Raw genomic sequence first — 216067 nt, forward strand, 5'->3', positions numbered from 1 at the left:
TAGGTGTGGTGCATACCCAGCCCAGGCAGCAGGGTCTGCCCCATCAAGCGGGCAAATGGCTGCTGCAGGCTGCTCGCCGCCAGATAGCCGAACAGACCGATGCTGGGGTTGGAGTACTCCCGTTTGGTACCGGCGGCAAAGAGCGGCGTCCACTGGCGGTAGTAGGCTTGCATCTTCTCTGCCGAGTCGACCTCATCGGGGAACTGCAGGGGCAAGCCGCCTGCGCTGTAGGTGGCGAGCTCGGCCATGGTGATGCCATCAAAGGCGGAGCCCTTGAGCCAGGGCGCGTACCGGCTCACCTTGTCATCGAGCTTGAAGCCCCCCTTGACCACGGCGTAGGCGCCGAGGGTGGAGGTATAGGTCTTGCTGACCGAGCCAATCTCGAACAGGGTCTGCTCGCTGACGCGCTGACCGCTCTCCCGGTTGGCAACGCCATAGTTGAAGTAGTGGGCCTTGCCATCTTTCAGTACGGCAACCGCCATTCCCGGGATCCGGTACTCCTTGAGCACGGGTTGAATGGTGCCGTCCACGATGGTAGCGAGCGGAACATCCTGCGCGGCAGAAGCGAATGAAGAGATCAGCAGGGAACCCAGCGTCAGCAGTGAGAGAGTTGTTGGTTGTTTCATGACATCTGTCTTGTGGTGAGTTGAGAAGTGCATCATAAGGACGCTTGGTGAGCTGAGAGTGAACAACTGTGAAGTCGGTGTGAAGTCATTGAAAAAATGGCAATTTCAATGGTTTTACGGCGTACTGAGCCCCCCCCTGAGCGACTGGCGTATAAGCTGTAGGTGCCAAAAGAGAGAAGCAAGATACGGACAAGGCGAAAGCGGGAGGAATAGTGGAATCACAGGAACAGATCACGGCGGTGCTGAGAGCGCTGGAACAGGTGATTCTGGGTAAACCGCTGCAGCTCAAGGTTGCACTGGTCACCCTGCTGGCCCGTGGCCACCTGCTGATCGAGGATCTGCCCGGCATGGGCAAGACCACTCTGGCTCAGGCGCTGGCGCAGGTATTGGGATTGAGCTGCCGCCGGATGCAGTTTACCGCCGATCTGCTACCTGCCGATTTGCTGGGCCTGCAGATCTTTGATCCCCTCCAGCAGCACTTCACCTTTCACCCCGGCCCCATCTTCACCCAGGTGCTGCTGGCCGACGAGATCAACCGCGCCAGCCCCAAGGTGCAGAGCGCGCTGCTGGAGGCGATGGCCGAGCAGAAGGTAAGCATCGAGGGGCATACCCATCCCCTCCCCACTCCATTTTTCGTCATCGCCACCCAGAACCCGGCCGATCAGGCGGGCACATATCCCCTGCCCGAATCCCAGCTCGACCGGTTTGCCGTGCGGCTTTCACTCGGTTTCCCTCCTCGCGAGGCGGAGCGCAGACTGCTGCGCGGCCAGCAGCTGAGCCAGCCTCTCCCCTGCCTGCTGGACGCCGATGCCCTGGCCCTGTTGCAAGCCGAAGCCGAGGCCATTCACCTATCGGATGCCACCCTCGACTACCTGCTGGCACTGGTACAGCAGAGCCGGTTTGATGGCGAGCTGCCACAGCCCCTCTCCCCCCGAGCGGCCCAGATCCTGCTGGCGGTGAGCCGGGCTTGGGCGCTGGCAGCGGGGCGACGTTTCGTCACGCTGGAGGATGTGCAGGCGGTCTTTCCCTATGTGGCGGAGCATCGGTTGCGGGGCAGTTTTGGCGTGCAGCACGGCGAAGCCTGCCCCCTGAGCCAGCGGCTGCTGGCCAGCGTCGATCCGGATCGGCCATGACTGACTGGCGCCAGCTAAAGGATCGCTGGCAGCTGCGCTGGCTTGATCGCCGCATCCCTCCGTCACGCCAGATCACGCTGGGGCCGCGCAGCCTCTTCATCCTGCCCACCCGCATGGGGTTGCTCTATCTGCTGGTACTGCTCGCCATCTACCTGCTCGGCACCAACTACCAGAACAATCTGGTACTGCTGGTTGCCTACTGCCTCGGCAGCCTGTTTATGACGGCCATGTGGCTCACCCATCGCAACTTGCTGGGTCTGGCCTTGATGGGCGGGCCCACAGCTACCGGCGAGGCGGGCAGCCAGCTCCCCATCAGAATACGGGTACAGAGCCCGCGCCCGATCTACGGCGTTCAGTTCACCTTGGGTGATGGCGTGCTCTGGCAGGCCGAGATAGGCTCCACGCCCCTAGACCTGCTGTTGCCGGTCACGGGTCGGCGCCGCGGTCGCCTCCCCCTTGGCCGGCTTAAAGTCGAGAGCCGCTATCCCCTCGGCCTCTTTCGCTGCTGGTCGCTGCCAGATCTGCAACTGGAAGGGTGGGTCTACCCCAAGTCTGTCCATGGCCCGCTGCGGGAGGGTGAGAGCACCACAGCCGACGAACAGCAGGGGGATATGTTGCCAGCCGCCATTGGCGACTTTGATACCTTGCGGGCCCACCAGCAGGGCGAAGCCATGAGCCGGATCGCCTGGAAGCAACTGGCACAGGGGCGAGGCCTGCTCAGCAAGCAGTTCTGTGAGCCGCATCGGTCTGGCCGCCATCTCACTCTGTCGCGGGTAGCAGGTGGCAATCTGGAGCAGCGGCTGGCGGTGCTCGCTTGGTGGTGCTGCGACTATGGCAAACAGGGGCTTCCCTTCTCCCTGACGCTGGCCCGGGAGACGTTGGGGCCTGATAGCGGCCCCGCATTTGTACAGCGCTGCCTGCTGGCACTGGCGCAACTGGATAACCCGGCAGACGAGGGCAGAACAGATGCTGCTCGATAACCGGCGCCTGCTGCCCCTCATCGCCCTGCAACAGCTGCTGCTCATTGCCGCACTCTGGCCCCAGCTACAGCTATGGGTCATGGCGGTGGGCGCCATCACCCTGTTTACCCGCGCCATGATGCTGTGGCGCGGATGGCGGCCTCCACCGGCACGAGTGCTGGCGATACTGGCCATCGGCAGTTTGTTGATGCTCCTGCTGCAGTGGCGGGGATTGGGCACCCTGCCCGCGCTGGTCAACCTGCTCTGGCTCGGCTATAGCCTCAAGCTCATCGAGGTTAGGCGCGATCGGGATGTCGAACAGGTGCTGCTGCTCGCCTTCTTTCTGATTGCGCTGGCACTGGTGCAGCGCCAAAGCATCGGCTGGGCGCTGTTGATGGCGCTCTCGCTCTGGCTGGCGGTCACTGCACTGGTCAATGCCGCAGCCCCGCAGCAGAAGCGCCCATGGCGCAGCGCGGGCGGCGCACTGCTGCTCGCCCTTCCCCTGCTGCTGACTCTCTTTATCGTGCTGCCAAGGTTGCCACCGCTTTGGCAGATGCCGACCGCAAGCCATGCCCTGACGGGCCTCTCGGAAGAGGTGGCGCCCGGCGACATCAACGAGCTGGTCAGCTCCTCCGAGCTGGTGTTTCGCGTCACCTTTGCCGATGGCCCGCCGCCGGCTCCCGAGCGCTACTTTCCGGTCATGCGGCAGGAGTATTTTGACGGACGGCGCTGGCAACTGAGCGCAGAGGTGAAAAGATGGCAGCAAACAGTCCCCTTGCTGAACGTGACATCCACACTATCAGATAGCCCGCTGCCCGCGGGGAGCTATGAAGTGCTCGCCGAGCCGCAGCGCCATCGCTGGGCCTTCGCCATGACGGCGCCCCGCGTGATGGAGGGGCCGGTACAAACCACTCCCATCGCGACCCTCTATCGACAGGGAAGCAACGAGCTGGCCATCCGCTATCGGGCAAGCACAGCGACGCTCCCCGATGCTACAGAGCGTGAACGGCAGCGCAACCTCCAGCTACCTGCCGAGGGCAATCCGCAGGCGCGGGCCTATGCCCGGGAGCTTGCCACCCGTTATCCCGAACCGAGCTCGCTGGTCGGGGCCCTGATGACCCGATTTCGCAGCCAGCCTTACACCTATACTCTGACACCGCCGCGGCTTGGCCCGGATGGGGTGGACGATTTTCTGTTCGATACTAGGCGGGGATTTTGTGGCCACTACGCCATGGCAACTGCCTTTGTGCTGCGGGCAGCCGGTATTCCGGCACGACTGGTGACCGGCTACCTCGGTGGCGAGTGGAATCCGCAGGGCAGCTATCTGGCAGTCCGCCAGTTCGATGCCCACGCTTGGGTGGAGTATCTCGACCGGCAGCAGCATTGGCAGCGCATCGACCCGACCGCAGCCGTCGCACCGGAGCGGATCGAGGGCAATATGGCGCAGGCGCTTGGCGAGCAGTTTGCCGCCGCCGATCCCCTCTCTTTGCAGCGCTATCGCAGCTGGGCCCTGCTCAACCAGTTGCGTTGGTGGGGCAACAATCTCGACTACCAGTGGAGCCGCTGGGTGTTGGGGCACGATGCCAGCCAGCTCTGGCAACAGGTTGCGCAGCGCTGGCCATCGCTGGCTGGGCAAACCCCCTGGCTTATCCTGCTCAGTTTGCTACTGGTCGCTCTGATGGTGAGCCTGCCGCTCCTCTGGCCTGCCCGCGCCCCCGCAACCCTGCGGATCTGGCAGCCACTGCTGCGCCGGGGAAAAGCGGCCGGCTGCACAGTGCAAGCGGGCGAGACGCTGGGCCAGTGGTGTGAACGACTGGCAACGCTGCGCCCCGCTCTATCCCGCCCCTTGCTGCAGGCGGCCTGGCTCTACCGGCGCTGGCGTTACGGGCCGCTCACCGCCCATCAGCAGAAACGCTGCCTTCGACAGCTGAAACGGCGAGTGCGCCAGATTTGCCAGAGCTGGGATCGCCAGACATAAGCGCATCACACAAGGCATAAAAGCAGAGAGGGGAGCCACCGGCTCCCCTCTCTTGCACATCATGCAACACGGATTACTTTTTGACGGGATTATCCCAGATACCCTCTTCCAGCTGGGAGCGGATCTCGGGGTACTTGTTGGCATCAAAGGTGGGCACCTTGCCCAGCCTGAGCTGGTCGTTGTAATCCTTCGCCAGCTTGATGGCGACGCCGGAGAGCAGCAGGATGGCCACCAGGTTGACGATGGCCATCAGCCCCATGGAGACATCCGCCATCGCCCAGACGGTCGGCAACTCTCCTACCGAGCCGAACATCACCATCCCCAGCACAAACATCCGGAACAGCATCAGGCCGCCCTTGTGGTTGTGCTCGAGGAACACCAGGTTGGTCTCGGCATAGGAGTAGTTCGCCACGATGGAGGTAAAGGCGAAGAAGAAGATGGCCGCCGCGATAAAGATATTGCCGCCATGACCAATCTGGGAGGAGAGCGCCCGCTGGGTCAGCTCCACCCCGGTCACACCGGAGCCCGGCTCAAACTGGCCGGACATCAGGATGATGGCCGCGGTACAGGTGCAGATGATGATGGTGTCCATAAAGACCCCCAGCATCTGCACATAGCCCTGGGAGGCCGGGTGCGGCGGATAGGGCGTGGCAGTAGCCGCTGCGTTGGGGGCCGAGCCCATCCCCGCTTCGTTGGAGAAGAGACCGCGCTTGATACCGTTGATCATCGCCTGGGAGATGGCATAGCCCAGCGCCCCCGAACCTGCCTGCTCAATGCCGAAGGCAGATTTGAAGATCAGCATCATCACGTGGGGCAGCTCGCTGATATTCATGGCTACGATGACCAGCGCCAGCAGGATGTAGGCCAGCGCCATAAAAGGTACCACCAGCTCGGCAAAACGGGCGATGCCACGAATACCGCCGAAGATGATGAGACCGGAAAGCGCCACCAGTGCCAGACCGCTGACCCAGTCAGGAATGCCGAAGGCCACCTTCATCGCCAGACTGATGGAGTTGGCCTGCACCGCATTGAACACCAGACCAAACGCCAGAATGAGGCAGAGCGAAAAGAGCACCCCCATCCAGCGCATGCCAAGCCCCTTCTCCATGTAGTAGGCTGGGCCGCCACGGTAGTTGCCATCCTCATCCTTGACCTTGTAGAGCTGGGCCAGAGTGCTTTCGACGAAGGCGGTCGACATGCCGATAAAGGCGATCAGCCACATCCAGAAGATGGCGCCGGGGCCACCCAGATAGATGGCAACGGCCACACCGGCCAGATTGCCGGTACCGACCCGGGCGGCAAGGCTGGTGCAGAGTGCCTGAAAGGAGGAGATGCCGGCGTTGTCCGATTTGCGGCTGTTTTTCAGCACGGAGAACATGTGGCCGAAGTGGCGGATCTGGATAAAACCCAGGCGGAAGGTGAAGAAGATACCGACCCCGATGAGCAGGTAGATGAGCACAGCTCCCCACATCAGGTCGTTTAGCATCGCAATCAAGGTGTCCATAATTCTCTCGTTGTTATTCACATCCATGGCCAGTGCAAATCTGCGTACACAGGCCGCTTTCTGTCTGTTGTTTAATTATCGTGTCGCTAAAGGGGCGGAATCTAGCACAGCGGAAGAACCCGGAATAGTGATCCCGATCACCCTGGACACAAAAAACGAACGGAAAACGCCACTAAAGCTCCATTTAAATCGCAAACTTTCAACAAATCCAATAATTTAATCAGACAAACGCGAATATAGCTCCATAGGAGTATTTTTCTGCCGGCCTATTTCTCTCCGTCAGAAACAGGCAAACGCTTGCATGAAACGGCTTTCAAGAGGGGATATTTCGCAAAACGTTTTCGCTGTAAGAAAATTTCAAGTATGCAACTCAACAATTTATGTGATCGGCCACGCAAATATGAATATTGGCTAAAAAAAATGGCTTGGTGGCAAACCGGAAACAGTCTGCCAAAAAATATAAAAAACCTTATTAATCAGTATGTTTTGCGCATTAAAACGGAACTTCTCAACAGCCTGAATATTTAACAGCCAAGTGCCCCTATTGCAGGAAGCACCACATAAGTATTAATTAGGCAGGCAATGATGATGGGTCATACCCATCGCGCTTTTCTGAGCCTGAGGCATCAAGATCCTGTAATTTTATTTCAGAACCACCGTCTCAAGCCCGCAACCCAGGGATTACTCCCTCATTAAGAGATGACATTCGCTATGGCCGATAAATTAACCCAGCTGAAAGCCCTGACCACTGTTGTTGCCGACACCGGCGATATCGAAGCGATCAAACGCTATCAGCCCATCGATGCCACCACCAACCCCTCTCTGGTTCTGAAAGCCTCCGAGATCCCCGAGTACGCACCGCTGATCGAAGACGCCATCAAGTGGGCCAAATCCCAGAGCCAGGACAAGGCACAGCAAATCATCGACGCGGGCGACAAGCTGGCAGTCAACATCGGTCTGGAAGTGCTGAAGATCGTTCCGGGCCGCATCTCCACCGAAGTGGATGCCCGTCTCTCCTTCGATACCGGCGCCAGCATCGCCAAGGCCCGCAAACTGATCCGTCTCTACAACGAAGCCGGCATCAGCAACGACCGCATCCTGATCAAACTGGCTTCCACCTGGGAAGGGATCCGTGCCGCCGAGGTGCTGGAGAAAGAGGGTATCCAGTGCAACCTGACCCTGCTGTTCTCCTTCGCCCAGGCTCGCGCCTGTGCCGAAGCCGGCGCCTTCCTGATCTCCCCGTTCGTGGGCCGCATCCTCGACTGGTACAAGGCCAAAAATGGCCGTGATTACACTGCCAGCGAAGATCCGGGCGTAGTCTCCGTTACCTCCATCTACAACTACTACAAGCAGCACGACTACCCGACCGTGGTCATGGGCGCCAGCTTCCGCAACACCGGCGAGATCCTGGAGCTGGCAGGCTGCGACCGTCTGACCATTGGCCCGGCCCTGCTGGAAGAGTTGAGCAAGACTGAAGGCGCCGTGGTACGCAAGCTGGACTACACCGGTGAGCACAAAGCCAAGCCGACCCCGATGACCGAGGCCGAATTCCGCTGGGAACTGAACCAGGACGCCATGGCTCACGAGAAGCTGGGCGAAGGTATCCGCATGTTTGCCATCGACCAGGGCAAGCTGGAAACCATGCTGGCTGGCCGCCTGTAATCGGTTAATTTTTCTACGAAAAACCGGGCTCCCTCAGGGGGGCCCGGTTTTTTTGTACCCGACTTTTAGCACGGTCATAGAGCTGTAACGAAAACGTTTTATTTTCAACCTCGTTATGTTATACGGATGGTGAAAACGATAAAAACCAAGGAGGGAGCCATGGAAATGTTCAACTTCGATTATGACGAGGTAGTTGAGCTCGGTTCACGTAGCCGCGGGACAACGGGAAAAAAACGCAAATGGCGCGAGATTGAGGCGTTGAAAGACAAGCACCGCCTGCAGAAGGAGCTGCAATCAATCGATATCGCCTATGAAGGTCTGACCGACGAGATTGAGCTGTAATCGAGTCAATCTTGGTAAAAGCGCCCCGCTCACCTGGGGCGCTTTTTTTGCCTCCAACCGGCGCTCAGAAGCACACCTGACAGCTTGTTACAGGGCTATAAAACAAAAGCCCCCGTATCGACGGGGGCTTGGTGCAGAGCGAGTGGACTTAGCAGTAACCGTAGCCCAGCAGACGCTGGTAACGCTGCTCCAGCAGTTGCTCGCTATCAAGCGGACGCAGGGCATCCAGATCCTGCTTGATGCGCGCCTTGAGGTTTTTGGCCATCTTGGCGACATCGCGGTGAGCGCCGCCAAGCGGCTCCTCGACGATGGAGTCGATGAGCTTGAGCTCTTTCAGACGCTGGGCAGTAATGCCCATCGCATCGGCCGCCACGGAGGCCTTGTCGGCACTCTTCCACAGGATGGAAGCACACCCTTCCGGCGAGATGACGGAGTAGGTGGAGTACTGCAGCATGTTGACGCGGTCGCCCACGCCGATAGCCAGTGCGCCGCCGGAGCCGCCTTCACCGATCACGGTGCAGACTACCGGCACGGTCAGACCGGCCATCACCTTCAGGTTGCGGGCAATCGCTTCGGACTGGCCACGCTCCTCGGCACCCACGCCCGGGTAGGCGCCCGGAGTGTCGATAAAGGTGATGATCGGCATCTTGAAGCGCTCGGCCATCTCCATCAGGCGCAGGGCCTTGCGGTACCCTTCCGGGCGCGGCATGCCGAAGTTGCGCTTGATCTTCTCCTTGGTCTCGCGACCCTTCTGGTGACCAATCACCATCACCGGCTCGCCGTCGAGACGGGCGATACCGCCCACGATGGCCTTGTCGTCGGCATAGGCGCGATCGCCAGCCAGCTCGTCAAAATCGGTGAAGATATGCTCGAGGTAGTCGAGGGTGTAAGGGCGCTGGGGATGACGCGCCATCTGGGATACCTGCCAGGCACCCAGATCACCGAAGATCTTCTTGGTCAGCTCTTCGTTTTTCTTCTCCAGCCGATGGATCTCGTCTTTAAGATCCACGGCACGATTGCCTTCACTCACATGTTTGAGTTCATCAATCTGCGCCTGCAACTCGGCAATCGGCTGTTCAAAATCCAGAAAAAGACTCATAGGGCCTTAGAACCTCTAATCAAAAACCAACTCGACCCGCTCTCGCCCAAGCAGGACGCGCAAGTCATCTAACAGTTGATCGGTGGGCGTCACCCGCCACTCGGTACCGAGCGTCAATCGCACCCGGGAACCGGGGCGACGATAGTTTACCTGAACCGGACAGACTCCGGCACGGGCGGGCTCCAAAATCTCGCACAAACGCGGAAAAAAGCGATCATCGATACGCTGTTCATCAAGGGAGATGCGAATTGCTCTGGCAAAACGCTCCCTCGCATCGTTGATATCCAGTAATTCACGGGCCGACATTTTAAGGCCACCGGAGAAGTCATCAAAGCTGACCTGTCCAGAAACCACCAAAATACGGTCTTTTTGCATCAACTCTTCGTACTTTTCCAGCGCTTCGCTGAAAAGTGTCACATCGAGACGGCCGGAGCGGTCGTCCAGAGTGAAGATCCCCATCTTGTTGCCGCGCTTGGTCACCATGCTGCGGGCGGCAATCACCAGCCCCGCCGCCGTGGTCACCGTATCGCGGGAAGTAGGATGCAGATCGCACAACCGGCCCGACGTATAACGACGCAGCTCGCCGCTGTACTGGTTGATGGGGTGGCCGGTGAGATAGAGGCCGAGGGTCTCGCGCTCCCCTTCCAGCCACACCTTGTCAGGCCAGTGCGGCACATTGGCGAACGCCTTCTTGACGTCGTCAATCTCCTCGGTAAGCACGCCGAACATGTCGACCTGCCCCACCGCCTGCGCCTTGGCATGCTGCTCGGCGGCGCGCATCGCCTCCTCCAGGGTCGCCATCAGGGCGGCGCGGTGAGGGCCCAGCCGATCCATGGCGCCGGAGAGAATAAGCTTCTCCATCACCCGCTTGTTGAGCTTCTTGATGTCGACCCGGTTGCAGAAGTCGAACAGGTCGCGGAACGGGCCGTCCCGATCCCGCGCGTCCAGAATCGCGTCGATAGGGCCTTCACCCACCCCCTTCACCGCGCCGATACCGTAGACGATATGACCATCTTCATTGACGCTGAAGCGGTAGCGGCCGGTATTGACGTCCGGCGGGATCACGGTGAGCCCCATCCGCTGGCACTCGTCCACCAGGGTCACGATCTTGTCGGTGTTGTCCATATCGGCGGTCATGACCGCCGCCATGAACTCGGCCGGGAAGTGGGTCTTGAGCCAGAGGGTCTGGTAGGAGACCAGCGCATAGGCGGCGGAGTGCGACTTGTTGAAGCCGTAGCCCGCAAACTTCTCCACCAGATCGAAGATCTTCATCGCCAGTTCGCCGTCGACGCCATTCTTGATGGCGCCCTCTTCGAAACCGGCCCGCTGCTTGGCCATCTCCTCGGGCTTTTTCTTACCCATCGCCCGGCGCAGCATGTCCGCGCCACCGAGCGTGTAGCCCGCCAGCGTCTGGGCAATCTGCATCACCTGCTCCTGATAGAGGATGATGCCGTAGGTGGGTTCGAGGATGGGCTTGAGGCTCTCGTGCTGCCACTTTTCGTCCGGATAGGAGATGGCTTCATTACCGTGTTTACGGTCGATGAAGTTATCCACCATGCCTGACTGGAGCGGGCCCGGTCGGAACAGGGCCACCAGTGCGATCATGTCTTCGAAACAGTCGGGCTGCAGCCGCTTGATGAGGTCCTTCATACCGCGGGATTCAAGCTGGAATACCGCTGTGGTCTCGTAGCGCTGCAGCAGGTCGAACGAGCGCTTGTCATCGATGGGAATGGCGGCGATGTCGACCGGCGGCTTGCCCTCTTTGGCAAGGCGCGGGTTAATCATGCCGAGCGCCCAGTCGATGATGGTGAGCGTTCGCAGACCGAGGAAGTCGAACTTCACCAGACCGGCGTATTCCACGTCGTTCTTGTCGAACTGGGTGACCGGGTGATGACCCTCGTCATCGCAGTAGAGCGGCGCAAAGTCGGTGATCTTGGTGGGCGCGATCACCACGCCACCGGCGTGTTTACCGGCGTTGCGCACCACCCCTTCCAAGCGGCGGGCCATGTCGATGAGGTCTTTGACCTCCTCGTCCTGCTCGTAGAGCTCGGGCAGCTTGGGCTCGGCCTCGAACGCCTTGGCCAGCGTCATGCCCGGATCCGGCGGGATCAGCTTGGAGATACGATCGACAAAACCGTAGGCGTGGCCCAGTACCCGACCCACGTCCCGCACCACCGCCTTGGCCGCCATGCTGCCGAAGGTGATGATCTGCGACACAGCCTCCCGCCCATACATGTCGGAAACGTGCTCGATCACCTCGTCGCGCCGATCCATGCAGAAGTCGACGTCGAAGTCAGGCATGGATACCCGCTCGGGGTTGAGGAAACGTTCGAACAGCAGGTCAAATTCCAGCGGGTCGAGGTCAGTGATCTTGAGGGCGTAGGCCACCAGAGAGCCTGCACCCGAACCACGGCCCGGGCCAACGGGGATGCCGTTGTCCTTGGACCACTGGATAAACTCCATCACGATGAGGAAGTAACCCGGGAAGCCCATCTGGTTGATTACTTTCAGCTCGATATCGAGGCGCTCGTCATACTCGGGACGGCGCTCGGCCCGCACCGCCGGATCCGGGAACAGGAACTCGAGACGCTCCTCCAGACCCTCTTTCGATTTGGCCACCAGAAAATCTTCGGTAGTCATGTCGCCAGTCGGGAAGTTAGGCAGGAAATATTCGCCGAGGCGCACCGTCACGTTGCAGCGCTTGGCGATCTCCACCGTGTTCTCCAGCGCCTCGGGGATGTCGGCAAAGAGCTCGCACATCTCCTCCTGACTGCGCAGGTACTGCTGCGGGCTGTAGCGACGGGGACGGCGCTTGTCCATCAGGGTATAGCCATCGTGGATGGCGACCCGGATCTCGTGGGCGTCGAAATCATCGGCGTTGAGGAACACCACCTCGTTGGTGGCCACTACCGGCAGCTCGAACTCGGTGGCAATGGCCACCGCCATGTGCAGGTAGACCTCCTCGTCAGAGCGGCCGGTGCGCAGCAGCTCGAGGTAATAGGCATCCGGGAAGTGGGTCTGATAGAAGGCGACGCACTGCTCGGTCATCTGGCGGTTGCCCTTGAGCAGGAACTTGCCCACATCCCCCTCGCGCCCGCCGGAAAGGACAATCACCCCCTTGGCGTGTTCGGCAAGCCAGGCCTTGTCGATGACCGGACGCCCCTGCACATGGCCGCGCTGGTAACCGCGGGAGATGAGCAGGGTGATGTTCTGGTAGCCCTCGTTGTCCATGGCAAGCAGGGTGAGGCGGAACTGCTCGTCACCGAGCTCGTCACTCTGCACCCAGAAGTCGGCACCGACGATGGGTTTGATCCCCTTGCCGTGGGCTGCGCCATAGAAGCGCACCAGACCGCACATATTCATCTGGTCGGTCAGGGCAATCGCCGGCATGTTGTCGGCCGCGGCAGCCCCGACGATGGGATTGATCTTCTGCAGTCCATCCACCATGGAGAAGTCGGTGTGGACTCGCAAATGGATAAAACGGGGGTCAGCCATCGTCATGCCCTCTCATTACGCAAGCAGAACCAGCCAAGGCAGAAATCGTTCCGACAGATCAGCATGGATTATTCGAGCCCCAGTGCGCGGCGCACCGGCTTGAAGCTTTTGCGATACTCCGGCAGCGGGCCGCGCTCGGCCAGAATGGCGAGGTGCTCCGCAGTCGGATAACCCTTGTGGCGGGCAAAACCGTACTCGGGATGACGGCTGTCCAGCTCGGTCATCTCCGCATCACGGGTCACCTTGGCGAGGATCGAGGCGGCGCTGATGGCGGCCACCAGACTATCGCCCTTGACCACGGCACGCGCCTCCATCGGCAGAGCAGGACAGCGGTTGCCATCGATAAAGACCAGCTCGGGCGTCACCTTCAGCCCCGCTACGGCGCGCTGCATCGCCAGCATGGTGGCATGCAGGATGTTGAGATCGTCGATCTCCTCCGGGGTGGCTCGGCCGATGGCGAAGGCCAGCGCCTTCTCCTTGATCTCGTCAAACAGAGCGAGGCGCTTCTTCTCGGAGAGCTTCTTGGAGTCCGCCAGCCCGGCAATCGGATTGGCCGGGTCGAGAATGACCGCGGCGGTGACCACGTCACCCACCAGCGGGCCGCGGCCCACTTCGTCCACACCGGCAACCAGCTTGTCGTCAGGAATATCGATCATCATCTTGTAGCCTTGAATCAAAACAAGGAAGGTAGGTTCGAATAGCGAAGCGTATTCGAACGTTCCCTGGGCATCTATTAGTTAGGTGAGCGTTCGGTGACACAGTGACGCGATCGTCCGATTACGCCGCAGCGCGGCTAATCGAACCTACCGCTGCTACCTGCCGAGCAGCTCGGCTACCGCCTCGGCAGCCTGCAGATCGGCGTTGCAGCGAATGAGTTGATGGAGCTCGGTGAAGGTGTTGACCAGCGCACTGTTGTCGTGCTCGAAATATTTGCTTACCTCTTCCACCAGATTCTCCGGGGTGCACTCGTGCTGGATGAGTTCCGGCACCAGCATGCGCCCGGCCAGCAGGTTGGGCAGGGAGACAAATTCGGTCTTCACCAGCCGCTGGGCCAGCCAGTAGCTGAAGGGCTTGAGCTTGTAACCCACCACCATCGGCTTTTTCACCAGCATGGCTTCGAGCGCCGCGGTGCCGGAGGCGAGCATCACCACGTCGGCGGCGATCATCGCCTCGCGCCCCTGCCCTTCCAGCAGCACCATCTCGAGATCCGGTGCCACTTCGGCTTTGATAGCCATGAATTGCTCACGCCGTTTCTGGTTGACCAGCGGCACGATAAAGCCGAGATCCGGATAGCGCACCGTCAGGTGTTTGCACGCTTCGAGAAACAGAGGGGACATAAAGCCCACTTCCGCCGTGCGGCTGCCCGGCAGTACAGCCAACCAGCGGCGGTTGGCATCGATGCCCAGCTTGCGGCGCACGGCAGCCTGATCCGGCACCAGCGGAATGTCATCCGCCATGGTGTGGCCGACAAAACGGCAAGGGGCCTCGAAACGGTCGTAGAAAGCTTTCTCGAACGGCAGGAAGGCAAGCACCATGTCGGTGGCGGCCTTGATCTTGTGAATGCGGTTCTGACGCCATGCCCACACCGAGGGGCTGACATAGTGAACCGTCTTGATACCGGCGCGGCGCAGTTTCAGCTCCACCCCGATATTGAAATCCGGTGCATCCACCCCGATGAAGATGTCGGGCGGATTGGCGATGAAGTGACGCAGTAGTTCGCGACGGACCTTGAGGATACGCGGCAGACGCCCCAGCACCTCGGTGATCCCCATGACGGAGAGCTCTTCCATCTCGAACAGGGCCTTGACGCCCAGAGCCTGCATGCGCGGCCCGGCGATCCCTTCAAACTGCGCATCCGGGTAGCGGACTTGCAGCTCGCGCACCAGACCGGCAGCCAGAATGTCGCCGGAGACCTCTCCGGCGACGATACCGATACGAACCGGATCAGGCACGGATGATCCCGCGCTCGTTGTCTTTGAGGAAGTCAACATAGAGCTGGACGGCCGGTTCGGCTTGCGCCATCTCGATCAGCACAGGCAGCACCTCTTCGATGGTCTTGCCAGAGCGGAAGATCTCTTTGTAGGCACGCTTGACGGCAGAGATGGCCTCAGCGCTGAAACCGCGACGACGCAGACCTTCGGAGTTGACCCCGAACGGCTTGGCGTAGTTGCCGGCGGCCATCACGTAGGGCGGCACGTCCTTGTTCAGGGCGGCGCAGCCACCAACAAAGGCGTGAGAGCCAACGCGGCCGAACTGGTGAATGGCAGAGAGACCACCGAAGATCACGAAATCGCCGATCACCACGTGGCCCGCCAGGGTCGCGTTGTTGGCGAAAATGCAGTTGTCACCGATGATGCAATCGTGGGCAACGTGAACGTTGACCATGAACAGGTTGCCGCTACCGACCTTGGTCAGGCTCTGATCCTGGATGGTGCCGCGGTGCACGGTGCAGTTCTCGCGAAAGACGTTGTTGTCGCCAATCTCGAGGAAAGTGCGCTCGCCGGCGTACTTCTTGTCCTGGCAATCCTCACCGATGGAGGTGTGCTGGAAGATCTTGTTGCCGCGACCAATCTTGGTCGGGCCCTTGATCACCACGTGGGAGCCCACCCAGGTGTTGTCGCCGATTTCTACCTCGGCGCCGATGACAGAAAAGGGGCCGATTTCAACCCCTTTACCGATCACGGCAGACTCATGGACGATAGCAGTATCGTGAATGGTGGCAGTCTGGTCGATCACGTGTGTTAAACCTCGCGTTTGGCGCACATCAGCTCGGCGGTACAGACCACTTCACCGTCGACGGTGGCGACACCGGTGAACTTGGCAATACCGCGACGCTCTTTCAGGAACTCCACGTCGAGCACCAGCTGGTCACCGGGGCCGACCGGACGCTTGAAGCGAGCGTTGTCGATTGAGGCAAAGTAATAGAGTTCATTGGGGGACGGCTTGCCCACCATGGTAAAGGCCAGGATACCGGTGGCCTGCGCCATCGCTTCGAGGATCAGTACGCCCGGGAACACCGGCTTGGCCGGGAAGTGCCCCTGGAAGATCGGCTCGTTGAAGGAGACGTTCTTGATGGCGCGCAGGGTTTTGCGCTCATCGCTGATCTCGTAGTCGTCTACACGATCCACCATCAGGAACGGATAACGGTGGGGCAGCAGATCCATAATTTCCTGGATGCCCAGGCTCTTCTTTTCAGTAGTCAAAACAGTACCCTATACCAATCGTGATTATTCTTGATCCAGCTTCTTCTCAAGCTTGCTTAACCGCTTGTGCATCTCTTCGATACGCATCACCCGGGCGGCGGTCTTGCGCCACTCTTTATTGGTTTGCAGAGGGATGCCGGAAGAGTAGACACCGGGCTCGGTAATGGGTCGCATCACCATGGCCATACCGGTAACGGTGGCCTGGTCACAGATCTCCATATGCCCGTTAAAGACGGAAGCGCCGCCAATGATACAGTATTTGCCGACCTTGAGACTACCAGCCATCACGGTGGAGCCCGCCACGGCGGTGCCGTAGCCGATCTCGACGTTGTGGGCGATCTGGCACTGGTTGTCGATGATGACGTTGTCAGCGATGCGGGTATCTTCCAGCGCACCGCGGTCGATGGTGGTGCAGGCACCGATCTCGACCCGGTTGCCAATGGTCACGCCGCCGAGCTGGGGGATCTTGATCCACTCGCCACGTTCGTTGGCGTAACCGAAACCATCGGCACCGATCACTGTACCGGATTGAACCAGACAGTCGGTACCCATGGTCACATTGTGATAAAGGGTGACGTTGGCCCACAGCCGGGAGCGAGCTCCCAGCCGGGTATTCTTGCCAACGAAACAACCCGGGCCAATGCGGACATCGTCACCCAGCACGACGCCGGATTCGATCACTGCATTGGCACCGATGGCCACTCTCTCGCCCAGCTGGACGTCGGCCGCGATGACGGCACTCGGATGGATATCCATGGCCGGCTGCGGGGTGGTGTCCAGCAGTTGGGCTACCCGGGCAAAACCCACGTAGGGATCCTTGAGCACCAGCGCATTGGTGGGACAGAAAGGGAGATCCGCCTCTGTGATAAGCACGGCAGTCGCCTTGCTCTGCTCCAGATAAGAGCGGTACTTCTTGTTGGACAGGAAGGTAATCTCACCCTCCCCGGCCTTTTCCAGTGTCGCTACCTTGCGGATTTCCAGGGTTCCGTCGCCATGGACCTGGGCCCCCAGTTGCTGGGCCAGCTGTGCGAGAGTAAATGCCATCAATTAGTTGCTCTTGCTTACCTGAGAAATAACCTGGCCGGAGATGTCCAGCTTGCTGGCGGCATACGGGGCGGCATTGCGCTCCAGCACCAGATCGTAACCATTGCTCTTGGCGATGGAGTCGATGGCAGCTTGCACCTTGGTCAGGATCTTGTTGCGCTCTTCAGACTGACGACGGCCATTGTCCTGCTCGAATGCCTGGCGCTTCTGGTTGAACTCCATCTGCAGCTTGGCCAGCTTCTCCTGGCTCTGCTTCTTCTGCTCGGCGCTCATGAAGGCTTCATCCTTGCGGAACTTCTCGACCAGCTTCTGGCCTTCCTGTTCCAGCTTCTGCAGCTCGCGCATGCGCGGCTCGAATTCGCCTTTCAGCTTGGCGGCAACGGCTTCACGCTGGGGCAGCTTTTGGAAAACTTCGCCCATGTCGACCACGGCAATCTTGGTCTCAGCGAAGGCAGAACCCATGCCGGCAGCCATCAGTGCAAAGCTCAAACCAGCTACTTTCAACGCTTTATTCACACTTACTCCTTGTTCCCTCATGGCGAGGGCTACCTGATTTACCCGATTATGCAAGCGGCATTGACACCGTCTTGTTACCTGGTGAGGCACGCAAGCTGCGCGTCCCATCATTGAATACCCCCACCGTATGGGTGGGGGTGAAACACTCATCAGAAGGTACGGCCGATGTTGAACGAGAAGAACTCGGTACGGTCACCCTCATATTTCTTGATCGGCTTGGCCAGTGCGAATACCAGCGGGCCCATGGGAGAGAGCCACTGCAGGGAGACACCGGCAGAGACCCGGATGTTACCCGGGCTGGAGTAGTCCTGGCTCAAGTAGTTGCAATCTGCCCCGGCGGCGCAGGGGTAGGCACCATTGGCAAAATCGGTGCTCCAGACAGTACCGGCATCAATAAAGGCGGTAGAGCGGATCTGCGGACGGTAGGTCTCGGAGACGAACGGAGTCGGGAAGACCAGTTCGAACGAGGCCACTGCCAGAGCGTTGCCACCGACCGAGGTGTCGGAACCTTCGTAGTTACCTGTTTCACATGGCTGATTGCCGGTACAGCCACCGGTACCAGGCTTGGTATAGGTCTTGTAGATCGCCTTGGGACCAATGGTATTGCTCTTGAAGCCGCGCACCGTATCGAAACCACCGGCGTAGTAGTTTTCGAAGAAGGGGAGCATGGAGTCATTGCCATAGCCATTGCCGTAGGAGACGCGCCCCTTGCCGATCATTACCCAGCTGTGATCCGCATCGAGCGGGAAGTAGTGGGCATCTTCGGCGGAGAGCTTGTAGTACTGCAGCTCCATGCCCGGTACGGTCACCTTGGCGTTGACCCGCTGGCGATCACCGGCGGTCGGGAACATCCCCTTGTTCAGGGTGGAGCGGGTCCAGCCTGCGGTCAGGTCGACAGTCACGAAGTCGAGGTTGGAGCCATCCTGCGAATAGAGGTTCCAGAACTGATCCATCTGCACCGACTGGCGGTTGTCGTTCCACTGATCCCAGCAGTAGGTGTTGCCATTGGTATCCGGGTTGTCTTTCAGACACTCCTGATAGTTCTGGGCATTGAACGAAGGACGGCTCAGCTTGGTGCTCTCGACACCGGTACTGAAGTCGAGACGGTTGAACTCGTTGACCGGGAAACCGCTGGAGAGACGGAAACCGATGGTTTCGTTTTCATAATCAACGATATCCGCATCATCGGCACGGAACTGGTTGTAGTAGACCCGGCCACCCAGGCTGACGCCATCGACGGTGAAGTAGGGGTCGTTGTAACTCAGATCGACGTTCTTGGAGTAGTCGTTGGTGCTGGCGTTGATGGCAACCCGCTTGCCGGTACCCATGAAGTTGTCCTGGGAGATCCCCGCCTGCAGGCTCAGGCCCGATTCGGTACCGTAACCCACACCCGCGTTGATGGAGCCGGCCGGCTGCTCCTTGACCTTGAAGTCGAGATCGACCAGGTCCTCGTTGCCCGGCACCCGCTTGGTGTCCACTTCCACGCTCTCGAAGTAGCCGAGGCGGTTGAGGCGGCTCTTGGACTGCTCGATATTGTCCGAGGAGAGCCAGGTGCCCTCCATCTGGCGCATCTCGCGGCGCAGCACCTGATCTTCGGTGGTGGCGTTGCCGGTGAAGTTGATGTTGCGCACATAGACACGCGGACCCGGCTCAACGTTGACGATGAGCTCGACTTCCTTGGTCTTGTCGTTGATCTGCGGGAACGTGACCACTTTCGGATAAGCATAACCATAACGACCGAGGAACTTGGAGAGTACCTCTTCGGTGTGGGTGACCTGGCTTGCAGAGTAGGTGCTGCCCGCTTCGATGGGGATCAGCCCCTTCATCTCGCCGCCGCGGTCGATCAGATCGCCCTTCAGCTGGACGCCGGAGACCTTGTACTGCTCCCCTTCCTTGATATTGAGGGTGACGTAAACGCCCTTCTTGTCCGGGGTCATGGAGACCTGGGTGGACTCCTGCTGGAAGCGGATATAACCGCGGTCCATGTAGTAGGAGCGCAGGGTTTCGATATCACCGGCCAGCTTCTGCTTCTGATAACGCTGATCCGCGGTGAAGTTCCACCAGGGCACTTCGTCACGCAGGGAGAGCTGGGCAATCAGCTTCTCTTCCGGGAAGACGCTGTTGCCGACGATGTTGATCTGCTGGATCTTGGCAGCCTGACCTTCGACGAAGGTGAACTTCAGGTCTACCCGGTTGCGCGGCAGCGGGGTGACGATAGCCTTGACCTTGGCGGAGTACTTGCCCACGCCATAGTAGAAATCTTCCAACCCTTTTTCGAGGGAGGTAAGCACGGTGCGATCCAGCGGGTCGCCGACACGGATGCCGGAGGACTCCAGACTCTGGGTCAGCTGCTCCTCTTTGATATCCTTGTTGCCGGAGAACTCGATGCTGGAGATGGTCGGACGCTCCTTGACCATCACCTGCAGCACCTGGCCATCGCGGTAGACCTTCACATCCTCGAAGTTGCCCGAGGAGTAGAGCTTCTTGATGGCATTCGCCAATGCGACGGAGTCGACAGAGTCGCCAACCCGGATCGGCAGGTTCAACAGTGCCGCACCCAGGGTCACCCGTTGCAAACCTTCGACCTGGATATCTTGCACCACAAAAGAGGCAGGGGCCGCCTGGGCCAGGAAACTGGCGCCCAGCAGGCAACTCAACACCAATGCTTTTTTAACAGCCATTTTGTTCTTATGTGTCCTTGTTGATGCTCTGGCCTCAGAGGCGAGCGAAATCGTTAAACAGCGCAATGCCCATCAATAACATCAGAATGGCGGCACCGATCCTGAAACCCACTTCCTGAATTCTCTCCGACACCGGTTTGCCAGTGACCGCTTCGATAAGGAAATAGACCAGATGGCCACCATCGAGCACCGGCAGGGGGAACAGGTTGATTATCCCCAGGTTGACGCTGATCAGCGCCAGAAAACTCAAGAAATAGACCAGACCATAGTCGGCACTGCTGCCCGCCCCCTTGGCAATGGAGATGGGGCCGCTCAGGTTATCCAGCGACACTATGCCAGCAACCAGCTTGCCGATCATGTCAAAGGTGAGCGTGATCAGGCTCCAGGTCTTCTGGGCTCCCTGCCACAGGGCCTGCAAAGGGCCATACTGTAACAGAATTCGGTATTCATCCGGTAATGGAACCAGTTGCGGCGAGAGCCCGACAAAACCAACCAGTTTGCCCTGCACCTTTCTGGTATCCGGGGTCAGGGTCACATCAAGGTCGCGGTTGTTGCGCTCGACCACTACCTGCAACGGTGCGCCCGGTGCGTGCTGCACCAGCTCGACGAACTGGGCCCACTCGGTGATCTCCTGCTCGCCGACCCGCTTGATGCGATCGCCAACCTGCAAACCCGCCTTTTCACTGGCACTCTTGGCTACCACGGCCGACACCACAGGCAATACCTTGCCACCAAGGGGCACGATCCCCAAGCTGCCGATCGGGGATTCCCGGTCCGGATCAAACTTCCAGCTCTCCAGCGACAGATTCTTGTCGGTGGCATAGCTGGTCTGGGGGGCTTTCACCTTGAGGGTGACCGACTGATCGCCCAGATGGCTCAGCAGGGCATAAGTGACGCTCTCCCAGTCGCCGGTCTGCTCATCACCGACCCCGACAATCTCCATGCCCGGCAGGATGCCCGCCTCGGCCACGATGGACGCAGGGCGTACCTCGCCAATCACCGGTTTTACCGCCGGCACGCCAATCATGAACATCAGCCAGAGGGCAAACAGGGCAAAGACGAAGTTGGCCATGGGGCCAGCCGCAACGATGGCCATCCGGGCCCATACCGACTTGTGGTTAAAGGCGTACTGCTCGTCGCCGGGTTTGAGCTCATCCACCCGGCCATCCAGCATCTTGACGTAGCCACCCAGCGGGATCAGGGCCAGCACGTATTCGGTGCCGTCCTTGCCAAGGCGACGCCAGATCGCCTTGCCAAAACCGATGGAGAAACGCTCAACCTTTACCCCGCAACGGCGGGCAACCCAGAAGTGGCCAAACTCGTGTACCGCGACCAGCAGGCCAAGGGCAACGACAAAGGCCCCGATATTCCACAACACACCGCCCATCAGCCAAGCTCCTCAATCAGGTGGCGGGCACGGGCACGCGCGACGCCATCCAGGGCAAACAGATCGTCGAGGGAGCTCACGGCACTGCTCTCCAGCGCCAGCATCACCGCCTCGTTGATCCGGGCAATATCCATAAAGCCAATCCGCTCGGCCAGGAAGGCGGCAACCGCCTCTTCATTGGCCGCATTGAGCGCAGTGGTTGCTGCTTGCCCCTTGTGGCAGGCATTGATGGCCAGCGCCAAGCAGGGATAGCGATCGTAATCAGGCCGGATAAAGCTGAACTCTCCGACACTGAAGAAATCCAAAGGTTCCACGCTGGAAGGGATGCGATTGGGATAGGCCAGCGCGTGGGCGATAGGAGTGCACATATCGGGGTTGCCGAGCTGGGCCAGCACGGAGCCATCCTTGTACTGCACCATGGAGTGGATCACCGACTGCGGGTGGATCACCACCTGGATCTGCTCGGGCGCCGCATTGAACAACCAGCGCGCCTCGATATACTCCAGCCCCTTGTTCATCATGGTGGCGGAGTCGACTGAAATCTTGGCCCCCATCGACCAGTTGGGGTGAGCGATGGCTTGTGCCGGCGTGACATGAGCCAGCTCGCCAACCTCGGTATAACGGAACGGGCCACCGGAACCGGTCAGCAGGATTTTGCTGATCCCCGCCGCCGCCAGATCGCAGAAACCGGGTTGGCGCTGCACCTCGGTCGGCAGGCACTGGAAGATGGCGTTATGTTCGCTGTCGATGGGCAGAAGCTCGGCACCATGCTCACGCACGGCCTCCATGAAGAAGGCACCGGACATCACCAGCGCCTCCTTGTTGGCCAGCAGAATGCGCTTGCCGGCACGTACCGCAGCCATGGTGGGGGCGAGTCCGGCCGCACCGACAATGGCCGCCATCACGCTGTGAGCATCGGGGTGAGCGGCTACGTCGCACAGGGCGGCGGCACCAGACATGACCCTAGTCGCACTGCCGTGCGCTTGCAGACGAGCAGCCAGCTCACGGGCGGCCTCCTCATCGACCATCACGGCAAAACGGGGGGAGAATTCGAGACAATCCCGCAACATGGCATCCACGTTGCGGGCGGCGGTCAACGCCAATACTTGCCAACTGCCCGGGTTGTGGCGCAGCACCTTCAGGGTACTCTGACCAATGGAGCCGGACGCCCCCAGAATAACCAGAGACTTGTGCATCAGAACTCCTGGCTGAGTAGCAGATAGCTGAGCAGGAACACCGGCAGGGCGGCCGTCAGGCTGTCGATCCGGTCGAGGATGCCACCATGGCCCGGCAGCAGGGAGCCGGAATCCTTGATACCGGCCTCACGTTTGAACATGCTCTCGGTCAGATCGCCGAGTACAGAGGCGAGCACCGCCAGCAGCGAGCAGAACAGCACGATCCCCATCTTGGCGGGCACAAAGCCCATGAACCAGGTCACCCCCACCGCCAGCAGGCTGGCAGTAAAGAGGCCGCCACACATCCCTTCGATGGTTTTACCCGGGCTCACGGCCGGTGCCAGCTTGTGTTTGCCGAACGCCTTGCCGAAAAAATACGCGCCAGAATCTGCCGCCCAAACCAGACCCATGACGAACAGCAGGATCCAGGCCCCCATCATGGGGTCGTGATAGAAGTTGTAACCACGGATGGCCACCAGTGACCAGAAGAAGGGAACCAGAGTCACCAGACCAAACAGGGACTTGAGCCAGACCGACTCTTTCCACAGCTTGGCGCTTTGGGGATAGCGCAGCACCAGCAGCAAGCCGAGCAGCCACCAGCTGACGGCGGTCCAGAGCACGCCCATCACCAGCGGGTGCAGATGGGGAGTCCAGAGCTGCTCCACCGGCAACCAGAACAGGCTGGCCCCGAGCAACAGGCAGAATACGATGGGTAACCATTGTTGCGGGGCGGCAGAGACAAAGCCGCTCCATTCACGGCTGGCCAGCAAAAAGACCAGCGCAGCCAACAGGGCAAAAAACTTCAATGGCAGAAAGAAAAGCGCCCCCAATACCAGGGGGATCAACATCAAAGCAGTAATAATTCGTTGTTTTAGCAAAAGAAACCTCTCTCTTGGGAGCGGGGTTTAGCCGGTCTGCTGCTCGGCGATCAATTCCCGGATCTGTTCACCCGTACAACCGAAGCGGCGTTCGCGGGCAACAAAGGAGGCAACGGCCTCACTGAACTCGGCCTCGTTGAAATCGGGCCACAACACCGGGGTAAAGTAGAGCTCGGCATAGGCGAGCTGCCATAAAACAAAATTGCTGATGCGATGGTCACCACCAGTACGGATCAGAAGATCCACCGGGGGCAGATCGGCCATGCATACCTCGCGGCCAAGCATGGACTCATCAATCTGGTCGGCCGACAATTCACCGGCCGCCACGGCAGTGGCCAGCTTGCGGGCCGCTTGGGCGATATCCCACTGGCCGCCATAGTTGGCCGCAATGTTCAGGGTCAACCCCTTGTTGTTGGCGGTCAGCGCTTCCGCCTTGGCGATCTTGGCCTGCAGCCGCTCGCTGAAGCGGGCGGTATCACCGATCACCTTGAGCCGGATGCCGTTGCTGTGAAGCTTGCTCACCTCACGGCCCAGCACGGTAATGAAGAGCTCCATCAAGGCACTGACCTCCCCTTCCGGGCGACGCCAGTTCTCGCTGGAGAAGGCGAACAGGGTCAATGCTTCGATCTTGGCCCGGGCGGCAAAGGTCACCGCCTCACGCACCGACTTGACGCCAGCCTTGTGCCCATAGACCCGCATCTTGCCACGGTTCTGGGCCCAGCGGCCGTTGCCATCCATGATGATGGCGACGTGACGGGGCAAAGAGGTGTTGGCGCAATCACCCAACGCAGCCAAAAGCGACATGGTTTTCTCCCACAAAGACAAAAGCGCCGTGCAGGGGCACTACACGGCGCTCGTAATATACCTTTCAGGCGCTTAGATTTCCATTAGCTCCTTCTCCTTTGCAGCAAGGGCCTCATCGACCAGCTTGATGTAGGAGTCGGTCAGTTTCTGGATCTCTTCCTGGGCGCGACGGTCGTCGTCTTCGGAGATCTCTTTGTCCTTCAGCAGCGCTTTCAGATCGGCGTTGGCATCGCGACGGATGTTGCGCACGGCAACACGGGCGTTTTCCGCTTCACCACGAACAACCTTGGTCAGGTCGCGGCGACGCTCTTCGGTCAGCGGCGGCAGCGGCACACGCAGGCTCTGGCCGTTGCTGGAGGGGTTCAGGCCCAGATCGGAAGTCAGGATCGCTTTCTCTACCGCCTGGATCATGGAGCGGTCAAATACGGAGATGGAGAGGGTGCGAGAGTCTTCGGCTACCACGTTGGCCAGCTGCTTCAGCGGAGTGGCCGCACCGTAGTACTCAACCTGGATACCGTCGAGCAGGCTCGGGTGAGCACGGCCGGTACGGATCTTGGACATCTGGGTCTTGAGTGACTCGACACTCTTGCCCATGCGCTCCTTGGCGTCGTTTTTAATCTCGTTGATCACAGCGGTTTTCCTTTTGGCGAACGAGCCGCCACGCGGCTCGCATCTATCTTATTTGCTGACGTGATGGATCAGGGTACCTTCCGGCTCACCCATGATAACCCGGCGCAGGGCACCCGGTTTGTTCATGTTGAACACGCGGATCGGCAGATCATGGTCACGTGCCAGAGTAAAGGCAGCAAGATCCATCACCTTGAGCTCTTTTTCAAGAACTTCATCATAACTCAATTCATGGTACAGCACGGCATCCGGATTCTTGACCGGATCCTCGTTGTATACACCATCGACCTTGGTGGCTTTCAGCACCACGTCGGCTTCGATTTCGATCCCGCGCAGACAGGCCGCAGAATCGGTAGTAAAGAAGGGGTTGCCAGTACCGGCAGAGAAGATCACCACTTTGCCTGCACGCAGCTGGCTGATGGCTTCGGCCCAGACGTAGGAGTCACAGATCCCCTGCAGGGAGATGGCAGACATCAGACGGGCATTCACATAAGCACGATGCAGGGCATCACGCATGGCCAGACCGTTCATCACGGTTGCCAGCATACCCATGTGGTCGCCCACCACGCGGTTCATGCCCGCTTTGGCAAGACCGGCACCACGGAACAGGTTGCCGCCACCGATGACCAGACCGACCTGAACACCCAACTCAACCAGCTCCTTGATCTCTTGGGCCATCCGATCCAGCACCGCCGGATCAATGCCGAAACCCTCGGCGCCTTGCAGGGCTTCACCACTCAACTTCAGAAGAACACGTCTGTATGCAGGTTTGGGATTGGTACTCATGTCACTGATTCCTGGTCATATAAAGACCGCGACATAAGTCGCGGTCTGGGGAAACGGAAAAACCGGTTCGATTAAGCCTTCTGAGCGGCCGCGATTTGAGCTGCAACTTCAGCAGCGAAATCGGTCTCTTGCTTCTCGATGCCTTCGCCCACTTCGAAACGGGTGAAGGAGACAACGTCAGCGCCTTCTTTCTTCAGCAGCTCGGCAACGGTCATGGAAGGATCTTTCACGAACGGCTGACCAGTCAGGGAAACCTCACCGGTGAACTTCTTCATGCGGCCTTCAACCATCTTCTCGGCGATCTCTTTCGGCTTGCCGGAGTTGATGGCGATGTCGATCTGGATTTCGCGCTCTTTGGCAACGACGTCAGCGGAAACATCTTCCGGCTTGACGAACTGCGGGCTGTTGGCAGCTACGTGCATGGCCAGATCTTTGGCCAGCTCGTCGGTACCGCCAGTCAGCTTGGTGATAACACCAATGCGGGAACCGTGAACGTAGGTACCCAGGTTGTCACCTTCAACCAGCATCACGCGACGCAGGTTCATGTTCTCACCGATCTTGGCGATCAGGTTGGTGATGGTCAGCTCTACGGACTCACCGTTGCCGAAGTCAGCGGCTTTCAGCGCGTCAACGTCAGCAATCTTCTGGGTAGCAGCGATCTCGACGATCTTCTGACCCATGGCCAGGAAGCCGGCATCCTTGGAAACGAAGTCAGTCTCGCAGTTCAGCTCGATCATGACGGCAACGTTGCCTTCGGTACGGGCGAAGATCACACCTTCAGCGGCGATACGGCCAGCTTTCTTGGCGGCTTTGGCCTGACCGGATTTGCGCATGTTCTCAATTGCCAGCTCGATATCACCAGCAGCTTCTTCCAGTGCTTTTTTGCAATCCATCATGCCAGCGGCGGTGCGCTCGCGCAGTTCTTTTACCAGGGCGGCAGAAATGTTTGCCATGTCCAGTATCCTCGGTCTTGAATTGACAAGAAACAGGGGCCACAAGGGCCCCTGCTAACCAATTACATCAGCTTGGTTAATAAGGGCTTTGCAGTCCTTATCAATTACTCAGCTTCAACGAAGCCATCTTGTTCAGCTTGAACAACGATGTCCTGAGCGCGAGCTTCCAGTACGGTGTCAGCAGCAGCATTCAGGTACAGCTGAACAGCACGGATAGCGTCGTCGTTACCCGGGATGACGTAATCAACGCCGTCCGGGTTGGAGTTGGTATCAACGATGGAAACTACCGGGATACCCAGGTTGTTGGCTTCTTTGATAGCGATGTGCTCGTGGTCGGCATCGACAACGAACAGAACGTCAGGCAGGCCGCCCATGTTCTTGATACCACCCAGGCTCTTCTCCAGCTTTTCCATTTCGCGAGTACGCATCAGCGCCTCTTTCTTGGTCAGCTTGTCGAAGGTACCGTCCTGGCTCTGGGTTTCCAGATCTTTCAGGCGCTTGATGGACTGACGAACGGTTTTCCAGTTGGTCAGCATGCCGCCCAGCCAGCGGTGGTTAACATAGAACTGGTCGCAACGCTCAGCGGCTTCTTTTACGGCTTCAGACGCGGCACGCTTGGTACCTACGAACAGTACCTTGCCTTTCTTGGCAGCTACGGAGCTGATGAAGTTCATGGCATCGTCAAACATCGGAACGGTTTTTTCCAGGTTGATGATGTGAACTTTGCTGCGAGCGCCGAAGATGTAGGATTTCATTTTCGGGTTCCAGTAACGAGTCTGGTGACCGAAGTGAACGCCGGCTTGCAGCATGTCGCGCATAGAAACTTTAGCCATTTTATACCTCTGTATTGGGGTTAGGCCTCCACACATCCCATATAACCGACCCGTTAAGGCACCCCGGCATATGTGTCGATGTGTGTGTGTTGTTTAAGTAAGGGTGATGAAATCGGGACGCAAGTTCCCCATTCCGGCGCGCTTTATATCATAACTTTGGCCACGACACCACCGGAGCGAGGCTAAACGAGCGCTAAATATGGATCCCGTCAACGGAGGTTGCGACTGCCATTTGACGTTGTGATGACAATCACACTGGAAGTACGAAGGGGTTGCGGATAAAATTTTGGCCTGATTGCAAACGCATCTATTTTTCATTACCTGTCCAGCCTGCCCTCGCAGGCCCGGTGGCAGGCCGCAAGAGAGATCCCATGTCCATTAAAATCAAGACACCGGAAGAGATTGAAAAGATGCGCGTTGCCGGCCAATTGGCCGCCGATGTGCTGGTCATGATTGCGCCCCATGTCAAAGCAGGCGTCACCACTGACGAACTGAACACCCTTTGCCACAACTACATCGTTGACGTGCAGCAGGCTATCCCGGCTCCGCTCAACTACCACGGCTTCCCCAAATCCATCTGCACCTCGGTGAACGATGTGATCTGCCACGGCATCCCGAACCACAAGAAGCTGCGTGATGGCGACATCATCAACCTCGACATCACCGTCATCAAGGATGGCTACCACGGCGACACCTCTGCCATGTTCATCGTGGGCGAGACCACTCCGCTGCGTCGTCAGCTCTGCAAGATTGCGCAAGAGAGCCTCTACGCCGCCATCAAGAAGGTACGACCGGGTGCCTGCATCACCGAGATCGGCGCAGTGATCCAGCCCATCGTAGAGAAGGCCGGCTTCTCCGTGGTGCGTGACTACTGTGGCCACGGCATCGGTGCCGAATTCCACGAAGAGCCGCAGATCCTCCACTACCGCAACGGCGGCAAGCTGGAGCTGAAGGCGGGCATGTGCTTCACCATCGAGCCGATGGTCAACAGCAAGAAGTACCACTGCAAGGTCAATCCGAAGGATGGCTGGACCGTCACCACCAAGGATGGCGGCGACTCCGCCCAGTGGGAACACACCCTGCTGGTGACCGAAGATGGCTGCGAAGTGCTGACCCTGCGCCCCGACGACACTATCGACCGCTTCATCAAACACAGCTAACATCGAACCCCGGCCCTTAGCGAAAAGCGCCGGGGTTTTTACTGCCCGTTTCAGCCATATGCCTGCCACTTGTGTGTGAGATGCCATGGACGCCAGCCTGCTTTCCCCCCACCTGTTACCCGACGACCAGCTCACCCGCGACAACTGCAAAGAGTACCTGAGCCGCTTTCTCGGCTGGCTGCACGCCCGCTTCGATGCCGGTGACAATATCATCGAGCTGGTCGCCACCCGCTCCGAATATATGGATCAACTGCTCTGCCGCCTCTGGCAGAAGTTTGGCTTCGACAAGAGCGACCTCACCCTCATCGCGGTAGGCGGTTATGGCCGAGGCGAGCTGCACCCCCACTCCGACATCGACCTGCTGATCCTCTATGACGGCGACGAGCTGGACGAAGTGCTGGGGCTGCGCATCGGCGAGTTCATCACCCTGCTATGGGATCTCAAGCTGGAGGTGGGTCAGGCGGTACGCAACGTGGCGGAGTGCATCGAGCAGGGCAAGGCCGACATCACAGTCGCCACCAACCTCATTGAGGCGCGCTACATCACCGGCCGCAAGGAGGGTTTCCGGCAACTCAAAGAGGCAACCGGCCCCCAGCACTTCTGGCCGAGCGAAGCCTTCTTTCGCGCCAAGCGCCAAGAGCAGGCGGAGCGGCACCAGCAGTTTCTCGGTACCGCCTACAAGCTGGAGCCGGACCTCAAGTGCAATCCGGGCGGTCTGCGCGACATCCAGACCCTCGCCTGGGTCGCCCGTCGCCACTTCGGTGCCACCACCCTGTTCGAGATGACCAGTCACGGCTTCCTCAACCGCGCCGAGTACCGCGAGCTGCTCGACTGCCAGAATTTCCTCTGGAAGGTACGCTTTGCCCTGCACATGGCCATCAACAAGGGCGACAACCGCCTGCTGTTCGACCGCCAGCGCACCGTGGCCCAGATGCTGGGCTTCGAGGGGGAAGGCAACGCGCCGATCGAGCAGATGATGAAGCGCTTCTACCAGACGGTACGGCGGGTTGCCGAGCTCAACGAGATGCTGCTGCAACTGTTTGACGAGGCGATTCTTGGCAACAGCGCCATGGATGTGCGCCGCCTCTCCGACGAGTTCCAGCTCCGTGGCCGCCTCATCGATGCAGTAGATGCCGAGCTGTTCGCCCGCGAGCCTGCCGCTATCCTGCGCCTCTTCTACCAGATGGCCCAGCATCCCGAGATTGCCGGTATCCACTCCGCCACCCTGCGCCAGCTGCGCGAAGCGCGGCGCAAGCTCAACTGCTGGCTGCAGGATCTGCCGGAGTGCCGTCGCCTGTTCATGGCGCTGCTGCGCCACCCCAACGGTATCGGCCTGCCGATGAGCCTGATGCACAAGTACGGCATTCTGGCGGCTTACCTGCCGCAGTGGAACCTCATCGTCGGCCAGATGCAGTTCGACATGTTCCACGCCTACACGGTGGATGAGCACACCCATCGGCTGCTCAAGAACATTCACGGCTTTCCCAACCCGGCCAACCGCCAGAGTCACCCGCTCTGCCACGAGGTGTTCACCCGGTTGCGCAAACCGGAGCTGCTCAGCATCGCCGCCCTGTTCCACGATATCGCCAAGGGGCGGCGCGGCGATCACTCGGAACTTGGCGCCGTCGATGCGCTGGAGTTCTGCCAGCTGCACGGCCTCGATCGCTACGAGAGCCGGCTGGTCGCCTGGCTGGTGCGCCACCATCTGCTGATGTCGGTCACCGCCCAGCGCCGCGATATCTATGACCCTGACGTGGTCACCGACTTTGCCCAGAAGGTGCGCGACGAGCAGCATCTCGACCTGCTCTACTGCCTCACCGTGGCCGATATCTGCGCCACCAACGACACCCTGTGGAACGACTGGAAGGGCACTCTGCTGCGCGAGCTCTACTTCGCGACCCAGAAGGCGCTGCGCCAGGGGCTGGAGAACCCGCCCGACATGCGACTGCGCATTCGCGAGAACCAGCGCCAAGCCAAGCAGCTGCTGGCGCAGCGTGACGTGCCGGAGGAGGCGATCAATCAGCTCTGGGGCGACTTCAAGGCCGATTACTTCCTGCGTCACAGCCCGGAACAGATCGCCTGGCACTGCCGCCACATCATCGAGCATGGCGACAACCCGGCGCCGCTGGTGCTGATCGGCAAACACCCGACCCGCGGTGGCAGCGAGGTGTTCATCTACTGCCGCGACACGCCGAACCTGTTTGCCACCGTCGCCTCGGCGCTGGATCAGAAGAACCTCAACATTCACGACGCCCAGATCATGAACTCGCGCAGCAACTTCGTGCTCGATACCTTTGTGGTGCTGGAACCCAACGGCGAACCCATTAGTCCCAACCGCACCGCCACCATCAAGAAAGCGCTGGAGAAGGCGCTGCAGGAGCCGGGCAAACTGGTGCTGCGCAACAAACCGCTGTCACGGCGCCACCGCCAGTTCAGCGTGCCGACCCGGGTCGTTTTTCTACCGCACAAGGGGGAGAGCCGCCACACCCTGATGGAGCTGACCGCCCTCGATACTCCCGGCCTGCTGGCGCGGATCGGCGCGGTATTCCAGCAGTGCGGCCTGTCGCTGCACGCCGCCAAGATCGCCACCTTTGGCGAACGGGTCGAGGACTTTTTCAGTCTGACCAGCCTCGATGGCGAGCCATTGACGGCAGAGCAGCAACTGCAACTGGAAGAGCGGCTGGTGCATCAGCTCAATCCGCAGCAATTTGTCATGGAGTGAGTGCAATCTGATTCGAAAGAGGCTGTTTTTACCTCCGTTTTCCCATACCAAACAAATGGTTGGCTGGGAAATATGAAAGAAATGGTCGCTGGCCGGAAGAATTCCGGTCAGCCACTTAAAAACAGTCGGAAAAGTGTGATACAACAAACAGAATTTTTTAAAGGAAACCTGTCATGACCGAGTTGCAACAGATCATTGAAGCGGCCTTCGAGCGCCGCGACACCATTACCCCGAGCACTGTGGACAGCGCTACCAAATCCGCCATCCTGCAAGTCATCGAACTGCTGGACTCCGGCAAGGCCCGGGTTGCCGAGAAGATCGCCGGTGAGTGGGTTGTTCATCAGTGGCTGAAGAAGGCGGTACTGCTCTCGTTCCGTATCAACGACAACGGCATCATCAAGGGCGACGACGCCCAGTACTACGACAAGGTTCCCCTCAAGTTCTCCAACTACACCGAAGAGCAGTTCAAGGCTGCCGGTGTACGTGTGGTGCCGCCGGCGACCGCCCGCAAAGGCTCCTTTATCGCCCCCAACACTGTGCTGATGCCCTCTTACGTCAACATCGGCGCCTACGTTGACGAAGGCACCATGGTCGATACCTGGGCCACCGTCGGCTCCTGCGCCCAGATCGGCAAGAACGTACACCTCTCCGGCGGCGTCGGCATCGGCGGCGTACTGGAGCCACTGCAGGCCAACCCGACCATCATCGAAGACAACTGCTTTATCGGTGCCCGCTCCGAAGTGGTTGAAGGGGTGATCGTCGAGGAAGGTTCCGTTATCTCAATGGGCGTCTTCATCGGCCAATCCACCCGCATCTATGACCGCGAAACCGGCGAAATCCACTACGGCCGCGTACCGGCTGGCTCCGTAGTCGTCTCCGGCTCCCTGCCCTCCAAGTGCGGCAAGTACAGCCTCTACGCTGCCGTGATCGTCAAGAAGGTGGATGCCAAGACCCGCGCCAAAGTCGGCATCAACGCCCTGCTGCGCTCCATCGACGAGTAAGCCGTTCACCGTGCTTTAAAGGGCGCCTGATGGCGCCCTTTTGATTTTGGCGCCGCTGTCACAGGCAAGCAGCACAAGCTCGGTTAAGATAGATGGGACAGGATCGTTTCAAACCGAGGAAGCCTGATGTACGAGAATCTCAAGAGTCTGGGGATCCAGGATCCCGCCTCCGTCGACAGCTACACCCTGCGCCAGGAGGCCAACCACGACATCCTCAAGATCTACTTCAAGAAGCAGAAGGGCGAGTTCTTCGCCAAGAGTGTCAAATTCAAATACCCGCGCCAGCGCAAAACCATGCTGGTTGACTCGGGCACCCATGAGTACAAGGATGTCACCGAGATCAACGCCAACCTCAAATACGTGGTCGATGAGCTCGACAGCCTTACCCAGGGCGTGCATGTTCATGCCGACCCGGACATCAAGCAGAAGATCCTGCGCGACTTGCGCCATCTGGAGAAGGTAGTGCAGAACAAGATCAGCGAGATTGAGCGGGATCTGGAGAAACTCTAACCCTTCCCCCTCTTGCTTAAAGAGCGCCCGCTGTGGCGCTCTTTTTATTGCCGCGTACCAACAATACCGGTCAAGTGCTTCATGACAGACTCAGCTCCCAGTCACCAAACGGCACAAAAAGAAGAGGGAGGCTTGCGCCTCCCTCTTCCGGAACCTGATGTCAGGCAACTGAATTAGTTGCTCTTCATCCAGATATCCATGTCGGTTTTCAGGTTGTCGGACTTGGTACCGAAGATGGCTTGTACGCCGGAACCAGCCACTACCACACCGGCAGCACCCAGTTTCTTCAGACCAGCTTGGTCAACCTTGGCTACATCTTTCACGCCAACACGCAGACGGGTGATGCAGGCATCCAGAGAAGCGATGTTCTCTTTACCACCGAAGGCAGCAACCAGAGCGGCGGACATTTCGTCTTTACCTTGGCCAACAGTGGACTCGGTGCTCTCGTCTTCACGACCCGGAGTTTTCAGGTTCATGGCACGGATAACGAAGCTGAATACCACGTAGTAGATGGCAGCGTATACCAGACCCAGACCAACCAGCAGCATCATGTGGCTGGCACGCGGGGACTGAACAACGAAGTCGATGAAACCGTTGGAGAAGGTGTGACCGTGTACGATACCCAGGGTGTTGGTCAGCACGTAAGCCAGACCAGCCAGTACAGCGTGGATGGCGTACAGTACCGGAGCAACGAACAGGAAGGAGAACTCGATCGGCTCGGTAATACCGGTCAGGAAAGAGGTCAGGGCTGCAGAGGCCATGATACCTACTACCTTGGCACGGTTCTCCGGCTTGGCGGCGTGAGCGATGGCAAACGCAGCGGCAGGCAGACCGAACATTTTGAACAGGTAGCCACCAGCCAGCTGACCGAAGCCGTTACCGGCAGCGCGGGACGCGTCATCAGCGGTCAGGAAGCAGGTCATGATACCGTGAACAGTTTCACCGGCACCGTTGACGCAGGTACCAGCCTGATAGAAGAACGGTACGTTCCAGATGTGGTGCAGACCGAACGGGATCAGAGAACGCTCAACCACACCGTAGATACCGAAGGCCAGTACCGGGTTCTGGTTGGCAGCCCAGTCAGAGAAGGCACCGATAGCGCCACCTACTGGCGGCCAAATGACGGAGAGGATGACACCCAGACCGATAGAGAGGAAACCGGTGATGATGGGTACGGCACGTTTGCCGGCGAAGAAACCCAGATACTCGGGCAGCTGGATTTTGTAGAAGCGGTTGAAGGCCCAGGCAGCGATACCACCGGCCAGGATACCACCCAGCACACCGGTCTCGATGCTTTCAACACCCATGACAGGTGCCATTACCTTCAGAGTGGCGACCATGATGCCGTAGCCAACGATGGCAGACAGGCCGGATACACCGTCGTTATTGGTAAAGCCAAGGGCGACACCCACTGCGAACAGCAGGGCCATCTGGCCAAATACGGAACCACCGGCCTGTTCCATCAACTGGGAAACAATTTCCGGCAGCCAGCTGAAGTGGGCAGCACCCACCCCCAACAGAATACCTGCGACTGGCAGGACTGATACTGGCAGCATCAGCGCCTTACCAACCTTTTGCAGATTAGCGAAAGCATTTTTCAACATTGTGTGCGCTCCTGAATGGATTGTCGTCCCTGAACGATTTATTAGGATGAACCAACGACTCTTCATCGAAATATTATCGAATGGGGTTTGCTTATTTTGACCATCAGAATATAACCCAGCGGGTCGTAAATTTCTGCTTTCGATGGAAGTGGAATATTGATTTTGGAGGGAAGATCACAACTTGTTCTGGAGGGAAAATTGCACATATTTTTTGAATGCAATTCTGCACAATCACTCTATTACACCTAAATATAAATTACAGTTTCGCATTGTATTTTTATTATTCCAAACAATGCAAACAGAAACGGCGCGTAACTCAATGTAACAAGCTTGTTCTCTATTATTTCAGTCTACCGATTAAAAAGGCCTCCAACAAGGGAGGCCTTAATAAATATAGTGATCACTCAAATTTGCTTGAGCTTATTTTTGCGAGCGCTTCACCGCATCGACAAATACCTGTTTCGCTTTGGTCGAACCGGCACGTTCGGCTTCATTGACCAGCTGCATCGCCTTGTCGATATCGCCCACTTTCACCGCCTTCTCGATCTGGGATTGATAGAAGGCTTCGGTTTCACTCAGCATGGCAGGAGCAGGTTTGGCAGGGACAGCTGCACTCGTTGCAACAGCAGCTGCTGTTGCTGCAGGAACAACCAGCTTGTTCGGGGTAGGGTCGACGATCGGTGTGTTGGCATTGATCGCTTCCTGGTAAACCGGTTTGTAGAAGTTATCACCCAGCTTGGTGGAGCTCATGTCTTCCACATCAACGCTAACCACACCCCAGGCAGAGTGAGGGATCAGCGGATCCTTGGCGCCATAATCCTGAACACTCAATGACTTGGCCATCATCTTGGAGGGGCTCATCGCTTGGGTGGTTTGGCTCAAAGTAGCCTGAGTGGTGTAAATCACCATGTAGGTTTCGTTGTTCGGGTTGCCAACATAGGAACGGTCAATGGTAAAGACGCCCTCTACCCGATCACCATCCAGCAGCCTGGCCGGCTTATAGGTAATGATGTCGGAACCGATAGTACGAGTCGGTTTGAACTGGGAGTCCAGCATCAATACGGTGGGGTTGAACAGGGTCTTGTCGATCAGACCTGCAACGGTAATTTTGAGATCGCCGGAATTGGTCGGCAACTTGAACGCTGCGTAATAGCTCTTGCCTTCCGGGAAGTTGAACGCTGGAGAGCTGCCATCAATGGCAATCAATTTTTTCTGCTCAGCGGCCAACGGCTGATACCGCAACTCACTGATACTAGAGCAACATACTGTGGCTGTGCCGAGTTGCTGCAGTGCGCTGGCACGGCTATCGAGGATACTCTTGTACTCCTGGGTGGGAGCCACTGTAGCCTCAAGAGACGCACACGCCGTCATCAGAGTGGAACACAAAATCGTCAACGCTACCTTGCTATATTTCATCTGCATACCCTACACGCCATCTTGAAAAAAAGAGCCCCCGACAAGCGGGGGCGACTTGATATCAGGTGATGGAGAGATTACCACCAAGCTTCGGCTTGTACACCGAAGTTCCAAGCATTGTCTTGTGCCTTGCCGTTGCTGTCAGCACGGAAAGCACCGTCCTGATCCACGTAAGAGGCGAATACACGGATTTCCGGACGAGCCCAGAAGCTGGAACCAGCAGACCAAGCCTGTGCGATGGTGTACTTGCTACCTTCAGTGGACTTGTCTGCAGTGTTTTTAGCCTTCTCGTTATCCTTGAAGTAACCCACTTCGACGATGGTCTTCATGACGTCGTTCCACTTGTACATCGGACGAGCGACGATGGAGAAGGTATCCAGATCTTTATCCTTGCTACCTTCCAGACCGTTGGCTTGTGCGTAGATGATCTGGTGGCCAAACTCGACCTTGTCACCTACCGGCAGTACACCCCAGTTGATCAGACGGAAACCATCGCCGCTTTCACCGTTGGCTTGCAGACCACTGCCTGAACCACCTTGGTAGTTAACACCTTGAGCAGCCAGACCATCCTTGAAGTACTGAGCAACAGTCTTGTTAAAACCACCCAGCATGGATTGGGTCAGCTCAGCAGTCACCATGTGGCCATCTTTCAGGTCCGGATACTTTTTCTTCTGCTGGTCGGTCGGGTTGCTCTTGGCAAAGTCATAACCCAGTTCCAGAGAGGCATCAGTCCAGAGCGGGATACCGGCATAACGGATATCAAAAGTATTGGTATCCAGAGTGTTAGTGTTGTCGCCCGCATCATACTTGTCCCACGGATCGTTACGAACAACAGCAACAGAGAGCTTGCCCGGACCAGCTTCGATATTTTCTACACCAGCACCGGCACCGGATACATCCCAGTAGTAGGTATCGGAGATATGGATGTCATGACGTTGATAGTAACGCTTACCAGCCCACAGGGTTTCGTTGCCACCAAACAGGTTTTTGGCTTGCACGTTGAACTGACGCAGAGCGAAGGTAGCATCACCATCTTTGCCGTCGCCTTCCCAGTCACGCTTCTGACCAGAGGTCATGGCAAACATGGAGTCAACATAGAAAGTCTGGTTGTTCTTGTTGTAAACCTCTTGGCCCAACTGAACTTCACCATAAGTTTCGTTCTCGTTACCAAGACGACCCACTTTCTGTTTAGTGATGGTCTGCATGTCGCCGTTATCGGAAACACCGACACCGGAACGCATATAACCGTGGAAATCTACGGCAAAGGCGGCTTGGGAAGCCAGGGCGGCAGTAACAGCTGCAGCAATCGGGAGCCACTTCATTTTCATTGTCATATTCCTTATTTCCCGCTGTGAGGAGTGTGATCCTGAATATTTATCACCGGGCAATCCTGCTGGTGATAACCGAGGTCGATTATAGGGAGCGCATATCGCGACAAATATGAACCGACTCACAAAATGGCGACAAATCGCTCGGCAAACGATCGCCTCACACCAATGACGCAAAAAATCCAAATAAAAAGCAATAACTAACCAACTATGTCAAAAATGAAGCGATCAAGATCAACCTGAAACCGCTCTCATTGATTAATTCGCGACGAGATGAAAGTGAATATTTGATCACTCATTGGCAAAAACATGACTGAAATCGCTTTCATGATTGAACTTTTATTTGCCTGATATGTCTTGCTGCCTTTTGGAACAGCACAAACAAGAAAACGGTGTCAGTGAGAAATATGTCGTTATTGTCAGTGCGGATATTTGATGGGCATGGGAAGAATGGCGTACAAATAATAATCCCCTGCCGAACCGGACAGGGGACTTATATGAGGCAAATTACCGCGTCATTTTGCGGCTATATATGCCAGCTTTTTAGCCAGGCCAGAGCGACCCGCTCCGGCTCATCGTGCAGGGTCGCATCCAGTTCAAGGCGCGGGACAACCGCTGTTGCCCCCAGCTCCTGCAACTGACTATCCAGCCGACGGCCAGCGCCGCAAAAATGGTCGTAGCTGCTGTCCCCCATGGCGACCAGAGCGTACCGCAACCCCTTGAGCCAGGGTGCGCGCTCAGCCAGATCGGTGGCAAAGGGTTGCAGATTGGGAGGGATATCCCCCTGCCCCGTGGTGGCACTGACCAGCAATAAAAAACGGCCGGGGTCGATATCCTCCAGCCGTGCCTCTTCATAAAGCGCTGTCTTGTGCCCTTGCCGTGCCAGCTCATCTGCCAGCGTCTCGGCCACCAGCATGGCCGCACCATAGACGCTCCCCACCACGATATCGATCTCTGCCATCACCTGCTCCCTGCCATTTCAGTCGGATGATGAGTCACTTTATCGACAAGCTGGCGCCAGATGCAACCTGATGCGGATCAGTAGTCGCTCTCGCTGGCAGGCCAGCCCAACTCGGCAAACAGACGCAGCACATCCTGACCAAGCGGCGCCTGGATCCGCATCGGAACCTTGAGGATCGGGTGGGTAAAGCTCAGGGTGCGGGCCACCAGCAGCAGGCGCTCGCAGCCGTAGTGCTCGCGGAAGAAGCGGTTATGGCGGCCATCGCCGTGGGTGGTATCGCCCACAATCGGGTGGAACAGATGATCCATATGGCGGCGCAGCTGATGCTTGCGGCCGGTTTTCGGGAACAATCTGACCAGACTGTAGCGACTGGTGGGGTGTTTCTTGGAGACCGCGTGGGGCAGCTCGACCCGATGCAGCCGGCGGAAGGTGGTGACTGCCTCCTGCGCCGGCCGATCCGGGTCGCTCATGGCATCGGCGATCTTGTCCAGCTGCTCCTTGAGGGGGTAGTCGATCACCCCCTGCTCGGGCGCCCAGCCGCGTACCAGCGCCAGATACTCCTTGTGCACCTGACGGTTGGCAAACGCCTCGGTCAGGGTACGAGCCACCGCCGGATCGAGGGCAAACAGCAGCACCCCTGAGGTAGGCCGGTCTAGGCGATGAACCGGATAGACATGGCGACCGCCGATCAGATCCCGGGTCATCTGCATGGCAAAGCGGGTCTCGGCCTTGTCGAGCCAGCTGCGATGCACCAGCAGGCCGGAGGGCTTGTTGACCGCCACCAGCCACTCATCCTGATAGAGCAAGGTGAGCAGCAGCGCTTTCTCTTCTTTACTCTGCTCGTCCATCATTGCTCGACCACTTTGCCGGAGAGCAGCAGGTCGAAGCGGGCGATCAGCCGCAGCAGAGCCTCCACCTCGGCCAGCTCCTCTTTATAGACTTCGCTGGCCATGGGGTAGAGGGAGACGCTGCTCGGCAACGGCGCCTGCATCACCACCAGCTGCTCCATGCGCGGGATCAGCACGAACTGCAACCACTGGTCAAAGCTCAGGGTATCGACACAAAAAGGCAGGGTGCTGGCCAGTGCCTCCTCGCCCGGATGCTCCGCCTGCCAGCGCTCGAGACGCTGCAGCTCGGCCGTGAGTTCCCCCAGCAAGCCGGCGACCAGCAAATATTGATTCATATCGTGCACTTCCTCATCACCACAGGTTGATCCGGGATGGCCGCGCGCTTGCCGAGCAAGGCAACAACAAGACGCCAGCCAGAGCGGCAGCCTTCGCAGCCAACCGCCCGTAAAAAAGGGCGATACTATACACCTCCTCCCGAGCGGCTGCCATGCAGAGATCCCGCCGCAGACTCGCCATCAGGGCCGGAGCCAACGCTGGCTATCCGTGGCCATGGCCTTATAATCGGCCCGCATCATATTCAAGCCGGAGCTCTCCATGTCTGCGACGCCGACCGCCATCAATACTCTGACCGACTTTCTGACCCAGGCTGGCACCCAGTTCCAGCTGTTTGACATGGGCCGCCAGGTGCGGCCGCTGGCCAGCGACACCTTTGTGCGCATCGAACAGCAGCAGGAGCCCTACCCCTGGCCGCTGCAGCAGCACGCCTGGCTCAGCGTTCACTTTTTCCAACCGAGCGAGTCGCGCCACTACCTCTGGTTCCTCAAGTTTGCCCTCGACGAGCGCGGCCTGCTCATCTCGAGCGGCCCCAAGCACTTCATGGATCAGGTGGTGGAGACGCTGGGCTACAAGCTGACCGGCGAGCTCGACGAGGAGAAAGCCAAGCGACTGGCTGACAACCCCTACACCTTCCGCCCGGCCGAGGCCAAGATGGCGAGCCTGCACGCCAAGCTGGCGCGCCAGCTGGAGCAGGCCCCGTCTGCCTATTACGAAGCGCTCTGCCACTATCTGGCAGCCCCCAACGACACCGGCTGGCAGACGCTGGGGCTGCAGGGTTTTGCCGATCTGGCGGAGCGGCTGCATGATGAGCGCAATCTGGCGCTGGTCTGCAAGGCGCTGCCCAAGTTGCCACAAGAGCCGCTCTACGCCCTCTGCCAGAGTCTGGAGAGCGCCCCCTTGCCACCGGCCGTGCAAGGCGCCCTGCTCGAGCGGATCGGCAAGGAGCAGGAGTGTGCCGCCCCCAACCCGGAGACCCTGGCATACCTCTGCCGCGCCATGGCCTCCTGCCCCGGCAGCGCACTGCGCACCAACAAGCTGCTGACCCTACTGCAAACCCAGCCAAGCCCGGCGCTGCTGCTCGCCATCGCAGGCCGGCTCTGGCCCGATCTGCAGGATGCCAGACTGCTCGGCGACTATCTGGAACAGCTCGCCCTGCAACCGACCCAGTTCTTCAATCAGGTTTTTGCCGAGCTCGTCACTTTACCGGCCCTGCGCAATGATATGCTGGCCAGACTGCGTGACCCGGAGCGCAGCGAGGAGCTGGGCAAGGCGATTGGCCGCCTGTTTGCCTCTGCCTGATCTGCGGCACCGCCGGGCCCATTGGCCACGGCCCGGACAACAAGGGAGTCTGACCACAGGCTCCCGCTATCTGGCTGACAGCCGACTCTGACAATGATCCGACAACAAGGAAGCTGCCTATGGGAGAGATGCTCGGAATTCTGGCGCTGATGGCGATAGCCGGTGCGTTCTGGCTGCAACGCCGTCAGGCCGAACTGGCGTGGCAATATATGCGTCGCTACTGCCAGCACCACGACCTGCAACTGCTGTCGCTGGCCCGCAGCCGCCGTGAAGTGGCCGGCAAGCCGCTCAGGCTGCTCACCCACTACCAGTTCGAGTTCTCCAGCGATGGCGAGAGCCACTATCAGGGCACCCTCAAGATGCAGGGCCTGCACGTTATCGGCGTCGAGCTGCCGCCCCATCGCATTCCCACGGTTTGACATCCCCTTGCTTCATTACCCGGCCTGCTTATCCCCCTCCCAACCCGGGTCGGGGCCGGCAAGCCATATGACACAGATCGGACGAATGCCTTTGATGAGCACAAACGGCATGCTGGATGCCGCCAGCTGTGCGCCCTCCTCGGCATAAGCTAAAACTGGGTCATTTTCCTAAAACCCATAAATTTTGTTTATAGCGGTCAAGCCGGGCCATCTCCCGCCTCTCCAACCCTCGTCATCAGCGGCGCAATGCCTCCTCCGCCATCAGGATGAAACCCCAGCCCGCCGCGGGGGGAAAAAATCCGCCTGTCTATAATCTCAGGGATTAGCCAAGGGAGAGACGAGATGGACCCCCTGCACCACGATTTGCCCGCCCTGTTCGCCCAGCTGGGCATGGCCAACGACGAGCTGAGCCTCTATCGCTTCGTCCATGAGCATCATCTCGACAACGAGACCCTGCTGCCGGAAGCGCAGTTCTGGAGCGCCGCTCAGGCCAGCTTTCTGCGCGATGCCCTGTGGCACGACTCCGACTGGTGCGAGGCGATCGACCAGCTCGACCTGATGCTGCGCCAGCCCCGCTGAGCCCTCCCCTTTTATCCCCTGCGGGCTTTGGTTAAGATCCCGCCCCGACCAGCCACTTCGGCCCCCCATCCATCCATTCAGCAGAGCACGCTTATGTCCGCCCACGAGATCATCCGTATCGCCAACGAACTGGCCGCCAAGGGGATCATCCCGACCACCGCCATGATCAAGGCTCGCCTGAGCCAGCCGGTTGCCATGGCCGAGCTGCTGAAAGTGCTGAGCCAGTGGAAACAGCAGCCCGCCGGCGCTCCGGAGGCTGCCAGCCAGGAGCAGGCAGCCCCCGCCCCCGTTGCCGAGCCCACCCTGCTGCAACTTGCCGAACAGCTCAATCGTCTCGAGCGCAAAGTGGATCGGCTGACCGACCTGCTCATCCAGCAGGGGAAAAACTGAGCCATGTATATCGTCGAACTCTGCTTTGAGTGCTATCGCGACACCTCCCTCGGTGAAGCCGAGCGGGCCATCGTCAACTATCTGGACATGCTGCGCTATCAGGGCCAGATCCTCGGCCGCGAGTTTCCCACCAGCATGCACGAGGGCTATTTCGTCAGCCGGGTAGTCTGCCCGGAGCAGGACAGCCTGCACCCGGACAACCAGAGCGAGCAGGTAAAACTGGCCGAGCAGCAGCTCAATCAGGCGGGGCTGCTGGCGCCGAAACTCCATCTGCAGGGGGCGGATCTGCTCTCCGACAGCACAGATCCTTGCGGCCAGCAGGGCGAGCGCCCAAGCTGGATGATGCTCTATACCAGCTTCCTGCATACCTGCTCGCCACTGCGCTGCGGCGACCACTTCGCCCCCATCCCGCTCTATCAGGTACCGGGCATCGCCAACGGCGATCACAAACAGATCATCAAGTGGCAGGAGGATTGGGAGGCGTGCGACCAGCTGCAGATGAACGGCTCCATCGCCGAACATGCGGCGCTGCACGAGATTGGGGAAGTGGGCAGTCGTCTCTATCGGCGTGGCAGCGATCTCGCCAAACGGCTTGAGGTGCTGACCGGCATCCCCACCTACTACTATCTCTACCGGGTGGGCGGCGTGAGCGCGGCCGAGGAGAAGGCGCGCCCCTGCCCAAGCTGTGGCAGCGAGTGGGCGCTGGCAGCGCCGCTGCACGAGATCTTCGACTTCAAGTGCGACAGCTGCCGGCTGGTCTCCAACCTCTCCTGGGATTTCAAGGATTAAGCGCGCCCTGCCCGTGACCCAATAAAAAAGAGCCTTGCCGCGTGGCAAGGCTCTTTTTGTTGCGATATTCGTTTCGACATTTCGTTTCGAAATCTGTTCTGCCAAGCGACTGTGGCGCGAACAGGCGCTATTGCGGCAGGGTCTCCAGCCGCTCCAGAAACGCCGGCAACGAGGGGGCCAGCGGCAGCCGGCGGCCGGAGTCGAGCCACTCCAGCCACACCTGACCGCTCTCGTTATCCAGCGAGATGAGGGTCATCTCGTTGCGGGTGGTGGCAAGGAAGATGGAGGGAGTACGCTTGAGCTTGCGCAGCATCAGCAGGTGGCCGATGAGGTTCTCCTTGAGCAGGTCGAGATCCGCCTCGTTCCACGGCAGGATCAACTCAAGGCGCAGCCCCTTGAAGAGGCAGGGGACAGGTCGGCTGAACCAGTGGCCAAACAGGGTGGTCGCAGCAGGATGAAGCTGCAACTCCAGCGCCTCGTTCATGGCGGTGAAATCGCCGGGTTCGCTGCGTAGATAGGGGCGCCAGCTGATCTGGCCGTCGACCGGCTCGCCAAGCTGACAGGGGGAGCGCCAATCCGATTCCCACTGGCACAGGGGCAAGCCTCGTCTGGCCTCGCCGTCACGCTGCCAGCGGGTAAAAAAGTGCTTCAGGGCAGACAAAACTTGATCCGACATCGAAAATCCCCACAATTGCTGGCAAAGTCCGCTATTGCACCATCAAACCGGGTGACAGACAAGGTTGCCAGCGCCCCGTTGCAGCTCGGGGTTATCCCCGCTGGCAAGGCTGCGAGCACGCTCTGGCCATGCAATGGCCCGCTTCCTCCCAATCATGATGAACACATTAGGTGAGCAAACCTGTGAGCAAACAAGATAGATACGCCGGCGCCAGCGCCCTCAAGGGCTTGAGTCTGGGCCAGCAATCCGACTACATCAGCCAGTACACCCCCTCCCTGTTGCAACCGGTTCCCCGCAGCCTGAACCGGGATGATCTGAAACTCGGTGACGACCTCCCCTTTACCGGTTGCGATGTCTGGACGCTCTATGAGCTCTCCTGGCTCAACAGCAAGGGCAAGCCGATGGTAGCCGTGGGCGAAGTGACCATTCCGGCCACCAGCCCGAATCTTATCGAGTCCAAATCGTTCAAGCTCTACCTCAACTCCTTCAACCAGACCCGTTGCGACTCCATTGAGGCGGTGGCGGCCTTGCTGGAGCAAGATCTCGGCGCCTGCGCCGGCGAGCCGGTCAAGGTGACCCTGTTCCCGCTCGCTAGCGCCCCGCACCAGATCGCTACCCTGCCCGGCGAGTGCATCGACGAGCTGGATATCGAGGTCGACCACTACGAGTTTGATGCCGAGCTGCTGCAGGGCGCCGCCAGCAGCGAGCTGGTCGAGGAGACCCTGCACAGCCACCTGCTCAAGTCCAACTGTCTGGTCACCAGCCAGCCGGACTGGGGCTCTGTGGTGATCCGCTACAAGGGGCCGAAACTCGATCGGGAGAAGCTGCTGCGCTACCTCATCTCGTTCCGCCAGCACAACGAGTTCCACGAGCAGTGCATCGAGCGCATCTTCATCGACCTCAAGCACTACTGCCAGCCGGAGCAGCTCACCGTCTATGCCCGCTATACCCGTCGCGGCGGCCTCGACATCAACCCGTTCCGCTCCGATTTCGAGGCGGTACCCGCCAATCTGCGGCTGATCCGTCAGTAAAACGGGCTGACAATAGAAATGAGAGGGCGTCGGTTGGACGCCCTCTTCTTATCTGCAGGGGAAGCATGAGTAAACTCTGGACGCACAGGGGGGCGTTGGATAACATGCCCTCACCCCTGTGCCGTCCTTAATCCAATGAATCAACTGTTTTTTCTGGCCATGATGATGTCCTCCCTGTCCGCTCCGAATCTGGATCTGGACAAGGAGCAGCTCTCTGTCGACCTCCAGCAGGCTCAGTCGCTGGTTCAGACCGATCCCGCCAGATGCGTCCAGATCACCTCCGCCTTCCTGACGCGCGCAGCCAACAATCCCCAGCAGATCATCAGCAACCGGCAGGAGTTCGGCTATCGCGAGCCGATCCTGAACTACAGCACTATCGCCCAGTCCGTCGGCGCCTATCTGCTCAAGGGGGAGTGCCTGTTGCAGCTGGGCCAGTATCAGGCTACCCAGCAGGCGCTCGACAAGGCGATGGTTCTGGCGGACAAGGAGAATCTGCCAGAGCTCAAGGCGCACGGCCTCTATCTCAAGATCCGCAGCCAGTTGCTCAAGCCTGACCACCAGAGCAGCAGTCGCCCCTTGCTGAGCGAGCTTGAGGAGCAGCTGACTGCCCCCAACCTCAAGCAGAGCCAGCTGCAGATCTACAGCCGGTTGCTACGCACCAGCTATGACATTGACAATCAGCAGCTCGAGGATGCCAAGGTGCATCTGGCCGAAGCGCGCAACTGGGCAGCGAAAGCCGGTTATCCGCTGGCCAGCGCCTGGGTCAGCGCCATCAGTGGCGACCTCTACCGCGCCCTGCAGCAACCCCAGCTGGCCCTTGGTGAATATATCGATGCCCAGCAGCAGGCGAGAAATCTCAACGATCCGCTGTTCCTCGGCCTGCTCTCCAACCAGATCGTCAAGCTCTACCAGCAAGAGCAGGAGCCCCAAAAAGCGCTCCAGTATGCCAATGAAGCGGCCAACTACTTCCACTCCATCGGCAATCCCTCCCTGCTGTGCGACTCGCTCATCGTGCTGGCGCGCCTCAACCGGGATCAGGGAGACCTCAATCTGGCGCTGGTCTACTTCTTCAATGCCCTCGACCTCATCGATGAAGGGAGCAACCGGCCACAGTCCTCCCTGCTCAAGTACGAGATTGGCAAGACCTACCTGCAAAGCGGCAACCTCTCGCTGGCCAGCAACTACCTCAATGCGGCACGCCAGTCCCATGAGCTGAATGATGCCAAAGAGCCGCTGATCGATACCCTGCTGCTGCTCGGCGAGCTCTATCTGAAAAAGCAGGAAGCCGCCATCGCCATCCTGCAACTGGAGAATGCCCGGGCACTGGCCGACCAGATCGGCGATACCCGCCGCCAGTACGAAGTGTTCCGCCTGCTCTCGCTGGCCTACGAACAGAAAGGATTCCTGCGCCAGGCTCTCGACAGCTACAAGCGCTTCCACCGACTGGGTGAGGAGGTGCGCCAGCAGGAGATCGCCCAGGAGCAGGCTGCAATCCGTGACAACTATGTCCACGTCGAACGGGTGCAGCACATCAAGGAGCTGGAGCAGCAGCTAAGCCAGAGTCAGCACCAGCAGGAGCGCTATCTCTGGTCGAGCATCACCACCAGCCTGCTGCTCGCCCTTTTTATCTATCTCTTCTTTACCCTCTGGCTCAAGCTGCGCACCGCCCGTCTGCAGGCCAAGCGCACCGGTGAAGCCCTGCTGATAGAGCCCCGCTCGGGACTGGCCAACTGGCAGCGTCTGATGAACCGCTGGCCGCGGGAGATGGCAAAACGCCAGCTCAAATCGGAGCGCTGGTATCTGAGCGAAGAGCCCACCAGCGAATTTGACGACAAGCTGCACTATTTGCTGTTCCGGGTTCCCTTCCTGCTCAATGTGCGGGAGCAGCACGGCTATCAGGCCAGCAGCGAGATTGAACAGGCCTTTGGCGCCTATATCGAGACCCTGACTCCTCAGGATGGCCGCATCTACGATTTGCGCGAAGGGCACCTGCTCTATGTGGTGCCGCAGCGGCATGTGGCCAATCTGCACCAGCTGGCCGGCGATCTGCTGATCGCCATCGCCGCCTTCCCTTGCGACTACCCCATCGATCGCCGGGTCAGCCTTGGCATCGTCAGCCACCCCTTCCTGCCGAAGGCGGCGACCGCACTTGATCACCATGGCCTGTTTGACCTCTGTTATCTCGCCCTGTCGGGAGCCATTCAGCTCAGTGAAAAACACCAGCAAAACGTCTGGCTGGAGCTCGCCGCCATCGATTGCCAACAGGCAGCATTTTTTAATGGGGATGTGTGGCAATGCGCCCTGATGGCAATTGACAAGGGACTGGTAAAAGTCAATTCTTCTCATGAAAAGCAATGGGTTAATTGGCACCAGCTTGCAAGGAAGCAAGACACCGGCCCACAACCGTAAAATAGATAACAGACGAGGCTCGATAACGGGTTCGGTCACTGTTGCTATCTGACACGAAAAACAATAATGACAACAGGGCGACCTGATAATGAATGATATCGCTGCCGTAGCAGGACAATTGGCAAGGCTAAGGGAATCCCTTCAGCAGAAACAGCTGGAACTCGACGGAGTACTCTCATTCTCCGATGCCGAGCGTGCCCGCGGCATTCAGTTTATCAACAAGCTGATGCTCTCCTGCCGTGGCTTCGACCGTGAGCTGGACAACCGCTTCGCCAAACTCAAGCAGAAACTGGATAATAATCCCGCTTTCACCGCCCTTGACGCCGATCTGCTGGCGATCGAAAAACTGCTGCAGCAGCACAGCAATGCCATCGAAGAGTCGATGACCCTGACCCAGGCTGCTATCGATCTGGGCTCCAGGCAGCTCAAGACCATCAAAGGCTTTCCGGAAGAGACCCGCAAATCCCTCAAGGAGTTTTTGGCCAGTCCCGCCGGTTACGGCATTGCCGACCATCAGAAGAAGGTGATCCGGCTGCTGGAGTTCTACCAGCAAGCCATCAAGATCCAGCTGCTGCCAAGCCAACCCCTGCAGGTCAATCCGGAGCAACCCGCAGCCGAGAGTGAAGCGAACCCCGGCGAGCCCCAAACAGAAAACGATGCCTTCGATCTCAAGGAGCATGTCCGTCTGGCCGACGAGTTGCAGCGTCTCATCACCGAGCTCGATTTTGCCGGTTCCATCGGCGAGAGCCTGAGTGACATTCGCCGCCAGCTGCTGATCGGGATCAACCCCGCTCTGCTGGCTGAAACCAGCCTGCAGGTGATCGAACTCATCATCGAGGGCACTCGTGAGGAGCGCAAAGCTTCCCGCGCCTTCCTGAGCACCCTCAACGAAAGCCTTTCCGCCGTTCACGTCGGTTTTACCGAGTCGCTGGATGAAGGGCGCGCCCTGCACAACGAGACCAAAGAGACCCGCGAGGCGCTGGTTAACGAGTTGCAGGCCATCGATCAGACGCTGGCCAGCCACAACACTCTCGATGCGCTTAAAGAGGCGATTTCCGGCCATATGGGCGCCATCAACCAGCTGTTGCAGGAGCGCGAAAACACGGCGGCAAGGGAGCGCCATCTGCTCACCCGCCTCTCCACCATGGAGTCCAAGCTCAGGTTGATGAAGGAGGAGACTGCCGAGTACAAGAAGCGGCTCACCATCCAGAAGCACAAGCTGTTCCTCGACAGCCTGACCCAGGTGCACAACCGGGCCGCCCTCGACGAACGGCTGGAGCAGGAGTACAAACGTTGGCTGCGCTACCGCACGCCGCTCTGCATGGCCATTATCGACATCGACCACTTCAAGAACATCAATGACAACTACGGTCATATGGCGGGCGACAAGGCGCTGAAAGTGGTTGCCAAGGCGCTGCAAAGTGCACTGCGTGACACCGACTTCATCGCCCGTTTCGGCGGCGAGGAGTTTGTGGTGCTGCTGCCCAACATCAATCCGGACAAGTTCCAGAAGCCCCTTGAAACATTGCGCCAGACCATCAAGAGCATTCCGTTCCGCTTTCGGGATGCCAAGGTGGAGATCACCATCTCCATCGGTGCCACCCTGTTCAAGGAGGGGGATAACCCGTCCGATGTGTTCGAGCGGGCGGACAAGGCGCTATACCACTCCAAGCATACCGGTCGGGATCAAGTGACTCTGGCCTGACTGGCGGTCAAAAAAACAGCGAACAGTCGTCCCCCTATTTCCCTCCCCCCTCAGTTACCACTACTATCGAAGTCAGGGGATGCAAGAAGGCATCCCCTTTTCTCCCCAGGGAAAAGCACAACGATAACAAGATGAGTAAAGGGGAACCCTATGATTACGCATATAAATCCGGTCGGCAGCATGGATTTGCTGTCACAGCTCGAGGTCGATCGCCTCAAGCAGACAGCCTCCAGCGATATCTATCAGCTGTTTCGCAACTGTTCGCTGGCGGTGCTCAACTCTGGCAGCCACACCGATAGCTCCAAAGAGATACTTGAGCGTTTCAAATCGTTTGATATTCACGTGATCCGGCGCGAGCGCGGGGTCAAACTCGAGCTGTTCAACGCGCCGGAGCACGCCTTCGTCGATGGCGAGATCATTCGCGGCATTCAGGAGCACCTCTTCTCGGTGCTGCGCGATATCCTTTATGTCTCCAACCAGCTCGAATCGAACCGTCAGGTCAATCTGACCAATTCGACCCACATCTCCAACGTGGTCTTTGCCATCCTGCGCAATGCCAAGGTGATCCAGCCAGGCGCCGATCCCAACCTGATCGTCTGCTGGGGCGGCCACTCCATCAACGAGATCGAATACCAGTACACCCGGGCAGTCGGCAACGAGCTGGGTCTGCGCGAGCTCAACATCTGTACCGGCTGTGGCCCGGGCGCCATGGAAGGCCCGATGAAGGGTGCTGCTGTTGGCCACGCCAAGCAGCGGGTACGCAACGGCCGTTACATCGGCCTGACCGAACCCTCCATTATCGCGGCCGAGCCGCCCAACCCCATCGTCAACGAGCTGGTGATCCTGCCGGATATCGAGAAGCGACTGGAAGCCTTCGTACGCCTCGGCCACGGCATCATCATCTTCCCGGGCGGAGTAGGTACGGCAGAAGAGCTGCTCTATCTGCTCGGCATCATGATGAACCCGGCCAACGAACGCCAGCCGATGCCCATCATCCTGACCGGCCCGAAAGAGAGTTCGGACTACTTCCGTGCCATCGACGACTTCGTCAAGGCGACCCTGGGTGAACCGGCTACCCGCCTCTACCGGATCATCGTCGGCGATGCGCCGGAAGTGGCGCGGGTGATGAAAGAAGCGATGCCGAAAATTCGCGAATATCGCAAATCGGTCGGCGATGCTTACTCCTTCAACTGGTCGCTCAAGATTGAGCCGGAGTTCCAGCTCCCCTTCGAGCCGGATCACGCCAACATGGCCAGTCTGGATCTGCACCGCAACCAGCCCCCCCAGCTGCTGGCGGCCAACCTGCGTCGCGCCTTCTCCGGCATCGTCGCGGGCAACGTGAAAGAGGGCGGCATTCGCGCCATCGAGAAGAAGGGCCCCTTCAAGCTGCACGGCGACAAGGAGCTGATGCACCTGATGGACAAGCTGCTGGAGAGCTTCGTCAAGCAGCAGCGGATGAAGCTGCCCGGCAGTCAGTATGTGCCTTGCTACGAAATCGTACGCTGACGGGTACAGCAGTTAAATCGAGGGGCGCAATGCGCCCCTCTCTTTTGCCACTAGCTGCCAACGGCCATCAATCCCCCATCAGGCTCGCGGGTTTGTTACAATGGGGCGTTCCGACTGCCAAGAGTGCCCCATGTCAAACCCAAGGCCACACCTGCTTATCATCGATGCCCTCAACCTCATCCGCCGTCTGCATGCGGTGCAATCACAGCAGGCGCTGACTCCTGCCCAAGCGCTGGTCGCCACCCGCGCCAACCTCGTCAATACCTGCCGCAAGTTGCTGGCCAATAGCGAACCGACCCATGTCATTGCCGTGTTTGATGGCGAGGTGCATAGCTGGCGCAAGGAGATCTATCCATCCTACAAGGAGGGACGCACACCCATGCCACCGGAGCTGCGCGAAGGGCTGGGTACACTGCAGGATGCCTTCTGGGAGTGCGGCATCGACGCCCTGCTTTCAGAAACCGATGAAGCCGACGATCTCATCGCCACCCTGGCCTGTGGCATTGCCCAACACGGGGCAAGGGCTACCATCATCTCCACTGACAAGGGGTTCTGCCAACTTATCTGCCCGCAGATCCAGATCCGCGACTACTTCAACAAGCGCTGGCTGGATGCCGCCTTTGTCGAGCAGCAATACGGGGTTTCGCCGACACAACTGGTCGATTTCTGGGCGCTGACCGGTATCGGGGGCTCCAACATCAAGGGTGTTCCGGGAATCGGCCCCAAGACCGCAACCCAACTTCTGCTGCAGTATGGTGATCTGGCCACCATGCTAGCTGCCAGCGAGCAGGAAGAGGCAGCGAAAGCGCTGCTCAAGCTGCGTCAGCACAGGGAAGAGGCGCTGCTGGCCCAGCGATTGGTGCGGTTGCAACAGGATATTCCGCTGGGATTCAACCTGCGGGATATCCGTTACCCACCCCAGCCAGAATAACGCCCGAACAAAAATGCAGGCAAGGGCGCGAACCATGACGAGACTCACCCTCGTCGTTGATGAAAATGAGTAGAATGTAAAGGAATGTGGTTGGATTGCTAAGTAAATGATATAAAGCAGCCCCATCCTCCCCTATACCCTGGAAGTGGAACCCTCTCATGTCCAAAAGAACAATTACCGTTATCCCGGGCGACGGCATTGGCCCCAGCATCATCGAATCAGCCATCCAGATCCTGACCCACGCAGGCTGTGATTTCGAATATGAGTATGCAGATGCGGGTCTGGTTGCCCTTGAAAAGCATGGCGAACTGCTGCCACAGGCAACGCTGGATCTAATCGAGAAGAACAAGGTCACCCTGAAAGGGCCGCTTACCACTCCGGTTGGCGGCGGTTTTACCTCCATCAACGTCTCCCTGCGCAAGAAATTCAACCTCTACGCCAACGTGCGTCCGGTCATCTCCTTCAAAGGCACCAAGAGCCGTTACGAAAACATCGACATCATCACGGTGCGCGAAAATACCGAAGGGATGTATTCGGGCGCTGGCCAGAAGCGCAGCGATGACAACAAGAGCGCCGAGGCGATGAGCATCATCACCCGCGAGGGGGCCGAGCGCATCGTCAAGTTTGCCTTCGAGCTGGCCCGTCAGGAAGGGCGCAAGAAGGTCACCATCATCCACAAGGCCAACATCCTCAAGTCAACCTCCGGCCTGTTCCTCGAAGTGGCTCGTGAAATCGCCAGCCACTACCCGGATATCCAGAGCGAAGAGATGATCGTCGATGCCGCCTGCATGAATCTGGTGATGTATCCGGAGCGCTTCGATGTGATGGTCACCACCAACCTGTTTGGCGACATTCTCTCGGACCTGTGCGCCGGTCTGGTTGGCGGTCTCGGCATGGCGCCGGGTGCCAACATCGGCGATGGTGCAGCTATCTTCGAAGCGGTGCACGGCTCGGCGCCGGATATCGCAGGCAAGAATATCGCTAACCCGACCTCGGTGATCCTCGCCTCCATCCAGATGCTGGAGTACCTCGGCATGCAGGATAAAGCAGAGCGGATCCGTGAGGCGGTACGCGCCACTATCGAATCCGGTGATCGGGTTACCCGGGATCTGGGTGGTAGCGCCTCCACCAGCGAATTTACTCAGGCCATCATCGATCGGTTATGAGTTAATCCATTGATATTGAAAGGGAGCTTCGGCTCCCTTTTTTATCTTCACAATAACCTCACCCAGCCGTCTGTTGCCGTCTATTTTCATAGGAGAAGTGACAGGGAGGGTCTCCGATGCGTACTACCGGAATGGTATTTTTGACAGGGCTGTTACTCTTGACTGACCGGGCTGTCGCATTGGAAAACAGCACCAATCCGGGGGCCATGCTCCCGCGTCAGCAGGCGCTGACCAGCCGTGAAGTGTGGCGCTCTACGCTGGATACCAACGATCTGCTCAAAGCTCCCAAACCGCTCTCATTCGGTATTGAAGTCACCACCGATAACTACGGCAACCAGCAGATAACCTCCTACCCGCAGCTCAATCTCACCCCGGAAAAGAGTGTCAGCCTCTCTTTCGAGCGCTACAAACCCAAGGTCAAATTCAGAACCGGCACCATGAATACGGCGATAAAACTGAGGGGCAACGGAGTAAAACTGCAGCTCAATCCGGTCGACAAGAGCATTCCCCTCGAGATCGAGCTGAAGGTCACCAATGACGAATCCTCCCTGCGCGTCGATTATCGCTTCTAGCCAGAACCAGATAGCAAAAGACCGGTGAGTTTCCTCGCCGGTCTTTTTACTATCTCGGATGTGCATCCTGTCTATCAGGCCTTGGGTTGCAGCTTGGAAACCCAGTACTTGTTGTAGACATGCACGGTGATCTCTTCACGATCGTGGTAGAGCTGCTTGGCCTGGATCACGAACGCGTTGTCGATCTCCTTGAGCATCTCACGCAATACCTCGATATTGTGCACCGATTCGGCATAACGCTTCTTCATCGGCAGCTTGAGGTTGAACATCGCCTCCTGGCAATCATTCTCCCGGAACCAGTCCGCAATCATGTGAACGACCCGCGCCGGTTTATCGACCATGTCACACACCAGCCAGTAGGTGTTCTTCTTGCTCGGACGCCAGACAAAGCCGTCATCGCGCACATGTTTGACCTGACCGGTATCCATCAGAGATTGCGCCATCATGCCGTTGTCGACCGCCGTCACCATCATGCCACGACGCACCAGCTGATAGGTCCAACCACCCGGGCAGGCCCCCAGATCCACCGCCTTCAGGCCGGAGCAGAGACGCGTATCCCACTCTTCTCGCGGCACGAACACGTAAAACGCCTCTTCCAGCTTGAGGCTGGAGCGGCTCGGCGCATCGGCCGGGAAGCGCAGACGCGGGATCCCCATATGGAATCCGGAGTTGTTGAAGGAGTAGGAGTAACCCAGCAGCACGTGATCATTGGCCATGAAGAAGGCGTGGAACACCGGGCGGTTCGGCGTCTCCTTCTTGGTCAGGATCTCGTTGTTGCGCAGCGCCTGACGCAGCGGAACGGTGAACTTGCGGCAGAAGGCCGACAGCTCTTTCGCTTCGTTGGTGTCAGCAGTTTCGACCCGCAAATCGCCACAAATGGTGTATTCGCGAACTGCGTCGATGATGGGGGTGATCCGATCCGCAACATCCAGATCCTTCAGATCGTGGGTGACCACCAGCATCTGACGGATAAAGATAAGCTCGCGGAATGGCAGCTTGCGAGCCAGCAGGTCTGCCTGCTCCTCGTCATACAGTTCGAATATCACATAACCACTGTCGTCCTTGACCCGGGCGAAACCGTAGCACTGCATGTTACCGGCACGCTCGGTGATCTCTGCAGCCGCCTCTTTCTCAAAACCGGGGCGGCAATAAAGCAGCAGATTATTCATTTTTTCCTCCAAGACGACAGCCAGCCCATATCAGAGCCGCCCATCCCAACATAAAACAGAGGCCACCGGCCGGGGTAATGAGCCCCAGCCCCTTGCTGCCAAGCAGCACCATGGCGTAAATACTGCCGGAGAATCCCAGGATCCCCAGCACAAATGCGGTGCCGGCAACGGTAATCACCTTGCTGCGCACCCCGCACCAACCCAGTACCAACAGGGCCAGTGCGTGAAAAAACTGATACTGCACGGCGGTATTAAAGGCCGCCAGACGCTCGGGAGCAATGCCGGTGGCGGCCAGTCCGTGGGCGCCGTAAGCCCCCAGCATGGTTGCCGTCAGCCCGAAAAAACCAGCCAGCACCAGCCAGTGTCGATGGATACTCATCCTGACTCTCCTTCTGTAATTCCCCGACGCGTCAACCCGGCGCCGGCACAACACCAACGAATTGCCGTATCCGGCTGGCGGACTGTTGCAGATTATCCTGCTCGCAAAGACCACTGCTCTTTCTCGGCTTGAAACCATGATCACCATCGGTCAGCCAGTGGACCGATACGGCGGATGAGAAAGGAAAATCGGCCAGTTCGACGCGAGAACCGAAAGTATCGCGCTCCCCTTGCAGCAGCAGGGTCGGCGTCTTGATCTGCTTGAGAACCTCGCCCCGCCAGCGGTCGGGCCGAGCCGGGGGGTGGAAAGGATACCCGAGAATGAGCAAACCTGCAGCATTCATCTCGCAATAGATCTCGTCACTGATCTCGGCCGCCATCCGCCCTCCCATCGACTTGCCAGCCAGAAACAGCCGGGGATGGGCAAATTCCCGCACCATCTCGCGCCAGTGGGCAAGCAAGACGGGTTGCCGGTCTGGCGGGCGACACTTGCCATCCTGAGCCCGCTTGCTCATATAGGGAAAGTTGAAGCGCACCACCTCGATATCCGGCCCGGCCAGCAGACGCGACAGCTCGGCGAGAAAGGCGTGTTCCATTCCGGCGCCGGCACCATGTGCCAATAAAATGCGAACGGGGGCATCAACTGCCCCCTCACGGATCACCTCATGCATCGGCGAGTCGCGCTCTGCGGCGGGCCTCTTCCTGCTCCACCAGCTCCAGCATCCAGTCGCGGAAGGCTACGATCTTGCCCTGATCGGACTGCTGCTCCTGACAAACCAGATAGAAGGCATTTTTGCTCACCAGCACCTGCTCGAACGGACAGATGAGGCGGCCAGCCTCAATCTCGGGCTGAGCCAGCACGCTGTGGCCAAGCGCCACCCCCTGACCGTGGATCGCCGCCTGGATCACCATGGTGGAGTGGCTGAAGATGGGGCCCTGATTGACGTTGGGCGCATCGATATCGAGCTGGCGGAACCACGCCTTCCAGTCGCGGCGGGAAGTGTCGTGCAACAAGGTGTGCAAGGTCAGATCCTGCGGAGTGCGCAGTGGCTTCGGGCCAGTCAGCAGCAAGGGGGAGCAGACGGGGATCAGGTATTCGGTGTGAAGCTTGTCCGAGCGCAGACCCGGCCAGTTGCCACGGCCGTAGTAGATAGCCACATCAACATCATCGGTCAGTGAGCCTTCATCCAGATCGACCGCCTTGATCCGCACATCGATGTCGGGATGGCGCTCGCTGAACTTCACCAGCCGCGGCACCAGCCACTGGATGGCAAAACTCGGCTGCAGGCTCACCGTCAGCGCCCCTTTGGCGCTGCGTGCCAGCAGCTTGTCGGTCGCTTCCGAGATGGAGGCAAAGATATCCTTGATATCGAGGAAGTAGCCCTGCCCCTCTTCCGTCAACAGCAGGGAGCGGTTCTTGCGGCGGAACAGCTTGATGCCAAGATACTCCTCCAGCGCCTTGATCTGATGACTGATGGCAGCCTGGGTAACGAACAGCTCTTCCGCAGCCCGGGTAAAGCTTAAGTGACGAGCCGCAGCTTCGAACGCCTTGAGGGCATTGAGCGGGGGTAAACGACGAGACATGACACCAGCCGACGATGAGTTTTTCTAATGGGGCGCATTATAATTTGTCGGTTGCGGGTCGACCAGTGAATAAACATAATTCGCCCAGCAATCAGTCGCCATATGGCTCACATTTTCTACTACATGTTGGTTTGCATGGGTTTTTCGTGAGTCGTTCGACTGTGATTGTGGTGTTGTGTTTCTTCCTCTGCGGGAAGAGGGGTTTAAATCTTATCGATTTGACCCAGTCTGTCATCTGAATGTGTTTGGCGCCTCCTGTCGGATGGCGCCTTTTTTCATTCCCCTACACCTTGAACTGACCCACCAGTTGCTGCTGCTTGTCGGCCAGCGCCGACAATTCGCGACCATTTTCGGCGGAAGTCGCAGCCTCGGCGCGGATGGTGTGGCTCACATCGCGAATGTTGCTGACGTTGCGGTTGATCTCGTCTGCTACCCTGCTCTGCTCCTGCGCCGCCCGTGCTATCTGCTCGTTCATCTGGTGGATGGTGGAGACCGATTGGATGATCTGCTCCAGTACCCGCACCGAGAGATCGACCTTGCCCAGCGTCTGGTCAGCCTGACCATGACCATCGTGGATTGCCTTGACCACGGCCCCGGTGCCGGACTGCAACTCGCTGATCAATTTCTGGATCTCGACAATCGCATTCTGGGTTCGTCCCGCCAGATTGCGCACCTCGTCAGCCACCACGGCAAAACCACGACCCTGTTCACCAGCTCGCGCAGCCTCGATGGCCGCATTGAGCGCCAGCAGGTTGGTCTGCTCCGCAATCCCCTGGATCACGGTGAGAATATCATTGATGTTGTCACTGTTGGCGGAGAGCCGTTCAACCACCGGCAGGGCATTGTTGATGATGGCCATCAGCTTGCGCATTGCCTCCTGGGTATCGGCCACCACATATTTGCCCTCTTGGGCAGCCGCGTCGGTTTCATTGGCCGCAGCCACCGCCGAGGAAGCGTTGCCGGAAACCTGCAGAGCCGTTGCGCTGAGCTCTTCAAAGGCAGTAGCGACCAGATCGACCTCCTGATACTGGGTCTGCATGCCGCTGCTGGTGCGCTCGGCAACGTGAGCCGCCTGCTCAGCACTGGTACGCGTTCCTTCTACCGTGGCGATGACCTGACTGATGGTCGATTGCAGCTTGTTGAGGAAGCTGTTGAACCACTTGGCCAGCTCGCCAATCTCGTCCTGACGATGGATTTCGATGCGCTGGGTCAAGTCCCCTTCACCAGTGGCAATATCCTTGAGTCGGGCAACCACGGCACGGATGGGGGCAACGATTTGACGGGCCATCAGCCAGATAAAGCTCAAGGCCAGCAAGGAGATAAGCGCGCCAATCCCGAGCTGGGTGGCGACGCTGCGGCTCGATTCACTGGCGAGATCCTCTTGCAGCTGCTGGGCCGATGCGAGCACCACGGCTCGGGGCAATTCGATATAGATGCCCCACTTGCGATCGGTACCACGCATGGTCACGGGGACAAAGGTTTGCAGTATGGAGCCGTCGCTACTCCAGCGGCTCAGCTCCTGCCCTTGATTGAGCCACCCTTTCAGGTCAGCAGCCAGCCCCTGATACTTCTGATCCAGCGCTCGCCCCAGCGTGACATCGAATTGATCAGCACCTGCCACGCGCCCTTCATGACTGACCAGCAAGATCCTGCCTTTACCGTCATAGAGCTCCTTGTCCATGGTGGAAACCAGATTCTGCAATGCAGTCAAAGAGATATCGACGCCAACCATCCCCAGCAAGTTGCCGTTATCCAGCAAAGGGGTGGTCACCGACGTGATCAGAACCTTTTTATCGCCGACGTCATCCAGATATGGTTCAAGCAGGCAGAGCGCCTTGGTGCGAATGCTGCAACGATACCACTCGTTTTCAACGCCGCCAGATGCGGTCGGTGTTTCGTCAGCCAGCACATCCTCGTTTTGCACTTCAGGCACCAGCTTGCCGTTGTCATAGGCCCAATAGGTTGAGAAACGCCCTTTGTCATTGGAGCCAATCTCGCTGGAGCCCTGATAGTTGCTGTCCTCTCCGTCCAGCTGATCGGGTTCAAACACAGCGTAAACGCCGAGCAGATTGGTGGAAGAGGCTGCGGCATCGTGCAGCTGCTGGTTGATAGCGCCACGTAGCGCCTCGGAGTGAACAAAGTTGTCGGCCGCATTCTTGCGCTGGAACAGCACATTTTCAGCAAGCAGAGTAGCCCGGAAATAGGCCTCGTCCAGATAACTGGTCACCTTGGCAGCCTGCTCCGCTCCCATCGCTTTCATCCAGTTTTCTGCCGATTGCTGCGCCTCGTGCATTGTTGCTTGTCGCACTTGCGCCTGCATCTTGTTGGCATTGTAAAGAGATGAAGCAACCAGAGCGGCTGCGGTAACCAACAAACAACAACCGGCAATCAGGGTGATCCGACCCTGGACAGAAAGAGCACTCATGCCAATATTCCTAACGTCATAGCGATATGGATAGTTTATCGACTTTATAAACAAAAACTTAACTATCTCAGAGCAAATCCAGCGATAGTTGGTTAACTTCTCCCTCTTTCGGCAAACCCACCACCAACCCCAGTAGACGTACCGGACGCCCTTGCGCCCGCAGCAACCCCTCTTTCAATAAGGGTATGAACAACTCGGCCTGATATCCTCCCTGGCTGCGATAAACTGTTGTCTGGTGAAAATCGGCAAATTTGAGCTTGATCCCCTGCCCCATAAGCTGTTCTGCCGGGCAGACCTGCTGAAAGCGGCGCTCCAGCTCGGGTAACAGTCGATTTAGCACCTCCGTGCAGGCCAATTCATCACAGAGATCGCTTGCCAATGTGGTTTCCACGCCCACCGTCTTGCGAACCCGCAGTGCCTGTACCGGCTCTTCATCCAGACCCCAGATGCGGCTCGTCAACATCTCTCCCAGCTTGCCAAACCGGCTTTGCAACTCTTCAGGCGCCAGAGCGCGGGCATCTTCACAAGTGAACAGACCTTGCGCCTCCAGCCTTTCTGCCGTCTTGCGCCCGACGCCGGGCAACTTGCCAAGAGGAAGCAGGCAGGTAAACGCCTCCACCTCGTCAGGGCGGATAATGAACAGACCATCCGGTTTGCGCTGCTCCGAGGCGAGCTTGGCCAGAAACTTGTTTGGCGCGACCCCAGCCGACGCGGTCAGCCCCAGTTCGGTGACGATGGCATGCCGGATCTCCCTGGCCATCAGGGTGGCACTACCGCAGCAGCAACGACTGTGAGTGACATCGAGATAAGCCTCATCCAGCGACAAGGGCTCCACCTGATCGGTATAGCGATGAAAAATGGCTCTTAACTGACGGGAAATATCCTTGTAGAGCGCCATCCTTCCCGGCAACAGCACCAGCGGCGGACAGAGCTTTTTCGCCAGCGCGGTGGGCATGGCCGAGCGCACACCAAAGCGACGGGCAACATAATTGCAGGTCGAAATGACGCCACGCCGCTCGGACGCCCCCCCTATCGCCAGCGGTACTTCCCGCAATGCGGGGTTATCCCGCATCTCCACCGCAGCAAAAAAGCAGTCCATGTCGATATGGATGATTTTGCGCATACCACTGTATAAATAAACAGACATCACATCATATTACTGCAAGCCCGGGAGGAGCTCTATCTCAATCAATGGCTGCGTTCCTGTTAGACTCCAAAGAGACCTCATCAATCACTGCAACAAGGAGTGTTGGCAATGAAATACCTCTGGTTGGGACTCTGTCTGCTGCCACTCGCCGGGATCGGCAAAAACAATCCGACCGCCGAGTGCCGTTGGCTCTACGATCGCATCGCGGCACTGGAACAAGCCATCAAGAAGGGGGACAAGCTGGGCACGCAGGAAGAGCTCTCCCGCTGGCGCACCGAGTTCAAAGAGAAACAGTGCAAAGAGTACGACTACTGACCCGGGGTATCGTTCGTGCATAGAAGAACGGGCCCCTGCCGATATGGCAGGGGCCCGTTGTCAGACAAGATGAGAGCGCAGCTAAAGGCTCATGAAGCAGATAACCCTTGGCTAAGGCAACACCATGGGCGCTGCAACCGCCGCAGCCAGCTCATCACTACGCAGCACCCGCACCAGTTCGAGGGCAAACTCGATGGCGCTTCCCGGCCCCTGACTGGTGATCAGGCGATGCACCTCATCCCTCACGACCCAGGCAGTAGAGAGCTGCGTTGCCGGTAACCGAGCCTGAAAAGCGGGGTGACAGGTCACGCAAGCCTCATCCAGCAAGCCATGGTGGTGCAGCACGACGGCAGGAGCCGCGCAGATGGCAGCTCGCCAGCGACCCGCGCTTGCCTGCGCTCTGAGCAGCTCGATAGCAAGCGGGGTATCGCGGATCACTTCGCTGCCAGGCAGGCCACCCGGCACCACGATAGCCTCGAAATCACGATGAGCCAGCTCATCGATATGGCAGTCGGCCACCAGCTGGACCCCGCGCGATGCCTTGATCTGGCGCTCGCCAAGCGGGCAACAGGAGGCCAACACCACCTCAATCTGAGCACGCACCAGGGTATCGACAATCGCCACCGTCTCGATCTCTTCCGACCCGGGCGCCACCAGAACCAGTACGCTCATCTTTGCCTCCTTGCTGTTGACCTCGTCAGAGTCAGGCTGTCTGACTCTTCTCTTTGACCGCCTGATAGAGTCCCTGATTGACTGGGACCGCGATGCCATGCTCGGCCGCTTTGGCCAGGAGGAATCCGGTGATCGCTTCAATCTCGGTCTCTCGACCCAGCTCCATATCCTGACACATGGAGGAGTAGTTGTCGGCTGTCAGCTCGACCACTGTCATCACCCGGCGCAGCAACTCTTCAGCGGTCGTCGCAATGCCTTGTGCGCTCATCACATCGGCCACCTCGACGCAAACCTGCTGCAGTGCATCGGCAAAACGGGGGCCTGCCAGCTCGCCATTTTTCAGCTTGTGCAACGCAGTCAGCGGGTTGATGGCGCAGTTGATGGCCAGCTTTTGCCACTGACGCTGCAAAATCTGCTCATCCCAACCGGCCTGACCGAGCGCCAGTGCCAGTTCGTCAGCCAGAGCGGCATGTGCCCTGGCGGCCTCATTGACCGGCCCGAGCCAGGTTTCGCCCTTGCCGGTGTGGCGAAACACGAAATGGCCCAGCTGCATGGCACCATGGCTGGTCACACCGGCAATAACCGGATTGTGGGGGAACATGGCAACAACCTGCTCGGCAATCCCCATGCCGTTGTGCAGCAATATGATGGGCACTCCGGCATCCAGCTTGCCAACCAGCGGCGCCAGGGCGGCCACCACCTGACTGGCTTTGGTCATCACCAGCAGACGCTTGATCTTGCCCGGTTTGCTGGCGAAACCACGCTCGATATTGAGCAGCTGAACGTGCCCTTCCAGCGAGGTGAAATCAAACCCCGGATGCAGGGTGGATTGATGATGCTCGCGCAACAACACTCGGGTTGACTGACCGCTTTGGGTCAACAGGGAGGCAAAAACGCCGCCGAGAGCACCGCAACCCAATATGGACCATTGAGTGGTGGCAGGCTGTCGGGAATTCTTTAATCCGCTTGGCATGGTGTGACTCTGTCAGGGTAAGGGTTGCAATCCTCTCAACCTGTTACCGGGGATAAGTGAAGCTGTCGCTGGCGGACACTATCGGGTCCACCCATCCTGTGCGCACAGGATTCTAGCAGAGCAGCCCCATCAAAATCAGCAAATTTGCCTTATTTCTGGTAGATTTGGCCCCCGATAACGCAACATGAGGAGCCCGGCTATGCCGTCATTCGATATTGTCTCTGAAGTCAAAATGAACGAGGTGTTGAACGCCGTCGACAACGCCAATCGTGAACTGGCCACCCGTTTCGATTTTCGTGGGGTAGAAGCCAGCTTCGAGTTGAACAAGGAAGAGGTCAAGCTGGAGGCAGATGCCGATTTCCAGCTCAAGCAGATGGTTGAAATCCTGCGTGGCGCCCTGCTCAAGCGCAATATCGAAAACAGCTCGATGGACGTGGGCGATTCCGTTCACTCCGGCAAGCGTTTCCACCTGACCGTCAAGTTCAAGCAGGGGATCGACAAGGAAGTGGCCAAGAAGCTGGTCAAACTGATCAAAGATTCCAAGATCAAGGTGCAGGCTGCCATCCAGGGTGATGAAGTGCGCGTCACCGGCAAGAAGCGTGACGACCTGCAAGAGGTGATGGCGATGGTGCGTGGCGCCGAGCTGGGCCAGCCGATGCAGTTCCAGAATTTCCGCGACTAAATAATGCTGTTGCGTGGCGCCGCTACCGAGCATGTCACGCAATAAGCGCGAAAATAAAAAACCGGAGCCAAGGCTCCGGTTTTTTTGTTCCTCAAGTTTGATTAGAACTTGTAGGTAACGTCGAAGTAGTGGCTGAAGCCAGAGCTCTTCCACGGAGTACCGTCGAATGCAGTGGAGCCATCTTTGTTGCCATAGGCATCCATGAAGTACTTCAGGCCGTAACCGACAGCGAAGCGGTCAGAGTGCCAGTAGATACCGTGGAAGGTAGCCAGGTTGTCAGTGGTACGATCGGCACGGTTATAGGTATCCAGATCGAACTGATAGTCCAGGTAACCTTGGTAGGATACGAAGCTGCCGTTACCGAAGGTGTAGAAAGGTTTGAACCAGTTCATGGAGAACTGATAACCGTTCCAGGAGTTCTCTTCTTGTCTGAAGAACTGGTTCTCGTTGGAGTAACGAGCGTACAGGTTCATGCCAACCTTGCCGAACCAAGGAACCATGACATCAGCGCCCAGACCGATCTGGTTTTCCATCTGACCGTCAGCGATGTTGTTCAGGTTGGCAATGTAGAGCTCTTGCACAGGACCAAAGGAGAGGTCTTTGCCAGTCAGGGCATCCAGAGACAGACGCGGAGCAAACTTCATGAACAGGTTCTGGCCGCCATGCTTGTCGCTATGCTTGTTGTCGAGGATGTCGAAAATATCGACATAACCATACAGATCAAACATGCCGGAACGACCACCGAACTCCATTTCCAGATAGGTGTCGTTGTAATCTTTCTGGCCAGCAGTGAACGGACGCTGGTCGATGGTGTGCATTACGTTGAACTGCATCCACTTGAAGTCGTTCTTGTGGATGTCACCGCTGTAGTCAGCAGCGAAGGCCGGAGTGGCAGCAGCAGCCATCAGGCCGGCAGCGATCAGAGTCTTGGTAAATTTGGCCATTTTATTGGTCTCTTGTGCGTTAGTTGAGGTTTTCCGTAGCCTGCCCACAAGGAGCGAAAGGAATTCTAATCAAATAAAATAGGGGGAGAAACAACTTCTCGGGAACTTTATCCGGAAGTGTGAATCTAATCACCCCCGATTCTACGCAAACGCTTGCTATTTGTCAGCCGCTGAGAGCAACGCACTCCCCTTTCTGGCTACCAGCACAATCAACAACAACACAGGCAAGCCCAATAAACTGGTTCCGACAAAGAAGGCACTGTAGCCAATCTGCTCCACAATTTGTCCGGAAAAACCGGCCAGCAGTTTGGGCAACAACAACATTACGGAGCTGAACAGGGCGTACTGGGTCGCCGAAAAGGCGACATTGGTAAGGCTCGAGAGATAGGTGACAAAGGCAGCGGTCGCGATACCGGCGCTGAGGTTGTCGAGGGAAATTATCAGCGTCAGCAGCTCCAGATTGTGGCCCACCTGATGGAGCAGCGCGAACAGCAGGTTGGTACTGGCAGTGAGCAGCGCGCCAAGAAACAAAATGCGCAAGGTGCCAAACCGCATCACCAGCACGCCACCCACGGCTGCCCCCACCAGCGTCATGATCACCCCGAACACCTTGGTTATGGTGGCCACTTCTGTCTTGCTGAACTGCATGTCCACATAGAAGCTGTTGGACATCACCCCCATCACCACATCGGCAACCCGATAACAGGCGATAAGCGCCAGGATCAGCATTGCCGAGTGACCATAGCGACGGAAGAAGTCGGCAAAGGGGCTCCAGACCGCCTCATAACCCCAGGCACCGGCACTGGCCAGCGGTGCAGGCCAGCCACGGGCCAGTAACAGCGCCTTGCGCTCCCTCTGCTGCTGGCTCTGTCCCGCCAGATCGATCTCCGGTTCGTGACACAAGAGGGTGGTAATCACCCCAAGGGACATCAGCGCAGCCATCAGCAGATAGGTCACCTGCCAGCCGTGATAGTCATACCCGCTGTTGCTGCCAAACCAGGCCGCCAGAGCCAGTGCGCCGGCACCGGCGATGATCATAGCCAACCGGTAACCGGTCATGTAGGAGGCCGCCATCGCCGCCTGCAGCCGCTCCGGTGCCGACTCGATGCGATAGGCGTCGATCACGATATCCTGCGTCGCTGAAGCAAACGCCACCAGCAGGGCGAACAACGCCAGCTGGGTCAAACCACTCTTGGGATCACAAAACGCCATACCGACCAGCGCCCCGGCGATCAGCAGCTGGGAGAAGAGCATCCAGCTGCGGCGACGCCCCAGCAGGGTAGAGAGCAGTGGCAGCGGCATGCGATCCACCAGTGGCGACCACAGCCACTTGAAGCCATAGGCCAGTGCCACCCAGCTCATGTAACCGATATCGGTCAGGCTGACATCCGCTTCCCGCAGCCAGTAAGAGAGGGTGCCAAAGACCAGCAACAGGGGCAGACCCGATGAGAAGCCCATGGCAAAAAGGATCAGCACTCTGGGTTCGAGATAAACGGCGAGGGACTCTCGCCAGCTCGGTTTGCGGATCATGTTGAACTACCTGACGAATCTGGGAAAAGTGCGCCATTTTGGCAGGTTGGAGCGCGATAGCCAAGGCAGGGGGATAGATGAACAAAAGGCTCACCCTGAACGGGATGAGCCTTTAAAACAGTTACCAAACCAGCCAAAGAGAGCACGGCAGGGAAAACTGGCACCTACTTCTTGGCTTTCTTCTCTACCGGGGGTTCAGCCAGCAACACCACCTTCTTCAGGATGATGGGACTGGTCGGCACATCGTTGGCACGCAGAATGGGGCTGTAGCCAGTTTGTACCTGCGCCAGCTTGTCGAGCACTTCCATCCCCTGCACCACCTGACCAAATACCGTGTAACCGGCACCGCCATCGGCGTTGAGGTTGTTGTTGTCGACCAGATTGAAATAGAACTGACGCGTGGCGCTATCGACCGCCTGGGTACGGGCCATGGCGATGGTGCCGCGCTTGTTGGGCAGGCCGCCACGGGATTCGTTGACTACCGGTTCATAGGTCGGCAGCTGCTGGAACTGCTGGTTGTACCCGCCGCCCTGCACCACGAAATCCTGGATCACCCGGTGGAAGATGCTGCTATCGTAGCTGCCATCAGCCACATAGCGCAGGAAGTTCTTCACCGTCTGCGGTGCCTGCTTGGACGCCAGCTCCACCACGATATTGCCGTGGTTGGTCTCCATTCTGACTTTCGGGCCTGCGAACGCCAGCGGGGCGATCAGCATGGCCAGCAACCAGAGTTTTTTCATCATCAGACCCCTGCACCGTTCGGTTGACCTTTCAGGTAACCACGCAGCGCATCATCCGCCATGATCTGCTGCAGCACGCTACCCAGTTGCAGGTTCAGTGTAGACTCCAGGTCGGCCATGCTTGGCTCGCTCGGGCTCTCCTTGCTGGAGGACATGTTGAACTGCTTGGTCAGACGGTTGCCCTGAAAATCGGCGATCACCTGCAGGCTGACGCGGGACTTGGTGACATAGGTAAAGGTCTTCTCTTCCACATTGACTGCGGCGTTGGAGATCACCAGCGTCAGGTTGGTGGTGCCACTGTTGCCCACTTCCAGACCCTGGCTGCGCAGACCTTCGGCCAGCCGCTCGGCCATCAGCAGGTTGAGCGGACGCTCGCTGTTGACCAGCACGGGCGCTTTCTCTTTATGTTTGATGGAGAAGACGTAGGCAGCCTCACGCTTGTCTACCCCTTCCATGGTGATGCGATTGCCAGAGTAGTATTGCTGGTTGGCGGGGATCACCTGCGGATTGAGCAGCGCCGTCTCCGGCCAATGAGTGGCACACCCGCCCAGCATCAGGGCGGCCAGCAGCAAGAGTGACTTTTTCATCATGGTTTCCTTTGGCTTTAGCGTTTGATGGCTTTCAAAATAACGAATTTGCTGTTCGACGCAACGACTTGTGCGTTGGCAAACAAGCGCTTGAGTTTGTTGTGATAGTCCAGATGACGGTTGCCTACTATCCAGAGTTCACCCCCTTGAGGCAACACCCGGTGCGCATCGCTGAACATCTGCCAGGCGATATGATCGGTGATTGCCTGCAACTGATGGAAGGGAGGATTGCAGAGGATCCGATCCGCCGAACCAGCCGCGACACCGTCGAGACAGTTGTTGACCATAAAGCGGGCGCGCGGCAGCGCATCGGCCAGATTCTGTTCCACATTGAGCCGAGCCGAGGCAACCGCCATGTAGGACTCATCGATAAAGGTCACCTCCACCTCGGGATCCCGCGCCAGCAGCGAGAGTCCCAGCACGCCGTTGCCGCAACCGAGATCGATCACCTGACGAGCGCTGTGGATGGGCAAATTGTCCAGCATAAAGCGGGCACCGATATCGAGACTGGTGCGCGAGAAGACGTTGGCATGGTTGTGGATGAGCATGTCGGTGCCCTCCAGCGGCCAAACGGTCGGAAAGGGGTTGGCCAGCGCCGGCAGGTCAGCCTGCGGCTCGCAGTGGATAAGACGCGCTTTTTTCCAGGCCAGCGAGGTACGAGTCGGCCCCAGATACTTTTCGAACAGCTTGAGGGTCGAGGTATGAATATCCTTCGCCTTGCCGGCTGCGATGACACGGGTCGCCGGTGTCACCACCTCCCGCAGCGCCAGCAGTTGCTGCTCCAGCAGCGCCTGATATTTGGAGACCTTGATTACCACCAGCGAGGGGGCAACCGGCAGCGGCGCCAGCGCATCCTGCATGGTGATCCCGCCAGCATCCAGTCCGTTCTCGGCCAGATTGGCCAGGATCCCGCGCTCGCTGATGTAGGAGTCGGTCACGCAGCAGGGAGCATGGCCATACAGAAAAGCAGTCAGCGCTCCGAAGCTGTCATTCATGATGATAACGGGGCCAGCCTGCTCGAGCGGCGCCTCCGCCAGCGTGTTGATCAGATACTCGTCTGCCGCATCCCATGCTTGCAGGGTCTCCTGGCTCAAGCGCGGATAACGGTAGAGCGTGAGCTGGCAATGGGGCGTCTCGAGAAGGGTTTGCATAGGATGGGTCCAACCTCGGCTTGATTCGGATAACAGGCGCCTGGGACGACGCAAAGTGGCGCTATTCTAGCGAGGAGCAGGAATTTCACCAGTTGCATGCGCGTCAGAGCGCTCTGCTGATGGATGATTTCCTTCGCAAGGGGGGTTATTCAGCCCCGCAACTGCCGATAGAATGGCCCGACATTCACGTTTCGGAAACAACACAGATGACCATGCAACAACTGCTCGAAGCCAAGCTGACCGCAGCTCTCTCCCCCAGCCTGCTGGAAGTGATCAACGAAAGCCACATGCATCGGGTTGAACCTGGCTCGGAGAGCCACTTCAAGGTCATCATCGTCAGTGAGCAGTTTGCCGGACAGCGCCTGCTTGCCCGCCATCGCCAGGTCAACGCCATTCTGGCCGACGAGCTGGCAGGGCCCGTTCATGCGCTGGCGCTGCACACCTACACCGGTAGCGAGTGGCAAGAGAAAGGCAATGCCCCGCGCACCCCGAGCTGTGTGGGCAAACCGTCGATCTCCTGACGGAATTGACCTCCCGATAACCTGAACATCGGCAAATAGCCATAAATTAAACAAATCCTGTGCATTCCCAGCCTTTTTGACGGGTTGGAAATGCAATTTTCCCGGACGATGTTCAAGGCTGATCCATCCAGGTCTCCCCCTCCGGTTTCCTCGACAAAGCGTAAATAAAAAACCTTTAAAACCACGAGTTACAAGGGGTTTGGCGATTATTCATTGCAGGTTAATTTTGTGATGCCACGGGGATTTTGCCCATTTGGCATGGAAAAAAATGCACCTTGAGTGGTAAACTCAGGCGCTTTTGAATGACCTCGCATGTTTAATAATCGTTGTGTCAGCCCGCCTGGCACGGCTGCAATGCCGATTCATTCAACCACCCGTCGTGATGTATTTCTCGGCGCTAACCAACCTCTCTTCCCGTAACGGTAGTGCAATTAAGTATGATTACAATCAAAAGAGGACTGGACATCCCCGTGCTGGGTGCGCCAGAGCAAGTAATCTACGATGGCCCCGCCATCACCCGTGTTGCTACACTGGGCGAGGAGTTCGTGGGGATGCGACCTACTATGTTCGTCAAAGTAGGTGATCGCGTCATCAAAGGTCAGGAGCTCTTCGAAGACAAGAAGAATCCGGGCGTTAAATTCACAGCTCCCGCCACCGGTGTGGTCTCAGAGATCAACCGTGGTGCCAAACGTGTTCTCCAGTCCGTGGTCATCGACCTGGACGGCTCCGATGAACAGGTTACCTTCGAGCACTTTGCCTCTGCCGAGCTGGCCAAGCTCGAGCGCAGCAAAGTACAGGAGATCCTGCTTGCATCCGGCCAATGGACCGCGCTGCGCACTCGTCCCTTCAGCAAAGTTCCCGCGGTAGGCACTGCCCCGCGCGCCATCTTTGTGACCGCCATGGACACCAACCCGCTGGCCGCCAACGCAGAGCTGATCATCAAGGAGCAGTCTCAGGCGTTCCTCGACGGTCTGGCCGTGCTGACTCGTCTGACCGACGGCACCGTCTATGTCTGCAAGGGCGAAGGCAGTCTGCCTCACTCTCCTCTGGCCAAGGTCAAGGAAGAGATCTTTGTTGGCCCGCATCCTGCCGGTCTGCCAGGTACCCACATCCACTTCCTGGATCCGGTCAGCAGCACCAAGGTGCAGTGGCACATCAACTATCAGGACGTGATCGCATTCGGCAAGCTGTTCACCACCGGCCAGATCTTCACTGACAAGGTGATCGCTCTGGCAGGCCCGAACGTGCTCAAGCCGCGTCTGCTGCGTACCCGCATGGGTGCCTGCATCAGCCAGCTCACCAACAACGAGCTGCGCGCTGACGAAAACCGCGTCATCTCCGGTTCTCTGCTGAGCGGTGCCAAGGCTGACGGTGTTCACGACTATCTGGGTCGCTACCACAATCAGGTTTGCGTACTGGGCGAAGGTCGCGAGAAAGAGTTCCTGGGCTGGATCAACCCCAGCGCCAACAAGTTCTCCATCACCCGCACCACCCTTTCTCATCTGATGAAGGGCAAGCTGATCAACTTCACCACCACTACCAACGGTAGTGACCGTGCCATGGTGCCTATCGGCAACTATGAGCGGGTGATGCCACTCGACATCCTGCCGACCCTGCTGCTGCGGGACATGATCTCCGGTGATACCGACGGTGCTCAGGCACTGGGTTGTCTGGAGCTGGATGAGGAAGATTTGGCCCTCTGTACTTTCGTCTGCCCCGGCAAGACCGAGTACGGCCCCATCTTGCGTGAGTGCCTGACCAAGATTGAACTGGAAGGTTAAGCGATGAGTTTCAAGCAACTTCTTGAAAAAATGGAACACCACTTCGAACCGGGTGGAAAGTACGAGAAGTACTACGCCCTGTTCGAAGCGGCGTACACCCTGTTCTATACCCCGGGTTCCGTAACCCGCAACGCCTCCCACGTTCGTGATGCGCTCGATCTGAAGCGCATGATGATCATGGTGTGGCTGGCCGTGTTCCCGGCCATGTTCTGGGGCATGTACAACGTTGGTAACCAGGCCATTGCCGCCATTGCCCACATGGGCTCGTCTGCTGGTGCCAGCAGCTGGCAATATGCCCTGGCTACCATGCTGGGTGCCTCCCTCGATCCCGCTGTTGCCGGTATTGGCAGCAAGATGATGATCGGCGCCGCCCACTTCTTCCCCATCTACCTGACCGCCTTCCTGGTCGGTGGCTTCTGGGAAGTGCTGTTCGCCATGGTACGCAAGCACGAGATCAACGAAGGCTTCTTCGTGACCTCCATCCTGTTTGCCCTGATCGTGCCGCCCGAGCTGCCCCTGTGGCAAGCTGCTCTGGGTATCACCTTCGGTGTGGTGATGGCCAAGGAAGTGTTCGGTGGTACCGGCAAAAACTTCCTGAACCCTGCTCTGGCCGGTCGTGCCTTCCTGTTCTTCGCCTACCCGGGCCAGATCTCCGGTGACGCCGTATGGGTTGCCGTCGATGGCTACTCCGGCGCAACCGCGCTGAGCCAGTGGGCACAAGGCGGCCAGATGGCACTGATCAACGGTGCAACCGGTCAGGCTATCAGCTGGATGGACGCTTTCCTGGGGAACCTGCCGGGTTCCATCGGTGAAGTCTCTACCCTGATGATCCTGCTGGGCGCAGCCATGATCGTCTACATGCGCATCGCCTCCTGGCGCATCATCGCTGGCGTGATGATCGGTATGATCGCCACCTCCCTGCTGTTCAACGTCATCGGTTCCGATACCAACCCCATGTTCAACATGCCGTGGCACTGGCATCTGGTGCTGGGTGGCTTTGCCTTCGGTATGGCCTTCATGGCAACCGACCCCGTCTCCGCCGCCTTTACCAACAAGGGCAAGTGGTGGTACGGCGCCCTGATCGGCGTAATGGTCGTGCTGGTTCGCGTAGTCAACCCGGCGTTCCCGGAAGGCATGATGCTGGCCATTCTGTTTGCAAACCTGTTTGCTCCCCTGTTTGACCACTTCGTCGCTCAGGCAAACATCAAGCGGAGGATTGCTCGTGGCGTTTAATAAAGACTCAACCTTCGGCACCATCAGCGTGGTAACCGGCCTCTGCCTGGCCTGTTCCATCGTGGTATCCGTTGCTGCCGTTGGCCTGCGTTCTACCCAAGAGGAGAACAAGGCGCTGGACAAGCAGAGCAACATTCTCTCCGTAGCCGGCGTAGACATCAGCGATGTGGCCAAGCGCGATCTGGCCAAGCTGTATGGCGACAAGATCGAAGCCCGTCTGGTAGATCTCGCCACCGGTAACTTTGTTGACGGCGATGCCGACAACTTCGATACCAAGCAGGCGGCCAAAGATCCGGCGCAAAACATCCGTCTGGCTGCTGCCGACGACAAGGCTGGTCTGCGTCAGATCTCCAAGCTGGTTCCGGTGTTCTTCGCCAAGGATGCCGAAGGCAAGATCGACAACATCATCCTGCCCATCTACGGTCAGGGTCTGTGGTCGACCATGTATGCCTTCGTCGCGGTTGCCGCTGATGGCCAGACCATCAAGGGCATCACCTACTACGACCACGGTGAAACCCCGGGTCTGGGCGGTGAAATCGAGAATCCGGCCTGGCGCGAGCTGTTTGTCGGCAAGAAGCTGTTCGATCAGGATGGCATGCCGGCGCTGCGCGTCATCAAGGGTCACGCCCCGGCGGGCTCCGAGCACGAGATCGACGGTCTCTCCGGTGCCACTCTGACCGGTAACGGCGTACAGCATACCTTCGACTTCTGGATGGGTCCCAAGGGCTTCGGTCCTTTCCTGGCCAAGGTTCGTGCAGGAGAAATCAACAATGGCTGACAAGAGCGAAATGAAAAAGTTGCTGTTGACCCCTGTGCTGGGCAACAACCCCATCGCCTTGCAGGTGCTGGGTGTCTGTTCTGCACTCGCGGTTACCAGCCAGATGAAGACAGCGTTTGTAATGACCCTCGCGGTTATGGCGGTCACCGCCTTCTCAAACCTGTTCATCTCTCTGATCCGCAACCAGATCCCGAACAGCGTGCGGATCATTGCCCAGATGGCCATCATCGCTTCGCTGGTTATCGTGGTTGACCAGGTGCTCAAGGCCTATGCCTATGACATCTCCAAGCAGCTGTCGGTCTTCGTCGGCCTCATCATCACCAACTGTATCGTGATGGGTCGTGCCGAAGCCTACGCCATGAAGAGCGCGCCGCTCCCCTCCTTCCTGGATGGTATCGGCAACGGTCTGGGCTATGGCGCCATTCTGCTGAGCGTCGCTACCGTGCGTGAACTGCTGGGCTCCGGCACCTGGTTCGGCATCGAGCTGCTGCCGCTGGTGAACAACGGTGGCTGGTATGTACCCAACGGTCTGCTGCTGCTGCCGCCGAGTGCATTCTTCATCATTGGTCTGATCATCTGGGGCGTTCGCACCAAGGATCCCAAGCAGGTGGAGGCGAAGGATTAAGGTATGGAACACTATCTGAGTCTGTTGATTAAATCGATCTTCATCGAAAACCTGGCACTCTCCTTCTTCCTGGGGATGTGTACCTTCCTGGCAGTGTCCAAGAAGGTCAAGACCTCCATGGGTCTTGGTATTGCCGTTATCGTGGTGCAAACCATCGCCGTACCGGTCAACAACCTGATCTACAACTACGTGCTGAAGGCAGGTGCCCTCTCCCCTGATCTGGATCTGAGCTTCCTGAGCTTCATCACCTTCATCGGGGTGATCGCGGCGCTGGTGCAGATCCTGGAGATGGCGCTGGACAAGTACTTCCCGGCTCTCTACAACGCCCTGGGTATCTTCCTGCCGCTCATCACCGTGAACTGCGCCATCTTCGGTGGCGTCTCCTTCATGGTGCAGCGTGACTACAACTTCATGGAGTCTGTGGTCTACGGCGTGGGTTCAGGTGCAGGCTGGATGCTGGCGATCGTTGCGCTGGCAGGTATCCGCGAGAAGATGAAGTACTCCGATGTTCCGGAAGGCCTGCGTGGTCTGGGCATCACCTTCATCACTGCCGGCCTGATGGCGCTGGGCTTTATGTCCTTCTCTGGTATCTCCCTGTAATCGGCTTTCCTGCAATCAGAAAGGAACGATAGATGGAAATTATTTTGGGTGTGGTCATGTTTACCGTGATCCTGCTGGCACTGGTGGCAGTCATTCTGTTCGCCAAGTCCAAGCTGGTGACCGCGGGCGACGTGACAATCAGCATCAACGGTGACCCGGCCAAGGCTGTGACCAGCCCGGCCGGTGGCAAGCTGCTCGGCGTTCTGGCCGGCAACGGTATCTTCGTCTCCTCCGCCTGTGGCGGCGGTGGCTCCTGCGGTCAGTGCAAGGTGCGGGTGAAGTCTGGCGGCGGCGACATCCTGCCGACCGAACTGGATCACATCAGCAAGGGCGAAGCCCGTCACGGCGAGCGTCTGGCCTGTCAGGTCACCGTTCGTGGCGACATGGACATCGAACTGCCGGAAGAGATCTTCGGGGTGAAGAAGTGGGAATGTACTGTTATCTCCAACGATAACAAGGCCACCTTCATCAAGGAGCTCAAGCTGCAGATCCCCGATGGCGAGAGCGTACCGTTCCGCGCCGGTGGTTATATCCAGATCGAAGCGCCGGCCCACCACGTCTACTACAAGAACTTCGATATTCCCGAGGAGTATCGTGGTGACTGGGATCGCTTCAAGATTTTTGAGCTGGAGTCCAAGGTCGATGAGCCGATCATCCGTGCCTACTCCATGGCCAACTATCCGGAAGAGTTCGGCATCATCATGCTGAACGTGCGTATCGCTACGCCGCCGCCCAGCAACTGGACTGCCCCTCCGGGGCAGATGTCCTCCTACATCTTCAACCTGAAAGCGGGTGACAAGGTGACCATCTCCGGTCCGTTCGGCGAGTTCTTCGCCAAGGATACCGATGCCGAAATGGTATTCATCGGTGGTGGTGCGGGTATGGCGCCGATGCGCTCCCACATCTTCGACCAGCTACGTCGCCTGAAGTCCAAGCGCAAGATGAGCTTCTGGTACGGTGCCCGTTCCAAGCGCGAAATGTTCTATGTCGAAGACTTCGACATGCTCGCCGCCGAGAACGAGAACTTCACCTGGAACGTCGCCCTGTCCGATCCGCAACCGGAAGACAACTGGGACGGCTACACCGGCTTCATCCACAACGTGCTCTACGAGAACTATCTCAAGAACCACGAAGCGCCGGAAGATTGCGAGTTCTACATGTGTGGTCCTCCCGTGATGAACGCAGCCGTCATCAACATGCTCAAAGATCTGGGCGTTGAAGACGAAAATATCCTGTTGGATGACTTTGGTGGTTAATCCATGCACAGTGTTGTAAAGACCTGGCTAGCCTTCGGGCTAGCCTTTTTCTTGACTGGGTGCGGTCAGGAAACGGTCCAATCCAAACCGGAGATCCACATCACCGGTAGCACCATGGGCACTTACTACTCCATCAAGGTGGCGGACAGCGTCATCACCGATCCGGCCAAACTTCAGGCCGAGGTCGATGTCTTGCTGGAGCGGGTCAACGATCAGATGTCCACCTATCGTCCCGATTCCGAGCTGTCGCGCTTCAACCAGCACCGCGGCTCCACGCCGGTGGTGGTTTCGCGGGATACCGCGCGGGTAGTCACAGAGGCCATTCACATTGGCCGTGAGAGCCAGGGGGCGCTGGACGTCACCGTCGGCCCCTTGGTCAATCTGTGGGGCTTTGGCCCGGACAAGCGACCGACCAAGGTACCGTCCGACGAGCTGATCACCCAGACCCGTCAGAAGACCGGTCTTGGCAACCTGCACGTCATCACCTCGGTGGATGCCGATACCCTGCAAAAGGATATTCCCGATCTCTACGTCGACCTCTCCGCCATCGCCAAGGGCTTTGGTGTCGACAAGGTGGCCGAGTATCTGGAATCCCTGGGTGCGCGCAACTATCTGGTGGAGATCGGCGGCGAGCTGCGGATCAATGGTGTCAACGGCAAGGGTCATCCCTGGCGCGTCGCCATCGAGAAGCCGACTGCCAATGCCGGCTCGGTGCAGGAGGTTATTGTCCCGGGTGACAATGGCGTTGCCACCTCCGGCGATTACCGCAACTACTATGAGCTGGATGGCCAGCGCTTCTCCCACACCATAGACCCGCGCACCGGCAAACCGATCCAGCATCGTCTGGTGTCGGTGACCGTGATCCACCCCTCCTGCATGACCGCAGACGGGCTGGCGACCGTGTTCATGGTGATGGGTACCGAGAAGAGCCTGGCCTATGCCAACGAGCGAGGTCTTGCGATCTTTGTCATCACCAAGACCGACAAGGGCTATGAAGAGGCCTACTCCGAGGCCTTCAAGCCTTATCTGGTCAAGAAGTAAGAGGTAGAGATGCAGATTTTTCTGATCACCTTCGGGGTATTCATGCTGGTGATTGTGGCCATGGCCATTGGCTACATCTTCCAGAAGAAGACCATCTCGGGCTCCTGTGGCGGCCTGGGTAGCGTCGGCATCGAGAAGGAGTGCGACTGCCCCGAACCTTGCGACAATCGCAAGAAGAAGATGGCCAAGGAAGAGGCCCGTCGCAAGATGCTGGAGGAGAACCGGATCATCTGATCTGCCTGCCTTGCGATAGACAAAAGCGCGCCATCGGCGCGCTTTTTTTATTGGCTTTCACACAGAGCACACCGGTCAGGATGTTCGCTCGATATAGAGGATCACCTCGCCCAGATGGATGCCGAACTTGCTGATGGCGGCGCGATTGATCAGGCGATCCTCATCCAGCAGATACATCCAGTCATCGAAGCTCACCCGCACCACCTCACCGTCCGGCAGCGCCAGATCGAGTTGATAGCACCAGTTGAGGGCAAACCCTTGCGTTTTACCCACGGCCTCCCCAACCACATCCGATGCTGTCCCACGCCAGTGGCCATCTGCCCCCTTGCTCAGATACCAGGTGCGAGTCTGCTGGCGACCATCATCAAAGTAGAACTGCTCGAACAGCTCTCCCTTACCATCCTTCCAACGACCCACCATCTCGACCCGAAAGCGGCTGGTCACTTCGCCGCTGCGGTCGGTCACCAGACCGTGGGCCACCAGCTTGCCATTGAAGAAACGGGCGAGATCCCAGTTCGGCCCCTGCCCCCGATAACTGTCGAGACTGGCACCGCAACCACTGAGCAGCAGGGCAAGGCACAATACAAATAGCCGCAGCCCAAGTAGCAGTGGCCGTAACAACAACGGGATACACAGCATGGCAGACTCCACTATCAGGATTGGCCGCGCAGACGGCGGGTCAGTGCAGGATCCAGACTGTTGTCAGCCAGCCAGATTGCGAGAAAGGCGGCCGAAAATCGGGGATCGTCGAGGGAACCAAGGCGTTTGTCTTGCCACCAGAAGTGGCCATGCCCCGCCTCATCGACATAGAAGGTGAGCCGATCGCCTGCAGCTACATCCGGCCAGATTGCGGCAAGTTGCTCCAGCCACTGCTTGCGCTCGGTATCGCTCCCCACTCCGAGGCGCTGCCACTCGGATGAAGTGGCGCCGAGCAGATCGTCCCGCTCGATGGCTCTGGCATAGGTGAGGGTAAGCGCTTGTGGATAGTGGCCCGGCTGGTAGCGACCACTCTCGCTCAACAGGGTGGCGTCGTAGAGCTTGAACCAGAGCCACTGCATCTGCCCCTGCCCGACCGGACGCAGCTTCTGCCAGGGGAGTGTTGCCGCATCGCTGGTGGTCGCAACGAGCAGGCTAAGGGCGGCAAGGTGGAGGCTAATTCCACCCCATATGCCAGTGATTGGGGTCTTCGAGTTCATGCCAGTCCATCTCCTGTTCCTGCAGGGTATTGATATCCTGCATCACTACCTGCACCAGCTGTCCCTGCGCATTCCGCTGGCAGGCAACCACCAGATAGAAGCGATCCGTCAGCTCGTGCTGGCTCTCTTTGGTCCACTTGGAAAAAAGCAGCGTGTCGGTCGAAAAGGAGTTCATCATGACTCACCCTCCAGCTTGACCATTACCCACAGGAGTACGGGTAACCACCACATCCAGATCACTGCCAGCAGCGCCGCACTGATCCCGATGCCCCAGGGTAAGTGTACTGCCCCCATGGCGGCTCCCGCCACATAGGAGGAGGTGCCGCCAACCATGCCAAACAGAGCCTGCTGCCAGCGAGGCAAGCGCAGCAGCCAGTGCAAGCCATGGGATAGTGTGAGGGCAAAACCGAGCCAGAGCAGTACAAGCCAGAGGGGAAAACCGGCGGGAAAGTGGAACAAGCCGAGCTGCCAGAGCAGGGCATCCAGCAGACAGCCGGCCACCGCGATGGGGAACTGCCGCCAGTAACGCCAGCGGCTGGGCGAGAAGAGAAAGTACAGCAGCAACATTGCCAGCAGCGGGCCCGGCTGCTGCCACTTCACCGCCAGCAACCAGTAGAGGTTGAACCCCAGCAGGTGAGCCCACTGCCACATGGTCAGTGACCGCTTACTGGCAAATCACCTGACCAGCCAGCCGGCCCCGGCTTGGCGGCCTCCAACTGCACCAGACTGATGGTCCGCTCCCAAAATCCCCCCTCGCAATAGGCAAAGTAGAAGTGCCAGAGCCGGATGAAATCCTGGCTGTAACCAAGCTTGGGCAGCTCGGGTGCCAGTGCCAGAAAGCGCTCGCACCAGTGAGCCAGGGTGCGGGCATAGTGATGGCCGTGATCGTGCAACCGCACCAGCTGCATGTCGGTCTCCCGCGCCAGCAACCCCGCCATCTGGGAGACGCTCGGCAGGCAGCCGCCGGGGAAGATGTAGCGCTGGATAAAATCGACACCGCGCAGATACTGGGCATGGCGCTGATCGGCGATGGTAATGGCCTGAATGAGCAGGCGGCCACCGGGCTTGAGCAGCCGCGACAGCTGGCGGAAATAGTCGGGCAGGAAAGCGTGGCCCACCGCCTCGATCATCTCGATGGAGACCAGCTTGTCATAGGTGCCTTCCAGCTTGCGGTAATCCTCCAGCAGCAAGGTGATGCGATCCCCCAGCCCCTCCCGCGCAATCCACTCCTTGGCATAGTCATGCTGGGCCCGGGAGATAGTCGTGGTGGTCACCCGGCAGCCATAGTGGTGGGCGGCATAGATGGCGAGGCCACCCCAGCCGGTGCCGATCTCCAGCAGATGATCGTCAGGCCCCAGCTCCAGCCGCTCGCAGATGGTGCGCAACTTGGCTTGCTGACCCTCTTCCAAAGTGGCCTCGGCGCTCGGGTAGATGGCGCTCGAGTACTGCATATGGCTGTCGAGAAAGCCCTGATAGAGGGTATTGCCGAGATCGTAGTGGGCGGCGATGTTGGAGCGCGAACCGGTCAGGGTATTGCGGTTGAGCCAGTGGCGCACCTTGTTGAAGGGGAAGCTGAGCCAGCCGAGGCGCCGTTCGAGGGAATCGAGCAGGGTCAGATTGCGGGCCAGCAGCCGCACCAGCGCTACCGGATCCGGGCTGGTCCAGAGCCCCTCCACCCAGGTTTCTCCGGCGGCAATGCTGCCCCCCAGCAACAGGCGACTATAGAAGGTCGGATCCTGCACCACCAGTTCGGCATGCAGATCGGTGCCAGCGACGCCAAAGCTGTGGCGCTCACCGCCATCCCGCAGCAGCAGCTGGCCATGTTCGAGGCGACCCAGCAGATTGAGCAGCAGTTGCCTTGCCCCCTTGTCGATAAAAGAGGCAGAGAGGGTTGATTGAGCAAGTTCCATTAGCGGCTCTCCGGATGGGTAAAAATCGGGGTTCGTTTGATAAATAGACGCAGGGCCTGCCAGTAGATCCCGAGCAGCACCTTCATGGTCATCCAGGGCCAGCGGGCCAGCAGGGCTACAAGCCCCTTGCGCGACAGCGGTTCGCGAGTGAGCGCCAGGGTTGCGTCAAACAGCTTGGCTTCACCGGATACGGGATGACTCTCGATGTGGATCAGTGTCTCCCGCACGGGCGGCCTGATCCGCCAGTGATAACGCATCGCCAGCCCCATAAAGGGGGATACGTGAAAATCCTTGTCATGGGGTGCCAGCGCCGCCAGATCCAGCAGGTAGTAGTGACGCTCATTCCAGGGGGTGTTCGACACCTCCGCCAGCAGATAGCGCGCCTCGCCCTGCCGGTAGCAGAAGTAGAAGTTGACCGGGCTGAAGTAGAACCCGAGACAGCGCACATTGCCGAGCAGCAGTACCCGCCCCTCGGGCTCGGCATTGCCACCCAGCTCGCTCACCTTCTGCCACACCGCCTGCTTGAGGCATCCCTCACTCCCCTTGAGATAGTCGTAGCGGTGAAACGAGAGCAACCCCGAGCGCTCCACTCCGAACCAGCGCCCCTGATCGAGCTGCGGCAACTCGTCGAGATCCAGTCCCAGCATAAAGAGGCTGTAGGAGAAGGAGTGGGGCCGCGGCGCGAAACGGCGGTGGCGCACCGAACCCTGCCAGATGGCGCTGGTAACACCGGCCAGTTCGGCGGCACGCTCATGTTTGGTGGCCACAGTGGCGCCGTTCATAGCTCGGCCCCGAACCGTCTGGCGACATCCAGCGCGCTGCGTACCCCATCCTCGTGGAAGCCGTTGTACCAGTAGGCGCCGCAGAAGTGGGTGTGCTGTTGGCCACAGATCTCCGCACGCCGCTGCTGGGCAGCGATGGAGGCCTGATTGAACACCGGATGGTGGTAGACGAAGCGGCGCAGTACCTTGCTCTCATCCACCTTGCCCCTGGGATTGAGGCTGACGCAGAAGGGCTCCGGCGAGTTCACCCCCTGCAGGATGTTCATGTTGTAGCTCACCAGCGGCCGTGCCTCGTCGTTGCCATCGAGCTGATAGTTCCAGCTGGCCCATGCCTTGCGACGGGTGGGCAGGCAGCGCGCATCGGTATGGAGCCAGACATCGTTGGCCTGATAGGGCATGTCGCCGAGGATGGCCTGCTCCCGCTCGCCGGGATCCGCCAGCAGCGCCAGCGCCTGATCGCTGTGGCAGGCGAAGATCACCTCGTCAAACCACTCCTCGCCGTAACTGCTCAGGATCACCACGCTGTCCGCGTCCCGCCGCACGCTCTGCACCGGACAGGCGAGGCGGATCTGCGATTGCCAACCCGCGGTAAGGGGGCCGATATATTCCCGCGAGCCGCCCGGGATCACGTACCACTGGGGGCGATTGGCCACATCGAGCAGGCCGTGGTTGGCAAAAAAGCGCAGGAAGAAGCCAAGGGGGAAGGCGCGCATATCAGCCAGGGTCGATGACCAGATCGCCGCCCCCATCGGCAAGATGTAGTGGCGGGCGAAGTAGTCGCTAAACTCCCCCGCCAGCAGAAAGTCCCCCAAGGTCAGCTCGGGGACTGCATCCTGATGTTGACCATCTGCCAGCCAGGCTCGTGCCTCCCGGTTGAACCGCAAAATCTCGGCGACGAAACCGTAGAAGCGCGGACTCAGCAGATTGCTGCGCTGGGCAAACAGGGTATCTAGATTGTGGCCGTTATACTCCAGCCCCTCCGGGCTCTTTACCGAGAAGCTCATCTCGGCCGGTTGCCGCGCCATGCCGATCCGAGCCAGCAACTTCAAGAAGTTGGGGTAGGTGCGATCATTGAAGACGATAAAACCGGTGTCGATGGCATAGCTGCGGCCAGCCTGATTCACATCGACGGTGGCGGTGTGACCGCCCAAGGTCGGCGCCGCCTCGAACAGGGTGATGTCATGGAGTTTGTGGAGCAGAAAACCGGCGGTGAGCCCCGAGATCCCTGAACCGACGATGGCGATCTTTTTCTTCATGAATGGCTTCCTTTCGATACGAGTGCGCGGCCAAGGCGCAGCCAGAGCCCCACCGGCAGCGCACCAAGCAGGCGCAGCAACCAGATGAAACGGCGGGGAAAGTGGATCTGGTGACGACCGGCGGTCAGCCCGTCCATGATGGCGCGGGAGGCCTGCTCCACCGTCACCAGACAGGGCATGGGAAAATCATTTTTGGCGGTGAGCGGCGTCTGGACAAAGCCGGGGCGGATCAGGGTCACCCCGATCCCTTTGCTGGCCAAATCGAGGCGCAAGGTATCCGCCAGATAGTCGAGGGCCGCCTTGGAGGCGCCATAGGCCTCGGCTCGCGGCAGCGGCAGCCAGTTCACCGACGAGCTGACGATGGCCAGCCGAGCTCCCGCCCCGAGCAGCGGCAAGAAGGCGGCCAGCGCATGGCCGGTGGCGGTCAGATTGATCTCAATCACCCGGGCAAACAGCTCGCTGTCAAACCCCTCGCCGACATCCATGTACTCGCAGTTGCCTGCGTTGAGGATCAGCAGGTCGAGGGATGGCAGCGTAGCAGCCACCCCGCTCATCACGGCCAGATCCCGGGCATCGAACTGCAGCGGCGTGATGCCGTACAGCCCCAGCGCCTGCAGCCGTTCACCATCGCGGCCACAACCCCACACCTGCCAGCCTGAGCGCCGGTAATCGAGCGCCAACTGGCGACCGATGCCGGAGGTCGCCCCGGTAATGAGCACCCGGCCGCTCATGCACCGAGCCTCATCTTGATGGCGCGTACCACGGGCCCGAGCAGCGGCAACTGCTCGTAGAGCATGGCGCCCAGGTCAAAATAGTCCCGGTGCTGGCACACCTTGCCCGCCTCGTCGAACTCGAGGCGGGTGGCCCCCTCCACCGTCACCGGCTCACCACCACGCAATCTGGGGTGAGAGAAGGTCATGGTCCAGCCGAGCCAGGCCTGCAGCCCCTGTTGCTGCTGACTGGTAATGACGAAGCGACAGTAGGCGAGGCGCTGATAGAGGGCGGCAAAATAGTCGCCAAGGGCCGCCACCCCCTCGATACGGTGGGCCGGATCGGTAAAGACCACCTGTTCGGCATAGACCTCGGGCAAGCGGTGCAACTGCTGTTTGTCCAGTTGCTGATAGAGGCCAATAAAGCGGGCCAGCGGCTCGTTCATCCTATTTCTCCAGAGAGCGAAACATCTCGATGGCTCTCACCCGGGCAACGGCGTGATCCACCATGGGTGCCGGATAATCCTGTCGCCCCTTGAGCCGCAGCCAGTCGTGGGGCTGATGCACATAAGCGGCAGGAATATCGGCAAGTTCAGTTACCCAGGTACGGATAAACTCCCCTTGTGGATCAAATCGTTGCCCCTGAGTGGTGGGGTTGAAGACCCGAAAATAGGGCGCCGCATCGGCGCCGGTACCCGCCGCCCACTGCCAGCCGCCGTTGTTGGCCGCCAGATCGCCGTCGATCAACCGACTCATGAAGTAATCCTCCCCGAGCCGCCAGTGGATATGGAGATCCTTGGTGAGAAAACTCGCCACGATCATCCGCAGCCGGTTGTGCATCCAGCCTGTGGCGTTGAGGCAGCGCATCGCCGCATCGACAATGGGGTAGCCGGTGCGCCCCTCGCACCAGGCAGCGAAGGCATCCGGGTCCCAGCTCCACGGCAAGGCCGCCGTCTCGGGCTTGAAGGGGCGATTCATGGAGAGGGTCGGGATCAGTACCAGCAGGTGGCGATAGAACTCGCGCCAGACCAGCTCATTGAGCCAGACAAAGCCGGGCTGGGCATTCGACTGGGGCCGATAGCCGAGCCGCTGCTGGAGCGCCGCCACGCACTGACGGGGGCTGATGATGCCCGCCGCCAGATAGGGGGAGAGCACGGACGTGCCTGCGATGGCAGGAAAATCGCGGGTCTCGCCATAGTCGAGCACCGCCTGCTCCAGAAAATCGTTCAAACGGCGCCGGGCTTCCGCCTCCCCCACCGGCCAGCGTGGATCAGTCGTCAGCTCGCCGAGCGTCTCATCAACCCACGCCCGCTCGGCCAGCGGCGGCCACGGCAGCGGCTCGCCACGGGGCGCAGGAGCGCGATGAATGACAAACCCCTCCTCATCGAGTGCCTTGAGCCAGGCTCGGCTGAAAGGGGTGAAGACCTTGAACATCTCCCCCGACCCGGTTAGCACCCGCCCCGGCGGCAATACGCAACAGCCGTTGAGCCAGTGGCAGCCCACCGCCTGCTCTGCCAGCGCGGCGCTGACGGCATGATCGCGGCGCTGCTCATCGATCTCGATAGCCTGATTGGCGTAGAGCTGGGTCACCCCCAGCTCGCGGCAAAGATCTGCCAACGCTGCGGGCACCTCGGCAAAGATCTCCACTCGCAGCAGATGGAGCGGGATGCCGAGGGCCGCCAGCTCGCGGCCCAATTCATCGACCTGCGCCAACATAAAGCGCTGACGAATCGGGGCCATTTTGTGCTGCTGCCACTGGGTGGGGGAGATGATAAAGAGCGCGGCTACCGGTTCATCACCGGCGCAGGCATGCCTCAGTGCCGGGTTGTCGGCAAGGCGCAGATCGTTGCGCAACCAGACCAGCTTCATGATTTTTTCCTCCCCCGTCCGCTGGCGCCAGCCACAGCAGGTGCGTCCACCATCAGCTCGGCAAGGCTCGCCTGCCAGCCGTGGGCTTTAAGCCACTCATCATCGTAGAGGCGCCCCAGCTCGCCAAACAGGCGCGTACCGGCGGGCCACCCGGTGGCCAGCTCCTGTTTGCCAAGACCGGCTCCCAGCAATACCAGCCAGGGGGTAACGGCACGTCCTTCCAGCAGGCTGACATGACGAGGTTCGACCGCTCCCAGCAGTTGCACCTCATAGCCCTGACCGATCAGCTCGTAGGCGGCCCAGACCAGATCGAGGGGGCCCACCTGTCCCCAGCTAGCCAGCGTGATCGGCACGCCCTTCTCCTGCTCGATCAGGTGGCGGGCGAAGCGGGTATGCAGCCAACCCAGCCACACCTGTTGCAGCAACTCGCCATCAGGCCGCTCGCGCCACAGCCCCAGCAGCCGCTCCACCAGAGGTTGCAGTACCCGGCTGCGCACCAGCTCGAACGGGTAGCTCGCCAGCAGGTCGTTGAGCTCAGCTTCCGCCTTGCGCTGGTTGAAGGCGAGCAGCGCCTGACTGAACTGCTCCAGGGTCTGCTGCCAGTGATCGCTCACCGGCTGGGCGTGGGGTTCGTTCAAGAGCCCCTTCACCTGCCCGATGCTCACCCCCCGCTCCAGCCAGCTCAGGATCTCGCCGATCTGGCGAATATCCTGCTCGCTGTAGAGGCGGTGGCCCTTTTCGGTTCGGGCCGGCTGCACCAGACCGTAGCGACGCTGCCAGGCGCGCAGGGTCACGGCGTTGACGCCGGTGAGGCGGGAGACCTCGCGAATGGGGTAGATCCCCTCATCAGCCAGAGGAGCAACTTCTTGCGGTAAATCAGACATGACAACGTCCATCAAACAGAGGGGTGAAGCGCTCCGGCGCAAGCCATGCGCCGGGGCAACAGAACGGATTCAGAGCCCGTAACGCAATTTGAGCGTATCGGGGTGCGGATTGAGATAAACCTGCTCGGCGAGATAGGGATTGGGGTACTCGCGCAGGTAGTGGCGGATCAGGGTGAGCGGCACCAGCAAGGGGAAGATGCCGGTGCGGTACTTGTCGATGGTATCGGCCAGCTCCTGCTTCTGGGCTGGGGTCAACACCCGCTTGAAGTAGCCCTGCAGGTGCATCAGCACATTGGTATGGCTGCGGCGGTTGGCCCGCAGGGTCAGCGCAGCCATCAACCCCTTGATGTAGTTGTCGGCCACCTGCTGCAGGTTGGCGGACTTGCCCAGATTGCCGAGCAGCTTGCCAAGCGCCCGGTAGTGGGTGGTGGCGTGGGAGAGCACCAGATACTTGTAGCGGGAGTGGAAGCGGATCAGCGCAGAGGCGGTGATGCCGCGGGCGCAGAGCTGCTGCCAGTCGTGGTAGGCAAAGACCCGCAGCACGAAGTTCTCGCGCAGGATGGGGTCGCACAGGCGGCCATCCTCTTCGACCGGCAACAGGGGGTTGGCCTCCATCAGCGCCTTGGCAAACAGGCCTATCCCCTCCTTGGCGCTCCCCTCGTTGTTGGCACCATAAATTCTCACCCGCTCCATGCCGCAGCTGGGGGATTTGGCACAGAGGATGTAGCCGGAGATAAAGTCGAGCTGGCGTGCTTTCTGCTCGCTGAAGGCAATCAGCTTTTCGGTGACATCGAAGCTGCCGTTGCTCGCTTCGGCGCGGATCTCGCCGTGACGCTTGACCAGCCGGATGGCGGCACGGGGCGCCCCGAGACCGATAGCCATCTCGGGACAAACGGGGTGATAGTCAAAGTGAGCGCCAAGATCCCGTTCGCAGAAGCTGGAGCGCTTGTGGCCCCCGTCGAAACGCACCTCTTGTCCCAACAGGCAGGCACTGATACCGACTCTAATCTTGTACATAATGACGCTCCTTGTATAAGCATTGATTCAGTTATAGCAGTTATACAAAGAAATGGAAGTTGTATAACTATTGCCAACTGATACGACACAAGGAGAAAAAGAGGATCACCGGAAAAAGAAAAAACCCATGGCAAATGCCATGGGTAAAAATCAAGACACTACGGACTACGGGAAGGAGGATTAGAAGCTGTACTTCACACCCAGGCTGGAGATGGAACCCTGTTGCACATCCCACTTGCGGTAGGTGTAGTCGGCAGTCAGTGCCCAGTTCTGGTTGAGCTTGTAGGCGCCGCCCACTTTGAAGTCGTGCATATCGCCGGTCATGTTGGCGTAGCGGTAGGCAGTGGAGAGCTCGACATTGCCGATGTCGTAGCGCAGACCCACTTCGCCGTACATGCTGCCGCTGTTTTTGCGCACGATTGCATCCCAACCCTTGTTGTCAACGTTGCTCATCACCTCTCGCTCCAGGGTATAACCCATCACACCGGTTTCACCGTAGAGGTTCAGGCCAGTGCTGAGCGGGGTAAAGACACCAACACCCAAGCTGCCGATGCCCATGCTGTCATTGCCGCCCTGGGCAGAGGTACCCTCGGAAAGCAAACGGCCGTAGAAGTGATCGGCAAAGGATTTGGACAAGTCCAGAGTCAAACCGCCAAAATCACGTGAGCCGCCATTATCCCGCGAGAAGTCCCCGCCGAATTGATCGGACTTGAGAAAATCGGACTTGGTGTGGGCCCAGGTAGCCGCGCCCTTGGCGTAGCTGAAAGCATCCTGTGCCAGTGCAGAGGTAGAAGCAAAACCGGCCAGAACCAGAAGGGAAACAGCGCTCTTTTTCATCTCATTAACTCCATTGATAAGCTCGTCGAGCTGGTATGGAGTCATTGTGCGGCGAGGTTCCCTGCTTGCCGAGCGGCAAGCTGTTGCCAAATCATGTCAGATGTAAGCAGATATTGCGGATGATGACAGGAGTTACAAATGGCTGGCGTGAGGCTCACGCCAGCCGGAAAAAATCAGCGGAAGACCACCTCATCGATCTCGACTCGTACCAGCGGCTGACCGGTCAATCCGGCCGGACGAGCAACCTCGAGGGCCAGTGATGGACGCTCCTGCCCCTTGCGCAGATAAGTCTCCGGCAGACGGTTCTCGGCGACCCAGAAACGGGCCTCCTGACGGGAGAGCTGTACCCCCTCCTGACTGAAGAGCGTGACCCAGCCACGGACACCGACCACATTGCGGGTACCAGTATTGCCCACCATAAAGGTAAGCATCAGGGGATCTCTCCCCTCAACCTTGTCGAGCTTGACCACGATCCCATCGCGCGCTGCCTGTGACAGCAATTCGGGGTGTGCCTTGGCCTGATCGGTCAGCACGGGGGCCGCTACCGCGACCACTGCACCCGCTTTCGCCCCTTCGGCCAGCGCCTTGACGGGCTCGGCCGGCTTGACCACCAGATATTCCCAGGTGAAGTCATCGTTCAGTTGCACCTGACGACCATCAGGCAGGGTCACCTGGGTAACAGGAGCAGCCTGCGCCAACACGGGCGAGAGACAGAGAGCAACCAGCAGACGGGAGAAAGATTTCATGGCATGAACACTCGGTAACGGGTGAAAGGGCGACAGTATAAACAGTCGCGCCCCTCCTTGCCTATGACAGGACTCACGTTCCCGCAGTTGCAGAAACCTAGATAGCCAGGTCGTGGCGCTCTTCCTGTACCATGTCGAGGGTCACCAGATCGAACTCGGTTCCTTTGAGCGCCATCAGGATATCCGGCTGGAGATCAAAGGCCTGCGCCCGCTGGTGCTCAGGCAGACGCACCCGGGCCAGGGTCATGCCGCAATCGGAGAGGGTGTGAAAAAACACCTGCGCTTCGTCCAGCCCCATGTCAGCCAGCATCTGCTCGGCTTGATCCACCATCCGCAGGTAACGCTGCTCAAGCAGCCGTGGATTGGTGAAGCGATGGCTCAGGCAGCCATTGCCCCCCTTGCCCCAGCGACCAAGCTGGCGCTTGTTGAAGCCATAGCGAAAATCCCGCCGGGTCATCTGGTTGTCGGCAAAAAACCAGATAGTGTGGTCAGGCAGAGAACCGAATTCAGCCAGATACTCATCCCGCTCTTCCAGCGCCGCCGGCACCAGCAGCGGGAGATGGTTCCACTTTGGATGAGCCCCCACATGTTCACGCAAGCGGCGCACCGGATCGATCAGCCCCTCCATATGGGGCAGGCGATCACAGAAGATCATTTCGTCGGTCTTGATAATCCAGTGATCGATACCGTAGCGCTGGCAGTAACGACGGGCTCGCGCCACTTCACTGCGGCTGCGGGTCGGATTGTCAAAGGTGATGGCATGGATCTTCACGCCGCTGGCACGGCACATGTCGATGCTGTAACAGGACTCCAGTCGCCCGGAAAAAGAGACCACGACCTCCTCAAACCCGGCCAGCCGCTCAAGCATCTGCTGCTCGCGGGCCAGGAACGCATGATCATATCCCTGATTCAATAGAACGACATTGGCACCCATGACAACAGCTCCGGCGGATCAACAACAGGTTCCGGTATTGTGCAACGGGCAAGCTGAATAGACCCTTAAAAAGGTCAGGATTTGTGGTTAAAACTTGATAATGATCTCTTGCGATTCGGCCCCGACATCCTCGTTCTGGGCATCATAAACCCGCAGCCGGGCCTGATGGATCTGGTGAGCGCGAAGGAAACCTTCCGCTTGCTCCAGCGAGGTGAAGGTAAGCCGCCCCCCCTCGCTGTCGGTCAGGCAGAGGCACTCCCCTTCCGCTTCGATACATAGTTGATAACCGCTGCCATCCTTGCAGGCGATCAGCAGGCTCGACTCAGGATAGTGACTGAGCCAATTGCGAAACCGGCCATGCTCCATAACGCTCCCAAAGGGGCATTACCCCTTGCCGGTGGCAGGCAAACAGCCCAGCTCAACCAGCTGCTGGCGGCAACTCGCCGCGTCGGTGAAGACCATGCCCCTGATGCCAAGGGCCTCTGCCGCCGCTACGTTGGCGGGGCTGTCATCGATGAAGATGCACTCTGCCGGTTTGAGATCGAACGACACCAGCAGGTAGCGATAGATATCCGGCTCCGGCTTCATCATCCGCACCCGCGCCGAAACCACCTTGCCGCTGAAAAAGCGCCAGAAATCCTGATGCAGCTCCAGCCAGTCGATGCTGGCGTGCCCCATGTTGGAAAGGGCATAGAGCGAATGGCCTGCTCCGTGCAGCTCGGCCATCAAGGTTAGCATAGCGGGATCTGGCAACAGCGACGGAGGCACCGCCTGCAAAATCGCCAGGTTTTCTGCGGCGCTCAGCCCGGTTCTGCGCTCTGCCTGACGAGCCATGGTGTGCAGTGACATGGTACCTCTGTCCACCTCCAGCCAGTCCTGATGATTGAACAGCCGCTCCGCCAGCTGAGCGGCCCCTTGCTGGCCACGCACCGAGCTCACTATGCCGACCGGATCCCAGCTCACCACCACCCGTCCCAAATCGAAAACAATCGCCATCACAACCTCCTGCTGCTCTGAATCGCGGGCAGAAATTCAGCTTCATATAAAGCCGTTTATACGCCTGCCACTTGACCGGATACCCTGCCCCCATCTTGCGGTGTGGGCAAGTTTTACTTGCATCACAGCGGCAAATCCCTTAATGGTTATGACGTTACTTCAAGGACACAGTTATGCACGCACCATTCTTCTTTGCTTTCTCGTTTATCCGGCCCGCTTGAGGGAAGGCCTGTCGTCGTGTGAACAGAAAGCAAAGACGAATCAAGCCTCCCCTCGCGGAGGCTTTTTTTTGCATCAATATCAATCGATTAATTGGATAGGGAACCATCATGGCAACGCTCGACGAGATCAGACAAGACATCACCCGGTTGGATCAGGAGCTGCTTGCCCTGCTGGCAAAACGCAAGACCCTCAGCATCGAGGTGGCTCGTGCCAAGCAAGCCAACCCGCGCCCCATCCGTGACCACCAGCGCGAGCAGGAGCTGCTGGTCGCCCTGATCCAGCAAGGGCGCGTGCTGGGGCTTGATGCTCAGTACATCACCCGCATCTACCACACCATCATCGAGGACTCGGTGCTCTCCCAGCAGGCCTATCTGCAGAGCCTGCTCAACCCGGAGCAGCAGGAGCCGATGACCAGCGTCGCCTATCTGGGGCCGCGCGGTTCCTATTCCAGCCTGGCCGCCCGCAAATATCTGGCGCGCTACAAGGATCAGGTGATCGAGGTGAACTGCCAGAACTTCCGCGAAGTGCTGGATGCGGTGGAGTCGGGTCGCGCCGCCTTTGGCGTGCTGCCCATCGAGAACACCAGCTCGGGCTCCATCAACGAAGTCTACGACGTGATGCAGCACACCAGCCTCTCCATCGTCGGCGAGCTCACCTACCCCATCGAGCACTGCATTCTCACCGCCGTGCCGACCGAGCTTGGCCGCATCAAGACCTTCTATGCCCACCCGCAGGTGTTCCAGCAGTGCTCCCACTATCTGAGCAAGCTGGAAGGGGCCCGTCACGAGATCTGCGACTCCTCCTCCAGCGCCATGATGAAGGTCAAAGAGCTGGCCAGCCCGGAGGCCGCGGCCATCGGCAGCGCGGCTGGTGGTGAACTCTATGGTCTGGACGTGCTGGCCGAGCAGCTTGCCAACCAGAAAGAGAACTACAGCCGCTTTATCGTGGTGGCGCGCAAGCCCATCGACGTGGCGCCGCAGATCCCGGCCAAGACCACCCTCATCATGTCCACCTCCCAGAAACCGGGCTCGCTGGTGGAGGCGCTGCTGGTACTGCGCAACCACGAGATCAACATGACCAAGCTCGAATCCCGTCCGGTGCAGGGCAACCCGTGGGAAGAGATGTTCTACCTCGACGTCTCCGCCAACCTCAACACCCCGGCGATGCAGGCCGCACTGGTGGAGCTGACCAAGATCACCCGCTACATCAAGGTGCTGGGCTGCTACCCGAGTGAGGATGTCAAACCGACCGCAGTGCCGCCGGTGCTGATGGGCAAATAATCGAGCCAATCGGCAAGAGGCGGGCATCATGCCCGCCTCTGTTTTTTCTGCCTCCTGCCCACCTGAAGCGCTGAACAGGCTGTAGCCAGGTGCCAAAACTCGCCACCACGGGCTATTTATTGTTCAGCAAAGCTAAATGACTGCTCACCACCATCAAGAAAAAATTGACGACATCCCCCCCTAAAAGCGCCCTTACCGCGGCTAAATGGCCTGTCCAGAGCCATTTTTCCCTGCCGGCCCCCGGATCCTGACTCTGCCCGATAACAAAAAGACGAGCCGCTGGCTCGCCTTGAACACTCCGCTTTTGACCGGTTCACATCAGAACTGACCGGCCATCAGCTGGTTGATGTTGTAGAGGGCGCGGGTATCGAGCTCCATCTCGGTGGCATAGGTGTTGCCGCGGGGATAGGAGGCTACGACACGGGCACCACGCACCACACCGGCGACCGACACATCGAGCGAGTTGGAGGTCTGGGTCAGGTCACGATAGCTGCTCTGGCCGCGCACCTGCTGGCCATTGAGCTGCTCGGCCAGCTCGCGATAGGCATCCATCTTGGAGGCGCGGATCGCCTGCAGCATCTTCTCCGACTGGGAGGGGCCGGGCTGGATGTCGATCACCGCATAGCCCACCGCCTTGAGCACCGGAAAATCATCGGGCTTGCCACCCTGGGTGTAATCCGTCACCCGGTTGTAGCTGCAACCGGTGAGCAAGAGAGCCAGCAGGCAACCAAACAACATCTTCATGACTCGCTCCTTATGGGGTCAGGTTGACCAGATGACCACCCGGTCTGGCCTGACTGTCACGCATCAGATAACCGCGGTTAATCGATGCCCGACCAAATGAGTTGTTGGCACCGAACAGATATTTCTGCGGGATCAGGCTCTGGGCCGTGGTCTCGACCATCTTCGTGCGCATATCGATGATGCGGGCGTTGACCAGAACCCCCTTGCTGTTGCGACTGAAGGTGCCGACCAGAATGCGCGAGATGGGCAGACGGGGAGAGAGCTCCTTGTAGTTGCGGCTCAACACAAAATCCCCCTGCGGCGTCACCTTGATGCTGCCGGTCAGCTTGAAGTCCACCACCACCTCGCCGCGGCGGTTGAGCTCGTAGATAAAGCTCTCCTCAATCTGCTGCCCCATCCAGTTGGTATCCTGCAGGGTATCGAGATCGACAAAAGAGGCTACCGCGATGGGATCGGTCAGGGTGGAGAGCGATTTGCGCTCCATCAGCTGATCTGTCATGCGTGCCACCAGCCAGTTGAGCTCCATCCCCTGCGCCGCCTGACGCGGATCCCCCTGATCCCGATTGATAGGGTCGGAGCCGCAGCCGGCCAATGCCAGAGCGAGCGCCAACGCCGTGATGAATTTGTTCATGGATACCTTTCCTGTATCTGCACCTGATTTGTTATCGGACGCGTCGGCCAAACCTTGAGCCGGGAATGAGGCATGATTCTTGCTGAAACACTCGCTGTTAAGCCAATCTCTGGCGGATGGTCAGAAAAACGCCATCGAACAACTGTTGTGATCCATGTCGGCCCGCCATGCCCTCTTCAAGAGAAGAGGCTGCGAGTCGCCTAATCAAGGTATCTGCTATGAAATTACCGCTGCTGTTGACCCTGCTGCTGGCCAGCCTGAGCGCCCGCGCCGAGCTTATCGAAGCGCAGGGCAGTGCTGCCATTCTGGGGGGGGATGAAGTCTACGCCCGTGAACAGGCAACTCGCGATGCCCTGCGTCAGGCTCTGCTGGCCAGCGGCGCCGCCGTCTCCAGCGTGCAGCGTCTGGAAAATGGCAGCCTGCGATCCGAGCAGATCCAGATCCGCTCCGGCGGCGACATTCGCCAGTACCGCCTCAAACGGGAAGAGGTGCGCAACGGCCGCATGTACATCACCCTGGTGGCCGACATTCAGGCCGAACGCCAGATCTGCCAGACCCAGCACTTCGCCAAGGATTTGACACTGGTCAGGCTGCGCCTGCGCTACCCCGATCAGGCCAGCTACGGCGCCATGGACGACATGCCGGAAAACCTCTCGCGGCGGCTGTTCGAAACCCTCGCCAACGCCCCGCAAGGGGTTGCGGTGCGCCAGTGGCTGGACGAAAACCTGCGTATCGACCCGCTTCACCTGCAACAGGGGGATCGCAGCGCCCTCGAGGAGATCAAGGCCCTTAGCCTGCGCACCGACAGCCAGTATCTGGTGCTAGGCAGCATCGACGATCTCTCCATCGAACCGCAGGGCAACCAGCTGACCAGCTGGTATCAGGATCCCGTCCGCAATTTTCGCATGCAGCTCTACCTGTTCGACGGCATCAACGGCAGCCTGATCAACCGTAAGGTCTATGAAGGGCGCGCCACCTGGACCTTCGGCAAACGGGATCAGGTGGGTAGCAACAGCGGCCAGTTCTGGCAGTCGAGCTACGGCCAGGAGGTCAACTACCAGCTGCAGCAGGCCGCTCAGGATCTGGTGGCCCAGCTCACCTGTGCCCCGGTCACCGCCCGGGTGGTCGGCCAGAACGAACGCGGCCCCTACATCAATCTGGGGCGGCGCAACGGCGTCAAGCTCGGCGACCAGTTCCGGATCCAGCACAACGCCGACTTCATCGACCCCTACGGCAAGTCCCGCATGATGCGCAACCCGGCCGACGGCCTGTTCGAAGTGGTGCAGGTGTTCGACGACGGTGCCATCATTCGCAGCCAGAACAAATATTCACCATTCAACATCCAGAACGGGGATTTGGCAGTATTGGAATAGGAATCAAGGGTTTAAAAGGGAGTTGCTTCTTGTATAATGCCCGCCACAAGGCTCCCGTAGCTCAGTAGGATAGAGCGGTCCCCTCCTAAGGGACAGGCCACTGGTTCGACTCCAGTCGGGAGCGCCATACAAAACAAGGGGTTGGCATCATCACGATGCCAACCCCTTGGTCGTTTTTTCCTCTCATCTGTTATCACCCTCAGCATCCCGGGCTCGCTCTCTCTCTGATAGACTGACTCTCTTTGGCTGGGATCTGCGCCCAAGCCAGCAGCTTCATCTTGCAAAGGAGTGTTGGATGTCCGGTTGTTCCTGGTGGGATAGATCCACCGGTTTTGCCTTGCTGACCATTGTGCTGTGGGCCTCGCTGGCCGCTCTGACGTCGCGCATTACCAGTGTTTCGCCACTCGTTCTGGTGGGACTGGTGCTGTTTTTCTGCGGGGCCGGGACATTACCGTTCTGGCGCCAGTGGCGGGCCAGCCCGCTCACCTGGCTGATTACCATCACAGCCCTGCTCTTTTATCATCTGCTGCTTTTTATGAGCTTTCGCCACGCCCCGGTGCTTGAGGCCAACCTCATCAACTACCTCTGGCCGCTCTGCATCATCCTCTTCACCCCGCTGTTGCTGCCAAATCATCCCCTCCACCTTCGCCACATTCTGGCGGGGATCTGCGGACTGGCTGGCTCCATGCTGGTAATGGTCGATGGCGAGCTGCAACTGCAGCAAGCCTATCTGCCCGGCTATCTGCTGGCGCTGGGGGCAGCCATCATCTGGGGCGCTTACTCGGTACTGTCGCGCCGTCTGCCACCGGCGCCTGCCGTGGTCACTGCAGCAGCCTGTCTGCCTGCCGGCATGCTGGCGCTTTTGCTCGCCCGTCTGCTGGAGGGGCCTCTGCCACTGGCACAGATCCCCACCAGCGACTGGAGCCTCATCATCGGGCTGGCCCTTGGCCCCATGGGAGCGGCCTTTGTTACCTGGTATCTGGCGCTGCGAGACGGCGATCCACGCCGGATCGGAGCCCTTGCCTACCTGACCCCTCTGCTGAGTACCTTGCTGCTGGTGACATTGAACGGAGAGGAGCTGACTTCTCGCCATCTTCTGGCCGGAGCCCTGATCATGGGCGGTGCCCTGCTTGGCATGCGGAGCAAAAAAGCCCCTCCAGCCATCGCTGCCGCAAGCTAGCCCCTGCCACACTGGCAAAAATCGATGCGGTAAAGATGGTGTCATAAAAACGCCATCTCTCCCCGTTAGGCTCAGGCCATGCCCCATGGATGGCCTACCGCTGACAGGAACCACATCGTGAAAATTGCCCACTACGTCACTCTCTCCTCCCTCGTTCTGCTGCTGGTCGCGGGAGGCGAGGCGCTGGCGCTCTACCGGGGGTGGCAACAGCTGGCGCAGACCGAGCAGACTCAGCGACAGCATGAGGCTCTGCAGCAACAGGTCACGGTCGCGTTGCAAAACAGCTTGCGTGACTACCTCGCCGCAGGTGATCCCCAACAACTGGCCGCCGCAGAGAAGATCCGCACACGAGTTCTGGTTGCGCTGGAAAATCAGCCACAAGAGATAGCCGCCCCTCTGCAGCATCAGCTGGAGGAGATGGGCAAGCGCATCGAGCACGACTATCAGGCGGCGGGCAAGCTCTCCGGCAACAGCCAGTTGCTGTTGCAAAATGCCGAGAACGAGATCGCCAGTCAGGCGCTGACTCTGCTGCGCTACGGAGAACAGGGGGAAGGCGGTGAGCAGGCCGATGCAGCCCGGCAATACCGCTTGGCAGCCTCGGAGATTCTCGCCAGCCTGTCGCAGCTCGGCCACCAGCGTCAAGGCTACATGGAGCAGGGAAGCAGCAAACTGTTGGAAGGGCTCACTCTCGAGCTGGAAGGGATGGCGAAGCAGGCGAACCAGCTGCAAGCTCTGCCACTGCTCGGCATCTATGAACAGCCAGCGGCGGACGAATTCACTCTGGGAGAGCCTGAGCGCAAGGAGATAGGTGATCAGCCGCGCAGCGAGGTGCAATCACTCATCAAGCGCTATCCACAGGAGCTCGCCAACAGCCGCATGGCGCTGCAGCAACAGCAGGCTGCCCGCCATGCCGTTCAGCAGGATATCACCCGGATGGTGCAGCTCACCCGCGAGATGGGCGACACGATTGCCACCGAACGGCAGGCCGTCAACCAGAGACTGGCCACCATACTCGGCACGCTGGCGTTGATCCTGGTGGCGGTGGCCCTCCTTTTTGCGCTGGTGCAGCGCCGCTGGCTGCTTGCCCCCTTGCTGCGCTTGCGTCACGCATTTTTGCAGCTGGATAACACCGGACAGGCGGAGCCCTTGCCTGCTGCTCGCGAGCGCAACGAGCTGGGAGACATAGTCACCAGCTACAACCGTCTGATTGGCCGCCTGCAACAGGATCAGCAGCAGAAAGCGGGGCAACTCTCGGCGGTCTCCACCAGCCTGCAGGGAATGGTGAGCCAGGTGGAGGAGATCCACCAGAGCACCCGCACCACCGAGCAGGTCGTCGATGAAAGCGGCCAGATGATGGGAGAACTCAATCAGCTGGCTGGCGAGGTGCATCAGGTCGCTGCGGAGATAGCCCGCCATGCCAGCCACAACGAACAGGCCATGAGCCAGAGTGAAGGGCTGGTTGGCAGCATGCTGCATGCGACCACCCAGACCGGGCTTGCCATCGACGAGAGCGGTGAAGCACTGCAGGCTCTAAAACGCTCGGTCAGCGATGTGACCGCCATCGTCGACGTGATTGGCCACATCGCCCAGCAGACAAACCTGCTGGCCCTCAATGCCGCCATCGAAGCCGCCCGTGCCGGCGAGCAGGGGCGCGGTTTTGCCGTGGTTGCAGACGAGGTGCGCCATCTCTCTGCCAACACCCAGCGCTCGCTCAACCAGATCACCGAGATCCTCGGGCGACTGACCCAGTCAGGCGACCAGCTTGGAACCGTGCTCGACCGCATCACCAGCGAGGCAAACAGCCAGCGCGAGCAGGCCGAGCGACTGCGGGAAACAACCCGGGCGGTGCGGGAGATCGCGCGCAATACTGCGGTGATCGCCCTGCAGGGCGCCGACAATGCCAAAAGTCAGGAACACAAACTGGCCAGCTTTGCCGACCTGATCGCCCGCATTCATCAGCATGCCCGTCAGGTCAACCAGCTCTCGGTGCAGGTCTCCTCCCACATTCACCATCAGGCCCGCCAAATCCCGCTGATCCTGGGCCAGCCAAATTGAATATTGCGCGCTAACAGCCCCGATCCCTCTCTCGCCTGTCAGCGGGTGAGTTTTTTTGTTGCGCAAAATTATCTGTTGCCTGCAGGTTAATATCGACCACAGACAGGCCATCGTTCTGCTCGCCCCCCACCTCCTTCTGCAACCCATTGAAAACGCTCTCATGGCCGCATGACGTGGAATGAGAGCCCTTCACCTTCACGCAATGAATATTTGCACTCTGTCATACTTTTGAAACTTGGCGGGAACTTTTCATTGATATTTCGCACCGCGAACGTACTCTTGTGATTGTCCGATAGCCAAGAATCGGAACATAAAAAACAAAGAGTGATGAACAGAACTGCACTGCCACAGATGTGCCAAGACATCGGGGTTGCAGAGATCAAACTGAACGATTTTTTGCCCTGCGGGGTTTTGATTGCAATGCCAATACCGAGCGGTGGGCCAGATGCCGACTGCCGGAACAAAAAAAGCTAAGTCCATAAAATCAGGAGCAATACAAAATGGAAAAAGTGATCTTCAAGCGCGCCGCGTTGAGTGCCGCTGTGGTAGCCGCTCTGGTAGCACCCGGTATGGCATTGGCAGCTCAGGACATGATGAGCCCAACCTACGGCAAATCCTACGAAAACTTCGTCAATGACGCCAAACTGACCGGCGGCCTCTTCTACTTCCAGCGTGACCGTCAGCGTATCGATGGTGACCCGACAGCCAAGGTCAAGGAAGGCAAATACCAGTCCAACCTGAGCCACGCCACTACCCAAGCAGCTCTGAACTTCAACTCCGGTTATGCGTGGGACACCGTTGGTCTGGATCTGGGTGGCTTTGGCGCCTATGACCTGGCTGTGACCGAGAATCATCCGGTCAACCAGGAGAACGAATTCTCCTTTGCTGGCAACACCTGGGGCAACAACTACAAAGATGGTTCCCCTGAGGGTGGTTTCAGCCTCTCCAACGCAGCGCTGAAGCTGAAATTCCTGGATGGCGGCATCACTGCCAAGGGCGGTTATACCCAGCTTTACGTACCGGGCGTCATCGGTGTGAACTGGTCCTATCAGCCGGGTACCTATCGTGGTGGCCAGGTTGAAGGCAACTTTGGTGGTCTCTACCTGACCTACGCCATCGCCGACGAGTACAAGGCCCCCTGGTACAAAGAGACTCAGGTATTCTCCCGCGCCAAGGCTTGGATGGACCCGTTTGCTGACGAGAACGTCATCGACTACATCCACGGCATTGCTGCTCGCTACACCTTTGAAAACGGCACTGCCGTTACCGGTTCTTTCGGTCAATCCGAAGGGTACATGGACAGCTACCACTTCAAACTGGCGCACAAGTTTGACGTAATCGGCGGCCTCTCCACCAGCTATCAGTTCTACGGCTCCGAAACCGACACCTATACCAAGGGCGGTTCCCAGATCCAGACTTACGACGGCCTGGCATGGCAGCAAGCGCTGACCGCAGCCTGGAACTATGCCCAGTACGGCTTCCGTCTTGAAGGTCTGTGGACCAAGGCTGAAGGTGCTGAAGGCAACTACCTGCCCCGTCTGACCCGCGGCTACGCCAACTCCCAGGGTGCCAACGAAATTTGGTGGGATTCCCGCTCTGACTGGAACGCCAACAACGAGAAAGCCGTTTACTTCGGTGTGACTCGCTCTCTGGATGATCTGGTGGGTGCACCTGGCTGGTCTATCGGTGTATCCGGTGCCTACGGTTGGGATATTGAAAATGGCTTTGGCAAGAAAGCCGCCAACGGTGAAGATACCGAATGGGCTGCCAACTTCGATGTCAGCTATACCGTGCAGGATGGCAAGCTGAAAGGCACCCTGTTCAAGCTGCACTACACCGACTACAACAACGACATCAGCCAGGGCGGCGGTTGGACTGATTACCCCAACATCTTCGCCTCCGAGCACGACGTCAAGTTCCACATCATCATGCCGCTTACCTTCATGTAATCAGGCAATACGATGTCAGCAAACCGGGCCACTTGGCCCGGTTTTCTTTTACCCGATCAGCAGGTTAACATGCTGACAGACTCCCACTTTCCATCGGTCTCTCCTCTCACAAGGATCTCCCTATGCCCCGATTTGTTCTTGTCACCGGATGTTCCAGCGGGATTGGTCTGGCTGCCGCCCAGGCGCTGGGTCAGCACGGCTTTACCGTGATCGCCTCGGCACGCAAGGCAGAGGATGTGGAGCGCTTGCAGCAGCAGGGGTTGCTGGCAGTACAGCTGGATCTGGCGGAGCCCGCCTCCATAGAGCTGGGGGCCAGTGCGGCGCTCCATCTTGCTGGTGGTCGCCTCTATGGCTTGTTCAACAACGGCGCTTATGGCCAGCCGGGGGCGCTGGAAGATCTTCCTACAGAGGCGCTGCGCGAGCAGTTCAACACCAACCTGTTTGGCTGGCATCACCTCATTCGTCAGGTGCTGCCCGCCATGCTGGAGGCCAGAGAGGGGCGGATCGTGCAAAACAGCTCGGTGCTGGGGCTGGTCGCCATGAAATATCGCGGCGCCTACAACGCCAGCAAGTTTGCGCTGGAGGGTTACTCGGATACCCTGCGTCTCGAGCTGGCCGGCAGCGGTGTCCATATCAGCCTGATTGAACCCGGCCCCATCGATACCCGCTTTCGCGCCAACGCCCGCGCCGCCTTTCTGCGCTATATCGACCCGACCAGGAGCCGCCATCAGGCGGCCTACCAGCAGACCCTCAACAGGCTGGAGCGCGAAGGCGGCGCCCGTGGCTTTACCCTGCCTAGCGAAGCCTGTCTGCCGCCGCTGATCCACGCACTGACCAGCGCTCGCCCCAAGGCGCGCTATCCGGTCACCACCCCGACCAGAATTTTTGCCCTGCTAAGACGGATCATGCCCACTCGCTGGCTCGACAAGCTATTGGCAAAGTCAGCCTGATCCCTTGCGCAGGCGACGGCCGGCGTCGCCTCGTTCAATAGTGCTCGCCATTGCTGTAGTAGGCGCTTTTATCGATGGGGAAAACCTGCACCACCACATAGGTTTGTTCCCCCAGCGCCGCCTTCAGATGGCGGGTGATAAGGTCTGCCGCCTCATCCTGAATCTCCTGCGGCCTGGCAAACCAGTGCAGCTCGACAAACGGAAAACCGGACTCCAGCTCACCGTCACGAATCCAGTGGCTCTCGACCCGCTCCATGGTGACGAACTCCGGCTTGCCACCGGTCAGGGCACAGAGATCCGCAAGCAGCGGCGCGCTGATCTCCTTGAGGGTATCGAGTGAAACGGCGCGAAAACGAAGATGGGGCATGGCAAACCTCTTGGCTATCAGAAATGAGCACTTATCATAGAGTCTCCTGCGATGAAAAGAAGTCACCAGCCCGGATAAGGATCACCATGAAATTCCATCGTTCCCTGTTTGCCTTTCTGCTCTGCCTGCTGCTGCCGCTCAGCGCCTTTGCCGATCCCGCCTTCTACAAGATCAGCAAGGGCAACCAGCAATACTGGCTGCTGGGCTCCATTCATGCCGGAAAGCCCTCCCTCTATCCGCTACCGGAGCCGGTCGAACGGGCCTGGCTGCAGAGCCGTGCGCTGGTGATGGAAGTCGACATGAACAGCATCACGCAGGAACAGTGGCAAGAGATGGGCTCTCTCACCCACTTGGTAGATGGCAAGGCACTCAAGGAGCATCTGCCTGCCGAGCTCTACCAGCGCACCCTGATGGCTGGCGCGCGTCTTGGCCTCAATGAAGCTGCGCTCACCCCGCTGCGCCCCTGGTTTGTTGCCATCACCCTGACTCAGGCCGCCATGGCCCGCTCCGACTTCAAAAGCGAGCTCGGGATCGATCAACACTTTGCCGCACTGGCCGCCAAAGAGGGCAAACCCGTGGTGGGCTTCGAGACCCTGCTGGAGCAGCTCGGCTATCTTGCCAGCGTAGGTGATAACCAGACCCTGATGCTCTCCAGCACCCTCGACGAGCTGCCGATGCTCGACACCGGCTTCGCCGCCGTGATGAAGGCATGGCAGCAAGGGGATGAGGCAACGCTTATCAATCTGCTCAAGGAGGAGATGGCACCGCCCGCCCTGCAGAGCTGGATGGAGCAAACCCTGCTGGCCGAACGCAACCACAACTGGCTGGCCAAGTGGCAGACCCTGCCCAACGAGAGCTTTATTGTTGTCGGCGCGCTGCATCTTTATGGCGAGCAGGGACTGCTGGCGCTGCTGGAGCAGCAGGGGTGGCGCGTCACTCTGCTGACCACGCCCACCGTGCTGCAAAGCACCAAATGAGGATTCGAGTGAGATTCATCACAATTTGTAACTGGTCATAAAACAATCTTGTTGGGAGTTGATCGGGATCATCTCCCTGCAGATAAAGGGGTATTTATGATGCCTGTCATCCACCGGGTGACAGGAGCAATGAAATGGACTTTTGGCTGGATCTGATGTTTGGCAACAGCGTGGGCTTGATGTCGATGATGGTGATTATCGGCACCTTCATCCTGATCAGCTCTTACGCTGCCTACTTCATCTACAAGGTGATGCACTCGCAACCACCCAAAGCAGAGAAGTAACCCCCACAGGCGGCAGCAACTGGCCGCCTGTTTCGTCTCCGGCGCCTCGGTTTATCCCTCCCCGCGCTATCGAACCGGACGATCGTTTTGCGGATCGGCTGGCACCGCTATAATGGCCCCCACTTTGTTTCATATGGGGAGCCTGCCGTGTCACATAGCGACGAACTCTCGCTTTTTCTGAATGAAGTGGCCGATGTCAGGCCCATTCGCAGCGACAATATCCATCCCCAGGGGGTGAAATCCGCCCCGACAGAAGCCCAGCTGGCCCGCCGTCAGGCTGCCACTGCCGAGCAGCTGGCGCTCGATCACCTCACCATGGAGGCGATCGAGATGCTCGACCCGCACGAGATCATCGGCTTCAAGCGCGATGGCGTACAAGAAGGGGTCTACAAAAAGCTGCGGCTCGGCAAGTACGAGCTGCAGGCAAGCCTGGACTTGCACCAGAAAACGCTCAATGAAGCGCGTCAGACGCTGGTGCAGTTCATCGCCGATTGCGAGCAGCGCGATATCCGCTGTCTGCTGATCCTGCACGGCAAGGGGGAGCGCAGCACGCCGCGCGCCCTGCTGAAAAGCTATGTCAGCGCCTGGCTGCCGCAGCTGCCGGCGGTGATGGCCATCCACAGCGCCGAGCGCCGCCACGGCGGCAGCGGCGCCCTCTATGTGCTGCTGCGCAAGAGCGAGCGCAAGAAAGCGGAAAACCGCGAACGCCACCAGAAGCGCCTCGGCTGATCCCGGGCGCCCGTCAGGGACGATCACAAGGACAACACCATGTCATACCAGAAACTTGAACAGCACCAGCAACAGCTGCACCGCCTCAACCACCTCTCCGCCATCTGTGGCTGGGATCGCGCCGCCATGATGCCGGAAGGGGGCAATGAGGCGCGTGCCGAAGCACTGGCCGAGCTCGGCCTCATCATCCACCACAAGCGCACCGCCCCCGAACTTGGCGACTGGATTGCCAAGGCAGAGAGCGAGCAGCTGGACGAGGTGCAGCGCGCCAACCTGCGCGAGATCAAGCGCCAGTGGCAGGATGCCAGCCTGCTGCCCGGCGAGCTGGTCGAGGCGCTGTCGCTCGCCGGTAGCAAGTGCGAACACGCCTGGCGCAGTCAGCGCAAAAACAACGACTGGGTGGGTTTTGCCCCCAATCTCGAAGAGGTGGTGAAGCTCTCCCGCGAGGTGGCACGTTTACGGGCAAACAAGCTCGGCGTGCGCCCCTACGACGCCATGCTGGCACTCTATGAGCCGGGCATGACCAGCGAACGGCTGGATCAGATCTTCGGCGATCTCGCCAGCTGGCTGCCGCCTCTTATCCAGCAGGTCAGCGAGCGGCAGAAGGAAGTGTCCGTACTGCTGCCGCAAGGCCCCTTCCCCATCGCCGCCCAGCAGGCGCTCGGTCAGGAGGTTATGGGGCTGCTCGGCTTTGACTTCGCCCATGGCCGGCTTGATGTGAGCAGTCACCCCTTCTGTGGCGGTGTACCGACCGATGTGCGCATCACCACCAGATACAACGAGCAGGAGTTCATCTCCAGCCTGATGGGCATAGTCCATGAGACTGGCCACGCACGTTACGAGCAGGGGTTACCACGCCAATTGTCGGGGCAGCCGGTTGCCGAGGCGCGCTCCATGGCGATTCACGAGAGCCAGAGCCTGTTTTGCGAGATGCAGCTCGGCCACGATCCCGCCTTCCTCTCGTTGCTGACGCCCCATATTCGCGCCCATTTCGGCGATCAGCCGGCCCTGAGCCCGACCAATCTCGCCAGACTCTACAGCCGGGTCGAGCCCGGTTTTATCCGGGTCGATGCGGATGAGGTGACCTATCCTGCCCACGTCATCCTGCGCTACGAACTGGAGCGAGACCTGATAGAAGGGCGGATCGAAGTAGCAGACATACCCGAACTGTGGGATGCGAAGATGCAACAGTGGCTGGGACTCTCCACCAGGGGCAACTACCGTAATGGCTGCATGCAGGATATCCACTGGACTGACGGTTCGTTCGGCTACTTCCCGAGCTACACGCTCGGCGCCATGTATGCCGCTCAGCTGCGCTTTGCGCTGGAGAAAGAGCTCGGCAGCATGAGTGAGGTGATCGCCGCAGGCCGCCTGCCGGAGATCTTCGCCTGGCTCGGCCGCCATATCTGGTCGAAGGGTAGCCGCTACAGCACGGATGAGCTGATCAGCCGCGCTACCGGCGAGGCGCTGAACCCGCACTGGCTGCGCCAGCATCTGGAACAGCGCTATCTGAAGTGATCCGTGTAATACGGGTAAAACATGACGGGGCCATGACAGGCCTCGTTTTTTATTGGTAAACGATCCGTGTCAGAGCGGATCCTGCACGCTTAAAAACTCGCGCAGTTGCAAGATATTGCCCTCCGGGTCAAACGCATTGCGCACCACGAAACCGGGCCCGGACCACTGCTGCGGCAACAGGCCGCCACCGAGATCCGCCGCTTTCGCCTCTGCCCACGCAAGGCTTGGCACGGTAAAGAAGAGCTTGATGGCCCCCTGCTCACGCAGCGCCGGCGGCGTCGTGACAACGACCTGTCCGATATAGGGCTCGGGGATGGCATGCACAAGCAGCTGGATGTCGCCGTTCTCCAGCACGATCAGCTGCTCGCTCTGACTGCGGATCTCCATCTGCAGCAAGGTTCGGTAAAAGTGGCTCAGCAAGCCCGGCTCCCTGGCGTAGATCAGGGCGCCGGCACGGGCGGGACCTGGCATAGTGCAATCCTCGGTGATGAAGGCTCATCCACCTTCGCACAGTTGCGCACGACCTTCACCTTTTTCAGCGCACATTCCGCGCAAACTTAATTGCTATCCCTGTCCGTTTCTGGCTAGTCATCCCCCGCGATCCTGCTTAGTCTCTCACTCATCCTTTTTGTGCCGCATCAGCAAACACCCGGCACCTACCAGCAAGAGAGCCATACCATGACGTCGCCGCACGAGCGTGACCAGCCACAGGATCACCAGAACAACGCCCTCAGCCGCGAGCAGTGCCACGCCGCACGGCTCGCCCGCGATGTGCGATTCGATGGCCGCTTCTTTACCGGCGTCATCTCGACCGGCATCTACTGCCGACCGGTCTGTCCGGCACGTCCGCCGCACGAGCACAATGTGCGTTACTTCCCGAGCGCCGCTGCCGCCGAGCAGTATGGGTTGCGACCCTGCCTGCGCTGCCGCCCGGAGCTGGCCCCCGCCGCCCGTGGCGATCTGCCGGTTGAACTGGCTCGTCTGCTGGCGCGTATCGATCGCGGCGAGCTGGCAGACAGCACGCTCGCCGAACTGGCGGCGGAGAGCGGTATCAGTGAGCGCACGCTACGCCGCCAGTTCGAGGCATACCTTGGCGCCTCACCAAAGCAGGTGGAGCAGACGCGCCGCCTGCTGCTCGCGAAACGACTGCTGACCGAAACCGGGCTGCCCATCACCGACATCGCGTTTGCCGCTGGCTTTGCCAGCATCCGCCGCTTCAACGACGCCTGGCTCAACGCCTACGGGCTGGCCCCACGTACCCTGCGCCAACAAGAGGCACACGGTAACGCGCCAGAACACATAAGTGGGCAGCCGCGCGGCGCAACCCTGACGCTGCAACTGCCCTACCGCCCCCCATATGACGTGGCGGCCATGCTGGCGTTCTACCGGCTGCGGGCGATCCCCGGGCTGGAGCGGGTAGATGGTGAGGTGTATGAGCGGCGCTACCGGGTCGGTGATCAGGTCGCGCTGGTGCTCATCGCGCAGGGCAAGGGGCACAGCCTGCAGCTCACCGTCCATGATCTGCCGCTCGCCGCGCTGCCGGATCTGCTCTATCGGGTGCGCCGGATGTGGGACCTCGATGCCGACATGCATCGCATCGGTAATCTGCTCGGTCAGGATCCGCTACTGGCCCGTTTGCAGACACGCTGGCCCGGCGTACGGCTGCCGGGGGGCTGGGACGAGTACGAGGTGATGCTGCGTGCCATCGTCGGCCAGCAGGTCTCGGTCAAGGGGGCCATCACCATACTCGGGCGACTGGTGGCCCGCACCGAGGCCCAATTCGGGGTGGCGCAACTACCGAGCCCCGCCCAGTTGTGCGAACTCGATCTCGACGGCATCGGCATGCCCGGCAGCCGCATTCGCACCCTGCGGGGCGTGGCGCAGGCACTGGCCAGAGGCGAGCTGACACTCACTACAGCCAGTGATGAACAGTTGCTGGCGCTACCGGGCATAGGCCCCTGGACGGTCGCTTACTGGCGGCTGCGCTGCGGGCTCGATACCGATGCCTTCCCCGCCTCCGATCTGGTACTGCAAAAAGCGCTTGGAGGCGGTGCCAAGCTGCCGGTGAAGGATGTGTTGGCGCAAAGCGCCGCATGGCAACCGTGGCGCAGCTATGCGGCAAGCTGGCTGTGGCACGCCATGAGCGAAGCGCCTGCCTTGCTTACTGATACCGGTAACAACGAAGTGCAGTCCGGCAACCAACAACAGGAGATAACATCATGATCCGCTACGATATTCTGCCGACCCGCTGCGGCGATCTGCTGGTTGCCATCAACGAGCATGGTCTGGTGCATGTGGATTTTGTGGCGGGCCTGCGGACACTGCCCGATATGAGCGGCTGGCTGCAAGACCCCGCAGCGCTGGCCCCCTTCCTCGCCGAGTTTGACGCCTATTTTGCCGGTCGCTTGCAGCGTTTCTCCCTGCCCCTTGCCGCCCGTGGCACCGCCTTTCAGCAGGCGGTGTGGCAAGCGCTGTGCGACATCCCCTATGGCCAAACCCGCAGCTACAGCGATATTGCCCGCGCTATCGGCAAACCGGATGCGGTGCGGGCTGTGGGCGCCGCGAATGGCCGCAATCCGCTCTCGATCATCGTCCCCTGCCACCGGGTGATCGGCCAAAACGGCAGCCTGACCGGCTATGCGGGGGGATTGGAGATTAAAAAGGTGCTGCTGGCGCTGGAGAAGCAAGAGAGGGAGCTAGCCACAGCGCAATAGTGCGCAGGCCGACCGAAGAGGGATATCAACCACCTCCACCCAATCGGGTCGAGAAAAAATATGCCCCCGAAGCGGGGGCATAAGGGTTCTGCCATAACAACCATGCATCACTCATGGCGATGCACCGCTCGCAGCCTATTCAACCAGCTGATAGATCGCGTGGTTGACGAACTTGGGATCATTCGGCTTGACCCCTTCGACTCGCTTCAGCTTGCTCCCCGCCAGTTTTTCAGTTTCCGGGTTGGTTGAGGAGTAGAAGTACACCTTGGCACCGGCCGGCAACGCAGCAAGGCTCCAGTTGTTATCCACTTTCTGCTCAAACCCTTCCGGATGTAGCTTGGCCATCTCCTTGACGTAAGCAGAGAGCACTTCGCGGGTCTCCATGGGATCTTCATGCACTACCGCTTTGCTGTCGATGCCCGGGAAATTGCCGCCACCGCTGCCGCGATAGTTGTTGGTGACCACATAGAAGTTATGCTTCAGGTCGATCGGTTTGCCCTGATAGGTGAGCTCGGTGATCCTGTGCTTATCGCTGATCTGCTTGCCATCCTGGTCATAACGGGCTGGCTGGGTGATATCAATCTTGTATTGCACCCCTTTGATCATGTCGAAGTTATAAGGGCGGAAGTCATCGACCACCAGCCACTGCGCCTTGCTGGCATCGGGGACGATCTGGTTGTACTGGCTGACGCTCTTCTCCAGCCACTCTTTCACCGTTGCACCGTTAACTTTGGTTACTTGCAGGGTGTTGGGGAAGACATAGAGATCCGCCACGTTGCGCAGGGAGATCTTGCCCGCCGGTACCCAGGTAAAATCGTTCGGGCCGTTGCGGCCACCACGGAACGGTGCCACCGCCGACAGAACCGGCAGATCCTCGTTGAGGGCGCAGTTCACCCCGTTATGACTCAGACAATCCGCCTTCACCTGATCAATGTGCCACTTCTGGGCATCGCTCACGATCTGGAGGGAGGCATCGTCCTGCACCACCGAGAAGAAGCTGTAGATCGGCTTGGCGATTTCGCTGATGGGGTCAGCCAGCCACTGGTTGGTCGCATCATGGGTTTTGTCGACCAACGCCTCGATTTGACTATCTCCCGGCACATCCATGCTCTTGTCGACCAGCCGCACTTCCGAATGGCTGGAAGCCACCTGCCAGCGACCATCCTTCTGAGTCAGTTTAAGGTCGATAACCCCAAGATGGTTACCCGCAACCCCCGGCATGACGGCAGGCACCCCGGCAATCCGGCCCAGGGCATTATCGACCTGAGCGACATCCGGATACTCGCCCGGGAAAGCCTTGTGGGCATGGCCCAGCAACAGAGCGTCAACCCCTTTCACCTGTGCCAGATAAACCGCGGCGTTCTCCATAAAGGGCTCCTGCGGCGTCCCCGTGATACCGGTGTGAGCAACGACAACCACCAGATCAGCCCCCTTGGCACGCATCTCGGGGATGTAGTGCTCAGCCGTCTCGACCATATCGGCTACGATGACCTTGCCCTCCAGATTACGGCGATCCCACTGCATGATCTGGGGTGGATTCACCCCCAGTACCCCTACCTTGACCGTCTGCACGTTGCCATTGACGTCCTTCACCTGGCGGTCGAGCAGCACATAAGGCTTGAAGCGGTTGGGCATGGCACTCCAGTCGATCTTGCCATTGCCATCACGTTTGAAATCGCGGGCATCGAACACGTTGGCATTCAAGACCGGATAATTGGCCCCCGACAGCGCATCGGCCAGATAGTCGAGGCCATAGTTGAACTCGTGGTTACCGAGGTTGCCGACGTCATATTGCAACTGGTTGAGCGCATTGATGGCGGGATGCCCCAGCTTTTTCAGGTAATCCGGATTGCCCTTGTATTGCGCAAACACGTAATCCGACAACGGTGTGCCCTGGATCAGGTCGCCATTATCGATCAGCAAGTTGTTGCCATTTTCCTCACGGGCTTTATGGATCAACAGCGCGGTACGGGAGAGCCCGAGAGAGTGGTCGACCTTGTTCTGGTAGTAGTCAAAACCAAGCAGATTGGAGTGAATATCGGAGGTCTCTATCAGACGCAGATTGACATCTCCGGGGGCGGCTTTTCCATTATCGCTATTGCAACCGGAGAGCAACAGCAATACGGCTACCGAGCTCAGCGTGAGGGTCGTCTTCATTGGAATTGTCATGAGTTGTTTCTCACTTTATGTTGTGTTTATCGTTAGTGCCAGCTCGCACATTCTACCTGCAAACCAGACAGATTCATGTGAGCAAAATTGCATAAATGGCTCATACCACTATCTGCCTTTCATATGCCATGACAACGAGACAGAACTTAAAACAATGCCAATTAATGATGTTCGCAGCACCACGGTCATTTTTCAGCAGCAATACAACATCAAACCATTACCTCGACATGAATGTATAACCACTTGAAATTGAGTTTATTTTCCCGTCCGAACGGTCAAGTTTGACTACTACCAACTTCTATTGCATTACTTTTAATATAGTGCCAACAAAATAGCCATTGTATAAACACCAATGATAAGCATATTTAACAAATGAAATTACCAACAGAACCCAAATAATACACACCGACTCAAAACAAGAATATCAGAGTAAGAACACTGGCTGATTAAAAAATAAGTTTTTAAAAAACCAATGATGGAGCCAAATCTTATATCTATATACTGGCTTTATTAAATTTTGATATTGCATTGGGAATGAATGCATTCCTCAAAATAGGTGGCAACGTAGTTACCAAATTAATCTTATTCAGCGAATAGATGTGCAAAGGCGCCATTCCGAGCTGGGAAGAGACCGAACAGTTCCAGCCGTAATCGCCAAAAACAAAAGCCCCGGAGCCATGCTCCGGGGCTTTTTCATTTCTTCCCGACCAACTCTGATTTAACAGAGCCGCGCTCCGGCAATTACTTCTTCAAACTGCCCATCACATGCATTTCGCAGCGGTTGCAGTCAAAGCGCAGGCGGAAGGTATCCTTACCCATCTTGAGCTCCAGCGGCTCGGCCTTGAGACCGGGCACCTCGTTCGGGCAGAGGTTCTGGCTGTAGCGGATGCAGTGCTTGGTGATCATCAGCACCACTTCCCGCTCCTCCTTGTTCGCTTCATAGGCGGGGGCAATGCGCTCCACCCCGTGCTCATGGAAGAACTTTTCAGCCGCGCTGTTCAGCACATTGCCGAGGTAGGAGAGACGGTGCTGGGGATAGTTGATATCCCGCAGGGCGATACGTCGCTCGGGGCGCTGGTAGCTGGCCACCCGCGCCGCCTCCAGCGCAGCGATGCCATCCCGGCGCAAGCCATTGAGCTGTGATGCGGCGATAAATAGCGGCCTCGTTACTACCAACTCAATCTTGCGCGCCACAAACAGGGTATTGCCGAGCTTGCCAAGTTGATCCCGCGTCTGTTGCAGCGCCCGCTCCGGATTGTCGGCAGGCAGTTTGTCACAGGGAAGCGTCACCGCGGCACTGATGCCCTGCTCGTCGGTGAGCGTGAGGATCACGCCCTCATCGCACTCTGCCAGCACCATATCGACCCGGATGCGGCGATCCGCGCTCGCCTTCTCCAGCATCTTGCTGAACGCCTGATCGTGGTTGCGGTAGATTTCTGTCCCCACCTTCAGCCCTGGCATGCGTTCTGACAGGAGTAACTGCTTACCTTCGACTTTGTTGAGGCGCATCCCCACCAGCTCGTTATTCGACTTGAAGAAGCCCAGACCGTCGCCGTTGTTGAGGGTGACCTGTTTGCCATCAATCTCGATACCGTCACGGGTCACCTTGGTAACACGCCCCAGCGGCTCGCCCACATATTTTGGGCTCTTGGTGGAGTCGATCCCCTGCTGGCGACCATGGAGGAAGTAATCGGTGCTGCCGCGGTTGAAGCTCTTCTTGGGATCTGGCGTGAAGCCGTAGCTGCAACGACCCGCAGAGGCTGCCACCAGATCGGAGCGGCTATCCAGAATGGCGTCCAGCTTCTGGCGATACCAGGCGGTGACGTTTTTGACGTAATCGAGCCCCTTGAGGCGCCCTTCAATCTTGAAGGAGCGGATCCCCGCCTCGATCAAGGCCTCCAGGTTGTCGGTCTGATCCATATCCTTGAGGGACAACAGGTGGCTGTCGGCCACCAGCACTTCGCCATCCGGCTTTTGCAGCGAGCAGGGCAGACGGCAGAGCTGGGCACACTCACCACGGTTAGCGCTGCGGCCGGTACGGGCATGGCTGATGTTGCACTGGCCGCTGTAGGAGACGCAGAGCGCGCCGTGGATAAAAAACTCCAGCTGCACATTGGTCGCCGCACTGATCTCGCGGATCTGCGCCAGCGACAGTTCGCGCGCCAGCACCACCTGAGAGAAGCCCACATCCTGCAGAAACTTCACCTTCTCCGGCGTGCGGTTGTCAGTCTGGGTACTGGCATGAAGGGCGATGGGTGGCAGATCGAGCGCCAGCAGCCCCATGTCCTGGACGATCAGCGCATCGGCACCGGCTTCATAAATTTGGTGGGTCAGGCGCCGGGCCTGCTCCAGCTCGTGATCGTGCAGCAGGGTGTTGAAGGCGACAAAGACCTGGGCACCGAAGCGATGGGCGTGGCGCGCCAGCGCTTCGATATCTTCGATGGTGTTGCCCGCAGCGCTGCGGGCGCCAAAGGCAGGGCCGCCCATGTAGACGGCATCGGCGCCATGGTTGATGGCTTCGATGCCGTAGGCGAGGTTCTTGGCCGGAGCCAGCAGCTCCAACCGGTTGTTATGGCTTAACGGGTGCTTGTTCTGGTGCATGGTCTCGGGATCAGGGCGGACAGCAAATGGGCGCTACTCTAGCCCATTCACCACCCACATGCCTTGATCCCGCTTAAGGTATCTGCGAAATACAGGATTAGATAACCACCTTGAGCGCCAACCCGAGCAGCACCAGCCCGCTCACCTTATCGATCACAAAGGATTTGGCTTTCAGCCACGCCAGCACCGGCCCACGAGAGAGCACCAGCGCCACCAGCACGTACCAGACTGCATCGATCCCGCCAGCGGTGAGCATCATGATGCCCCCTTCGCTCCAGCCGGTATCGGCCCGCACAAACTGGCTGAACAGGGCGATGAAGAAGACCGCCAGCTGGGGATTGAGGAAGGCCACCATAAAACCTTCAAAGGCCCCTTGCCGACCACGCAGCTGGTGCGCCTCTTCACTCGCTTCACCACTGGCTGGTTTTGCCAGCAGGGCTTTCACCCCGAGCCAGGCAAGAAACGCTGCACCGCCGTAGCGGATCAGATCAAACAGGATAGGGGTCTGGGTGATCAGGATGGAGAGGCCAAGCGCGGTAACCAGCGCATAGATACCAACCCCGAGGCCGTGGCCAAGCGCGGTGGCGACGCCATGCCCCTGCCCGCCCTGCACCGTGTTGCGGATGATCAGCGCCAGGCTCGGCCCCGGGCTGATGGCGCCCATCACGCAGATTGCGGCCAGTGCCAGCCAACTCGTCAGTTCCATGCTTTTCCTCTTTATATGCTCGATATGATGACCTGCATTCAGGGTACGGGCTGAGCCATTATGCCAGTAGTGAAAGTTATGAATAGATTCCATAACCAATGGCTATGGCACCACACAACTGACTGCGGCTAACCGCCGAGACCGAGCAGCTTGCGACTCTCGCCGACGGTACGTTGCAGGTGATCCCGCAGGAATGGGTAGGCCAGCTCGCGAAACCAGCGGTGGGCCGGATCCTGATGGTGGCGCTGATGCCACAGCAGATGATACTGCTGGTCGCGGGTAGCAAATGGCAGATCGACAAAGGTGAGCTCATGGCCGCAGGAGAGCTGCCAAGCGATATGGGCCGGGGTAGTCATCAGACAATCCGTGCGCAACAACACCTCCACTGCGGCCTGGAAGAATGGGACTCGGGCAAACCAGCGCCGACTCAGTCCCTGCGGCGCCAACACCTGCTCCACCGGACTGTCCTTGTCGCCTCCCCCGCTCACCTGCAGGTGAGGCCAGGCGAGATAGTCATCGAGACTCAGCGCCTTGCCCGCCAGCGGGTGATGACGTCCCATCAACACCGCCAGCCGATCTTCCCCCTGATGCAGACCGCGGATCTGATCCGGCACCTGTTCGGTGATGGTGGAGACCAGATCGAGCTCCGACTGCCACAGTTGCGGCAGCTGACGTTTGTCCCACAGGCTGTACTCCAGCGCCGCCAACGGCGCCTCTTTGGCGAGCGCGGCACAGATGTCCGGCAGGATATGCTGGGCCACATAATCAGAAGAGGCGAGCCGAAATACCCGCTCGCAGCGGCTCGGGTCAAACCCGGGCGCCTCGTAGAGACGTTCCAGCGCACCGAGAGACTCCGCCAGCTGGGCTGCCAGCGCTTCAGCCCGTGGCGTCAGCAGCCAGCGTTGTCCCTCCCGCACCAGCAGCTCGTCGTCAAACTCGCTGCGCAACTGGGCAAGCTGCTTGCTGATGGAGGGCTGGCTCAGGTGCAGCAGCTCGGCGGCGCGGCTGATATTGCGGGTCTCCAGTAGCACCTTGAGGGTGGGCAGCAGGTTGAGATTGGCTCTGAGCAAGGAGATACCCTCATCGGTGGCGAAACGCCTATCTTAGGGCAGACGAGTCCCGTGTTTTAAGCAAAATTTCCAGCCATGTTCAGCACGTTGCGACCCTTTCCGGCCAGATGGCACAGCCACTTGCCCGGCACATAACCATGACCACAAGATGACAGTGGTTGTCTCGTACGGCATAATTGCACGATTTTCCGCCCACGGGGCGCTCCACTTTGAGAAGCGGTAACAAGATGAAATACGCCAATATCACCGGCTGGGGCAAATGCCTGCCCCCCTCCGTGCTGACCAACGACGACCTCAGCACCATCATGGATACGTCAGATGAGTGGATCTATCCCCGTACCGGCATCAAGCAGCGTCGGGTCTCCCATGTCAGTACCTCAGACCTGGCGACTCTGGCTGGCCGTCGCGCGCTGGCCTGTGCGGGTCTCGAAGCGAGCGACCTCGATGGCATCATCCTGGCTACCGCCACTCCGGACAACCTGCTGCCAAGTGCCGCCTCTGCGGTGCAGAAGAAGCTGGGCGCCGTCAACGCCGCCGTGTTCGACCTCAACGCCGCCTGCACCGGTTTCGTCTACTCCCTCTCGGTCGCTACCTCGCTGGTACAGACCGGCATGATGAAGAAGGTGCTGGTGATCGGCGCCGAGCGCCTCACCTATCTGCTGGACTGGGCCCGTCGCGATACCGCGGTACTGTTTGGCGACGGTGCCGGTGCCGTGGTGATCGAGGCAAGCGAGCAGGAGTGTGGCCTGATCGCCAACAAGCTGGGCTGCGACAGCGAAGCGCGGGAGATCCTGCACGTTCCGAACTTCGGTACTGATCGGGTGCGTTTTGCCGATATCGACGGTCTGTTCACCTTCAACTTCGAAGGTCAGGAGATCTTCAAGCGTGCCGTGCGCGGTATGGGCGAAGCGACTGCTACCGTTTTGTCTCAGGCTGGAGTGCCCCCCGAGCAGATCGACCTTATCGTCCCCCATCAGGCCAATATCCGCATCATCGAGACCCTCGCCAAGCGGATGAATGCGCCGATGGAGAAGGTGATGGTCAACATCGAAAACTATGGCAACACCTCCGCCGCCACTGTGCCCATCGCCCTGTGTGAAGCGCTGGAGCAGGGCCGTGTCCAGCCGAACTCCTATCTGCTGACCGCCGCTTTCGGTGCCGGCCTGACCTGGGGCGCCGCCATCATCAAGTGGGGTGATCGTGTTACCCCCATCAACAAGTGCGAGGCTGAACTGCCGCCGTGCGACAAGAGCGCGCTGGAGCTCATCGCCCATGCGGTGGAAGGGTGCCAGAAAGCCCACGCCAACGAAGCCTGACAGCTACTGTTTTCAACAAAAGAGCCTGCAACTGCAGGCTCTTTTTTTATCCAGCTCACCCAACTCCTGCTCTTGTCCCCTTAACAGCGCCTCTGGCTACCGGCCATAACAGACCAATTTGCAGCCAAGTATTTTTTTTACGCTACCCTTATTGTGCCAACTATAAATAAAGAAAGAGATTCAAGAGACCCTCAAATTTAAACCATCGGCTCTTGAACCCCTAAAAATTTTGCACTGGGATAAAACTTCAAATGACACAACCAAAAAGTGGCGTAAACACACCGCTTTGGGAACCGGTTTGCTGGTTCTGCGGTATCGGTCTTGGCGTGTTGAGTTGCCTGCTATTACAGCTTGCCGGCAGCCTTTCGCTCATTTACCTGCTTGTTACCGTGCTCTTCTCCTGCGGGGCCTCTCTCTGGACATCTCGCCATTTCCATCAGCAGTTGCACAACCTGCAAACTCGTACAGCTGATTCTGTGGCCATAGATAACAGCGTACATGCCCACTCCATAGCTGGTCTCGAACAGGTGTGTGAAAAAGTTCTCCCCATCTGGTCAAAGCAGATTGAAAACTCTCGCCAACAGACAGAGGAGGCAATGATCGATCTGACTCAACGCTTCAGCGGACTGGCCACCAAGCTGGAAGAAGCCGTCAATGCCTCTCATCTTGCGGCAGGGGAACTGGGAGATGCCAACTCTCGCGGCATGGCAGGAGTTCTGAGCGAAAGCCAGCAACAGCTCAATGAAGTCGTGGCCATCTTGCACTCGGCACAAGCCAATCGGGATGCCATGCTGGCCGAGATAAAGAGCCTGACAACCTACACTATCGAACTCAATGCCATGGCAATGGATGTTGCCAAGATTGCCTCCCAGACCAACCTGCTGGCACTCAACGCAGCCATTGAAGCCGCACGGGCTGGAGAGGCCGGGCGTGGTTTTGCCGTGGTAGCGGATGAAGTGCGCAACCTGTCACGTCTCTCAAGCGAAACAGCCCAAAAAATGACGGATAAAGTCGACACCATCAATACAGGGATCAGCCGAGCTTTTCAGATTGCCGAAAATGCCGCGGCACGGGATCACGCCTCGGCCCTCAATTCCGAGCAAACCATCGAGCAGGTGCTGAGCCGCTTTCGTCATGCCACCGACAGTCTGGCTGAGTCAGCGTCTTTACTGCAAAACGAAAGCACCGAAATCCATCGCGAGATCTCCAGCGTTATTGTCTCACTGCAATTTCAGGACAGGGTTAGCCAGATCCTGAGCCATATCCGGAAAAATATGGAGAATCTCTCGAGCCACCTGCAATCGGAGCAAAACAACCAGCTATCGGGACCTATCCAGATCGATGCCAACCGGTGGTTGGCTGATATGGAGCTCTCATACGCTACCGATGAGCAACGCAATATTCACCATGGTCGCACTACCCGTACAGTCCAAGCGCAAACAAGCAGCGCTGACATCACATTTTTCTAGGAGAGATATATGGGCAAAACGATCCTGATCGTGGATGACTCGGCAACCATTCGCCAAGTCGTAGGCATGACGCTCAAAGGCGCCGGTTATGAAGTAATGGAGGCTTGTGATGGCAAGGACGCTCTCAAAAAACTCGACGGCAAGAAGATCAACCTGATCATCAGCGACGTCAACATGCCCAACATGGATGGCATCACCTTTGTCAAAGAGGCGAAAAAGCTGGCCAGCTACAAATTCACTCCCGTCATCATGCTGACGACTGAGTCTCAGGATAGCAAAAAGCAGGAAGGCCAGGCTGCAGGCGCCAAAGCATGGGTAGTCAAACCGTTCCAGCCGGAACAGATGCTCTCCGCGGTATCCAAACTGATCATGCCATGATCCCGGAGCTCATATGACATTGCAAAGCGAGATGCTGGATAACAAGACAGTGGTCACTCTACCTGACGAGCTCACCATATACACAGTGGGCGAAATCAAAGAGGCACTCACCCCCTTGCTCTATCAAGGACGGGAACTGGAACTCAATCTGGCAAATATTGCCGAGATAGATAGTGCGGGACTCCAACTGCTGATCGCAGCCAAAAAAAGTGCACAGCAACAGGGTTACCCCCTCTCGCTGGTCTGGCATAGCAACGTCGTGCTGGAACTTCTGGAACTTTGCCAATTATCCGGATTCTTTGGCGATCCAACTCTCATCACTCATGACGAGCGGCCCTGAGCCACCATGACAAGGAGTCACTGTGAGTATCGATCTTGATCAGGCTTTACAAACCTATATTGCCGAGGCGCGTGATCTACTCGAAGAGATGGAATCCGCTCTACTCTCACTGGAAGGTGAGCCAGATAATGGCGAACTGATAGGTGCCATCTTCCGTGCGGCTCACACCATCAAAGGCTCCGCAGGGCTGTTTGGGCTGCAGCCGATTGTCGGGTTTACCCACATCGTAGAGGATCTACTCGACCAGATAAGAAACCAGCAAATTGCTGTCACCTCTCCCCTGATAAAGGATCTGCTGGAGAGTTGTGACCACATCCAACTACTCATCAGCGTCGTGGCCGAACAGGGCTCAGCATTGAGCGATAGCGACGAAATGCAGGATCAGCGCTTGCGGCTCGCTCTCACCCGTTACCAATGCGTACCGCAAACCACGTTACCAGATACTGTGCCTACTCCCGAAGCCAAAATAGAAAAAGAGGGAGCTGTCACCAGCTCAGCATCGCTATGGCATATCTCTCTGCGCTTTGGTCCGGACGTGCTGCGCAACGGCATGGATCCTGCGGCCTTTCTGCGCTATCTCTGCACGCTCGGTACTATCAGTGCACTGGAGACCATTCACCAGGCAATACCGGATTGGGAGCAATTTGATCCGGAAAATTGCTATCTCGGTTACGAAATTGATTTTGACTCCCAAGCAGACAAGGCAGCCATCAGCGACGTCTTTGAATTTGTCAGAGATGACTGCCAGATTGTCATTCTCCCCCCCCACAGCAAGATCACCGAGTTCATCAATCTCATTGAATCACTGCCGGAAGATAACGCCATGCTGGGGCAACTGCTGGTCAACACCGGAGCCCTGACCGCAGAAGAACTGGCCGCAGGACTACAAACCCAGCAAGCAACATCCAATGAAACCGCACCCAAGCTTGGCGAAATCCTCATCGCGCAAGGCGCTGTCAATGAAGCCGTTGTCGATGCTGCACTGAAAAAACAAAACCAGACCAAAGAGAGTAAAAACAAGGAGGGACGCTACGTCAGGGTACATGCCGACAAGCTGGATGACCTGATCAATCTGGTTGGGGAGTTGGTAGTCGCCAGTTCAGGGGCAAACTTGCTCGCACAGCGCATCAGGGAAGCCCAGCTACAGGAAGCCACATCGGTGATCGCCATGCTGGTGGAAGAGATCCGCGATAACGCATTGCGCCTGAGAATGGTCCCCATTGGTGATACCTTCAACCGCTTTCAACGAGTTGTACGAGATGTAAGTCAGGAGCTAAACAAAGAAATCACCCTGGTAATATCAGGTGCAGAAACCGAGCTGGACAAATCCGTCGTAGAGAAGATCGGCGACCCGCTCATGCATCTGGTCAGAAATGCGATGGATCATGGTGTCGAATCGGCCGAGCAACGCCTACTTGCAGGCAAACCTGCCAAAGGAACATTGAACCTCAACGCCTACCACGACTCTAACAGCATCGTTATCGAGATCAGGGATGATGGTGCAGGCCTTAATAAGGCAAGGATCCAGCAAAAAGCCATTGAACGCGGTTTGATCAGTACCACCAGTACGCTGACAGACCAGGAGATTTACCAACTCATCTTCGAGCCCGGCTTCTCCACTGCCGAAGCAATTACCAATCTCTCCGGCCGCGGCGTCGGTATGGATGTGGTCAAACGCAACATTACGGCATTGAGGGGCACAGTTGAGCTCGACAGCATCCCAGGCAAGGGCACCAGAGTGCAAATCCGCCTTCCGCTGACACTCGCCATCATCGACGGTTTTCTGGTCAGGGTCTGCGATACCCACTATGTCATCCCGCTGGATATGGTGATCGAGTGCGTGGAATTGACCCAGAGTGCTCTGGCCGATACACAAGGACGAAATTACATCAACTTGCGAGGTGAAGTGCTGCCCTTTATTCGTCTGCAACACTACTTTGATACCCAGGGCATCAGGGGGCGTCGTGAAAATATTGTCGTTGTGAGTTATGCAGGGAAAAAATCTGGACTGGTAGTCGATGAGCTGCTGGGAGAATTTCAAACTGTCATCAAACCTCTGGGTAAATTATTCCAGCGGCTACAGGGAATAAGCGGTTCAACCATTTTGGGAGGAGGAGAAATTGCTCTTATTCTCGATATTCCATCGCTTATTCAACACGCAATAAACCAGGAATCAGGTCAATTTAGCCGATTAAATCCCCCATCAATCCAAACCCAAATCAGCATCAACTGAGGAGTCACATATGTTTAAAAACTCCACCATAAAATTACGCCTCATTGTTCTGCTTTGCCTGCTTTGCACACTGCTGCTCGGAGTTGGCAGCCTTGGCTTATATAATATGCAGAGCAGCAATACAGGGTTGCAACGGGTCTACAACGACCGGGTGGTTCCACTCAAACAACTGAAAACTATCTCTGATCGCTACGCCGTCTCGATCATCGACAACGTCAATAAAGCCAATGCCGGTCTGATCCCGGCAGAAGAGGCTCTGACCCAGATTCAGCAAGCGCAAAAAGAGATCAAGGATGTATGGCAACAATATCAATCAACCACTCTTACTCGGGAAGAGCAGCGCCTATCTGCCGAAGTCACAAACCTGTTTAATGCAGCCAACCAAGATATTGGCAAGCTGGAAAAATATCTGGCAACCCAGAATGGCACGATCTCTGGCATGCTCAGCAACTTCGACGGGGCTCTGTACAACTCAATAGACCCCATAGGTAACAAGATAACCGAGCTGGTAACCCTGCAACTCGATGTAGCCAAAGCGGAATACACAGCGGCCCAATCTTGGTACCACATCATGCTCATCACCATGGCCAGCGTTGTCGCTGCAGGCATGATCCTCGCTGCCTGGTTGGGAGCCATGCTGATCAAAAGCATCATAGCCCCTATTGAACAAGCACTGCATGTGGCCAACAGTCTGGCTGCAGGCAACCTGGATGTGTCTATCAATGTTGAATCAAATGACGAAGCAGGACAGTTGCTGCTCGCCATGGACAATATGGTCAAAACGCTGGGAGCACTGATCACCGACATAGAGACTTTGGTTACCGCCGCCGTTGAGCAAGGGGATTTCAGCCATAAAATTTCACTGGAGGATCGCCAGGGCTATATCAAGCGGGTATCCGAGTTGCTGAACCGTCTTTCCCATGTAACAGATACCAGCCTTGAGGATGTGATGCGCATTGCAACCTCTCTCTCCAAGGGAGACCTGACACAACGTATTGACGAGCCCTACCCCGGGATTTTTGGTCAGACAAAAGATGGCCTGAACCAAACCATTGTGGCACTGACACACATCATTGAAGAGGTACGCAATGCTGCGGATAACCTCACCAATGCATCCAACCAGGTGAGCAATACAGCACAAGCCCTTAGCCAGGCAACCAGCGAACAAGCAGCCAGCGTCGAGGAGACAAGTGCATCCATCGAGCAGATGAGTGCCAGCATCAATCAGAACACTGAGAATGCCAAAATCACCGACAGCATGGCCAGCAACTCGGTAAAAGAGGCAACCGAAGGTGGACGCTCCGTTCAGCAAACCGTGGCAGCTATGCAGCAAATAGCCAAGAAAGTCAGCATTATCGATGATATTGCCTATCAAACTAACCTGCTGGCACTGAACGCTGCCATCGAAGCAGCTCGCGCCGGAGAACATGGTAAAGGTTTTGCTGTAGTCGCGGCTGAAGTTCGAAAACTTGCTGAACGCAGCCAGGTCGCCGCGCAGGAGATTGGTGAGCTATCTTCCGACAGCGTAAGCAAGGCTGAATGTGCTGGCAGTTTGCTAGAAAAAATTGTCCCCTCAATCCGAAAAACATCCGATCTGGTTCAGGAGATTAATGCAGCCTCCTCTGAACAAGCCAGTGCAGCAAACCAAATCAGTCTGGCAATGAGTCAACTTAATCAGGTAACACAGCAAAATGCGGCCAGCAGCGAAGAGTTGGCAGCCACAGCGGAAGAGATGAGCTCGCAGGCAAGTGAACTGCAGCAAACCATGTCTTTTTTCTCGCTGGAGAAAAATCCGCAAACCAGCGTCAGTCAGTATGAGCAGAGCCATAAAAGCCATAAGTCATCGCCTCCCAGAGGAAGCTTTATTGCCCCACCACAACGGGTTGTTCAGCCCCATCAGCCCTCATCTTCATCCTTGAATGAAGCTGATTTTGTTCACTTTTAACCGGAGGACCGCATGAACAGTTCAACCAATATCACGCTGCCGCCGGCAACATTGAGCGAACAATCAGGCGACGCCCAGTACCTGACTTTTCTGATTAACAACGAGATGTTTGCCATCAATATTTTGGGCGTCAAAGAGATCATCGAATACGGCAACATTACTCCCATTCCCATGATGCCGAGCTTTATCCGCGGGGTGATAAATCTGAGGGGATCCGTGGTATCTGTCGTGGATCTGAGTGCCCGTTTTGGCTGTGCTCCCTCCACCATTACGCGCCGAAGCTGCATCGTCATCATTGAAGGCATGCCGCAGCAAGGCGATGAGCCTGCTGGCCAGGATATAGGGGTTGTAGTCGATTCGGTATCAGAAGTGCTCGGCATTCCGCAAGAAGATATCGAGCCCCCCCCCAGTTTTGGCGCAAAAATCAGAGCTGACTTCATCAGCGGAATGGGCAAGGTGAATGGCAAGTTCGTCATTCTGATCGACACCGAGAAAGTCCTGTCACTGGAGGAGATGGCACAGATCCACGAAATCACTCAGCCACAGGCACGTTTCTCGCAGAGTAACCTGCAACTTTCCTGAACCGGTATCCATACCATGACATGCAGCACAAGGACACGCTCATGACTCAATCACTCTTTGGCAAACTCTTCGGCAACAGTGCAGCAGAAACGCTCAAGCATGCCCAACTACTGGCATCTATCAAAAGGCTCCAGCAAGCACTAATCGATGATGCGTCACTCCAACCGCTCGATCTCTCCGGATTCGATGGTTCACAACTAGAGACTGGCCACAGCATCAATGAACTTGTCACTCTGATGAATGACAAGCTGGAGAGCTACAGAGAAGAGCTTCATAACAACCAGAGGCTCCTCCATGAAAATCGGCTGGTTCGCAAAGCACTCGATTGCGCCACGACCAATGTGATGATCGCCGATACCAATTTCGACATTATCTACATGAACGAAGCCGTGACCGAAATGCTCAATACAGCTGAATCTGATATCAAAAAAGAGCTATACAGCTTCAATGCCAATCAGCTGATGGGGGCAAACATCGACAGCTTTCACAAGCATCCTGGCCACCAGCGCGCCATGCTGGCCAAATTGAGCAGCACCTATCGCACCCAAATTAAGCTGGGTGGACGCACCTTCGCCCTGATTGCCAATCCGGTCTTCAATGACAATGGCGAACGGCTTGGTGCCGTTGTCGAATGGGCAGACAGAACCAAGGAGGTGACTATAGAGAGAGAGATGTCTGATCTCGTGCAAGCAGTCATCAACGGCGAACTGCACCACCGTATGGATCTGGCAGGAAAGAGCGGGTTTTTCCAAACTATGGGGGAAGGGATCAATCAGATTGCAGAAGTGATCGACAGCACTCTTAGCGATGTTATCCGGATAGTTCAGTCTTTGGCTAAAGGAGACCTGACCCAGCACATTGAAGCCGATTACCCCGGCATATTCGGTACCACCAAGGATGCTCTCAACCAAACCATTGCCTCCCTGACCAATATTGTGACAGAGGTGAGGAGTGCCTCGGATAACTTATCCAGCGCAGCCGAACAGGTTAGTGCAACAGCTCAATCCATCAGCCAGTCGAGTAGTGAACAAGCAGCCAGCATGGAGGAGACCAGCGCATCAATCGAACAGATGAGTGCCAGCATCAACCAGAACACCGACAACGCCCAAGTCACCGATGGCATGGCCAGCAAGGCCGCGAAAGAGGCGATAGAGGGTGGCGAGGCTGTCAAACTTACCGTTGATGCAATGAAGCAGATAGCCAAACGGATTGGCATCATCGACGACATCGCCTATCAAACCAACTTGCTGGCACTCAATGCGGCAATCGAGGCTGCCCGGGCAGGCGATCATGGCAAGGGCTTTGCCGTAGTTGCAGCTGAAGTTCGCAAGCTGGCCGAGCGCAGCCAGATCGCGGCACAAGAGATTGGTGAGCTCGCGTCCAGCAGTGTAGATATGGCAGAGAAGGCTGGGCATCTTCTGGATCAAATGGTGCCCTCTATCAACAAAACATCGGATCTTGTTCAGGAGATCAGTGCTGCATCGACTGAGCAATCAACCGGCGTCAGCCAGATCAACCTCGCCATGAACCAGCTCAGCCAGGTTACCCAGCAAAATGCATCCTGTAGCGAAGAGCTGGCGGCAACGGCGGAGGAGATGAGCACTCAGGCAGAACAACTACAACTCGCTATGGAGTTCTTCACTCTGGAGGAACCACACAAAGAGAACAAAGCCAACGGCAAGTCTGCGCATCACCATACCAAAGGGCATTTCGTTACCGAGGGGAATAACAAAAACCAGGATCGATTAGCCGGTCAATCGCGTCCACTCAATGATTCTGATTTCGTCCGGTTTTAACCATGAGAAGAGAGGCATTGCCTCTCTTCTGAATATCTCTGGTAGAGGCATAGACACTTGTACCAAATCCAGCTGCATGATGACGAATTCTCCCGTTTCCAACGCTGGCTGCATCAGACGGCGGGGATTGATATGTCCCCTGCCAAAAAAGCGCTGGTCGCCAGTCGGCTGGCAAAGCGGGTATGTCACTACGGGCTGGAAAGTTATGACGATTATTTTCAGTTCATCATGGCCGACAGGAGTGGCGAACTGCAACTGGCACTCGATCTGCTCACAACAAATGAAACCTACTTCTTCAGAGAACCCAAGCATTTTGATTTTCTGACCCAGCAGGTTCTCACCCACATACCGGCAGATCGCTCATTAAGGATCTGGAGTGCCGCCAGCTCCTCTGGTGAAGAGCCATACAGCCTTGCCATGACCCTAGCTGAGAAGCGAAACACACTCGGCTGGGAGATCCTGGCCTCGGATATCTCATCACGGGTGCTTGAGCAGGCGATGAGCGGGCGCTATCCAATAGAACGAGCCCATAACATACCGCTCTCTTTTTTGATGAAGTACTGCCTCAAGGGCATCGGTCTGCAGGAGGGCACGTTCATCATCGATCGCAAGCTGCGGGAAAAAGTCCGTTTCATGCAGATCAACCTAAATCAGGAACTGCCCGACATTGGCATGTTTGACGTCATCTTCATCCGTAATGTCATGATCTACTTCAACAAGGAGACCAAAGCACAAGTATTGCAACGGTTGGTGCCCAAGCTGAAACATGGCGGCTATCTGCTGGTCAGCCATGCAGAAAGCCTGCACGGCTTGCCGCATGGTTTGCAGCTTGTCTCTCCCTCCATCTACCAGAAGAGATAACCAGCATGGTACGGGAGGTGATCCTGCAACCGGGGGAGATCTTCTTTGGCAAGGAAGATGTGCACATAAAAACCTTCCTTGGCTCCTGCGTGGCCATCACCTTGTGGCATCCGGAGCAGAAACAGGGCGGTATGTGCCATTACATGCTGCCAACCCGGGGAACCCCCACCACAGAGCTGGATGGGCGCTATGCCGATGAGGCCATCACCCTGCTGCTAAAGGCGATTGCCCAGTATCCCGCCCCCATTCATGAGTACGAGGTGAAGTTGTTTGGAGGGGGCAACATGTTTGACGCACCAGAGTACATCCAGAGCGACAACAATGTCGCCACCAGAAATATTCAGGCAGCCTGGCAGCTGACCAAACACCTGGGACTTGATATCAAGGCTCATCATCTTGGCCACTATGGCCACCGGAGTCTGATTTTCGAGCTCAATAGCGGTAGTGTCTGGTTGCGCCATCATCGTCTGCCACATCAACGGGAGTCGCGAGAATGAAACAGATCCGGGTCATGCTGGTGGATGATTCCGCCGTGGTCAGACAGGTCTTGCAAGCTGTGTTGGAGCAAGAGCCAGATATCAAGGTTATCGCAACAGCCTCAGACCCGATTTTTGCTCAGGACAAGCTGAAGAAAGAGTGGCCCGACGTCATCATCCTCGATGTGGAGATGCCACGAATGGATGGCATCACCTTTCTCACCAAGATCATGGCAGAGCACCCAACCCCAGTAGTTATCTGCTCGTCTCTGACCGAAAAAGGAGCTGAAACCACCCTGCAGGCAATGGCGGCCGGAGCGGTCGATATCATTACCAAACCAACCATGGGGATAAAGAGCTTCTTGCAGGAGTCAGCCCATGATCTGGCTATGGCAGTACGAGCCGCAGCTCAAGCCAACATCAAGCGGCTCGGCAAACCGGCGCCCCGCACGACCAATCCCAAACTCAATGCCGATGTCATGTTGTCCCCCAACCAGCACGCCATGGCACAAACCACCGAGCGGCTCATCGCCATCGGTACCTCCACGGGGGGCACCCAGGCGCTTGAGGCTGTCCTGACCGCCCTCCCCCGGGTCAGTCCCGGCATCGTGATCGTGCAGCACATGCCGGAAAAATTTACCGCCATGTTTGCCGAGCGTCTCAACGGGGTGTGTCAGATAGAGGTAAGAGAAGCCAAGAACAATGATCGAGTGATCCCGGGACTGGCGCTGATCGCGCCGGGCGGCAAACACATGATGCTCAAGCGCAGTGGAGCTTATTACCACGTCGAAGTGGTTGATGGCCCTCTTATCAACCGTCATCGCCCCTCGGTAGATGTGTTGTTCCGCTCCGTGGCCAAATATGCCGGCAAGAACGCCACCGGCATCATCATGACCGGCATGGGGGATGATGGAGCCCGGGGATTACGCGAAATGCTGGAAGCGGGAGCCAACACCTATGCCCAGGATGAAGCTTCCTGTGTGGTCTTCGGCATGCCCAAGGAGGCGATCAAACTCTCGGCTGCCCGCCATGTACTTCCTCTGCAGGAGATGCATCACGCCATCCTTGGCAGATAACTCCTTTGACCGAGATATCCGCCATTACCCATAAAAAAGTCCGGCTCCCCAAGGGGAGCCGGACTTTTTACTGCAACCGGAATAAGTCCGGTTTCAGGCAAGCTGATTACTCTGCAGCAGGTGCTTCAGCAGCAACCGGGGCATCGGCAGCCGGAGTAGCTTCGGTCGGGGCGTTTGCTTCCTTGATGGAGAGACGTACGCGGCCCTGACGGTCCACTTCCAGTACCTTCACCTTCACCACGTCACCGATCTTCAGGTAGTCGGCTACGTTCTGCACGCGAGCATCGGTGATCTGGGAGATATGAACCAGACCATCCTTGCCCGGCAGGATGTTGACGAAAGCACCGAAGTCAGCCAGACGCACAACCTTACCTTCGTAGATGCGGTTCACTTCGATCTCGGCGGTGATGGCCTCGATACGACGGATCGCTTCTTTGGCTGCGTCACCGTCAACGGCGGCGATGCGGACAGTACCGTCATCATCCAGCTCGATGTTGGTGCCGGTCTCTTCGGTCAGAGCACGGATCACGGAGCCACCTTTACCGATGACGTCCTTGATCTTCTCCGGATTGATCTTGATGGTGTGGATGCGCGGGGCGAAATCGGAGATCTCGGCACGCGGCGCCTGGATGGCTTCGTCCATCACTTTCAGGATGTGCAGGCGAGCACCACGAGCTTGCTTCAGGGCAATCTCCATGATCTCTTTGGTGATGCCTTCGATCTTGATGTCCATCTGCAGTGCGGTCACACCTTCGGTGGTACCGGCAACCTTGAAGTCCATGTCGCCCAGGTGATCTTCGTCACCCAGAATGTCGGACAGCACGACGAAACCTTCTTCTTCCTTCACCAGGCCCATGGCGATACCGGCAACGGAGGCCTTGATCGGCACCCCCGCGTCCATCAGCGCCAGAGAGGAGCCACACACGGAGGCCATGGAGGAGGAACCGTTGGATTCGGTGATTTCAGAAACCACACGAACCACGTACGGGAACTCGTCTGCGCTCGGCATCACAGCCGCAACACCGCGCTTGGCCAGACGGCCGTGACCGATTTCACGACGCTTCGGGCTACCCATCATGCCGGTCTCACCGACGCAGTATGGCGGGAAGTTGTAGTGCAGCATGAAGCGATCAGCACGGTTGCCGGTCAGCTCGTCGATGTTCTGGGCGTCACGCTCGGTACCCAGGGTCGCAACGACCATTGCCTGAGTTTCACCACGGGTGAACAGGGCAGAACCGTGAGCACGCGGCAGAACGCCGGTAGCAACGGACAGGGCGCGGATCATCTCGGGATCGCGACCATCGATACGCGGCTCGCCACGTACGACACGACCACGAACGATGCGGCTTTCCAGGCTGTGGAACTCTTCACCGATCTTCTTGGCATCTTCTTCCACGCCGGAAGCGATCACCTGTTCAACCACGCGACCTTTGATGGCAGCGATGGTTTCGTAGCGAACAGCCTTCTCGGTGATGCGGTAGGCTTCACCCAGCTCGGCAGTCGCCAGCTCGGCAACCTTGGCTTTCAGCTCTTCGTTGACGGCAGGAGCAGCCCAATCCCACGGCTTGGTGCCGACAGCGGCAGCAAACTCGTTGATAGCGGAAATCACGGTCTGCATCTGCTCGTGACCGTATACCACGGCACCCAGCATTACCTCTTCAGAGAGGATGGCAGCTTCGGATTCAACCATCAGCACGGCGTTGGCAGTACCGGCAACAACCAGATCCAGATCGCTCTGCGGCAGTTCGGTGGTGGTCGGGTTCAGTACGTACTGACCGTTCATGTAGCCTACGCGAGCTGCACCGATCGGGCCGCCGAACGGGATACCGGAGATAGCCAGCGCAGCAGAGGCACCGATCATGGCAACGATATCGGGTGAGACAGCCGGATTCACGGACATCACGGTCGCAACGACCTGAACCTCATTGAAGAAGCCTTCCGGGAACAGCGGACGAATAGGACGGTCGATCAGGCGGGAGATGAGGGTCTCACCTTCGCTCGGACGACCTTCACGACGGAAGAAACCACCCGGGATACGACCAGCAGCATAGGTACGCTCCTGATAGTTAACGGTCAGCGGGAAGAAATCGCGGCCGTGATCAGCCTCTTTCTTGCCGACAACGGTCACAAATACGCAGGTATCGTCCATGCTGACCATAACGGCCGCAGTGGCTTGACGGGCCATCACACCGGTTTCCAGTGTGACGGTGTGTTGACCGTACTGGAATGACTTTACAATAGGATTCACGTGAATTTCCTTTTTACAATTTGGCTCTTTAAATTCGCGCACAAGTATACTTGATTCGATGCAAAAGGTAAGCGGCGACACGAATTCTGTGAGGGCTGCGACAACCTGCGAAGAGCAATAAAAAAGGGGAACCCGGAGGTTCCCCTTTTTCGCGAAATCTGATGGTCGATTAACGACGCAGACCCAGCTTGGCGATCAGAGCAGCATAACGCTCGGAATCTTTACGCTTCAGGTAGTCCAGCAGCTTACGACGCTGGGAAACCATGCGCAGCAGACCGCGACGACCGTGGTGATCCTTGGAGTGCTCCTTGAAGTGACCTTGCAGATGGTTGATCTGGGCAGTCAGCAGGGCAACTTGCACTTCGGGGGAGCCAGTGTCGTTGGCGCAACGAGCGTTGTCAGCAACGATTTGAGCTTTGATCTCAGCATTTAGAGACATGGTAATACTCCAGTAGAGTGTTTAAAGGTTCACAGCCAATCTCTAATTCAGCCGTGAAATGAGGGCGGTATAATAATCGTCCCCGCCCCTTTTCGCAATGATAAAGAGGCGAAACGGGAAAGAGATACCCTATACCGCCAGAGGATCACTCCTCGTCGTGATAACGCACCAGTCGCTTGGGCGCTACACGGCCATCATCGTCAATCTCGCCGACACCGATGAATTCCCGCTCCGGACCGACTGTCATGCGAACCTGACCGCTGGCCGGAGCCCCCGGTACCTGCACCGCCTGCCCCTGATTCACATAGGCAGCGACTACCGCCAGCATGTTCACCTCGGGCAGGGATGCCACGGCGGTATCCATCGGCAGCAGCAGCGGATCGAGCACTTCACGCGGTGGAATGGTCTCGTTCTTGGCCTGCTCGAAGATGCACTCGAGCTGCTCCAGGGTCAGCATCCGCTCATAGGGATAGCTGGCAACCTGGGTGCGGCGCAGCTGGGTGACGTGAGCACCACAACCCAGTACCTCGCCCAGATCATCGACCAGAGAGCGAATGTAAGTACCCTTGCTGCAGTGCACCTCCAGCTTCACCTCGTCCCCTTCGAAGCTGATCAGTTTCAGCTCGAAAATGGTGATGGGACGGGCTTCACGCTCAATCTCGATCCCCTCGCGGGCATACTCGTAGAGCGGACGGCCGTTGTGCTTGAGCGCGGAGTACATGGAGGGTACCTGCATGATCGGGCCGCGGAACTGGTCCAGCGCCTCGATCAGGGTACCCACAGCCACATTGACCGGGCGGGTCGCAACCACTTCACCATCGGAATCGCTGGTGTTGGTGCGCTCACCCAGTTTGGCCGTCACTTCGTAACGCTTGTCGGCATCCAGCAGATACTGGGAAAACTTGGTGGCCTCGCCGAGGCAGATCGGCAGCATGCCGGTCGCCAGCGGATCCAGCGCACCGGTATGACCGGCCTTGGCGGCGTTATAGATACGCTTGACCTTCTGCAACACATCGTTGGAGGTCAGCCCGGTCGGTTTGTCCAGCAGCAGAATGCCGTGAACATCACGGCCCTTGAAACGACGTCTTCGAGTCATCTCAGCCTTTATCCTCAGCGTTATCATCCGCAGCCACATCGGACTCTTCGTCACGACCCGACTCCGCCATGCGGCGCTTGTCTTCACGGATGGTATTGGTCACCAGGTTGGAGAGACGCATCCCCTCAACCAGCGTCTGATCATAGAAAAAGCGCAGCTCGGGCACCACGCGCAGACGCATGGCACTGCCCAGCAGGCTACGGATGTAACCGGCCGCTTCGGTCAACGCCTTGAGCCCTTCATTGATGCGCTCGGCATCATTTTCCAGCTGCAAGAAGGTGACATAAATCTTGGCGTAGTTAAGGTCACGGGACACTTCCACATCGGAAACGGTCACCATGCCGATGCGCGGGTCTTTCACCTCGCGCTGCAGGATCAGCGCGATTTCACGCTGGATCTGCTGTCCGACCCGACGGGTCCGGCTGAATTCTCTGGCCATATTCTATCCTGCGATAAAAGGGGGCCATGGCCCCCTATTTTGTCTGACTCTCGGCTTACAGAGTCCGTTGGATTTCAACGGTCTCGTAAACTTCGATCTGGTCGCCTTCGCGTACGTCGTTGTAGTTCTTGACCGCGATACCACACTCGTAGCCGTTCTTGACTTCGTTGACGTCATCCTTGAAGCGACGCAGGGATTCCAGCTCGCCTTCATAGATAACCACGTTGTCGCGCAGAACGCGAATACGGTTGGAGCGCTTGACCACACCTTCGGTAACCATACAGCCGGCAACTGCGCCAAACTTCGGTGATTTGAAGACGCTGCGCACTTCGGCCAGACCGATGATCTCCTGACGATACTCGGGAGCCAGCTTGCCGCTCATGGCCTGCTTCACTTCGTCGATCAGGTCATAGATGACGGAGTAGTAACGCAGATCCAGGCTCTCGGCTTCGATAACCTTGCGAGCAGAAGCATCGGCACGGACGTTGAAGCCAACCAGGATGGCGCTGGATGCAGCAGCCAGAGTCGCGTCGGTTTCGGTGATACCACCTACGCCGGAACCCACGATCTTCACCTTCACTTCGTCGGTGGAGAGCTTGACCAGCGCATCGCAGATCGCTTCCACAGAACCCTGTACGTCGGCCTTGATCACCACGTTCACTTCGGAGACTTCGCCTTCGGTCATGTTGGAGAACATGTTCTCCAGCTTGGCCTTCTGCTGGCGAGCCAGTTTGACTTCGCGGAACTTGCCCTGACGGTAGAGCGCCACTTCACGGGCTTTCTTCTCGTCACGAACCACAGTCGCTTCGTCACCGGCAGATGGAACACCGGACAGACCCAGGATTTCCACCGGCAGGGACGGACCCGCTTCCTTGATTTCGCGGCCCAGTTCGTCACGCATGGCACGGACACGACCGTATTCGAGACCACACAGAACGATGTCGCCCTGACGCAGAGTACCTTCCTGAACCAGCACGGTCGCAACCGGACCACGGCCCTTGTCGAGGAAGGATTCGATGACCACACCGTTGGCCATGCCGTCGACCACGGCTTTCAGCTCCAGCACTTCTGCCTGGATCAGAATGGCTTCCAGCAGGTCGTCAATGCCCTGGCCGGACTTGGCAGAAACGTGCACGAACTGGCAGTCTCCACCCCAATCTTCGGACATGACGTTGTAACGAGCCAGCTCGGTCTTGACGCGATCCGGATCTGCTTCCGGCTTGTCGATCTTGTTGACCGCAACAACCAGCGGCACACCGGCAGCCTTGGCGTGCTGGATAGCTTCAATGGTTTGCGGCATCACGCCGTCGTCAGCTGCAACAACCAGAACAACGATGTCGGTCGCCTTGGCACCACGAGCACGCATGGAGGTAAACGCCGCGTGACCCGGAGTATCCAGGAAGGTGATCATGCCGCTGTCGGTCTGAACGTGGTAAGCACCGATGTGCTGGGTAATACCACCGGCTTCGCCAGCAGCAACCTTGGCCTTACGGATGTAGTCCAGCAGCGAGGTCTTGCCGTGATCAACGTGACCCATGATGGTCACAACCGGCGCGCGCGGCTTGGCTTCGGAGGTCTCGTCACGATCGGACAGTACCGCCTCTTCCAGCTCGTTCTCGCGACGCAGCACAACCTTGTGACCCATCTCCTCGGCGACCAGCTGAGCGGTCTCCTGGTCGATCACCTGGTTGATGGTGGCCATGGCGCCCATCTTCATCATCGCCTTGATGACTTCAACACCCTTGACGGCCATCTTGTTGGCCAGCTCGGCCACGGTGATGGTCTCGCCGATGATGACGTCACGGTTGACGGCAGCTGCCGGCTTGTTAAAGCCGTGCTTCATGGCGTTCGGGGTAGCAACCTTGCCACGCTTGCCCTTGCGAGCGCGCGGATCACGGGAGTTGCGGTCGTTGCGATCATCGTCGCGACGGCCTACTTTCTTCGGACCTTTGGCGGCAGCGGCAGTACGACGACTGCTCTCTTCCTTGCGATCCAGCTCATCTTCAGCAGCCTGGGCGTGCTTGGAGGTGGTCACATGGTAGTCGCTGCTCTCTTTGGCGCGAGCTGCTTCTTCTTCAGCCCAGCGGGCTGCATTCTGCTCTGCCATGACACGAGCCTCTTCGGCTTTCTTGGCGGCGAGCTCTTCAGCTTTTTGCAAAGCTGTCTGTTCCTGTTGGCGCTTCAGTTCTTCTGCTTCGCGCTTGGCCATCTTTTCTGCCTCTTGCTGAGCTGTGCTACTGGCTGCTTTGGCGGGCTGTTGAGCCTGTCGAGCCTTTTGTTGTGCCTCGATTCGCGCCTTTTCCTCAGCTTCACGACGAGCCTGCTCAGCCTCACGGCGAGCCTTCTCTTCCGCTTCGAGACGAGCCTTGTCTTCGGCCTCGCGACGAGCTTTTGCTTCTGCTTCCAAACGCGCTGTTTCCTCGGCTTCCGCCTGACGCTGTTCTTCTTCCAGCGCCGAACGTCTTACATAGGTGCGAGATTTGCGTACTTCTACCTGCACTTCTTTGTTCTTGCCGCCAGTACCCTGCACACTGATGGTGCTTTTGGTCTTGCGCTGCAAAGTCATGCGAGCAGGAGCGGCAACCTCGTCACCACCGTGCTGTTTCTTCAAGTGTGCCAGCAGAGTCTGCTTTTCAGACTCGCTAACCATGTCGTCGGCCTTGCTCTTGCTGATACCGGCATCGACAAATTGCTGGAGAAGACGATCAACCGGTGTGTCGATGTCAGTGGCAAGTTGTTTGACTGATACTTCTGCCATTCATTTTCCTCCGTTTGATCTTACTTAAGACTGCTCTTCTCCGAACCAACAGATATTGCGAGCAGCCATAATGAGCTCACCAGCCTTCTCGGCAGTCAGCCCTTCAATACCAGCAAGGTCATCAATGCCTTGCTCAGCCAAATCTTCCAGGGTACCAACACCACGACCGGCCATAGCGTAAGCCAGTTCGCGACTCAGACCGTTCAGATTGAGCAGGTCTTCAGACGGCTCGACGCCATCGAAGGACTCCTCTTTGGCCAGCGCCTTGGTGGTCAGTGCATCTTTGGCACGCTTGCGCAGCTCTTCGACCATGTCTTCATCCAGACCGTCGATAGCCAGCAGTTCATTGACCGGTACGAAGGCGATCTCTTCCAGAGTGGAGAAACCCTCTTCCATCAGCAGGCCGGCGAAATCGTCGTCGATATCCAGAGTGCTGGTGAACAGGTTCATGATGCGGTCGTTTTCGGCCTGGTGCTTGGCACGCATGTCCTCGACGGTCATCACGTTCAGCTCCCAACCGGTCAGCTGGGAAGCCAGACGCACGTTCTGGCCGTTGCGACCGATGGCCTGAGCCAGGTTGGCGGCTTCCACGGCGATATCCATGGTGTGGTTGTCTTCATCAACGATGATGGAGGCCACATCGGCAGGCGCCATGGCATTGATCACATACTGGGCGGGGTTGTCATCGTACAGCACGATGTCGGCACGCTCACCGCTCAACTCGGCGGAGACGGCCTGAACACGGGCACCACGCATACCGATACAGGCACCGATCGGGTCGATACGACGATCGTTGGTCTTCACCGCGATCTTGGCACGGGAACCCGGATCACGGGCCGCGCCCATGATTTCGATCATCTCTTCACCGATTTCCGGTACTTCGATGCGGAACAGCTCTTTCAGGAAGTCAGGGCTGGAGCGGCTGACGAACAGCTGGGAACCACGCGCTTCCGGACGTACTGCATACAGCAGGCCGCGAACGCGGTCACCCGGACGGAAGGTTTCACGCGGCAGCATGTCGTCGCGGAAGATGACGGCCTCGGCATTGCTGCCCAGATCCAGGATCACGTTGTCGCGGTTGCTCTTCTTGACCACACCGCTGATGATGGTGCCTTCTTTGTCCTTGAACTGGTCAACGACTTGTGAACGCTCGGCTTCGCGCACTTTCTGCACGATAACCTGCTTGGCAGTCTGGGTAGTAATACGGTCGAAGGTGACAGAATCGATCTGGTCTTCAACGTACTCACCGATCTGGATCTCCGGCTGCTCGATTTGGGCTGCTTCCAGAGTGATCTCGGCATAAGGGTTCTCCATTGCGGCTTGATCCGCAATCACCACCCAACGGCGATAGGTGTCGTAGTCACCGGTCTTGCGATCGATTTCAACGCGCACTTCAATCTCGCCTTCATATTTCTTCTTGGTCGCAGTCGCCAGCGCAGTCTCCAGAGCCTGGAAGATCTTCTCGCGGGGTACAGCTTTCTCGTTGGATACTGCGTCAACGACCAGCAAAATCTCTTTATTCATATCCGATAGCCTCGTTAACCAAAGTTCGGCACAATGTTCGCTTTTTGGATATTGGTGAAAGCCAACACTTCGTCCTTACCATCTACCGTCAGAGTGATCATGTCGCCCTGCACGGCTTTGATTACGCCTTTGAACTTGCGGCGGTTGTTTGTTGCCATCCGAAGCGTTACCGCCGCCTCTTGGCCAACGTATTTTTCGAACTGGGCAACCTTGAACAGGGGGCGATCCAGACCCGGGGAAGATACCTCGAGGTAATACTCCTCGGTGATAGGATCTTCTACGTCCATAATGGCGCCAACCTGATGGCTGACCTCAGCACAGTTCTCAACGGTCACGCCCTGCTCGCCGTCGATATAGACGCGCAAGGTGGAGTGTTTACCCGCGCGGATAAACTCAATACCCCAAAGTTCAAAACCCAAGGCAACGACCGGAGCCTCGAGCAGATCGGTCAAACGTTGTTCCAACGTAGCCAAAGTCACCCTCCGAAAAACAAAAAAAGGGCATAAAGCCCAGATAGATATCGATTCAGAGTAAATCGCACATAACAAAAAGCCCCGATGTCAAATCGGGGCTTGGCGCTTTACCCTGATTGTCGCCTCGCAGCGACCGCCTTCCTGAGCGTAGGAAATGCGTGAAATTTGGTTGCGGGGGCCGGATTTGAACCGACGACCTTCGGGTTATGAGCCCGACGAGCTACCATGCTGCTCCACCCCGCGTCCGAAATCGTGCGAGATTATAGCCACTTCATTCTTTCTATACAAGACTGACTTGGCTATAACATCCCGGTTACCCGGGTCACTGCTTAATTGGTGCCGTGGGCGGGACTCGAACCCGCACACCCTAGAGCACTACCCCCTCAAGATAGCGTGTCTACCAATTCCACCACCACGGCAAAACTCTTACTCGGGAACGTCAGTATCTTTCTTCACTGGCGCTTTGGTCTGCTCAACCTGTTGGGTTTGTTGCAGATTTTCCCATTCACTGCCCTGTTTTACCTTGTTGCTGGACATAGAGCCAAGCACCAAGCTAATTACAAAAAACAGAGTAGCCAAAATCGCTGTTGTTCGGGTCAGGAAGCTGCCTGAACCACTGGAGCCGAATACTGTGTTCGATGCCCCTGCGCCGAAGGAGGCGCCCATATCAGCCCCTTTACCTTGCTGAATCATCACCAGACCAATCAGAGCCAGTGAAACCAGCAGATAAACGACCAAAAGAATCTCGTACATTTAACTTGCACCCTTTGCCGCTTCAACAATTCCTAAAAACGCATCGCTATCGAGACTCGCTCTACCTATCAAACCGCCATCTACGTCGGGTTGGGCAAACAAATCTCTCGCATTGGTCGGCGTCACGCTCCCACCATAGATGATTCTGATCTTCTCACCTATTACCGGAGTATCCTCCGCCAAGCGACCACGAATAAAGGAATGAACCTCTTGTGCCTGCTCGGGTGTGGCGCATTTACCTGTACCTACAGCCCAAATCGGCTCGTAGGCGATGATAGCATTATCGAAAGCCATCGCGCCATTTTTCTCTATGACGATATCCAGCTCTTCTGCGATCACCTCGAAGGTTCTTCTCGCTTGCCTTGCTGCACCTGACTCACCCAAACAGAGGATGGGAATCAGACCTGCCGCTCTGGCTGCCGCAAACTTCTCTGCGACAATAAAGCTGGTCTCACCAAAGAGACGCCTGCGCTCGGAGTGCCCTACCAATACGTATCGACACCCTGCCTCGACCAGCATCTCACACGACACCTCACCCGTGTAAGCGCCCGTCTCGTGCTGGCTCACATTCTGAGCCCCCAACCTTATCATCTTCTGCTCATTGAGCATTGAAGCGGTAAAGTCGAGATGCACATGGGATGGACATAGAACAACATCTACGTCATCATCAACACCTTTCAGGCACTGACTCGTAAACTGCTCTAACTGCGACCTACTACCGTGCAACTTCCAGTTGGCTGCTACAAACGGCTTGCGATGTCCCATCGGCAACTCCCTTGCGAAAGCGGGGCTGATAATATCCAGAGGATTGTCAGCTGACAAGTGCTATTTTCATTTTTTTGAATCGATTGAACAAGATACAACCAGGGCGGCTAAAAAGCCGCCCTGGACGCTCATTAAAACGCCGATTCGACCTGATCGGCAATGCGCTGAGCCATATCACGCACCTGTTGCTCGTGCTCCCCTTCCACCATGACCCGGATCAGCGGTTCGGTACCTGATTTACGCAACAACACTCGGCCACGACCGCCCAGCTCATGTTCAACCTTGGCGACCTCCTGCTTGACTGCTTCTGCAGCCAGCGGATCCTTGCCTTCGGCAAAGCGAACATTCACCAGTACTTGCGGGAACTTGCTCATGCCGGAGCGCAACTTGGCCAGCGGCATCTCGGCACTGCGCATGGCAGTGAGCACCTGCAGGGCGGCCACAATGCCATCACCCGTGGTGGTCTGATCAAGACAGATGATGTGGCCGGAGTTCTCGCCACCGATACGCCAGCCCTTCTCTTCCATCATCTCCAGCACGTAGCGGTCGCCCACCTTGGCACGGGCAAACGGGATACCCAGGGTTTGCAACGCCAGTTCCAGACCCATGTTGGCCATCAGGGTGCCGACGACACCGCCCTTGAGACGACCGTTGCGCAAGGCGTCCCGTGCGATGATATAGAGGATCTCGTCACCGTCGATCAGATAGCCGGTGTGATCCACCATGATCAGGCGATCACCGTCACCATCGAATGCCACGCCGAGATCCGCCTTGTACTCCAGCACCTTGGCAACCAGTGCCTCGGGCGCAGTCGAGCCAACGCCATCGTTGATATTGAGACCATCCGGAGAGCAGCCCATGGTGATCACTTCGGCCCCCAATTCGCGGAACACAGAAGGCGCGATATGGTAGGTTGCGCCGTGACCACAATCGACCACCATCTTCAATCCGTCCAGATTCATGTTGGAAGGGAAGGTGCTCTTGCAAAACTCGATATAGCGGCCCGCGGCATCATCAATACGCACGGCTTTGCCAAGCTCGGCTGATTCGACGCACTTGAGCTCGTGATCAAGCTCGGCTTCGATAGCCATCTCGACATCATCTGGCAGTTTGGTACCGTCAGCGGAGAAGAATTTGATGCCGTTGTCATAGAAGGGATTGTGCGAGGCGCTGATAACGATGCCGGCCTCGGCACGGAAGGTGCGAGTCAGGTAGGCTACTGCCGGAGTGGGCATTGGGCCCATCAGTATGGCTTTGAGACCGGCGGCAGAGAGCCCCGCTTCCAGCGCTGATTCCAGCATATAGCCAGAAATTCGGGTATCTTTGCCAATCAGCACCTTTTTGGTGCCCTTCTTGGAGAGCACCTTGCCCGCGGCCCAGCCCAGCTTCATTACAAAATCAGGAGTAATGGGATATTCGCCAACTTTGCCGCGCACACCATCTGTGCCGAAATACTTTCTTGCCATAGTCTGTTCTCTTTTTTATCTGGAAATGAAATCTTGTCCCGTCATGGCCTGCCAGCCAACCCGCAACGCATCCATGGTCTCCCGCACATCGTGAACCCTGATAATCCTGGCTCCGTGCTGCATGCCGATAAGGGCACAAGCCAGACTGCCAGCCAGACGTTCACCCACAGGGCGGTTCAGCAGGTTGCCTATCATAGACTTTCGCGACATTCCCACCAAGAGCGGAAGACCATAGTCAAGCAACTCTCGCTGGGCGGCCAGCAGCTGATAGTTGTGTGCCAGCGTCTTGCCAAAACCGTAGCCCGGATCCAGCAGCAGCTGCTCACGGGCTATTCCTGCGGCCAGGCTAGCTGCGATCCGTTCGTCAAAGAAGACTTTCACCTCCCCGACCAGGTCATCATAGTGCGGCTCGACCTGCATGGTTCTCGGCTGCCCCTGCATATGCATCAGGCAAACCGGAACGCGCGCTTCAGCGGCAGCATCAAGCGCTCCCGGCTCCAGCAGCGCCCTCACATCGTTGATCAAATGAGCCCCAGCCTTGCAGCCTTCTCTCATTACTACCGCCTTGGAGGTGTCAAGCGAGAGCATCACATCACATTCGCTCACCAGTCGTTCAACAACCGGGATAACCCTGTCCAGCTCCTCCTGCTCACTCACATCCGGCGCTCCCGGACGGGTTGACTCGCCGCCGATATCGATAAGGGTCGCCCCATCCGCCACCATTTGACGGGCATGGGCCACAGCCCGTTCAATCTGGTTGAAATGGCCGCCATCGGAGAAGGAGTCGGGAGTCACATTGAGGATCCCCATCACATGGGGACGTTCGAGAGAGAGGCTAAGCCCCTTGCTAATCAGCTGCATCTTCACTTCCATTCGCAAAATAAAAACCCCGGGCAAGCCCGGGGTTTTCAACAACAGGATTTATTTAGCCGGGATGTCGTTGGCCTTGTCGATATTGGCATCCGCAGCCGGAGCACTCTCGTCCGCAGCTGCCTGCTTGGGCTCGGCTGCAACAGTTGATCCGCCTTGTGGCGTATCTCCGTGCTCGTCGTGCCAGTTGCTCGGGGCACGAACCTCGCGACGAGCCATCAGATCATCGATCTGCTTGGCATCGATGGTTTCGTACTTCATCAGCGCATCTTTCATGCTGTGCAGTACATCCATGTTATCCAGCAGGATCTGCTTGGCGCGGTCGTAGTTGCGATCAATGACCTGCTTCACTTCGGCATCGATGATACGAGCCGTGTCGTCGGACATGTGCTTGGCCTTGGCCATGCTGCGACCGAGGAACACCTCGCCATCTTCTTCCGCATAAAGCATCGGGCCGAGACGCTCGGACATACCCCACTGGGTCACCATCTTGCGGGCGATGTCGGTAGCTCGCTCGATATCGTTGGACGCACCGGTCGATACCTTCTCGGCACCGTAAATCAGCTCTTCCGCCAGACGACCGCCATACAGGCTGGAGATCATGGACTCCAGATGCTGCTTGGAGTGGCTCCAGCGATCCTGCTCAGGCAGGTACATGGTCACACCCAGCGCACGGCCGCGCGGAATGATGGAAACCTTGTAGACAGGGTCATGATCCGGCACCACGCGACCGATAATGGCGTGACCAGCTTCGTGATAGGCCGTCATCTCCTTCTCGGACTCTTTCATCACCATGGAGCGGCGTTCTGCGCCCATCATGATCTTGTCCTTCGCCTTCTCAAACTCTGCCATGGAGACCACACGGCGGCTCTCGCGAGCAGAGAAGAGCGCAGCTTCGTTGACCAGGTTGGCCAGATCAGCACCGGAGAAGCCGGGAGTACCACGGGCAATCAGCGCCGGGTTGACATCATCAGCCAACGGAACCTTGCGCATGTGCACTTTCAGGATCTGTTCGCGACCACGAACATCTGGCAGACCAACCACAACCTGACGGTCGAAACGGCCCGGACGCAGCAGTGCAGGATCCAGTACGTCAGGACGGTTGGTGGCGGCGATGACGATGATGCCTTCATTGCCTTCAAAGCCATCCATCTCGACCAGCATCTGGTTAAGAGTCTGCTCACGCTCATCGTGACCACCGCCCAGACCGGCGCCACGCTGGCGACCGACGGCGTCGATTTCATCGATGAAGATGATGCAGGGGGAGGATTTCTTGGCCTGCTCGAACATGTCGCGTACCCGGGAGGCACCGACACCCACGAACATCTCCACGAAATCGGAACCCGAGATGGTGAAGAAAGGCACCTTGGCCTCACCCGCAATGGCCTTGGCCAGCAGGGTTTTACCGGTACCGGGAGGGCCTACCAGCAGTACGCCGGTCGGGATCTTGCCACCCAGTTTCTGGAATTTGCTCGGGTCGCGCAGATAGTCGACCAGCTCCTTCACCTCTTCCTTGGCTTCATCGCAACCTGCAACATCGGCAAAGGTAGTCTTGATCTGATCTTCACTCATCAGGCGAGCCTTGCTCTTGCCAAACGACATGGCACCTTTGCCACCGCCGCCCTGCATCTGACGCATGAAGAAGACCCAGACACCGATCAGCAGCAGCATCGGGAACCAGGAGATGAAGATTGAGGTCAGCAAAGACGGCTCTTCCGGCTTCTCGCCCATCACTTTGACGTTGTGATTGAGCATGTCGTTGAGGAGCTGGGGATCCGGCGCCGGAATGATGGTGGTGAAACGCTCACCAGTACGCTTGACGCCATTAATGACCTTACCGTCCATCCGCACTTCACGGATCTGCTCTTGGGTCACCTCTTTAACGAAGCTGGAATAGTCCAGCTGGCGACTTGAGGTATCGCTGGGGCTGAAGCTATTGAACACCGACATCAACACGACGGCGATGACCAGCCACAGGATTAAATTTTTCGCCATGTCACTCAAATCAGTAACCTCGCAGACTGACAGTTAACGATGAAGGTTAGGGTACTACAGTTTAAAACCGGTAGCCACAATGTAGACTTCCCGTGAACGAGCGCGGGACGAGTCTGGTTTACGAATCTTGACAGTGGTAAAAAGTTGACGCATTTCATTGAGATAGGCATCAAACCCCTCTCCCTGAAACACTTTCACCACGAAACTGCCGTCACCGCGCAATACCTGATTGCACATGTCCAGCGCCAGTTCGACCAGATACATGGAACGGGCCTGATCCACCTGCTGGGTACCGCTCATGTTAGGCGCCATGTCGGACATGACGACATCTACCTTGTCCGGGCCGACCCGTTCCAGCAGCGCGCCCAGTACAGCTTCCTCCCGAAAGTCGCCCTGAAGGAAATCGACACCGGCGATGGAATCCATCGGCAGAATATCGCAGGCGATCACCCGCCCCTTGTCACCGACCTGATCGATGGCGAACTGGGACCAGCCACCGGGGGCCGCCCCCAGATCCACCACCGTCATGCCCGGCTTGAGCAGTTTGTCCTTGCCCTGGATCTCGTCGATCTTGAACACGGCACGGGATCTCAGTCCCAACTTCTGGGCTTTTTTGACGTATTGATCGTCAAAATGCTCTTTTAACCAGCGGGTTGAACTGGGGGAATGTTTTTTCTGGGTCATGATAATCGACTTTAAAAAACCACAAGGGTTATTAGTATTAAGGGCTAAGTGGGGGTAGAATACGCCCCTTTCAACCCTGACTTATGAAGAAATTGCGATGATTCTCAACAACAAACAGAAACAGTACCTCAAGGGCCTTGCCCACAGCCTCAAACCTGTCGTCCTGCTGGGTCAGCATGGTCTGACCGAAGGCGTACTGGCCGAGATCGATCTGGCACTGAACCATCACGAGCTGATCAAGGTTAAGGTTGCGTCTGAAGATCGTGAGATGAAACAACTGGTTATGGATGCCATCGTCCGTGAAACCGGTTCAGTCAAAGTACAGAGCATGGGCCATGTGCTGACCATTTATCGTCAGGCTAACGAACCCAAGATCCAGCTGCCCCGCAAATAAAAGGAAAGAGCGCTGCTCTTTCCTTCTTCCACTTCTTCCCGAGTCGCTTGCCAAAGTAGTCGCCAACCCCTTAACCTGCGATGAATACTTCCGGACACGCGCTATGGCTCACCATCAAATTCTAACCGACGATGAGCTGGCCATGCTGCGGGACTTGGGGAGCAATCAGGAGAGTCATCTCCTGAGTGGTCACCTCGACGGCCCCATGCTTGGCTTGCTGCAAAAAGCCGATAACCTCGTACTCGAAGCCCGCTTCGCAGGACACCAGTTACGCTTTCCCCTCACCTTTACCCAAAGAGAAGATGGCTTTATCGAGCCACGTCTATCTGCTCCGGTGATCAGGGAGCTGGGGTTTGCCCGTCCTCGCGCCTGGCGACTCAGCCAGAAAGCGCGGTTGCATACCGAGCAAGGGCACTATCAGGTGCTCAGCCTCTCCCTCAACGGGCTCATCGTCGAGAACATGCCTCTCGGCATGGTGGCGGATACACAGCTCAACGGCGAACTCTGTCTCGATGAGGAAGAACCTCTGCCACTGCAGGGACGATTGGTCAGGTTAATCAAATCCAACCCGGCCAGCACCACCTGGGCGATCAGCTTCCAGATGAGCGAAAGCGACATAGAGCGCCTGCGCCACTGGTTGTTTCAACGTCATCAGGATGCCTTTACCGAGGCCTATCAGGCCGGGTAAAGAGAAACAGGGGAGCACCCGCTCCCCTGTCCCATCAAATACTGCAGCGCTTAGAGATAAGCGACTTCCAGCACTTCGTACTCCACGTCACCAGCCGGAGTCTTGACGATGGCCACATCGTCAACTTCCTTGCCGATCAGGGCACGGGCAATCGGTGAATTGACGGAGATAAGGTTCTGTTTGATGTCGGCCTCATCATCACCCACGATGCGGTAGACAACCTCTTCCTCTGTCTCGCTCTTGAGCAGGGTCACGGTCGCGCCAAAAATGATGCGGCCATTGTTGGTCATCTTGGTGACATCGATCACCTGGGCATTGGAGAGCTTGGCTTCAATCTCCTGAATGCGGCCTTCACAGAACCCCTGCTGCTCGCGGGCAGCATGGTATTCGGCGTTTTCCTTCAAATCACCGTGCTCACGGGCATCGGCAATCGCTTCGATAATCTGGGGACGCAGCTCGGTCTTGAGATATTCGAGCTCTTCGCGCAGCTTCTCAGCACCGCGAACAGTCATCGGAGTATGGTTCATAGTCGAAACCTGGGTTGCTTGAAAATAGAAGCTGCGGCGATCAGCAAGAAAGCCGCAGCAGTCGGTTCGGATGAGGCATCTTAATATGAAGCCGGCACAAAATCCATGTCAGCTCCCTGATGCAGATCTCGCTTTGCGACTCATCATCACTCTGCTTTCGGCACCGAGATGGGTGACGAGACAGTGGGCTTGCCCTGCATGATGGAGATCTCCACGCGCCGGTTCGCCCGCCGGTTCTCCGGGGTATTGTTGGGCAGCAGCGGCTGGGAATCTGCCATCCCCTGCACCACCAGCCGCCCCTGATCAAAACCGGGCACCTTGATCATCTGGTGAGCGACCGCTACCGCACGCTGGGTTGAAAGCTCCCAGTTTGACTGGAACAACTCGTCATGGGTTGCCACGTTATCGGTGTGGCCAGAGATGGTGATCTCCCCCGGCACATCCTTGAGCAACTCGGCAACTTTACGGATAACAGGCCAGAATTGAGGCTGCAGAAAAGCCGATCCGGCAGGAAATGACGCCTTCTCCCGGATCCTGATGATGATCTGCTGACCCAGCGCCTCAATTTCAATCGCCCCATCCTGGATCTGGGACTTCATCTGTTCGGCGAGCGCTTTGGCCAGCTCATTGGATTGTTGCTGCGCCTGGTGCGCATCCTGAGCCGTATCACCACCGGTCTGCTTGCCATCGGTTTTGTCCTGCCCGCCAGCCTGATCCGACTCGCCGGGCAGAAACTCCAGCTCGGTCTGGGTCATGTCGATTGTCTGCTGCATGATGGTATCGATAGGGGTCGGCTCCGGCCGGCCCGGTCGAAACTCCTGGGCAATCACCGAGGTCCCCTTGGGAATATCCTTCACTTCCAGAATATTCTGCACGCCGAATGCCTTCTCCATGGAGCCGGCAATCTGCTTGAACTTCTGTACATCCATCTCGGCAAACGAGAGCAGCAGCACGAAGAAGCACATCAATAGCGACATCAGATCGGCGAAAGTCCCCATGTAACCGGGCAACCCCGGTGGCGGACATTTGCATTTGGACATAAAGCCCCCTACTCCGCGCCGTTATTGCGTTTGGATTGATGCAAATAGTTCTGCAACATGGTCTGGATCACCCGCGGATTCTGTCCATCCTGAATCCCCATGATGGCATCGAGGATCAATGTGCGGCAGAGCCGCTCCTCGCCACTGCGCAGCTCCAGCTTGTCGGCAATGGGAATCGCTATCATGTTGGCCTCGATAGCGCCATACAGGGTCGTGAGCAATGCCACCGCCATGGCCGGGCCGATGGACTTGGGATCGCTCATGTTTGCCAGCATGGCCACCAGCCCCACCAGCGTACCTATCATGCCCATGGCCGGGCCGAGATCCCCCAGAGTACGGAACACCTTGATGGCGATAACATGACGCTCGGAGGTCAGCTCGATATCCTTCTCCAGCACGCCACGCACCACATCGGCATCGTGACCATCCACCAACATATCGATCCCTTTTTTCATAAAGGGATTGGGGATTTCCGCCGCTTCCAGCGCCAGAAAGCCCCCCTTGCGGGATGCATCGGCCAGCTCAACCGCCTTGGTAATGAGATCTTCCAGCTTGTCGCCCTTGTACATAAAAGCTTTGCCGGCCACCTTGAACGCCATCAGGAACTGGCCAAGGTTGAACTTCATCATGGCGATAAAGATGGAGCCCAGAATGGTGATATAGACAGAGGGCATGTCCACATACATGGTGACGGGGCCACCCAGCAGCATGCCGTATATCACCACACCGAAGCCCAGCACTATGCCTATCAGACTACCTAGATCCACGTCCTACTCCTGTCACCTGTGCTGATGCACTATTATACGCCGTTGAATTTTCTGCTATTGCGGCCCCGGCGGCAAGTTTCCATCCGAAGGGGGAGACAGTTCATTATCGACCGATTTGTCGAGAGTTTGCGGCTCTGGCGTTTTCAGCCTCCCCCCGCTGGGCGGTCGATGTTAATATAAGCCGTTTTTTTCAATCCCCGAGGATGGACATGGCCAGTAAAAAAATCGACCGTCTGAGTTTTGATGCCACTCTGGAAGAGCTGGAAACCATCGTTCATCAGCTGGAGCAAGGTTCCCTCCCGCTGGAAGAGGCGCTCAAGCAATTCGAGCAAGGAGTCCATCTGGTGCGTGCCGGCCAGCAGAAGCTGGAACAGGCAGAACAGAAGATCCAGATCCTGCTGAGCAAAGCCGATGGCAGTGACCAGCTTGCCCCCTTCCAGCCAGAACAAGGAGAAGAGTGAGTGGCGCTGGACCATTTTTCCCGTCTGCATCGTCAGCGTATTGACGACTGTCTGTCAGCACAACTTGAATCCTTGCCCGCCATGGCGCCGCGCCTGCGCGATGCCATGAAATATGGCTTGCTGCTGGGCGGCAAGCGGGTTCGTCCTTTTCTGGTCTACGCCGTCGGCGAGATGCTGGGGGTAAAGAGCGAACTGCTCGATGGCCCGGCCGCTGCGGTGGAGTGCATCCACGCCTACTCGCTGCTGCACGACGATCTGCCCGCCATGGATGACGACGATTTGCGTCGCGGCCAGCCGACCGTTCACAAGGCCTTTGATGAAGGCACCGCGATTCTGGCGGGTGATGCCCTGCAGACGCTGGCGTTCTCCATTCTGGCCGATCACCCCATGCCAGAGACACTGCTGACCAACCGGGTGCGCATGCTGAGCACCCTCGCCCGTGCTTCCGGTTATCTCGGTATGTGCGGCGGTCAGGCGCTGGATCTGCAAGCGGAAGGTCGCCGGATCACGCTCGCCGAGCTGGAGCAGGTACACCGCCACAAGACGGGGGCACTCATCGAGTGTGCCGTCACTCTTGGCGCCCTGTGCAAGGAGAATGTGGACGAAGCGACCCTGACGGCGCTGCAAACCTATGCCTCCGCCATCGGCCTCGCCTTCCAGGTGCAGGATGACATCCTCGACATCACAGGAGACACCGCCACCCTGGGCAAACCGCAAGGCTCCGATCTGGCGCTGGAGAAGAGTACCTATCCGGCCCTGCTTGGACTCGAAAACGCCCGTGAGCTGGCTCGCGAACTGCACGGTAAAGCCTTAACAGCCCTGCAATCCTTGCCCTACAATACCGACATTCTGGAAGCGTTCGCCGATTACATCATCGAGCGAACCCACTAAACGCTGGATAACAGTTAAAAAATGAGCGTTGATATTAGCAATTTCCCCAACCTGGCCCTCGCGGACACCCCGATAGAGCTGCGTTCCCTGCCCAAAGAGCGGCTACCGGTGCTGTGCAACGAGCTGCGCGAATATCTGCTGCGCTCTGTCAGCCGCTCCAGCGGACACTTTGCCTCCGGGCTCGGCACGGTCGAACTGACCGTGGCCCTGCACTACGTCTACAACACCCCGTTCGATCGGCTGATCTGGGACGTGGGCCATCAGGCCTATCCCCACAAGATCCTGACCGGACGCCGTGACCAGATCCACACCATCCGACAGAAGGACGGTCTGCACCCCTTCCCCTGGCGTGGCGAGAGCGAGTACGACGTGCTCTCCGTCGGCCACTCCAGCACCTCCATCGGTGCCGCACTCGGTATGGCGGTTGCCGCCGAGAGTGAAGGGCTGGGTCGCAAGGTCGTTGCGGTGATCGGTGATGGCGCCATCACAGCGGGGATGGCTTTTGAAGCGCTCAACCACGCCGGCGATGTCCATAAAGACATGCTGGTGATCCTCAACGACAACGAGATGTCCATCTCAGAGAATGTCGGCGCGCTCAACAACCATCTGGCCCGGGTCATGTCCGGCAAGCTCTACACCACCATCCGCGAAGGCGGCAAGAAGGTGCTGGCCGGTCTGCCACCGGTCAAGGAGCTGGCCAAGCGAGCCGAAGAGCACCTCAAGGGGATGGTGGTGCCCGGCACCCTGTTCGAGGAGTTCGGCTTCAACTACATCGGCCCCATCGACGGTCACGATATCGAGGCTCTGGTCGAGACCCTGCGCAACATGCGCAATCTCAAGGGGCCGCAGCTGCTGCACGTCAAGACCAAGAAGGGCAAGGGCTACGAGCCGGCAGAGAAAGACCCCATTGGTTATCACGCCGTGCCCAAGTTCAATCCGGACGAGTGCGCCCTGCCCAAGGCGAGTGGTGCCAAGCCCACCTTCTCCGCCATCTTCGGCCAGTGGCTGTGTGACATGGCGGCCAAAGACGAAAAGCTGGTCGGCATCACCCCTGCCATGCGCGAAGGCTCCGGGCTGGTGAAATTCAGCCAGCAGTATCCGGATCGCTACTTCGATGTGGCTATTGCTGAACAACATGCGGTCACTTTTGCTGCCGGTCTTGCCATCGCCGACAAGAAACCGGTGGTTGCCATCTATTCGAGCTTCCTGCAACGGGCCTATGATCAGGTGATCCACGACGTAGCGCTGCAGGAACTGCCGGTGCTGTTCGCCATCGACCGGGCCGGTCTGGTGGGCGCCGATGGCCCGACCCATCAGGGCGCGTTCGACATCAGCTTCCTGCGCACCGTGCCCAACATGGTGATCATGACCCCCTCCGACGAGAACGAATGCCGTCAGATGCTCTATACCGGCTATCGCCATCAGGGGCCTGCCGCGGTGCGCTACCCACGTGGCAGCAGCCTGAGCGATACCCCCATCTCGCAGGAGATGCAGGCGCTGGAGATTGGCAAGGGACGCATCATTCGAGAGGGCAAAGGCACCGCCATTCTGGCGTTTGGCACTCTGCTGCAACACGCCAAAGCGGCGGCCGAAGCGCTCGATGCCACCCTGGTGGACATGCGCTTCGTCAAACCGATGGATGAGGCGCTGGTGCTGTCGCTGGCGGCCAGCCACGATCAGTTCGTCACCATCGAAGACAATGCCATCATGGGCGGCGCCGGTTCGGCGGTGAACGAGCTGCTGATGCGCAATAAGCAGTGCAAGCCGGTGCTCAACCTCGGCCTGCCGGATCGCTTCGTGGAACAGGGTACCCAGCAGGAGATCTATGCCCTGCTCGGTCTGGACGATGCTGGCATCCAGCGCAGTATCGAAAGCTGGCTGCAAGCCTGATAACGTTCAAAGCTATCAATAAAAGAAGGGCGCCTCATTGGCGCCCTTTTTATTCTTCATAATCTAGAACCTGTTCAAGGACTGTCGCGAGAAGGCTGTCAACAAGGTAAAGAGCAGCGCAGGAACCGGAGTGTATGTGAATACATGAGGATTCCGAGCAGCACATGAGCCTTGATCACGGCCTCGCAGTAAGTTCTTGCTCAGGTTATCAACCTTTGTAGATCTTGGGGTTAAACACATCCCGCAACCAGTCACCCAGCAGGTTGATGACCAGCACCAGCACCACCAGACAGATACCCGGGAAAGCGGTGATCCACCAGGAGCCGGAGAAGATGTAGTTGAAGCCGACGCTGATAAGCGAACCGAGCGAGGGCTGATCAACCGGCATCCCCAGACCGAGGAAGGAGAGTGCCGCCTCACTCATGATGGCGTTGGCCACCTGCACGGTGGAGATAACCAGAATGGGCGACAGGCAGTTGGGCAAAATGTGGCGGAACATGATGCGCGGAGCGCGGAACCCCATCACCTTGGCCGCCTCCACATACTCCTTCTTCTTCTCCGCCAGCACCGAGGCGCGCACGGTACGGGCGTACTGCGGCCACTCGGCGATCCCGATGATCACCACCAGCATCACGATGGCAAAGCGCGAGTAGAACTCGGAGCCAAAGGTCGCCTGAAAGATGGCGGAGATGATGATCGCCACCATCATGGTGGAGAACGACAGCTGCACGTCGGCAAAGCGCATCAAGAGGTTATCGATACGACCGCCAAAGTAGCCGGCGATCAAACCGATGACGATCCCCAGCACCAGCTGCAGCCCCACCGCAAACAGACCGATGGTGAGGGAGATACGGGCACCATAGAGGATGGTGCTCCAGATATCCCGCCCCTGGTTGTCGGTGCCGAGCCAGAAGCGCTCTTCGCCGCCATCCAGCCATGAAGGAGGCAGTTCGGCATCCATCAGGTCGAAGCTGGTCTGGTCATAGACGTTGTGCGGGGCGATCCAGGGGGCCAGCAAGGCAGCCACCACGAACACCACGAACACCGCAAAGCTGAACATGGCTACCTTGTCCCGCAGGAAGTAGTAGACGATGTCGGAGTTCTTGAAACGTGCCCAACGGCTTGGGCTTGCAGTTACAGCGTTACTCATGCTTACCCCTTGGCAGTCAGGTTAACGGTCGGGTTGATCAACCCGTAGAGCAGGTCGACCAGAGTATTGGTCACCACGAAGATCAAGCCCACGAAGATGACGTAGGCGGTGATCAGCGGGGTATCGACCCGGTGGATCGCCTCGAGGAACAGGAAACCGGTCCCCGGCCACTGGAACACGCTCTCGGTCAGGATGGTGTAGGCCACCATGGTGCCGATCTGCACACCACCGACGGTAATGACCGGCAGCATGGTGTTCTTCAGGGCGTGCTGGTAGTAGACCTTGTTGTTGTCCAACCCCTTGGCACGAGCGAACTTGACGTACTCGGAGGAGAGCTGCTCCAGCATTTCGGAGCGCACCAGCCGGATAAACAGCGGCAGCATGATGGAAGAGAGCGACACCGCCGGCAGGATCAGGTGTTTGATACCGTCCCAGGTGAAGAATCCCGACTCCCAACCCAGCAGGTTGCGGGTCTCGCCGCGACCATAGGCCGGCAGCCAGCCCAGCTGGATGGAGAAGAGATACATCAGCATGATGGCGGTCAGGAACACCGGGATCGAAATGCCGATACTGCTCCCCGCCATGATGATCTTGGTGGGAATGCTGCGCGGCCGGATCGCCGAATAGACACCAAGTGGAATGGAGACCACGACGATGATGAGCGCGGCGGCAAAGACCAGCTCAAGGGTAGCTACCAGCTTGTCGAGGATCACCTCAAGAGCCGGTCGCTTGAAAAAGTAGGAAGTACCCAGATCCCCGTGCACCGCATTTTTCAAAAAGCGGCTGTATTTGACGAGGAAGGGATCGTTGAGGCCCATCTTCTCGCGCAATTCGTGGCGCTGGGCTTCGGAGACGGATTGTCCCACCAGCTCGCGCAACGGATCCCCCAGGTTGTCCTGGATGGAGAAGGCGACCAGGCTGATGACGAACATCACTATCACGGCCTGATAGAACCGTTTCAGCAGGAATGTAAACATGCTTGTCCTTCTACGTGGCCTGTGTCGTGGCACAGGCTTCTGTTAGCAGGCGGAGTGGCCAGCTGACCACTCCGCCCCGTCCTTCCTTGTGACGTTCGCTTACTTGCCGACCACCAGATCGCCGAAGTAAGGGAAGTTCATCACGTTGACCACCGGCTTGATGTCGACGTTCTTCTTCGCGCCGTAGGCCAGATCTTCCCAGTGCAGCGGCACATAAGCTGCATCCTCGATCACCATGGCTTCCACCTTCTTCAGCATCTCGGCACGCTTGGCCGGATCTGTCTCGGCGTTGGCCTGCTCGACCAGCTTGTCAGCCTCTGCGTTGGCATAACCGGCGCAGTTGTACTGACCCATACCGGTCTTGGCATCCTTGGTGAAGGTCAGGAACTCGAAGAAGTTCGCGGTATCTTCAGTGTCGGAGTGCCAGCCAATCATCTGCATGTCGGCGGCGCACTTGTCAAACTCCGGCCAGTACTGGGCCACCGGCATGGTCTTCAGATCCACCTTGATGTTGATCTTGGCCAGCATGGCGGAGACAGCCTGGGCAATCTTGACGTCGTTGACGTAACGGGCTGCCGGAGCGATGAAGGTCATCTTGAAGCCCTTCTCCTGACCGGCTTCTTTCATCAGCTGCTTGGCTTTGGCCAGATCATACTGGGGCACCAGCGCCTCGTTGTGACCGGCATAGCCTTTCGGGCTCAGCTGGCCGGCAGGGGTACCGAAGCCCTTGTTGATCTTCTCGACGATACCCACCTGGTTGATGGCGTAGTTGATCGCCTGACGCACCCGCTTGTCTTTCAGCGCCGGGTTGGTGTTCTGGTTCAGCTCGATGATGATGGCGCGGGTACCGGACAGGGTGACCAGCTGGGAGTCCTTACCATTCTTCACCCGCTCCAGATCGTTCGGCGCAACCGGGTAGATCACGTCCACGTCACCACCCAGCAGAGCGGCTACGCGGGTCGCGTCTTCCTTGATCGGCACCACGGTCAGGTTCTCGACGTTACCCTTGGAGGCCTTGTCCCAGTAGTTGGGGTTGCGGGCATAATCGAGCTTCACGCCCTGCTCGCGGAACTTGACGGTGAACGGGCCAGTACCGGAGACGTGGGTAGAGGCGTAGGAGTCACCGTTCTTGACGATCTCGGCCTTGTCTTTGCCCGCTTCGGTCTTGCCGGTATAGAACTTGGAGTCCATCGGGAAGATGTAGGTGACGGTCTGCAGGATCAGCGGGAAGGGCTTCGCGGTAATCAGATCGACGGTGTAGTCATCTACCTTCTTCACTTCGACGATGGGGTCGAAGATCGCCTTGAAGTCGACAGAGGACTTCAGACGGTTGACAGTCCATACCACGTCATCGGCGGTAAAGTCGTTACCGGAGTGGAACTTGACCCCTTTGCGCAGGTGGAAGCGGACGGTCTTGTCGTCAACACGCTCATACTTCTCGGCCAGACGCGGCTCGAATTTCAGATCCTGGGTGTAACGCATCAGGGGATCGAATACCAGGTGCGACATCTCCAGGGTCTGACCGGAGAGCTGCTCCTGCGGATCCAGCGAGGTGGCATCGGAGGCGACACCTACCTTGATATCAGCGGCAGAGACGCTGAAGGCGAAACCGGCGGCAAACAGCGCCAGGGCAATCTTGGAAAATCCTTTCTTCATCTTTTTCTCCATGCTTTTGGCTTTTTTATTAACGAACAACGGGTTTGAGCGACCATCCGGCGCACCGGCGCTCTCCTAGCTTGCGATTTCCAGCCCCTCGCGGGACATTCCCTTGAACTCCGGCATGAGGGAGATCAGCTTGCGGCTGTACTCATGCTCGGCATTGGTAAACAGTTTCTCGGTCTCGGCCACTTCCACCAGATGACCGTGCTGCATCACCCCGATGCGGTCGCACATCTGGCGGATCACCGGCAGATCGTGGCTGATGAACAGCATGGTGAGCTTGAGCTCCTGCTGCAGATCCTTGAGCAAATTGAGGATCTGGGCCTGTACAGACACATCCAGCGCCGAGGTCGGCTCGTCGCAGATGAGAAAACGGGGGCGGGTCGCCAGCGCACGGGCAATGGAGATGCGCTGGCGCTGACCACCGGAGAACTCGTGGGGATACTTGACCCCGGCACCGCGGCCAAGACCGACGTGATCCAGCAGATCCCCGACAATCCCCTCGATCTGGCTCTCGCTGCTCGCCAGCTGATGGAAGCGGATCGGCTCGGCGATGATGTCGCGCACCTTCATGCGCGGGTTCATCGATGAATAGGGGTTCTGGAACACCATCTGCATCTGGCGACGCAGGGGGCGGCGCTCGCTCTCGCTCTTGAGGGCAGTCAGATCGATCCCCTCAAAGACGATTTTGCCGGTATCAGGCGGATAGAGACCGGTGATGGCGCGGGCAATGGTCGATTTACCTGAGCCCGACTCCCCCACCAGACCGAAGGTTTCACCCTCGAAGATCTCGAAGCTGATGTTGTTGCAGGCACGCACATACTGGCGGCGGCTCGGGAAGATGGAGTCCTTGGTGACAAACTTCAGATCGACGTTCTCCACCCGCAGCAGCGCCCCTTCATAGGCACGCTCGTCCTGACTCTGACCGAGCCAGTGGGTCTTGAGGTCGATATTGGTATCCGGCGCGCTGGCATCCTCGATATAGGAGACCAGCGGGAAGCGCACCAGCTTCACGTCGGAGCGTGGCACCGCCGAGATGAGGCTGCGGGTATAGGGATGATTGGGACTGCCCAGCACCTGCTCGGTGCGGCCAAACTCCACCAGATCGCCGCGATACATCACCGCCACCTTGTCGGTGACGTTGGAAACCACGCCCATGTCGTGGGTCACCAGCATGCAGCCCACCTGACGCTCTTTGCAGAGGGTGCGGATGAGTTGGAGGATCTGATCCTGGATGGAGACGTCCAACGCCGTGGTCGGCTCGTCTGCGATGATGAGTTCAGGATCGCCGGAGAGGGCGATGGCAATGACCACCCGCTGGCGCATACCACCGGAGAACTGATGAGGATACTGCTTGATGCGCAGCTCAGGCTGCGGGATCCCCACCGCCTTCATCAGATCCAGCGCCTTGGCAAAGGCGGCTTCGCGTGACAAGTCGGTGTTGGCCAGAATGGTCTCGACCAGCTGGTGTTCAACGGTGAACAGCGGGTTGAGAGAGGTCATCGGATCCTGAAAGATAAAGCCGATGCGTGAGCCACGAATAGCCCGCATCTCGTTCTGGCTCTTGCCGGAGATAAGCTCGCCATTGAGGTAGATATCGCCACGGGCGATGCGACCGGGCGGGCTCAGGAGATCGATGACGGCGTTGCCGATGGTGGATTTGCCGGCACCGGACTCACCTACGACGCCGACAATCTCCCCTTTTTCGATGGAGAAAGAGAGATCCTTCACTGCGGCCAGTACCCCGTAGCGGGAGGGATACTCGATCCGCAAGTTCTTTACTTCGAGCAAGGACATGTTTACCTCTGCGGGGGACATCCGTCCCAAATAATTCGTCCATAAATCGGCCGCAGATGCCGGTGCTGCTCAGGGCAATTAATGCTCAATCCGTGTAGCAGTTAAACCAGCGATCCGGGCGGGTTTTTTGCATTTTTTTGGAATAACCCGCGAGTAAATTAGACGGTTTGCCCACGGGTGTAAATGATTGAGTTATACAATTCCGCAATGTTTTGCGCAGATAACCACCATTTCCATAGCGAAAAATGATGACTATAGTCACAAAAACGGCCCGCATATCCATATACCTACCGCTAGCATTACTTTAATTTCAACAAGAACGCAACAAGCAGCATTTATCACTATTCTCCATTCGCGGTAAGGCCCCGAATGAGTAGTGAATATTTATGTGAAATGGATGATATACGGCAGCATATGCCGATGAATGAAAATTAGGCAGATATAAATCGGGGAGTGCTGTAACAGTCACTCCCCGGGAGAGGGCAATCAAGCGAGCCAGGCGGCCAGTAATTGCATACAAATGAGGGCGAACAGAGCGGCAATCAGATCGTCCAGCATGATGCCAAGGCCGCCGTGGATACGGCGATCAAACCAGGAGATGGGCCAGGGTTTGAGCACATCGAACAGGCGAAACAGCAGAAAGCCCGCCAGTACCCACTCCCAACCGGCCGGCGCCGCTATCATGGTGACGCCAAACCCGATCACCTCGTCCCAGACGATGGCGCCGTGATCCGGCATGCCGATGGCATCGGTGGCGCTCTGGCAGATGCGGATACCGATCAGGAATCCCACCACCAGCAGGGCGATAAACCAGTGGGTCGGCAGCCCACTCACCAGCAGGTAGAGCGGGATGGCGGCGATCGTCCCCATGGTACCCGGCGCTTTGGGGGAGAGACCGGAGCCAAAGCCCACCGCCAGAAAGTGGAGCGGATTCTTCAGATCCAGTCGTTTCAGCTCGGGCTTTATCGTAAACAGACTCATGCGAAGTGATCCCACCCTTTCAGTTGCAGCTCGACCGGCAGCTCGCCACGCAGGTACTCGATACCCGGTTCACCCGCCACGATGCGGCCGATACGGGTAAACTTGACCCCGCTGTGGGCCAGCGCGGTATCGAGCGCGCCGTGATGCTCCTGCGGCACGGTGAAGCAGAGCTCGTAGTCATCGCCGCCGGCCAGCGCCAGCTGCCACGCATCCTGCTCGCTCACCGCATCCTGCAACACCGGCGAGAGCGGCAGCAGATCGAGATCGATCTGGGCCCGCACACCGGACGCCTTGAGGATATGGCCGAGATCCGATGCCAGCCCGTCGGAGAGATCCAGCGCGCTGCCCGCCAGTCCGCGCAGTGCCTGTCCGGCCAGAATGCGGGGATGGGGGTGGTCGAGGCGCGGCAGCACGGCCGCCAGCTGGTTCTCGTTGAGGGTGCGTTTGCCCAGCAGGTGGGAGAGCGCCAGGGCGGCATCTCCCAAAGTGCCGGTCACATAGATGCCGTCACCGGCTTTGGCACCGCTGCGCATCAGGGCGCGACCAGCCGGCACCGATCCCTTGACCGACACAGTGATGGAGAGCGGCCCACGGGTCATGTCCCCGCCCACCAGCGCCACGTTGTAGTACTCGGCGAGCTCCAGGAATCCTTCGGCAAAGCCGGCGACCCAGCTCTCGTTGATGGCCGGCAGCGTCAGCGCCAGCGAGACCCAGCGCGGCTCGGCCCCCATGGCGGCAAGATCGGAGAGATTGACCGCCAGCGCCTTGTAGCCGAGATCGACCGGATCCATGTCGGGGAAGAAGTGCACGCCGCTGACCAGGGTATCCGTGCTCACCGCCAGCTGGGTGTCGGGGGGCAGGGTCAGCAGGGCGCAATCGTCTCCAGGGCCCATCACCACGTCCTTGCGGGCGTGGGGGACCTTGAAGTACTTATCAATCAGCTCGAATTCACCCATACAGTAAAAAGCCAGCGATAAGCTGGCTCCTCTATTAGATGCTGATGAACGCAGCTATCAGCGCTTGTCCAGCGACTTGATCACCTTGTCCAGTACACCGTTGACAAACTTGTGGCTGTCATCGGCAGCAAAAGCTTTGGCCAGCTCGATCGCTTCGTTGATGACCACACGCGGCGGCACATCATCACGACGGGTCAGCTCATAGGTCGCCAGACGCAGGATCGCCTTGTCCACCATGTCCACTTCTTCCAGCGGACGGGAGAGGAAAGGTGCGAAGACCTTGTCCAGCTCGTTGCAGTGGAGCGATACCCCGAACAGCAGATCGCGGAAGTAGTTCAGGTCTACACCCTTGGTGTCCTGATCGATCTTGAACTGCTCTTCGATGTCACCCACGTTGGCCTTGGTCATCTGCCACTGGTAGATGGCCTGGGTGGCGCAATGACGGGCTTTACGGCGCTCAGACGGTTTCAATGCATTTCTCCTCGTTACACGTCCAGTTCTTTCAGGACGTTGATCATTTCAAGCGCTGCCAGTGCAGCCTCTGCACCCTTGTTACCCGCCTTGGTACCTGCACGCTCGATGGCTTGTTCAATGTTTTCGGTAGTCAGCACGCCGAAGGCGACGGGGATTTCATACTCCATCATCACCTGGGCCATGCCTTTGCTGTTCTCGTTTGCCACCAGATCGAAGTGGTAGGTGCCGCCACGGATGACAGTACCGACCGCCACGATGGCGTCATATTTACCGCTCTTGGCCAGCTTCTTGATAACCAGCGGCATTTCAACTGCGCCCGGTACTTTCACCAGAGTCAGATTGCTGTCCTGCACTTGACCTTGACGCTTCAGTACGTCTACTGCACCACTCACCAGGCTGTCGTTGATGAAGCTGTTGAAACGGGCAACGACAATGGCAACGCGCGCCTCGGGAGCGGCAATGTTTCCTTCGATAACCTTCATTGGAAATCCTGTATCTGTGAAAGCAAAAGGGCCGGAGTCAAAAGTGCGCACATTCTAGCACAACAGACCCACGACAAAAACCATGGCCGCAACGAGCGGCCATGATCGCCAATTCAACGGGCCGACGTGGTCATGCGCCGGCATACGCCACGGCTTGCCGAGGACGGATAACGCCCTCTGCAAGCCGAAGCTGTAGCGTTTATTCGCCTATGTATTCAACCACTTCCAGACCGAAACCGCCGAGGGCATGGTACTTCTTCGGCGAGCTCAACAGGCGCATCTTGCTCACGCCAAGGGCCTTGAGGATCTGGGAGCCAACACCAACCCGACGCGAAGTACCCTGCCACTTGGCACCTTCCGGTGCCAGCCCCTTGTCGGCGGCTTCAAAACCCTTGACCCGGGCCAGCAGCTCGGCGCCATGGGATTCCGCCCCCAAAATCACCAGCACGCCGCCCTCGTCGGCAATGCGGGCCATGGACTTGGGCAGTGGCCAGCTGCGGGCGGCGTGGCGATCGGTCAGCAGCAGATCGCTCAGCACGTCGTGCAGATGGACGCGAACCAGCGTCGGCTGATCGGCCTGTACCTCACCCTTTTTCAGGGCAAAGTGCACCTGATTGTCGATGGTGTCGCGGAAGGTGATGAGGTCAAACTCGCCAAACTCGGTGGGCAGCTTGCACTCGGCCACCTTCTCGACCGTGGTCTCGTGCTGGTTGCGGTACTCGATAAGGTCGGCGATGGTGCCGAGCTTGATGCCGTGCTCCTCGGCGAAGATCTCCAGGTCAGGACGGCGCGCCATGGTGCCATCTTCATTGAGGATCTCGACGATGACGGCGGCAGGCTCGAAACCGGCCAGACGGGCCAGATCGCAGCCGGCTTCAGTGTGGCCGGCACGGGTCAGCACGCCGCCATCCTGCGCCATCAGCGGGAAGATGTGGCCCGGCTGCACCAGATCAGCCGCCTTGGCATTGGCCGCCACAGCCGCCTGCACGGTCACTGCGCGATCAGCGGCGGAGATACCAGTGGTCACCCCTTCTGCCGCCTCGATGGAGACGGTGAAGGCGGTGGAGAACTGGGCATTGTTGCGATCCACCATCAGCGGCAGCGCCAATTGCTTGCAGCGATCCCGGGTCAGGGTCAGGCAGATGAGGCCACGGCCGTAGCGGGCCATGAAGTTGATATCCTCCGGACGGACACAGGAGGCGGCCATGATGAGGTCCCCTTCGTTCTCCCTGTCTTCGTCATCCATCAGGATCACCATCTTGCCAGCCTTGATGTCGGCAATGATTTCCTGGGTTGTGCTCAGCGCCATGGGCTACTCCATCTGTCTATTTGGGGATTGAGCCCGCAGGCTCAACGGGAATGCGAGATATGCTGCTCTAGATTGGGGCGCATGGCCCCATTTCAATCGGAGCGGGATCACAGAAAATCGTTTTGGTCGGGGCCAACACCCCGACCATCAGAGAAAACCGGCCTTGGCCAGCTTGTCCAGAGTCAGGGTGGAGGCGCTGCTCTCCTGACTCTTGCCCATCATCAATCGCTCCAGATAACGGGCGATCTGATCGACCTCGAGGTTGACCTTGTGACTCGGCTTCCAGCTGGCGATGGTGGTCTCCTGCGCGGTGTGGGGCACGATCGTCAGGCGGAACAGGTCGCCCTGTACCGCGTTGACGGTGAGGCTGATGCCATCCACCGCAATGGAACCTTTCTCGGCGATGTAGCGGGAGAGCTCGCCCGGCGCCTTGATCCAGTACTCGATGGCGCGGCCGCTGCTGGAGACGCTTTTCACCTCCCCTACCCCGTCCACGTGGCCGGAGACCAGATGGCCGCCGAGACGGGAGGTGGGCATCAGCGCCTTCTCGAGGTTGACCCGATCGCCCACTCTGGCGGCGGCAAAGCCGGTACGGGAGAGGGTTTCCAGCGACACATCGGCGGTATAGCTCTTGTCGCCCAGCGCCACGACGGTGAGGCAGACGCCGTTGGTTGCGATGGAGTCGCCCAGCTTGACGTCGCTAAAATCCAGGCCCGGGGCGTGCACGGTGAGGGCCATGTCCTCCCCCTGACGACGCAGTTCGGCCAGGGTCCCCACCGCTTCGATAATTCCGGTAAACATGCAGATCACCTTGCTGATGACGGGGGCAGCAGCTGCCCCCTTGAACATTGAAAGATCAGGCTATTTTGGCGGTAATGCGAATATCCGGCCCCACCATGCGCACATCCTTGATGGCGAGCTTGGGCGCCTGGAACAGCCGGGTCAGGCCGGGCAGATGGAACAGGCCGCGCCCCTCGTCGCCCATCAGTTTGGGCGCCTGATAGAGCACCAGCTCATCCACCAGCCCTTTTTCCAGCAGAGCGCCGCACAGCCGCGGCCCCGCCTCAACCAGCACCGAGTTGACGTTCTGCTTGGCCAGCAGCATGAAGAGGCTGACCAGATCCAGCTTGCCATCCAGCAGCGGCAGCTCCAGCTGCTGCACCCACGCGGGCCACTCGCCGGACGCCTTGTGACGGGCCAGCAGCACCGGGCTCTCGCTCTGGAACAGCGGCAAGTCGGGAGTGAGGCGGTTTTGCGAATCGACGATGACTCGCAGCGGCTGGCGCAGGGTCTCTTTGGGATAACTCGCCTTGACCGAGGGGGGCAGCTCGTCCCAGCGCACGGTCAGGGAGGCGCCATCGGCCAGCACGGTTTCGGCGCTGGAGAGCACCGCATCGTGGCGGGCCCGCAGTCGCTGCACGTCACGGCGCGCATCCGGGGAGGTGATCCACTGGCTCTCGCCGCTCGCCATGGCTGTGCGGCCATCGAGACTGGCCCCCAGCTTGACGGTCACCCGCGGGAAGGCGGTCCGCATCCGCTTGAAAAAGCCCGGGTTGAGCGCTTCGGCTTCGCTTGCCAGCAGGCCGAAATCGGTCTTGATGCCCGCTTCGGAGAGCATCCGCAGGCCGCGCCCACCCACCTGGGGATTGGGATCGACCATGGCCGCTACCACCCGGGCCACCCCGGCGTTGATCAGCGCCTCGGCGCAGGGGGGAGTACGACCGTGGTGAGAGCAGGGTTCGAGGGTCACATAGGCGGTGGCGCCACGGGCGTTGTCACCGGCGGCGCGCAGGGCGTAGACCTCGGCATGGGGCTCGCCCGCCTTCTGATGCCACCCTTCACCAACCACCACGCCATCTTTCACCAGCACGGCGCCGACGCAGGGGTTGGGGGCCGTAGTGTAACGGCCGCGGCGGGCCAGCTCGAGGGCCCGACTCATCCATTGGTAATCATCTTGACTAAACATCCGGGCTCCTGTTTCCAGCAACGTATCCCGCGTGGTGCAGCAATCTGATGAGTTGCGTTCTTTTATCTCTTGCCGCTCACCAGCTTATCGCCAACAACATCGGGCAGATCGGCCATGGCATTTCCCGCCATGACGGCAGGCGCCGACTCGCAGGTTGCGGTCGCACGCCCTCAAATTTTTTCACCAGCGAAACAATGCTCAGCCTGGATGTTTCACTGGCGTAACAGTCCACTTGCCAGCCGGCAGCCAGCGTGGCGGCACCGGCCGGTCATGCCCCCTCCGATCTGGGAGGGGTTCGCAGCCGTTACTTCTCCAGCTTGGCGATCTCTTCACCAAACTCGCGGATATCTTCAAAGCTGCGATAGACGGAGGCAAAGCGGATATAAGCCACCTTGTCCAATCCCTTGAGCTCGTCCATCACCAGATTGCCCACCAGCTGGGAGGCAACTTCCCGCTCGCCGGTGGCGCGCAGGCGTGACTTGATGTGGTTGACCGCCTTTTCGATGGCCTCCATGCTCACCGGACGCTTCTCCAGCGCCCGCAGGATACCGGCCCGCAGCTTGTCCTCGTTGAACGGCTCGCGCGAGCCGTTGGACTTGATGACGCGGGGCATCACCAGCTCGGCCATCTCGAAAGTAGTGAAACGCTCATGACAGAGCAGGCATTCGCGACGGCGGCGCACCTGATGGCCTTCGGCCACCAGACGGGAATCGATCACCTTGGTATCAACGGCACTACAGAAAGGGCAATGCATCTGACCTCCGGCGTTAACAAAACGGGGCACCCGCCAACAGCTGCGGGTGTTAGGTCGGCCAGTGTAGCACGGCCATCCAACCGCGGTAAAAAGCGCAAAAACGTGATTTTCCCAGTCGTTATCGCCAAGGAGGCGGCTCAGTCGTCATAAGGCAGGCTATCGGGATCACAATCCTGATAATCGGGAGCGGGATCGACCACAAACCGCACCGCATCGATATGGCTGTGGCCCAGCAGCAATGCCTTGCCGATCCTGTGCATGCCATCCATCACCCGACCGGCGCGGTCGAGAATGATCGGATAGGCGAGATCCGCCGCCATGATGAGCTGGCAGTGCTCGACCACGCTGCGCACCGTGGGACTGGCGCTGCCATGGCCATACCAGTGATCGCGATCGAGCTCGGCAATCTCGCTCAATGCCACGGCCTGCAGCGGCAGATCACGGCTCAGTCGTACCAGCCGCCGTACATCCCACGCCAGCAGCCCCTGCTCACTGGCACGGAAGTGATACTGGGCGCGGATTGCCAGCCGAAGCTGCGCCTCCAGCGCCTTGTCCCGCTCTGTGCAGGAGTATGCCTCTTCGCTCTGCATCTTCTCTTCGCGGTTCAATCTCATCCCTCCCCTGTTGCCCAACACCATAAAAAACAATGCCACCCGAGGGTGGCATTGGTCTCAAACCGGATGGTCTGACTTATCAGCCATAGACCGGGAAGCGGCGGCAGATATCCAGCACCTTCTCGCGTACGGTGGCCAGCACGGCATCGTTGTCGTGGTTGTCCAGTACGTCGCAGATCCAGTGGGTCAGCTCGATGGACTCGGCTTCCTTGAAACCGCGGCGGGTGATGGCCGGAGTACCGATCCGCACACCGGAGGTGACGAACGGGGAGCGCGGGTCGTTGGGCACGGAGTTCTTGTTGACGGTGATGTTGGCTTTGCCCAGCGCAGCGTCAGCATCCTTACCGGTCAGCTCGCGGCCGATCAGATCAACCAGCATCAGGTGGTTGTCGGTACCGCCGGAGACGATCTTGTAACCGCGCTCGATGAAGGTGGCAGCCATCGCCTTGGCGTTTTTCACGACCTGAGCCTGATAGGTCTTGAACTCCGGCTCCAGCGCCTCTTTGAAGGCAACGGCTTTGCCGGCGATGACGTGCATCAGCGGGCCACCCTGACCACCCGGGAAGACGGCGGAGTTGAGCTTCTTGTAGAGCTCCTCGTCGTCAGCGGCGGAGAGGATCAGACCACCGCGCGGACCAGCCAGGGTCTTGTGGGTGGTGGAGGTGACCACGTGCGCGTGGGGCACCGGGTTCGGGTAGACGCCAGCCGCGATGAGGCCTGCCACGTGAGCCATGTCAACAAACAGGTAGGCACCGACCTTGTCGGCGATTTCGCGCATGCGGGCCCAGTCAACGATGCCGGAGTAGGCGGAGAAGCCACCGATCATCATCTTCGGCTTGTGCTCGACAGCCTGACGCTCCATGTCGTCGTAGTCGATCTTGCCGGACTCATCGATACCGTAAGGAATGATGTTGTACAGCTTGCCGGAGAAGTTGACCGGAGAGCCGTGGGTCAGGTGACCGCCGTGGGCCAGGTTCATGCCCAGCACGGTGTCACCCGGCTGCAGCAGGGCCATGTAGACGGCGCTGTTGGCCTGGGAGCCGGAGTGCGGCTGCACGTTGGCGTAGGTGGCACCGAACAGCTCTTTGGCGCGCTCGATAGCCAGGGTTTCAACCACATCCACATACTCGCAACCACCGTAGTAACGCTTGGAGGGGTAACCTTCGGCGTACTTGTTGGTCAGCTGGGAGCCCTGGGCTTCCATGACACGGGGGCTGGTGTAGTTCTCGGACGCAATCAGCTCGATATGCTCTTCCTGACGACGGGTTTCGTCTGTGATGGCCTGCCACAATTGCGGATCATAATTGGCGATGGTCATGTCACGTTTCAACATCCGTTTCTCTCCTGAAAATCGTTTGCGCGATAGGTGAAGTGGGCCCGCGCATTGTAACGTGAGCTGGATCAAAGAGACAGTCCAACCACCTAAAAAAATGTTGAATTTATGTTATAAAAATCAGGAGCGCCTGCCCGCTCCGGCCTGCAATCGTGACTCAAAAAGTCTCATTCAACCCTGCTCTTTGACTGGGCAAAACCCGAAGGGGATCACAACGATCCCGTTAGCCTTCCGGTAACATCTTCATTCGAAACAAATTTCATCATGATGGAGCTGATTGCAGCCATGCATCCGAGGGGCTGCACCTAACCGGAGGAATTGAAGATGGACCATCTGCTCACCTTTCTGATCCTGGCGATCTTTTTTGTGTTTTACTGGGTCTACTACACCAGCCAGCGCAAGCATATCCCCACCAGCGCGTGGGAGGAGCTCCCGACCAGGATGGAGTATCTGGCGATCCACCCGGAGGCGGTCGATGGCGACATCATCTTCTGTCACCACTGCGGCCATCACGAATTGATGGAAGTGGGGCTGGTACATCTGGCAGATTATCGCCGCGAATGGGTCTGCGCCAAGTGCAAGCAGGTGCTCTTTCGCGATGACGATCCCCACTCTCTCTGATGTGCCAAATGGCACAAGGAACAGATAATGAAACAGTTACACGCCAGCTGCCTCTGTGGTGCCATCCACCTCACCCTGCCTGACCAGTTCGACTACATGGGCAACTGCCACTGCTCGGAGTGCCGCAAGTTTTCCGGCTCCGACTATGCCTCCGTCGGCGGACTGGATGGCAGCAAGGTCACCGTCACACAGGGCGAGGAGGCGCTGACACGCTACCGCAAATCGGCCGAAACCACCCTCGCCTTCTGCCGTAATTGCGGATCCAGCCTTTTTAGCGAAAAGCAGAGCAGCGGCAAGATCAACCTGCGGCTGGGGATCCTCGACGATGTGCCGACCCAGAGCCCCAACTTCCACATTTTTGTCGGCTCCAAAGCGCCCTGGCATCAGATTGGCGATGATTGTCCGCAGTTCGAGACCCGCCCCTGAACAGAACCGCCAGCCTGCACCCTCTGTGCCCGGCTGGCTGGAGTCACCGAAACCACCCCATGAAGTTTCCTTTATTTTTAAAGTCGTTAGAATCGGGGGCCATCAAGGCTCCCGATTGCCATCCACGGAGGAAAAATGCAGGACTTTATGGCTACCAGCGAACGCCGGGCCGAACTCTACTGGTGGTTCTCCACCCTGTTCGCCGCTGAACTCAGTGATGAGCAGATCGCCGAATATGACACCTATGATGTGCGAAGCTTCCTGAAAAGCCTCTCGACCCTGGATCCGATGCGCGAAGCCGTGGCCGAACTCAATGATGCCATCGCCCGCCTGCTGGTGCGCCCGGCTCGCCAACAGGAACTCGCCGCCGACTTCGCCGGGCTGTTTCTGGTGGATCCCAAGCAGGGTGCCCTGCCCTACGAGTCTCTCTACCGTGGCGAGGCCAAGTTGCTGATGCAAGCCCCGATGGCCGAGATGCAGGCCCGCCTCGATCGCCTCGGCATCAATGTCAGCGACAAATACAAAGTGCCTGCCGACCATCTCGCCATCGAGCTGGATCTGATGGGCAATCTCATCATCCGCGCGGCAGAAGCGAAGAGTGCAGCCGAGCGGGAAAACTGGCTCGACGAACAGGAAGAGCTGCTGCACGGCCACCTGCTGGGCTGGTTCGACAAGTTCGAGAGTGCCTGTCGCGCCGCCGACCAGTTTGGCTTTTACGGCGCCAGTGCCCGTCTGCTGGGGGTCTTCCTCAAGATGGATGCCAACTACCTGACTCTGGTCAAGCCGGCCCAGGCCAGCTAAGCCGATGAAAACAGCCCTGCTTCTCATTGCATGTTGGCTGTTGGCCCTGATCCCGCAGGATCAGGGCATTACCCCTCTCGTGGCCCTGCTGTTCAATCCAGATCGCGAGCTCTACGGTACTGCCCAGCTCACCGGCTTTGCCGGCATCCTGCTGACCCTCTACCTCTCCAACCTCGGCGTCGAAGTGGTGCTGCGCCGCCGCTTCCAGATCGCTGGCATGCTGGCCCTGCAGGCCGCCTGGATTGACTTCATCCAGAGCAGCGGCAGCAGTGCCCACTGGCTGCAACTCTATGCGCTGGCCCTGCCCTTCCACCTGCTAGGCTGGCTGGTGTTTGTGCGCGGCGTTCAGGCCTTTGGCCGCCAGAAGGGATAAACCTTTTTCTTTCAATAACCTGCCTCTATTTCTATCAATCCCCTTGCTCGTTGTATGGCTGTAACTATCTCGCCTGGCTCCCCGTCAGAGAGTTCGTGCCATACTCAAAGACGATCTTAATGACGGATAAGTCAATGCCGGGGCCATCATGGACAGAAAACCTCTCAGCAACGATACCGATGCTCTCATGACACAGCTCTCCGATCACTCGGTACTGGAGCAGCTCATGGGCACTGCACCGCTGGGCATCGGCGTGTTCGATCGGGAGTTTCGCTATCGCAAGGTCAATCAGGTGCTGGCTGACATCAATGGCAAAACCATCGAGGAGCATCAGGGCAAACACCTGCGGGAGGTTGTTCCGAAACTGGCACCGACTCTGGAACCCATGTTTCAGCAGATCATGCGCAGCGGCATTCCCTACGTCGATATCGCCATTACCGGCCAGACTGCAGCTCACGACAGCAACTATCGTCGCTGGCAGGCCACTTACAGCCCGATGCGCGATGAGCAAGGAGAGCTGAGCGGCATTCTCGCCATTGTGCGTGACATCACCGAGCAGTATGAAACCGAGCAGCGGCTGCAACTGGCGATGCGAGCAGCCCAGATAGGAGTGTGGGAGTGGCATGTAGAGGAAGATCGCATGCTGTTCGACGGTCAGATAGAGCCTCTGCTCGGTATTCCGGCCAACCGCTTTCGCGGGGGTTTGCAGACATTTGTCGACTGTTTTGAACCGGAATCTGCGCGCCAGCTCAAGTCGGCCCTGCTGGGGCGGGAGCCCATCCACCTCACTCTGAGTTATCTAACCCCTCTGCAGGAGCGTCACTGGGTCGATATTCATGCCGACCATGTGCCCGCCACCGAGTCGGTCGGTCAGCGAGTAATGGGCGTGATCCACAATGCCACTGCCCGTCGTCGCCAGGAGGAGCGGCTTCATCAGGCCAACGTGGTGTTCGATACCACGGCTGAGGGGATCATCATCCTCGACAGCGAACAGCGTATCATCTCGGTCAACCCGGCCTTTACCATGCTGACCCAGTATGATGCCGAGGAAGTGACGGGACGAACGCCAGACATCATCATGCACCCAAGGCGCTACATGGAGCATGACTATCCCTGGCATAACCTGCGTCCCGGCAACCACGCCTGGCATGGCGAGATGGTCTGCCTGCGCAAGGATGGCAGCTACTTCTCCTCCTGGCAGCAGATCAGCGCCGTCTACGACAGTTTCAACAACACGACGCATTATGTGATTGCCCTCTCCGACATCAGTGCTATCCGCAAGGTAGAGGCCGAACTGAACCACCTTGCCTATCACGATACGCTGACCGAACTTGGCAACCGCCATCTGCTGCAAGAGCGGCTGGCCCTTGAACTCAAAACAGCGCAACTCAATCACACTCGCCTCGGGCTGCTTTTCATCGATCTTGATGGCTTCAAGCTGATAAACGATAGCTTGGGCCATGGGGTCGGCGATCAACTGCTCAAGCGGCTGGCCGAACGGATCAATGGCTGCCTTCAGCAAAACGATCTGGCGACCCGACTGGGGGGTGATGAATTTCTGGTGCTCATTCCCTATCTGGAACATCCCGACGAGCTGTCTGCTCTGGCCAATACGCTGCTCGCCGTGCTGCGCGAGCCGGTAGAGCTGGATCATGAACTGGTCGCCATTTCAGCCAGTATCGGCATTGCCATGTATCCGGATCATGCCGAAACCCCGGAAAATCTGGTCAGCGCGGCAGACAGCGCCATGTATGAAGCCAAAAGCCAGGGGCGCAACGGTTATCAGTTTTACACCCCGAGCATGGCGGCGCGGGCCCGTGAACGGATGCAGATTGAACAGGGGTTGCTCAAAGCGATGGAGCTGGAACAGCTCTGTATCTTCTATCAACCCATGACCGATCTGAACGATGGTCACCTGAGTGGTCTGGAGGCCCTGCTACGCTGGCAACACCCGAATGAAGGGATGATCAACCCGGCCCGTTTTATTCCGGTTGCAGAGGAGTGCGGCCTCATCGAAAAAATTGGCGAGTGGGTGATGCGCCATGCCTGCGAGCAAGGCCAGGCTTGGCTGGCCGCCGGCCTGCCAGTCCCCCGGATGTCGGTCAACGTATCAGTGCGGGAGATGCGCTCTCCCGGCTATGTGGAGCGGGTAGCGGCAATTCTGAGCGAAACGGGATTTCCGCCACAGCGGCTGGAGATCGAGGTAACAGAGAGCATTATCCAGCGGGTCGAACAGAGTCTGGATCTCTTCACCCGCCTGAAAAGCCTCGGCGTGCAGATTGCCATCGACGACTTTGGTACGGGCTTCTCGTCACTGAGTTTGCTGAAAACCCTGCCCATCGATCGCATCAAGATCGACCGGGCTTTCGTACAGGCCTTGCCGGAGGACAAAAATAGCCGGGAACTCTGCCGCACCATCATCAATCTGGCCGACAGCCTGGATATGGAGGTCACCGCCGAGGGGATCGAGACGCGGGCCCAGTATACCTTCCTGCAATCACTCAACTGCGGCGAGGGACAGGGCTATCTGTTCAGCAAACCGCTGCACGTCAACCATATGGGTGATCACCTGCATCAGCGCATGCACTCATAGTGGCAGACAGTCATTATCACCAACCGGGAGGCATCCGCCTCCTGGCTGCCAACCGGATTACCACTCAATCTGCAAGCGGGACTCCCAACCATCATCACGGTCATTGAGCATGCGTGTCAGCGGTGATTCGCCAGCATAACGGGGGGCAGGTTCACTGAAGGTGAGTCTGGTGCCGGGATCTTTGGCCTGCCATGCATGACCAAGCTGATCGGCCACCCGATCCCGCAGCGCAGGTGAAGCCTCCTGATGGGTGATCTCGAACTCTTTCAGTGGTTCGCCAGCAGGAACTGGCGCATCAAACTGCCAGAGGGATGCACAGAGCAACAGGGAAAACATGACGACCTCCAATTAATCAACCAGCCCCTTTTTACCGACGCGTCGATTAATTGTCATCGACTTCCCTGTAACCAAATATTGCCGTCTATCCAAAAGTCTAATTGCCCCCACCCGCCAAAGGTATAAGTTGTTACTTAATCATTAAAAGAATGTATTCAAAGGAGTGAGTGATGAGCGAGAGCAAGGTCTACCCGGTCAAACCCCATATCAGCAACAGTGCCCTGCTCGACAAGGGCGACTACGCCGCCATGTATCAGGCCTCCGTCGAGGATCCCGATACCTTCTGGGGTGAACAGGGCAAAATCCTCGACTGGATAAAACCCTACACCAGGGTCAAAAACACCTCCTACGATCCGGGCCATGTCTCCATCAAATGGTTTGAAGATGGCCAGCTCAACGTCTCCGCCAACTGCCTCGATCGCCACTTGGCAGAGCGTGGCGACAAGGTCGCCATCATCTGGGAAGGGGACAATCCGGCCGAAGATCGCAAACTCACCTACCGCGAGCTGCACGCCGAAGTGTGCAAGTTTGCCAACGTCTTGAAAGCCCAAGGGGTCCATCGCGGTGACGTGGTCTGCCTCTATATGCCCATGGTGCCCGAGGCCGCCATCGCCATGCTGGCCTGTACCCGCATCGGCGCGGTACACAGCATCGTCTTTGGCGGCTTCTCGCCGGAAGCGCTGGCCGGCCGCATCATCGACTCCGGCTCCCGCATCGTCATCACCGCTGACGAGGGGCTGCGCGGTGGTCGCGCCGTGCCGCTCAAAAAAAATGTGGACGAAGCGCTTACCAACCCGGATACCCAGGTCAGCAAGGTGATCGTGCTCAAGCGCACCGGTGGCAATGTTGCCTGGCACAACCATCGCGATGTGTGGTGGCACGAAGCGACCGCCGCCGTCAGCAGTGACTGCCCGCCGGAGGCGATGAACGCCGAAGATCCGCTCTTTATCCTCTATACCTCCGGCTCAACCGGCAAACCCAAGGGGGTGCTGCATACCACCGGCGGTTATCTGGTCTATGCCACTCTCACCTTCAAATATGTGTTCGACTATCACGAAGAGGACATCTACTGGTGTACCGCCGATGTGGGCTGGGTCACCGGTCACTCCTATCTGGTCTACGGGCCGCTTGCCAACGGTGCCACCACCATCATGTTCGAAGGGGTGCCCAACTACCCGGCGACCAACCGCATGAGTCAGGTGGTGGACAAACACCAGGTTACCATTCTCTATACTGCCCCGACCGCCATCCGCGCCCTGATGGCCAAAGGCACCGAGGCCGTGACCGGCACCTCGCGCCAGAGCCTGCGCATCATGGGCTCGGTAGGTGAGCCCATCAACCCGGAAGCCTGGGAGTGGTACTACCGCACCATAGGCGATGAGCGCTGCCCCATCGTCGATACCTGGTGGCAGACCGAAACCGGCGGCATCCTGATCACCCCGCTACCCGGTGTGACCGACCTCAAGCCGGGTTCAGCCACCAAGCCATTCTTCGGCGTACAGCCGGCGCTGCTCGACAATATGGGCGAGCCGCTGGAAGGAGCCACCGAGGGCAATCTGGTGATCACCGACTCCTGGCCGGGTCAGATGCGCACCGTGTTCGGTGATCACGAGCGCTTCGAGCAGACCTACTTCTCCACCTTCCCCGGCCGCTACTTCACTGGCGACGGTGCCCGTCGCGATGCCGATGGCTACTACTGGATCACCGGACGGGTGGATGATGTACTGAACGTCTCCGGCCATCGCATGGGTACCGCCGAAATCGAATCGGCGCTGGTTGCCCATCCCAAGATCGCCGAAGCGGCGGTGGTGGGGGTGCCGCACGAGATCAAGGGTCAGGGTATCTATGCCTATGTCACCCTGATTGCCGGCGAGGAGCCGAGCCGCGAGCTGCATAAAGAGGTAAAGGAGTGGGTACGCAAGGAGATCGGCGCCATCGCTACCCCGGACGTGATCCACTGGGCCGAGGGGCTGCCAAAAACCCGTTCCGGCAAGATCATGCGGCGAATCCTGCGCAAGATCGCCACCGGCGAGACCGACAGTCTGGGGGATATCTCCACCTTGGCGGATCCGGGAGTGGTGGACAAGCTGATCCGCGAGAAGTCGGAAGCGGCCTGATCCCTCTGCCAACTCACTTGCAAAGCCGGCCTTGTGCCGGCTTTGTTGTTTTCGGAACTGTGCAAACAGCCTGCATCACCGGAACCTCGCTCCCGGCGCGAGAAAGCTCAATAAATAGGCAGATGTAGAGATTAGACCAGTAAAATGCTGCTAATTTTCACGAAATCAATATAATTGCGAAATCTGTGTGCCAGGGCACACCGATTTGCGCAGAAAATGGCTAGATTTCTGGTAGTCCACAAGATAGCTGATAGATAGCAGCATTATCATCGAGGATGTACTCAATATGTCGCAAAATCACCGCATTCTCCTGCTCAACGGACCGAATCTGAATCTGCTGGGCAAGCGGGAACCGGGTATCTACGGCAGCAAGACGCTTGATGAGATCGTCGCCGATCTGACGCTCAACGCCAGCGAACTCGGTGTAACTCTGGAACATCTGCAATCCAACGCCGAACACGAATTGATCAGCCGCATCCATCAGGCCATGGGCCAGGTGGATTTTATCATCATCAATCCGGCCGCCTTCACCCACACCAGCGTCGCCATCCGCGATGCACTGCTGGGTGTCGCCATCCCCTTTATCGAAGTGCACCTGTCAAACGTCCATGCCAGGGAGCCGTTCCGTCATCACTCCTATCTGTCTGATGTCGCCAAAGGGGTCATTTGTGGTCTGGGGGCCGATGGCTACCAATTCGCTTTAACCGCGGCCGTGCGCCATCTGCGCGCGGCTTGATAATCACTGATCAGATAAAGAAGAAAGAGAATGCTAATGGATATCCGCAAAATCAAGAAGCTGATTGAACTGGTTGAAGAGTCCGGCATCGCCGAACTGGAGATCTCCGAAGGTGAAGAGTCCGTTCGCATCAGCCGCAACTTCGCAGGTCAGGTTACTGCCGCACCGCAGATGATCATGCCGCAGGCTGCTGCTCCGGTTGCCGCCCCTGTTGCTGCTGCTCCGGCTGCCGCTGCACCGGCCGCAGATGCCACCCCGAGCGGTCACCTGATGCGCTCCCCGATGGTCGGCTCCTTCTACCGCTCCTCCAGCCCGGATGCCAAGCCGTTCGCGGAAGTGGGTCAGCAAGTCAATGTCGGCGACACCCTGTGCATCGTCGAAGCCATGAAAATGATGAACCAAATCGAGTCTGACAAGGCCGGTGTGATCAAAGCGATCCTGGTTGAAAATGGTCAGGCCGTCGAATTCGACGAGCCGCTGTTCATCATCGAATAAGGGATATCGCCACCCATGTTGGATAAAGTAGTCATCGCCAACCGCGGTGAAATTGCCCTGCGGATCCTGCGCGCCTGTAAAGAGCTCGGGATCAAGACAGTGGCCGTTCACTCCACCGCCGACCGGGAGCTCATCCATGTGCTGCTGGCCGACGAATCCATCTGTATCGGCAAGCCGGCCAGTACTGACTCCTACCTCAACGTGCCGGCGATCATCGCTGCGGCCGAGGTAACCGGTGCCGTTGCCATCCACCCGGGTTACGGCTTCCTCTCCGAGAACGCCGACTTCGCCGACATGGTCGAGAAGTCCGGTTTCGTCTTCATCGGCCCGCGCGCCGAGACCATTCGCCTGATGGGTGACAAGGTCTCCGCCATCGAGGCGATGAAGAAGGCTGGTGTACCTTGCGTACCGGGCTCTGACGGCCCCGTCGACAACGACGCCAAACGCAATGCAGCCATTGCCAAGCGCATCGGCTATCCGGTGATCATCAAGGCCGCCGGTGGCGGTGGTGGTCGCGGCATGCGCGTAGTACGCAACGAAGCGGAACTGGCGGGCGCCATCGCGCTGACCAAATCCGAAGCGGGCCAGTTCTTCAAAAACGACATGGTCTACATGGAGAAGTACCTGGAGAATCCGCGCCACATCGAGATCCAGGTGCTGGCTGACGGTCAGGGCAATGCCATCTATCTGGGTGAGCGCGACTGCTCCATGCAGCGACGTCACCAGAAAGTGGTGGAAGAGGCACCGGCTCCGGGCATCACCGCCGAGATGCGCAAGTTCATCGGCGAGCGCTGCGTACGCGCCTGTATCGAGATCGGTTACCGCGGTGCGGGCACCTTCGAGTTCCTCTACGAAAACGGCGAGTTCTACTTCATCGAGATGAACACCCGTATCCAGGTGGAGCATCCGGTGACCGAGATGGTCACTGGTGTCGATCTGATCAAGGAGCAGCTGCGCATCGCCGCTGGCCAGCCCCTGTCGATCACCCAGCAGGATATCCGCATCCATGGCCACGCCATCGAGTGCCGGATCAACGCCGAAGACCCGGCTACTTTCATGCCCTCTCCGGGCCTGATCAAGAGTTTCCACGTTCCGGGTGGTCTGGGCGTGCGTTGGGACTCCCACATCTATGCCGGCTACAAGGTTCCGCCCCACTACGATTCGATGATCGGCAAGCTGATCTGCTACGGCGAGAATCGTGACATCGCCATCGCCCGCATGCGCCATGCGCTGGACGAACTGGTGGTCGAGGGCATCAAGACCAACGTGCCGCTGCAAAAAGAGATCATGAAAGACGAAAACTTCCAGCACGGTGGTACCAATATCCACTACCTGCACAAGAAGCTGGGTCTGTAAAATCTCGCAGGCAGAACAATCACTTCCGGCCGGATAGCAGCCCGCTGCTTATCCGCAATCCAGCCGGGAGGCGGCTTCGCAAGAAGCCTCTGCTGAAAAAGGGCCATGGCGACATGGCCCTTTTTTGTTATCCTTGCGCCCCTCAAATTTGTCGGAGGCCAAGGTGAACCGTTTCGCTCTCGCCCGCCGGGAAGCCGCTTTTTGTCTGCTGCTGACCCTGCTCTACTTCTTTGCCTGGTATGGCACCGCCTATTTCATCCCAGTCCATCTGGAGCTGTGGGACATCCCGCTCTGGTTCCTGCTCAGCTGCATGGTGATGCCACTCATCTTCATCATCCTCTGCGCCCTGATGGTCAATCGCCTCTTCGTGGATATCCCGCTCGATACCCACGCCAGCCCGCAGAAGGAGCCCACCCGTGAATCTTGAGTTGATGCTGCCGCTCTTCATCTATCTGGTGCTGGTGCTGGGGGTCGGTTTCTGGGCCAGCCGCCACCGCGCCGGCGGCAACTTCGTGCAGGAGTACTTCATCGGCAACCGCAGCATGGGTGGGCTGGTGCTGGCGATGACCCTGGTGGCGACCTACACCTCGGCTTCCTCGTTCATCGGCGGGCCGGGCGCGGCCTACAAGATTGGCCTGGGCTGGGTGTTGCTGGCGATGATCCAGCTGCCCACCGTCTGGCTGACTCTGGGGGTATTGGGCAAGAAGTTCGCCATCATCGCCCGCCGGGTCAATGCGGTGACCATCAACGACATGCTGTGGGCCCGCTACCAGAGCAAGGCGGTGGTGGTGCTAGGCTCGGTCACCATCATCCTCGCCTTTATCGCCACTATGGTGGTGCAGTTTATCGGTGGCGCCCGTCTGCTGGAGACCGCCACCGGTCTCTCCTACCAGCAGGGGCTGATGCTGTTTGCCAGCTGCGTGCTGCTCTACACCATCATCGGCGGTTTTCGCGCCGTGGTGATGACCGATGCCCTGCAGGGGATCATCATGCTGATCGGCACCGGTGCGCTGCTGGCGGGGATTCTGGTCGCTGGTGATGGTCTGCCAAACCTTATCCACCAGCTCAAGGTGATCGATCCCAAGCTGGTGAGCCCGCAGGGGGCCGGCGACATGCTGACCCAGCCCTTCATGCTGAGTTTCTGGATCCTGGTCTGTGTCGGGGTAGTAGGGCTGCCCCACTCGGCGCTGCGCTGCTTTGGCTATCGCGACAGCAAGGCGCTCCATCGCGGCATCCTGATCGGTACCGTAGTGAGCGCCCTGCTGATGTTCGGCATGCATCTGGCCGGCGCTCTGGGGCGCGCCATCCTGCCCGGCATGGACAGTCCGGACAAAATCATGCCGTCACTGATGATGGAAGTACTCCCCCCCTGGCTGGCCGGGGTCTTTCTGGCGGCGCCGATGGCGGCCATCATGTCTACCATCGACTCCCAGCTGATCCAGGCCTCCGCCACTCTGGTGAAGGATCTCTACCTCAACTATCTCAATCCGAAACAGGAGAAGCTGGAGGTGCGCATTCCGCGCCTCTCCCTGCTCTGTACCCTGATCCTCGGCACCCTGGTGCTGCTCGCGGCACTGCAACCGCCCGAGATGATCATCTGGCTCAACCTGCTCGCCTTCGGTGGCCTGCAGGCGGTGTTCCTCTGGCCGCTGGTGCTCGGCCTCTACTGGTCGCGGGCCAACGGCCCCGGCGCACTGGCCAGCATGGTCAGCGGCATCGTCAGCTATGGAGTTCTGAGTCAGTGGGAGATCAAGCTGGCCGGCCTGCACGCCATCGTGCCGAGCCTTGCGCTGGCACTGGTGATTTTCGTGGTGGTCAGCCTGTTCACAGCCGCCCCCACGCGGGAAGTTCGGGCCCTTTTCGAGTAGCAATAACAAAAAGATAAATAAAGGGTTCCAAAACTATCCCCAAATGGGTGGTTTCCGGTTAAACTGTGCGCCAAGTCACAAAAGATTGCCGCAGTATGCCCGTTAAAGCCACTCGACAACTGATTACCCACTCCCTGCAGCGGCTCGGTTATGCCTTGCTGCTGCCGGTCTCCATCCTGCCGATGGCGGCCCTCATCTATCGGCTGGGGCAGCCGGATGTACTGGATCTGGCGGTACTCTCTCTCACCGGACAGGCGATCTTCAGCCAGATGCCGCTCATCTATGCGGTGGCCATCGCCTTTGGTCTGAGCCGGCAAGAGCTGGGCGGGCAAACGCTGGCGGGAGCGGTCAACTTTCTGCTGCTCAGCACGGCGTTCAACACGCTGGCGCCCAACCTGCACGCCGATATGATCTGCGGTCTGCTGGCGGGGCTCACCACCGCGATTGTCTACCCCTGGGTGCATCAGCAAAAGCAGCCCGGCTGGCTGCAGATGGCCAGAGGGGAGTTTCCCAGCGTGCTGGCTTCGGCGCTGGTCTGCCTGCTGCTCGCGGTTCCCCTCTCGCTACTCTGGCCACCGCTGGAGCGCGGCTTGACCCTGCTCACCTCGGATCTGCTCACCACCCCCTTCGGCGCCTTCTGTTTTGGCACCCTCAACCGCCTGCTCATTCCGCTTGGCCTGCATCAGGTGCTGGGCAGCGTGGTGGGGCTTGGCGAGAGCAACCTGCAGGCACTGGCTGCCGCCCAGCCGTTGCACGAGGGGTATATGGCTGGCCTCTACCCCATCATCATGTTCGGCCTGCCGGGCGCCTGCTTCGCCATCTGGCTGCACCGCCAGCGGATGCAACGGCTGCCGCAGGGGGGCTTGCTGCTTACTCTGGCGCTCACCTCGGCGCTGGTGGGGATCACCGAACCCATCGAATTTTTGTTCGCCTTCACCGCCCCCTGGCTGTTTCTGGCTCACGCCCTGATGACGGGGCTCTCGCTCGCCGTTTGCAGCGCGCTCGGCATCAAGGTGGGCAGCTACTTCTCCGCCGGCCTGCTGGATCTGGTGCTGAGCTATCAGGCGGGGGAGCACAGCTTCTGGATCATTCCGGTCGGTATCCTGTTCTTCGTCGCCTACACCCTGCTCTTTTATCAGCTGCTGGAGCGCGCGCCCCTCAGCATGCCGAGCAAGCCCATCGCCAAGGAGCACCCGCGCCTTGCGAGCGTGGTACCCACCGATCCGCAGATGCTGGCGATCCAGTACCTCAAGGTATTGGGCGGCATGGACAACCTGCAGGCGATGAGCGTCTGCCTGACCCGTCTCAGCCTGCGGGTGCGCGACATCAGCCGGGTCGATCAATCCCGCCTGCTGGAGCTGGGCTGCCTCTCCTGGATCGTGCTCAATGACCACCAGCTGGTACTGGTGCTGGGCCCCAGCGCAGGGCTTATCGAGGGGCAGATCCGCATGCTGGCGGAGCGCCAGTCGGTGCCGCTCGGTCTCAAACCCAATCAGGAGTCGGCCAGCCAGAGCAGCTGGTAACAACTCAGGCAAATGGCAGCCGTTCGGCCACAAAGTCCATCAGGGTTCGCAAGGCGGGAGCGAGATGCTCCCGGCTCGGATAGATGAGATAGAAGGGGTTGGGCGGCACGGCGAGCTCCGGCAGCACCTTCTGCAACCGGCCACTCGCCAGATCCCCCTCGCAGACATGATGGGGCAGCAAAGCAATCCCCCCTTCGTTGATCGCCAACTCCCGCAGCGCCAGCAGGCTGTTGCTGATGCAGGCCCCCTGCGGCCGCCAGCCTCCCTCCTGCAGCGGCCAGAGCGGCAACGCCGAGTGCACCAGACAGGCATATCGTCCCAGATCGCTCAATTGCTGCGGCATGCCGTGGGCCGCCAGATAGGCTGGGGCCGCCACCAGATGGCGCGGCACCTGACCGATACGCCGGCAGATCAGGCTGGAGTCTTTCAGCGGCGCTGCCCTCAGCGCCAGATCGTAACCCTCACCCACCAGATCAAGCTGTTCATCGCTCAGGGTCAGCTCCAGTACCACCTCGGGGTAAAGCGCACGAAACTCGGCCAGGATCCGGCCAAGCAGCAGGGTACCGGTCGCCTCGGGGGCGGTGATCCGCACCCGACCTGCCGGGGCCGAGCGCAACCTGGCCATCGCCAGATTGGCGCTGCGAGCCAGCGTCAGCAGCCCCTGACAATGCTCCACATAGACCTCCCCCTGCGGGGTCAGGCTCAACCTGCGGGTGGTGCGCTGCAGCAGCCGCACGCCAAGCTGAGCTTCGAGTCGCGAGATCTTCTGGCTTACCGACGATTTCGGCATCCCCATCAGCTCGGCTGCCCGGGTAAAGCTCCCCTGCTCCACCACGGTGGCAAACAGTCCCATCAACTCCAGATCGACATTGTTCATATATTCAAACAGTCTTTACCAATTACCCATCTTAATCAGGATAATTAACCAAACTAGAGTGAGTGGCAATCCCGAACACACCGATTTGAAAGGAACAACCATGAAAGCCATTGCCCTGACTCACTATCTGCCGAGCGACCATCCCGACTGCTTTATCGCCGCCGAGCTGCCCGACCCCACGCCGGGCCCGCGGGACCTGCTGGTGCGGGTCAACGCCACCTCCATCAATCCGGTCGACACCAAGGTGCGCGCCCCCAAGGCCAAGGTCGAAAATAGCCCGCGCGTGCTGGGTTGGGATGCGGTCGGTGAAGTGATCGCCACCGGCAGCGAAGTCACCCTGTTCAAGGCCGGCGACCGGGTCTGGTATGCCGGCGACATCAGCCGCCCCGGCAGCAACGGCGCCCTGCAACTGGTGGATGAGCGCATCGCCGCCCTCGCCCCTGCCAGTCTGAGCGACGTGGAGGCAGCCGCTCTGCCGCTGACCGCCATCACCGCCTGGGAGACCCTGTTCGACCGCTTTGGCCTCACCCGCGAGAGCCGTGGCAAGCTGCTGATCATCGGCGGAGCTGGCGGAGTGGGCTCCATCGCCATCCAGCTGGCTCGCCAGCTCACGGGTATGGAGGTGATTGCTACCGCTTCCCGCCCCGAAACCCGTGAGTGGTGCCTCGAGATGGGTGCTCATCAGGTCGTGAACCATCACAAGCTGCAGGAGGAGTTGACCGCCCTTGGCATTACTCAGGTCGATGCCATCTTCTGCACCAATGCCACCGCCGAGCACTGGGCCACCATGGCAGGGCTGATCCGCCCGTTTGGCCATATCTGCACCATCGCCGAGTCCAAAGAGCCCTGGGATCTCTCCCTGCTCAAGAGCAAGAGCGTGACCTTCAGCCAGGAGTTCATGTTTACCCGCTCCCTGTTCCAGACCCCGGACATGATCGAACAGCACAAGCTGCTGACACAGGTTGCCACTCTGGTTGATCAGGGCGTACTGAAGAGCACCCTGACCAAAACCCTGTCGGCCTTGACCCCGACCTCACTGGCACAGGCCCATGCCGAGGTAGAGGCAGGCCGCATGGTGGGCAAGCTGGTGATCGACATGAGCGGCTTCTCCCGCTAATCCCTGTGGGTAATTGCTGCACCATCATGGTGTGAACTCACCAGCGCCACGCCCCAACAGTGGACGCAGCAACCAGAGAGCCAGACAGTCACCACGCAGAACCACCATAAAAGAGGGCCATCCCGCCGGGATGGCCCTAAATACCTGAACATTGGGGTAACAATCACACACATATCCTTCAGCAGGACATCAGGCTTTTGCAGCTGGCGTGCCAACTGTGCCGGGGGCCTTGCAACTTTCCATCTTTGAGCCAAAAAAATGCCACCTGACGGTGGCAGTGAAAAATGACGGAACTTGAGCAAAGCGTTCGGCGAAAACCGGTCATCTTCGCCGCTACAGAGCAATACAGAAACCGTGCCAATTCGGCAAAGCCTCCTCATGACACCGCCATCGCCCGCTCCGTACGGGCAAACCACGACAGCACACGCCCATGATGATAGAATCGCGCGGTTTCACATTTATGAAGAGTCGACGCCATGCCCTGGATACAAATTCGAATCAACGCCACTGCCAAGACCGCAGACAAGGTGAGCAACATGCTGCTGGGGCGTGGTGCCCAGGCGGTGACCTTTATGGATGCCAAGGATATGCCCGTCTATGAACCCATGCCCGGTGAAACCCCGCTCTGGGGCGAGACCGAGGTAATGGGTCTGTTCGATGCCGAAACCGATCCGGCACCCACCATCGCCTTCTTTCAGCAGATCTTCGGCGAAAACGTCGGCTACAAGGTCGAGCAGCTGGAAGACAAAGACTGGGTGCGCGAGTGGATGGATCACTTCCACCCCATGCAGTTTGGCGAACGCCTCTGGATCTGCCCGAGCTGGCGCGATGTGCCGAACCCCGATGCAGTCAACGTCATGCTGGATCCGGGTCTGGCCTTCGGTACCGGTACCCACCCCACCACCGCGCTCTGCCTGCAGTGGCTGGACGGACTGGATCTGGCCGGTAAAACCGTGGTCGACTTTGGCTGCGGCTCCGGCATCCTCGGCATCGCCGCCCTGAAACTGGGAGCCGCCCGCGTTATCGGTATCGACATCGACCCGCAGGCGATTCAGGCCAGCCGCGACAACGCCGCGCGCAACGGCGTCGCCGACCAGATTGAGCTCTATCTGCCAGCCGACCAGCCGCAAGATGTCGAAGCGGACGTGGTAATCGCCAACATTCTGGCTGGCCCGCTGCGCGAACTGGCACCGCTGATCGCCGGCCACGGCAAAGCAGGCAGCCTGATGGCCCTCTCCGGCGTACTGGAGAGTCAGGCCCCGGAGCTGGAAACCATCTACGGCCAGTGGTTCGAGATGGACCCGACCGCCGTCAAGGAGGAGTGGTGCCGCCTCTCCGGCCGCAAGTACGGCTAATCCCCCCCCGATTTAACCGTCAGGGCTCCCGTTCGGGGGCCCTGATTCTTTCCGGCAAACCATTCTCACCAGGTCCCCACTCTGGGAAGCTCTTCACGCTTCATTGCTCCACAACGCTTTACCATCTCCTATCCAACCGTAAGGAGGCTCCATGAACGAATATAAGAAGATGATCAGCAGCCAGCCCTATAACTGCATCGACCCGGAATTGATAGCGATACGGCGCGAGGCGGCGGCACGCTACCGCCGTTTCAATCGGGCAGAGGAAGAGGATGCACAACGGGCGCTGTTGCAGGAGCTGGTCGGCGAGCTGGCAGAGGGAGCCTTTATCTGTCCGCCCCTCTACTGCACCTATGGCCGCCACATCCACCTTGGCAAAAACAGCTACATCAACATGGGCGCCACCCTGCTGGACAACGCCCCCATCCGTATCGGGGCCGACGTGATGATCGGGCCAAACGTGCAGATCTATACCGCGGCCCACTCACTGGAGGCCGATGAACGGGTACAAGGGGTCGAGACGGCGCTGCCAATCACCATAGAAGACAAGGTCTGGATCGGTGGTGGGGCCATCCTGCTACCCGGGGTCACCATAGGACGGGAGGCAATTGTCGGCGCCGGAGCCGTGGTCACCAAGGATGTGCCGGCAGGCGCCAGAGTGGCGGGCAATCCAGCCAGGATCCTGCCAGCCAGGAGAGTGGAACGAACCAGCTGACGCACCACTGCAACCATGCTCTGCCCGTGTCAGCGAACGCATAACCCCATAAAAAATAAAGCCCAATGTCACGAAGACGTTGGGCTGTTTAAAAAGGTGCTACGGAATTGCGACTCTCATCGCAGAAAAATTAGAAGGAGTGCCCTTCTAAACTGGCAAGAGGGATATTAATAGACGCGAAAACGTTTTACATAGCGAAATACACCAGGATTGAGAGGTGTATCTCACTATTTAAATAATTACCTGCTACGCCTCGCCGCCCCCCTTGGAGCCGTTTATTTTCTCCTGCCACTCTGGTTACTATTCACGGTTAAACAAAAAGCCCCTGCACTGAGGGGCTTTCTCTTTTTGACTATTTACCGAGCAACCTAGAAGTGGCGGACAAACTGCTCGATAGGCAGTTCACGCAGCTTGCGCGCTTCCAGCATGGGGGTGCCGAGGTAGAGGAAGCCCACCAGCTGATCTTCTGCCGCCAGTCCCAGCCCCTTGTTGATCTGCTCGTCGAAGATAAACCAGCCGGAGCGCCAGATGCCGTTGAAACCCTGCGCCTGTGCCGCCATCTGCATCGCCATCACGGCGCAACCGGCCGAGAGCTCCTGCTCCAGCTTCGGCACCTTGGGGTGCTCCTGATAACGGGTTGCCACCGCGATGACCAGCGGTGCGCGCAGCGGTGCCTCGCTGCACTTCTTGATGCTCTCTTCATCCTCGCCGCGGGCACGGGCCGCCTCGGCCAGCAACTTGCCCAGCCGCTCGCGGCCCTCCCCTTCAAACAGAATGAACTGCCAGGGAGTCAGGGTGCCGTGATCCGGCGCGCGCAACCCCGCCTTCAAAATATTGTCGAGCACCTCGCCAGCAGGAGCGGGATCGGCGAGACGGCCACAGGAGTGGCGGTTGAGCAGCAGGGTGAGGGCATCCATGGGCAATTCCTTCTTGGGCAATGATGGCGCTACCTTAGCACAGCGCCGAATGAAGAAAACCCCTGAGGCTCAGGGGTTTATCTCATTCATGATGGCGGGGAGAGATTAGATGACCGCCGCCAGTTCGGCGCCCTGTCTGATCGCCCGCTTGGCATCCAGCTCGGCAGCCACGTCGGCACCGCCGATGATGTGTACCGGCTTGCCAGCGGCCTGCAGACCGCCCTGCAGCTCCTTGAGCGGCTCTTGTCCGGCGCAGATGATCACCTGATCCACCGGCAGGCACTGCTGCTTGTCACCCACCTGAATATGAAGCCCGTCGTCATCGATGCGCAGGTACTGCACGCCGGAGAGCATCTGCACCTTGCGGTTCTTGAGCACGGTACGGTGGATCCAGCCGGTGGTCTTGCCAAGACCGTCGCCCACCTTGCTCTCCTTGCGCTGGAGTAGCCAGATCTGGCGCTCGGGCGCATCGACTTCAGGGGTGGTGAGGCCACCGCGCTCGCCGAGATGCTTGTCGATGCCCCACTCCTTGAGCCAGTGATCACGGTGCCCCTCGGCATCCATCTCCACCTTCTTCTCGACCAGATACTCAGCAACATCAAAGCCGATGCCGCCGGCGCCGATCACCGCCACCTTCTGGCCGACCGGCTTGTGATCCCGCAAGACATCGAGGTAATTCAATACCTTGGGATGCTCGATCCCCGGAATATTGGGAGTACGCGGGCGGATACCGGTGGCGAGGATCACCTCGTCAAAGCCGCCGCCGAGCAGGCTCTCGGCACTCTGGCGCTGGCCCAGATATAGCTCGACGCCGCACTTCTCCAGCCGCTTGGCGAAATAGCGCAGGGTTTCGTGAAATTCCTCCTTGCCCGGGATCTGCTTGGCGAAGTTGAACTGGCCGCCAATCTCGCTCGCCTGATCGAACAGGCTCACCTGATGGCCGCGCTCGGCAGCGTAGCAGGCAAAGGCCAGCCCGGCGGGGCCAGCCCCCACCACCGCCAGCTTCTTGGGCTGTGGCACGCGGCCAAACGTCAATTCGGTCTCGAAACAGGCTCGAGGATTGACCAGACAGGAGGCCCGCTTCTGCTTGAACACATGGTCGAGGCAGGCCTGATTGCAGGCGATACAGGTGTTGATCTCGTCCGCCCGGTCCTCGGCCGCCTTGATGACAAATTCCGGGTCAGCCAGGAAGGGGCGCGCCATGGAGACCATGTCCGCCTCGCCGCCTGCCAGAATGCGCTCGGCCACCTCGGGGGTGTTGATCCGATTGGTGGTGATAAGTGGCACCTTGAGGTGCTTTTTCAGCTCGGCAGTCACCCAGCTGAAGGCACCGCGCGGCACGCTGGTGGCGATGGTGGGAATGCGCGCCTCGTGCCAGCCGATACCGGTGTTGATGAGGGTCACCCCCACCGCTTCCAGCGCTTTGCCAAGGGCAATCACCTCTTCCAGAGTCGACCCCTGCTCCACCAGATCCAGCATGGAGAGGCGGAAGATAATGATGAAGTCAGTGCCGACCCGCTCGCGGATAGCGCGGACAATTTCCACCGGGAAGCGCATCCGCTTCTCGAAGCTGCCACCCCAGCCATCGCTGCGCTGGTTGGTGCGCTCGCAGATGAACTGGTTGATGAGATAGCCTTCCGAACCCATCACCTCGACCCCGTCATAACCGGCCGCCTTGGCCAGCGCTGCGGTGGCAGCGAAGTCGCGGATGGTGCCGCGGATCTGCCGCTCGCTCATGGCGCGCGGCTTGAAGGGGGAGATGGGCGCCTTGAGGGAGCTTGGCGCCAGACTGAACGGATGGTAGGCGTAACGGCCCGCATGGAGGATCTGCAGCGCTATCTTGCCCCCCTCCTTATGCACGGCACTGGTCACCTTCTTGTGCTTGCTTACCTGCCAGGGAAAGCTCAGTTGGGAGCCGTGAGGCACCAGCCGCCCACGCAGGTTGGGGGCGATGCCGCCGGTGACGATAAGGCCGACGCCGCCGCGAGCACGCTCGGCATAGAAGGCGGCCAGCTTGTCAAAACCGCCCTTCTCCTCTTCAAGGCCGGTATGCATGGATCCCATCAAGACGCGGTTGCGCAGCTGGGTGAAGCCGAGATCGAGCGGGGTCAGCAGGGTTGGGTAACGACTCACGACGCCTCCAGTTAATTTTTTGTTATCAAACTGCAACTAGAGTAAAGAATCGAAAATGCTTTTTCAAACAATTGTTTGGATGATTTTTCAGCGAACAGCCGTGCCCTGAACGAAGTTAAGCGGTAACTCTTTGCGGGAAATGGCAATTGGGGGGCCAACTGGTTAATAATGAGCCCTCTTTAACCCATTAACAGGGCTATAACTCGACTATGTCTATCTTCAAAGGTCTGGGTTGGCTGTTCCGCACGCTGTGGCGCCTGCTCAATTTCACCCGGCTGTTGCTGGTCAATCTGCTGTTTCTCGCACTGGTGCTGGTCATCGTCTACAGCGTTGGCCAGAAAGAGGCTCCGGAGACGCCCATCGAAGGCGCTCTGACCCTCAACCTCAACGGCGTGCTGGTGGAACAGCGCAGCACAACCGATCCCACCTCGCAGCTGCTGCGCCAGATGGACAACAGCGACGAGCAGCCGAGCGAGATCCTCCTCTCCGACCTGCTGTGGGCCATTCGCAGCGCCAAGGATGACGATCGCATCAAGGCGCTGGTGATCAAGCCCCAGGGGCTGCAGGGCACCAGCTTCTCCAAGCTGCAGGAGGTGACCGCCGCCATCGACGAGTTCAAGGAGAGCGGCAAACCGGTTATCGCCATGGCCGACTTCTACAGCCAGGGCCAATACCTGCTGGCTGCCCACGCCGATCACGTGCTGCTCAACCAGAGCGGCGCCGTGGTGATAGAGGGGCTCGGCGTCTACCAGACCTACTTCAAGTCGGCGCTGGAGAAGCTCAACATCACCCCGCATGTGTTCAAGGTCGGCACCTACAAATCCTTCGTCGAGCCCTATACCCGCGACGAGATGTCCCCCGAGAGCAAGGAGGCGAACCAGCGCTGGCTGGATCAGCTGTGGCAATCCTATGTGGCCGATGTAGCCGAACAGCGGGAGATCGAACCGGATGCCGTGGCACCGGGCAAGGATCGCTTCCTCGAGCTGCTGCGCAAGGCCGGTGGCAACGCCGCCAACTACGCCCTCGACAACGGGCTGGTGGATCAGCTGGCGACCCGCGACGAGATGACCCAGGCGGTCATCAAGGAAGTGGGCGAGAGCGATGACCACGGCTGGAAAGGGGTTGGCCTGAAAGAGTATCTGGCCGCCATCCCGGATCAGTATCCCCAGAGCGGCAAGGATGAAGTGGGTCTGGTGATCGCCAGCGGCGCCATCATGGATGGCGTCCAGCCTGCCGGCACCATCGGCGGCGATACCCTCTCCGACCTGCTGGCCGATGCTCGCCGCGATGACAAGGTGAAAGCCGTGGTATTGCGGGTCGACAGCCCGGGTGGCAGCGCCTTCGCCGCCGAGCAGATCCGCGCCGAGCTGCTGGCCCTGAAACAGGCTGGCAAGCCGGTAGTCGTCTCCATGGGCAGCTACGCCGCCTCCGGTGGCTACTGGATCTCTGCCGATGCGGACAAGATCTTTGCCTCCCCGACCACCCTCACCGGCTCCATCGGGGTATTCGGCATGTTCGCCACCATCGACAAGGCGCTCTCCCAGTACGGCGTGCACACTGACGGCGTTGGCACCACCGATTATGTCGGCGTCGGCCTGACCCGCGCCCTGCCGGAACACGTCGGTCAGGCGATCCAGCTGAACGTCGAGGATACCTACCAGCGCTTCGTCGGTCTGGTGAGCAAGGGCCGCGGCCTGAGCCCGGAAGAGGCGGAGAAAGCGGCTGAAGGTCGGGTCTGGACTGGCGAGGACGCCAAGGAGCTCGGTCTGGTGGATGAGTTCGGCAACCTCAATGACGCCATCAAGGCCGCCGCCGAGCTGGCCAACCTCAAGGAGTGGCAGGTCACCCCCATCGAGCAGGAGGAGTCCACCAAGGACAAGTTCCTGCGCCAGCTGTTTGACAGCAGCGCCCGCGTGCTCGCCCCGCAGCTGCAGAGCTGGCTGCCGGCCGGCTTTGGCAAGGCGCTGAGCGAGGTGAACCGCACTCTCGACCCGCTCACCCGCTTCAACGACCCGCAAGGCACCTACGCCTTCTGCCCGGTCTGCATGCCATAAGCTGCAGCAAACCAAGCAATAAAAAACGGCGACCAGATGGTCGCCGTTTTCTTTGCCTGCCTTGCCAGTGCGCTTGGCGCTGGCTGCATGTTCAATCAGGGATTGAGACGGGTCGGCAGGCCTGTGCGCTGCTCCAGCACCTGCTTGACCACGTTGGAGTCAGACTCGGCATGGGCGATGAAGCGGGTGATGGCCGGAGTCATCGGGAGCGGCACGGAGGCGGTGGAGTTGAACTCCTCCTCGTTGCGCGACAGCGGCTCGTGCACTTCCATGTAGCGACCGCCATCCGGCTCGACCGAGGTCTTGACCGGCTGGTTGACGAACTGGACGCGGGTGCCGACCGGCACGTTGTCGAACAGATACTTGATGTCGTCGGCGCGCAGACGCACGCAGCCGCTGCTCACCCGCAGACCGATGCCGAAGCTGGCGTTGGTACCGTGGATAGCATAGAGGTTGCCGATGTAGAGGGCGTGCAGACCCATGGGGTTATCCGGGCCAGCCGGCCATACCGCAGGCAGGGTCACGCCTTGGGCGGCATAACGGCGACGGATGTTCTCGGTCGGGGTCCAGGTCGGGTTGGCGCGCTTGCGCTCTACCTTGGTGATCCAGTTCTCCGGGGTGTTGACCCCCAGCTGGCCGATGCCGATAGGCAGCACTTCCACCACGTTCTTGCCTTTCGGGTAGTAGTAGAGGCGCATCTCGGCGACGTTGATGACGATCCCTTCGCGGGGGGCGTTGGGCAGGATCAGCTGATGGGGGATGATCAGGGTGCTACCCGCCTTCGGCAGATAGGGATCAACGCCCGGGTTGGCTTCCATGATGTTGGTGAGACCCAGCTGGAAGTCAGCGGCGATCTGCTCCAGCGGACGATTGTCCGCGGGCACCACGTATTCCTGGTTCTCGCCGATCAGGCGGCTGTTGGCCGCAGGCAGAGTGTATTCAACGGCAGCGGCCTGCTGGCTGACCAGGGCAAGTGTGCAAAAAAGCGCCGAAGCGGCAGTGCGAAGGGGATTCATAAAATTCCTGTGTGGTTTCCTGTACCAAATGGGCCGGAGGCCGTCTCATCCTCGGTCTGCCGGTGGCGGGTAAACCTGCACCACGGCGCCAATAACCGAGCGCGCATTCTTTCCCGAGTCGGCCAAAATTTCAACTTCCATATGTTGCTTTTCTTGTTAAAAGTGGCCGTTTTCAGTGTGACACTTATCAACAGGGCAAAAGCTACACTAGCAAGTTGCAGCTGAGAGAGATGGATAGCACCGCCCCCTGTCAGCAGACTACCCTCGCCCCCGTCAACCAAGATGCTGCGCCACCTTGTGTCACGGTTACAGCAGTGGCCAAAACGTTTTTCACATCCGAGGGAGATAGACCAATGTTGACGGAGGCTCTTTATTTGCATGAAAAGGAATAAAACTGTACTTGGACCACCAGCCAGTGCTGGCTACAGCCATAAAAAAACCGCTCCAAAGAGCGGTTAATGGCGCCACCAGGCAACCATAAAAGGGACTACAGGTAGTTGTCATTGGAATTACTGGACGGCCGCCTCCCCCACGCCACTCTGCTCCTTGAGGAAGCTGATCCAGGGGGATGCCCGCCCGCTGACGTTGCCATTCTGAGCCGCTTGGGTGAAGGCGTTGAGGGCCTCCTTGGGCTTTTGTTGCTCAAAATAGGCGACTCCGGTCAGGAACTTCAGATCCGCACGCTGTTCACCATTGGCATTGGCCGCAGGCTTTGCGGCCAGCTCTACCAGATCCTGATAGCGCTTGCTCTGGATCATCATTCGCGCCATTTTCAGCTGCAATTCGGCATTCGGGACCAGCTGATAGGATTTGGCCAGGGTGTCGATGGCCGGATCCAGCTCCTTGGCCTGATGCCAATAGTTGGCCAGGGTCTTGTAGTTGCTTGCGCTCTGCTCAATCACCCCATCCTTCATCCCTTTCTCCATCACCCGCGCTGCGCGATGGGGAATGCCGCTGAAGGCGAGATAGTTGGCCAGACGCTGCAATTCGGCCGGTTCGGTCAGCATGCCAAGGCTATAGGCTGCCTCCAGTGCCGCCAGCGCCTTGCTATCGTTGCCTGCCTGCATATGCATGGCCGAGAGCTGGGTCCAGTACTTCTTCTGCTGCGGGTGCATGTCGACCAGGATGGTCAGCACCTCGGTCGCCTGCTTGTACTGTTTCAGTTCGTAGTGGGCCGCCATCTTCAGCAGATACCAGGACTCCGGCGCTTTGCCCGCCGAAAGCTTGATCGCCTGATCCACCGCCGGAATGGCCTCACGGTACTGCTTGAGCTGCACGTGGGCGTTGGCCAGGGTGATATAGGCGTGGGAGTTGGGCTTGTCATCTTTGCCCTGGTTGGCAAACCACTCCCTCATGGTCTTTATCGACCCCTGGAAGTTGCCCTCCGCCATATAAAGCTGGGCCAGGTTGTAGCGCACCTGCTGGGCCACCGGTGGTGGCAGACCGCCTGTCGCGATGGCATCGGCAAAGTACTTGGTTGCCTGGCCATATTTCTCCTGCTGGGCGGCCACGAAACCGAGAGTCTGCAATATGACCCCCTTGTCGTAGACCCTATCGCCCACGCTGGATAGCGCCTCCTGCAATCGGGCATTAGCCAGACCGTATTGTTTGTCAGCGATCAGCTCCTGCGCCTTGTTGACCGCCCGATAAGCCCGATCCGACAGGGCCGGCTGCTCGGCGGCCCAGCTGGCGGTGCTAAGCAGCACCGCCATGGCGACCGGGGCGAGGATCATCTTGTGTAACTTGTTCATCGCCACCTTCCTTAGTTGACCGCGAACTCGATCTCTTGCTGCATGCGGCTTTCTTGCGGTTTACCATCTGCCATAGCGGGCTTGAACGTCCACTTGGCGATGGTTTTGCGCGCCTCTTTGCCAAGGTCATAGCTGCGTGGCTCTTCCTTGACGATCCGTACGTTGCTGACGGTGCCGCGCTCGGTGACGGTAAACTCCACCAGCACCTTGCCGGAGGCCAGCCCCGCCAGAGCCGCCTTACGGGGCATCATGGGCTCGAAGGTTGCCAGCGGAATGGCACCGTTGTTGCCACCGATCCCGCCACCGCCGCCACCGGTGCTGTAGGCACCGAGGGCGTTGCCGCCACCGATGTTGACCGGAATGTCGAGCTTGGGCATATCCATGGGAGAGCTCTCCATCTGCGGCCGATCCGTGCTGGCCACCTCCATCTCGGGAGGGGGCGGTGGACGGTTCGGCGGCGGCGGTTTCGGCAGCTCCCGTTGCTTCTCTTGCAGGGTCTCCTGGGGCTTGATGCGAATAAAATCGGTCATGGCGACGTCATCCTTCTCCACCAGCTCCCGGTGATCCGGTGTGATCAGCTTGTTCATTCCCAGAAACAGAAAGAACACCACCACACAGGAGACCGCTAACGATATCAGGTATCTCATAGGTCTCTCTCCAGCATCAGCTGCTCTTGCTGGCAGCGATGGAGATGTTCTGGACACCGGCCATACGGATCTGATCCATGACCTGCACCACCAGACCGGAACGGGATTCGGTATCGGCCTGGATCACCACGGCGCTCTCCGGGTTTTCGGCACGCAGCCGCTCGATGTTGGCACGTACCGCCCCCACTTCGACGATGCGCTTGTCGACCCAGACTTGACCGTTTTCGCGTACCGCGACCATGATATTGCCCTTCTTCACCGTCTCGGCCGTGCTGGCACTGGGACGGTTGATCTCGACACCGGACTCCTTGACGAAGGAGGTGGTGACGATGAAGAAGATCAGCATGATGAACACTATGTCCAGCATGGGGGTCAAATCGATAGCCGCCTCGTCGGCACCGCTGTCGCTGTAACGTTTTCTCATAGCAGAAACTCCTTGCTTGTTCTGTGCCCCCGGCAGGCCATGCCTCACCGGGGGTATGCATCCTGCATCAGCCGTGTTTCAGGTTGTCTTCCAGCTTTTGCACCGCCAGTTTGGCCTTGTGATCGAGCTGGTTGACAAAAAACAGGCCAGAAAGGGCGGCAATCATGCCCGCCATGGTCGGTACCGTTGCCTTGGAGATCCCTGATGCCATCGCCCGCGGCGAACCGGTGCCGGTGATGGCCAGGGTGTCAAACACCTGCACCATCCCCACCACGGTGCCGAGCAGCCCCATCAACGGGCAGAGAGCGATCAGCACCTTGATGACCGGCATCCCCTTGTCTACCGCCATGGCGACCCGTGAGACCAGCTCGCGCCGGATCTGCTTGGCAGACCAGGAGAGATGATCGGTGCGGGCCAGCCAAGTGGCCTTGGTCTGCCTCACCTGTCTGGGGTAGACCGCCATGAAGTAGAACCAGCGCTCCAGCAACAGGGCCCACATCATCAGGGTCAGGAAGAACAGGGCGACCAGTACATCGCCCCCCAATCCCAAAAACCGGCGGACCGACTCGACTTCTTCAATCAACCAGAACCACATGGGTGACTCCTTACGCTGCGGCTTTGGAGGCGTGCAGACGTTCCTGATAACGGGCGACGAAACCGGCGCTCTGCTCTTCCAGCACCTGGATCAGACGACGGCTCTGGGTCTGCACAATGGTGTAGAGGAACAGCATGGGTACCGCGACGACCAGACCCTGCATGGTGGTCACCAGCGCCTCGGAGATACCACCTGCCATCAGCTTGGGATCGCCGGTACCGAACAGGGTGATGGCCTGGAAGGTGGCAATCATCCCCACCACGGTACCGAGCAGACCCAGCAGCGGTGCGACCGAGGCGATCAGCTTGATGATGCTGATGCCCTTCTCGAACTTGGGCACGTTGCGCAGGATGATCTCGTCGAGCTTGGACTCAAGATCCTCGATGTTGTCACCGCGATGGCTCTGGTAGGCCCCCAGCATGTCGCCAATGGGGTTGCCCTTGATAATCTGATCGGATTTCAGCTGCTTGCGCATGGAGGTGCCGATCAGCGACAGGCGGATACCGCAGAAGATGGCCAACAGGGTACCGAGTACGCCGAGCACCATGATGACGTAGCCCACTTCACCACCCTGATCGATCCGCTCCTTGAGAGTCGGTGACTGCACCAGCAAAGAGAGGATCACGCCGCGAGACGGGTCGATGAAGATGGGTTTGACCCCGTCACCACCCTGTTCAAACTCGGCGATAGGTTCCAGCACCCCCTTGTCAGGTTGACGAGAGAGCTGCTCGAACTTGCCGGTCTCCGGCACGAAGGTGAGGTACTTGCCTTCGGAGACGGTGTTGAACTCACCGATCTGGGTGACGGTCTTCTCGGCCTGGTTGCCCTCGCCATAAACCACGGTCGCCGGGATCTGGCTCACCTTGCCACCATCAACCATGCGGCTGAGGGTGGTAGTCCAGAACGCTTCCAGATCGTCGCTGGAGGGGAGCTCTTTACTCTCGGCCAGACGGGTCAGCAAGGCAGATTGCTCCGGATGCTCGACCCGACGGGCGGAGGCGTTGAAGATCCCCTTGAACTCACCGGCAAACTGACGCAGCACCCCGAACATCTCACCCATGTTGCCAGAACGCTGGCGAAGGGTTTCAGTCAGCTCGGTCAGCTGCTTGTCATTGGCATCGAAGGCTGCCTTGAGCTGCTCGCCCTTGGCGGTTTCGGCAGCCAGCTCGGCCTTGGCCTTGGCCAGCAGCGCCCCCTGCTCGTTCTTGTCAGCCAGGAAGCGGGCTTCCCGCTCCTTGTTGAGTTGGGATTCGCTCAGGCTGGATGTCTTGACCTGGTTCAGCAGCGCATTGAGATCCACCAGTTTTTCGGCGGCAGTCACCGGCAGGGTGACCAGGGTTGCTCCCGCAATCAGGGAGGCAATAGCAAGTCTGATTCCTTTCATGATGCTTTCTCCGCTGTTTGAACCGGCAGCTTGATCAGCGCGGGAGGCGCCTGCTTCTTGGCGATGCGAAGGCCCTGTTCAACCGCACTGCGATACTCCTGGGGCAACTCTTCCCACTGGCGAGTCTTCTTGTTCCACATGCCGGTCTCATTGCCATCCGGGGACTGATAAAGCAGCGCAATGCGGCCAACGCGCAGGAACTCGTAGGTCTTCTCGCTGCCATCCTTGTCCAGGCTCGCCTTGTAGGACTCGATGGTGCGGCTGAAGCCCTCCTCGATCTGGTAAGCCTCCAGGATCTTGCGGTACTTCTCAGAGATGGTGACATCGGCCCGATTCATCAGGTCGGTCAGAGCCGCTACGCGGTCCTCCCGCTCGACCTTCTGAAACGGCAGATCCAGTGACACAAACTGTTCGAGGGAGTCGATCATCTTGAGCATCAGCGGCACCACTTCGGTGCTGGTCTGATCAATCTGGGCGATCTGCTTTTGCATCGAGGCCAGCTCGGCGCTCTGGGATTCGACCATCTTGCCCACCTGCTCGTTGTAGGTGCGCAGACTGTCGACCTGACGCAGGGCGGCCTTGTACTGGGCCAGTGCAGACTCGGCAGATTCGGCATAACTGTCGATTTTCTGCTGGGAAACTTTGGCTGCATTATTGGTGGCGACTTGAGCGTCCACGGCCTGACCGACAGTGGCGGCACTCAGACTGAAGCTGGTCAACAAGGCGGCCGAAACCAGGCTGCCAAGGAGCGCTTTCTTCATTGTAATGGTCCTTGTCTTCATAGGATTACCCTATCTCCGTAACTTCCTTGGACGTTGGGCACAGCCGGCCCGACCGGGCCGGCTGAGGTTGTATATCAACGGGGTTGATTAGAACTTCTGGGTGTAGTCGATGTAGTAGACGCGACCGTCGATGCTGTAGAGGTCTTCTTCATAGGTGAAGCCATCGCTCGACAGGGAAGGTCCGCGGTTGAACATGTTCTTCACGCCGGTCTGGATCTTGGCATTCCAGCTGGTATCGACGGCTACGTTCAGGTTCCAGACGGTGTTGGAGGCGATATGACCCTCTTCCTTGCCATCTACATAATCCTGGCTCTGTGAGTCGATATAGTTGGTGCTCAGGTAGGTATCCAGATTCCACAACTGCGGGAAGTTGGCACCGATCCCGGAGTTGAAGCGGAAGTCGGGTTTACCATTCCAGCCCTTCTTGTCGACCATTGGGCCGCCAGCAAACAGACCTTCTTCATACTTCAGGATGTAGCTGCTGCCAAAGTCGTAACGCAGGGTGAAGGAGTTGAAGTCGTACTTGTAGTCCGCCTTGAAGTCGATGCCACTGGTCTTCAGTTGCCCCAGGTTGACCATGCCCGCATAGACCATCTCGACATCACCGTTGGCGTCACGGATGACGTTCGGGTTGCTGCCGGTGTTGAGCTCCTGATAGAACTGGGTCTGGGTGGTGGCCAGCTGGATCACGTCATCAATCTTGATGTAGTAGTAATCAAGCGACAGGTTCAGGTTGTCCAGAGGGTTGTAGGCAGTACCGATAGTGAAGGTATTGGCTGTCTCTTCCTTCAGGTTCTTGTTGGATTGACGAGTGGTCATATACTGCTCTTCAGAGCAGTTGGCCACACCATTTGCCTGGCAATAGACATAGTCCTTGGCAAAGTCAGCTGACTCGGCATCCGCCGCGTAAAGATCGTTCAGACCCGGCGCACGGAACGACTGGGACCAGGAGGTTCGGAACATCAGCTGGTCGAGCGGCTGATAACGCAGGCTCGCTTTGGGCGAGAAGGCGCTGCCAAAATCGCTGTACTTGTCGTAACGCCCCGCCAGGTTCAGCTCGATCTGTTCGGTGATGGGGATCAGACTCTCGATATAGGTGGCAAACACATCGCGCACACCACCACCGGAGTTACCGGATGAACCCAGTACGTTACCCGCTTCGGACTGGCTGTCATAGGTATCGGAGTAAACCCAGTCGTTATACTCGGCGCCCAAGTACCAGCTGACGGGGCCAGCAGGCAATGCGCCCATCTCCCAGCCCAGACCGCCATACCACTGGAAGAAGTCCATCTTGGAGTTGCGGCTGGTGGTATAGGAGAGATCCTTGGTGGCGTCAGCGGAGAAGCTGCCATTGACAAACTTGCCGCTGTTGACCTGGGTCTGGACAGCCGGTTCCAGAACATAGCCATTACCAATGCTCTGGTTGTCGGTCTTGGAGTACATGTAACCGGCGTTCCACTCCACATCCCCTACTGTTTCGGTCGGAACGGTGCCCTCAAAACCGAGATTCAGGGTACCGGTCAAGTCGGTTACATCGTTGTCACGGGGCCCGACGTTGCTGAAACGGTAGTAAACGGTAGCGGCTTTGGCGGTGCTGAAGTTGTTGGCTGAGAGGACAGCGGCACTTTCGGGGGTGGAACCATCCACGGTGAAGGCACCGGCAGCAGGCGCGAATCGACCAAAACTGGTGACGCGAGAACCAATCATCTGCGGCACAAAATCCACACTGTCATTGATATGGTAACGACCGTTCACATAGACTGTATCACGGGTGCGTGAAGCGGTTTTGGCTGCGACCTTGGCAAAGTCGAAACGGCAAGCCGTGCCCTTGGTGACGAAACCGGGACCAGTGCCTTCACAGTCAACCCCATTCAGAGTACGGGTGACCGTCTTGCCAGTTGTCGCGTCTACCCCCTTGATATTGCGACCATACAGGCTAGGGGACTCAGCCCCCTGCTTGGCCAGATAGTCACGATCCTTGTAGTAGATCTCGTCTTTGACATCGTGCTCGTAGACCATCATCAAGGCGCCCTTCTCACCCGAAACGCCACTGACGATGGAACCGCTCTTCTCATCCCCACCTTCTTCGCTTGGGGAACCGACACGCCCCTGGAATGACAAGCCTTCAAAACCCTCTTTGAGGATCACGTTGATAACGCCACCGATGGCATCAGAACCGTAGAGCGCGGAGCCGCCATCCAGGTTCACTTCCACTCGCTCAACCGCCGCCATTGGGATGGTGTTGAGGTTGATGGCAGTGCCTCCCATGGTAGGAGAGCCAGCAATTCGCTTGCCATTGAGCAGCACTAGGGTGCGATCTTCCCCAAGGCCACGCAAACCAACGGTAGCTTGTGACTGGGCAGAACTGCCGGATGAAGGGGAGAAACCGCCGAAGGAGTTGTAAGAGGCCTGTTTCAGATAATCCGCCACAGTCTGCTGACCAGACTGTTCGATCTGCACCTTGCTGACAGCAACAACAGGAGTTGCGCCCTCGACATCGACACGGGAGATACGGGAGCCAGTAACCTTGATTTTCTGCAGTTTTTCGACGTTCTGCCCTTCTTCGGCAGATACAGATGGGGCTGCCGCAAGGCTCGCCAAGGCGAACGCAATCGCAGCAGAGATTCTGCTCTTCCTAAGCATCGCTTATATCCTTCCTGGTTGTTTATTGTTTGCTTCCTGATACCGCCCTCTTTGGAGCGATGCGTAAGGCTTATCAATCTTTGACTAGCGGCGTCAATGGAGCATGGGTGTGGTGAGGTCAGACGTTAGAATAAGCGGAGTGTATTAATTTCGACCGATATAATTAGTGAATAATTCTGCCAAATACGACCAAACCAATGTAAAGGCATTGTTAAATGCAGTGAATGGCGCTGAATTAAAAATTGATGAACTTATTAGTTAACGTGCTGTCTATTTATATCTTATTTCGACTTACCGGCCTTAATAAGAATAAAACACTAACTTCATGAGGGTTGAACCTGACCTGTTTCATAGGGATAACAGATATAGCCATCGAGATGATATCGTTTTCACTCAATTTCACCAACCCCAATAAATATCACTCAAATCAAATACTTACACTTGTTAAAAGTTAAAATAAACAGCTGTTTATATTTTTTAAAATAATGTTGAGCCGTAGCATTTTGTTTTTATTTTCGCTTTTCAGATAAAAAACATCATTTCTCGGTAATTTGGGTCTCAGCGGGTCATTTTCCCCAGTTTTCCATTTCCTTGTACTTGATTTTTGTTGCAGAGCTTTTACAGTGGCCAAGCGGATTGTCTGCTGTTTGGCAACCAATCCAGCGCGTAATTCCAGGAAGGACAGGCCCGTCACCGGATTTGACTGGTCGCAAAAAGAACAACAAGGACGAGGTTCCACCATGCTGTCGTATTTCCTACGCCGGATGCTTTTGATCATCCCGACGTTTCTCGGTATCACCCTGCTCGTCTTCACCATCACCCGTTTCGTGCCGGGCGGACCGGTCGAACGCATGCTGCTGCAAGCCCAGGTTTCCCAGAATGAATCTGGCCGCGCCAGTGGCAGCAAGGGGGCGCAGGCCCTCTCCGATGAACAGATCGAGGAGCTCAAGGCCTTCTATGGTCTCGACAAGCCAATGCTGATCGCCTACTGGGAGTGGCTGCAAAAGCTGGCGGTACTCGATCTGGGCGAATCAACCCGTTATTACGAGCCGGTATGGGATCTCATCAAGGATCGGCTCCCCGTCACCGCCTTCTTCGGACTGGCGACCTTTCTGCTAAGCTATGCGGTCTCCATCCCGCTCGGGGTGGCCAAGGCGCTCAGGCACAACAGCCGCTTCGACTCGTTAAGCTCCATGCTCATCTACATGGCCTATGCCCTGCCTGCCTACGTTGTGGGGATCTTTCTCATCACCGTCTTTGCGTTTCATCTGGAGTGGCTGCCGATGGGCGGTTTTCCGGGGGACGAGTACGACTCGATGACCAGCAGCTGGGATCAGATCCGCACTGTCTTTGCCCACGCGTTGCTGCCGCTTATCGCCTACGCCATCGGGGATTTCGCCATCCTCACCATGACCATGAAAAACAGTCTAATGGAGAACCTGTCGGCAGATTATGTGCGCACCGCCGTGGCCAAGGGGTTGCCGTTTCGCAAGGCGGTCACCGACCATGCCATGCGCAACAGCCTCATCCCCATCGCCAGTCACCTGGGGTCTGTGCTTACCGTTTTCTTTGGCGGATCTTTTCTCATCGAGACCATCTTCAACATCGACGGCATCGGCCTGCTCGGTTATGAATCGATCGTCGAGCGGGACTACCCCACCGTGATGGGCATTCTGGCCATCACCTCCATGCTGATGCTGATGGGCAATATCGTCTCCGATATCTGCGTTGCCCTTGTTGATCCGCGCGTGCGGTTTGGAGACTGATCATGAAGCTCAATCCGGTTACCTTGAAAAAACTCAAGCGCTTCAAGTCGATCAAGCGCGGTTACTACTCCTTCATCATCTTCACTGCGCTGGTACTACTCTCCCTGCTGGCGGAGCTGCTGGTCAACAGCCGGGCGCTGATGGTGAGCTATCAGGGCCAACTGCACTTCCCCACCTATGGCGATGTGATCCCCGGTCAGCAGTTCGGGCTCGATTATGAGTACGAAACCAACTACCGCCAGCTCAAGGCCAAGTTTACAGCAGAGGGTCAGGGTGACTGGGTGCTGTTGCCACCGGTACCCTGGAACCCCTACGAGCAGGATTTCAAGGAGGATGCCTACCCGCCCTATGCTCCGAGCATGGCTGAGCGCCACTTCCTCGGCACCGACGCCAGCGGTCGCGACGTGCTGGCACGGCTGGTATACGGCTTTCGCATCGCCATCGGCTTTGCCTTTATAGCGCTGGCGGCCAGTTACGCCATCGGGGTCACCATCGGCTGTCTGATGGGGTTTCTTGGCGGCCGCTTTGATCTCATCCTGCAACGCTTTATCGAGATCTGGTCCCAGGTGCCGTTTCTCTACGTCATCATGATTCTGGTGTCGCTAGCCAAACCCAACTTCGGCCTGTTTGTAGCCATCAACGTGTTGTTCGGCTGGATGGGGATCACCTGGTATATGCGCACCCTCACCTACAAGGAGCGGGCGCGGGACTATGTGATGGCAGCGCGGGCGCAAGGGGCAAGCACCGGACGCATCATCTTCCACCACATCCTGCCCAACACCCTAATGATGATCGTCACCCTGGCGCCGTTCGCCGTGGTGGGCAATATCTCCACCCTGACGGCGCTCGACTATCTGGGCTTCGGGCTGGCACCACCAACCCCGAGCTGGGGGGAGCTGCTCTCGCAGGGGATCAACAATCTCGACGCCATCTGGATCGTCAGCTCGGTGGTGGCAGCGGTGAGTCTGGTGCTGATCATGGTCTCCTTCATCGGCGAGGCGATCCGCGAGGCATTCGATCCGCGCAAATTTACCCGTTACCAGTAAGCCAGCCGCTACCAACGCGCATCGGCAGGCGCCGGGTAACAAACAGTCATTAATGCAGGACGGACCACCCCCACCGGCGGTCCCGGGGCAAGGGATAATCCCGTTATCAATCAAGACCCCCAGTGCAGGGGTCAGACCTGGAAGTCAAACATGAAAAATAAAATCAAATGGATAGGTGCTCTCTTTGTGCTGGTTAACGGATCCTGGGTCTGGGCGGCCAGCCTGCCCGCGGATCTCAAATGGGAGACCAACGACACGGATCCTGTGTTCGCCTCCCCCAAGGCGCTGCCGGGCGGCAGCCTCAATATGTTTGTGGACAGCTTTCCGCTGACGTTTCGCACCGTGGGACCTGACTCCAACGGCTCGTTCCGTTCCTTCATCATGGATAACCAACTGCGGCTCATCAGCTTTCACCCCAATACCGGCAACCCCATTCCGTCGCTCGCGACCCACTGGGCCATCGCGCCAGACAGCCAAACCGTCTACTTCAAGCTGGATCCACGCGCCAAATGGTCGGATGGCAAGCCGGTCAATGCCGATGACTACACCTTCGGCTACGAGATGATGCGCTCCAAACACATCAAGGGGCCCTGGTTCAACAACTACTACACCACTGAAGTGGTCGCGGTAGAGAAGATCGATGATCACACCATTATGGTCAAAGCGGGCAACCGCAAGGCCAAGATGGACCTGCTCAACACCACCGAGCTGTGGCCCCAGCCCAAGCACTACTACAAGCTGACCCCTAACTGGGTGAAGCAGTACAACTGGGCCGTGGTGCCCACCACAGGTCCCTACGTGATCAGCGACGTCAAGAAGGGCAAGTCGGTCACCTTCAGCAAGCAGAAGGATTGGTGGGCAAAAGACGATCGCTATAACCAGCACAGATTCAACATCGACACCATCAAGGTACAGGTGATCCGCGACCACAACATCGCCTTCCGCCACTTCCTGAAAGGGGAGATCGATACCTTCGAGATGATCCTGCCCAACTGGTGGCATGAAAAAGCGGTCACCCCGGAGTACAAGAAGGGGTACGTGCAGAAGGTGATGGCCATGACCGACACCAAACAGGGCGGTCAGGGGGTGCACCTCAATGTGGCCAACCCCAAGCTGGCGGACGTAAACGTGCGCCTCGGCATCCAGCACGCCTTCAACATCGACAAGATGATCGAGACCGTGCTGCGCGGCGACTATGACAGAGCCACCACCTTTGACTCGGGCTTTGGCGAGTTCACTGACATCACGCTGCCGGAGCGGGCTTATGACATTGGCAAGGCGCGGGAGTACTTTGCCAAGGGTGGCTATAACAAGCCGGGGCCGGACGGCATCCTGCAAAATGAGAAGGGTGAGCGGCTGACGCTGGCGCTCACCTACACCAGTCAGGAGCACTCCAAGCGACTGACCGTGCTGAAAGAAGAGGCCAAGAAAGCGGGTCTGGATCTGGAGCTCAATCTGGTGGATGGCGCCACCGGCTTCAAGGTGATGCTGGAGAAGAAACACGAGGCGGCCTGGCTCGGTTGGGGCGGCGGCGGTCTCTATCCGCAATATTGGGAGTTTTTCCACTCCGCCAACGCCAACAAACCGCAGACCAACAACCTGTTCAACGTGGCTGACAAGGAGCTCGACGCGCTGATCGATGCCTACAACGTCGAATTCGACATGGCCAAGCGGGCCAAGCTCTCCCAGCAGATCCAGCAGCGCATCTATGACCTCGCCATCTTCGTGCCCGGGGTGCAGCTCAACTATGTGCGGGCCAGCAGCTGGCGTTATGTGATGCTGCCGGAAGTGCCTGCCACCAAGAACACGCCGGATCTGCTCTACTGGCCGATGGACGGTTATCCTCACAGTAGTGGCGGTCTGCTCTGGCTCGATCCCAAGGTGAAGGAAGAGACCCGCAACGCCAAGGAGGCAGGGGAGGCGCTGGCGCCCATCAACCTGCTCGACAAGACCTATGCACGTCATTGATATTCAGGCCATTGCGAAGGGAGCAGCAGTTATGCCCAACACCCAGGCCCCCATTCTTGACGTACCGGATAACGGGGGTGAGTTCGCCGTTGATCACGGCCAGCACCAAGCCTCGATTCTTGAGGTAAGCAATCTCGAGGTGGAGTTCGCCGTCGATGACGGCAAGATCAAGGTGCTCGACGGGGTCAGCTTCAAGGTGGCCCCGGGTCAGACGCTGGGGATCGTCGGCGAGTCTGGCTGTGGCAAAAGTGTCACTTCACTCGCCATCATGGGGCTCTTGCCCAAGCCCCACGGTCAGGTGGTGGCCGGTTCCATCCGCTTTCAGGGGGAGGAGCTGCTGTCGCTTGCGCCGGATCAGATGTACAAGGTGCGCGGCAACCGCATCTCGATGATCTTTCAGGAGCCGATGACGGCCCTCAACCCGGTGCAGACGGTGGGGGAGCAACTGATGGAGGTGTTTCGCCTCCATCGCCCCGAGTATGACAAGGCCCAGCGCAAAGCTGCGGCCATCGCCATGCTGCAGAAGGTGGGGATCCCGGAACCGGCCCAGCGCTTTGCGGTCTATCCCCACAACCTCTCCGGCGGCATGCGCCAGCGAGTGATGATCGCCATGGCGCTCTCCTGCGAGCCAGACCTGCTTATCTGTGACGAGCCGACCACGGCGCTGGATGTCACCATTCAGGCCCAGATCCTCGAATTGATGAAAGAGCTGCAGGCCCAGACCGGGATGGCCATCATCTTTATTACCCACGATCTGGGGGTAGTGGCGGAGCTGTGCGACGAGGTGGTGGTGATGTACGCCGGGCGGGCGGTAGAGCAGGCCGACGTGTTCGAACTGTTTGACCACCCCCGTCACCCCTATACCCACGGCTTGATAAGCTCAATCCCGCGCCTTGAGGATGAGCCCAAGAGCCTGCTCAAGACCATCAAGGGACAGGTGCCAGCCCTGCACGAGATGCCCGCTGGCTGCCGCTTCTCCAACCGCTGCCCCCATGCAACCGATCTCTGCATCAGCGCCATTCCGGCGGTGGAGCAGTTAAATCTGCGCCACCATGTCGCCTGTCACTACTGGAAGGAGTTGACCGTATGAGCACTCTGTTATCGGTCAGGGATCTGAAACAGCACTTCCGGCTGGGAGGCGGGTTCCTGCGCAAGCAATATACGGTTCACGCGGTGGATGGCATCAGCTTCGACCTGAAACAGGGGGAGACGCTGGGGCTGGTGGGTGAATCGGGCTGCGGCAAGTCCACCCTCGGGCGCAGCCTGCTCAAGCTGTTCGAGCCGACCGCGGGCACCATCACCTTCGAGGGGCGCGACATCACCGCCCTCAGCCCGAAGGAGATGCGATCCCTGCGTCAGGAGATGCAGATGGTGTTTCAGGACCCTGCAGAATCCCTCAACAGCCGCCACACCGTGGGCCAGATTTTGGAGGAGCCCTTTATCATCCACGGTAAAGGCAACACTGAACAGCGGCGCGGCTGGGTGCAGGAGCTGCTGGCAAAAGTGGGCCTGCCGGGCAGCGCGGTGGATCGCTACCCCCACGAGTTCTCCGGCGGTCAGCGCCAGCGGATCGGCATCGCTCGCGCCATCGCCCTCAAGCCCAAGCTGCTGGTGTGCGACGAGGCAGTCTCGGCCCTCGATGTCTCGGTGCAGTCGCAGATCGTCAACCTGCTGCTCAGCCTGCAGCGGGAGATGCAGCTCGCCATCATCTTCATCGCCCACGATCTGTCGGTGGTGAAACATATCTCGGATCGCATTGCGGTGATGTATCTGGGACGGATCGTCGAACTGGCGGATGCCCAGTCGCTCTATCTGGCGCCGCGCCACCCCTATACCCAAGCGCTCATCTCCGCCATTCCGGTGCCGGACCCGCGCAGGCGCAACCAGCGCATCCTGCTGACCGGCGATGTGCCCTCCCCCATCTCGCCACCAAGCGGCTGCCACTTCCACCAACGCTGCCCCCATGCGACCGAGCTGTGCAAGAGCAAGGCGCCCAGGCTGGAGGTGTGCGATGAGGCCCATCATCAGGTGGCCTGTCACACCCCGCTCACCGTCGGTAGTCACGCCATCAGCGGCAGTTCCATCAGCAGCAACGCTACGAGCGGCGACAGCAGGCTGGAACAGGCAAGCTAGGCGCAGCGAACAAACGCCAGGCTAGAAACAGACGAGGCGGCCATCTGGCCGCCTCGTGCTATCGGGTCAATCTGCCAACCGTCAGGCGATCTGGTAGCGGCCCGGCTTGTGGTTAAGTGTCAACACCAGATTACAGATAACCGCCGCCACGATGGAGAGAGCCAGAATCCAGGGCTGTACCACGAAGAACGAGGCGATGACGATGGCGCAATCGAGCCCCATCTGCAGCTTGCCCGCCCTAATGCCAAAGCGATCCTGAATAAAGAGCGCCAGAATATTGAAGCCCCCCAGACTCGACTTGTGGCGAAACATGATAAGCAGCCCCATACCGATCAGGGTGCCGCCGATTAGCGCCGCATAGAGGGGCTCTATCTTGCCGATCTGCAACACGCCGTTGAGGTGATCGGTCATGTAGGAGACCGCCGCCACCGAGACGAAGGTATTGAGAGTAAAGCGCGGCCCCATTCTGAGCCAGGCGAGCGCGTAGAAGGGCAGATTGATACCGAAGAAGAGCAGGCCAAAGCTGATCCCCGTCACCTGTTGCAGCAGCAGCGCCAGCCCGGCCGTGCCGCCGGTGAGCAGGCCCACCTGATGAAACAGGAAGATGCCGAGGGAGACGAAGCCTGCCGCGGTCAGCAGGGCCAGCACATCCTCATAGACGGGATGGGCAGTACGAGTCGAGGTGTTGTCCATAACCTGTATCCAAGCGAAGTAAAGAGAGAGTGTCTGACGCCTGCCCTATTCGGCAGGCTGCGAGCCCTGTCGGCAGGGCTTCGTTATGAGGTCCAGTCTATTTTTTGTGAAAATGATCACAACAAGGGGGCTGCACGCCCCAATCTGGTGCCTGTCATCCGGCATTGACACTCGCTGCACCAAGATGCAGCATGCCGGCCTCTGATACCCCGCATCCCATCCGCAGCAAGAGGCGTTTTCCATGAAGGTCACCATTTTTGGCACAGGCTATGTCGGGCTGGTTCAGGCCGCCGTTCTGGCCGAGGTGGGCCATCAGATCTGCTGCATTGATGTGGATGAGGGGCGGATCGCCGCGCTTCGGCAGGGCCAAATCCCCTTCTACGAGCCGGGGCTGGCTCCGCTGGTCGAGAGCCATCTGGCCAGTGGTCGTCTGCACTTCTCTGCCGATCCGGCAGTCGGAGTCGAACACGCAGACCTGCAGCTCATCGCCGTAGGCACACCCGCAGATGAGGATGGCTCTGCCGATCTGCAACATGTGCTGACGGTGGCCGACACCATAGGCCGGCTGATGAGCCGCCCCAAGCTGGTGGTGACCAAGAGCACCGTGCCGGTCGGCACGGCGCAGCAGGTGCGGCAACATATTCAGGCGCAGCTGGCCGAGCGTGGTGTAGCTCTTGAGTGCGACGTGGCCGCCAATCCAGAGTTTCTCAAGGAGGGGGCTGCTGTCAGCGACTGCATGCGGCCGGATCGCATCATCATCGGCTGTGACAGCGAGACGGCGCTGGAGCAGTTGCGCGTCCTCTACGCCCCCTTCAACCGCAATCACGACCGGATCGTGGTGATGGATTTGCGTAGTGCCGAGCTAACCAAGTACGCCGCCAACGCCATGCTGGCCACCCGCATCTCCTTTATGAACGAGATGGCGGCACTCGCCGAGGAGCTGGGGGCCGATATCGAGGCGGTGCGCCAGGGGATGGGGGCCGATCCCCGCATCGGTTACCACTTTCTCTACCCGGGCTGCGGCTATGGCGGCTCCTGCTTCCCCAAGGATATCCAGTCCCTGCTGCACACAGCCCGCTGCGTCGACTGCGACGCCCCGTTGCTCGCCGCGGTCGAACAGGTCAACCAGCGCCAGCAGCAGAAGATGGCCAAGCGGCTGCTGAGTCACTTCGGCCCGGATCTGCACGGCCGCACGTTTGCCCTGTGGGGACTGGCGTTCAAGCCCGGCACCGACGACATGCGCGAAGCACCGAGCCGCCCGCTGCTGGCCGCCATCTGGGCCGCTGGCGGCAGGGTACAGGCGTTTGATCCCAAGGCGATGGCTCGCGCTCGCGAACTTTACGGCGAGCGACCAGATCTTCTGCTCTGCCCGACTCAGGAATCTGCACTGGAGGGGGCCGATGCCCTGCTCATCTGCACCGAGTGGCAATCCTTCCGCGTCCCCGACTTTGCCCGGATGAAGAGCCTGCTCGCCAGCCCCGTCATCATCGACGGGCGCAACCTCTACGATCCGGTTCGCCTGCACCAGCAGGGCTTTTGCTACTACGCCATCGGGCGCCCTCACCTTCCTCTCGCACAGGTGCAATCATGAGCTGGCTGGTGACCGGGGCCGCCGGTTTTATCGGTTTTCACGTGGCCAGCCGGCTCTGCGCGGCAGGTCATCGGGTGGTGGGCATCGACAATCTCAACGACTACTACGAGGTGAGTCTGAAAGAGGCGCGACTGGCGCAGTTGGCTGGCTTCCCCCATTTCCACTTCGAACGGGTCGATCTGGCGGATCGCGAAGCGATGGCGGCTCTCTTTGCCCGTCATGGCTTCGAGCGGGTGATCCATCTGGGGGCGCAGGCGGGGGTACGCTACTCGCTGGAAAACCCGTTTGCCTACGCCGACAGCAACCTCACCGGCATGCTGACAGTGCTGGAGGGGTGCCGCCAGCACGGCATCCAGCATCTGCTCTACGCCTCCTCCAGCTCGGTTTATGGTCTGACCGACCAGATGCCCTTCACCACCGAGCAGCCGGTGGATCACCCGGTCTCCCTCTACGCCGCCACCAAGAAGAGTGGCGAGCTGATGGCTCACGCCTATTCCACGCTCTATGACCTGCCCACCACAGGGTTGCGCTTTTTCACCGTCTACGGCCCCTGGGGTCGGCCCGACATGGCCATCATCAAGTTCACCCGCGCCATCCTCGCGGGCGAGCCTGTCGACGTCTATAACCACGGCGATCTCAGCCGCGACTTCACCTTTATCGACGACATCGTCGAAGGGATCCTCGCCGTCGCCGACCTGCCGCCCCGTCCCAATCCCGATTGGCACGCCAGCGAGCAGACTCCTGCCGAGAGCGCCGCGCCCTACCGCATCCTCAACATCGGTCATGGTCAGCCGGTGCGGCTGCTCGACTTTATCGAGGCGCTGGAAGAGGCCCTCGGCAAACCCGCCATCAAGCGAATGCTGCCGATGCAGGCGGGTGACATGCACGCCACCTGGGCCGATAGCGAGCCCCTCCATACCCTCACCGGCCTGCGCCCCGCCACCTCCATCAAGGAGGGGGTCGCCGCGTTCGTCCGCTGGTATCTCGACTACTACCAACCCGGCGCGTGAAATTGTCGGGCTGCAGCCCTTGGTCGCCGATGAGTTAATCCGGTACCACTGGCTTGCCACGCGTTTTAGGATGGCTGAACGCACTGTCTGCGCACCATAGCGAGGATTTGAGATGCAACAGCAGGAACAGGGTCTGATCGATGGACTGTTCGACCGCCTCAAGCAAGCGCAAGCCAGGGATAGCAAGCGAGACCAACAAGCGGATCAGCTGATCCGCCAGCATCTGGCCCAGCAGCCCGATGCCCCCTACTACATGACCCAGGCGCTGCTGATCCAGCAGGCTGCCCTTACTCGCCTCAACGAGCGAGTTAAGGAGCTGGAGGCAAGCCAAAGCAGTTCGAGCGGCGGCAGTTTTCTCTCCGGCCTGTTTGGTGGCGAGAACACTCCGCCCCCGCGCTTCACGCCGCCACCGGCAACGGCGCCTGCCCAACCCGCTTCCCGTACCAGCTCCTTTCTCGGTGGCGCCCTGCAAACCGCAGCCGGGGTTGCCGGCGGAGTCATGCTGGCCGACATGATCGGCGGACTGTTTCACAGCAACCGGCCCGAGGAGATCATCGACATCATAGAGCCAGCGCCCATTACCAATTCGGTCGATGCGGAACCGGTACGCTGGGACGGCTGGGATTCACCTCCCGATGATGGCGGCAGTTTTCTCGACGACGATAGCCAGAGTGGCGGCTGGACCGACAGTGACGATAACAACGGCGGTTTCTTCTAACCGTCAAACCATTACTGGCCCCGCATCTGGCGGGGCCCAACTCGATACGAAACCCATGACTATGGAAAGTGTGATGACACCACGGACCGGCAGCGGCATGACGCGATATACTCACTTCGCTTCGTGCCACCCGGGAGATACTCCCGACCCCAGGCGCTCTGTCCGTGGCCACGCAACACCCCCATGACGACAAGGAGCCACCTCATGATCCGAACCCTTCTCCTGATTGGCGCCGCCATCGCGGCCTATGCCCTGACCCAGAATCACACCCTGCTTCCCCTTATCAGCATGTTGATCCTGCTTTCGCTCTGGGTTGTCAGCGAAATTGGCAGCTTCTATCGCGCGCTTCCTCCCGCCGACCTGGATGAGCATGAGTATCACCACGACTTCTAACCCGATGAAAAATGGTATGAAACTCTCGCAATGCCGTTAGTTCCATACCATTTTGCTCTCTGAAATCCCCCCGCTATAACAACAGGATCCACTGCTTTCATGGCGATGGCAGCCATGTTCCTCTATATCTTCTCTACTCAAGCAGGAGATAAACGATGGGGAAGATCAGCGAAAACGGACTGTTTTTGCTGCTTTTTTTGTCGTCGCTACTGGCGGGCATTCCGCAGACGGCACAGAGCAGGGATTTCAGACAAGCCCCCAGGGCAATGACGGCACTCAGGCAGGGGCAGGCAGCCCAGCACAGCGGCAATCTGCAAAAGGCGATAGCCCTCTACTGCGTAGCCGCCAGCACCGGTAATCCCGAAGGTTACTTCCGGATCGGCCGTCTGCTCGCCACCGGCCCCGCCTCGGTGCGCAGCGCGAAAATGGCCAACAGCTATCTCGCCATGGCGATGCGCCTTGGCAACCAGCAGGCCAGCCGCTACTACAACCCGCGGGTCGGCAATGCCCCCATGGACGATCAGTGCGGTGTCGGCATGCGCGGCGGACAAGGGAGTTATTTCGCCCTGCCCAGCACACCGTTCAATGTCGAAGCCTATCTGGCACGCCAGTCACCAGGCAAACAGAAGCTGGCCACCATGCTGCGCCACGCAGCCAAGCGCCATCAGGTCGATGTGCGGCTGGTGCTGGCCATCGCCATTGCCGAATCCAACCTTGAAAGCCGCGCCGTCTCCGCCAAGAATGCGCAGGGGGTGATGCAGCTGATCCCCGAAACCCAGCAGCGTTTTGGTGTCACTCAACCCTTTGATCCGGCACAGAACATCAAGGGTGGCGTCAGTTATCTCAAGTGGCTGGATCGCCGCTTCGATGGCGACTGGGTACTGATCTCGGCAGCCTACAACGCAGGTGAGAAGGCAGTTGAGCGCTATGGCGGTATACCGCCCTATGACGAGACCCGGGAGTATGTCAAACGGGTGCTCTACTTCGCTGGTCACAAGCAGCCCTGAGCGAACACTCAGTTGCCAGTCCGCTCGGAAGGCGGCTCCAGATTGCGACAACTATGGTTATGACCACTACCGGCCGAATAGTGGAAGCCATAGTGGCGGTAGTAGCCCACCAGATTGCTGACCAGAAACAGCCCCTCCATCAGTGCGGCGACCGGTGAGCCCACCAGCAGGTTGTTGACCAGCCAGCAGAGGGTACCGAGCAGCATCCAGCGCCGCAGCTGGCGATCATCCGGGCAAAACGCGGCCCGGGTTTGCAGTAGGCTCGCCAGCAGCCCGATCAATGAGAGTACGCCCTGATAGGTCGCCAGCGCTGCCGCACAGGCCAACCCCATGAAAAACCACATCAAGATGCGGCGAACCAGCCAGATACTCACCAGAAAGCGTACGCTGGCCAGCAGCAACAGGCAGGCGGCCGACCACTGCCCGAGCAGGGCAAAGTGACCGGCATTGAGCGCGCAGGAGAGTGCCAGGCAGGCCAGGATCCTGCGACGATCCCGCAACTGAAACGACAACAGATCGAGCTGCAAGGCCAGGCTCACCACCAGTTGCGACCACAGAAACAGCGACATCATCCACCCCTCGTCCGTCATTTGGATGGCGCAGCATGAAGTGGCAACCGGCAGGTGGCATTAACCCGTGTTAATGCGCCTGCGGATCCGTGACAGGGTGACCGGGCTGATGCCGATGTAGTTGGCGAGCTGTACTTGGGTCAGTCGTGCCGGCCAGTGGGGGAAGGTGTGGCAGAGCTCCCGATAACGCTCTTCGGGGGAGTGGAGCAGCAAAAACGCCTCCTTGCGCTCCTTGTAACCGAGCTGCTGACGCAGCAGGGACATGCAGACCGGCTGCCAGATGGGCTCATCCAGCAGGGCGATTGGCACCCGCACCACCTGCAGCTCCGTCAGCGCCTCCAGCTGGTAGCGGGCGAGCGACCCCGTGAGCCAGCTGTCATAGAGCAGGCAAAGCTCCCCTTCGAAGTAGAACTCCTTGCAGCGCTCCTGTCCGTCCCGGGTGTAGTGGCAGGCGCGAGCGATGCCCGCTTCGATATAGAAGGCAGCCTCCTGTTCGGCCCCTTGCGCTAACAGCACCTGACCGGCTCGCAGCGTCTGCCGTGGCAAACGCTGACAGAGGGCTTCGCTCAGGGCGGCGTCCAATCCCATGGCACACAAAAAGGTGGCAAGCAGGGGGGCTTGAGGAGATGGGTTCATGAGGGCTCCGGAACAAAACGGCAGCCCACATCATGCCCAAATTGCACGACTGATGCAGCAAGGCGTGACCCTGTTGGCAAAGGGGGGACATAGCCGGGTGCCGCCTTTGCCCCCCCTCGTCCGTTGGTTTACAATCGACGGGTTTTTTGGAACCCGGTTGACCTGTGTCGACCTGGCCCCACCACGACATCAGTCTGTTAATGCCAAGACATTAACCTGCTGAAAAGGAAGAGAATTAGCCAATGGCTCAATTTATTTACACCATGAACCGGGTCGGCAAGGTAGTGCCGCCCAAGCGTCATATTCTCAAGAACATCTCCTTGAGCTTCTTCCCGGGCGCCAAGATCGGCGTACTGGGTCTGAACGGCGCCGGTAAATCGACCCTGCTGCGCATCATGGCGGGCATCGACACCGAGATCGAAGGGGAAGCCCGTCCGCAGCCCGGTATCAAGATCGGCTACCTGCCGCAGGAGCCGAAGCTGGAGCCGGAGCAGACCGTACGCGAAGCGGTCGAAGAGGCCGTTGGCGAGGTGAAGCGCGCCATGGCCCGTCTGGACGAGGTCTATGCGGCCTACGCCGACCCGGATGCCGACTTTGACAAGCTGGCCCGCGAACAGGGCGAGCTGGAAGCCATCATCCAAGCTCAGGGTGGCCACAACATGGAAAACCAGCTGGAGCGTGCGGCCGATGCCCTGCGCCTGCCGGCTTGGGATGCCAAGATCAAGCACCTCTCCGGTGGTGAGCGCCGCCGTGTGGCACTCTGCCGTCTGCTGCTGGAAAAGCCGGACATGCTGCTGCTGGACGAACCGACCAACCACCTGGATGCGGAATCCGTGGCCTGGCTGGAGCGCTTCCTGCACGACTACGAAGGCACTGTAGTGGCCATCACCCACGACCGTTACTTCCTCGACAACGTGGCAGGCTGGATCCTGGAGCTGGACCGCGGCGAAGGTATCCCGTGGGAAGGCAACTACTCCTCCTGGCTGGAGCAGAAAGACGCCCGTCTGGCGCAGGAAGCAAGTTCCGAAGCGGCCCGTCGCAAGTCCATCGAGAAAGAGCTGGAGTGGGTTCGTCAAAACCCGAAAGGGCGTCAGGCCAAGTCCAAGGCCCGTATGGCTCGCTTCGAAGAGCTCAACACCAACGACTACCAGAAGCGCAACGAGACCAACGAGCTGTTCATTCCGCCCGGACCGCGCCTCGGCGACAAGGTGGTGGAAGTGGCCAACCTGCGCAAATCCTATGGTGATCGGGTGTTGATCGACGATCTGTCGTTTGCCATTCCAAAGGGTGCCATCGTCGGCATCATCGGTCCGAACGGTGCCGGTAAGTCGACCCTGTTCCGCATGATGTCGGGTCAGGAGCAGCCGGATTCCGGTGCCATCACGTTAGGTGAAACCGTGGTGCTGGCCTCTGTCGATCAGTTCCGCGACAGCATGGATGACAAGAAGACGGTATTCGAGGAAGTCGCTGACGGTCAGGATATCCTGCGCATCGGCAACTACGAGTTCCCGAGCCGCGCCTATATCGGCCGCTTCAACTTCAAGGGTTCCGACCAGCAGAAGCGGGTTGGCGAACTCTCCGGTGGTGAGCGCGGTCGTCTGCACCTGGCCAAGCTGCTGCAGACCGGCGGCAACGTGCTGCTGCTGGATGAACCGACCAACGATCTGGATATCGAAACCCTGCGCGCCCTCGAGAACGCCCTGCTGGAGTTCCCGGGTTGTGCCATGGTCATCTCCCACGACCGCTGGTTCCTCGACCGTATCGCCACTCACATCCTCGACTATCAGGATGAGGGCAAGATCGAGTTTTTCGAAGGTAACTTTACCGAATACGAAGAGTGGAAGAAGAAGACCTACGGCGCCGAGGCCATCCAGCCGCACCGCGCCAAGTACAAGCGTATCGCCAAGTAAGCGGTCGGTCGGCGCAAGCCGTACCATCGCAGCTGCGACCAGCGTCACAAGGGGAGCTCCGGCTCCCCTTTCTGTTGCCTTTTGGCTTACAATCCAAGACGGATAACATTGCATGGATGTACTGAAATGACCAAAAAACTGACCATCCAGATCCGGGTTGAACCCGGCTGTCTCGGGCCGGATGGCAAGGAACACATCGAAACCTTCTGCGTTGCCGCCGCCAAAATCTTCGAAGCGGTCGAGCCGGAGCTGGTGAGCTGGGTGCTGATCCCTCGCTATGACAAGAAGCTGCCGGAGCAGGAGTTTTTTCTCAACGATCTCAAGCTGAGCGAGGAGCAGGCCAGCCTCTTTCTGCGCCGCTTCGGCCGCGAGCTGGGGGAAGTGCAGGATCAGCTCGATTCGGTGCTGGCCCAGCTGGTGGAGCGCTACTTCAAAACTCTCTGATCTCTGCCCTCTCCGCGCCAAAAAGGTTCTCCGACGAGAACCTTTTTTGTTGGCGAAAAAGCAAACGTTTGATCTTTTGCTCCATTCATTGATCCGCTTCGCAGATCCGGGGTTTGTAAACGGCGTCGCCTGTGTAAAAATGTGCGCGCTGTCACGGTATCAGGACGAGTCTGGTTACTTCTCCACCAGAAACAGGGCCATCACTCCCCCATGAATGGGAGCCCGCTCGCCTGCTGCTTATTTCACGTCACCTATTGGAATCCAACATGAATCAACCACAACAGGCCCCCACACAGGCTGCCGGGCAAGGATTGCTTGAGCGTCTGTTTGCCCTGAAGGGCCATGGCACCAACGCCCGCACCGAACTGATCGCCGGCATCACTACCTTCCTGACTATGGTCTATATCGTGTTCGTCAACCCGCAGATCCTCTCTGCGGCCGGCATGGACACCCAGGCAGTCTTTGTCACCACCTGCCTCATCGCCGGTATCGGCAGCATCCTGATGGGTCTGCTCGCCAACCTGCCCATCGCGCTGGCACCCGCCATGGGCCTCAACGCCTTCTTCGCCTTCGTGGTCGTGGCCGGGATGGGCTACTCCTGGCAAGTGGGTATGGGCACCATCTTCTGGGGCGCCATGGGACTGCTGATCCTCACCCTGCTGCGGGTGCGCTACTGGCTGATCGGCAATATTCCGCTCACCCTGCGGGTCGGCATCACCGCCGGTATCGGTCTGCTGATCGCCCTGCTCGGCCTGCACAACGCCGGGATCGTCGTGGCCAGCCCCGCGACTATGGTGACCGTGGGCAACCTCACCTCCCTGCCCTGCCTGCTGGGTCTGCTCGGCTTCTTCCTGATCTGCATCTTCTCCGCCCGCGGCGTTCATTCCGCCGTGCTGATCGCCATCGTGGTCACCACGGCGCTGGGCTGGCTGTTTGGCGATGTTACCTTCAAGGGTTTTGTCTCCATGCCCCCCAGCATCGAGCCGGTGTTCGGCCAGCTGGATCTGATGGGCTCGCTCGATATCAGCCTCGCCGGGATCATCTTCTCCTTTATGCTGGTTAACCTGTTCGACTCCTCCGGCACCCTGATCGGCGTCACCAACCGCGCCAAGCTGGCCGATGACAAGGGCCACTTCCCGCGCATGAAGCAGGCACTGCTGGTCGATAGCGTGAGCTCGGTCGGCGGCGCTTTCATGGGCACCTCCTCGGTCACCGCCTTTATCGAGAGCAGCTCCGGCGTTGCCGTCGGCGGCCGTACCGGTCTGACCGCCATCGTGGTCGGCATCCTGTTCCTGCTGGCAATCTTCTTCTCCCCGGTCGCTGCCATGGTGCCGGCCTATGCCGCCGCTGGTGCTCTCATCTATGTGGGCGTGCTGATGTGCTCCGAGCTGACCCGGGTTAAGTGGGAAGACCTGACCGAAGCGGTACCGGCCTTCATGACTGCGGTGATGATGCCGTTCAGCTTCTCCATCACCGAGGGGATCGCCGTGGGCTTCATCTCCTACTGCGTGATGAAGGCGGGCACCGGTCGCTGGCGCGAAATCAACCCCTGCGTGCTGGTGGTAGCCCTGCTGTTCGTCCTCAAGTTCTTCTGGGTAGACGGCCACTAAGTCAGGCTTTCGCCAACAAAAATGCCAGTCAGCTGACTGGCATTTTTTATCCCAAACTATTCTCGGCCTGTGCGATGGCCATAAAAAAATCCGAAACCAGTGGTTTCGGATTTTTTCTACTCAGCATGTGGCAGAGCAGGGTTATCCCCTCGCCTGCCACATCGGCAGCACTTACTCGGCAGCCATGCGGGCTTCGATGTAAGCCAGCGCACGGTCGATACGAGCAAGTACACGCTCTTTGCCCACCAGCGCCATCACGGCATCGATGGCCGGGGACTGACCCAGACCGGTGACGGCCACACGCAGCGGCATACCAACCTTGCCCATGCCCTGACCCAGCTCGGCAGCGGTCGCTTCAATCAGCTCGTGCAGCGCTTCGGTAGTCCAGCTATCCAGTGCAGCCAGCTTGGTCTTGGCCAGAGCCAGCGGCTCGGCAGCCACGCCGCGCAGGTGCTTCTTGGCAGCCGCTTCGTCGATCGCTTCATACTCTTCGAACAGGTAGCGGCTCTGGGCGGCCATCTCGACCAGGGTGTTGCAGCGCTCGGCCAGCAGGGTGACCACGTCGGCCAGCGCCGGGCCATTGCTGGTGTCGATCTTCTGGTTTTCCATGTGCCATGCCAGATGCTTGGCAACATAAGCCGGATCCAGGCTGCGCATATAGTGGTTGTTCAGCCACAGCAGCTTGTCGGTGTTGAAGGCAGAGGCAGACTTGGAGATGGCATCCAGGCTGAACAGCTTGATCATCTCTTCCAGGCTGAAGATCTCCTGATCGCCGTGGGACCAGCCCAGACGCACCAGATAGTTCAGCAGCGCTTCCGGCAGGTAGCCGTCGTCGCGGTACTGCATCACGGAGACTGCACCGTGGCGCTTGGAGAGCTTGGCACCGTCGTCACCCAGGATCATGGAGACGTGGGCAAACTCAGGTACCGGCGCGTTCAGCGCCTTGTAGATGTTGATCTGGCGCGGGGTGTTGTTGATGTGGTCTTCGCCACGCACCACGTGGGTGATCTCCATATCCCAGTCATCGACCACAACGCAGAAGTTGTAGGTCGGCGCGCCGTCGGTACGGCGAATGATCAGATCGTCCAGCTCGGTGTTGGCGAACTCGATGCGGCCACGGACGTGGTCATCGAACACCACGGAGCCTTCGGTCGGGTTGCGAAAGCGAATTACGTGCGGCGCATCGGCCGGGTGATCATGGGCGTGGTCGCGGCACTTGCCGTCATAACGGGGCTTCTCGCCGTTGGCCATCTGGCCTTCACGCAGCGCTTCCAGACGCTCTTTGGAGCAGTAGCACTTGTAGGCGCGGCCGTCAGCCAGCATCTCGTCGATCAGCGCGTTGTAACGGTCGAAGCGCTTGGTCTGGTAGTAGGGGCCCTCATCCCAGTTCAGCTCCAGCCATTCCATGCCCTCAATGATGGCGTCGATGGCCTCCTGAGTGGAACGTTCCAGATCGGTATCCTCGATACGCAGCACAAACTCACCGCCCTGGTTCTTTGCAAACAACCAGGAATAGAGTGCGGTACGGGCACCGCCGACATGCAAAAAGCCGGTCGGGCTGGGAGCAAAACGGGTTTTGACTTTCATCTTTAAGCCTTGTGTAGAGGGCCTTGGGCCAATTCGTTAAAAAAACCGTCGCATTTTAGCACCGACAATCACGGATGGGAAAACCATGAAGCCGCAAAGGGCAAAGTAGCGGGTTTAATTTGCGCAACTCCCCCCTGCCCCCCCTGATCTTTGAAGGGGATCGCAGAACAAAATCCCCATTTCCGATTTGCTATGCATAGCGCTGGAGAGCTGCCTCCTCCTGCCGATATCCAGACAACTCTCAACGCCCCACGCAACAAGAACAAGGAAGAGACGATGCAGTTCCGTTCAATCCAGACCCGAATACTGGTCATGGCCGGGATCGCCATGACGACAGCCCTGGTCATCCTGATCCTGCTCAACCAGTACTCCGGTCAACAGACCCAGAAGCTGACCATCAGCTCCAGCCGCGCCGCCCTGCAGCAGGAGGCATGGCAGAAGGTCAGTGCCAACGCCCGCGCCGAAGCAGCCACCATCACCCAGCTGTTGCAAAAGGGGCTCTCCTACACCCAGCAGATGGCCAGCGTCTTCGCCCAGCAACAGCAGGGCAAGCTGCCGCTCGATCGTCAGCAGGCCACCGACCTGCTCAAGGCCCAGCTCGCCCTTGAGCCCCAGCTCTACGGCGCCTTCGCCGGTTTCGAACCAAACGGCTTCGACAGTCAGGATGCCAGCTTTGCTGGCCAGACCGCCCTCGGTAGCGACAGCAAGGGGCGTTTTGTCCCCTACTTCTATCGCGACAAGGACAAGGTCGGTACCGACCTGCTGCTCTCCATCGAGAAGAGCGAGACCGACAGCTTCGGCAACCCGGCCAACGACTACTACGCCTGCCCGAAACGGGAGGGGCGCTCCTGCCTCATCGATCCCTTCAAGGTGGATATCAACGGTCAGCAGGTGCTGGTGAGCACCATCACCACCCCCATCATGGTAGATGGCCAGTTCCGGGGGATTGCCGCGCTCGATCTGGCGGTGGACTCCATCAGCCGTCAGGCCCAGTCCCTCAACAGCAACATCTATGACGGCAAGGGAGAAACCCTGATCGTTAGCGCCGCCGGCGTCATCACCGGCACCAGCGGCGATGCCAGCCTGCTTGGCAGCAGCGCCGAGAAGGTGCTGGGCAGCCAGTGGCAGCAGTATCTGAAGCCGGAACTGCAGCGTCAGGAGCTGAACAACTCGTTTCGCATCTCGGTCCCCATCATGGTGCCGGGAATGAGCCGCAACTGGGCCATCATCGTCACCCTGCCCTATCAGGTGGTGCTGGCGGGGGCCGATCAGCTGGAGAACCAGCTGGGCGAGATGAACCGCACCGCCGTGACCCAACAGCTGGTCGGCGCCTTTATCGTGCTGGTGCTGGCGCTGGTCACCATGTTGATGATCGCCCGCAGCATCACCGGCCCCATCCGCCAGATGGTCAGCCTGGTGGATGATATCGCCGATGGCGAGGGGGATCTCACCAAGCGCCTCAACACCCGCTCGGTGGACGAGCTGGGGGATCTGGCCAAGGGGATCAACCGCTTTATCGACAAACTGCAGGGGCTGCTCGGGGATGTGCTCAAGACTGCCAGCGAAGTGAACCGCCATGCCGGCGATACCGACCGCATCGCCGGCCAGACCGACACCAACCTGCAGCATCATCAGGCCGAGATGGAGCAGATGCTGACCGCGGTGCAAGAGATGTCCTACGTCAGTCAGGAGGTCGCCACCCACGCCAACAACACCGCCGACTCGGCCAAACAGGCGCAAAGCGCCGCCGATCAGGGCAAGGAGCGCTTCCAGCAGGTGATCCAGTCGATGCACAAGGTCGCGGCAGAAGCCGGTAAAGGGGCCGAAGTGGTGGAAGGGCTGGCCCACGACAGCGAGCAGATCACCAGCATCCTCACCGTCATTCAGGGGATTGCCGATCAGACCAACCTGCTTGCCCTCAACGCCGCCATCGAAGCAGCACGGGCCGGTGAGCAGGGACGCGGTTTCGCGGTGGTCGCCGACGAGGTGCGCAAACTGGCGGGCAACACCCAGCAGGCGGTACAGAACACTCAGGAGCTGATCGAGAAGATCCGCCACAGCTCGACCAACGCGGTCAACGCCATCAACCAGAGCCAGCAGCTGACCCATCAGGCGGTGGGCGAAGCGGATCTGGCGGAGGAGGCGCTTGGCAGCATCTACAAGGCCATCTCCACCATCAACGACATGACCTACCAGATCGCCTCGGCCGCCGAAGAGCAGAGCTCGGTCTCCGAGACCGTCTCCGGCAACCTGTCAAAAACCAACGCACTGGCCAACGACATCGCTCAGGATGCGACCGAAACGGCCAAAGCCAGCCAGGCCCTGCGCCAGGCAGCCGACAAATTGCAGCAATTATTGGGACAATTTCGTCTCAGCTGATAATTTTCCACCTCAGGACTCTCCCCCTCGGGGGCGAGTCCGTTTACCATAGGCGGCGAAATTTGCCTGATGGCAGGCAATGCAGTGAGAGGTAAATGCCGTGCCCACCCCGGACCGTCGCCCACGTGGCCATAACAGACGAGCCCAGCAGCGTCGCAAAGACGAATCACAAGTATCCCTGCTCCATCGTATCAATGCAGCAACAGAGTCCTTGCGCCAACGATTTGGCAAAAAAGAGCAGCAGCCCGCCCCGCGCAGCCAGAGTGCCAGCACCGGCAAATTCAAGCTGAGCAGCCCGCTGCCGCGCAAGAACACCATAGGTCTGCTGATCCTGATCCCGCTCTGGCTGCTGGTGCTGGCCTGGGAGCCCGCCCCGAGCGTGCCCAAAGCGCCGCCGTCCGGTTCGCTGGAAGTGCCGCTGGCGGTACCGGCGCAAGCCCTGACTGTTGGCAATGGCACCACGGGCAGTGCGCCTGCCGCCGCCAAACCGGTCGAAGAGAAGGTCAATGGCACCTGGCTGCAGCACGATGTGCAGGCCGGTGAGACTCTCTTCTCCATCTTCCGCAAGTTCGAGCTGCCGGGCGCCGAGCTCAGTCGCCTGATCGCCATCGAGGGGCCGGATCGGCCGCTGACCCGCCTGCAATCGGGCCGCTCCGTCTTCATTCTGGTGGATGACAGCCGCCGCATTCAGCGGGTCGAGATCCGCTCCTACGGTCAGGCCATCTATCGCTATGACCGGCAGGGCGAAGGGTTCGTCCTCAAGGAGTAAAACAAAACGGGAGGCTGCGGCCTCCCGTTTTACATCCCGATCCCTGCCAAATAAGCTACTGACTTCACAATATTTTTAGCTTGTTCAAAAAACGACAGGGGTCAAATTGACAAGGATCGGTGCTAACGTACAATCGATTGTGCTTTAGACAGGGATTGTTCTGCGTGCTACTGGGACAAAGAGACGTGGTCAGTCATGAGCCAACCCCTGCTGCAAGGCAAATGCAGCCCCACAGGGCTTAGTTTCATTTTGTTATTGATAGGATTTTGCACATGTCTGACATTCGCACCGGCCAGGTAAAATGGTTCAACGAAACCAAGGGTTTTGGCTTCATCGAGCAATCCCAGGGTCCGGACGTATTCGTTCACTTCTCCTCCATCCAGAGCGCAGGTTTCAAAACCCTGGCTGAAGGTCAGAAAGTCCAGTTCACTGTGACCCAGGGCAAGAAAGGCCCGCAGGCCGAGAACGTCACCGTTATCTAAGGCCACGCCAGTGAACATGTAGGAGGTGCCATCGGCCCTCCTATTTTTTTGCCCGCGTTTTTTGCCCGCAATGTCCCCTCCCCGATCGGCAGAGCTCTTGCCGGGCTTGCCATCCCCGCCTGCAAGCCGTTTATGGCCACCACCGGCCGCTATAAATCAAATTTATGGGTTTTGGTTAAATGCCCCGGTTTTAACTTATACCGAGCCCATGCCTGTCATTCAGCCCCTGCCATGTCTGTTAGCCGACCGCAAAGGGTTGTGCCCGATCTCCGAGAGGCTATTAGCGAGCAATACATCTTGGTCTTATGACTTGGGATATGCGGGGAAGAGATAAAACAGGCAAACGCAGGATACGACAAATCATCGCAGCGCGATGTGATGGGCAATTCAAAGGGATTATGAGGACTTCGAAGAGAGATTGGAGCGGGAAACGAGACTCGAACTCGCGACCCCGACCTTGGCAAGGTCGTGCTCTACCAACTGAGCTATTCCCGCAACAGAATGTCATTTACAAGTGATTGGAGCGGGAAACGAGACTCGAACT

Annotated in this window: 203 protein-coding genes, 4 tRNA genes and 1 other annotated feature (1 of these 208 running past the window's edge); of the genes, 93 read left to right on the forward strand and 114 right to left on the reverse strand. The window is 58.7% G+C overall.

The window, feature by feature from the left end; genetic code table 11:
* On the reverse strand, positions 1-626 hold the 5' portion of the coding sequence (ampC, locus tag BS300_RS08855; RefSeq protein WP_071912235.1) for an FOX/MOX family class C beta-lactamase. It extends 523 nt beyond the left edge of the window; the window shows 626 of its 1149 coding nt (coding positions 1-626); it begins with the start codon at positions 624-626; its stop codon lies off the left edge, out of view.
* A gap of 212 nt (positions 627-838) precedes the next feature.
* Between ampC and BS300_RS08860 the strand changes: the two genes are divergently transcribed.
* Genes BS300_RS08860 through BS300_RS08870 form a run of 3 tightly spaced genes read left to right on the forward strand, consistent with a single transcriptional unit; the run spans position 839 to position 4696 of the window.
* Positions 839-1759, forward strand: a complete 921-nt coding sequence (locus BS300_RS08860; RefSeq protein WP_071912237.1) for an AAA family ATPase — start codon at positions 839-841, stop codon at positions 1757-1759.
* On the forward strand, positions 1756-2739 hold the full coding sequence (locus BS300_RS08865) for a DUF58 domain-containing protein (protein WP_071912238.1): 984 nt from the start codon (positions 1756-1758) through the stop codon (positions 2737-2739). The genes BS300_RS08860 and BS300_RS08865 overlap by 4 nt, the downstream gene beginning before the upstream one ends.
* On the forward strand, positions 2726-4696 hold the full coding sequence (locus BS300_RS08870) for a DUF3488 and transglutaminase-like domain-containing protein (RefSeq protein ID WP_071912240.1): 1971 nt from the start codon (positions 2726-2728) through the stop codon (positions 4694-4696). The genes BS300_RS08865 and BS300_RS08870 overlap by 14 nt, the downstream gene beginning before the upstream one ends.
* Before the next feature lie 73 nt (positions 4697-4769).
* On the opposite strand, the gene BS300_RS08875 is transcribed toward BS300_RS08870, so the two are convergent.
* Entirely contained in the window at positions 4770-6200 is a 1431-nt protein-coding gene (locus BS300_RS08875; protein WP_041208088.1) for a sodium:alanine symporter family protein, read from the reverse strand.
* A gap of 711 nt (positions 6201-6911) precedes the next feature.
* Here BS300_RS08875 and tal point away from each other — a divergent pair.
* Positions 6912-7862, forward strand: a complete 951-nt coding sequence (tal, locus tag BS300_RS08880) for a transaldolase (protein WP_071912242.1) — start codon at positions 6912-6914, stop codon at positions 7860-7862.
* 159 nt (positions 7863-8021) lie between these two features.
* Positions 8022-8204, forward strand: coding sequence for a DUF3545 family protein (locus BS300_RS08885; protein WP_005338547.1), 183 nt, complete (start codon positions 8022-8024; stop codon positions 8202-8204).
* A gap of 148 nt (positions 8205-8352) precedes the next feature.
* On the opposite strand, the gene accA is transcribed toward BS300_RS08885, so the two are convergent.
* From accA to rpsB, 17 genes are all read right to left on the reverse strand, one after another.
* Positions 8353-9303 (reverse strand): acetyl-CoA carboxylase carboxyl transferase subunit alpha, encoded by a 951-nt coding sequence (accA, locus tag BS300_RS08890; RefSeq protein ID WP_033116084.1) that lies wholly within the window; start codon positions 9301-9303, stop codon positions 8353-8355.
* 15 nt (positions 9304-9318) lie between these two features.
* Entirely contained in the window at positions 9319-12798 is a 3480-nt protein-coding gene (gene dnaE / locus BS300_RS08895; RefSeq protein ID WP_041208431.1) for a DNA polymerase III subunit alpha, read from the reverse strand.
* Positions 12799-12866: 68 nt separating this feature from the next.
* Entirely contained in the window at positions 12867-13457 is a 591-nt protein-coding gene (rnhB, locus tag BS300_RS08900) for a ribonuclease HII (protein ID WP_043849329.1), read from the reverse strand.
* Positions 13458-13610: 153 nt separating this feature from the next.
* Positions 13611-14750: a lipid-A-disaccharide synthase gene (gene lpxB, locus BS300_RS08905; RefSeq protein ID WP_071912245.1), complete on the reverse strand. Its 1140-nt coding sequence runs from the start codon at positions 14748-14750 to the stop codon at positions 13611-13613.
* A complete protein-coding gene (gene lpxA, locus BS300_RS08910) occupies positions 14743-15534 on the reverse strand; it encodes an acyl-ACP--UDP-N-acetylglucosamine O-acyltransferase (protein ID WP_042030265.1) in 792 nt (263 codons plus the stop codon). The genes lpxB and lpxA overlap by 8 nt, the downstream gene beginning before the upstream one ends.
* Before the next feature lie 5 nt (positions 15535-15539).
* Entirely contained in the window at positions 15540-16001 is a 462-nt protein-coding gene (gene fabZ, locus BS300_RS08915; protein WP_005338559.1) for a 3-hydroxyacyl-ACP dehydratase FabZ, read from the reverse strand.
* 24 nt (positions 16002-16025) lie between these two features.
* Positions 16026-17045, reverse strand: a complete 1020-nt coding sequence (gene lpxD, locus BS300_RS08920; protein ID WP_005343790.1) for a UDP-3-O-(3-hydroxymyristoyl)glucosamine N-acyltransferase — start codon at positions 17043-17045, stop codon at positions 16026-16028.
* 3 nt (positions 17046-17048) lie between these two features.
* On the reverse strand, positions 17049-17561 hold the full coding sequence (locus tag BS300_RS08925; RefSeq protein WP_033116088.1) for an OmpH family outer membrane protein: 513 nt from the start codon (positions 17559-17561) through the stop codon (positions 17049-17051).
* A 149-nt stretch (positions 17562-17710) separates the two neighbouring features.
* The gene (gene bamA, locus BS300_RS08930) at positions 17711-20242 is read right to left on the reverse strand and encodes an outer membrane protein assembly factor BamA (RefSeq protein ID WP_071912246.1); all 2532 of its coding nucleotides are present in this window, start codon (positions 20240-20242) and stop codon (positions 17711-17713) included.
* 34 nt (positions 20243-20276) lie between these two features.
* On the reverse strand, positions 20277-21629 hold the full coding sequence (gene rseP / locus BS300_RS08935; protein ID WP_071912248.1) for a sigma E protease regulator RseP: 1353 nt from the start codon (positions 21627-21629) through the stop codon (positions 20277-20279).
* On the reverse strand, positions 21629-22825 hold the full coding sequence (ispC, locus tag BS300_RS08940; RefSeq protein ID WP_071912250.1) for a 1-deoxy-D-xylulose-5-phosphate reductoisomerase: 1197 nt from the start codon (positions 22823-22825) through the stop codon (positions 21629-21631). The genes rseP and ispC overlap by 1 nt, the downstream gene beginning before the upstream one ends.
* Positions 22825-23682, reverse strand: coding sequence for a phosphatidate cytidylyltransferase (locus BS300_RS08945; protein WP_041208079.1), 858 nt, complete (start codon positions 23680-23682; stop codon positions 22825-22827). Before BS300_RS08945 ends, ispC begins: the two co-directional genes overlap by 1 nt.
* A gap of 27 nt (positions 23683-23709) precedes the next feature.
* Positions 23710-24486 carry a polyprenyl diphosphate synthase gene (uppS, locus tag BS300_RS08950; protein ID WP_033116093.1) on the reverse strand — a complete coding sequence of 259 codons (777 nt, stop codon included), beginning with the start codon at positions 24484-24486 and terminating at the stop codon, positions 23710-23712.
* Positions 24487-24558: 72 nt separating this feature from the next.
* A complete protein-coding gene (gene frr / locus BS300_RS08955; protein WP_041208078.1) occupies positions 24559-25116 on the reverse strand; it encodes a ribosome recycling factor in 558 nt (185 codons plus the stop codon).
* Positions 25117-25164: 48 nt separating this feature from the next.
* On the reverse strand, positions 25165-25899 hold the full coding sequence (pyrH, locus tag BS300_RS08960; RefSeq protein WP_041208077.1) for a UMP kinase: 735 nt from the start codon (positions 25897-25899) through the stop codon (positions 25165-25167).
* A 71-nt stretch (positions 25900-25970) separates the two neighbouring features.
* The gene (tsf, locus tag BS300_RS08965; protein ID WP_041208076.1) at positions 25971-26852 is read right to left on the reverse strand and encodes a translation elongation factor Ts; all 882 of its coding nucleotides are present in this window, start codon (positions 26850-26852) and stop codon (positions 25971-25973) included.
* A gap of 104 nt (positions 26853-26956) precedes the next feature.
* The gene (gene rpsB / locus BS300_RS08970; protein WP_005303470.1) at positions 26957-27685 is read right to left on the reverse strand and encodes a 30S ribosomal protein S2; all 729 of its coding nucleotides are present in this window, start codon (positions 27683-27685) and stop codon (positions 26957-26959) included.
* A 371-nt stretch (positions 27686-28056) separates the two neighbouring features.
* Here rpsB and map point away from each other — a divergent pair, with 371 nt between their 5' ends.
* The 4 genes from map (at position 28057) to BS300_RS08990 (ending at position 33078) form a co-directional block, all read left to right on the forward strand.
* Entirely contained in the window at positions 28057-28845 is a 789-nt protein-coding gene (map, locus tag BS300_RS08975; RefSeq protein WP_041208075.1) for a type I methionyl aminopeptidase, read from the forward strand.
* Positions 28846-28930: 85 nt separating this feature from the next.
* Entirely contained in the window at positions 28931-31567 is a 2637-nt protein-coding gene (glnD, locus tag BS300_RS08980; RefSeq protein ID WP_041208074.1) for a bifunctional uridylyltransferase/uridylyl-removing protein GlnD, read from the forward strand.
* 173 nt (positions 31568-31740) lie between these two features.
* On the forward strand, positions 31741-32568 hold the full coding sequence (dapD, locus tag BS300_RS08985; RefSeq protein WP_033116099.1) for a 2,3,4,5-tetrahydropyridine-2,6-dicarboxylate N-succinyltransferase: 828 nt from the start codon (positions 31741-31743) through the stop codon (positions 32566-32568).
* Between the two features lie 126 nt (positions 32569-32694).
* Positions 32695-33078, forward strand: a complete 384-nt coding sequence (locus BS300_RS08990) for a DUF3461 family protein (protein ID WP_033116100.1) — start codon at positions 32695-32697, stop codon at positions 33076-33078.
* A 173-nt stretch (positions 33079-33251) separates the two neighbouring features.
* Here the strand turns inward: BS300_RS08990 and ptsG are convergent, their stop codons facing one another.
* The 6 genes from ptsG to BS300_RS09020 form a co-directional block, all read right to left on the reverse strand.
* Positions 33252-34682 carry a PTS glucose transporter subunit IIBC gene (gene ptsG / locus BS300_RS08995; protein WP_041208073.1) on the reverse strand — a complete coding sequence of 477 codons (1431 nt, stop codon included), beginning with the start codon at positions 34680-34682 and terminating at the stop codon, positions 33252-33254.
* A 420-nt stretch (positions 34683-35102) separates the two neighbouring features.
* Positions 35103-36098 (reverse strand): MalM family protein, encoded by a 996-nt coding sequence (locus tag BS300_RS09000; protein ID WP_143241749.1) that lies wholly within the window; start codon positions 36096-36098, stop codon positions 35103-35105.
* Positions 36099-36175: 77 nt separating this feature from the next.
* The gene (locus BS300_RS09005; protein WP_041208072.1) at positions 36176-37426 is read right to left on the reverse strand and encodes a maltoporin; all 1251 of its coding nucleotides are present in this window, start codon (positions 37424-37426) and stop codon (positions 36176-36178) included.
* 526 nt (positions 37427-37952) lie between these two features.
* On the reverse strand, positions 37953-38387 hold the full coding sequence (locus tag BS300_RS09010) for a flavodoxin (protein WP_071912252.1): 435 nt from the start codon (positions 38385-38387) through the stop codon (positions 37953-37955).
* 77 nt (positions 38388-38464) lie between these two features.
* Complete coding sequence (truC, locus tag BS300_RS09015; protein ID WP_071912254.1) at positions 38465-39238, reverse strand: tRNA pseudouridine(65) synthase TruC; 774 nt, start codon at positions 39236-39238, stop codon at positions 38465-38467.
* On the reverse strand, positions 39235-39570 hold the full coding sequence (locus BS300_RS09020) for a YqcC family protein (RefSeq protein ID WP_033113715.1): 336 nt from the start codon (positions 39568-39570) through the stop codon (positions 39235-39237). The genes truC and BS300_RS09020 overlap by 4 nt, the downstream gene beginning before the upstream one ends.
* Before the next feature lie 259 nt (positions 39571-39829).
* Between BS300_RS09020 and BS300_RS09025 the strand changes: the two genes are divergently transcribed.
* The 5 genes from BS300_RS09025 to BS300_RS09045 all read left to right on the forward strand — a co-directional run bounded on the left by BS300_RS09025 (position 39830) and on the right by BS300_RS09045 (position 43047).
* The gene (locus tag BS300_RS09025; RefSeq protein WP_071912256.1) at positions 39830-40870 is read left to right on the forward strand and encodes a DUF3549 family protein; all 1041 of its coding nucleotides are present in this window, start codon (positions 39830-39832) and stop codon (positions 40868-40870) included.
* 119 nt (positions 40871-40989) lie between these two features.
* On the forward strand, positions 40990-41289 hold the full coding sequence (locus BS300_RS09030) for a DUF3301 domain-containing protein (protein WP_041208068.1): 300 nt from the start codon (positions 40990-40992) through the stop codon (positions 41287-41289).
* Positions 41290-41631: 342 nt separating this feature from the next.
* The gene (locus BS300_RS09035; RefSeq protein WP_043849317.1) at positions 41632-41868 is read left to right on the forward strand and encodes a DUF2789 family protein; all 237 of its coding nucleotides are present in this window, start codon (positions 41632-41634) and stop codon (positions 41866-41868) included.
* A 93-nt stretch (positions 41869-41961) separates the two neighbouring features.
* Positions 41962-42258 carry a DNA-binding protein gene (locus tag BS300_RS09040; RefSeq protein WP_071912258.1) on the forward strand — a complete coding sequence of 99 codons (297 nt, stop codon included), beginning with the start codon at positions 41962-41964 and terminating at the stop codon, positions 42256-42258.
* Positions 42259-42261: 3 nt separating this feature from the next.
* Positions 42262-43047 carry a Zn-ribbon-containing protein gene (locus tag BS300_RS09045; RefSeq protein WP_071912260.1) on the forward strand — a complete coding sequence of 262 codons (786 nt, stop codon included), beginning with the start codon at positions 42262-42264 and terminating at the stop codon, positions 43045-43047.
* Positions 43048-43174: 127 nt separating this feature from the next.
* On the opposite strand, the gene syd is transcribed toward BS300_RS09045, so the two are convergent.
* Positions 43175-43723 (reverse strand): SecY-interacting protein, encoded by a 549-nt coding sequence (gene syd, locus BS300_RS09050; protein ID WP_071912262.1) that lies wholly within the window; start codon positions 43721-43723, stop codon positions 43175-43177.
* Between the two features lie 182 nt (positions 43724-43905).
* Between syd and queF the strand changes: the two genes are divergently transcribed.
* From queF to BS300_RS09085, 7 genes are all read left to right on the forward strand, one after another.
* A complete protein-coding gene (gene queF / locus BS300_RS09055; RefSeq protein ID WP_071912444.1) occupies positions 43906-44754 on the forward strand; it encodes an NADPH-dependent 7-cyano-7-deazaguanine reductase QueF in 849 nt (282 codons plus the stop codon).
* A gap of 135 nt (positions 44755-44889) precedes the next feature.
* Positions 44890-47163, forward strand: a complete 2274-nt coding sequence (locus BS300_RS09060) for a hypothetical protein (protein ID WP_071912264.1) — start codon at positions 44890-44892, stop codon at positions 47161-47163.
* Positions 47164-47251: 88 nt separating this feature from the next.
* Positions 47252-48868, forward strand: coding sequence for a GGDEF domain-containing protein (locus BS300_RS09065; protein WP_071912266.1), 1617 nt, complete (start codon positions 47252-47254; stop codon positions 48866-48868).
* A gap of 150 nt (positions 48869-49018) precedes the next feature.
* Positions 49019-50374, forward strand: coding sequence for a nucleotide 5'-monophosphate nucleosidase PpnN (ppnN, locus tag BS300_RS09070; protein ID WP_071912268.1), 1356 nt, complete (start codon positions 49019-49021; stop codon positions 50372-50374).
* Between the two features lie 130 nt (positions 50375-50504).
* Positions 50505-51305: a flap endonuclease Xni gene (gene xni, locus BS300_RS09075; protein ID WP_071912270.1), complete on the forward strand. Its 801-nt coding sequence runs from the start codon at positions 50505-50507 to the stop codon at positions 51303-51305.
* A 158-nt stretch (positions 51306-51463) separates the two neighbouring features.
* A complete protein-coding gene (locus tag BS300_RS09080) occupies positions 51464-52471 on the forward strand; it encodes an isocitrate dehydrogenase (RefSeq protein ID WP_033114232.1) in 1008 nt (335 codons plus the stop codon).
* Between the two features lie 116 nt (positions 52472-52587).
* Complete coding sequence (locus BS300_RS09085) at positions 52588-53043, forward strand: hypothetical protein (protein WP_225628279.1); 456 nt, start codon at positions 52588-52590, stop codon at positions 53041-53043.
* Between the two features lie 74 nt (positions 53044-53117).
* Here BS300_RS09085 and rlmM read toward each other — a convergent pair whose 3' ends face one another.
* From rlmM to dinB, 6 genes are all read right to left on the reverse strand, one after another.
* On the reverse strand, positions 53118-54212 hold the full coding sequence (rlmM, locus tag BS300_RS09090) for a 23S rRNA (cytidine(2498)-2'-O)-methyltransferase RlmM (protein ID WP_042030238.1): 1095 nt from the start codon (positions 54210-54212) through the stop codon (positions 53118-53120).
* Positions 54205-54591 (reverse strand): DUF423 domain-containing protein, encoded by a 387-nt coding sequence (locus BS300_RS09095; protein WP_041208057.1) that lies wholly within the window; start codon positions 54589-54591, stop codon positions 54205-54207. Before BS300_RS09095 ends, rlmM begins: the two co-directional genes overlap by 8 nt.
* A 31-nt stretch (positions 54592-54622) precedes the next feature.
* Positions 54623-55261, reverse strand: a complete 639-nt coding sequence (locus BS300_RS09100; protein WP_071912272.1) for an alpha/beta fold hydrolase — start codon at positions 55259-55261, stop codon at positions 54623-54625.
* A complete protein-coding gene (locus tag BS300_RS09105) occupies positions 55254-56174 on the reverse strand; it encodes a transcriptional regulator GcvA (protein WP_005338622.1) in 921 nt (306 codons plus the stop codon). Before BS300_RS09105 ends, BS300_RS09100 begins: the two co-directional genes overlap by 8 nt.
* Before the next feature lie 283 nt (positions 56175-56457).
* A complete protein-coding gene (locus BS300_RS09110; protein WP_043849307.1) occupies positions 56458-58599 on the reverse strand; it encodes a methyl-accepting chemotaxis protein in 2142 nt (713 codons plus the stop codon).
* A gap of 67 nt (positions 58600-58666) precedes the next feature.
* The gene (gene dinB / locus BS300_RS09115; RefSeq protein WP_071912446.1) at positions 58667-59722 is read right to left on the reverse strand and encodes a DNA polymerase IV; all 1056 of its coding nucleotides are present in this window, start codon (positions 59720-59722) and stop codon (positions 58667-58669) included.
* 132 nt (positions 59723-59854) lie between these two features.
* On the opposite strand from dinB, the gene BS300_RS09120 reads away from it, so the two are divergent.
* Positions 59855-60061 (forward strand): hypothetical protein, encoded by a 207-nt coding sequence (locus BS300_RS09120; RefSeq protein ID WP_043849305.1) that lies wholly within the window; start codon positions 59855-59857, stop codon positions 60059-60061.
* Between the two features lie 111 nt (positions 60062-60172).
* Here the strand turns inward: BS300_RS09120 and BS300_RS09125 are convergent, their stop codons facing one another.
* Both BS300_RS09125 and BS300_RS09130 read right to left on the reverse strand, forming a co-directional pair.
* The gene (locus tag BS300_RS09125; RefSeq protein WP_071912274.1) at positions 60173-60733 is read right to left on the reverse strand and encodes a DJ-1 family glyoxalase III; all 561 of its coding nucleotides are present in this window, start codon (positions 60731-60733) and stop codon (positions 60173-60175) included.
* 31 nt (positions 60734-60764) lie between these two features.
* Positions 60765-61706 (reverse strand): 2-dehydropantoate 2-reductase, encoded by a 942-nt coding sequence (locus BS300_RS09130; RefSeq protein ID WP_071912276.1) that lies wholly within the window; start codon positions 61704-61706, stop codon positions 60765-60767.
* Between the two features lie 199 nt (positions 61707-61905).
* On the opposite strand from BS300_RS09130, the gene BS300_RS09135 reads away from it, so the two are divergent.
* A complete protein-coding gene (locus BS300_RS09135) occupies positions 61906-62388 on the forward strand; it encodes a YajQ family cyclic di-GMP-binding protein (RefSeq protein WP_033114222.1) in 483 nt (160 codons plus the stop codon).
* A gap of 101 nt (positions 62389-62489) precedes the next feature.
* On the opposite strand, the gene BS300_RS09140 is transcribed toward BS300_RS09135, so the two are convergent.
* The 5 genes from BS300_RS09140 to BS300_RS09160 form a co-directional block, all read right to left on the reverse strand.
* Positions 62490-63332: an outer membrane protein OmpK gene (locus BS300_RS09140; RefSeq protein ID WP_043849302.1), complete on the reverse strand. Its 843-nt coding sequence runs from the start codon at positions 63330-63332 to the stop codon at positions 62490-62492.
* A 156-nt stretch (positions 63333-63488) separates the two neighbouring features.
* Positions 63489-64862: an AmpG family muropeptide MFS transporter gene (locus BS300_RS09145; protein ID WP_071912278.1), complete on the reverse strand. Its 1374-nt coding sequence runs from the start codon at positions 64860-64862 to the stop codon at positions 63489-63491.
* A gap of 164 nt (positions 64863-65026) precedes the next feature.
* Positions 65027-65602, reverse strand: a complete 576-nt coding sequence (locus BS300_RS09150; protein ID WP_071912280.1) for a peptidylprolyl isomerase — start codon at positions 65600-65602, stop codon at positions 65027-65029.
* A 2-nt stretch (positions 65603-65604) separates the two neighbouring features.
* Positions 65605-66189, reverse strand: coding sequence for a YajG family lipoprotein (locus BS300_RS09155; RefSeq protein WP_005349692.1), 585 nt, complete (start codon positions 66187-66189; stop codon positions 65605-65607).
* A 17-nt stretch (positions 66190-66206) separates the two neighbouring features.
* Positions 66207-67340: a methyltransferase gene (locus tag BS300_RS09160; protein WP_071912282.1), complete on the reverse strand. Its 1134-nt coding sequence runs from the start codon at positions 67338-67340 to the stop codon at positions 66207-66209.
* A 206-nt stretch (positions 67341-67546) separates the two neighbouring features.
* Here BS300_RS09160 and BS300_RS09165 point away from each other — a divergent pair, with 206 nt between their 5' ends.
* The 9 genes from BS300_RS09165 (at position 67547) to nqrM (ending at position 75409) form a co-directional block, all read left to right on the forward strand.
* Positions 67547-67861, forward strand: a complete 315-nt coding sequence (locus tag BS300_RS09165) for a BolA/IbaG family iron-sulfur metabolism protein (RefSeq protein ID WP_071912284.1) — start codon at positions 67547-67549, stop codon at positions 67859-67861.
* Positions 67862-68298: 437 nt separating this feature from the next.
* On the forward strand, positions 68299-69642 hold the full coding sequence (locus BS300_RS09170; protein WP_041208046.1) for a Na(+)-translocating NADH-quinone reductase subunit A: 1344 nt from the start codon (positions 68299-68301) through the stop codon (positions 69640-69642).
* 3 nt (positions 69643-69645) lie between these two features.
* Positions 69646-70875, forward strand: a complete 1230-nt coding sequence (locus BS300_RS09175; RefSeq protein WP_071912286.1) for an NADH:ubiquinone reductase (Na(+)-transporting) subunit B — start codon at positions 69646-69648, stop codon at positions 70873-70875.
* Positions 70865-71653, forward strand: coding sequence for a Na(+)-translocating NADH-quinone reductase subunit C (locus BS300_RS09180; RefSeq protein ID WP_041208044.1), 789 nt, complete (start codon positions 70865-70867; stop codon positions 71651-71653). The genes BS300_RS09175 and BS300_RS09180 overlap by 11 nt, the downstream gene beginning before the upstream one ends.
* Positions 71646-72278: an NADH:ubiquinone reductase (Na(+)-transporting) subunit D gene (locus tag BS300_RS09185; protein WP_033114212.1), complete on the forward strand. Its 633-nt coding sequence runs from the start codon at positions 71646-71648 to the stop codon at positions 72276-72278. Before BS300_RS09180 ends, BS300_RS09185 begins: the two co-directional genes overlap by 8 nt.
* A 3-nt stretch (positions 72279-72281) precedes the next feature.
* On the forward strand, positions 72282-72878 hold the full coding sequence (nqrE, locus tag BS300_RS09190; protein ID WP_041208043.1) for an NADH:ubiquinone reductase (Na(+)-transporting) subunit E: 597 nt from the start codon (positions 72282-72284) through the stop codon (positions 72876-72878).
* A gap of 32 nt (positions 72879-72910) precedes the next feature.
* On the forward strand, positions 72911-74134 hold the full coding sequence (nqrF, locus tag BS300_RS09195) for an NADH:ubiquinone reductase (Na(+)-transporting) subunit F (protein WP_033114210.1): 1224 nt from the start codon (positions 72911-72913) through the stop codon (positions 74132-74134).
* Between the two features lie 3 nt (positions 74135-74137).
* Positions 74138-75175 (forward strand): FAD:protein FMN transferase, encoded by a 1038-nt coding sequence (locus BS300_RS09200; RefSeq protein WP_041208042.1) that lies wholly within the window; start codon positions 74138-74140, stop codon positions 75173-75175.
* A 9-nt stretch (positions 75176-75184) separates the two neighbouring features.
* Positions 75185-75409, forward strand: coding sequence for a (Na+)-NQR maturation NqrM (nqrM, locus tag BS300_RS09205; RefSeq protein ID WP_042030788.1), 225 nt, complete (start codon positions 75185-75187; stop codon positions 75407-75409).
* A 75-nt stretch (positions 75410-75484) separates the two neighbouring features.
* On the opposite strand, the gene BS300_RS09210 is transcribed toward nqrM, so the two are convergent.
* From BS300_RS09210 to BS300_RS09290, 17 genes are all read right to left on the reverse strand, one after another.
* The gene (locus BS300_RS09210) at positions 75485-76048 is read right to left on the reverse strand and encodes a DUF3833 domain-containing protein (RefSeq protein ID WP_071912288.1); all 564 of its coding nucleotides are present in this window, start codon (positions 76046-76048) and stop codon (positions 75485-75487) included.
* A 14-nt stretch (positions 76049-76062) separates the two neighbouring features.
* Positions 76063-76605 carry a chalcone isomerase family protein gene (locus BS300_RS09215; protein WP_071912290.1) on the reverse strand — a complete coding sequence of 181 codons (543 nt, stop codon included), beginning with the start codon at positions 76603-76605 and terminating at the stop codon, positions 76063-76065.
* Positions 76562-76780, reverse strand: a complete 219-nt coding sequence (locus tag BS300_RS09220; RefSeq protein WP_033114239.1) for a TIGR02450 family Trp-rich protein — start codon at positions 76778-76780, stop codon at positions 76562-76564. Before BS300_RS09220 ends, BS300_RS09215 begins: the two co-directional genes overlap by 44 nt.
* A complete protein-coding gene (locus BS300_RS09225) occupies positions 76780-77256 on the reverse strand; it encodes a DUF2878 domain-containing protein (protein ID WP_071912292.1) in 477 nt (158 codons plus the stop codon). Before BS300_RS09225 ends, BS300_RS09220 begins: the two co-directional genes overlap by 1 nt.
* 2 nt (positions 77257-77258) lie before the next feature.
* Positions 77259-78515, reverse strand: coding sequence for a cyclopropane-fatty-acyl-phospholipid synthase family protein (locus BS300_RS09230; RefSeq protein WP_071912294.1), 1257 nt, complete (start codon positions 78513-78515; stop codon positions 77259-77261).
* The gene (locus tag BS300_RS09235; protein ID WP_071912296.1) at positions 78515-79297 is read right to left on the reverse strand and encodes a DUF1365 domain-containing protein; all 783 of its coding nucleotides are present in this window, start codon (positions 79295-79297) and stop codon (positions 78515-78517) included. Before BS300_RS09235 ends, BS300_RS09230 begins: the two co-directional genes overlap by 1 nt.
* On the reverse strand, positions 79294-80553 hold the full coding sequence (locus BS300_RS09240; protein WP_071912297.1) for an FAD-dependent oxidoreductase: 1260 nt from the start codon (positions 80551-80553) through the stop codon (positions 79294-79296). The genes BS300_RS09235 and BS300_RS09240 overlap by 4 nt, the downstream gene beginning before the upstream one ends.
* On the reverse strand, positions 80550-81284 hold the full coding sequence (locus BS300_RS09245; protein WP_071912299.1) for an SDR family NAD(P)-dependent oxidoreductase: 735 nt from the start codon (positions 81282-81284) through the stop codon (positions 80550-80552). Before BS300_RS09245 ends, BS300_RS09240 begins: the two co-directional genes overlap by 4 nt.
* Positions 81281-81709 (reverse strand): nuclear transport factor 2 family protein, encoded by a 429-nt coding sequence (locus tag BS300_RS09250; protein WP_071912301.1) that lies wholly within the window; start codon positions 81707-81709, stop codon positions 81281-81283. Before BS300_RS09250 ends, BS300_RS09245 begins: the two co-directional genes overlap by 4 nt.
* 1 nt (position 81710) lies before the next feature.
* The gene (gene phrB / locus BS300_RS09255; RefSeq protein ID WP_071912303.1) at positions 81711-83132 is read right to left on the reverse strand and encodes a deoxyribodipyrimidine photo-lyase; all 1422 of its coding nucleotides are present in this window, start codon (positions 83130-83132) and stop codon (positions 81711-81713) included.
* Positions 83129-84016: a MerR family transcriptional regulator gene (locus tag BS300_RS09260; RefSeq protein ID WP_071912305.1), complete on the reverse strand. Its 888-nt coding sequence runs from the start codon at positions 84014-84016 to the stop codon at positions 83129-83131. Before BS300_RS09260 ends, phrB begins: the two co-directional genes overlap by 4 nt.
* Before the next feature lie 69 nt (positions 84017-84085).
* Positions 84086-85033 (reverse strand): DUF523 and DUF1722 domain-containing protein, encoded by a 948-nt coding sequence (locus BS300_RS09265; RefSeq protein ID WP_071912307.1) that lies wholly within the window; start codon positions 85031-85033, stop codon positions 84086-84088.
* 180 nt (positions 85034-85213) lie between these two features.
* Positions 85214-85870: an autotransporter outer membrane beta-barrel domain-containing protein gene (locus BS300_RS09270; protein WP_071912309.1), complete on the reverse strand. Its 657-nt coding sequence runs from the start codon at positions 85868-85870 to the stop codon at positions 85214-85216.
* A gap of 173 nt (positions 85871-86043) precedes the next feature.
* A complete protein-coding gene (locus tag BS300_RS09275) occupies positions 86044-86616 on the reverse strand; it encodes a DUF3157 family protein (protein WP_071912312.1) in 573 nt (190 codons plus the stop codon).
* Positions 86617-86713: 97 nt separating this feature from the next.
* A complete protein-coding gene (locus BS300_RS09280) occupies positions 86714-87550 on the reverse strand; it encodes a 7-cyano-7-deazaguanine synthase (RefSeq protein WP_042032130.1) in 837 nt (278 codons plus the stop codon).
* 87 nt (positions 87551-87637) lie between these two features.
* Positions 87638-87916 (reverse strand): DUF6482 family protein, encoded by a 279-nt coding sequence (locus BS300_RS09285; RefSeq protein ID WP_033114194.1) that lies wholly within the window; start codon positions 87914-87916, stop codon positions 87638-87640.
* 18 nt (positions 87917-87934) lie between these two features.
* Positions 87935-88546, reverse strand: a complete 612-nt coding sequence (locus BS300_RS09290; protein ID WP_071912314.1) for an HAD family phosphatase — start codon at positions 88544-88546, stop codon at positions 87935-87937.
* Positions 88547-88715: 169 nt separating this feature from the next.
* Positions 88716-88837, forward strand: a sequence feature (Phe leader region).
* A gap of 38 nt (positions 88838-88875) precedes the next feature.
* On the opposite strand from BS300_RS09290, the gene pheA reads away from it, so the two are divergent.
* The gene (pheA, locus tag BS300_RS09295; protein WP_043851727.1) at positions 88876-90048 is read left to right on the forward strand and encodes a prephenate dehydratase; all 1173 of its coding nucleotides are present in this window, start codon (positions 88876-88878) and stop codon (positions 90046-90048) included.
* Between the two features lie 318 nt (positions 90049-90366).
* Here the strand turns inward: pheA and BS300_RS09300 are convergent, their stop codons facing one another.
* Both BS300_RS09300 and BS300_RS09305 read right to left on the reverse strand, forming a co-directional pair.
* Positions 90367-90792 (reverse strand): LPP20 family lipoprotein, encoded by a 426-nt coding sequence (locus BS300_RS09300; protein ID WP_041208020.1) that lies wholly within the window; start codon positions 90790-90792, stop codon positions 90367-90369.
* Positions 90793-90802: 10 nt separating this feature from the next.
* Entirely contained in the window at positions 90803-91423 is a 621-nt protein-coding gene (locus tag BS300_RS09305; protein ID WP_041208019.1) for a FlgO family outer membrane protein, read from the reverse strand.
* Positions 91424-91641: 218 nt separating this feature from the next.
* Between BS300_RS09305 and BS300_RS09310 the strand changes: the two genes are divergently transcribed.
* The 6 genes from BS300_RS09310 (at position 91642) to BS300_RS09335 (ending at position 98930) form a co-directional block, all read left to right on the forward strand.
* On the forward strand, positions 91642-92796 hold the full coding sequence (locus tag BS300_RS09310; protein WP_041208017.1) for a flagellar assembly protein FlgT: 1155 nt from the start codon (positions 91642-91644) through the stop codon (positions 92794-92796).
* Positions 92797-92846: 50 nt separating this feature from the next.
* A tRNA-Arg gene (locus tag BS300_RS09315) sits at positions 92847-92923 on the forward strand.
* A gap of 168 nt (positions 92924-93091) precedes the next feature.
* Positions 93092-93976 carry a DMT family transporter gene (locus BS300_RS09320; protein ID WP_071912316.1) on the forward strand — a complete coding sequence of 295 codons (885 nt, stop codon included), beginning with the start codon at positions 93092-93094 and terminating at the stop codon, positions 93974-93976.
* A 117-nt stretch (positions 93977-94093) separates the two neighbouring features.
* Positions 94094-96031, forward strand: coding sequence for a methyl-accepting chemotaxis protein (locus BS300_RS09325; protein ID WP_071912318.1), 1938 nt, complete (start codon positions 94094-94096; stop codon positions 96029-96031).
* Between the two features lie 500 nt (positions 96032-96531).
* Positions 96532-97980 (forward strand): OprD family outer membrane porin, encoded by a 1449-nt coding sequence (locus BS300_RS09330; RefSeq protein WP_071912320.1) that lies wholly within the window; start codon positions 96532-96534, stop codon positions 97978-97980.
* 122 nt (positions 97981-98102) lie between these two features.
* Positions 98103-98930, forward strand: a complete 828-nt coding sequence (locus BS300_RS09335; protein ID WP_071912322.1) for an SDR family oxidoreductase — start codon at positions 98103-98105, stop codon at positions 98928-98930.
* Positions 98931-98964: 34 nt separating this feature from the next.
* Here BS300_RS09335 and BS300_RS09340 read toward each other — a convergent pair whose 3' ends face one another.
* Positions 98965-99297 (reverse strand): DUF1904 family protein, encoded by a 333-nt coding sequence (locus tag BS300_RS09340; protein ID WP_071912324.1) that lies wholly within the window; start codon positions 99295-99297, stop codon positions 98965-98967.
* A gap of 86 nt (positions 99298-99383) precedes the next feature.
* Between BS300_RS09340 and BS300_RS09345 the strand changes: the two genes are divergently transcribed.
* The 4 genes from BS300_RS09345 (at position 99384) to BS300_RS09360 (ending at position 102805) form a co-directional block, all read left to right on the forward strand.
* Positions 99384-100274 (forward strand): TraB/GumN family protein, encoded by an 891-nt coding sequence (locus tag BS300_RS09345; RefSeq protein WP_071912326.1) that lies wholly within the window; start codon positions 99384-99386, stop codon positions 100272-100274.
* A gap of 134 nt (positions 100275-100408) precedes the next feature.
* Complete coding sequence (locus BS300_RS09350; RefSeq protein WP_071912328.1) at positions 100409-100558, forward strand: DUF3149 domain-containing protein; 150 nt, start codon at positions 100409-100411, stop codon at positions 100556-100558.
* Between the two features lie 147 nt (positions 100559-100705).
* Positions 100706-101287: a DNA endonuclease SmrA gene (gene smrA / locus BS300_RS09355; RefSeq protein WP_071912330.1), complete on the forward strand. Its 582-nt coding sequence runs from the start codon at positions 100706-100708 to the stop codon at positions 101285-101287.
* 39 nt (positions 101288-101326) lie between these two features.
* Positions 101327-102805, forward strand: a complete 1479-nt coding sequence (locus BS300_RS09360) for a carboxypeptidase M32 (RefSeq protein WP_071912333.1) — start codon at positions 101327-101329, stop codon at positions 102803-102805.
* A 69-nt stretch (positions 102806-102874) separates the two neighbouring features.
* Here BS300_RS09360 and BS300_RS09365 read toward each other — a convergent pair whose 3' ends face one another.
* A complete protein-coding gene (locus BS300_RS09365) occupies positions 102875-103276 on the reverse strand; it encodes a VOC family protein (RefSeq protein WP_071912335.1) in 402 nt (133 codons plus the stop codon).
* A gap of 207 nt (positions 103277-103483) precedes the next feature.
* Between BS300_RS09365 and BS300_RS09370 the strand changes: the two genes are divergently transcribed.
* Both BS300_RS09370 and BS300_RS21085 read left to right on the forward strand, forming a co-directional pair.
* The gene (locus BS300_RS09370; protein ID WP_071912337.1) at positions 103484-105028 is read left to right on the forward strand and encodes an AlkA N-terminal domain-containing protein; all 1545 of its coding nucleotides are present in this window, start codon (positions 103484-103486) and stop codon (positions 105026-105028) included.
* Positions 105025-105519, forward strand: coding sequence for a methylated-DNA--[protein]-cysteine S-methyltransferase (locus BS300_RS21085; RefSeq protein ID WP_071912339.1), 495 nt, complete (start codon positions 105025-105027; stop codon positions 105517-105519). Before BS300_RS09370 ends, BS300_RS21085 begins: the two co-directional genes overlap by 4 nt.
* A 135-nt stretch (positions 105520-105654) precedes the next feature.
* On the opposite strand, the gene BS300_RS09380 is transcribed toward BS300_RS21085, so the two are convergent.
* From BS300_RS09380 to BS300_RS09395, 4 genes are all read right to left on the reverse strand, one after another.
* A complete protein-coding gene (locus BS300_RS09380) occupies positions 105655-107676 on the reverse strand; it encodes a bifunctional 2',3'-cyclic-nucleotide 2'-phosphodiesterase/3'-nucleotidase (protein ID WP_071912341.1) in 2022 nt (673 codons plus the stop codon).
* 753 nt (positions 107677-108429) lie between these two features.
* Entirely contained in the window at positions 108430-110289 is a 1860-nt protein-coding gene (locus tag BS300_RS09385) for a U32 family peptidase (protein ID WP_071912343.1), read from the reverse strand.
* A 97-nt stretch (positions 110290-110386) separates the two neighbouring features.
* Entirely contained in the window at positions 110387-110995 is a 609-nt protein-coding gene (locus BS300_RS09390) for a LysE family translocator (protein WP_042032146.1), read from the reverse strand.
* A 128-nt stretch (positions 110996-111123) separates the two neighbouring features.
* Positions 111124-112065: a LysR family transcriptional regulator gene (locus BS300_RS09395; protein ID WP_071912345.1), complete on the reverse strand. Its 942-nt coding sequence runs from the start codon at positions 112063-112065 to the stop codon at positions 111124-111126.
* A 227-nt stretch (positions 112066-112292) separates the two neighbouring features.
* Between BS300_RS09395 and BS300_RS09400 the strand changes: the two genes are divergently transcribed.
* The 11 genes from BS300_RS09400 (at position 112293) to BS300_RS09450 (ending at position 124537) form a co-directional block, all read left to right on the forward strand.
* Complete coding sequence (locus BS300_RS09400) at positions 112293-113381, forward strand: ketoacyl-ACP synthase III (RefSeq protein ID WP_071912347.1); 1089 nt, start codon at positions 112293-112295, stop codon at positions 113379-113381.
* A 251-nt stretch (positions 113382-113632) separates the two neighbouring features.
* Entirely contained in the window at positions 113633-114850 is a 1218-nt protein-coding gene (locus tag BS300_RS09405; RefSeq protein ID WP_071912349.1) for a methyl-accepting chemotaxis protein, read from the forward strand.
* 9 nt (positions 114851-114859) lie between these two features.
* Positions 114860-115228 (forward strand): response regulator, encoded by a 369-nt coding sequence (locus tag BS300_RS09410; protein WP_033114172.1) that lies wholly within the window; start codon positions 114860-114862, stop codon positions 115226-115228.
* Positions 115229-115241: 13 nt separating this feature from the next.
* Positions 115242-115568 carry an STAS domain-containing protein gene (locus tag BS300_RS09415; protein ID WP_043852006.1) on the forward strand — a complete coding sequence of 109 codons (327 nt, stop codon included), beginning with the start codon at positions 115242-115244 and terminating at the stop codon, positions 115566-115568.
* 22 nt (positions 115569-115590) lie between these two features.
* The gene (locus BS300_RS09420) at positions 115591-117801 is read left to right on the forward strand and encodes a chemotaxis protein CheA (protein WP_071912351.1); all 2211 of its coding nucleotides are present in this window, start codon (positions 115591-115593) and stop codon (positions 117799-117801) included.
* A 10-nt stretch (positions 117802-117811) separates the two neighbouring features.
* Positions 117812-119746 (forward strand): methyl-accepting chemotaxis protein, encoded by a 1935-nt coding sequence (locus tag BS300_RS09425; RefSeq protein ID WP_071912353.1) that lies wholly within the window; start codon positions 117812-117814, stop codon positions 119744-119746.
* 12 nt (positions 119747-119758) lie between these two features.
* A complete protein-coding gene (locus BS300_RS09430; RefSeq protein ID WP_071912355.1) occupies positions 119759-120328 on the forward strand; it encodes a chemotaxis protein CheW in 570 nt (189 codons plus the stop codon).
* A gap of 41 nt (positions 120329-120369) precedes the next feature.
* The gene (locus BS300_RS09435) at positions 120370-122124 is read left to right on the forward strand and encodes a methyl-accepting chemotaxis protein (RefSeq protein ID WP_071912357.1); all 1755 of its coding nucleotides are present in this window, start codon (positions 120370-120372) and stop codon (positions 122122-122124) included.
* A gap of 57 nt (positions 122125-122181) precedes the next feature.
* On the forward strand, positions 122182-122985 hold the full coding sequence (locus tag BS300_RS09440; protein ID WP_043852001.1) for a protein-glutamate O-methyltransferase CheR: 804 nt from the start codon (positions 122182-122184) through the stop codon (positions 122983-122985).
* Positions 122986-122990: 5 nt separating this feature from the next.
* Positions 122991-123482 carry a chemoreceptor glutamine deamidase CheD gene (gene cheD, locus BS300_RS09445; RefSeq protein WP_071912358.1) on the forward strand — a complete coding sequence of 164 codons (492 nt, stop codon included), beginning with the start codon at positions 122991-122993 and terminating at the stop codon, positions 123480-123482.
* Positions 123479-124537, forward strand: a complete 1059-nt coding sequence (locus BS300_RS09450) for a chemotaxis response regulator protein-glutamate methylesterase (RefSeq protein ID WP_033114164.1) — start codon at positions 123479-123481, stop codon at positions 124535-124537. The genes cheD and BS300_RS09450 overlap by 4 nt, the downstream gene beginning before the upstream one ends.
* 106 nt (positions 124538-124643) lie before the next feature.
* Here BS300_RS09450 and pnp read toward each other — a convergent pair whose 3' ends face one another.
* From pnp to rlmE, 15 genes are all read right to left on the reverse strand, one after another.
* Positions 124644-126785 carry a polyribonucleotide nucleotidyltransferase gene (gene pnp, locus BS300_RS09455; RefSeq protein ID WP_071912360.1) on the reverse strand — a complete coding sequence of 714 codons (2142 nt, stop codon included), beginning with the start codon at positions 126783-126785 and terminating at the stop codon, positions 124644-124646.
* Positions 126786-126954: 169 nt separating this feature from the next.
* Entirely contained in the window at positions 126955-127224 is a 270-nt protein-coding gene (gene rpsO / locus BS300_RS09460; RefSeq protein WP_005338797.1) for a 30S ribosomal protein S15, read from the reverse strand.
* Positions 127225-127369: 145 nt separating this feature from the next.
* Positions 127370-128320 (reverse strand): tRNA pseudouridine(55) synthase TruB, encoded by a 951-nt coding sequence (gene truB, locus BS300_RS09465; RefSeq protein ID WP_033114162.1) that lies wholly within the window; start codon positions 128318-128320, stop codon positions 127370-127372.
* A gap of 1 nt (position 128321) precedes the next feature.
* On the reverse strand, positions 128322-128759 hold the full coding sequence (rbfA, locus tag BS300_RS09470; RefSeq protein WP_041207984.1) for a 30S ribosome-binding factor RbfA: 438 nt from the start codon (positions 128757-128759) through the stop codon (positions 128322-128324).
* A gap of 55 nt (positions 128760-128814) precedes the next feature.
* Entirely contained in the window at positions 128815-131517 is a 2703-nt protein-coding gene (gene infB / locus BS300_RS09475) for a translation initiation factor IF-2 (protein WP_041207983.1), read from the reverse strand.
* Between the two features lie 24 nt (positions 131518-131541).
* Positions 131542-133041: a transcription termination factor NusA gene (nusA, locus tag BS300_RS09480; protein ID WP_041207982.1), complete on the reverse strand. Its 1500-nt coding sequence runs from the start codon at positions 133039-133041 to the stop codon at positions 131542-131544.
* Between the two features lie 14 nt (positions 133042-133055).
* Positions 133056-133514 (reverse strand): ribosome maturation factor RimP, encoded by a 459-nt coding sequence (gene rimP / locus BS300_RS09485; RefSeq protein WP_005343544.1) that lies wholly within the window; start codon positions 133512-133514, stop codon positions 133056-133058.
* 166 nt (positions 133515-133680) lie between these two features.
* Positions 133681-133757 (reverse strand) — tRNA-Met (locus BS300_RS09490).
* 91 nt (positions 133758-133848) lie between these two features.
* Positions 133849-133933 (reverse strand) — tRNA-Leu (locus tag BS300_RS09495).
* Between the two features lie 7 nt (positions 133934-133940).
* Entirely contained in the window at positions 133941-134267 is a 327-nt protein-coding gene (gene secG, locus BS300_RS09500) for a preprotein translocase subunit SecG (RefSeq protein ID WP_005343541.1), read from the reverse strand.
* The gene (tpiA, locus tag BS300_RS09505) at positions 134268-135032 is read right to left on the reverse strand and encodes a triose-phosphate isomerase (protein ID WP_071912362.1); all 765 of its coding nucleotides are present in this window, start codon (positions 135030-135032) and stop codon (positions 134268-134270) included.
* 131 nt (positions 135033-135163) lie between these two features.
* On the reverse strand, positions 135164-136498 hold the full coding sequence (glmM, locus tag BS300_RS09510) for a phosphoglucosamine mutase (RefSeq protein WP_071912363.1): 1335 nt from the start codon (positions 136496-136498) through the stop codon (positions 135164-135166).
* A 15-nt stretch (positions 136499-136513) separates the two neighbouring features.
* On the reverse strand, positions 136514-137359 hold the full coding sequence (gene folP, locus BS300_RS09515) for a dihydropteroate synthase (RefSeq protein WP_071912365.1): 846 nt from the start codon (positions 137357-137359) through the stop codon (positions 136514-136516).
* A gap of 60 nt (positions 137360-137419) precedes the next feature.
* Positions 137420-139372: an ATP-dependent zinc metalloprotease FtsH gene (gene ftsH / locus BS300_RS09520; RefSeq protein ID WP_071912367.1), complete on the reverse strand. Its 1953-nt coding sequence runs from the start codon at positions 139370-139372 to the stop codon at positions 137420-137422.
* A 45-nt stretch (positions 139373-139417) separates the two neighbouring features.
* Positions 139418-140047 carry a 23S rRNA (uridine(2552)-2'-O)-methyltransferase RlmE gene (gene rlmE / locus BS300_RS09525; RefSeq protein WP_071912369.1) on the reverse strand — a complete coding sequence of 210 codons (630 nt, stop codon included), beginning with the start codon at positions 140045-140047 and terminating at the stop codon, positions 139418-139420.
* A gap of 97 nt (positions 140048-140144) precedes the next feature.
* Between rlmE and yhbY the strand changes: the two genes are divergently transcribed.
* Entirely contained in the window at positions 140145-140441 is a 297-nt protein-coding gene (gene yhbY, locus BS300_RS09530; protein WP_033114153.1) for a ribosome assembly RNA-binding protein YhbY, read from the forward strand.
* 103 nt (positions 140442-140544) lie between these two features.
* Positions 140545-141129 (forward strand): PilZ domain-containing protein, encoded by a 585-nt coding sequence (locus BS300_RS09535; protein ID WP_071912370.1) that lies wholly within the window; start codon positions 140545-140547, stop codon positions 141127-141129.
* 50 nt (positions 141130-141179) lie between these two features.
* Here the strand turns inward: BS300_RS09535 and greA are convergent, their stop codons facing one another.
* The 3 genes from greA to pomA all read right to left on the reverse strand — a co-directional run bounded on the left by greA (position 141180) and on the right by pomA (position 143463).
* Entirely contained in the window at positions 141180-141656 is a 477-nt protein-coding gene (gene greA, locus BS300_RS09540; RefSeq protein WP_041207974.1) for a transcription elongation factor GreA, read from the reverse strand.
* 146 nt (positions 141657-141802) lie between these two features.
* The gene (locus BS300_RS09545) at positions 141803-142696 is read right to left on the reverse strand and encodes a flagellar motor protein MotB (RefSeq protein ID WP_071912372.1); all 894 of its coding nucleotides are present in this window, start codon (positions 142694-142696) and stop codon (positions 141803-141805) included.
* Positions 142697-142704: 8 nt separating this feature from the next.
* A complete protein-coding gene (gene pomA, locus BS300_RS09550; RefSeq protein WP_041207971.1) occupies positions 142705-143463 on the reverse strand; it encodes a flagellar motor protein PomA in 759 nt (252 codons plus the stop codon).
* 209 nt (positions 143464-143672) lie between these two features.
* Between pomA and xseB the strand changes: the two genes are divergently transcribed.
* The 3 genes from xseB to dxs are packed head-to-tail and all read left to right on the forward strand — an operon-like array spanning position 143673 to position 146705.
* Positions 143673-143924 (forward strand): exodeoxyribonuclease VII small subunit, encoded by a 252-nt coding sequence (gene xseB, locus BS300_RS09555; RefSeq protein ID WP_041207970.1) that lies wholly within the window; start codon positions 143673-143675, stop codon positions 143922-143924.
* Positions 143925-144815, forward strand: a complete 891-nt coding sequence (ispA, locus tag BS300_RS09560) for a (2E,6E)-farnesyl diphosphate synthase (protein WP_041207969.1) — start codon at positions 143925-143927, stop codon at positions 144813-144815.
* A gap of 21 nt (positions 144816-144836) precedes the next feature.
* Entirely contained in the window at positions 144837-146705 is a 1869-nt protein-coding gene (gene dxs, locus BS300_RS09565) for a 1-deoxy-D-xylulose-5-phosphate synthase (protein WP_071912373.1), read from the forward strand.
* 208 nt (positions 146706-146913) lie between these two features.
* Here the strand turns inward: dxs and BS300_RS09570 are convergent, their stop codons facing one another.
* From BS300_RS09570 to glyA, 14 genes are all read right to left on the reverse strand, one after another.
* Complete coding sequence (locus BS300_RS09570; protein WP_033114145.1) at positions 146914-147855, reverse strand: ABC transporter permease; 942 nt, start codon at positions 147853-147855, stop codon at positions 146914-146916.
* Between the two features lie 2 nt (positions 147856-147857).
* Positions 147858-148832, reverse strand: a complete 975-nt coding sequence (locus BS300_RS09575; RefSeq protein WP_041207966.1) for an ABC transporter permease — start codon at positions 148830-148832, stop codon at positions 147858-147860.
* Between the two features lie 99 nt (positions 148833-148931).
* Positions 148932-150488, reverse strand: coding sequence for an ABC transporter substrate-binding protein (locus tag BS300_RS09580; RefSeq protein ID WP_042032165.1), 1557 nt, complete (start codon positions 150486-150488; stop codon positions 148932-148934).
* Positions 150489-150563: 75 nt separating this feature from the next.
* The gene (locus BS300_RS09585; protein WP_071912374.1) at positions 150564-152288 is read right to left on the reverse strand and encodes an ABC transporter ATP-binding protein; all 1725 of its coding nucleotides are present in this window, start codon (positions 152286-152288) and stop codon (positions 150564-150566) included.
* Positions 152289-152774: 486 nt separating this feature from the next.
* Entirely contained in the window at positions 152775-153269 is a 495-nt protein-coding gene (locus BS300_RS09590; RefSeq protein WP_071912375.1) for a phosphatidylglycerophosphatase A, read from the reverse strand.
* Positions 153266-154225: a thiamine-phosphate kinase gene (thiL, locus tag BS300_RS09595; RefSeq protein ID WP_071912376.1), complete on the reverse strand. Its 960-nt coding sequence runs from the start codon at positions 154223-154225 to the stop codon at positions 153266-153268. The genes BS300_RS09590 and thiL overlap by 4 nt, the downstream gene beginning before the upstream one ends.
* Positions 154226-154282: 57 nt before the next feature.
* Complete coding sequence (nusB, locus tag BS300_RS09600; protein WP_033114140.1) at positions 154283-154696, reverse strand: transcription antitermination factor NusB; 414 nt, start codon at positions 154694-154696, stop codon at positions 154283-154285.
* 14 nt (positions 154697-154710) lie between these two features.
* Positions 154711-155181 carry a 6,7-dimethyl-8-ribityllumazine synthase gene (ribE, locus tag BS300_RS09605; RefSeq protein WP_033114139.1) on the reverse strand — a complete coding sequence of 157 codons (471 nt, stop codon included), beginning with the start codon at positions 155179-155181 and terminating at the stop codon, positions 154711-154713.
* A gap of 199 nt (positions 155182-155380) precedes the next feature.
* Positions 155381-156490 carry a bifunctional 3,4-dihydroxy-2-butanone-4-phosphate synthase/GTP cyclohydrolase II gene (gene ribBA / locus BS300_RS09610; protein WP_005349508.1) on the reverse strand — a complete coding sequence of 370 codons (1110 nt, stop codon included), beginning with the start codon at positions 156488-156490 and terminating at the stop codon, positions 155381-155383.
* 147 nt (positions 156491-156637) lie between these two features.
* Positions 156638-157291, reverse strand: coding sequence for a riboflavin synthase (locus BS300_RS09615; protein ID WP_083593458.1), 654 nt, complete (start codon positions 157289-157291; stop codon positions 156638-156640).
* 55 nt (positions 157292-157346) lie between these two features.
* The gene (gene ribD, locus BS300_RS09620; protein ID WP_033114136.1) at positions 157347-158456 is read right to left on the reverse strand and encodes a bifunctional diaminohydroxyphosphoribosylaminopyrimidine deaminase/5-amino-6-(5-phosphoribosylamino)uracil reductase RibD; all 1110 of its coding nucleotides are present in this window, start codon (positions 158454-158456) and stop codon (positions 157347-157349) included.
* A 304-nt stretch (positions 158457-158760) separates the two neighbouring features.
* Complete coding sequence (gene nrdR / locus BS300_RS09625) at positions 158761-159210, reverse strand: transcriptional regulator NrdR (protein ID WP_033114135.1); 450 nt, start codon at positions 159208-159210, stop codon at positions 158761-158763.
* Between the two features lie 137 nt (positions 159211-159347).
* The gene (locus BS300_RS09630; protein ID WP_192849742.1) at positions 159348-159800 is read right to left on the reverse strand and encodes a hypothetical protein; all 453 of its coding nucleotides are present in this window, start codon (positions 159798-159800) and stop codon (positions 159348-159350) included.
* A 103-nt stretch (positions 159801-159903) separates the two neighbouring features.
* A complete protein-coding gene (gene glyA / locus BS300_RS09635) occupies positions 159904-161157 on the reverse strand; it encodes a serine hydroxymethyltransferase (RefSeq protein WP_040068624.1) in 1254 nt (417 codons plus the stop codon).
* A 324-nt stretch (positions 161158-161481) separates the two neighbouring features.
* Between glyA and BS300_RS09640 the strand changes: the two genes are divergently transcribed.
* The 5 genes from BS300_RS09640 (at position 161482) to BS300_RS09660 (ending at position 165971) form a co-directional block, all read left to right on the forward strand.
* A complete protein-coding gene (locus tag BS300_RS09640) occupies positions 161482-161778 on the forward strand; it encodes a hypothetical protein (RefSeq protein WP_071912380.1) in 297 nt (98 codons plus the stop codon).
* 27 nt (positions 161779-161805) lie between these two features.
* A complete protein-coding gene (locus BS300_RS09645; protein ID WP_033114131.1) occupies positions 161806-162204 on the forward strand; it encodes a GFA family protein in 399 nt (132 codons plus the stop codon).
* 135 nt (positions 162205-162339) lie between these two features.
* On the forward strand, positions 162340-163005 hold the full coding sequence (gene torD / locus BS300_RS09650) for a molecular chaperone TorD (RefSeq protein ID WP_071912381.1): 666 nt from the start codon (positions 162340-162342) through the stop codon (positions 163003-163005).
* Between the two features lie 4 nt (positions 163006-163009).
* The gene (locus BS300_RS09655) at positions 163010-163378 is read left to right on the forward strand and encodes a hypothetical protein (RefSeq protein WP_071912383.1); all 369 of its coding nucleotides are present in this window, start codon (positions 163010-163012) and stop codon (positions 163376-163378) included.
* A gap of 148 nt (positions 163379-163526) precedes the next feature.
* Positions 163527-165971: an EAL domain-containing protein gene (locus BS300_RS09660; protein ID WP_071912386.1), complete on the forward strand. Its 2445-nt coding sequence runs from the start codon at positions 163527-163529 to the stop codon at positions 165969-165971.
* A gap of 57 nt (positions 165972-166028) precedes the next feature.
* On the opposite strand, the gene BS300_RS09665 is transcribed toward BS300_RS09660, so the two are convergent.
* The gene (locus BS300_RS09665; protein WP_043850100.1) at positions 166029-166307 is read right to left on the reverse strand and encodes a hypothetical protein; all 279 of its coding nucleotides are present in this window, start codon (positions 166305-166307) and stop codon (positions 166029-166031) included.
* A 170-nt stretch (positions 166308-166477) separates the two neighbouring features.
* Here BS300_RS09665 and acs point away from each other — a divergent pair, with 170 nt between their 5' ends.
* From acs to BS300_RS09700, 7 genes are all read left to right on the forward strand, one after another.
* Entirely contained in the window at positions 166478-168424 is a 1947-nt protein-coding gene (acs, locus tag BS300_RS09670) for an acetate--CoA ligase (protein WP_043850099.1), read from the forward strand.
* Between the two features lie 286 nt (positions 168425-168710).
* Positions 168711-169160 (forward strand): type II 3-dehydroquinate dehydratase, encoded by a 450-nt coding sequence (gene aroQ / locus BS300_RS09675; RefSeq protein ID WP_041207949.1) that lies wholly within the window; start codon positions 168711-168713, stop codon positions 169158-169160.
* A gap of 36 nt (positions 169161-169196) precedes the next feature.
* Positions 169197-169655: an acetyl-CoA carboxylase biotin carboxyl carrier protein gene (gene accB / locus BS300_RS09680; RefSeq protein WP_033114124.1), complete on the forward strand. Its 459-nt coding sequence runs from the start codon at positions 169197-169199 to the stop codon at positions 169653-169655.
* Positions 169656-169670: 15 nt separating this feature from the next.
* On the forward strand, positions 169671-171011 hold the full coding sequence (gene accC / locus BS300_RS09685) for an acetyl-CoA carboxylase biotin carboxylase subunit (RefSeq protein WP_033114123.1): 1341 nt from the start codon (positions 169671-169673) through the stop codon (positions 171009-171011).
* A gap of 163 nt (positions 171012-171174) precedes the next feature.
* Complete coding sequence (locus BS300_RS09690) at positions 171175-171438, forward strand: DUF997 family protein (protein WP_043850098.1); 264 nt, start codon at positions 171175-171177, stop codon at positions 171436-171438.
* Positions 171428-172879 (forward strand): sodium/pantothenate symporter, encoded by a 1452-nt coding sequence (panF, locus tag BS300_RS09695; protein WP_071912388.1) that lies wholly within the window; start codon positions 171428-171430, stop codon positions 172877-172879. Before BS300_RS09690 ends, panF begins: the two co-directional genes overlap by 11 nt.
* Before the next feature lie 95 nt (positions 172880-172974).
* Positions 172975-174402: a PTS transporter subunit EIIC gene (locus tag BS300_RS09700; RefSeq protein ID WP_071912389.1), complete on the forward strand. Its 1428-nt coding sequence runs from the start codon at positions 172975-172977 to the stop codon at positions 174400-174402.
* Between the two features lie 4 nt (positions 174403-174406).
* Here BS300_RS09700 and BS300_RS09705 read toward each other — a convergent pair whose 3' ends face one another.
* Complete coding sequence (locus tag BS300_RS09705; protein ID WP_033114119.1) at positions 174407-175279, reverse strand: LysR family transcriptional regulator; 873 nt, start codon at positions 175277-175279, stop codon at positions 174407-174409.
* 100 nt (positions 175280-175379) lie between these two features.
* Here BS300_RS09705 and BS300_RS09710 point away from each other — a divergent pair, with 100 nt between their 5' ends.
* The 3 genes from BS300_RS09710 (at position 175380) to BS300_RS09720 (ending at position 178466) form a co-directional block, all read left to right on the forward strand.
* Positions 175380-176396, forward strand: a complete 1017-nt coding sequence (locus tag BS300_RS09710; RefSeq protein ID WP_071912391.1) for a zinc-binding alcohol dehydrogenase family protein — start codon at positions 175380-175382, stop codon at positions 176394-176396.
* Positions 176397-176872: 476 nt separating this feature from the next.
* Positions 176873-177751 carry a 50S ribosomal protein L11 methyltransferase gene (prmA, locus tag BS300_RS09715; protein ID WP_071912393.1) on the forward strand — a complete coding sequence of 293 codons (879 nt, stop codon included), beginning with the start codon at positions 176873-176875 and terminating at the stop codon, positions 177749-177751.
* Between the two features lie 151 nt (positions 177752-177902).
* The gene (locus BS300_RS09720) at positions 177903-178466 is read left to right on the forward strand and encodes a sugar O-acetyltransferase (RefSeq protein ID WP_071912395.1); all 564 of its coding nucleotides are present in this window, start codon (positions 177903-177905) and stop codon (positions 178464-178466) included.
* Positions 178467-178834: 368 nt separating this feature from the next.
* On the opposite strand, the gene BS300_RS09725 is transcribed toward BS300_RS09720, so the two are convergent.
* Together BS300_RS09725 and BS300_RS09730 are read right to left on the reverse strand one after the other, a co-directional pair.
* On the reverse strand, positions 178835-179383 hold the full coding sequence (locus tag BS300_RS09725; protein ID WP_033114114.1) for an NAD(P)H nitroreductase: 549 nt from the start codon (positions 179381-179383) through the stop codon (positions 178835-178837).
* Positions 179384-179488: 105 nt separating this feature from the next.
* On the reverse strand, positions 179489-181516 hold the full coding sequence (locus tag BS300_RS09730; RefSeq protein WP_071912397.1) for an NADPH-dependent 2,4-dienoyl-CoA reductase: 2028 nt from the start codon (positions 181514-181516) through the stop codon (positions 179489-179491).
* 209 nt (positions 181517-181725) lie between these two features.
* Between BS300_RS09730 and sppA the strand changes: the two genes are divergently transcribed.
* A complete protein-coding gene (gene sppA, locus BS300_RS09735; protein WP_071912399.1) occupies positions 181726-183570 on the forward strand; it encodes a signal peptide peptidase SppA in 1845 nt (614 codons plus the stop codon).
* 95 nt (positions 183571-183665) lie between these two features.
* Here the strand turns inward: sppA and BS300_RS09740 are convergent, their stop codons facing one another.
* From BS300_RS09740 to BS300_RS21090, 9 genes are all read right to left on the reverse strand, one after another.
* The gene (locus tag BS300_RS09740) at positions 183666-184586 is read right to left on the reverse strand and encodes a L,D-transpeptidase family protein (RefSeq protein WP_042031678.1); all 921 of its coding nucleotides are present in this window, start codon (positions 184584-184586) and stop codon (positions 183666-183668) included.
* A gap of 509 nt (positions 184587-185095) precedes the next feature.
* On the reverse strand, positions 185096-186337 hold the full coding sequence (locus BS300_RS09745) for a tetratricopeptide repeat protein (protein WP_071912400.1): 1242 nt from the start codon (positions 186335-186337) through the stop codon (positions 185096-185098).
* A gap of 11 nt (positions 186338-186348) precedes the next feature.
* On the reverse strand, positions 186349-186984 hold the full coding sequence (locus BS300_RS09750; RefSeq protein WP_042031680.1) for an energy transducer TonB: 636 nt from the start codon (positions 186982-186984) through the stop codon (positions 186349-186351).
* A 16-nt stretch (positions 186985-187000) separates the two neighbouring features.
* The gene (locus BS300_RS09755; RefSeq protein ID WP_033137735.1) at positions 187001-187408 is read right to left on the reverse strand and encodes a biopolymer transporter ExbD; all 408 of its coding nucleotides are present in this window, start codon (positions 187406-187408) and stop codon (positions 187001-187003) included.
* Between the two features lie 67 nt (positions 187409-187475).
* On the reverse strand, positions 187476-188003 hold the full coding sequence (locus BS300_RS09760) for a MotA/TolQ/ExbB proton channel family protein (RefSeq protein ID WP_043850090.1): 528 nt from the start codon (positions 188001-188003) through the stop codon (positions 187476-187478).
* Positions 188004-188013: 10 nt separating this feature from the next.
* Positions 188014-189387, reverse strand: a complete 1374-nt coding sequence (locus BS300_RS09765) for a MotA/TolQ/ExbB proton channel family protein (RefSeq protein ID WP_071912402.1) — start codon at positions 189385-189387, stop codon at positions 188014-188016.
* Entirely contained in the window at positions 189384-190148 is a 765-nt protein-coding gene (locus BS300_RS09770) for a DUF3450 domain-containing protein (protein ID WP_071912404.1), read from the reverse strand. Before BS300_RS09770 ends, BS300_RS09765 begins: the two co-directional genes overlap by 4 nt.
* A gap of 108 nt (positions 190149-190256) precedes the next feature.
* On the reverse strand, positions 190257-192812 hold the full coding sequence (locus tag BS300_RS09775) for a TonB-dependent receptor (RefSeq protein ID WP_071912407.1): 2556 nt from the start codon (positions 192810-192812) through the stop codon (positions 190257-190259).
* A 451-nt stretch (positions 192813-193263) separates the two neighbouring features.
* Positions 193264-193554 carry a hypothetical protein gene (locus tag BS300_RS21090; RefSeq protein WP_143241751.1) on the reverse strand — a complete coding sequence of 97 codons (291 nt, stop codon included), beginning with the start codon at positions 193552-193554 and terminating at the stop codon, positions 193264-193266.
* On the opposite strand from BS300_RS21090, the gene BS300_RS09780 reads away from it, so the two are divergent.
* From BS300_RS09780 to BS300_RS09800, 5 genes are all read left to right on the forward strand, one after another.
* On the forward strand, positions 193553-194578 hold the full coding sequence (locus BS300_RS09780; RefSeq protein ID WP_071912409.1) for an ABC transporter permease subunit: 1026 nt from the start codon (positions 193553-193555) through the stop codon (positions 194576-194578). The two genes, BS300_RS21090 and BS300_RS09780, sit on opposite strands and share 2 nt — an antisense overlap.
* A gap of 2 nt (positions 194579-194580) precedes the next feature.
* Complete coding sequence (locus BS300_RS09785) at positions 194581-195624, forward strand: ABC transporter permease subunit (RefSeq protein WP_071912411.1); 1044 nt, start codon at positions 194581-194583, stop codon at positions 195622-195624.
* Positions 195625-195774: 150 nt separating this feature from the next.
* Positions 195775-197592 (forward strand): extracellular solute-binding protein, encoded by a 1818-nt coding sequence (locus tag BS300_RS09790; RefSeq protein ID WP_071912413.1) that lies wholly within the window; start codon positions 195775-195777, stop codon positions 197590-197592.
* 31 nt (positions 197593-197623) lie between these two features.
* On the forward strand, positions 197624-198682 hold the full coding sequence (locus BS300_RS09795; RefSeq protein WP_071912415.1) for an ABC transporter ATP-binding protein: 1059 nt from the start codon (positions 197624-197626) through the stop codon (positions 198680-198682).
* Complete coding sequence (locus BS300_RS09800) at positions 198679-199725, forward strand: dipeptide ABC transporter ATP-binding protein (RefSeq protein WP_071912417.1); 1047 nt, start codon at positions 198679-198681, stop codon at positions 199723-199725. Before BS300_RS09795 ends, BS300_RS09800 begins: the two co-directional genes overlap by 4 nt.
* An 81-nt stretch (positions 199726-199806) precedes the next feature.
* Here the strand turns inward: BS300_RS09800 and BS300_RS09805 are convergent, their stop codons facing one another.
* The gene (locus BS300_RS09805) at positions 199807-200418 is read right to left on the reverse strand and encodes a YitT family protein (RefSeq protein WP_042031690.1); all 612 of its coding nucleotides are present in this window, start codon (positions 200416-200418) and stop codon (positions 199807-199809) included.
* Between the two features lie 241 nt (positions 200419-200659).
* Here BS300_RS09805 and BS300_RS09810 point away from each other — a divergent pair, with 241 nt between their 5' ends.
* The 5 genes from BS300_RS09810 to BS300_RS09830 all read left to right on the forward strand — a co-directional run bounded on the left by BS300_RS09810 (position 200660) and on the right by BS300_RS09830 (position 205137).
* Positions 200660-202009 carry a UDP-glucose/GDP-mannose dehydrogenase family protein gene (locus BS300_RS09810; protein ID WP_071912419.1) on the forward strand — a complete coding sequence of 450 codons (1350 nt, stop codon included), beginning with the start codon at positions 200660-200662 and terminating at the stop codon, positions 202007-202009.
* Positions 202006-203019 carry an NAD-dependent epimerase gene (locus BS300_RS09815; protein ID WP_071912421.1) on the forward strand — a complete coding sequence of 338 codons (1014 nt, stop codon included), beginning with the start codon at positions 202006-202008 and terminating at the stop codon, positions 203017-203019. The genes BS300_RS09810 and BS300_RS09815 overlap by 4 nt, the downstream gene beginning before the upstream one ends.
* 112 nt (positions 203020-203131) lie before the next feature.
* A complete protein-coding gene (locus BS300_RS09820; protein WP_071912423.1) occupies positions 203132-203737 on the forward strand; it encodes a DUF2076 domain-containing protein in 606 nt (201 codons plus the stop codon).
* A gap of 204 nt (positions 203738-203941) precedes the next feature.
* On the forward strand, positions 203942-204130 hold the full coding sequence (locus BS300_RS09825; protein WP_033114101.1) for a hypothetical protein: 189 nt from the start codon (positions 203942-203944) through the stop codon (positions 204128-204130).
* A 155-nt stretch (positions 204131-204285) separates the two neighbouring features.
* On the forward strand, positions 204286-205137 hold the full coding sequence (locus BS300_RS09830) for a lytic transglycosylase domain-containing protein (RefSeq protein ID WP_071912425.1): 852 nt from the start codon (positions 204286-204288) through the stop codon (positions 205135-205137).
* A gap of 8 nt (positions 205138-205145) precedes the next feature.
* On the opposite strand, the gene BS300_RS09835 is transcribed toward BS300_RS09830, so the two are convergent.
* Together BS300_RS09835 and BS300_RS09840 are read right to left on the reverse strand one after the other, a co-directional pair.
* Positions 205146-205709 (reverse strand): YgjV family protein, encoded by a 564-nt coding sequence (locus BS300_RS09835; RefSeq protein WP_239693818.1) that lies wholly within the window; start codon positions 205707-205709, stop codon positions 205146-205148.
* 57 nt (positions 205710-205766) lie between these two features.
* Positions 205767-206342: a Crp/Fnr family transcriptional regulator gene (locus BS300_RS09840; protein WP_071912427.1), complete on the reverse strand. Its 576-nt coding sequence runs from the start codon at positions 206340-206342 to the stop codon at positions 205767-205769.
* A gap of 242 nt (positions 206343-206584) precedes the next feature.
* On the opposite strand from BS300_RS09840, the gene ettA reads away from it, so the two are divergent.
* From ettA to BS300_RS09855, 3 genes are all read left to right on the forward strand, one after another.
* Positions 206585-208252, forward strand: coding sequence for an energy-dependent translational throttle protein EttA (gene ettA / locus BS300_RS09845; protein WP_005338959.1), 1668 nt, complete (start codon positions 206585-206587; stop codon positions 208250-208252).
* A gap of 126 nt (positions 208253-208378) precedes the next feature.
* Entirely contained in the window at positions 208379-208696 is a 318-nt protein-coding gene (locus BS300_RS09850; protein ID WP_005349395.1) for a hypothetical protein, read from the forward strand.
* Positions 208697-208962: 266 nt separating this feature from the next.
* A complete protein-coding gene (locus tag BS300_RS09855; RefSeq protein ID WP_033114095.1) occupies positions 208963-210306 on the forward strand; it encodes an NCS2 family permease in 1344 nt (447 codons plus the stop codon).
* Positions 210307-210477: 171 nt separating this feature from the next.
* Here BS300_RS09855 and gltX read toward each other — a convergent pair whose 3' ends face one another.
* Positions 210478-211893, reverse strand: a complete 1416-nt coding sequence (gene gltX, locus BS300_RS09860) for a glutamate--tRNA ligase (protein WP_058057262.1) — start codon at positions 211891-211893, stop codon at positions 210478-210480.
* Positions 211894-212169: 276 nt separating this feature from the next.
* Between gltX and BS300_RS09865 the strand changes: the two genes are divergently transcribed.
* The 3 genes from BS300_RS09865 (at position 212170) to BS300_RS09875 (ending at position 215523) form a co-directional block, all read left to right on the forward strand.
* Positions 212170-214272, forward strand: coding sequence for a methyl-accepting chemotaxis protein (locus BS300_RS09865; RefSeq protein ID WP_033114093.1), 2103 nt, complete (start codon positions 212170-212172; stop codon positions 214270-214272).
* A gap of 100 nt (positions 214273-214372) precedes the next feature.
* Positions 214373-215041, forward strand: a complete 669-nt coding sequence (locus BS300_RS09870; protein ID WP_041207920.1) for a LysM-like peptidoglycan-binding domain-containing protein — start codon at positions 214373-214375, stop codon at positions 215039-215041.
* A 272-nt stretch (positions 215042-215313) separates the two neighbouring features.
* The gene (locus tag BS300_RS09875; protein ID WP_005297820.1) at positions 215314-215523 is read left to right on the forward strand and encodes a cold-shock protein; all 210 of its coding nucleotides are present in this window, start codon (positions 215314-215316) and stop codon (positions 215521-215523) included.
* A gap of 419 nt (positions 215524-215942) precedes the next feature.
* Here BS300_RS09875 and BS300_RS09880 read toward each other — a convergent pair.
* A tRNA-Gly gene (locus BS300_RS09880) sits at positions 215943-216018 on the reverse strand.
* Between the last annotated feature and the right edge of the window lie 49 nt (positions 216019-216067).

Source organism: Aeromonas sp. SCS5, from assembly GCF_001887375.1.
In the GTDB taxonomy this organism is placed as follows: domain Bacteria; phylum Pseudomonadota; class Gammaproteobacteria; order Enterobacterales; family Aeromonadaceae; genus Aeromonas; species Aeromonas jandaei.

Coding starts and splice junctions, on each gene's coding strand:
- BS300_RS08865 (WP_071912238.1), top strand. CDS start 1,756: ATGACTGACTGGCGCCAGCTAAAGGATCGCTGGCAGCTGCGCTGGCTT.
- BS300_RS08870 (WP_071912240.1), top strand. CDS start 2,726: ATGCTGCTCGATAACCGGCGCCTGCTGCCCCTCATCGCCCTGCAACAG.
- BS300_RS08875 (WP_041208088.1), bottom strand. CDS start 6,200: ATGGACACCTTGATTGCGATGCTAAACGACCTGATGTGGGGAGCTGTG.
- tal (WP_071912242.1), top strand. CDS start 6,912: ATGGCCGATAAATTAACCCAGCTGAAAGCCCTGACCACTGTTGTTGCC.
- BS300_RS08885 (WP_005338547.1), top strand. CDS start 8,022: ATGGAAATGTTCAACTTCGATTATGACGAGGTAGTTGAGCTCGGTTCA.
- accA (WP_033116084.1), bottom strand. CDS start 9,303: ATGAGTCTTTTTCTGGATTTTGAACAGCCGATTGCCGAGTTGCAGGCG.
- dnaE (WP_041208431.1), bottom strand. CDS start 12,798: ATGGCTGACCCCCGTTTTATCCATTTGCGAGTCCACACCGACTTCTCC.
- rnhB (WP_043849329.1), bottom strand. CDS start 13,457: ATGATGATCGATATTCCTGACGACAAGCTGGTTGCCGGTGTGGACGAA.
- lpxD (WP_005343790.1), bottom strand. CDS start 17,045: ATGGCATTTACTCTCGCACAGCTGGCCCAGCAACTGGGGGCCCAGGTC.
- bamA (WP_071912246.1), bottom strand. CDS start 20,242: ATGGCTGTTAAAAAAGCATTGGTGTTGAGTTGCCTGCTGGGCGCCAGT.
- rseP (WP_071912248.1), bottom strand. CDS start 21,629: ATGGGCGGTGTGTTGTGGAATATCGGGGCCTTTGTCGTTGCCCTTGGC.
- ispC (WP_071912250.1), bottom strand. CDS start 22,825: ATGCACAAGTCTCTGGTTATTCTGGGGGCGTCCGGCTCCATTGGTCAG.
- uppS (WP_033116093.1), bottom strand. CDS start 24,486: ATGTCGCTTTTGGCTGCGTTGGGTGATTGCGCCAACACCTCTTTGCCC.
- pyrH (WP_041208077.1), bottom strand. CDS start 25,899: ATGAGTACCAATCCCAAACCTGCATACAGACGTGTTCTTCTGAAGTTG.
- tsf (WP_041208076.1), bottom strand. CDS start 26,852: ATGGCAAACATTTCTGCCGCCCTGGTAAAAGAACTGCGCGAGCGCACC.
- rpsB (WP_005303470.1), bottom strand. CDS start 27,685: ATGGCTAAAGTTTCTATGCGCGACATGCTGCAAGCCGGCGTTCACTTC.
- map (WP_041208075.1), top strand. CDS start 28,057: ATGTCCATTAAAATCAAGACACCGGAAGAGATTGAAAAGATGCGCGTT.
- glnD (WP_041208074.1), top strand. CDS start 28,931: ATGGACGCCAGCCTGCTTTCCCCCCACCTGTTACCCGACGACCAGCTC.
- dapD (WP_033116099.1), top strand. CDS start 31,741: ATGACCGAGTTGCAACAGATCATTGAAGCGGCCTTCGAGCGCCGCGAC.
- BS300_RS08990 (WP_033116100.1), top strand. CDS start 32,695: ATGTACGAGAATCTCAAGAGTCTGGGGATCCAGGATCCCGCCTCCGTC.
- ptsG (WP_041208073.1), bottom strand. CDS start 34,682: ATGTTGAAAAATGCTTTCGCTAATCTGCAAAAGGTTGGTAAGGCGCTG.
- BS300_RS09000 (WP_143241749.1), bottom strand. CDS start 36,098: ATGAAATATAGCAAGGTAGCGTTGACGATTTTGTGTTCCACTCTGATG.
- BS300_RS09005 (WP_041208072.1), bottom strand. CDS start 37,426: ATGAAAATGAAGTGGCTCCCGATTGCTGCAGCTGTTACTGCCGCCCTG.
- BS300_RS09010 (WP_071912252.1), bottom strand. CDS start 38,387: ATGGCAGAGATCGATATCGTGGTGGGGAGCGTCTATGGTGCGGCCATG.
- truC (WP_071912254.1), bottom strand. CDS start 39,238: ATGATGGACGAGCAGAGTAAAGAAGAGAAAGCGCTGCTGCTCACCTTG.
- BS300_RS09020 (WP_033113715.1), bottom strand. CDS start 39,570: ATGAATCAATATTTGCTGGTCGCCGGCTTGCTGGGGGAACTCACGGCC.
- BS300_RS09025 (WP_071912256.1), top strand. CDS start 39,830: ATGTCTGCGACGCCGACCGCCATCAATACTCTGACCGACTTTCTGACC.
- BS300_RS09030 (WP_041208068.1), top strand. CDS start 40,990: ATGGGAGAGATGCTCGGAATTCTGGCGCTGATGGCGATAGCCGGTGCG.
- BS300_RS09035 (WP_043849317.1), top strand. CDS start 41,632: ATGGACCCCCTGCACCACGATTTGCCCGCCCTGTTCGCCCAGCTGGGC.
- BS300_RS09040 (WP_071912258.1), top strand. CDS start 41,962: ATGTCCGCCCACGAGATCATCCGTATCGCCAACGAACTGGCCGCCAAG.
- BS300_RS09045 (WP_071912260.1), top strand. CDS start 42,262: ATGTATATCGTCGAACTCTGCTTTGAGTGCTATCGCGACACCTCCCTC.
- syd (WP_071912262.1), bottom strand. CDS start 43,723: ATGTCGGATCAAGTTTTGTCTGCCCTGAAGCACTTTTTTACCCGCTGG.
- BS300_RS09060 (WP_071912264.1), top strand. CDS start 44,890: ATGAATCAACTGTTTTTTCTGGCCATGATGATGTCCTCCCTGTCCGCT.
- BS300_RS09065 (WP_071912266.1), top strand. CDS start 47,252: ATGAATGATATCGCTGCCGTAGCAGGACAATTGGCAAGGCTAAGGGAA.
- ppnN (WP_071912268.1), top strand. CDS start 49,019: ATGATTACGCATATAAATCCGGTCGGCAGCATGGATTTGCTGTCACAG.
- xni (WP_071912270.1), top strand. CDS start 50,505: ATGTCAAACCCAAGGCCACACCTGCTTATCATCGATGCCCTCAACCTC.
- BS300_RS09080 (WP_033114232.1), top strand. CDS start 51,464: ATGTCCAAAAGAACAATTACCGTTATCCCGGGCGACGGCATTGGCCCC.
- BS300_RS09085 (WP_225628279.1), top strand. CDS start 52,588: ATGCGTACTACCGGAATGGTATTTTTGACAGGGCTGTTACTCTTGACT.
- rlmM (WP_042030238.1), bottom strand. CDS start 54,212: ATGAATAATCTGCTGCTTTATTGCCGCCCCGGTTTTGAGAAAGAGGCG.
- BS300_RS09095 (WP_041208057.1), bottom strand. CDS start 54,591: ATGAGTATCCATCGACACTGGCTGGTGCTGGCTGGTTTTTTCGGGCTG.
- BS300_RS09100 (WP_071912272.1), bottom strand. CDS start 55,261: ATGCATGAGGTGATCCGTGAGGGGGCAGTTGATGCCCCCGTTCGCATT.
- BS300_RS09105 (WP_005338622.1), bottom strand. CDS start 56,174: ATGTCTCGTCGTTTACCCCCGCTCAATGCCCTCAAGGCGTTCGAAGCT.
- BS300_RS09110 (WP_043849307.1), bottom strand. CDS start 58,599: ATGAGTGCTCTTTCTGTCCAGGGTCGGATCACCCTGATTGCCGGTTGT.
- dinB (WP_071912446.1), bottom strand. CDS start 59,722: ATGCGCAAAATCATCCATATCGACATGGACTGCTTTTTTGCTGCGGTG.
- BS300_RS09120 (WP_043849305.1), top strand. CDS start 59,855: ATGAAATACCTCTGGTTGGGACTCTGTCTGCTGCCACTCGCCGGGATC.
- BS300_RS09125 (WP_071912274.1), bottom strand. CDS start 60,733: ATGAGCGTACTGGTTCTGGTGGCGCCCGGGTCGGAAGAGATCGAGACG.
- BS300_RS09130 (WP_071912276.1), bottom strand. CDS start 61,706: ATGCCAAGCGGATTAAAGAATTCCCGACAGCCTGCCACCACTCAATGG.
- BS300_RS09135 (WP_033114222.1), top strand. CDS start 61,906: ATGCCGTCATTCGATATTGTCTCTGAAGTCAAAATGAACGAGGTGTTG.
- BS300_RS09140 (WP_043849302.1), bottom strand. CDS start 63,332: ATGGCCAAATTTACCAAGACTCTGATCGCTGCCGGCCTGATGGCTGCT.
- BS300_RS09145 (WP_071912278.1), bottom strand. CDS start 64,862: ATGATCCGCAAACCGAGCTGGCGAGAGTCCCTCGCCGTTTATCTCGAA.
- BS300_RS09150 (WP_071912280.1), bottom strand. CDS start 65,602: ATGAAAAAACTCTGGTTGCTGGCCATGCTGATCGCCCCGCTGGCGTTC.
- BS300_RS09155 (WP_005349692.1), bottom strand. CDS start 66,189: ATGAAAAAGTCACTCTTGCTGCTGGCCGCCCTGATGCTGGGCGGGTGT.
- BS300_RS09160 (WP_071912282.1), bottom strand. CDS start 67,340: ATGCAAACCCTTCTCGAGACGCCCCATTGCCAGCTCACGCTCTACCGT.
- BS300_RS09165 (WP_071912284.1), top strand. CDS start 67,547: ATGACCATGCAACAACTGCTCGAAGCCAAGCTGACCGCAGCTCTCTCC.
- BS300_RS09170 (WP_041208046.1), top strand. CDS start 68,299: ATGATTACAATCAAAAGAGGACTGGACATCCCCGTGCTGGGTGCGCCA.
- BS300_RS09175 (WP_071912286.1), top strand. CDS start 69,646: ATGAGTTTCAAGCAACTTCTTGAAAAAATGGAACACCACTTCGAACCG.
- BS300_RS09185 (WP_033114212.1), top strand. CDS start 71,646: ATGGCTGACAAGAGCGAAATGAAAAAGTTGCTGTTGACCCCTGTGCTG.
- nqrE (WP_041208043.1), top strand. CDS start 72,282: ATGGAACACTATCTGAGTCTGTTGATTAAATCGATCTTCATCGAAAAC.
- nqrF (WP_033114210.1), top strand. CDS start 72,911: ATGGAAATTATTTTGGGTGTGGTCATGTTTACCGTGATCCTGCTGGCA.
- BS300_RS09200 (WP_041208042.1), top strand. CDS start 74,138: ATGCACAGTGTTGTAAAGACCTGGCTAGCCTTCGGGCTAGCCTTTTTC.
- nqrM (WP_042030788.1), top strand. CDS start 75,185: ATGCAGATTTTTCTGATCACCTTCGGGGTATTCATGCTGGTGATTGTG.
- BS300_RS09210 (WP_071912288.1), bottom strand. CDS start 76,048: ATGCTGTGTATCCCGTTGTTGTTACGGCCACTGCTACTTGGGCTGCGG.
- BS300_RS09215 (WP_071912290.1), bottom strand. CDS start 76,605: ATGAACTCGAAGACCCCAATCACTGGCATATGGGGTGGAATTAGCCTC.
- BS300_RS09220 (WP_033114239.1), bottom strand. CDS start 76,780: ATGAACTCCTTTTCGACCGACACGCTGCTTTTTTCCAAGTGGACCAAA.
- BS300_RS09225 (WP_071912292.1), bottom strand. CDS start 77,256: ATGTGGCAGTGGGCTCACCTGCTGGGGTTCAACCTCTACTGGTTGCTG.
- BS300_RS09230 (WP_071912294.1), bottom strand. CDS start 78,515: ATGGAACTTGCTCAATCAACCCTCTCTGCCTCTTTTATCGACAAGGGG.
- BS300_RS09235 (WP_071912296.1), bottom strand. CDS start 79,297: ATGAACGGCGCCACTGTGGCCACCAAACATGAGCGTGCCGCCGAACTG.
- BS300_RS09240 (WP_071912297.1), bottom strand. CDS start 80,553: ATGAAGAAAAAGATCGCCATCGTCGGTTCAGGGATCTCGGGGCTCACC.
- BS300_RS09245 (WP_071912299.1), bottom strand. CDS start 81,284: ATGAGCGGCCGGGTGCTCATTACCGGGGCGACCTCCGGCATCGGTCGC.
- BS300_RS09250 (WP_071912301.1), bottom strand. CDS start 81,709: ATGAACGAGCCGCTGGCCCGCTTTATTGGCCTCTATCAGCAACTGGAC.
- phrB (WP_071912303.1), bottom strand. CDS start 83,132: ATGAAGCTGGTCTGGTTGCGCAACGATCTGCGCCTTGCCGACAACCCG.
- BS300_RS09260 (WP_071912305.1), bottom strand. CDS start 84,016: ATGTCTGATTTACCGCAAGAAGTTGCTCCTCTGGCTGATGAGGGGATC.
- BS300_RS09265 (WP_071912307.1), bottom strand. CDS start 85,033: ATGTACAAGATTAGAGTCGGTATCAGTGCCTGCCTGTTGGGACAAGAG.
- BS300_RS09270 (WP_071912309.1), bottom strand. CDS start 85,870: ATGAAAAAGAGCGCTGTTTCCCTTCTGGTTCTGGCCGGTTTTGCTTCT.
- BS300_RS09275 (WP_071912312.1), bottom strand. CDS start 86,616: ATGAAATCTTTCTCCCGTCTGCTGGTTGCTCTCTGTCTCTCGCCCGTG.
- BS300_RS09280 (WP_042032130.1), bottom strand. CDS start 87,550: ATGGGTGCCAATGTCGTTCTATTGAATCAGGGATATGATCATGCGTTC.
- BS300_RS09285 (WP_033114194.1), bottom strand. CDS start 87,916: ATGGAGCATGGCCGGTTTCGCAATTGGCTCAGTCACTATCCTGAGTCG.
- BS300_RS09290 (WP_071912314.1), bottom strand. CDS start 88,546: ATGGCGATTGTTTTCGATTTGGGACGGGTGGTGGTGAGCTGGGATCCG.
- pheA (WP_043851727.1), top strand. CDS start 88,876: ATGGCAACGCTCGACGAGATCAGACAAGACATCACCCGGTTGGATCAG.
- BS300_RS09300 (WP_041208020.1), bottom strand. CDS start 90,792: ATGAAGATGTTGTTTGGTTGCCTGCTGGCTCTCTTGCTCACCGGTTGC.
- BS300_RS09305 (WP_041208019.1), bottom strand. CDS start 91,423: ATGAACAAATTCATCACGGCGTTGGCGCTCGCTCTGGCATTGGCCGGC.
- BS300_RS09310 (WP_041208017.1), top strand. CDS start 91,642: ATGAAATTACCGCTGCTGTTGACCCTGCTGCTGGCCAGCCTGAGCGCC.
- BS300_RS09320 (WP_071912316.1), top strand. CDS start 93,092: ATGTCCGGTTGTTCCTGGTGGGATAGATCCACCGGTTTTGCCTTGCTG.
- BS300_RS09330 (WP_071912320.1), top strand. CDS start 96,532: ATGGAAAAAGTGATCTTCAAGCGCGCCGCGTTGAGTGCCGCTGTGGTA.
- BS300_RS09335 (WP_071912322.1), top strand. CDS start 98,103: ATGCCCCGATTTGTTCTTGTCACCGGATGTTCCAGCGGGATTGGTCTG.
- BS300_RS09340 (WP_071912324.1), bottom strand. CDS start 99,297: ATGCCCCATCTTCGTTTTCGCGCCGTTTCACTCGATACCCTCAAGGAG.
- BS300_RS09345 (WP_071912326.1), top strand. CDS start 99,384: ATGAAATTCCATCGTTCCCTGTTTGCCTTTCTGCTCTGCCTGCTGCTG.
- BS300_RS09350 (WP_071912328.1), top strand. CDS start 100,409: ATGGACTTTTGGCTGGATCTGATGTTTGGCAACAGCGTGGGCTTGATG.
- BS300_RS09360 (WP_071912333.1), top strand. CDS start 101,327: ATGTCATACCAGAAACTTGAACAGCACCAGCAACAGCTGCACCGCCTC.
- BS300_RS09365 (WP_071912335.1), bottom strand. CDS start 103,276: ATGCCAGGTCCCGCCCGTGCCGGCGCCCTGATCTACGCCAGGGAGCCG.
- BS300_RS09370 (WP_071912337.1), top strand. CDS start 103,484: ATGACGTCGCCGCACGAGCGTGACCAGCCACAGGATCACCAGAACAAC.
- BS300_RS21085 (WP_071912339.1), top strand. CDS start 105,025: ATGATCCGCTACGATATTCTGCCGACCCGCTGCGGCGATCTGCTGGTT.
- BS300_RS09380 (WP_071912341.1), bottom strand. CDS start 107,676: ATGAAGACGACCCTCACGCTGAGCTCGGTAGCCGTATTGCTGTTGCTC.
- BS300_RS09385 (WP_071912343.1), bottom strand. CDS start 110,289: ATGCACCAGAACAAGCACCCGTTAAGCCATAACAACCGGTTGGAGCTG.
- BS300_RS09390 (WP_042032146.1), bottom strand. CDS start 110,995: ATGGAACTGACGAGTTGGCTGGCACTGGCCGCAATCTGCGTGATGGGC.
- BS300_RS09400 (WP_071912347.1), top strand. CDS start 112,293: ATGAAATACGCCAATATCACCGGCTGGGGCAAATGCCTGCCCCCCTCC.
- BS300_RS09405 (WP_071912349.1), top strand. CDS start 113,633: ATGACACAACCAAAAAGTGGCGTAAACACACCGCTTTGGGAACCGGTT.
- BS300_RS09410 (WP_033114172.1), top strand. CDS start 114,860: ATGGGCAAAACGATCCTGATCGTGGATGACTCGGCAACCATTCGCCAA.
- BS300_RS09415 (WP_043852006.1), top strand. CDS start 115,242: ATGACATTGCAAAGCGAGATGCTGGATAACAAGACAGTGGTCACTCTA.
- BS300_RS09425 (WP_071912353.1), top strand. CDS start 117,812: ATGTTTAAAAACTCCACCATAAAATTACGCCTCATTGTTCTGCTTTGC.
- BS300_RS09430 (WP_071912355.1), top strand. CDS start 119,759: ATGAACAGTTCAACCAATATCACGCTGCCGCCGGCAACATTGAGCGAA.
- BS300_RS09435 (WP_071912357.1), top strand. CDS start 120,370: ATGACTCAATCACTCTTTGGCAAACTCTTCGGCAACAGTGCAGCAGAA.
- cheD (WP_071912358.1), top strand. CDS start 122,991: ATGGTACGGGAGGTGATCCTGCAACCGGGGGAGATCTTCTTTGGCAAG.
- BS300_RS09450 (WP_033114164.1), top strand. CDS start 123,479: ATGAAACAGATCCGGGTCATGCTGGTGGATGATTCCGCCGTGGTCAGA.
- rpsO (WP_005338797.1), bottom strand. CDS start 127,224: ATGTCTCTAAATGCTGAGATCAAAGCTCAAATCGTTGCTGACAACGCT.
- truB (WP_033114162.1), bottom strand. CDS start 128,320: ATGACTCGAAGACGTCGTTTCAAGGGCCGTGATGTTCACGGCATTCTG.
- rbfA (WP_041207984.1), bottom strand. CDS start 128,759: ATGGCCAGAGAATTCAGCCGGACCCGTCGGGTCGGACAGCAGATCCAG.
- infB (WP_041207983.1), bottom strand. CDS start 131,517: ATGGCAGAAGTATCAGTCAAACAACTTGCCACTGACATCGACACACCG.
- nusA (WP_041207982.1), bottom strand. CDS start 133,041: ATGAATAAAGAGATTTTGCTGGTCGTTGACGCAGTATCCAACGAGAAA.
- secG (WP_005343541.1), bottom strand. CDS start 134,267: ATGTACGAGATTCTTTTGGTCGTTTATCTGCTGGTTTCACTGGCTCTG.
- tpiA (WP_071912362.1), bottom strand. CDS start 135,032: ATGGGACATCGCAAGCCGTTTGTAGCAGCCAACTGGAAGTTGCACGGT.
- glmM (WP_071912363.1), bottom strand. CDS start 136,498: ATGGCAAGAAAGTATTTCGGCACAGATGGTGTGCGCGGCAAAGTTGGC.
- folP (WP_071912365.1), bottom strand. CDS start 137,359: ATGCAGCTGATTAGCAAGGGGCTTAGCCTCTCTCTCGAACGTCCCCAT.
- rlmE (WP_071912369.1), bottom strand. CDS start 140,047: ATGACCCAGAAAAAACATTCCCCCAGTTCAACCCGCTGGTTAAAAGAG.
- yhbY (WP_033114153.1), top strand. CDS start 140,145: ATGATTCTCAACAACAAACAGAAACAGTACCTCAAGGGCCTTGCCCAC.
- BS300_RS09535 (WP_071912370.1), top strand. CDS start 140,545: ATGGCTCACCATCAAATTCTAACCGACGATGAGCTGGCCATGCTGCGG.
- greA (WP_041207974.1), bottom strand. CDS start 141,656: ATGAACCATACTCCGATGACTGTTCGCGGTGCTGAGAAGCTGCGCGAA.
- BS300_RS09545 (WP_071912372.1), bottom strand. CDS start 142,696: ATGTCCAAATGCAAATGTCCGCCACCGGGGTTGCCCGGTTACATGGGG.
- xseB (WP_041207970.1), top strand. CDS start 143,673: ATGGCCAGTAAAAAAATCGACCGTCTGAGTTTTGATGCCACTCTGGAA.
- dxs (WP_071912373.1), top strand. CDS start 144,837: ATGAGCGTTGATATTAGCAATTTCCCCAACCTGGCCCTCGCGGACACC.
- BS300_RS09570 (WP_033114145.1), bottom strand. CDS start 147,855: ATGAGTAACGCTGTAACTGCAAGCCCAAGCCGTTGGGCACGTTTCAAG.
- BS300_RS09575 (WP_041207966.1), bottom strand. CDS start 148,832: ATGTTTACATTCCTGCTGAAACGGTTCTATCAGGCCGTGATAGTGATG.
- BS300_RS09580 (WP_042032165.1), bottom strand. CDS start 150,488: ATGAAGAAAGGATTTTCCAAGATTGCCCTGGCGCTGTTTGCCGCCGGT.
- BS300_RS09585 (WP_071912374.1), bottom strand. CDS start 152,288: ATGTCCTTGCTCGAAGTAAAGAACTTGCGGATCGAGTATCCCTCCCGC.
- BS300_RS09590 (WP_071912375.1), bottom strand. CDS start 153,269: ATGAGTCTGTTTACGATAAAGCCCGAGCTGAAACGACTGGATCTGAAG.
- thiL (WP_071912376.1), bottom strand. CDS start 154,225: ATGGGTGAATTCGAGCTGATTGATAAGTACTTCAAGGTCCCCCACGCC.
- ribE (WP_033114139.1), bottom strand. CDS start 155,181: ATGAAGGTTATCGAAGGAAACATTGCCGCTCCCGAGGCGCGCGTTGCC.
- ribBA (WP_005349508.1), bottom strand. CDS start 156,490: ATGGCGCTGAGCACAACCCAGGAAATCATTGCCGACATCAAGGCTGGC.
- BS300_RS09615 (WP_083593458.1), bottom strand. CDS start 157,291: ATGTTTACCGGAATTATCGAAGCGGTGGGGACCCTGGCCGAACTGCGT.
- ribD (WP_033114136.1), bottom strand. CDS start 158,456: ATGTTTAGTCAAGATGATTACCAATGGATGAGTCGGGCCCTCGAGCTG.
- nrdR (WP_033114135.1), bottom strand. CDS start 159,210: ATGCATTGCCCTTTCTGTAGTGCCGTTGATACCAAGGTGATCGATTCC.
- BS300_RS09630 (WP_192849742.1), bottom strand. CDS start 159,800: ATGCAGAGCGAAGAGGCATACTCCTGCACAGAGCGGGACAAGGCGCTG.
- glyA (WP_040068624.1), bottom strand. CDS start 161,157: ATGTTGAAACGTGACATGACCATCGCCAATTATGATCCGCAATTGTGG.
- BS300_RS09640 (WP_071912380.1), top strand. CDS start 161,482: ATGGACCATCTGCTCACCTTTCTGATCCTGGCGATCTTTTTTGTGTTT.
- BS300_RS09645 (WP_033114131.1), top strand. CDS start 161,806: ATGAAACAGTTACACGCCAGCTGCCTCTGTGGTGCCATCCACCTCACC.
- torD (WP_071912381.1), top strand. CDS start 162,340: ATGCAGGACTTTATGGCTACCAGCGAACGCCGGGCCGAACTCTACTGG.
- BS300_RS09655 (WP_071912383.1), top strand. CDS start 163,010: ATGAAAACAGCCCTGCTTCTCATTGCATGTTGGCTGTTGGCCCTGATC.
- BS300_RS09660 (WP_071912386.1), top strand. CDS start 163,527: ATGGACAGAAAACCTCTCAGCAACGATACCGATGCTCTCATGACACAG.
- BS300_RS09665 (WP_043850100.1), bottom strand. CDS start 166,307: ATGTTTTCCCTGTTGCTCTGTGCATCCCTCTGGCAGTTTGATGCGCCA.
- acs (WP_043850099.1), top strand. CDS start 166,478: ATGAGCGAGAGCAAGGTCTACCCGGTCAAACCCCATATCAGCAACAGT.
- aroQ (WP_041207949.1), top strand. CDS start 168,711: ATGTCGCAAAATCACCGCATTCTCCTGCTCAACGGACCGAATCTGAAT.
- accB (WP_033114124.1), top strand. CDS start 169,197: ATGGATATCCGCAAAATCAAGAAGCTGATTGAACTGGTTGAAGAGTCC.
- accC (WP_033114123.1), top strand. CDS start 169,671: ATGTTGGATAAAGTAGTCATCGCCAACCGCGGTGAAATTGCCCTGCGG.
- BS300_RS09700 (WP_071912389.1), top strand. CDS start 172,975: ATGCCCGTTAAAGCCACTCGACAACTGATTACCCACTCCCTGCAGCGG.
- BS300_RS09705 (WP_033114119.1), bottom strand. CDS start 175,279: ATGAACAATGTCGATCTGGAGTTGATGGGACTGTTTGCCACCGTGGTG.
- BS300_RS09710 (WP_071912391.1), top strand. CDS start 175,380: ATGAAAGCCATTGCCCTGACTCACTATCTGCCGAGCGACCATCCCGAC.
- prmA (WP_071912393.1), top strand. CDS start 176,873: ATGCCCTGGATACAAATTCGAATCAACGCCACTGCCAAGACCGCAGAC.
- BS300_RS09720 (WP_071912395.1), top strand. CDS start 177,903: ATGAACGAATATAAGAAGATGATCAGCAGCCAGCCCTATAACTGCATC.
- BS300_RS09725 (WP_033114114.1), bottom strand. CDS start 179,383: ATGGATGCCCTCACCCTGCTGCTCAACCGCCACTCCTGTGGCCGTCTC.
- sppA (WP_071912399.1), top strand. CDS start 181,726: ATGTCTATCTTCAAAGGTCTGGGTTGGCTGTTCCGCACGCTGTGGCGC.
- BS300_RS09740 (WP_042031678.1), bottom strand. CDS start 184,586: ATGAATCCCCTTCGCACTGCCGCTTCGGCGCTTTTTTGCACACTTGCC.
- BS300_RS09745 (WP_071912400.1), bottom strand. CDS start 186,337: ATGAACAAGTTACACAAGATGATCCTCGCCCCGGTCGCCATGGCGGTG.
- BS300_RS09750 (WP_042031680.1), bottom strand. CDS start 186,984: ATGAGATACCTGATATCGTTAGCGGTCTCCTGTGTGGTGGTGTTCTTT.
- BS300_RS09755 (WP_033137735.1), bottom strand. CDS start 187,408: ATGAGAAAACGTTACAGCGACAGCGGTGCCGACGAGGCGGCTATCGAT.
- BS300_RS09760 (WP_043850090.1), bottom strand. CDS start 188,003: ATGTGGTTCTGGTTGATTGAAGAAGTCGAGTCGGTCCGCCGGTTTTTG.
- BS300_RS09765 (WP_071912402.1), bottom strand. CDS start 189,387: ATGAAAGGAATCAGACTTGCTATTGCCTCCCTGATTGCGGGAGCAACC.
- BS300_RS09770 (WP_071912404.1), bottom strand. CDS start 190,148: ATGAAGAAAGCGCTCCTTGGCAGCCTGGTTTCGGCCGCCTTGTTGACC.
- BS300_RS09775 (WP_071912407.1), bottom strand. CDS start 192,812: ATGCTTAGGAAGAGCAGAATCTCTGCTGCGATTGCGTTCGCCTTGGCG.
- BS300_RS09780 (WP_071912409.1), top strand. CDS start 193,553: ATGCTGTCGTATTTCCTACGCCGGATGCTTTTGATCATCCCGACGTTT.
- BS300_RS21090 (WP_143241751.1), bottom strand. CDS start 193,554: ATGGTGGAACCTCGTCCTTGTTGTTCTTTTTGCGACCAGTCAAATCCG.
- BS300_RS09785 (WP_071912411.1), top strand. CDS start 194,581: ATGAAGCTCAATCCGGTTACCTTGAAAAAACTCAAGCGCTTCAAGTCG.
- BS300_RS09790 (WP_071912413.1), top strand. CDS start 195,775: ATGAAAAATAAAATCAAATGGATAGGTGCTCTCTTTGTGCTGGTTAAC.
- BS300_RS09795 (WP_071912415.1), top strand. CDS start 197,624: ATGCCCAACACCCAGGCCCCCATTCTTGACGTACCGGATAACGGGGGT.
- BS300_RS09800 (WP_071912417.1), top strand. CDS start 198,679: ATGAGCACTCTGTTATCGGTCAGGGATCTGAAACAGCACTTCCGGCTG.
- BS300_RS09805 (WP_042031690.1), bottom strand. CDS start 200,418: ATGGACAACACCTCGACTCGTACTGCCCATCCCGTCTATGAGGATGTG.
- BS300_RS09810 (WP_071912419.1), top strand. CDS start 200,660: ATGAAGGTCACCATTTTTGGCACAGGCTATGTCGGGCTGGTTCAGGCC.
- BS300_RS09815 (WP_071912421.1), top strand. CDS start 202,006: ATGAGCTGGCTGGTGACCGGGGCCGCCGGTTTTATCGGTTTTCACGTG.
- BS300_RS09820 (WP_071912423.1), top strand. CDS start 203,132: ATGCAACAGCAGGAACAGGGTCTGATCGATGGACTGTTCGACCGCCTC.
- BS300_RS09825 (WP_033114101.1), top strand. CDS start 203,942: ATGATCCGAACCCTTCTCCTGATTGGCGCCGCCATCGCGGCCTATGCC.
- BS300_RS09830 (WP_071912425.1), top strand. CDS start 204,286: ATGGGGAAGATCAGCGAAAACGGACTGTTTTTGCTGCTTTTTTTGTCG.
- BS300_RS09835 (WP_239693818.1), bottom strand. CDS start 205,709: ATGATGTCGCTGTTTCTGTGGTCGCAACTGGTGGTGAGCCTGGCCTTG.
- BS300_RS09840 (WP_071912427.1), bottom strand. CDS start 206,342: ATGAACCCATCTCCTCAAGCCCCCCTGCTTGCCACCTTTTTGTGTGCC.
- ettA (WP_005338959.1), top strand. CDS start 206,585: ATGGCTCAATTTATTTACACCATGAACCGGGTCGGCAAGGTAGTGCCG.
- BS300_RS09850 (WP_005349395.1), top strand. CDS start 208,379: ATGACCAAAAAACTGACCATCCAGATCCGGGTTGAACCCGGCTGTCTC.
- BS300_RS09855 (WP_033114095.1), top strand. CDS start 208,963: ATGAATCAACCACAACAGGCCCCCACACAGGCTGCCGGGCAAGGATTG.
- gltX (WP_058057262.1), bottom strand. CDS start 211,893: ATGAAAGTCAAAACCCGTTTTGCTCCCAGCCCGACCGGCTTTTTGCAT.
- BS300_RS09865 (WP_033114093.1), top strand. CDS start 212,170: ATGCAGTTCCGTTCAATCCAGACCCGAATACTGGTCATGGCCGGGATC.
- BS300_RS09875 (WP_005297820.1), top strand. CDS start 215,314: ATGTCTGACATTCGCACCGGCCAGGTAAAATGGTTCAACGAAACCAAG.